Source organism: Nocardia sp. MH4 (assembly GCF_019266065.1).
Lineage (GTDB): Bacteria > Actinomycetota > Actinomycetes > Mycobacteriales > Mycobacteriaceae > Nocardia > Nocardia canadensis.
The window spans coordinates 1-224075 of record NZ_LPNR01000132.1; the positions used below are offsets into that span (position 1 = coordinate 1).

Sequence of the window (224075 nt, forward strand, 5' to 3'; positions counted from 1 at the left end):
GCCGAACAGCTCGGCGATACCGGGATCGACCGGCTGGGCCGAGTTCGGCGCGCCCAGCCGGCCGGGACCGCGTCCGGCACCGCGCGACCCGCTCTCACGCGCCTCGGCGCGGAACGGGCCGAAGGGGTCGGCCGCCGGGCGCGGACCGGCCACGCCGAGCGGATCGTTCGGATCGGGAGCGGAGAACCCCGAGTGGGGATCGAAGCGGGTGATCGGCCCCGACATCGGCGAGAACGCCGGCTCGGCCGGGCCCGGCGGCGGATACGGCGCGGGCTGATAACTCGCGGGAGGTTCGTAGACGGGAGCAGGGGCGGGCTCGGGCTGATAGACCGGGGCGGGCGGCTCGGGGTCCGGAGCGGGCGCGGCGTGCGAGGTCGGCCGGACGGCCGCGTTCTCCCCGGTCAGATCATTGACCGAGAGTCCGCGACCACTACGTCGTCGCCTGCCACCGCCACCGCCGGCCGGCGGCGAGGCGCCCTGCGCGGCATTGCGCGCGAGTAGTTCGGCGACCGATAGCTGTTTCGAATCGTCACCGCTCATGCCGACTCCGCTCTCGCCACGGGGGCGACCGGCGGGGCGACGGCCGGACCCCCGTTCGGCTCGGTATCCAGCTTGCGCAGGATCAGGCCTTCACGCAGCGCCCATGGGCAGATCTCGATGCTGTCGAGCGACAACGCCCGCATACTCGCCTCCGCGACCAGTGCGCCGGCCACCAACTGCTGGGACCGGTCCGAACTCACGCCTTCCAGCTCCGCGCGGTCGGCCGCGGTCATCCGGGAGATGAACGCGATCAGCTGGCGCAAACCGGAGCTGGTCAGTGTACGGCGCACCCGCGGACCGGCGGCCGAGGGTGCCGCTCCGGTCAGCCTGGCCAGCGAGCGGAACGTCTTCGAGGTGCCGACGGCCAGGTCGGGCTTGCCCGCCTCGATGATGGTCTTGGTGGGGACGACGAGTTCGGCGTCGAGCCAATCGCGCAGGACCGCGATCTTGCGCTTGCCCGGCGGATCGTCGCGCAACCACTCCCTGGTCAGCCTGCCCGCGCCGAGCTGCAGCGACAGCGCGACATCGGGCTCCTCGTCGCCGCCGTTGGACATCTCCAGCGAGCCGCCGCCGATATCGAGGTTGATGATGCGGCCCGCGCTCCAGCCGAACCAGCGGCGCACCGCGAGGAAGGTCAGCCTGGCTTCGTCGTCGCCGGAGAGCACCTGCAGGTCGACCCCGGTCATGGCGCGCACCCGGGCCAGCACCTCGTCGGAGTTGGTGGCCTCACGCAGGGCCGACGTGGCGAACGGCATCAGCTCGACGCACTTGGAATTGCGCGCCAGATCGGCGAACTCGTCGATGGTCGCGATCAGCCGCGCCTCGCCCGCCTCGGTGATGCGCCCGTCGCCGTCCATGTTCTCCGAGAGCCGTAACGCCGACTTCGACGAGCTCATCGGCATCGGGTGACCACCACGATGCGCGTCCACCACGAGCAGGTGAACGGTATTGCTTCCGACATCGAGAACACCAAGCCGCACAGGAATACGGTACTTGGTGATCCGGTACTACAGGTCAGGCGACTGAACTGTTAGCGTCACAAGTTGTGACCGAAGGCGCATCTGGCACCGCGGAGACCCGGCTCCGACCTGGGCGAAAGATCGACCCGAGCCCCGAGGTCGAGCTCGACTTCCCCCGTGAGTGGATCGAGTTCACCGACCCAGCAAACGACGAGCACCAGATCGTCGCCGACCTGACCTGGTTGCTGTCGCGCTGGTCGTGCGTGTTCGGCACCCCCGCCTGTCAGGGCATCATCGCCGACCGCCCCGACGACGGGTGCTGCTCGCACGGCGCTTTCCTCGCCGACAAGGACGACCGCAAGCGCCTGGCCGGTGCTGTGAAGATGCTCACACCCGAGGACTGGCAGCTGATGGGCGAGGCCACCGAGAACGGCAAGGTGGTCAAGAAGGGTTACCTCGAACTCGACGAGCTCGAGGACGAACCGGCCCTGCGGACCCGCCGCTTCGACGGCGCCTGCATCTTCCTCAACCGGCCCGGTTTCGCCGCGGGTCCCGGCTGCGCGCTGCACATCATGGCCGTGCGCAAGGGCATCGAACCGCTCGAGGTGAAGCCCGACGTCTGCTGGCAGCTGCCGATCCGCCGCACCCAGGATTGGGTGGAACGCCCTGACGGAGAACAGATCCTGCGCACGGTGGTCACCGAGTACGACCGCCGCGGCTGGGGTCCCGGCGGGCTCGACCTGGATTGGTACTGCACCGGCTCACCCGACGCGCACGTCGGCGCCAAGCCGGTCTGGCAGTCCTACGGTCCCGAACTGCGGGAACTGCTCGGCGCTCCCGCGTACGAGGAATTGGCGAAACTGTGCCGCCGTCGCGAGGGCCTCGGCCTGATCGCGGTGCATCCGGCGACGGTGGAGGCGGAGCGGATCCACCCCGAGGCTCACATTTCGAATCAGTCCGCGTGAAAACCTCGTAACCTGCTGGTTCACCCCGTGGTCATGCGCAAGTCACTCCGGTCGGGTTGGATCGTTATCCATGTCGAAGAAAGCGCTCTCCCTGGCGACCCTCGTGATCGGCGCCACCCTCTCCATGACCGGCCTGGCCAACGCCGAACCGAACGGTGACCCGGCCAAGTACGCGGACTTCACCTCGAGCTTCGTGAACTACAACTCCCCCGAGGCGCTGACCGCGGCGCAGGACGGCAAGTACATCATCGTCAGCCCGCAGGGCACCTCGACCACGATCGCCTGCCGTGGCACCGGCACCGACGTGGCGATCTACGACTGCATGCAGGAAGACCCGTGGGGCTGGGTCCCGCTGCGCAAGATCGACACCCCGCTCGGCGCCGCCTGGAGCACGATCTAATTCCCTCCGAACACGAGAGCCCCGTCGGTCCGACCGACGGGGCTCTGTTCGTTCGCGGGATCAGGCTTCGAGCTTGTACCCCAGGCCACGCACGGTGACCAGGTGCTCGGGCTTGGCCGGATCGGCCTCGATCTTCGAGCGCAGGCGCTTGACGTGCACATCCAGGGTCTTGGTGTCACCGACGTAGTCGGCGCCCCAGACGCGGTCGATGAGCTGCCCACGGGTGAGCACGCGGCCGGAGTTGCGCAGCAGGTATTCGAGCAGGTCGAACTCCTTGAGCGGCAGGGTGACCTGCCCGCCGTTGACGTGGACCGTGTGCCGGTCCACGTCCATCCGCACCGGACCGGCCTCGAGCACGCCGTTCTCGCTGCCGGAGTCCAGCTCGTCGCCCGCGCCGCGGCGCAGCACGGCGCGGATGCGGGCGATCAGCTCGCGCGCCGAGTACGGCTTGGTGACGTAGTCGTCGGCGCCCAGTTCCAGGCCCACGACCTTGTCGATCTCGCTGTCGCGGGCGGTCACCATGATCACCGGCACGCCGCTGCGGGTGCGCAGCTGCTTGCAGACGTCGGTGCCGCTCATGCCGGGCAGCATCAGGTCCAGCAGCACGATGTCGGCGCCGGAGCGGTCGAACTCGGCCAGCGCGGACGGACCGTCGCCGACGACGGTGACGTCGAAGCCCTCCTTGCGCAGCAGGAACGCCAGCGGATCGGCCAGCGACTCCTCGTCCTCGACGATCAACACACTCGTCATCTGCGTGCCTCCACACCGTTCGTTCGTCCAGCGGGGGTGCGCTGGATGATGGGTTCTCTCGTGGCGAGCTCCGGCGTCTGCTCCGCGTCCTCGTCCCCATCGGTTTCCAGATGGGCGGGGATGCGCAGCGTGAACGTCGAGCCGGTGCCCAGTTTGCTCCACAGGGTGATCTCACCGTTGTGGTTGGCCGCCACGTGTTTGACGATGGCCAGGCCGAGCCCGGTGCCGCCGGTGGACCGCGAGCGCGCCTTGTCCGAGCGGAAGAACCGCTCGAACACCCGCTCCTGGTCTTCCTTGGCGATACCGATGCCACGGTCGGTGACGGCCATCGCGACGTGATCGCCGCGCAGCGACCGGCTCACCGACACGTGCGAACCCTGCGGCGAGTACGCGATGGCGTTCTCCACCAGGTTCGACAGCGCGGTGACCAGCAGCGTCTCGTCGCCGAGCACTTCCAGCCCGCTGGGCCGGTCGGTGCTGACGGTGATGCCGGCGGCCTCGGCGGCGGTGCGCGACCGGTCCACGGCCTGCTGCACCACGGTGTCGACGTCGACGACGGCCAGATCGGGCAGCTTCTCGGCGCCCTGCAGCCGCGAGAGCGCGATCAGCTCGGTCACCATCTTGCCCAGGCGCCGCGATTCGGCCAGCACGCGCGAGCCGAAGTGGCGCACCGCGTCGGGATCGTCGGCGGATTCCAGCATGGCCTCAGCGAGCAGGCTCATCGCGCCGACGGGGGTCTTGAGCTCGTGGCTGACGTTGGCGACGAAATCGCGCCTGGTCGCCTCCATGCGCGCCTGCTCGGAGTCGTCGTCGGCGAAGAGCACGACGAAGCTGGTCTCCTCGCGCGAGAGCTTGCGGGCGATGCCGCGCACGGCGATCCGGCCACGGCCGGGCAGCGGGTTCTTGGCGGTGAGGTCGTATTCGGCGGACTCGCCGGTGGCCAGCACCTTCTCCACCGCGGCCCACGCGCGTTCGTCGAGCAACCGGTTGCGGACCAGGCCGAGTTCCTCCGCGCGCGGGTTCACCAGCACCACGTCGCGGTACTCGTCGACGACGGCGATGCCGCTCTCGGACGCCAGCACGATCAGGTCGAGCACCTGCGACATGGTCAGCCCGGTGTCTTCCTGGGTGCGGGCGGCCTGTCTGGCGTTGACGTACGGGATCAGCAGGCCTCCGACTGCCAGTCCGACGACAGCCGCGAGGACTGCCAACAGCACGGCCTGCGGAACACTCACACTTTGATCGTACGAGTGCCGACCGACGTATCGGTGGCGGGTCGTCGAAGTTTCGCGCAGGTCACAGGCCCTTGGCGTGGCGTTCTCGTGCCGTTCACCCGGCAGGCACCTGGAGTGTCGGCGGGCGTGTCAGTCCGCCGGTTCGCCGTACATCGCGAGGGTCACCGCGGCCCCGTGCCGGTCGACCCATGCGCCGAGCGCATAAATCGGCTGGAGCAGATCGCGGCCGGCTTCGGTGAGTTCGTACTCCACCCGCGGCGGCGCTTCGGCGTAGCGCTGCCTGCGTACGAGCGTCATCTGTTCCATCCGCCGCAACGTCTGGGTGAGCATCTTCTGGCTGATCCCACCGACGGCGGTACGGAGGTCACTGTGACGAAGCGGACCATCCCGCAGCATGTACACGATCACGGGTAGCCAGGAATTCCCGAACAGATCCACGCCCATCCTGGCGGGGCAGTCGGACTCGTAGTCGCCATACGGCGCGTACTGCGCCGGTTCGGCCGGTACCGCGGTCATGCGAGTCAGCCTGCCACCGCCGAAAGGCACCCGGGAGTGCCCATCGGAATTCCTACCGTCGGTGCTGTCGATGCCACCGGGCTCGGCAACCACGGATCTCGGGAGTTCTCATGCGAATCGGAATCATCGGCGCGGGTGCGATGGCGGCCGCGCTCGGCGGCGGCTGGGCGGCGGCGGGTCACGAGGTGTGGATCGGCGCGCGGTCGGCCGACGCCGGACGCGAGCTGGCCGCCCGGATCAGCTCGACTCCGCGCGATCCGCGCCCGTCGGCGACCGGATCCACCGAGGCAGCTGTCATCGCTTCGGCGGCCGAGCCCGCAGTACACGCCGGGGACATCGGCTCGGCGATCGCGGCCGCCGACGTCGTGCTGCTGGCGGTACCGGTGGACGCCCTGACCCTCTTGCTCGGCGAACACCGCGACGCCTTGGCGGGAAAGGTCCTCATCGACTGCACCAACGCCTTCCTGCCCGACGCGGCCGCACCCGAGGGCGTGACCGCGTTCGTACTGAGCGAGGACGCGGTGGCCGAACGCATCGCGGCGAGCGTTCCGAAAGCCCACGTGGTCAAGGCCTTCAACCTGCTCGCCGCCGAGGTCTGGGCCGGCGCGGATCGCGTCTTCGACGGCGAGCGGCTGGCTGTCCCGCTCTGCGGTGACAACGCCGAGGCCGTACGCGCCGTAGCGTCTCTCGCCGAAGACCTTGCCCTGCAACCGTTCCCCGCGGGCGGACTGCATCGCGCGAAATACCTGGAAGCCACCTCGGTCTTCACCGTCGGCTTGTGGTTCGCCGGTGCGAACGCACGGGCCATGCTGCCCCCGCTGTCGGCGGCGTTCGCGGTGGCCGACTCCTAAGTGGTCTTCCTCCGCCACCTGCCGCGGGCCCGGCGGTCCCCGGTGCACGGTCGCCGGTCTCAGTCACCTCGCGCGGGAGCGGTCGCGATGGCCTCGATCGCGTCGATCAGGCGTTGCTTGCCCGCGGGTTCGATGTGCAGATCCTGGTAGCGCCGGTAGCTGAGGTAGCGGCCGTCGTCGGCGACGTCGAGCCAGGTCAGGTAGCGGGCCGGGATCGCGCGCGCGGCGTGCAACCCCACCCTGGCCTCGATGTGGCCGGACGCGGCGCGTTCGGCAGCCGTGAGCCGGTGCATCCGCTCGGCGACGGAATCCGGTGCGCGCTGCCAGGATTCGAAGTGCGCGGCCAGCCGGTCGACGTCCTCGACGAGATGCCCGGCCTGCCCGGCGGGCAGTTCGCCGAGGAAGGAGGCGAACGCGCGCGACACCATTCCGGCACTGCCGGAGAACACTTCGACACTGTTGTCGTGGTACTGCCGGATCACGACCCCGCGCTCCCCCGACCGCGCGCCATAGGCACGCAACCGGGGCCCGGCCTGGTCGAAGGCCGCCATCGCGGTGTCCGGCCGCGCCGCGTGCCGCAGCACCGCGGTCAGGTCGGGATCGGCGCCGGTGGGCCAGCGCTGCGCGGCGGCCCGGGCGAGCTCCTCGTATTCGCTCTGGGTCAGGGCGTCCGAATACACGGTCAGCGGGAAGGGGTACCGGTCGTCGCCGGTCTCCCCTTGCCAGACCACGGCGAATTCGTCGGCGGTGAAGGTCCAGCTCACGATGCCCCCGCGCCGCCCTGATCCTGGTCAGCGACCCGGGTCGCCGGCGCGTCCGAGCCGATGGCTTCCGGCACCGCGGGAATGTCGTCCCCGAACAGCTCCGGCTGCACCCGGCGCAGGTAGTCGGGCGCGCTGTGTTCCTGCTCGTCGTCCTTGCCGCCGCCCCGCGCACCCGGCGCGCCCATCATGCCCGGACTCATCCCGCGCCCAGCCGAAGCCGCACCCGCCGCACCGGAAATACCGGCGGCAGCGAGGTTTTGGCCGACACCCGCCGGCGCCCTACCGGCCACGGACCCACCCGGCGTCAACGCAGCGCCACCCGGGCTCGAACCACCCGGCGACCCGGACCCCGGCGAACCACCACCGCCCGGGCTGGTCCCCGGCGTCGTTCCCGGGGTGGTCGACGCCGGTGTCGTCGAGGCGGGCGTGGTGCTAGCCGGATCGGTGGTGCTGTCGTCGCCCTGCGAGTCGTCGGAGCCGCCGCTGTCCTCGGTATCCGTGCCCGCCGTGGTCGTCTCGTCGTCGGTCGTCCCGGGTTGCGTGGTTTCCTCGGTGGTGCCGGGGTCCTCGCCGGTCGTCGTCCCGTCGTCAGTGGTGGTCCCGCTCCCGCCAGTGGTGGCGCCACCGTTGTTCGAGCCGCCACCACCGCTGCCCGGATCAAGGGGGTTTCCGGTGCCCGGCTGGGTGGGCGCGACGAAGGTCGGCACGTTCTCCCCGGCAGGGCCGTAGGTCGGCATGTAGGTCGTCTTCATTGCCGCGATCGCCTGGAGGCGCCGGTCTTCCTTTTCCCTCTCGGTAGTCGCCGCCGACCCGGGAACCGCGAGTTCCGCCAGAGTCGCGGGAACCGACGTCCCCGGGTCGGTCACCACCGTCGCGTTGATCGGCGCCGGCACAGCCACTTTCACCGCTTCGGCACCGTAGGCCGCGGCCTTCACCCGATGACCTACCGCCGACAACACCGTGTACACATCCGTCGCCTCGGTGACGAACTTCCGCCCAGCCGCCTCACCGGCGGAGGCGAACTCGCCGTGCAGGCTCGACGACGCCCGCGCGGTCTGGATCATCAGCCCGGTCACCGCACCGGAGATCTCGGTGAACATCGCGACCCACTGATCACCGAACTGCTGCATCACGCCGGGCTGCATCTGCTGCACGGCGTTGTAGATGTCCTCGTGTGAAAACCCGTCGAACGGCTCGAATTCAGAGATGTACTTCGGATCGACGCCGCCATGACTGAGCGATTCCTGCTGCTTCTCGGCACCGGACTGCTGCTGCCGCCCGCTGACCTGCTGATCCAGCCCCGGCAGAATCACGCTCAGCGGATTCTGCGACCCTCCCCCGTCAGCCATGGTCAGTTCTCCTTACCGATGGATTTCTCTACGACCGAGGCGATTTCCATGATGTTGGCGCAGGGGTCGAGGTTCTGGCGTTGGCCGAGGCTGAGGACAAGGGTCCTGACGAAAACGACACCGGCCTCGGTTCGAAGGTGCACCTTGCAGGCGTTCTCACTGCCCGGGTCGCCGCGTACCAGTCCGGCCTGGCGTCCGTTGACAGTTGTTTCCTGCAACCAGGCGCCGTTCTTCTGAAGGTTCTCGTCCCACGTGATGTTGCCGGAGTCCAGCCCGAGAGAGACGGTATTACCCGAGTCACGGAAATCGCAGGTCAAAAAGGTGTACTCGGCAACCAGGTCCGACCCCCGCTTCCGCGACGTCGGCTGGAATCCGACGGCCGTGATGTCAGCGTCGCTGATCCAAGTGCACGGGTCGAAGACCACCTTCGAGCGTCCGGTCGACTGCGTGTACTTGTTGTCCTGGGATGGCGGCTGAAGCTTGGGGTCGGTCAGCGTCGAACGCGCCGCCTGGGTCGTGGACGACCCGCCCTGAGCCGAGGGTTCGGGGCCGGCGGTGCCGGTCGACGAGCTACACGCCGAGGCCGCCAGAGCAACGAGGACGCCGCCCGCGATCACTCTCGTTTTCATGTGTTATGCCTGCCTAGCTATCTCGCTCAACGCATCCGCGTTGAGCTGGTCCGCCTCGCTCAGAATTCCCGCAGCCTGCAGATATCCATCTGCCATGCCCCTCGCTGCCGTCGCCAGCTGCTGCAACACCTGCTTCGCAGCGATCGCCTTGTTCGAGAACCCCTGCTGCAACGACAGGGCAGAGTTCAGTGACCCGAAACCACTGACATTCACCATCCGCTCAGCGTCTACGACCCACTCATCGCACATGGCCGCGAACCGCAGATACGCCTGCGCCACTTCCCGAGCCGCATCCGGCTCCATCGTCAACTGCCCCGACGACGCCGCATTCCACAGCTGCGCGGCAGCATCCCCACCGATAGCCACAGGATCCCCTCCCAACGGTGCTCTCCCCGGCATCCTAGCGCCCGATCCTCCGCACTCGACATGACGCTGTGATCAACACCTGGCCTGAGACGCCGCACCCGTCTCATCGGGCCGAGGCCCACCGGACAGCGCCCAGCTGTCGGCGTCCGTTCCCGGCAAGGTCGGTGCGCCGGCTGACTGGTAGCCTCACGCCGGACATGGAACGGGGGAGAAATGTCGCGACCAGCCACCTACGTAGAGACGACCTGCCGTCGAGTGCGCCACCCGACTTGCAGCCGCCTCGGCGCGATAGATCCGATCTCCCGAATCCGGCACGGCGGATCAGCTGAATGCGTCACTACCGCCGCGCGCCGAACTCACTTCCGCCGGAGTGCGGTCAACCCATGGAGAACAATACTCAAGGCCGACATCGACCAGATTCACGCTCTCTCGGTGAAACTCACCACTGGCAGGAAAAGTAGTTGTTCCGGCAAAGCCTGAAAAATAGGCGCGGCCGCATCCTGACTTTCATGGCATTCGCATCAGTGAGCGGGGTGATCGCGTGTGGCGCGCCTGAGCCCTCGTCGCCGAGAGATGAGATCGGGTTTCCGACCACGTTCAACCCGTGCACCGACGTTTCGGCTGCACTGCGCGGTCGGCACCATCTCGATGATCCCGAGCTCGCCAGCCTGTCACAGAACGGGAGAATGGCACCCGCGAGCGAGGCCTCCGCCAGCTGCACCTACGCCAGCAGCGGCGCTATCGGCCAGGACTACACATTGCAGGTCGCCGCGAGTAGCGACTGGATCCCTGGGTTACCAAAGATCGGAACTCGGGAGTTTCGCGCAATTCAGGTTTCCGGCCGAGCTGGCGAAATCGGGTGTGTCACGGAGGCGGTTTACGACAAGCCGTACTGCGACCTTGTAGTCCCGCAGAGCAAGGGAAAGATTTGGTTCAGCCTCCGATTCGATCTGCCTCAGGGCGACATCGAAACTTCTCGATCCGCAACCGAGGGGAAGCTCATCGAACTGGCCTCGGAAATCGCCACCGAGTTTCCTCCGGATTGATCAGGTGAGTCGACAATTAATGCGCCAGTTGTCAAACCTACCCAACAACATCCAATCCGCCATCAGTGACGCGGCCGAAACCATGATCGTCAGATATGCACTGTGCAATGGCGACGAAATTATCAGGCTAGGCAATCTGTTCGCGGATAGCGTCAAGAAGCTTTGGGAATCATTCGTCGAGCAACTGAAGGGGATTGCAGCGCCCGGCTTCTTCATAAGCACGTCGTTCGGCTGGACCGACTTCACCAAGGAAGCCAACACCATGGCGTCAGACCTCGAATCCACCGCCGTAAAAGTTGACAGCTACTGGCAGGGTACAGCGGCGACCGCGTATGGAGCGGTGATCACACCTCAGCGGACAGCCACTGCTCGCGTAGGCACAATCGCCAACGCGGCCCGGTCAGCGATGATTACGGTCGGAACGGCTGGCGTCGCGTTTTACGCCTCCCTGCTGGGCGTCTGCATTTCTGTCATCGTCGAAGCGATGATGGAGGTCGGTGCCGCTGGAACTGGAGTCGGCGCTATTCCGGCAGCCATCGCCGGGCTCGTTACGGCTGCAAAATTCGCTGCAATGGTAACAGCAATAATCACAGGAATGGTGGCAATCATCAACTCCGCAGTAACCCAGGCGCAGGCCCTTCAGGTTGAACTTGACAATCCCCAAGGATTTCCAGACGGGCATTAGCCGGTCTCCGACTCCGGGAAGTATAATGACGCTACGGTCAAGGACGGCGATGCCGACTGGTCGGTGAAAGCCACATGATGAGTAGGCCCACTGAATCCAACGACATAAGTCATCGAAATCGAGACGGCACGCTAGTCCGCGCAATAACCGCTGTGAGCATTGCCGTACTGATGCTAGCCACGTCCGCCACTCTAGCGGTCCTGTCCCATCTCTCCGATCCATTTGCGACGGAGATATCGAATTCCAACAAAATCATCATTGCATTGTCGGCAATATCGGCGCTGGTTTTTTCCGCTACGGGAGTCACCGTCTGCCGACAGGGCGCGAGCGCCAATTCTATACGCATTGCGAAGTCTATGCTGTGGATCAACATAATCACGCTCGCAGCTACGGAAATCGCGTTGCTGGCAACTGGATCGATGGCAGTACTCGTCTGGATGGTCGTGATCGGAGTGGGGTTCGATCTCTCGAGGATTGGGCGTCGATGACAGGGTTTACGACAATGGTAATGCCCACGCATGTTCGTGCAGAGTTCCGGCGGGTTCGGGCGTTCTCGATTGACCAGCGCCGGTCTATCCCGATAGAACGAGGCCGATCGCGATGAAAGCGCTCGGCCTCGTCGGTTTGGCGGCGGGATCAGCCGGCGACGCCGAGGCCCAGGGCTACCGCGACCGGGAGAAGGTACAGGACTGGGAAAGCGACAGTCTTGTACGAGCGGGCGCGTAGGACCGTGATGACCGCGCCGAGGAAGTAGAGGATGAGGGCGATGGCGGCGGTGATGCCGAGGGCGGGGACCCAGAGGCCGAGGAGCAGGCCGAGGGCGCCTGCGGCTTTGGCGAGGCCGAGGGGGGTCCACCAGGTTGGGGGGACGCCGTAGTCGATCAGGGGGTCGACTACGAAGGGGGCTCGGCGGAGCAGCGAGAAGGCCGAGAAGCCGATCCAGAGGGCGGCGATGACGGTGACGATGATGTACGCGGTGTGCATGGGGAGCCTCCTTCGACAGCCGCGTTTTCGCGGCGTCTACCGAGGTGACGACGTAGCCGAGGTGGGTGTGACATCGCGGGGCTGATCGCTGAATCCTGGGGTGTCATCTGGTGATTCGTCGGTCGGGCCCCGTACTCCGGTCCGAGGCGGTGGCAGTACCGAAGACCGATGCGCGTGGCGGTCGGGGATTTCTACCGTCGGATCATGCGTACCCGAGTTCTTGCTCTCGCGATCTGCACAACCGCCGTGCTGCTGTCGTCCTGCACGACCGGTGCGGCGGAGCCGCTGTCCGTGCCCTCGGGTGCCGCTGTCCGTGCGGACACCGTTCAGGCGGATCTCGACGAGCTGATCAGCTCCGGCGCTGTCGGCGCGCTCGCGACGCTCACCGACAACGGCACCATCGTCCTGGCCGCGGGCACGACCGACCTCACGACGCCGATGCCCACCGATCCGCCGCAGCATGTCCGGGTCGGCAGTATCACCAAGACCTTCACCGCCGCGGTCGTGCTGCAACTGGTGACCGAGGGCGAGGTCGAGCTCGATCGGCCGGTCGATATGTACCTACCCGGGCTGCTCACCGGGGACGGCATCGACGGTCGCGTCATCACGGTTCGGCAGATCCTGGGTCATCGCAGCGGGCTGCCCGAGCCGATCGATGCCCTGGGCGTGAACGAGCACACGGCGGCACAGCTCGGACGCACCTTCACCCCCGCGCAGGAGATCGCCCTCGCGCTGCGGTACCCGGCGCGGTTCAGCCCGGGTGCGCGGTTCGAGTACACGAATACCAACTACATCGTCGCGGGGATGCTGATCGAGGCGGTGACCGGACGCGCCTACGGTGACGAGCTGCGTGAACGGATCCTCACGCCGCTGGGGCTGTCGGGCACGTACCTTCCGGCCACCGGCGAGACCGGTCTGCGCGATCCGCATCCGACCGGCTACACCACCGTCGACGGCACCGTCACCGACGAAACGCTGATGGAGCCGTCGGTTCCGTGGGCGTCCGGCGCGCTGGTCAGCACCGGGGCCGACCTCAATCGCTTCTACACCGCGCTGCTGGCCGGTCGGGTGGTGTCGCTGACACAACTGCTGCCCATGCTCGACGGGGTCGATATGGGCGGCGACGACGGCATGTCCTACGGCCTCGGCGTCGGCTACACCCGGCTACCGTGCGGCGCCCGTTTCGTCGGCCACATCGGCGGTGTGCGGGGCTTCACCGCCGTCTCCGGCGCCACCGAAGGCGGACGAGCGGTCACCTTCTCCTTCACCGGCATGCCCACCGCCACGGAGATCGGCACGCTGCTCACCCACGCGCTGTGCGACTGACCGGCAACGGATCGGCCCCGCACCGTGCGAACGATGCGGGGCCGTTCGGCATATCGACTACCTGCGGCCCTGGTGGCGGCGGCGCAACTGTGCCACCACCGAAACCGCTCTCCTCTCACTCGATGCGCCCGGTGATCCACCGAAGTCAACATTCAAACCAACAAGCGAACGACTTCATGCCCCAGTGACGCTTCTTGACACGCTCCACAGTGACCGTCAGAGTGTAGGCGGCAGTCGCGGTCCGTGTCGACGCGCAGAATATGGTGGGGGGATATGTTTGCTTAACTCGAATTATGCACATATGACGGCTCGTGTACAAATACGTTCAATCCAGGAGTGCTGTGCCTGAAAATAGCTACTACAATCGATACGAAGATTTCAATAGGCCATGGGATGGCCAGTCGGTCACAGATCGACGTAAAATTGACGCCAACCAGGGAACGACACCTGACATCAGGCTTCGCCAGAACGCAAAGTTGCCAAAAAGGTTCCCACCTGTCGTATATCTGCCAATCCTTTCGGAAGTCGACAAGGTCGAGCAAGCACAAATCATGTTACGACAGACACGGGATGGCCGCATAGCCTGCCTGGCTTACTCGGCGCTCGACCGACTCCTTGAATGCTGTGGAGAAGATCAGCCATGGATGTGGACACCGGTCGTCGCCCTGGATGCGCTTCAAGGCGAGCAGCCGTTCGACTTACTTCTCCTCGACCTGGACATACCCACAGAACACAGATGGGGAAGTGTTTGAATGGCTGAGCTATACATCGATTTCAACGCCCTTGAAACAATTTCCAGAACCTTGACGACATCCAGCACCGAACTCGATGGAACCAGCGAAAAGACGCCCGCTTCATTTGATGCAGGTTCGGTAAACCCATCGGCTCTGGCCATACTGTCCGTACTCCTGGAGAGCGCAGGCAACCTCGTACTCGGAATGGGAGCTAGCGCTAGTGCGGTAACCGATGCTGCAACGAAATACAAGGAGCAGGATGACACTACTGCAGACGAACTCCTCCGAGAGAATTGGAAGGCCTTGTAGAAGTGGCCCTGAATACAAAGATAGACGGAGATGCAGCTAGTACCCGCGCTGTCGCAAGTTGGCTACGCGATTCCTTGGCTCACCAACTGGATGAATCTGCAACCGACCTGAATGGCGTCAGAATGCTTGCCGAGGCCGGCTGGGATGGCGAATCCGGTGAGGTATTCGCCACGAAGGTCCGCGGCGCCTTCAACAAGACAGATACATTCGCCAATGATGTGCGAACCTACGCGACACATTTCGACACCCTTGCTGGCGATATTCAATTGGCCCAGACCGACATGGAGACCATTCGAACAAAAGCCACCGAGGCCGGGTTGTCTGTACGGGATGATCAGGTAATCGAAGAACCCAACGGCGATGATCCCGATAAGATGGCCGCATATAATACGGCAGTCCAAGCGGCGGGCCTGGTCAGACAGCGAGAGACATTCTGGGGTAACACCTGGACCAACATGCAGAACGACATCAAAGACAAGTGGTTTCTCGTCGTGGGAGATCTGGTCGGCGGTGGTGCCGCTGCCCGCGCAGTACTCAACTCGTCGATGTTGCGTTCCACTGCCGCCCAAGCATCCAGCGACGCGCTGAAGGCGCTCATCGAGGCGAAGAATGCGCCCGCTGGAACGCCACGCGAAACGATCTATCGTGACATGGATTGGTCACGTGAGCAGATGCAGAACGCCGGAAAGGCCCTGGACGACGCGGATAAGGCAAAGGCCAGAGGTAAGACGATTGGACTGAAAGTCGGCGGCGCGCTCGCCGTCGCAGGAATCGGCTACGACATCTACAACGGCAAACCGGTCGAACAGGCAGTTGTATCCGGTGCAGCCGGTTTCGCGGCGTCCGTCGCGGTCGGCGCGGCTGTCGGGTCGATTATTCCGGGCCCAGGGACTGCAGTCGGCGCCCTCGCAGGCGCCGTCGTGGGTGCCAGCGCTGGCATTTTCACTTCGGGGGCAGTCGATTCGCTCTACACAGATGGCCTCAGCGTAGGTGGTGCCGTCAACGGCGGATTGGATGCGCTGGAGGCCACCGGAGATGCAATCGGCGGCGGCGTTTCGAAGGCGTGGAATGCGATCTTCTGATAGGCGCAAGAATAATACTCCGTGGATATTACCGCCGGGACAGACACGTCGGCAGATCGTTTCGATAGTCGGTCTTTCCGCGCTCGTCGCACTCCTCGCGGCCATCAGCGCAGCGATGTGGCGAAGTGGTGACAACACGGCCGTTGCCGCCGCGAAGTACATCGCAATTTTCGCAGCTGGAATGGCATGCCTGCTTGTCGTTGCACTAACCCAGTACACCCAGATATTTCACCGTGGCGACCTCCGACCGGGAGCCGTGGCTGGAAATACTGCCACTATCGCCCCCGGCTCGAAGATATATTTCTGGGCCCAGCAAACGACGTGGCTTTGCTTCGCAGCTACTTTTCTACCAGCAGCGTATGAGACTGCAACGACCGCATGGAGAGCGTACTGGCACTTCGTTCTGATCCTCGCTTCAATCGGCACGATTGCGACAATCCCACTTGCGGCAGCATTGATCGGGCGAATTCGACCGGGAAAGCTTCTACTCACGTCCAGCGAGATCATTCATGAAGGCTGGAGTTCGCGGACCCGCTTACTTTGGGACGATGTCAACAGAGTTCGGACATCATTCGACCAGGTACCAATTATCGACATTGTGGGCCTGAGTGGTGCACGGTGGAGCTCCACATATTACTTACTGCACTCTTATATCGCGGGTAGACCGAATCCGTTCTGGAACCTCGATCGCCCGCCACACACCGGGTGGATTGTACTCGAATGCCCCAGGTTCTCTGTCGACCGAACCGTGCTGGTTAGATTTCTCAATTTCTATGCGGAGAACCCCAGACTTCGCACTGAGCTGGGGACGGACTCGGCGTTGGAGCGCTGGCGACTGCTGGCGAGCGAGCGATCTTGACCCACTGCGGCAATTGCGAAATCGGGACCGGCCCCGCACCGTGCGAACGATGCGGGGCCGATCCGGGGGAACGACTACTTGCCGCCCTGGTTGGCGACGGCGGCGGCGCCTGCGGCGGCGGCCTCCGGGTCCAGGTACTCGGCCGGCTTGACCGGGCGCAGGTTCTCGTCGAGCTCGTAGCGCAGCGGGATGCCGGTGGGGATGTTCAGGCTGGAGATGTCCTCGTCGGAGATGTTGTCGAGGTGCTTGACCAGCGCGCGCAGCGAGTTGCCGTGGGCGGCGACCAGGACGGTCTTGCCGGTGAGCAGCTCGGGGGCGATGGTGGTCTCCCAGTACGGGATCATCCGGGCGACGACGTCCTTCAGGCACTCGGTCTTGGGGACCTCGATGCCCGCGTAGCGCGGGTCGCCTTCCTGGCTGTACTCGTTGTCGTCGGCGATCGGCGGCGGCGGGGTGTCGTAGCTGCGCCGCCACAGCATGAACTGGTCCTGGCCGTACTGCTCGCGGACCTGCTCCTTGTTCTTGCCCTGCAGGTCACCGTAGTGACGCTCGTTGAGGCGCCAGTCGCGGATGACCGGGATCCAGTGCCGGTCGGCGGCGTCGAGCGCGTTGTTGGCGGTGCTGATCGCGCGGCGCAGCAGCGAGGTGTAGACGATGTCGGGCAGAACGTCGTGCTCGGCGAGCAGCTCGCCGGCCCGCTTGCCCTCGGCGATGCCCTTGTCGGTCAGGTGCACATCCACCCAGCCGGTGAACAAGTTGAGGGCATTCCATTCGCTCTCGCCGTGGCGCAGCAGCACGAGGGTGTAGGTCATGGGGTCATTCTGGCATTTCGCCGATACTTCGGGCCCACCCACCTGCTATGCGGACGGGGTGACCGGCCACGAGGAACGCCGCGGTGATGCCCCGCGAGGTTCACACCGCCGCGGCTTCCACCGCCAGCACCCCGGCGCCGACGAGCGTCGCGCCCTCGGCCAGGGTCGACAACTCCACCGTGAGGCCGCGGACGAACTCCAGGCGCGCGTGCCGGGCGACCGCCGCGCGCAACGGCCCCCACAGCGGCTCGCCCGCGTGCGCGAAGCCACCGCCGATCACCACCCGGTCCACGTCGAGCAGCGCGGCAGCGCTGGAAACCGCCTGTCCGAGTGCTGTTCCCGCCCGTGCCAGCGCGGCGGTCGCCACGCCGTCGCCCCGCCGCGCGGCCTCGGCGAGCTCGATTCCGGTCGTGCCGGTCCAGCCGTGCTCGCGCGCCCAGCGCACCGCCGACAGGCCGCTCGCCACCGCCTCGACGCAGCCGAACCCGCCGCAGCCGCACGGGGTGTCGTCGCCGGGGACGACGAGGTGCCCGAGGTGACCGCCGTTGCCGGTGCGCCCGACCAGGACCCGCCCGTCGGCGATGATCCCGCCGCCGACTCCGGAGGACACCGTCAGCGCCAGCCCGTTGTCCACCCCGCGCAGCCCACCGACCCGGTGCTCGGCCAGCACCAGGCACGCGCCGTCGATAGCCAGCCGAACCGCTGCCGCCGGGAACAGCGCCCGCACATGCTCGACGATCGCGAACCCGGCGCGCCACGGCGGCAGGTTCAGCGGGCGGACGACACCGGCGGGCACGTCGACCGGTCCGGCCGACCCGATCCCGACCGCCGTGACGACGGTGTCGCCCGCCACAACGCGCAGTAGCTCCCGACACACCGCCCACGGATCGTCGGCGGCGGTGGCCGCGCGGCGCACTCCGCGCAGCGTGAAATCCGGATCTACCAGTCCCGCAGCGAATTTCGTCGCCCCGATATCTAGCGCGAGTGCCGTCATCACCCCTCCTGTCCGCGCGGTGCCCGGCACCTCGTCGCCGCAGTACAACAGGGCCGCGCGGCCTATCCGATGTGAGAGATCACAGCGTGTGGCGCGCGACACTTTGACTACTGGTTGGTACGCACGGCCCATTTTCGTTAGATACTTCGACGCGGGTCGGGTCTTGTCAGCTGGGCAGCACAACTCTGATGAAGGATAGCTGTGTCGAAATTCGTTGTACTGGTGTTGAGCCTGCTGTCGGTGGGGTTCCTCGCCGCACCGGCGGGCGCGAACCCGTTGTATCCGACCCCCGATCCGGATCCGTTCTTCACGGCGCCGAGTGACATCGCGGCGCTGGCGCCCGGTGACGTCGTGCGCAAGCGTCGTATCGACACCCTGCTCTACCCCGGAACCGAGGGCTGGCAGATCGCGTTCCGCTCCACCAACTCCGCGGGCAACGCGATCATGGGCGTCACCACCGTGCTGATGCCGATCGGCGTGAAGAATCCGCCGCTGGTGTCCTACCAGGCGCTGATCAACTCCATCGGCACGCGCTGCAACCCGTCGCAGTCGCTGTTCAACGGCGAGCTGCAGGACGCGCCCGGCGCGATGCTGCCGTTGCAGCGCGGCTGGGCCATCTCGGTCCCGGACTACCTCGGCCCGACCGTCGCCTACGGCGCGGCGCGGCTCAGCGGCATGGTCACCCTCGACAGCGTGCGGGCGGTGCAGCGGGTCGCCGAACTGGGCGTGGGCAACTCGCCGGTCGCGATCGCCGGGTACTCCGGCGGCGGCATGGCCACCGCCTGGGCGGGTGCGCTGCAGCCGACCTACGCGCCGGAGCTGAAGCTGTCCGCCGTGGTCGCCGGCGGCATCCCCGCCGACCTGGAGCTGATGGCCGACGCCCTCGGTTTCGCCCCGCACCCCGGCTTCGGCCTGGCCTTCGCCGCGGCGATGGGCATCGAGCGCGAGTACCCCGAGCAGGTGCCGGTCTCGGACCAGCTCAACGAGAACGGCCTGTGGTTCCGTGAGTTCACCAAGGACGCGTGCCGTCGATTCCTGCTGTTCCACGGCATCTTCCGCAATGCCGAGCAGATGGCGGCGTCCAAGGAACTGATGACCAGCCAGGTGGCGCGCGGCGTGCTGCGCGAGAACAGCCTGGTGCACTTCACCGGCGCGCCCACCGCGCCGACCTACATCTGGCAGGGCAAGTACGACACCCTGACCCCGTACGGTCCGGTCGCCGAGTCCGTCGCCCACTTCTGCGCCAAGGGTGCCCCGGTGCAGCTGACGACGATCGAGATCTCCGAGCACATGACCGCCGCCGCGGCCGGTTTCGTCGACGCCTGGAACTACGTCGAGTCCCGGTTCCGCAACGAGCCGGTGCCGTCGAACTGCTGAGCTGACAGAGTTGCCGAAGCCCCGCCGGTCGTGACCGGCGGGGCTTCGGTTCTGTCGAGGACCAGGCCTCAGACCTGGTCGGCCTCGTCGATCAGATGCTCGAAGGCGCGCAGGTTCTTCAGCGACTCACCGCGCGAGACACGCCACTTCCATTCCTTGCGGATGGATTCCGCGAAGCCGAGTTCGAGCAGGACGTTGAAGTCGGTGTCGACGGCCTCGAGGATCTGGCCGAAGATCCGATCGAGCTCGTCGGGGGTGACCGACTCGGTCGACATCCGGCCGACGAGATAGATGTCGCCGACATTGTCGAGGGTGTAGGCCACCCCGTAGAGGCGGCGGTTGCGGCGCAGCAGGTACTTGTAGACGCCCTCGAAGTTCTCGTCGGGCTTGCGGCAGACGAACGATTCGATGCGCACGCCGTGCTTGCCGACGGTCAGCATCACCGTGGTCTTGAGCTTGCGCTCGCCGGGCAACACGACGATGAAGGTGTCGTCGGAATGGCGGGTGTATTCGATCTCACGGTCGCGCAGCGTTTCGTCGATGACCTGCGATACGGCGCTCACCTGCGTACTCCCGTCCGGCGCCGCCACAGCGCCCGCGATCTGGCCTGGCTGGTCTCGCCCGCGTGCAGGGCGATCGGGCCGCGTTCGGCGCGGAACCCGGCCATCGCGGCAGCGTAGCTGTCGAGCAGTCCCTCGGCGGTGTGCGCCCAGGAGAACTCGCTGGCGTGCGCGACGGCGGTGGCGCTCATCCGCGTCAGGCGATCCGGGTCGTCGAGCAGGGCGGCCAGCGCGTCGGCCCAGTCCGGGGTGCGGTGGCCCGGCACCAGCAGACCGGATTCGCGGTGCCGCACCGCGGTGCCGAGACCGCCGACGTCGGCGGCGAGCACCGGGGTGCCACTGGCCTGCGCCTCGATGGCGACCAGACCGAAGGATTCGTTGTAACTGGGCACGGCGACGACATCGGCCGCGCGGTATACCCGCACCAGCCGGTCGGCGGGCTGCGGCGGCAGGAAGGTGACGTGCTCGGTGATCCCGAGATCGGCCGCCAGCTCGATCAGCGCGTCGGGGCGGGCCAGGCCGGAGCCGGACGGTCCGCCGACGATCAGCACCCGCAGCTTGCGGCGGGGATCGCGGCGCAGCAGCGCGGCCGCGGCGCGCACCAGCACGTCGGGCGCCTTGAGCGGCTGGATGCGGCCGACGAAGGCCACGACCTGCTCGTCGGCCCGCAGGCCCAGCTCGGCGCGGGCCGCGAGCTTGTCGCCGGGCCGGTAGCGGGTCAGGTCGGCGCCGGGTGGCACCACGTCGATGCGATCGGGCGAGGCGCCGTAGAGGTCGACGAGCTGGCGGGCCTCGTCACCGGTGTTGGCGACGAGCCGGTCGGCCTCGGCGATGACCTGCTTCTCCCCGATCACCCTGGTCTCGGGTTCGGGGGCGTCGCCCTCGGCGAGCGCGGCGTTCTTCACCGCGGCCAGCGTGTGCGCGGTGTGCACCAGCGGCACCCGCCAGCGGTCCCGCGCCAGCCAGCCGACCTGGCCGGAGAGCCAATAGTGGGAGTGCACGAGGTCGTAGTGGCCGGGCAGGTGGCGCGCCTCCTGGCGCAGCACCTCGGCGGTGAACGGGCACAGCTGGGTGGGCAGGTCGTTCTTGTCCAGCCCCTCGAACGGTCCGGCGACCACGTGGCGCACCAGCACACCGGGGCCCGCTTCGGCGACCGGCGGCAGATCCGACGAGGTCGCGCGCGTGAAGATCTCCACCTCGGTGCCGCGTTTGGCGAGCTCGAGCGCGGTCTGCAGCACGTAGACGTTCATGCCGCCCGCATCGCCGGTTCCGGGCTGCGCCAGCGGTGACGTATGCACCGAGAGCACCGCGATGCGGTGGGGCAAAAGTTCCGGACGACGCTGACTCACACACTCCAGTGTGCACGCCGCGACGCCGCCGCCGACATCCCTACCGGGATCGGTGACGGTAGTCACAGCGTATTCGTGAGTGAGTTCACCTGTGCTTCGACACGAGCCTGCCGGATACGCGGCCTGTGTGCCAGCGAATTTCGGACATGGCGTTCGCGGCGGGATCAGCGGTGCAGCGCCCTCTCGAACAGCGGCCAGGACTTGTGCAGATCCTGCTGCCAGTAGCCCCAGGAGTGGGTGCCGTTGGGTCGCAGATCGACGGTCGCGGGGATTCCGAGCGATTGCAGCCGGTCGCGCAGCTGCTGGGTGCAGGTGCCGGTGACCGCCTCCAGCGACGCGCCGAAGAGCAGTTCCATGGTCCGCTGCACCGGGTCGTCCCCGACGCCGATGGTGTCGAACGGTCCGGGAATCCCGTTGCCGGAGGACAGATAGACCTCGGTGCCGCGGAAGATCTCGGCGTGCAGGTAGGGATCGTTGGCCGTCCACGCCGGATCGGTCGGCGGCCCCCACATGTTGCGGACGTTGCCGAGCCTGCTGCCGACCACCGCGCTCACGATCGCCTGTCCCCGCAAGTCGCTGGTGCGCACACACCCGCTGTAGGACCCGATCGCCCGGTACAGCCCCGGTTCGGCGAGCGCGAGCTGGAACACCGCGGTGCCCGCCATCGACAGTCCCGCAATGGCATTGGCGCCGGTGCCGCCGAACGCGGCGTCGATCACCGGCGGGAGCTCCTTGGTGAGGAAGGTGGTCCAGCGCTGCTTGCCGAGCACCGGATCGTCGGCGCGCCAGTCGGCGAAGTAACTGCCCGCCCCGCCGAACGGGATCACCACATTGACCTGTTTGTCCTTGAAGAATTCGACGACGTCGGTGCGATCGAGCCAGTTCCCGTCGGCGCCGCCGCCGACCCCGTTGAGCAGATACAGCGTCGGCGCAGGCGAATTCGGGTCGGCGGCCCGCAGCACGCGCGCCCGGGCGACGGTGTCCATCGCGGGCGAGTACACCCCGATGTCGATGGTGCGATCGGCCTCGATCCGCCGGTCCTCGATCCGTGCCACGGGCTCGGCCGCGGCTGGCACCGCGACCACCGACCCCGCGAGCACCGCCAGCATCACCCCGGCGATCCGAGTGCCCACTGCCCGACCGAACATCATCGAACTCCGCTCTCGACGCCGAACCCACTTCCTCTGCGATCAAACGGCATTCCCGAACGCTACACACGAATTCACCGAAACATTGTGACGATTACCAGAAGATTTATGGCGCGCCTGTGCGTTCGAACTCCTTAGGCACAGGACACAATCACAGTCGTATCACATCGGCTCCCGACACCACGATGACCGGCCGAAACAGCGCCGACTACCTGCGGTAACAGCGCCCGAACCCGTACCCATAGAGTGCAATATTGCGAACTCCGCGGGCAGCCGGAATCGCCTCGCATTTGCTGTGAAAAGACCCACCGGATTCTTTTCCGGCACCGTTCGCTCGCGTGATCGGACAGCGAATATTCGATTCAGCCGAGGCGCAGAGCGCGCGCGAACAGCGGCCACGAGCGGTGCAGATCGTCGTTCCAGTAGCCCCAGGAATGGGTGCCGGCGGGACGCAGGTCGACGGTGGCGGGGATGCCGAGTTCGCCGAAGCGGACGGCCAATTGGCGGGTACACAGGCCGGTGACGGCATCGAGGGCGCCGCCGACGAGGAGCTGGTCGAGCAGTTTCATCGGGTCGCCGCCGATGCCGGGACCCGCCGTGGTGTCGAGGTCGCCGGGCAGGCCGGTGCCGGAGGCCACGTAGATGGCCAGGCCGCGTAGCCGGTCGGCGTGCAGGAAGGGGTCGTTGGCGGCCCAGAGCGGGTCGCCGGGTTGTCCCCACATGTTCACCGGGTCGCCGTTCTGGCCGGAGACGACAGTGTTGACGATGGCGTGGCCCTGCGGGCCGCTGGTGGACACGCAACCGCTGTAGCTGCCCACCGCGCGATAGAGCTGCGGCGCGGCCAGGGCCAGTTGGAAGGCCGCGGTGCCCGCCATCGAGACCCCGGCGATGGCATTGGCTCCGGTGCCGCGGAATTCGGCGTCGATCACCCGGGGGAGTTCGCGGGTGAGGAAGGTCGTCCAGCGCTGGCGGCCGAGCACCGGATCGTCGGCGCGCCAGTCGGCGTAGTAGCTGCCCGCGCCGCCGATCGGCATCACCACGGTGACCTGCTCGTCGGCGAAGAACTGCTCGGAGTCGGTGCGGGTCAGCCAGTTTCCGCCGTCGCGCCAGTCACCGGTGGCGCTGCCGCCGTCGACCCCGTTGAGCAGGTACAGCACCGGCGCCGCGGCCGCGCGGTCGGCGGCGGGCAGCACGGCGACGTGCACCGGCTTGCCCATCGCCCCCGAGTACACGACCAGGTCGACGACCCGACCCTGCCCCGGCGTCGCCGAGATCAGCCGCGCGGCGTCCACACCGCGCGGATCGGGCGGCGCCGCGCCCGCGACCGCGTGGGCGCACACCAGCCCCGCGACGAGAAGCAACCCACACCGTGCCAGGACGCTCATGCGTCACCTCCCTGCCCGGCCGAGAACGAGACCGTGCGAGAGAGGTTAGGCAGGTCAGGCTGCCTCCACCCGCATTTCTGAAACATTCACAGTTCACAGCGGCGGGGGCGCGGGTCCGCCGCCCGAACTCAGTCCAGCGCGTCGACGAACGCGCTGACCTCGGCGAAGAAGCGCGGGCGGTCCTCGATGAAGAGCCCGTGCTGGGCGCCCTCCCACAGCGAGAGGCGGGCGTTAGGGGCATTGTCGGCGATGTAGCGGCCGTTGGCGGCGGGCACCACCGGATCCTCGGTGCCGTGCAGGACCAGCACCGGAATGTCGAGACCGCGCAGGGTGTCGGTGTTGTCGATGGTCCGGTAGAACAGCGCCTTCCGCACCGAAGGCGGGGTGGCCAGGCTGGTGCCGAACAGGCGCTGGGCGTCGACGCCCTTGTCCGCGCCGGGACCGGTGTTGGCGTTGCCGAACGCCGAGAAACCGCGCACCGCGCGCCCGGCCGCCTCGTCGAAGACGCCCGGAATCGCCTTCTCCATGGCCGGACCGGTGGCGGCGCCGGGCACCTTCGGGCCGATATTGGCCGGGGCACCGCAGTAGACGACCGCGGCGACGGCGGCAGCGCCGTAGGTGGCGAGGTAGTCGGTGGCGACGATGCCGCCGTAGGACCAGCCCAGCAACACCGACCCCGAGGCGATGCCCTCGGCCGCCAGCACGGCGGCGACATCGGCGGCCCACGCCTTGGGATCGTCGTACCCGGCGCCCGGATCGTCGGAGTACCCGTGCCCGCGCAGGTCGACGGCGACGACGCGGTAGCGCTGCGCCAGATCGTCAGCGGCCGCGCCCCAGCAGCGCAGATTGCCCGCCCAGCCGTGCAGCAGCACCAGCGGCCTGCCGGTCTCCGGGCCGCTGACCCGGTAGACGATCCTGGTTCCGTCGGCACTGACAGCATCACGAATAGCCATGCCGACAGGCTAACGCCGGTCCACATCAGCGTGATCCCAGCCATGGCGACGGCGAATCCACGGCGAATAAGATCAATCCACATGAGCACTCGCACCGCCGTCGTCACCGGAGCCAGCTCGGGAATCGGTGAAGCCACCGCCCGGGAACTCGCCAAGCAGGGCTACCACGTCTATGTGGGCGCCCGGCGGTTCGACCGGGTGCGGCGGCTCGCCGAGGAGATCGGCGGCACCGCCGTCGAGCTCGATGTCACCGCCGAGGAATCGGTGCGCGCGTTCACCGACTCGATCGACCGGGTCGACGTGCTGGTCAACAACGCCGGCGGCGCCAAGGGCCTGGCCACGGTCGCCGAGGCCGACCTCGACGACTGGCGCTGGATGTGGGAGACCAACGTCCTGGGCACCCTGCGCCTGACCAAGGCGCTGCTGCCGAAGCTGATCGACTCCGGCGACGGCCTGATCGTCACCATCACCTCCATCGCCGCCTTCCACGCCTACCCGAACGGCTCGGGCTACACCTCGGCCAAGCACGCCCAGGCCGTGCTGCACCGCACCCTGCGCGACGAACTGCTCGGGCAGCCGGTGCGGCTCACCGAGATCGCGCCCGGCGCGGTGGAGACCGAGTTCTCGCTGGTCCGCTTCGACGGCGACGCCGAGCGCGCGGCGAAGGTCTACCAGGGCATCGATCCGCTCTACGCGCAGGACATCGCCGAGATCGTCGGCTTCGTGGCGAGCAGGCCCGCGCACGTGAACCTCGACACGATCGTCGTCAAGCCCCGTGACCAGGCAGGCCCCGGCAGCTTCGCGCGACGCTCCTGACCTGCGACGTTCAATCCCCGGACCGGGCAACCGAATCCGGGGGCCACGGCTGCCCGAGTGGCGGGCCGGACCGGGGGAACCGATACTGCCCAGGACCGGGCCGAGGCATAGCTGCGAATTCGCTACCGACTGGAACGGTCGATAACATCGCCACGTTTGCCGATAGCCAGTCCTAGGAGTACTTCACCGATGCGCAGTATCAAGTCCGTGTTCGACGGGTTCAAAGACTTCCTGATGCGTGGAAACGTCATCGATCTGGCGGTCGCGGTGGTCATGGGCACCGCGTTCACCGCCGTCGTGACCTCATTCACCAAGGGAATCGTCAACCCGCTGCTCGCGGTGTTCGGCTCGACCAACGAACTGGGTCTCGGCGTCCAGCTGATCGCCGACAAGCCGGCCACCTTCATCGCGCTCGGCCCGATCATCACCGCGTTCATCGACTTCTTCATGGTCGCGGCGGTCCTGTACTTCGTGCTGATGCTGCCGATGAAGTCGCTGAAGAACAAGTTCGGCACCACCAAGGCCGCCGAGCCGACCGAGACCGAGCTGCTCATCGAGATCCGCGATCTGCTGGCCAAGCAGCAGGGACTGAGCACCGAGCAGACCGAGGCGCTGAGCAAGGAACGCGCCACCGAGTCCGCGTAGCGGATAATCGCCCGCATGAGCGAACCACCGGACGGACTACCGGCCTATCGAGTCCTGACCGGCCCGGACGACGAGACGTTCTGCCGACGGGTGAGCGCGGCGCTGGCCCTGGGCTACGAACTCCACGAGGGCCCAGCAGTCACCTTCGACGGGACGAACGTCATCGTCGCCCAGGCGGTGGTGTGGCCGACCGGGTGACGGTCGACCTCACGCTTCGGCGCGGCGCGGCAGCAGCAGCGCCGGGATCATCGCCAGGGCGATCATGACCGGGGCGATCCAGTAGGTGTGCTGGAACGCCTCGGCCAGTGCCGGAGCCAGGTCGGCGCGCTGGTCACGACTCATGCCGTGCAGGGCCTGGAGCCCGCCGGTCACCGGGAGCAGGGCGCCCAGTGTCACGGAGCTGACCGCGGTGCCGACCGCCATGGCGGTGGTGCTGATCATGTTCAGCACCGTCGACCCGGCCGGCTGTTGCGCCCGGCTCAGCGGCCGGGTCGCGGTGGTGATCACCGGCATCATGGTGCCGCCGCCACCGGCGCCCATCAGCAGCATGGTCAGGCCGAGCGCCCAGTACGGCGCGTCCGCGTCGAGCTGGAGCACGAACAGCACGAAACCGGTGAGCGCCACCGTGATCGACACCGGCAGATAGCGGCCGGGCGGGATCCGATCGATCAGCCGGCCCGCGACCTGCATGGTGGCGCCCGAGGCCAGCGCGAACGGAATCCCGAGAGCGCCCGCCACCAGCGCCGATTCGCCACGCACCACCTGGAAGTACAACGGCAGCAACAGCATCGACCCGAAGTAGCCGCTCGCGAACAACGCCAGCAACGCGGCGGAGATCCCGGTCGTGCGATTGCCCAGGACCCGCAGATCCAGCAGCGGAACCGGGATGCTCAGCGAGCGCAGCACGAAGGCGACGATGAGCCCGGCGCCGGCCAGCAGCGGCACCAGCACCGCGGCCGAAGCGAAGCCCGCGTTCTCCCCCGCCGCGGTCACGCCGTAGATCACCAGCGCCAGCCCCGGCGACATCAGCAGCAGGCCGAGCACGTCGAGCGGACGCGGCGGCTCCGGCGCATCGTCGGGCACCACCCGGGCCGCCAACACCAGCACCAGCGCGCCCAGCGGCAGGTTCAGGAAGAACATCCAGCGCCAGGACACCTCGTCGATCAGGTAGCCGCCGATCACCGGCCCCAGCAGCGGGCCGACCAGGATCGCCAGGCCGAGGGTGCTCATCAGCCGGCCGAGCCGCTCCGGCCCGGCCGCGCGCAGCAGGATGGTCATCGCCACCGGCATCAGCAGCCCGCCGCTCGCGCCCTGCACCAGCCGGAAGGCGATGAGCGACTCGATGTTCCAGGCCAGCCCCGCCAGCACCGAGCCGACCGCGAACGCCGCGATCGCCGTCAGATACAGCCGTTTGGCGCCGAAGCGACCGACCAGCCACGCCGAGGTCGGCACCACGGCGCCGAGGGCGAGCGAGTAGCCGGTGGCCACCCACTGGATCGTGCTCAGTCCCGCGTCGAACTCGACGGAGAGTTTGTTGATGGCGACGTTGACGATCGTCTGATCGAGCGTCGCCATGATCATGCCCACCACCAGCACCAGCGCGATGCGCATCGGATCGCGGGTGACGGGTGGGGCTGTCGTGGTCGGGGTCAGCACGGCGATCACTTCCCGTACGGGCGCACGGCGCGGGCGGCGCGCAGGGCCTCGCCCCACCAGAGGAGCTGGTCGAGCAGGACCGCGGCGGCATCGGCGGCGCCCGGGTCGCTCAGTGCGCCCGCCTCGTCGAACCGGCCCCACGGATTGGGCAGGGCGACCGAGTCGCGGACGGTGACCGCGTGCAGTTCGGCGAAGACCGGGCGCAGGTGTTCCACCGCCCGCAGGCCGCCGGAGATACCGCCGTAGGAGACGAAGCCGACCGGCTTGGCCTGCCATTCGGTGTGGTGGGTGTCGATCAGGTTCTTGAGCGTGCCCGGGTAGCTGTGGTTGTACTCGGGCGTCACCACGACGAAGGCGTCGGCGCGGGCGAGCTTGTCGGTGGCCTCGGCCACCGAGGGGTGCTCGGCGGCAGCGCCGAAGACCCGCGGCAGTTCGACCTGCCCGGCGTCGACCACGTCGACCTCGATCGCGTCGCGCAGCGCCGCCTGCCGGACGAACCAGTCGGCGACGGTGGGACCGAAGCGCCCTTGCCTGGTGCTGCCGATGACGACGACGACCCGCAGCGGGCGAATGGCGGTGCGGGCGTGCTCAACCGTGGCGCTCATGTGTTCCTCCGACTAGGTGGCAGCCGCTCGGCCGCCGCTGCGCACCACGGTGCTACCTCAACCTCCCTTCAGGTCAAGCGGACACAGTCCGCCCCTTGACGGGAATACCCCCCATGGGTATATAGTTGCATCCATACGCAGATAAGAGACCATGCATTACCCAGAAGGGCCGACCATCATGACCACCTCACTGTTCGCCCACCGGGACTATCGCCTGCTGTTCACCGCCCAGGTCGCCGCCCTGTTCGGCACCGGTCTCACCACGGTCGCCCTCGGCCTGCTCGCCTACGAGCTGGCGGGCGGCAACGCCGCGATCGTGCTCGGCACCGCGCTGACGCTGAAGATGGTCGCCTACGTGATCGTCGCCCCGATCGCGGGCGCCTACGCGGGACGGCTGCCGCGCAGGCAATTCCTGATGGCGCTCAACGGCATTCGCGGCGGCATCGTGCTGGCCCTGCCGTTCGTCGACCAGATCTGGCAGATCTACGTGCTGATCACCCTGCTGCAGATCGCCTCGGCCGCCTACACCCCCACCTACCAGGCCGTGCTGCCGGACATCCTGCCCGACGAGCGCGATTACACGAAGGCGCTCTCGGCCGCCCAGCTGGCCGCGACCATGGAAACCCTGCTCAGCCCGATGCTGGCGGCGCTGGCCCTGAGCCTGATCAGCTTCCACTGGCTGTTCGTCGGCACCGGCATCGGCTTCGCGGTCTCGGTCGCCCTGGTCATGGCGGCGCGGATCCCGAACGCGGTGGTCGGCGACGGCGCGATCGGGCAGCGTCTCGCCGCCGGCCTGCGGCTGTTCGCGGCCACCCCACGACTGCGCGGGCTACTCGGACTGAACCTGGTGGTCGCCGCGGCGGGCTCGGTGGTCATGGTCAACACCGTCAACTACGCCCGCGACGTGCTCGGCGGCGACCAGTCCGGCGTCGCGCTGCTGCTGGCCGCCAACGGGTTCGGCACCATGCTCGTCGCCCTGACCCTGCCCAAGATCCTGGACCGGCGCGGCGAACGTCCGGTGATGCTCACCGGCGCGGCCGTCCTGGTCACCGGCCTGGTCGCGGCGATCACCCTGTCGACCGCGAGCATCGGCGACTGGAGTTGGGCCGCCGCCCTGGCCACCTGGGCCGTCATCGGCGCGGGCACCGGCCTGGTCCTCACCCCCACCGGTCGCGTGCTGCGCCGCTCGGCCCGCGCGCAGGACCGCCCCGCCCTCTTCGCCGCCCAGTTCTCGCTCTCGCACCTAGCCTGGCTGATCACCTACCCGATCACCGGCTGGCTGGCCACCACCGCGGGCTTCACCACCACCTGGATCACCCTGGCCGTCATCGCCGCCCTCGGCGTCACCGCCGCGATCCGCCTGTGGCCCCGCCACGACCCCGCCGAGATCACCCACATCCACGACTTCGGCACCGTCGACCCGGCCATCCTCACCGACGCCACCGAAATCGCCCCCGGCCGCTACCAGCACACCCACCCCTACGTCATCGACCCCAACCACACCCGCTGGCCCACCCGCGTCCCCGCCCTGGTCTGACCGTCGCGAACGGAATGAACCCCGAACCGTCTCGGCCGGGGTTCATTCTTCGGATCAGAACCAGGATCGAGCCCGTCAGTCACCGATGAACATGAGATACCCATTGGCGCGGAGCGCGATCGACGCGGACCTCCGCAGCAAGTCGACGGCCACCCGTTCGGCATCGGTCCGCACCTCGATTCCGTCGATCTGATCGAGGATCATGCCCAGTTGGTGCCGGTTGAACATGGTGTCGCCGTAGCGGTAGACCCCCCGGACCACGCTGGTATCGGGCTGGGCCGCGCACAGCCGGAACAACGTCTCCTCCGCATCGTCCCCGAAGCGCTGCAGCTCAGCGTGGTTCATGTCCTGCACAACAATGTCCAACGCCACCTGGTACCTACTCGTCTCCCGCGGGGTGCATTTTCTGATAATCCCTGGCATCGATGTCCCAGCCCACACTCGCCCACAGCGACGTAGCGGTCTCGCGCCTGTCGGGCCGACGTGCCCGCGGTACGCACGCTGTCGATGCGGCGATACCGCTCCAACTGCCAGACAGGACCTCGCCGACGCGGCCGTCGAGACTATCGAGCTTCAGCGGCGTTGGTCTCACCCTGTTGCAGATAGCTGCCGACCGCTACTCCGAGCGAAACTGGTCCAGCGCGGCAAGGGAATTCAGCAGTTGCGAGCCCCCGTCATAGATCAGGTCGGACAGATAATTGCCGAGCCCACCTACTTCATCGGATACGACGGACAGACCGTCACCCGGATTCCGGGTCCCCCCGGAGATGCTCACATCGGCCAATGCTATTCGCGCACTGACAGTTTGAACAGAGTGGACACGTTCCGCGAAGCTACCTCGGCGCAGCTGCTCCGGTGGTGGGCGCACCCGCGGGGAGGGCCGACATCGACTGCCAGGTGGGCCAGTCGATGGACCAGTCGTAGATGTCGCCGTCGGCCTGGGAGAGGGGAATGGAGGTGCCGGTGACCTCGACCGGGTCGCCGTAGCGGGCGGTCGGGAAGTAGGCCTGGGCGTCGGCGGGTGAGAGGTTGATGCAGCCGTTGGTGACGTTGGACGAGCCCTGGGCCGACAGGGATTCGGGGTTGGCGTGGATGAATTCGCCGTTGTTGGAGATGCGCACGGCCCAACGTTCGCGAACGTTGGTGTAGTACGGCGGATTCGACATCATGAAGTCCTCGTACTTCTCGGTGACCACGTGGGTGCCCGAGCGGGTGACGTTGCGCGGCTCGTTGCCCTCGCCGTAGGAGACGGCGAAATCGAAGACGGTGACGCCGTCGCGGACCACCTGCATGCGATGACTCGGCGCGTCGGCGATCACGATCTGACTGCGGCCGATGGTGAAATCGGAAGTCAGGTCGGAGTCGCCGTAGGCGCCGCCGCCCAGGTCGACGCCATAGAGCTCGGCCGCGACATGCACGGTGGTGCCGGGCGTCCAGTAGTCCTTGGGCCGCCAGTGCACCCGCGAACCGCCGTCGTCGGGCAGCCACGCCCACGAGCCCTCGGTGCCGGAGTCGGTGGTGACGGTGAGAGCCTTCTCCACCGCCGCCTTGTTCGTGACCGGGCCCGTGAACTTGATGATGATCGGGGCCGCGATGCCGACCTCCTGACCGTCCCCGATGTTGATCGTGGCCGGGATCGTCGACTTCGGCGTCAACGTGGTGAAGGTGCCGTCGATCGGGACCGGCTTGCCGTCGGTGCCGATCGCCGTGCCGGTCCAGGTGTAGGTGGTGTCGTAGCCCAGCGGCTCGGTGACCTGGTAGCTCGCGCGATCGGGCCCGAAGGTGCCCGCGACCTGCTTGCCGTTGGCGTTGGTGAGTGCGATCTGATCGATCCGGCCGTCGGCGACGGTCACCGACACGGGGGTGACCGGCGCGACGTCGGTCGCGCCCGCCGCGGGCGTCACGGTGACCCGGGCGACCGGGCCCGCGGGTGCGGCGTCGCCGCCGGGTCGGTCGATGGTGCAGCCCGTCAGCACGACGAGCACCGCCAGCAAGATCACCGCAACCACGGGGCGTCCGCGCCGAACACCCACGCCACGCCTGTCGGCGGCCAACGCGCGCCGGACATGCCGAACTGCCGTCCCGAGCGCACGCGACGAGGCGGTTACCGAAGGTTTGCTCACGGCATCGAATGTACGCCGGGCTACCGACCGGGCCGCGCGACCGCCGGGCTCAGAGGGTCAGGCCGACCGTCACCGGCTCCGGTTCCAGCCGCACGCCGAACCGTTCCTCGACGCCGGCGCGGACCGTGCGAGCCAGCTCGACGATGTCGGCGGCGGTGGCCGCGCCACGGTTGGTCAGCGCGAGGGTGTGCTTGGTGGAGAGCCGGGCCGCGGCCTGCTCGCCGGGGAAGCCCTTGGCGAAGCCGGCGCGCTCGATCAGCCAGCCCGCCGAGAGCTTGGTGCCGTCGGGCGCGGGGTAGGTCGGCACCGACACCTCGCCGAGATGAGCGGTGATGGCCGCGAGCACCTGCGGCAGCCGGTCCTCGGGCACCACGGGATTGGTGAAGAACGAGCCCGCGCTCCAGGTGTCGTGGTCGGCGGGGTCGAGCACCATGCCCTTGCCCGCGCGCAGCCGCAGCACCTCCGCGCGCACGGCCGCGGCCGGACGGGACTCGCCGTCGCCCGCGCCGAGCACCCTGGCCAGTTCGCCGTAGCGCAGCGGGGCGCTCAGCCCGGACGGGTCGAGCGCGAACTCCACCGCCAGCACCACCGCGTCGTCGCTGTGCTTGAGCACGCTGGTGCGGTACGCGAAGCCGAGTTCGCCCGGCTCGGCCCAGCGGACCGCACCGGTCGTGCGATCGAGCAACCGCACCCGGCGCAGCAGCGTGGACACCTCGGCGCCGTACGCGCCGACGTTCTGCACCGGCGTCGCCCCGGCCGAGCCGGGAATCCCCGACAGGCATTCCAGCCCGCCCAGGCCGGCCGCCACGGTCGCCGCGACGACCGCGTCCCAGTTCGCCCCCGCCTCGGCGAACACGCTGTCGGCGCCGATCCGCACACCGGTGGTGCCCACCCGGACGACGACCCCGTCGAAGCCGGCGTCGTCGATGAGCAGGTTGGACCCACCGGCGATCAGCAGCACCCGGATCCCGGCCGCGTCCAGCGCCGACACCGTGGCGATCAGCGCCTCGGTGCTGTCGCATTCGGCGACCAGCGCGGGCCCGCCGACCCGCAGGGTCGTCAGTTCGGACAAACGCACCGATTCCCGCACCACCGCGCCGGTATCGGCGAGGAGGTCACGCACCTGATCGGCGGACACCACCTGAGTTGTTCCCACGTCACAAGACGGTAGCCTGTCGCGCATGGCTACACCTCTGGCGTACACGGCTCGCTACACCAAGCCGGTCGAGGCCGTGCGCGCGGCGTTCTCCGACGAGCAGTACTGGAAGGCTCGTATCGAGGAGGTCGGCGGGCCCGGCGCCCGGCTGGATTCCTTCGGCATCACCGGTGACCAGGTGCGCGTGCAGATGGTCCAGTCGATCCCCGCCGATCAGCTGCCGCCCGCGATCACCGCGGTGCGCCCCGGCGACCTGGTGATTCCGCGCACCGAGAGCTACACCGGCACGACCGGCACCATCGAGGCCCACGTCGACGGCGCGCCCGCCAAGGTCAGCGCCATCGTCACCCTGACCGACGAGGGCACCGGCTCGGTCGCCACCATCAGCGGCAGCATCGAGGTGAAGATCCCGCTGTTCGGCGGCAAGATCGAGGCCGCGATCTCCGAGCACCTGCTGGAACTGCTGGCCAACGAGGCCGGCTTCACCGAGCAGTGGCTCGCCACCCGCTGACTCCTTCCGCAGGCCGACACAGTCGGCCGTCGGCGGCCGTCCCGCCGGTCAGGCGCCGTGGCGTACGCGACGAAGGAGCAAGCCACGGTGCCTGACCGGCGGGACACAAGGGGCCGCCGACTCGAGCGCGCCAGCGCTCCAAATACACTGCTCCCTCATGGCACGTCGACTTGACTACTCCGCCCGCTACCCGCTGCACACCGCCGAAGAGCTCTACGCGGCGCTGCAGAGCAGGGATTACTGGGAAGCGCGCGTCGCCGAGATGCGGAAGTACTCCCCGCACAACGAGGTGATCAGCCACGAGGTGAGCGACTCCGGCATCGATGTGGTGCTCGCCCACACCCTGCCGCGCGAGATGCTCCCCGAGATCGCCCAGACGGTGATGCGCAAGGACATGGTCATCACCCGCAAGGAGAGCTGGGGCCCGTTCGAGCGCGAGGAGACCGAGGGCACCTTCTCCGCCTCGATCCCGGCCGGCCCGGGCAGCCTCAACGGCGACATCCGGCTGTTCCCCACCGAGACCGGCGCGACCATGCGCTTCTCCCCCACCGCCAAGGTGTTCATCCCGATGGTCGGCCCGCGCCTGGAACAGCTGATGCTGGTGAACCTCGTCGACCTGTTCCGGGCCGAGCAAGAGGAGACCTCGCGCTGGCTGGAAGAGGCCGCCGCGAAGAAGACGGTCTGACGCACTCGCGCCCCGACGACCGCCGTGGACCGCAAACGACCGCTCCCGGTCGGCACCATCACCCGCGGCACGACCGGCGTCAACCGCCTGCGCCGCAGCGACCGCTGGCTGACCCACGACGACTTGGTGACCGAGCGCCTGCGCGCGGCCGCCGATCCGCTGATCGTCGACCTCGGCTACGGCGCCGCGCCGTGGACGACGTTCGAACTGGCCGCGCGGCTGCGCACCGTGCGCCCCGATCTGCGGGTGGTCGGGCTCGAGATCGACCCCGCCAGGGTCGTCGAGGGCCGCGACGGTGTGCGCTTCGCCCGCGGCGGTTTCGAGTTGGCCGGACTGCGCCCGGTGCTGGTCCGCGCGTTCAACGTGCTGCGCCAGTACCCGGAGGACGCCGTCCCCGACGCGTGGTCGCGCATCCGGTCGAATCTCGCGCCGGGCGGTCTGCTCGTCGACGGCACCTGCGACGAACTCGGCCGCCGCTGCGCCTGGGTGCTGCTCGACCGGCACCGCCCGCTCTCGCTGACGCTGGCCTGGGACCCGTTCACCGTCGAGCGCCCGTCCGATATCGCCGAGCGACTCCCGAAAGTGCTGATCCACCGCAATATTCCGGGCGAACCGGTGCACGCGCTGCTCACCGCGGCCGACCGCGCCTGGGATCGCTCGGCGGCGCTGGCCCCGTTCGGTCCGCGTATCCGCTGGCGCGGGGCCGCGGAGCTGTTGCGCGAGAGCGGTTTTCCGGTGCGCGCGTATCGCCGCCGGATGCGCGACTGCGTGCTGTCGGTGCCGTGGCAGGTGGTCGCGCCGAACGGCTGGTCAGACGCCGGTTAACGCCCGGCGCACCCGTGCGGCCGCACGCGGGGCGAGTTGCTGTCCGCCCCACCAGATCTCGTCGATGTCGCAGCGGTGGATGGCGACCGCGTCGGCGACCACCTCGTCCAGCGCCGACTGCGAGATCTCGGTCTCGGCCAGATCGAGCACGGTGCGCACCGGCGTGGTGACCAGGAACGGCCCGGCCGACTCGACATCGGGCCCGTCCAGTTTGCGCCGGGTCAGCACCAGTCGCGGCGTCACCGGCGGACGCCCCGCCGACACCGACAGGTGCAGGAACCGCGGCTGTAATCGGCCGATCCCGTGCAGCTCGGCAGCGCTCTGATACGACACCGCCGCGGCGCCGTCGAACCAGGCCGCCCACATCGCGTACTCGTCGAGCGGACCGGCCCGCCATTGCGCCAGCCGCATCATCCCGACACCGGCCCTGGTCACCGAGCCGTCCCCGAGCGCCGCTCTGACCTGCACCTCACACCCGGTCCGCAATACCTGACGGGTCGTGAAGAAGCCCGCGTGCCGACCGGCGAGCCGCCGTAGCACGCGCCACCGATGATCCGCCGTCCCCTGCACCCGGCGCACACCCTCGCCAGTCATGGATCCAGGCTACGCCCGCCGGAGTGTGCCAGGTCACACTTTGCTGCGAAGGCTTTCACGCCGTCCTCAGAGCAGACACAGAAAGTTCGGGAAGAATCCGATGCCATGACCACGCAGACACCCCAACGCCCCAAGGTAGGTCGGCGCACGCTGGTGATCGCCTTGGTCGTGGTCGCCGCGCTGCTGGTGGCCGCGATCGTGGGCACCGAAGCCTATGCCCGCCACCAGATCTCGCGCTGCATCAGCAGCTCGTTCGAGCAGCAGATGGGGTCCACCATCGACGTGGGCTTCGGCCCGAAGCCGATGCTGCTCACCTACCTCGACGGCAAGGTCGGCTCGGTCACCATCGACAGCGAGGACAACAAGTTCGGTCCCGCGGTCGGGATGGTGGTGCACGCGGAGTTCGACGACATCGAGCTCACCGACCACGGCCGCGGCGGCGGCACCATCGGCGGTTCCTCGGCCGAGGTGACCTGGAACAACGACGGCATCCAGCAGACCCTCGGCGGCATGGTCAGCGGCGTGAGCTCCTCGCGCACCACCGGCGTGCTCACCCTCGACGTGATCGGCGGCCTGGCCCAGCTGCAGGTGCAGCCCATGGTGCGCAACGGCAATGTCGTGGTGGAGACCAAGTCGGCGCAGCTGCTCGGTATCGGCCTGCCCACCGACCTGGTGCAGGGCATCGTCGAGACCTTCACCCAGAGCCTGCAGAGCTACCCGCTCGGCCTGCGCGCGCAGGAGGTGCGGGTCACCGACGACGGCGTCACCGTGCACCTCGCGGGTGGCAAGACCACGCTCGAGAGCGCGCCCGACGGTCGGCAGGCCGACTTCACCTGCTGATGGCGCTAGCCGGGAAACCCGTCGAGCACCGCGGCGGACTTGGACAGCCCGAGCCGGGTGGCGCCCGCCGCGATCATCGCGGCCGCGTCCTCGGCGGTGCGGATGCCACCGCTGGCCTTGACGCCGAGGCGGCCGCCGACGGTCTCGGCCATCAGCCGGACCGCGTGCACGCTGGCCCCGCCCGCCGGGTGGAATCCGGTGGAGGTCTTCACGAAGTCGGCGCCGCCCTCCTCGGCGGCCCGGCACGCGCCGACGATCGCCTCGTCGGTGAGCGCGGCCGATTCGATGATCACCTTGAGCACGGCGCCGCGATCGGTGGTCGCCTCGCGCACCGTGATGACGTCGGTGAGCACGGCGTTGAAATCACCGGCCAGCGCGGCGCCCACATCGATGACCATGTCGACCTCGGCCGCGCCCTGCTCGACCGCGAAGCGCGCCTCGGCGCCCTTGACCAGCGAGTGGTGTTTGCCGGACGGGAAACCGGCGACGGTCGCGACGACCAGCCCCGGCGCCCGCACCGGCAGCATCGAGGGCGACACGCAGATCGCGTACACGCCGAGCGTGCGCGCCTCGGCGATCAGCTCCTGGACCTGGGCCGGTGTGGCTTCGGGGGCGAGCAGGGTGTGATCGATCATCGCGGCCACGTCGGCCCGGGTCAGCGGTGTCGAGACGGTCATGGTCTCGAGCATGACACACCGCAACACGGCCGCCGCCGCGCAGGCCGCCACGCGAACAGCGTTGCGCGGGTGTACCCGAATCCGGGAGACTTAAGCGTGGCGGTTTTCGACCGGCGCCGGCCGCCGAGGATACGGAGACGATTGTGCTGATCCGTCGAGAGACCCCAGCGGACGCCGCGGCCATCGCCGCCATCCACCGCGACGCCTTCACCCCCCACTACGCCGACGACCCGGCGATCACCGAACCACCCGAGGTAGCGCTCGTCGACGCGCTGCGCACCGACGAATCGTGGATGCCCACGCTGTCGCTGGTCGCCCTCGAGTACGACACCGTGGTCGGGCACCTGTGCCTCACCAGGGCGGGGATCGGCCCGTTCCCGGTGCTCGCGCTCGGCCCGCTCGGCGTCGATCCCGACCATCAGAAGACCGGGGTCGGTTCGGCGTTGATGCACGCCGCGCTCGGGGCCGCCGACGCGCTCGACGAATCGGTCGTCGGCCTGGTCGGCAATCCCGACTACTACACCCGCTTCGGGTTCGTGCCCGGCGCCCGGCTCGGCATCGTGCCGGACGAGGCCGACTGGACGGAGTTCTTCCAGGTCCGTCCGATGACGGCCTACGACCCGGCCGTCACCGGCGAGTTCCGCTACCCGGCGCCGTTCTACGACCTCTGAGCGGTTACTCGAAGACGACCGTGCGGCGGCCGTGCACGAGCACCCGGCCCTCCAGGTGCCAGCGCAGCCCGCGCGCCAGCACGACCCGCTCGATGTCGCGGCCCTGCCGCACCATGTCGCGCACGTCGTCGGCGTGGTCGACGCGGATGACGTCCTGCTCGATGATCGGCCCCGCGTCCAGTTCGGCGGTGACGTAGTGACAGGTCGCGCCGATCAGCTTCACCCCGCGCGCGTAGGCCTGGTGGTACGGGCGCGCGCCGACGAACGACGGCAGGAAGCTGTGGTGGATGTTGATCGCCCGGCCCGCCCAGTGCGCGCACAGTTCGGCGGGCAGCACCTGCATGAAGCGGGCGAGGACGACGGCATGCGGATCGTGGGCGTCGACGAGATCGCGGACCTGCTCGAAGGCCGGGCCCCGCTCGGCCGGGTCCTTCGGAAACGGCACGTAGTGGAACTTCACGCCGTGCGCCTCGGTCATCCCGGCCAGGTCGGGGTGGTTGCCGATGACGGCCTCGATGGTGGCGGGCAGCTCGCCGGCGGCCGCGCGCCCGAGCAGGTCGTGCAGGCAGTGCCCGTCCTTGCTGACCAGCAGCACCGCCCGGCGCGGCGCCCCCGAGTCGTGCAGCTGCCAGTCGGTCTCGGGACCGAACTCGGCGGCCACCTCGGCGAAGCGGGCGCGCAGTTCGTCGATGCCGAACGGCACGGTCGCGGCCTTGACCGCCTGCCGGGTGAAGAACCAGCCGATGTCACCGTCGGAGTGGTAGCCGGCCTCCACGATCGAGCCGCCGAAATCGGCGATGAACGAGGAGATCCGGGCGATGATGCCCGGCCGGTCCGGGCAGCCCAGGGTCAGCACGAACCGGCGGTCATCCGAGGTCACAGGGGCAGAACTCATCCGCCCATCCTCGCAGGCGCTCAGGCCAGCGCGCGTGCGGGTTCGCGCACCGCGGCGAGCACGCCGCGCAGCTCCGCGTTGAACAGGTCGTAGCGCTCGACATTGCCGAGGTGGCCGGTGGGCAGCACCTTGAACCCGGCGAGGTTGCCCGATCTGCGCAGCAGCTCGGCCAGCCGCTCGGCGTGCAGCGCCGGGGTCATGTCGTCGCGATCGCCGGCCAGCACGGTGGTCGGCACGCAGAAGTTGCTCGCCACATCGCCCAGATGCAGCTCGGCGAGCAACAGGCCGTAGCGCGAACGGGTCATCATCGGGCAACCGCGCACCACCGACAGCGCGTAGTTCAGCTTCTCGGGCGTCGTGTCCAGCGTCATCACCTGGCGGGCGAAGATCCAGCGCACCGGCTTGATCGGGGGGAAGACCACCGGGGTGCCGAGGATGAGCTTGCCGAGCCAGTCCGGCGTCGGCAGGTGGCGGCCGCGCAGGAGCCGCAGCGGCTTGTTGAGGCCGGGCACCATGGTCGAGACCTCGACCAGCGAGTGCGCGCCGGTGTTGGTGAGCACCACGGCGTCGGCCTGCTCGGCGACGCGTTCGGGGTAGCGGCCCGCCCAGGCGATCAGCGTCATGCCGCCCATGCTGTGGCCGACCAGGACCGCGCGCTGACCGGGCAGCAGGACCGCGTCGAGTACATCGCACAGGTCGTCGGCGAGCAGGTCGGTGCTGGGGCGCGCGTAGCCGTTGGTGCTCTCACCGTGGCCGCGCTGGTCGTAGGCGACCACGCGGTACTCGCCGGCGAAGGCGTTGATCTGGGCGTTCCAGTACTCGATGGAGCAGGTCCAGCCGTGCACCAGCACCATGACCGGCGCGTCGACGGGCCCGTAGGCGTGCACTCGCAGCCGGGCGCCGTCGGCGGTGACCACGGGGATCACGTCCGCGGGCACGGTCGGCGGATCGAACGCCGCGACCCCGTGGGTTCGCGTCCGCAGATCGGCCCGGTGGGCCGCCAGGGTGGTCTTGACCACGAGGGACGCGGAATCGACCAGGTTCAGCAGAGCCGTCGGCAGCTTTGCACGCATCGGCACACTCCTTTGTGTTACTGCCAGATACAGTAACACCGCGTACCACTGAACCGCGAGGGATCCGCGCCGGAAATTCGGCGCGCGCCGTCACCAGCGCGGGCCGCGCTGCACCTCGTCGACCTTGGGACGCACATCCGCGAGGTACACACCCGTCGCGATGATCGCGATGAACGAGGTCAACATGCCGAAGCCGGCGATGCCGAGCAGCAGGAAGACCAGCGCGCCGGCGAGAATCGCCAGCCAGATCGGCTTGGTCATCTTGTCGACCGCCGGGAAGGCGTCCGCGCGCTGACGCACAGCGTGGATGAGCGCGAACACCGTCGCGCCGAAGGCCGCCACCCACAGGGCCAGCAGGATCAGCGACGTCAGACCGTTCACCATGTTCACTCCCCCATCATACGAACAGCGGCCCCGCTCACCAGTGGTGTGCGGGGCCGCTGTGCGCGGTGCTGCGTCAGGCCTTCTTGGGGGCGGCCTTCTTCGCGGGGGCCTTCTTGGCCGGCGCCTTCTTGGCGGCGGGGGCCTTGGCGGCCGGAGCCGGCGCGGGCTCCTCGGTGGTCACGGCGACGACCTCGGCATCGACGACAGCCGCGACCTCGTCGGCGACGGCCTCGGCCTCGGCCTTGCCACGGCCCAGCAGGTCGGTGACCTTGGCGAGGGCATCCTCGGCGCGGGCGGAGGCATCCTTGTACAGGCTCTCCACGCGACCGATCTGCTCGTCGACGGCCTGGTTGGCGCGCAGGCGGTCGACGGTCTCCTCACCGCGGACGGCGAGGTCGGCGTAGATGTCGAGGGCCTGGCGGTAGTACTGCTCGGCCAGCTTGCGCAGCTCTTCCGGGGTGAACTTCTCGCGCAGCTCGGCGAGGTCCTCGGGCAGCTCCGACGGCAGGCCGGCGATGCGCTCACGGATGGTGTCGAACTGGGCCTGCACGTCGGCGGGCACGTTGGCGATGCGCTCGCGGGCCTCGTCGACGCGGGCCTGCACATCGGTGGTGGCGACGCGCTCGCGGACGTCGGCGACGACCTCGTTCACGGCGGTGTAGATGGCGTCACCGGCACCGACGGTGGCGAACAGCGGCTTGGTCACGGTAGCGGTCTTCTCGGTCATCAGTCTTCGTTCTCCTGGCGTGGCGGAGTGTCAGTTGTCGTGAACGAAACGTCGCTGTCCCGTTCGATCCCCCCTGAGCCGGTTTCTTCCCCGTTTTCCCGGCGAAACGACTCATAGATTTCCAGCAACACCTGTTTCTGCCGCTCGGTCACCGAAGTGTCCGCGAGCAGGGCGTCCCTGACCGGGCTGTGCGGGCGCTGCTCGAGATATCCGGCCCGCACATACAACACCTCCGAGGACACCCGCAGCGCCTTGGCGATCTGCGCGAGTACTTCGGCGGAGGGGTTACGCAATCCGCGTTCGATCTGGCTCAGGTACGGATTGCTCACCCCCGCCAGTGCGGCGAGCTGACGTAAGGACACCTGCGCGGCTTCGCGCTGGGACCTGATGAACCCTCCGATGTCTTGTGCCGCGTGCGCTACACGTCCCTCGGGCTGGTCTGCCATCACTCACCTTCTGGCGGTTGTACGGTCAATACTAAATCAGGGTGCTAGCTATTGCAAGCACTCCTGTTAGCACAGGTTCGGCTAACAGTTCGGCTCAGTGGAACAGCAACTGCGAGATCGTGTAGATGGCCAGGCCGGCCAGCGCGCCGACGACCGTGCCGTTGATCCTGATGAACTGCAGATCCCGGCCGACCTGCAGTTCGATCTTGCGACTCGCCTCGTCGGCGTCCCAGCGCGCGACGGTGTCGGTCACCAGGGTCGTGATCTCGGCCGAGTAGTTACCGACCAGATAGCGGGCGCCGCGGTCGATCCAGCCGTCCACCTTGCCGCGCATGGCCGGGTCGTCGCGCAAGCGTTCACCGAGCTGCTGCACATTCTCGGCCACCTTGCGGCGCAACGTGGAATCGGGGTCGTCGGCCGATTCCAGAATCAGCCGCTTGGCCGCGCGCCAGGTCGCCTCGGCCATGCCGGTGATCTGCTCGCGGCCCATGATCTCGGCCTTGACCTTCTCCGCCTTGGCGATCATCGCGTCGTCGTGCTGCAGATCGTCGGCGAAATCCTGGAGGAAGCGATCGGCGGCCTTGCGGAGTTCGTGATCGGGATTCGACCGCACCTTCCAGGTGAATTCGACCAGTTCCCGGTAGATCCGCTCGGACAGCAGCGTGTTGACGAATTTCGGCGCCCACTGCGGCGCGTCGCGCAGCACGATCCGATCGATCGTCTCCTGCGAACCCAGCGCCCACTGATGCGCGCGCTCGGCCAGCAGGTCGATCAGCGGCAGCTGGCGATTGTCGGCGATCATCTCCGAGAGCACCCGCCCGAGCGGCGGACCCCACAGCGGTTCGGCGATCCGCTTGACGATCGTGTTGTCGATGATCTGCTCGACGTCCTCGTCGCGCAGCACGCCGACCACCGCGGTCAGGATCGTCGCGCTTTCCTGGGCCACCCGCGCCGCGTGGCCCGGATCGGCCATCCAGCGCCCGACCCGCAGCGAGATCTGCGCGGAGTCCAGCCGGGCCGACACCACGTCCGGCGCGAGGAAGTTGGTCCCCACGAAGGCGCCCAGGCTCGACCCGAGCTGGTCCTTCTTCTTGCGGATGATCGCGGTGTGCGGGATCGGCAGGCCCAGCGGGTGCTTGAACAGCGCGGTCACCGCGAACCAGTCGGCCAGCGCGCCGACCATGCCCGCCTCGGAGGCGGCCCGCACGTAGCCGACCCACTCGCCGCCGGAGCCGCGCGATTCGAGCCAACGGCAGAACAGGTACACCGCGCTGGCCACCAGCAGGAATCCGGTGGCCAGCGCTTTCATCTTGAAGAGGTCACGTTTCTTGCCGGCCTCGTCGGTCATGACCGCGAAACCCGCTGGTTGCGCGGCGGGCTCGGTGCGCGGCGTGAGAACCGCCGTGTTGCCGGGAGCTTTCTCCATAGCCCCCATTCTGCTGTGCGCGCGGCGAGCGCGCCGCCGCCAACCCGCGTGGCGCCCGCCCCGACGCCGCAAAACCGCCCGGTTCGTCTTACGCGCGGGTAAGCACCGAGGTGTGGTAAATGCCGCAACGTCGACCAAACGAGCGCCACCCCACACCGGCGCGCCTAAGCTGTAGAACCAGAGACGCCACTATCGATCACAAGGGGGCTGTTCTGTCCACCGAAGACCTTGTCGAGATCGGCGAGCAGACGGGCCGCGCCGCCACCGTGCGCGGCGGCGGTCCTGTCGACGGCCGCAAACGGCGGTGGCGACAGCACAAGATCGACCGGCGCGAAGAGCTGGTCGACGGCACGCTCAACGCCATCCGCGCGCGCGGCAGCCAGGCGGGCATGGACGAGATCGCCACCGAGATCGGCGTGTCCAAGACCGTGCTGTACCGCTACTTCGCCGACAAGAACGACCTCGTGCACGCCACCATGCAGCGGTTCATCGAGACCACGCTGCTGCCGCGCGTGTACGGCGCGATCAACCTCGACGCCGACGAGTACCAGCTGGTGCGCGCCGCGATGACCGAGTACGTCGGCACCGTCGACGACGACCCCGAGGTCTACCGGTTCATCATGAGCAACTCCGCGGGCGACAAGTCCTCGCTGGCGGAGTTCGAACGGCTCTTCGCCGAGGTGGTCACGGCCGTGCTCGTCGACCGGGCCGGCGCCAAGGGCGTGCGCACCGACGGCGCGATGCTGTGGTCGTATGTGCTGGTCGGCGGCATCCAGCTGGCCACGCACTGGTGGACGACCACCGAGAAGGCGATGCCGCGCCAGGACGTCATCGACTACCTGACGATGATGGCGTGGTCGGCGATCGAGGGTGTCGCCAGGGCGGGCGGGTCGCCCGAGTACTTCACCTCGCAGAGCCACCAGCTGCCCGAGATTCCCGTCCAGCCCTCCTGACCGGGCGATCCTCGCGATCGCCGGAGCCGGGCTCGACATCGCCGCCCGGTTCGTTACGCTGAACCGAGCGGGGCGCTGTGGCTTGCGTCACCGCGGGTGGTCGCGTGCGCTTCGTGTCGTCGGCGGCCACCCTGCGCGTCGGCACCAATGGAGGTACCTCGATGGCGAAAAACGTGCCGACATCCCGGCTTGCCCGCGGGACGAAGCTGGGGGCGGTAGCGGCGAGCTCGGTGATCCGCTCGAAGAAGACCAGACTGTCCATGCGCGGCCGCTCGGAAGCCGTGCGCGCCAGAATGGCCGAGGAGTCGATGATCCGCACCACCGAGCAGGTGGTCATGGTGCTGGGCACCATGAAGGGCGTGGCCATGAAGCTCGGCCAGATGATGTCGGTGCTCGACCTGGATCTGGTGCCGCCGGACCATCGCGACCGGTTTCAGCAGCGGCTGGCCGTGCTGCGCAACGCCGCGCCGACCGTCTCGTTCGACGCGATGCGCGCGGTCGTCGAGGAGGACTTCGGCCGTCCGCTGACCGAGGTGTTCGCCGAATTCGACCCCGAGCCGATCGCGGCGGCCTCGATCGGCCAGGTCTACCGGGCCACCCTGCCCGACGGCAGGGCCGTCGCGGTGAAGGTCCAGTACCCCGGCGTCGACGCCGCGGTACGCGCCGACCTGAAGAACCTGACCATGTTCCGCCGGGTGCTGGCCTCGGCCATGCCGTGGATCACCCCGGCGGTGCTCGACGAGCTGAAACTGAACATGGAGGCCGAACTCGACTACGTGGCCGAGGCGGTCACCCAGTCCGAGATCGCGCACCTCTACCGCGACCACCCGTTCATCGTGGTGCCCGACGCGGTGCGGGAGCTCTCGACCACCCGCGTACTGGTCAGCGAGTTCATCGAGGGCACCGGCTTCGACGAGATCCGGAATCTGCCCGCCGCCGAACGCGACCGGGTCGGCGAGATCATCTACCGCTTCTACGTCGGCTCGCTGTTCACCTTCAACGAGTTCTGCGGCGACCCGCATCCGGGCAATGTGCTGCTGGCCCGCGACGGCCGGGTGGCCTTCCTCGACTTCGGCCTGTTCAACCGCATGGACCCCAAACTCGTGCACTTCGAGATCCTCTGCCTGCGCGCCGCCGCCGAGGACCGCGCGGAAGACCTGCGGCAGTTGATGATCGAGCGCGGCGTGATCGATTCGCCGGACGAGATCGGCGCCGAGGAATGTCTCGAGTACGTACTCGCCGCCTCCGAATGGTGTCTGGTCGACGAGGAACTGACCATCACCCCCGAACTCGCCAGCGGCGCGTTCCTGCTGGCCGTTGACCCCAGGGCCAGCGAGTTCACCGGCATGAAGCAGCAGAATCTGCCGCCGGAGCACCTGTTCTCCCGCCGGGCCGACTTCCTCACCTTCGGCATGCTCGGCCAGCTCGACAGCACCAACAACTGGCACCTGATCGCCCGGGAATGGCTCTACGACGAGCCCCCGGTCACCGAACTCGGTCTGGCCCACCGTGATTGGCTCACCACCCACCCGCCGAAACCGACGAAGAAGCCGCGCGCCCGCAAGGCGAGCACTCGATGAAAGGCGCCCCTGTGCCGCAGCACCGCGAGTTCGACCTGATCCTGTTCGGCGCGACGGGATTCGTCGGCAAACTCACCGCCGAATACCTGCTCACCGCCGCCCCCGCCGACGCGCGGATCGCGCTGGCGGGCCGCTCGGCCGACAAGCTCGCCGCCGTGCGCGCCGAACTCGGCCCCGCCGCGGCGAATTGGGAACTGGTCGTCGCCGATTCGACCGATCCGGCCTCGCTCGCCGCGATGGCCGAGCGAACCAAGGTCGTGGTGACCACGGTCGGCCCGTACCTGCGCTACGGCATGCCGCTGCTCGGCGCGTGCGCCGCCGCGGGCACCCATTACGCCGACCTCACCGGTGAGCCGCTGTTCATCCACGACGCCATCGAGCAGTTCGAGCGGGTCGCCGTCGACTCCGGTGCCAAGATCGTGAATTCCTGTGGCTACGACTCGATTCCGTCGGATCTGAGCGTCTACGAGATCTACCGCGCGAGCGTCGCCGACGACACCGGCGAGCTGGAGGACACCACGCTGGTCGCCTACCTCAAGGGCGGAATGAGCGGCGGCACCATCGACTCCGGCCGCGCCATGATGGAGGACATCGCCGCCGATTCCGGCCGCGGCAAGATCCTCGCGCACCCGTACTCGCTGAGCCCCGATCGCTCGATGGAGCCCGACGTCGGCCGCCAGTCCGACCAGGCGCTGGCCCGCGCCGACAGCATCGACCCGAGCCTCAACGGCTGGGTCACCACGTTCATCATGGCCTCGCACAACACCAAGGTCGTGCGGCGCACCAACGGCCTGCTCGGCTGGGCTTACGGCAAGCAGTTCCGCTACCGCGAGGTCATGAACGCGGGCAACTCGGCGGCGGCGCCGCTGGTGGCGGCCGGGATCGCGGGCGGCATCGTGGCGGGCATGGCCTCGGGCGCGGTGCTCTCGCGCGTCTCGTTCGGGCGCAAGCTGCTCGACCGGATCCTGCCCAAGCCGGGCACCGGGCCCAGCGAGAAGGCGCGCCTCAGCGGCTGGTTCACCATGAAGACCTTCGCCCGCACCAGCTCCGGCGCCAAGTATCAGGCCACCTTCTCCGGCACCGGCGACCCCGGCTACCAGGCCACCGCCGTCCTGCTCGGCCAGGCCGGTTTGAGCCTGGCCTTCGACGAACTCCCGCCGCGCGCGGGCATTCTCACCCCCGCCTCGGCCATGGGCGAGGCGCTCACCGAGCGGCTGCGCGGCGCGGGCATGACGATCGAGGTCGCACGGCAGTGAACCTGGCCCGCAGGACCATGAACGCGCCCGCGCTGGCCGCGGTCTACGAGCACGCGTGGCGGCCCACGCTGTTCTACCTGGCCAGCGGCCGCACCACCGGCAGCGATCGCCGCGAGGCCGTGGACACGCTGCGGCTCAGCGGTAGCAAGAAGGTGCTCGATCTGGCCTGCGGCCCCGGCAATTTCACCCGGTACCTGAGCGAGTTCCTCGCCGGTGACGGCTTCGTCACCGGGCTGGACTACTCCGAGCCGATGCTGGCCAAGGCCGCCGCCGACAACGCGGGCCCGCGGGTCGGCTACGTCCGCGGTGACGCGCGGATGCTGCCCTTCGCCGACGGAACCTTCGACGCCGTCTGCTGTTTCGGCGCGCTGTACCTGATCCCCGATCCGATCGCGGCCACCCGCGAGATGATCCGGGTGCTCGCGCCGGGCGGCCGGATCGCGATCACCACCAGCTTTCGCGAGGACAACCTGTTCGGCCGGGCCAGCACCGTGGCCGCGGGTCTGAGCGGGCTGCGGCTGTTCGGTCGCGACACCTTCCCGCGTCTGTTCGCCGAGGCCGGGCTGGTCGAAATCGACCAGCGCGTGCACCGTTTCATGCAGTACGTCGACGCCACCCGGCCCGCCTGACCGGTCAGGACGCGGATCGGGCGACATCGGGCGCGGCCTGACCGGTCGCGCGGTTGCCCGACGGTAGCCTCGCCGCATGGACACGCTGAACTCGGTCGTCGTCGATGGCAACGACGTGTTCTGGAACTGGCTGCTGATCCCCCTGGTGATCGCGGCCGGGCTGTACTTCACCGCGCGCAGCGGCGTGGTGCAGTTGCGGATGCTGCCGGAGATGCTGCGGGTGGTCGCCGAGAAGGGACAGCCCGCCGCCGACGGCAAGAAGTCGGTGTCGGCGTTCGGCGCGTTCAGCATCTCGGCGGCGGCGCGGGTGGGCACCGGCAATATCGCCGGCGTCGCCACCGCGATCAGCGTCGGCGGGGCGGGCGCGGTGTTCTGGATGTGGGCGATGGCGACCCTCGGCGCGGCCTCGGCCTTCGTCGAATCCACCCTCGCCCAGCTGTACAAGCGGCCCGAGCACGAGCCGGGCACCTTCCGCGGCGGCCCCGCCTACTACATGCAGTACGGGCTGCGGCGGCGCTGGCAGGGCATGATCTTCGCGGTCATCATCACGGTGACCTTCGGTTTCGTGTTCAACGCCGTGCAGTCCAACACCATCGTGGCCACCACCAGGGCCTCATTGCCGGACCTCGACGGCGACTGGTTCCCCGTGGCTGTCGGGCTCGCGCTGATCGCCCTGCTCGGGGTGGTGATCTTCGGCGGAGTGCGCCGGATCAGCCACATCACCGAGGTGCTCGTGCCGGTCATGGCGATCGTGTATCTGTTGCTCGGCATCGCGGTGGTGGTGCTCAACATCGACGATCTGCCGCGGGTGATCGCCGATATCGTCGGCGGCGCGTTCGGCCTGCGCGAGGTGGTCGGCGGTGGCGTCGGCGTCGCGATCGCGCAGGGCATCCGGCGCGGCATGTTCTCCAACGAAGCCGGTCTCGGTTCCTCGCCGAACGCGGCGGCCGCGGCCGACGTCTCGCATCCGGTGAAGCAAGGGCTCGTGCAGTCGCTGGGCGTCTACTTCGACACCCTGCTGATCTGCTCGATCACCGCGTTCATCATCCTGACCAGCGACCCCGACCTGTCGGAGCGGCGCAGCGCCGACCTCACTCAGAGCGCGCTGCAGACCAGCCTCGGCGGCTGGGCCGGACACGTGCTGACCGCGGTGGTGTTCCTGCTCGCGTTCAGCTCGATGATCGGCAACTTCTACTACGGCCGGGCCAATATCGAGTTCATCACCGACCGGCCGGAGGTGCTCACGGCCTTCCGGGTGGCGGTGCTGGTGGCCGTGTTCGGCGGGGCGCTCGGCTCGGTGAGCCTGATCTGGAACCTGGCCGATGTGTTCATGGGCGTGATGGCGCTGGTCAACCTGGCCGCGATCATCCCGCTCGGCGTCGTCGCGTTCCGGCTGCTGGCCGACTACCGCGCGCAGCAGGCCGCGGGCGCCGATCCGGTATACGTGCACCGGCCCGAGATCGCCGACCCGGCCGGCGTCGCATGCTGGCAGGCAACGATTGCGTCGAGCTTGCCGGTCGATCGCGCGCAGTAGTGGTAGGCATGGGAAATGGCGAAACACTGGGCCGAACCCGTCACCACCGCGTTGCGGGCCGACGGCCAGCGGATCATCGATCTCGACACCTCGGCGACGCCGGGGTTCATCGGTGACAAGCAGCGCGGCAAGACGCTGCTGACCGAGCGTGGCATCGTGCTGTCGGATCTGCAGGAGAAGCTGTTCGCGCACGGTCGCACGGGCGGTAAGCACAGTGTGTTGCTGGTATTGCAGGGCATGGACACCGCGGGCAAGGGCGGCATCGTGCGCCACGTGATCGGTTCGGTCGATCCGCAGGGGGTCGACCACGCGTCCTTCGGCGTCCCGACCGAGGAGGAGAAGCAGCACGATTTCCTCTGGCGCATCCGCAAGCGCCTGCCCGCGCACGGCCAGATCGGCGTGTTCGACCGCTCGCACTACGAGGACGTGCTGGTCGTGCGAGTGCACGAGCTCGTGCCGCAGTCGGAATGGGAACAGCGCTACGACCTGATCAACGCCTTCGAACGTGAGGTGGCCGACACCGGCACCACGATCGTGAAGGTCGCCATGTTCGTCTCCCTCGACGAACAGAAACGCCGACTGCGCGAGCGGCTCGAGCGCCCCGACAAGTACTGGAAGTTCAACCCCGCCGACATCACCGAGCGCGGCTTCTGGCCCGACTACCAGAAGGCCTATCAGACCATTCTGGAACGCACCAACACCGACTACGCGCCGTGGTACGTGCTGCCCGCGGACCACAAGTGGTACGCGCGCCTGGCGGTGACCGAGTTGTTGATCGACGCGCTGACCGGACTGGACCTGGACTGGCCGCCCGCCGATTTCGATGTCGCCGAGCAGCTGCGCAGGCTCGAGGAGTCCTGACCGGATCGTTGAAGAAACTCTCAGGTTCGGCCCGCATGATGTCCCCGGTGGGGAGACCACGAACGAAAGGCGTGTGACAACGGTGAGCACGGGCAAGCAGAATCCGCTGGCGGCGGCCGAAGCAGCCGACAGGAAGCGCAAGATCGCGATCCAGGTCGGCGTCGCCGCCGTCCTGGTGGCCCTGGTCGCGGCGATCGGCATCGGCATCGCCGTCAAGAAGTCGGGCTCCGATTCCGAGAACACCGCCACGTCCGCGGCCCAGCTGCCCGCGACCGGTGGCTCGGTGACCGAGTCCGGCGCGGTCCGCATCGGCAATCCGGACGCCAAGGTGAAGGTCCGCGTCGTCGCCGACCTGCAGTGCCCGGCCTGCAAGCAGTTCGAGGCCGCCAACGGTGAGGCGCTGGCCGAGGCCGCCGCCAACGGCACCGCCGTGATCGAGTACCAGATCATCTCCTTCCTCGATCGCGCGTCCTCGACCCAGTACTCCTCGCGCGCGGCCAACGCCTCGTTCTGCGTGGCGAAGTCGGACCCGAGCAAATACCAGGGCTGGCTGCAGACCATGTTCGCCAAGCAGCCCGCCGAGGGCACCGCGGGTCTGAGCAACGAGCAGCTGGTCCAGATCGCGACCGAGGCCGGCTACACCGATCCCGCGGTGGCCACCTGCATCAACGACAAGCCGTACAACGACTACATCACCCAGGTCACCCAGCAGACCCTGAGCAGTGGCGTGAAGTCGACGCCGTCGGTGTTCATCAACGGCGAGCTCAACCAGTCCGACGCCATCTTCACCGAGAACGGCCTGGCGTCCGTGATCGCCGACGCGGCCAAGTGATCACCGCCCCCGCCCGCTCGGCGTGGCTGCTGCTGATCGCCGGGCTGGCGGGGTGGCTGGCGTCGTTCACGCTGACCGTCGAACGCTTCAAACTGTTCGTCGACCCGAATTACGTCACCTCGTGCAGCATCAACTCGGTGCTCTCGTGCGGGTCGATCATGAAGACCGATCAGGCCGCGGTCTTCGGTTTCCCGAACCCGCTGTTCGGCATCGTCGGTTTCTCGGTGGTGGTGACCCTCGGCGTCCTCGCCGTCGTCGGCGTCGGCTTCCCCCGCTGGATCTGGGGCGGCCTGTGGCTCGGCACCGTCCTCGGCGTCGCCGCCATCTGCTGGCTCATCTTCCAGAGCCTCTACCGCATCAACGCCCTGTGCCCGTACTGCATGGTCGTCTGGGCGGTCACTCCCCTGCTGTTCGCCGTCACGACCCAGGAGACCTGGGGCCGCTCCCGCGGCATCATGGCCATCCTCGCCGAATGGCGCTGGACCCTGGTCGTCGTCTTCTACGCCGTCGTCCTGCTCCTCGTCTTCCTGAAGTTCCAGGACTACTGGCTGAGCCTGGTGTGAGCCCGACGTCCCGGCGAGACCCCGGAGAGCGGCGGTAACCGCTGGTCTAGTTCGGGGTGCCTTCGGCGAGGACCACGTCGATCGCGCGGGTGGTGCCGTCGGGGGCGGTGAGGTCGAGGCGGATGCGGTCGGCGGGTTTGCGGGTGTTGATGGCGGCGCTGAGGGCGCGGGCGGTGGTGATCGGGCGGCCGTCCACGGCGGTGATGATGTCGCCGGTGGTGATGCCCGCGGCGCGGGCGGGCTGGCCGTAGAAGGCCCAGTTGACCTGGGCGCCCGCCGGTTTCGCGTCGACGACCTGGACGCCGAGGGTGGCGGTGGGGCCGATGTGGACGGTCTCGGTCGGGGTGCCGGAGCGGATCTGGGCGACGACCCCCATGGCGGTATCGATGGGCACCGCGTAGCCGTTGGCCTGCTTGGGCCGATCGGAGCCGGGGCGCTCGCCGGAAGCCGCGGTGATCACCCCGACAATCGCGCCCGAGCTGTCGGCCAGCGCGCCGCCGGACTGCCCGCCCACGACGGGCGCGGCGATCTGCACCATCCCGCGCAGCGACTTGCGGGTCAGGTCGGCGGAGTTCATCGCGACGATGCTCGCGTCCAGGTCGGTGATCGGCCCGGCGACCGAGGTCGGTTCGCCGCCGTCACCGCCCGCGTCGCCGATGGCCAGCACGTCCTGACGGATCCGCAGCTCGGCCGAGGACCCGAGCCGGGCCGTCGGCAAACCGGACGCCCCCGCCAGCGACAACAGCGCGATATCGGCGGTCGAGTCGTAACCGAGCACGGTGGCCTCGTAGACCAGCCCGTTGCCGATATCGGTCACCGAGACCGCCTCGGCCCCCTTGATCACGTGGTGGCTGGTCAGGATCTGTCCGTCCGGAGTGAGCACGATCCCCGAACCGGCGGCGCTGGTCCCGAACATCGCGGCGTCGACGGAGATATTCACCAGCACGGGCTGTACCCGGGCCGCGACCACCACCGGATCCAGCGGCGCCTGCGGCGGCGCTTGGGCGACCGCGACGTACTCCTGCGCGTGCGGCTTCCAGGGAAGTACCAGGTCACCGCGATATCCCAGGAAGGCGCACACGCCGATCAGCGCGACGACCACCGTCGCGAACACCCGTCCGACAGCGTGCACGAGCCTGTCCTCTCTCGCGAGCCGACTCCTCCATTGTGACCCGGATACGCGGATGTCCGGTATCGATCCGGCCGCGCCGGTTGGCAAACGACGCATGCGGCGGTAGGCATGTCCTCATGAGCACCGCAGCCGCCTACGCCATCCCCGCCCCCGACGGGTCCTTCGAGAAGGTCACGATCGAGCGCCGGGAACTCGGCCCCGACGACGTCCTGATCGACATCAAGTACGCGGGCATCTGCCACTCCGACATCCACACCGCCCGCGACGAGTGGGGCGGCAGCAAGTACCCGTGCGTGCCCGGCCACGAGATCGCCGGCATCGTCGCGGCCACCGGCTCCGCGGTGCGCAAGTACAAGGTGGGCGACCGGGTGGGCGTCGGCTGCCTGGTGAACTCCTGCGGCAAGTGCGTGCCGTGTCTGGCCGGTGAGGAGCAGTACTGCACCAACGGCGCCACCTGGACCTACAACACCCCCGTCCCGGAGTCCGTGCAGCCCGGCGGCTACACGATGGGCGGCTACGCGACCCAGATCGTGGTCGGCGAGAGCTTCGTGGTCGCCATTCCCGAGGGCATCGGCCTCGACGTCGCCGCGCCGCTGCTGTGCGCGGGCATCACCCTGTACTCGCCGCTGCGGCACTGGAACGCCGGGCCGGGCAAGAAAGTCGCGATCATCGGCATGGGCGGCCTCGGGCACGTCGGCGTGAAGATCGCCGCGGCGCTCGGCGCCGAGGTGACGGTGCTGAGCCAGTCGCTGCGCAAGCGCGACGACGGCCTGCGGATGGGCGCGGACCACTACTACGCCACCAGCGACCGGGAGACCTTCCGCCAGCTGCGCGGCACGTTCGACCTGATCATCAACACCGTCTCGGCGAACCTGCCGATCGACCACTACCTGCGCCTGCTCGCGCTCGACGGCACCCTGGTCATCCTGGGTCTGCCGGATCAGCCGATGAGCGTCACCGGCCGCAACCTGGCCGCGTTCCGCCGCTCGCTGGCGGGTTCGATGATCGGCGGCGTCGCCCAGACCCAGGAGATGCTGAACTTCTGCGCCGCGCACGGCATCGGCGCGGAGATCGAACTGATCTCGGCCGACGAGATCGATTCCGCCTACGAGCGGGTCGTCGCCAGCGACGTGCAGTACCGCTTCGTCATCGATACCGCGACCATCTGAGCCCCGCGCGCCAGCGCGCGGAAATCGGCGCGTCCTCGGTACCGTGACCGGGTGGCTGCCGACGACGAATCGACCTCTGGCCCCGCCGCACCGGCGCAGGCGCCGGCGACCGGCCCGGCGCTGCCCGCGTTCTGGACGGTCCGCACGCCGCCGCGCTGGCTGCCCCGGTCCCTGCTGTATGCCATGCTGGCCGTCGCCGGGCTGATCGCGGCGTTCTGGATCCTCGGTAAGTTGCAGGGCCTGCTGACCGTGCTGCTGGTCTCGCTGTTCCTGGCGTTCGCGATCGAGCCCGCGGTGAATTGGCTTGCCGCCCGCGGTGTTCGGCGCGGCGCGGGCACCGGTGCGGTGTTCGGCGTGCTGCTGCTGGTGATCGTCGCGTTCGTGTGGACGCTGGGCGCGCTGCTGATCAGTCAGGTGACGATGCTGGTCGGCAACGCGCCCGACTATGTCCAGGACCTCGTCGACTGGTTCAATTCGACGTTCCACCAGGATCTTTCCGGCGACGACCTGACCAAGTACGCCTCGGAGTGGAGCTCGACGATCGAGGGCTATCTGGTCGGTCTGGCCGGAAACGTCTGGGGCATCGGCACGGTCGCGATCGGCGCGATCTTCCAACTGCTCGGCGTCTTGCTGTTCACCTTCTACTTCGCCGCCGACGGCCCGCGCTTCCGCACCTGGGTGTGCTCGCTGCTGCCGCCCAAGCAGCAGAAGCACGTGCTGCGGGCATGGGACATCGCGGTCGAGAAGACCGGCGGCTACATCTATTCGCGCGCGCTGCTGGCGCTGTGCTCGGCGGTCGCCCACTACGTCGCGCTGCGGGTGCTCGACGTGCCGTCGGCGTTCGCGCTGGCGCTGTGGGTCGGCGTGGTCTCGCAGTTCATCCCGACCGTCGGCACCTACCTGGCCGGCGCGCTGCCGGTGCTGGTCGCGCTGGTGCACGATCCGATCACCGCGCTGTGGATCCTGCTGTTCATCGTCGGCTACCAGCAGTTCGAGAACTACGTGCTGCAGCCGCGGATCACGGCGACCACCCTGGACATGCATCCGGCGGTGGCCTTCGGCGCGGTGATCGCGGGCGCAGCCCTGCTCGGCCCGACGGGCGCGCTGCTGGCCATCCCGGTGACGGCGACGCTACAGGGTTTCGCGGGGGCCTATGTGCGGCGCTACGAGGTCACCGAGGACGCCGACACCCCGCCACCGACGAAGAAGAAGCGCAAGTCCAAGCAGCCGGAACCCGCCGAGCAGAGCGAGGAGTAGGCCGTCATGGCGATACTGCTGTCCCTGGTGTCGATGCTGTCGACGCTGTTCGGTGGCTTCGTCGCCATGCGGATCGGCGACCGCAAGCATCTGGTGCTCGGGCTGGCCGCCGGCGTCATGCTCGGGCTGGTCGCCTTCGATCTGATCCCCGAGGCGCTCGAGCAGTCCTCGGGCGAGGTGTACGGCGTGCCGGTGGTGCTGATCGCGGCGGTGGTGGGGTTCCTCAGCATCCACATCCTCGAGCGCGCGGTCGCGATCCATACCGGTCACGAAGGCGAATTCGGTTCGCACCACCACGGATTCGAGTCGGTCGGGCTGCTCGCCGCGGCGGGCCTGATCTTCCACAGCACCCTGGACGGTTTCGGCATCGGCCTCGGCTACCAGGCGGGCGCCACCGTCGGCATGTCGGTGGCGATCGCGGTGATCTGCCACGACTTCGCCGACGGCTTCAACACTTTCACCATCCCCACGCTGTACGGCAACGCCCGCAAACGGGCGCTGACCCTGCTCGGGCTCGACGCCGTCGCCCCCGTGATCGGCGCGATCCTCGGCACCCTCATCCATGTCCCCGAGCAGTGGATCGGCCTGTACCTCGGCTACTTCGCCGGTTTCCTGCTCTACCTGGCCACCGCCGACATCCTGCCCGAGGCGCACGCCGAGCACCCGTCCCGGCTGACCCTGCTGAGCACCGTCACCGGCGTGGCCGCGATGTTCGGCGTCGCCGCGATCAGTCACTGACCGGGCGCACCAGGCGCACGACCGCGTCCACCGACGCATCGACCAGCGCGTCGTCGAGGGGCAGGTGTCCGAAGAGCGCGCGAAAGTAGATCGGCGCGGCTACCGCGTCCCGCACGAAGTCCAGGTCCACGCCCGGATCGACCGCACCGCGCGCCATCGCCGTGCGCAGGGCGGTCGCGGTGCTCGCCCGGCGCGGTTCGAAGACCGTCGCCAGGAAGTGCGCGCGCAGGTCGGGATCGTTGGCGAGGTCGGCGACCAGCGCGGGCAGTACCCGGTCGAGGCAGGTGTCGCGCAGCGCGGCGACCAGCTCACGCAGCGCCACGGTGAGATCCGCGCGCAGGTCGCCGGTATCGGGTGTCGGCCGCACGCCCAGCATCTCGGCGACCACCGCGACGACCAGATGCCGCTTGGACGGCCAGCGCCGGTAGATCGCGGGCCGATGGACCCCCGACCTGGTCGCCACCTCGCCGATGGACATTTCGGCATAACCCCCGTCGGCGAGCACTTCCCGGGTCGCGGCGAGCACCGCGGCGTCGATGCGGTCCTCGCGCGCGCGTCCCGGCATCAGAACACCGGCCGCGGCACGAGCATGACGGTCCATCCGTCCGGATCGGGAAAGGCCATGCCGCCGTTGGCCGCCCAGTACGGGTTCTCGGCGGGGACCGGCTGCGCGCCGAACTCGCCGAGCCTGCGCACCGCGTCGAACATGGCGGACTCGCCGTCGAAGTAGAGCACCAGCAGGTTCTCGGCGCTCGGCGCCGTGCCGGGACTGCCGTCGACGTGGGTGGTGAATTCGAGGTGGTAGTCGGTGCCGGGCAGGCCGAGCATCACTCCGTCGTAGCCGGCGTGGTTGTCGAATCGGTACAGCTCACGCAGGCCCAGCCCGTCGACGTAGAAGCGCACCACCTCGTCGAGACGGTCCGTCGGGCGGGCGATCCGGACCTGCGCGACGCGCAGGGAGTCCGGCCAGGTCGTCGGGTCCATGCCAAAACAGTACAGTACGTACCGTAACGAAGCCAGGTCGTCAGTGCAGGTCGTGCAGCAGCTCGGCGAGGGTGAGGCGCAGCTTGTCCATGCGAGAACGGCTGTAGTGGGCGGTGTCGTATTCGAGCTGGAGGGTGAGTCGGCCGGCGATCGTGAAGACGGTGAGCTTCGGCGGCATGGCCGGGCCCATGGCGAAGACGTCGTCACGCAGGAAGGCGAGGTCGTCGGGGAACGAATGTGGCCGCAGGCGGCCGATATTGGAGATGGCCAGCGTCGGCGGGGACGACAGCAGGCCGGCGGTGAACTCGTCGGCGACCCGCTGGACCGCGAGCGGGAAGCGGGCGGGCTCGCGGCGTTCCAGCCCGGCGCGTAAGCCGGATTCGACCATCCGGGCCAGCTCGAGCGGACCGGCGTCACCGGTGGCACGCACCAGAATTCCGGAGCCCGACGCGTAGTTGACCATCGTCTCGACCGGCACCGGCGGGTGGACCGCACCGCGCACATCAGCCGCGTAGCCGAAGAACAGCGGCAGCGCGCCCGGCTCGGGAAACCGGCTGCGAACGGCGGCCAGCGCCGCGCCGCTGACGACACTGTTGACCGAAATCCCCTGCGCGCGTGCCACTGCCACCAGGTCGGCGGTCGCCTCGGCGGACAATTCGATGCGCTGCATGGCGAACCGGCCGAGCGGGTCGGCACCGGTCCCGTCACCGTCGCGGGGCAGCACGCGCGGGGCGTCGCCGGGGCTCATCGTCATCGCGCCCGCCCGCAAGTCGTCCAGCCACGAGTCCGCTTCGGCCGCCGTCACCACCTCGGCCAGGCGGGTGTCCATCGCCTCGGGCAGCCGCTGATCCGGATCAGGCTGCGGCACAGCGTCTCCGGTCACGTGCGCGGTGTAGTGCCGCCACAGCCGATCCAGCAGCGCGAACCCCGAGCGACCGTCGGAGATGCCGTGATGGACGACGAGCACGATCTGCTGCCGCGCGCCCGCGCGCAGCAGGCAGGCGCGGAACAGCCCGTCGCGCCAGTCCTGCGGCGCGTTGATCAGTGCGAGGTACTCGGCGTCGCCACCCTCGACGACATCGAGGCGCGGGCGGAACTCGTCGTCGCGGACGAAGCGATCGCCCACCACCCGGCTGCGCAGCAGCGGGTGCGCGGCGGCCAGTTCGTCGAGCACCCGTCGGAGGATTGCGAGGTCGAGCGAGCCGTAGACGGTGCTGGCGAGGAACAGCGGCATTCCGGCGGTCGGCACGTTGCCGAGGGCGGTGTCGGTGCCGAAGTAGGTGGATTCGAGCGGGGAAATCGGGCGCTGAGCGGTCATGACGCCAACATACAACTGTTTCAAACACTTGTCACTGACGTTTGTTTGAAACCGATGTCACAAACAGGCGTATGCGGTCCTTGCTATCGTGCGCGGGTGGGAACCCGAGAAGATCTGCTCGACGCCGCCAAGCGCTGCCTCGCCGAACGCGGCTACGCCCGCACCACCGTGCGCGACATCGTCGCCGCCTCCGGCACCAACCTGGCGGCCATCAACTATCACTTCGGCACCCGCGACAAGCTGCTGCAACAGGCGATGCTGGAGTCCAGCGCCACCGCGGTGCAGCACATCCTGGACTCGCTGCCCGCCGCGGACCCGACCGACCCCACCGCCCGCCTCGAGGACTTCTGGCAGCGCCTGATCACCTCGTTCGGCGAGGACCGCGCGCTCTGGCAGGCCAACGCCGAATGCCTCAATCAGGCGCTGCACTCCCCCGAACTCCGCGCCGAACTCGGCGCCGCCCAGGAACTGGCCCGCAGCGGTCTGTCCGAGGCCTTCGGCGACGACCGCGATCTCGGCGCCGTCCTACAGACGATGATCGGCGGCCTGCTGCTGCAATGGCTGATCGACCCCGAGCACGCCCCCACCCCCACCCAGCTCACCGCAGGGGTCCGGGCCCTGCTCCCCCGGACATGACAACGGGCGCACCGGATACCGGTGCGCCCGTTGTCCCTTCGAGCTATTCGGCCGCGGTCGCGGCTTCGGCCGCCTCGGCGGCCAGTGCCCGGCGGCGCACGCGGCGCGCGGCGGCGACCATGTTTCGCAGCGAGGGCTCGAGCTGCCAGTAGTGGCGGGTCTTCAGGCCGCCGTCCGGGTTGGCCCAGAGTCGTTGCGGGGTCACCGCTTCGGCGGCCTGGGTGAGCAGTTCATCGAGCTCGTCGATATCGGGGATGCGGGCCGAGCGGCTCTCGTACACACCGGGGCCGACGCCGTGGCTGAGGCCGTGGCCGGTGGCGACATCCTCGGTGAGCGCCTGCATCACCCATTCGATCGAGCGGGTCGCCACGATCGCGGTGACGTCGGCGTCGAGCTGCTCGATCGCGTCGACCACCTCGGTGCGCCCGGAGTAGCCGATGTGGGTGTGGATCTGGGTGTCGGCCCGCACACCGGAGGTGGCCAGCTTGAAGGCGCCGACCGCCCAGCGCAGGTACTCCTCGCGCCCCTGCGGACGCGGCGGCAGCAGCTCACGGATGGCGGGCTCGTCGACCTGGATGATCGCGATGCCCGCCTTCTCCAGGTCCACCACCTCGTCGCGGATGGCCAGCGCCACCTGGTCGGCGGTCTCGTAGAGCGGCTGGTCCTGGCGCACGAACGAGCGGGCCAGCATGGTCACCGGACCGGTGACCATGCCCTTGACCGGCTTGTCGGTCAGCGACTGGGCGTAGGTGGTCCAGTCGACCGACATCGGCGCGGGCCGCGAGACATCGCCGTAGATGATCGGCGGGCGCACACAACGCGAGCCGTACACCTGCACCCACCCGAAGCGGGTGGTGGCGAAGCCGTCCAGCTGCTCGGCGAAGAACTGGATCATGTCGTTGCGCTCGTGCTCACCGTGCACGAAGACATCGAGGCCGATGTCCTCCTGCAGCCGGATCGTCGCCTCGATCTCGGCCTCGACCTGCTTGCGGTAGTCCTGCTCGGACAGCCGGCCCTGGGCCACCTCGTGGCGGGCCTGGCGCAGTCTGACGCTCTGCGGGAACGAGCCGAGCGTGGTCGCGGGCACCACCGGCAGGTTCAGCCGCTCCTGCTGGGCGGCGCGGCGCTCGATGTACGGCTCGCGCTCGCGCATCTCCGGGGTCACCGCGTACACGCGCTGGCGCACGGCGTGCTTCTGCTTGAAGTGCACCTCGGTCGGGCGCTTGCGCCAGTTGTCCGAGGGCCCCTCGGTGAGCGCCTTGGCCAGCGAGACCACCTCGCCCACCTTCTGCTTGGCGAAGGCGAGCCGGTCGGCCACGTTGCCGTCGATGTCGTACTCGGCGAGCACGTCGTAGGGCACGTGCAGCAGCGTGGTGCCGGTGGACACGACCAGGTCGGGGCAGACCTCGGCGATCGAGTTCAGGTAGCTCAACGTGACGAAACGGTCGGCACGCCAGACGTTGGTGCCGCTGATGACACCGGCGTAGAGACGCTTGCGCTTGATCCCCGGGATCGCGGCCAGTTCCTCCGGCGTCATCCGATAGGACGACAGGTCCAGGCCGATCGCCTCGACATTGCTCGCGGCCAGGATGCGCAGCGCCTCACCGAAATCGCCGTACTGGCCGGTGACCAGGATGCGCGGGCGCAGCGGCGCCTTGGCCAGCCGCTGGTAGGCCTTGTCGAAGGCGGCCAGTTCGGCGGCCGATCGCTCGCCGGTGAAGCAGGGCTCGTCGAGCTGCACACAGGTCGAGCCGCGCTTGGCGAGGATCTCGAACAGTTCCTCGTAGAACGGCAGCAGCTTGTCGAGCAGGCTCAGCGTGTCGAACTCGGCCTCGCCGGGCACGTGGCCCGCCTTCGACAGCAGCAGCAGCGACACCGGGCCGAGCACGACCGGGCGCAGTTCGATCCCGCGCGCGATCGCCCGGTCCCACTCGTCGAGCAGGGCCTCCGGATGCAGCGAGAACGTGGTGTCGGCGTCGAGTTCGGGCTGGCGGTAGTGGTAGTTGGTGCCGAAGAAGCGCACCAGCTCCAGCGGCGGCAGGTCCGGGTTGCCGCGCGCCATCAGGAAGTAGAAGTCCAGGGGGTGCATGCCCTCCTGGTGCTCCTTGAACCGCGACGGCACGGCGCCGAAGAGCAGCGCGTTGTCCAGGATGTGGTCGTAGAAGGAGAAGGTGTTGCCGGGCACCTGGGTCAGCCCGGTCGCGGCCAGCTCGTTGAACTGGCGCTCCTGGATGTCCCGGCCTACGGCGAGCAGTTCCTCGCGCTCCAGCGATCCGCGCCAATACGACTCGAGCGCACGCTTGAGCTCGCGGTGCGGACCGATCCTCGGATATCCGAGAACGCTCGACCCGAATCCATCGGTGACGTTGACCATGACCGGGATACTCCCTTTCGATCACCTGCGCCGGCACCCGGACGACGCCGGACCCGCGCATTGCTGCGCTCGACATATCGCCGGGCCACGCTGACGCGTCCGGCAACAGCAGCTTAGGCCGCGCGCGCGGGCCTTCGCTGTTCCCCCTGCAAACACCCCCGAAATGACCGAAGGCCACCGTCATCGCGTAGTCGGTGATGACGGTGGCCTCCGGGGAGCAAACCCCTACTTGCCGTACTGGTAGAAGCCGGCGCCGGTCTTCTTGCCCAGCAGGCCCGCCTCGACCATCCGCATCAGCAGCGGCGGAGCCGAGTACAGCGGCTCCTTGAACTCGGCGTACATCGAGTCCGCGATCGATTTCACGGTGTCGAGGCCGACGAGGTCGGTCAGCGCCAGCGGGCCCATGGGGTGGGCACAGCCGAGCACCATCGCCTTGTCGACGTCTTCCTTGGTGGCGAAGCCCGACTCGACCATCCGGATGGCCGAGAGCAGGTACGGCACCAGCAGCGCGTTGACGACGAAGCCGGAGCGGTCGGCCGAGCGGACGACCTGCTTGCCCAGGATGTCGGCGGCGAACTGCTCGGCGCGCTTGGCGACCGGCTCGCTGGTCTTGAGGGTGGTGACCAGCTCGACCAGCGGCAGCACGGGGACCGGGTTGAAGAAGTGCAGGCCGACCACGCGCTCGGGGTTCGCCGTGGCGACCGCGATCTTCATGATCGGGATGGAGGAGGTGTTGGAGGCGAGCACGGCGTCGGGGTCGGTGACGACCTTGTCCAGCTCGCTGAAGATGGCCGTCTTGACCTCTTCGTTCTCGACAACGGCCTCCACGACCAGCTGACGGTCGGCGAAGTCGCCGAGATCGGAGGTGAAGCGCAGCCGCCAGGCCGCCTGCTCGCGCTCCCGCTCGGTGATCTTGCCGCTGCTCACGCCACGGTCCAGCGAGCGCAGGATCCGAGCGCGGCCCGCGGCGGCGAGTTCGCGACTGGTCTCGTAGACGAGGACGTCGACGTGCGCGCGTGCGCACACTTCCGCGATGCCCGCGCCCATCTGTCCGGCGCCGATGATGCCGACGCGCTGAATCTTCTCGCTGCTCACGTCCCGCTCCTGTAATTTTGGCGGCTGGCGCCGCGGGGTTTCGGCCCTAAGCCCCGGCTCTTCCCTCCCTACGGGCACTCCTTCGTCGCGCCCTCCGGTCAGTCCAGAGCCGGGGACGGGCCGAAACCATGGGGGTCTGCGACCCGAAGTACCCAAAGTATAGGGATGCCCTCCCCTGTCGGGGCTGATCGACAGGAGAGGGCGTACACCCCTACCGGAGTAGAGGAAATGCGTTGCTACTCAAAGCCGCCCGGTAGGGCGACCTCGAGGAGCCAGTTCGCCGCCGGGTCGTCGCCGAGCGCTCGAAGCGCAGGTGCCGAAGGCACGAGTCTCGAGTGCTCGGCGGCGGCCCTGGAGGGGCGGCGAACACGTCGCGGCGGAGCCGCGACCATGTCTCAGTGGAACTGACCCTCTTCGGTGGAGCCCTTCAGGGCAGCCGTCGAGGTGTTCGGGTCCACGGTGGTGGCGATGGTGTCGAAGTAGCCGGCACCGACCTCACGCTGGTGCTTCACGGCGGTGAAGCCACGCTCGGCGGCAGCCTTGAACTCGCGCTCCTGCAGGTCGACGAACGAGGTCATGCCGTCGCGGGCGTAGCCGTACGCCAGGTCGAACATGCCGTAGTTCAGCGAGTGGAAGCCGGCCAGGGTGATGAACTGGAACTTGAAGCCCATCGCGCCGAGCTCACGCTGGAACTTCGCGATGGTCGCGTCGTCCAGGTGCGCCTTCCAGTTGAACGAAGGCGAGCAGTTGTAGGCCAGCAGCTGGTCCGGGAACTCGCTGCGGACGGCCTCGGCGAACTTGCGCGCGACCTCGAGGTCCGGCACGCCGGTCTCCATCCAGATGAGGTCGGCGTAGGGGGCGTAGGCCTTGGCACGCGCGATGCAGGGCTCGATGCCGTTCTTCACACCGAAGAAGCCCTCGGCGGTACGGGTGCCGTCCAGGAACTCACGGTCGCGCTCGTCCACGTCGGTGGTGAGCAGGGTGGCGGCCTCGGCGTCGGTGCGGGCGATGATCACCGACGGCACGTCGGCGACGTCGGCGGCCAGACGCGCGGAGGTCAGGGTGCGGATGTGCTGCTGGGTGGGGATCAGCACCTTGCCACCGAGGTGGCCGCACTTCTTCTCCGACGCCAGCTGGTCCTCCCAGTGGACACCGGCGGCACCCGCGGCGATCATCGCCTTCTGCAGCTCGTAGGCGTTCAGCGCGCCACCGAAGCCGGCCTCGGCGTCGGCCACGATCGGGGCCAGCCAGTTGGCGACCGAGTTGTCACCCTCGACCTTGGAGATCTCGTCGGCGCGCAGCAGCGCGTTGTTGATGCGACGGACCACCGACGGGACCGAGTTCGCCGGGTACAGCGACTGGTCGGGGTAGGTGTGGCCGGACAGGTTCGCGTCACCGGCGACCTGCCAACCCGACAGGTAGATGGCCTTCAGGCCGGCGCGAACCTGCTGCACGGCCTGGTTGCCGGTGAGGGCGCCGAGGGAGTTGATGTAGTCCTCGTTGTTCACGAGGTCCCACAGGATCTCCGCACCGCGGCGGGCGAGGGTGTGCTCCTCGACAACGTTGCCCTGCAGGGCGACGACCTGCTCGGCGGTGTAGTTGCGGGTGATGCCCTTCCAGCGCGGGTTGGTGTCCCAATCCTGCTGGATCTCCGCAGCGGTCTTCGGGGTGCCGACAGTCGACATCTCTGACTCCACTTCCTCGGTGTGGTCGGTGCTCCTACGGTCCAGCCGTGAAACAACCGGCGGCTTAACGCTTTCGGTTGCGCGACTCGTACTGCTGAAGCAATTTGCAGGCTTGCTAGGACTAGCTAGGGCCTGAGGGGTGTACTTCCACACGATGGCACACCAGGAAATAGCCGTCTACCTGTTGCTTATGTGAATCTCAGCTAGGTTTGCCGCCGCGTTTGCTAACTTTGCGAAATTTGCGGGCTAATTGCAAGCACCCGCCCTACCGACCGGTAGCGCTGACCAGGAGTTTTAGCATAACGCCCGTACTGTTAGCGCTTCCCGCCCGGGCGCCGCCCGACACGCCCAACCCTCGCACCTTGTGAGCTGTTTCACACACCACGCCGGGCAGGAATGGTGTGCGTGTCGTCACTGCATTCGCCCGAGGTCGACGCGCACCCCGGAAGTGGGGGCGCGGTGGGCAGTCCTGGACACTCGTCCGCGAAGACGAGAGGGTGACCCCATGAGGATTTCGAGGATCGCGGCCACGTCGAAGGTCGCGCTGACGGTGGTCGCGGCGACGGCCGCGGTGAGCCTGGTGCCGATGGCGGCGAGCGCGCAGCCGGCACCGCGGGCCGGGAGTGTCGTCGGCGTCGAGGCACTGTCCCCGGCAGCGACGCTGCCCGGCTCGGCGCGCGCCGAGCGGTTGCTCTACCGGTCGACGACCGCGGGCGACCAGCCGACCACGACCAGTGCCGCCGTGTACTTCCCGACGGGCGAGGCGCCCGCGGGCGGGTGGCCGGTGATCGCGTGGGCGCACGGCACCGTTGGTCTCGGGGACGACTGCGCGTACAGCGTGGCGGGCCCCGCCGCGGTCGAACGCGACTGGGCCTACCTCGGCACCTGGCTGAGCCAGGGGTACGCGGTCGTGGCGGCCGATTACGCGGGCCTCGGCGGCCCGGGTGAGCACCCGTATCTCAACGGCGTGGTGGAGGCGCACAACGTGGTCGACGCGGTGCGCGCGGCCACCACGCAGTACCCGGCGCTGTCGAACAAGTGGGCCGTGGTCGGCCAGTCGCAGGGCGGCGGCGCCGCGGTGTTCACCGCTCGCTACGCCACCGAGTTCGGCGGTTCCGCCCTCGACTATCGCGGCGCGGTCGGCACCGGCGTGCCCGCCTACATCGAGGACGTCATCGGCCTACTCGGCCCCGGCATGCCGCCGATCGCGCTGAGCGCGCACCTGTCGGCCTACGTGCTCTACATCCTCAACGGCCTGCGCACCACCTTCCCCGAGCTCGACATCGACAGCCTGCTCACCGAGTCGGGCCGCGACTGGGTCGCCCGCGCCCAAACCGGTTGCATCGGCCCGCTCGGCGACGAACTCGCCGCCGCGAAGCCCAGCCTGGGCAGCCTGCTCGCCCGCCCGCTGTCGTCGATTCCCGATCTGCGCGGGCTGCTCGCGCGCTACATGGGCCTGCCGGAATCCGGCTACGACCGGCCGGTGTTCCTGGGTCAGGGCCTGCGCGACACCGATGTGGTCACCCCCGAGACCCTGCGCTTCGCCGCGGTGCTGACCGCGAACCGCCAGCCGGTCACCGTCCGCACCTACCCCACCGACCACGACGGCACGGTCAACGCCTCCCTCGTCGACTCGCTGCCGTTCGTCCACGGCCTCTTCGCCTGAGCACCGGACCCGGCCCGGTCAGGGCCGGGTCCGCGCCAGGACCGCGCGCACGACGGCGGCGTACGCGGCGGGATGGGTGAGATTCCCGTTGTGACCGCCGGGGAATTCGACCAGCGGCGCGTCTCGCAGCTCGGCCAGCTCGCGCGCGCACTTGTGGTCGAAGACCTGCGGCCCGGTGGTGCGCCCGGTCGCGGGCACGATGCGCACCGGTGATTCCCGCAGCGCCGTGACATCGACGCAGTCGGCCCGGACGGCGGTGAAGTCGTGGCCGAGGAAGTACTCGAAGTTGCGTGCGCGCTCGGCGGTGATCGGCGCGAGCCGCACCCCGGGCTCGACATCCTGGTTCGCCGGATCGATCCCGAGCGTGCGCACCATCGGCGCCAGCGCCGCCCGCCAGCCTTCGGCGCGGAAGACCTCCTGACACTGCGCGAGTTCCGCCAGGTGATGGGCCCGCTCGGTCGCGGCCAGCAGCCACGGACTCACCGGCTCGTGCGCGATCAAGGTGCTCAGTTGCCCCGGATGCGTCACCGCCAGGTGCAGCCCGATCGAGGCGCCCATACTGCAGCCGAGCATCGCCACCGGCGCGTCGGTGAGCGCGGCGAGCAGCCGGTGCGCATCGTCGGCGTGGGTGGCCATCGACGCGCCCGGCGTGCCGTGGATCCGGCTGCGCGAGAGCCCGCGCCGGTCGTAGGTGATGACGGTGAAGTCCGCCTCCAGTTCCCGCACCAGCGCTTCGCTGCGCCGCGCGCCCCCCTCCCCGCTCTGCGAGATCAGCAGCATCGGCCCGTGGCCGCGCACCTCGTAGTACAGCTCGGCGTCGGGAACCGGCAGCGTGTCGGCGTGAATCGTGCTCATGCCACTCACCGTAATTCATCAGATTTGATACATCAAGAGTGATGTAACTTGAGCGGTATGGATGGAGTCGAACTGTTCCTGCTCGGGCGAACGCTGATGAAGATCGGCGAGGAGGCCCTGCCCACGGCGGGTCTCGGCGGCGGGCACCGCCCGGTGCTGGTGGTCACCAGCGACATCGTCGCCCACCCGGACAGCACCGTCGGCGAGATCGCCCGCCGCACCGGACTGCCGCAGAGCGCGGTGTCGACGGCGGTCGCCCGGCTCGAGGAGGCGGGCTCGATCACCACCGCCACCGACCCGCGCGACCGCCGTCGCACCGTCATCCGCCCGGCGGAACGGATCTCGGCGCGGGTCGCCCAGATCCGCGCGTCCACCATCGACGCGGCCGTCGCCGCGGCTCTGCCCACCGCCGACCCGGCCGCGACGGCCGAGGTACTCCAGGCCTTGGACGTCCTCGCCCGGCACTTGCGCCCGCGGGGCACGGAACCACGGTAGAAGTGCCGCGCCCCTCGAATTCGGGAGCGCGGCCGGACTTCTCACACCATCGGCGGATGCACCTTGCGCCAATGTTCGGCGATGTCGATCCGCCGGGCGATCCACACTCCGTCGTGGGCCTGCACGTGATCGAGGAACCGTTCCAGCGCCGCGGTCCGCGCGGGCCGGCCCGCCAGGCGGCAGTGCAAACCGATCGACAGCATCTTCGGACTGCCCTCGGCGCCTTCGCGATACAGCACGTCGAACGCGTCGCGCAGGTGCGCGAAGAACTCGTCGCCGTTGGCGAAGCCGGCCGGGGAGGCGAAGCGCATGTCGTTGGTGTCGAGGGTGTACGGCACGACCAGGTGGTTCTGACCCCGCACCTCGGTCCAGTACGGCAGATCGTCGGCGTAGGAGTCGGAGTCGTAGACGAATCCGCCGTGCTCGACGACGAGCTCCCTGGTATTCGGCGAATCGCGGCCGGTGTACCAGCCCAGCGGGGCCGCGCCGGTCAGCTCGGTGAGCACGCGCACCGCCTCGGCCATGTCCGCGCGCTCGATATCGCGATCGATGAGCTGATACGACTTCCATTGCAGCCCGTGACAGGCGATCTCGTGGCCGAGCTCCCGAAAGGCCGCCACCGCTTCGGGATTACGCTGCATGGCCCGCGCCACCGCGAAGATGGTGAGCGGCAGCCCGCGCCGCTCGAAGGCGCGCAGCACCCGCCACAGCCCGGCGCGGGAGCCGTACTCGTAGAGCGATTCCATGCTCATGTGCCGGTTCGGGAACGCCTCGGCCGGAGTCATCTCGGACAGGAAGGTCTCCGAGTGCGGCGACCCGTCGAGGACGTTGTTCTCCCCGCCCTCCTCGTAATTCAGCACGAACTGCACGGCGACCCGCGCGCCGCCGGGCCACTGCGGATCCGGCGGATTCGGGCCATAGCCGACGAAGTCGCGAATGTCACTCATGCGCCCAGCTCCCCGTAGAGCCGCAGGCGGGCGAGGCCGCCGTCGGGATAGATGTCGAGGCGCACCTCCTCCACCGAGGCGGCGGCAGGCGCGAGCGCGAACCGATGCCTGGTGTCGGGCAGCAGATCGGTGCGCGGCAGCAGCTCGACCTGGGTGCCGTCGTTGGTGAAGCCGGTGAGCGAGGCCGCGCCGGGGCTGTTGCCGAGGAAGCAGGAAGTGTCGATCTCGGCGAGCCGGATCGCGCCCGGACCGGCCAATCTGATGCGCACCCAATCGTTTCCGTCGTCGCGGCGTCGGGCGGTCTCCCAGCCGTCGCCCATCACCCTGGCCAGGCCGGGGTAGAGCAGCTGGTTGGGCGAGCTGTAGAAGCGGTTGGAGCAGTCCAGGACGAGTGCGCCGTTCTCCAGCGCGGCCAGGTCGAGCGGGCCGAGGCCCAACAGCGCCGGGTCGGGTCTGCCCTCGCCGTGCACGCGCAGGCGGGCGACGCCGCCGTCGGGGTGCATGGTGAGTTTCACGTGGGTCCAGCGGCTTTCGCTGTCGATGGGGAACGGATTGCGGCTGTCGCCACCCACCTTCACCCGGTCGAGCAGGGCGACCCAGTCGGTGCGAGCGGCGATCTCCTCGGCGGGCGGATACCCCTCGATCGCCAGCGCCGCCAGCGACACCTCGGGCGGGTAGTTGCCCTTGAACCAGGCGGTGTCCACCACGACACCGCGGATCACGCCCGGCACGCCGAGCCGCACGATGGCGCTGTCGTCGCCGGGCTTGCCCCGGTGCCGTCGGGTCTCCCAGCCGTCGTAGACCTGTCCCTTGTGCCCGAAGGTGGCCGGTCGATATTCCGACGGACCCGGGTTGACCAGGTTCTCCTTCTCCGCGAAGAACTCGTCGTTCGCCCAGATCACCGACCCGCCGAGGGATCGAACCGCCAGATCGGGGAGCAGCGTGAAATCGTCGCCGCCGAGGTGTGTGGTCACCGTTGCCTCCTATGCCTCAGGTGCTGCGGGCCCAGCCCGCCATGGAGTACTGCCTGCGCGTCTCGCCGCGCGGCCGCTCGAAGCAGCGGCGCGCCGCGGTCGTCCGAGCGCGACATCGCCCGAGCCGCATGGCGTTGGCTTGCCGATGCCCCGGCACTCCCCGGTGGGTCATCGCGCGTCCTGTGGCGCGTACGTGCGCGCGACCAGCGCCTCGAGCACCGCGACGGTGAGTTCCGGTGCCCGCGTGCCGAGTTCGTCGGCGGTGACGGCGCCGCAGCGCAGGCCGCGCAGCACCGTGGTGGCGAGGGCTTCCGCGGTGGCGGGCTCATCGATTACGCCGCCGGAGCGCCGGTCCAGATAGGCCAGCAGGCGCGGGACGGCGACGTCGATGGCGGTGCGGAAGAAGTCGTAGGTGGCCAGCCAGCGGGTGATCAGGTGCCCGGGATGCATGTCCCAGCCCTGGTAATAGCCGCGCCGCAGGGCCCGCTCGACCAGACGATGGTGATTGCGCAACGCGCCTTCGGGATCGGCGTCCGGCACGATCTGGGTGGAGCCGTCACAGATCCACACCCCGGTCTGGGCGGCGGCGACCTGCATCACGGCCTTGGCGTGGTCGGCCGCCGGATGGTCGAGGGCCTGATCGGTGGCAGCGATGCCGCAGGCGGCGGTGTAGTCGTAGGTGCCGAAGTGCAGTGCGCTGCACCGCCCGTCGGCCAGGGTGATCATCCGGGAGATCGGCGCCGTGCCATCGGGGGCGATGATCGCCTGCGGGCTCTCGATCTGGAGTTCGAAACGCAGGGTCCGCTCGGGCAGCCCGTGCACCGCCTCGATCCCGGCGCAGAGATCGACGATCGCCGAGACCTGTTCGGCCGCGCGGATCTTCGGGACGGTGAACACGAAGCCGGGCGCGACCCCGCCCGCCGCGTCGAGCACGAGTTCGAGGGTCCGCAGGGCGCGCCTGCGCTCGGCGGCGGCCAATCCCTTGGTGCGAACGCCGAACGAGCTGGGAGCGCCGGGAGTACCGGCCCAGCTCGCCAAGGCCTTGCCCGCGGCGGCCGCGGCCGCGTCCTCCTCGTCGTCGGCGCGGAAACCGTAGCCGTCCTCGAAGTCGATCCGCAGATCCTGCACCGGCTGCTCGGTCAGCCTGCGGCGCACGGCCGACAGCGCGTCGGTGGCGTCGAGGCCGACGAGGAGATCGGCGTGCCGGTGCAGCAGCGCCAGCGCGGCCGCGCCCCACTCGGCGGGGGTGTCGGCATCGGCGCGGTCGGCGGCCACATAGGCGGTGTGCACCGGCTGGATCCGGTCACCCGCTCCCGGGTAGCGCGTCCGCAGACCGGCGTCGACGGCGTCGAGGGTGGCGTCGATGCGGGCGCGGATGTGCTCGGGTAGCTGGGAGTTCACCCGGCGGCTCCTTCCTGGATGAGCCGCCACACACGGTCGGCGGTCATCGGCAATCGGTCCGGTCGGGCGCCGACGGCGTCGCGGATCGCGTTCGCCAGGGCCGGCGCCACCGGGTTGTACGGGGACTCACTCATCGATTTGGCACCCAGCGGGCCCAACTCGTCACTGGTTTCGGCGAAATACACCTCCGTGCGGGGCAGGTCGGCGAACTGGGGAAGGTGATAGTGCCGCAGTGTCCGGGTGGTCACCACGCCCCGCTCGGTGCGCATGTCCTCGTAGAGCGCGGTACCCAGCGCCTGCGCCACCCCGCCCTCCACCTGACCGCGCAGCTGCACCGGATTGACCACGGTGCCCGCGTCGGCCACCTGGATCGATTGCAGGACGCGCACCTCGCCGGTGCCCGGCCGGACCGCCACCCGGAAGGCGTGCACATTGAAACTCACCGAGCGCGGGGTCCCCGCGTGGGTGCCGTGCGCGATCAGCTCCCCGTCGGCGAGCAGCTCCTCGGCGGTCATCAGCTCGGCGCCGCATCGCACCCCGGCCGCCGACAGCACGCAGTCGCGTTCCGGGTGCCCGCTGACCTTCGCGGCCCTGGCCAGCAGCATCGCGTGCAATTCCAGCGCCGCCGCGTAGGCGGCCTTGCCCGCGACCATGGTGCCGGTGGAACCGAACGCGCCGGTGTCGTGCCCGACGACGTCGGTGTCGGACTGCCGGATCCGGATCCGGTCGGCGGTCGTGGCCAGCGCGGTCGCGGCCAGCTGCGCGTGCACCGTGGTGGTGCCGTTGCCGAATTCCGCCGTGCCGACACCGATCTCGTAGGTGCCGTCGGGGAGCAGGCGGGCGGTGGCGTCGGCGTGGTGGCCGCGTGGGGGCACGGTGGCGATCATCGCCACGGCCATCCCCTCGCCGATGCGCCAATCCGGGTCCGGCGCGGTGACGCCGTTGCCCCGGCGCAGTGCCCGCTGGGCGGTGTCGAGGCACTGGTCGAGGCCGTAGCTGCCGAAGGTGAGGTCGCCCTCGTCGACTTCGGCGCCGGTGAACCGGTCGCCGGGAACGACGACATTGCGGCGCCGGAATTCGAACGGATCGATGCCGAGCTCCCTGGCCAGTTCGTCGATGGCCGACTCGACGCCGAAGATCACCTGGCCGAGCCCGTAGCCGCGGAACGCGCCGGAGGGAACGTTGTTGGTGTACACCGCCTGTGCGTCGACCCGCTTGTTCGGGCAGCGGTACACCGCCACCGATTCGCCGACGGCGTGGAACATCACGCCCGCGCTGTGGTTGCCGTAGGCGCCCGCGTCGGTGAGCACGTCGACCGAGAGCGCGGTCAGCAGGCCCGCAGCGTCGGCCGCCGCGGTGACCGCGACCCGCATCGGGTGCCGGCAGGTGGCGGAGGTGAATTCGTCGGTCCTGGTGAACTCGTACTGCACGGGATGCCCCGTCCGCAGCACCGCCAGCGCGATCAGATCCTCGGCCAGCATCTCCTGCTTGGCCCCGAAGCCGCCGCCGACCCTGGCCGCGAACACCCGCACCCGACCCCGATCGAGCCCGAACACGTGGCACAACTCGTCGCGCACCAGGAACGGCACCTGGGTACTCGACCGGACGACGAGCCTGCCGGTCTCGTCCAGCCAGCCGACACCGCCGTGGGTTTCCAGGTGCACGTGCTGCACCCGGGGCGAATGCCACACCCCGCGCACCACTTTCGCCGCACCATCGATTCCGGCCTCGAAATCACCGACCCCGCCGTGGATCTCGGCGACGAGATTGCGCTCCGGATCGGCGATCCGCGCCGACTCCGGCTTGTCGCCGTGCAGCTTCGGCGCGTCGGCCGCCAGCGCGGACTCGGGCTCGAAAACAGCTGGCAGCAGGTCGTATTCGACCCGCAGCGCGCGCACTCCGGCCTTGGCCGCGTCCAGGGTCTGCCCCACCACCGCGGCCACCCGCTGGCCCGCGAACCGCACCGTGCGATCGAGGACGAAGGTGTCGTCGGGATCGTCCTCCCGGAATTCGTGCCGTGCCGTCGAGAAGGCCGTGGCGGGCGCGTCCGCGTGGGTCAGGACCAGCCGCACCCCCGGAATCGCCTCCGCCGCGGCGGTATCGATGGACACGATCCGCGCGTGCGGATGCGGGCTGGTGAGCACGGCCAGATGCCACGGCGCGACGGGCGGCATCCGCTCGCCCGCCCCGGGCACCAGATCGAGGGTGAACGGTTCCGCGCCGCGCACGATCCGCGTGCTCGCCGGCGCCCGCACCCCGTCACCCATCTGGCCGGGACCGTGCTCGCGCCGCATCGTCGCATCGACCCGAGCCTCGACCGCCCCTACCGCGGCACCGCCCACCTCGGGCCCCACCACCGCGGACACGACGGTGACCTCGTCCTCCCCCGCCCCCGACTCCCCGGCGACATAGGAATCCACCGCCGGGCCCCTCGCGATCAGCGGTGCACCCGAACCCACCTGGTCGTCACTCGCGCCGACCATCTGGCCCTCCCCCGAGCCGGCCACCTGACCCGCGCCAAAGCCGGCCACATGATCGACTCCGGTCCGCGCGTCGACCTGCGAAGCGTCCGCCTTGTCGGCCGGAGATCCCTCCCTGCGATCGGCCGACCGCACCTCCTCGACGCCCGCACCGGACGACGACCTCGCTGCTGCCACGGCACCGCCCGGCCGATCCTCCCGATCATCGGCGGCCGTCTCCACAGGATGGGCGCTGCGGGATTCGCCGACATGGTCGCCCGCGCCGGGTGCGGGGGTGGACGTAGTTGTGCACAGTGATGCACAGGAGGCCGAGAGGGCGTCGGCGATGGCGCGATAGCCCGTGCAGCGGCACAGATTCCCCTTGAGCAGCTCGGCTCGCTCGGCGTCGATGACCGCGGACCGGTCGGCCTGCGCGGCGACCGGCGCGGTGGCGTCACCCCGACCGGCGGCCAGACCGGTCGCCGTGACCACCATTCCCGCAGTGCAGTAACCACATTGGAACCCGGCGTGCTCGACGAAGCCACGCTGCACCGCGTTCGGTCCGTCGGTATCGGCCAGGCCGGCGGCGGTGGTGACGCTGTGCCCGTCGGCGCGGTGCGCGGGAATCAGGCAGGAGTGGACCGGTTCGCCGTCGAGCAGGACCGAGCACGCGCCGCAATCGCCGGAGTCGCAGCCCCGCTTGACCGCGAGCTCGCCCTGTTCGCGCAGCAGGGTGCGCAAGCATTGCCCGGGACGCGCGGTCACCTCGACCGCGCGTCCGTCGATGTCCAGTCTCATGAACCACCTCCTGGTGCCGTGGTCAGCACGAGCCGGCCGCGCAGGCCGCCCTCGGCGAGCCGGGTGTGGGCCCGTACCGCCTGCTCCAGCGGCAGCGTGTCGGCCACCCGCAGGGTGAGGTCGTAGCCGGCGAGGGTGGCCAGGGCGGCACCGTCGGCGCTGATCCAGGCGTGGTGAACGCGGATGCCGCGCAACGGGATCGGGTCCGCACCAGCGACCACGGTGACGAACGAACCCCGGTTGCGCACCGCGGCCAGTGCCCTGGTGCTCAGCCCCGCGGTGTCCAGCACGGCGTCGACGCCGCCGGGCACCACCGCGCGCACCGCCTCGGCCAGATCGGTGGCCTCGCGCGACACCACCCACTCGGCGCCCAGTTCCCGCACCAGATCGGCATCGGCGTCGCCCACCTGGGCGACCACCCGCAGTCCGCGCCACCGCGCGGCGATCTCGACCGCGAACCCGCCCACCGCGCCGGCCGCACCGGTCACCAGCAGGGTGTCGCCCTCGGCGAGGTCGAGCAGATCCAGGGCCTGGACCGCGGTGAGGCCGTTCAACGGCAGGGTGGCCGCCTCGATCGCGGACCGTCCGGCGGGCGCGGGCGCCACCGCCGAGGCATCGAGCACCAGATAGTCGGCGTAGCTGCCCAGCGACCGGTCGAGCAGATCCCGCAGCCCGATCACCCGCTGACCGGCGACGAACCCCGTCACCCCGGCACCGACCTCGTCGATCTCGCCCGCCACGTCCCAGCCGATCCCCGTCACCGGGCGCGGCGCCATCAGCCCGGCCTCGACCAGGGCGCCCGCCCTGGTCACCGCGTCGACGGGATTCACCGCCGCCGCCGAGACCCGGATCCGGACCTGGCCCGGTCCGGGCGCGGGGACGGGAACGTCGACGAGTTCGAGTGCTTCCGGTCCGCCGAAACTGTGGACGACCACTGCGCGCATGATGATTTCTCTCTCTTCCGTAGGTACTTACCGAACCTAGGGAGAGCTACTCTCTATCGGGAAGTACGCACTGCGAAGTGCGTACCGCACGCGAGGGAGAGCCATGACCACACGCACCGCCGCCGAGCGCCGCGCCGAGGCGGGCGCGGCCTACAACGCCTACGTGGCCGAGTGCCCGGCCAGGCAGCTGCTGGACCGGATCGGCGACAAATGGGTCAGCCTGGCGATCAACGCGCTGGCCGAGGGCCCGCTGCGCTACAGCGAGGTCAACCAGCGACTGGCCGGTGTGAGCCAGAAGATGCTCACCCAGACCCTGCGCAATCTGGAACGCGACGGCCTGCTCGCGCGCACCGTGCTGCCCGAGGTGCCGGTCCGGGTGGAGTACCGGCTGACCCCGCTCGGCGAGGAACTGCTGCCGGTCATGCGGACCATCAAGGGCTGGGCCGAGCAGCACATGGATCAGGTGCTGCGCGCCCGCGCCGCCTATGACGCGCGGTCCTGAGCTCACGAGGACCCCCTGAGTTCGGCGGCCACCTCGGCGGCCAGCAACCCGGTGACGTGCGCGCGCCAGTCCGGCGCACCGTGCGGATCGTCGAACCACACCTGCGGCTCCAGCTCGGCCAGCGCGGCCGCGAGATCGAATTCGGTGGGCACTGTGTCGAAGTCGAGCACCACCGGCCGCACGGTCGCGGCGGTGACGGTGATCGCGCACCGTCCATCGGCCTCGCGCCTGCCCATCACCACCGCCCCGGAACGTCCGAGCGGGGCCAGCGCGATCTTGCGGAAACCGGTGCGCGCCACCAGACTCGCCGTCGGCACCAGGAACGAGCGGACGACGGCACCGGCGGCGAGAATGTTCTCGCCAGGGCCGGTGACGAAGTCCCGCAATGGAATTCGACGTTCCCCACCACCACGCGGCCAGATGACGGCCGTCGCGTCCAGCGCCACCAGCGCGCCGAGGACCGCACCGGCGGGCAGCGACAGGCAGACGTTCCCGCCGACCGTCGCGGTGCGCCAGATCTTGTGCGAGGCCAGCAGGGCCCGACAGGACTGCGCGAACAGCGCCGTCCCGGGCCACTCGGGCCGCAGGACGGCCGACCCCAGTTCCCGGCCGGGACGCGCGCCCGCGAAGTCGGCCAGCGTGCAGGTCGCGGCGATCTCGAGCCCGTCGCCGCGCTCCAGCATCGGCGCCCAGCCGAGGGTGGTGATGTCGACGAGCCGGTCGAGCCGATCGTGCGGTTCGGAGAACAGGAACGTGCCACCGGCCAGGACCGCGCTCCCGGCGCCGACCTGGGCCAGGTCGGCGCGATCACGGGCGAGAACCACCTCTCGAACAGTGTCCAGATCCACGTTCACCTCGCTTACCTCACCGGCCACAGTAGGGGCCGGGAGTTGCCACGATGTTGCGCGACGCCCGCCGCAGATTGCGCGGCGGTTAACCCGGTGTACGCCCTCCAGTGTGCGCCGAAAGGGCAGCTCAGCGCACCTGGACGCACTCACGCGCCGGCCAGCAGGGTGGCCTGGGCCTGGGCGACGTCGGCCCCGGCGGACGCCTCGTCCACGGTGGTGACGACCCCGTCGCGCACCACTTCGCGCCCGTCGACGAGCAACGCGGCCAGCGGCGGCGCCGACCCGAGCACCAGCGCCACGACCGGGTCCTCGATCCCCGCGTGCGCCGGAGTGTCGAGCCGCCACAGCGCCAGATCGGCCAGCTTGCCCGGCTCGATCGACCCGATCTCGGCGGCCCGGCCCAGCACCCGCGCCCCGCCCATCGTCGCCAGCTCCAGCGCGGCGCGCACGGTCATCGCGCGTGGCCCGCCGACGGCCCGCGCGTACAGCAGCGCGTTGCGCGGTTCCTCGATCATCGAACTCGACTCGTTGCTGGCCGCGCCGTCGACACCCAGCCCGACCGGCACCCCGGCGGCCACCAGATCCGCGGTCCGTGCGATGCCAGCGCCCAGCCTGCCGTTGGAGGTGGGGCAGTGCGCGACGCCGGTCCCGGTGCGCGCCATCGCGGCGATCGCCGGATCGTCGAGGTGCACGGCGTGGGCGAACCAGACGTCGTCACCGAGCCAGCCCAGCTGTTCCATGTACTGCGCGGGGGTACACCCGAAGCTCGACCGGCAGAAGTCCTGCTCGTCGACGGTCTCGGCCAGGTGGGTGTGCAGCCGCACGCCCGCCGACCTGGCCAGCGCGGCCGATTCCCGCATCAGGTCCGCCGTCACCGAGAACGGCGAGCACGGCGCGAGCGCGATTCGCACCATCGCGTCGAAGGACGGATCGTGCCACTGCTCGATCGCCGCGCTGCTCGCGGCCAGGATGTCGTCGATCGACTCGACCACGTCGTCGGGCGGCAGCCCGCCCTTGCTCTGCCCCAGATCCATCGACCCACGCGCCGGATGGAACCGCAGCCCGACCGCCGACGCCGCCCCGATCTCGGCGGCCAGCAGATCGCCGCCTGAGCGCGGGAAGACGTAGTGATGGTCCGAGGACGTGGTGCAGCCGCTGCGCGCCAGCGAGATCAGCGCGCCGGTCGCCGCCACCCGCACCGACTTCTCGTCGATCCGCGCCCACACCGGATACAGCGTGGTCAGCCATTCGAACAGGGTGTTGTCGGCGGCCAGCCCACGGGTGATCCACTGATACAGGTGGTGGTGGGTGTTGACCAGCCCCGGCGTGAGCACGCAGCCGCGCCCGTCGATCCGCGCCACCGACGGCCCGAATTCCGGCGGCGCGCCCGCGCCGATCGCGTCGATCCGGTTGCCCCGCACCGTGACCCAGCCGTCGCGGTATTCGGTGCCGACCGCGTCGACGGTCACCACCGCGCAACCGGCGATCAGCAGATCGGGCGCGCTCACGGCTGCCATGCGATGCCCGCCTCCGGTGCGTCCGCGCGCTGCAAGGTCGCGTGGATGGAGCCGTACGGGCGGTCCGCCGCCCAGAAGACCTCACCGTTGTTCTCGATCCCGAATCGGGCGAGGTCGTAGTCGAAATGGTGTTTGTTCGGCGCCGACAACCGGATCTCGGCGAGCACCGGGAATCGTTGCAGCGCGGCGGTACCCATCGCGTGCAGGGTCTGCTGCAAGGCCTTGGAGTAGGTCGTCGCGAACAGCTCGAGCAGCGTGGTCCTGATGCCGTCGTACACCTCGTCCCAGTCGAATCCGCTGATCTCGGCGAAGCGCCACTGCACGATCAGCGAGGTGGCCAGCACCCGGTCGTGGGTGGGCGCCAGGGTCGTGTACTCGTCGGTGAGGAAGTCGGCGAACTCCGACCCGGTGGACTTGAGCACCACCAGGTCCTTGATCCCGCCGATCACCCAGGTGCGCTGATCAGCGCCGGTGCCCGCGACGGTCACCGCGGCGGTGCGCACCTCCGGCCCCTGCCGCACCCAGGTGTGATCGTGCTCCTCGGCCCCGATCGAGACCCGCTGCCACCCATAGGAATCCACATCGATGCGCGCGCTCGTCACCGGCTCCACGGTGTCGGTGAAATGCTTGGCCAGCGCGATCGCGTACTCCTCGACGGTGTCGAGTCCGGGTCGCTTCGCGAAGACGTAGGCCATGTTCTTCTGGGTGTCGGTGGGCAGGACGTGACGCTGGTCACCCTCGGTGTAGGCCGCCGCGAAATCACCACGGAGCGTGGTCGAGACGTTCACGTCACGGATCTCGTGGCGCGCGTTCTGCTTGTGGAAACGCACAACCCGGTTCTCGGCCTTGCCGTAGCGGTTGTCGGTCAGCTCGATCGGACCACTCAATGCCATCTGTTCGCTCAGCTCCCTCGGTAGGTGGAATAGGAGAACGGCGACAACAGCAGCGGCACATGCAGATGCGGCTGCTCACCCACCGTGAACGCGACGCAGACCTCGGGATAGAAGGTCTCGACTCCCTGCGCCGCGAAATAGCTACCGGTATCGAAGAACAGGCGGTAATCGCCCGGATTCAACCCGGCGGCAAGTTCTTTCACCCGGCCGTCGGCATCGGTCAGCGCCTCGGTGAGGCGCTGCTCGCCACGCGTCAGCCACACGGCGACGCCCGCCGCGGGCACACCGCGCACGGCGTCGAGCACGTGCGTGCTCAGCCCGGTCACGACGCCGCCACCAATCGGGCCAGGCGGAGCCGGTTGATCTTCCCCAGTTCGGTGCGCATGACCTGCCTCTCGGTCGACGGATCGTTGTCCAGCCGCGCCCGCAGGACGGCGAGCAACTCCTCGCCGCCGCGTCCCGCCGCGCAAACCAGATAGATATGGCCGAACTTGGCCTCGTAGTCGCGGTTGCCCGCGGCCAGCGCGGCCTTGACGGCGTCGCCGGCGACGCCGGCCTGCTCGCGGGCCGAGGCCGCCGAGGTGGGGCGATCCCCGATCCGCGGGTGACCGGCCAGCGCCGCGTCGATCTCGGCGTCATCGAGCGCGGCCGAGGCGGCATCGGCCGCCGCCAGCAGCGCGTCCGTGCTGGGGTAGGGCCGCGCCGCGGCGATCGCCCGCGCCCAGCCCGGTGCGGAGCAACAGGCAAGCAATGCCGTCTCGGCGGCCGCGGCGGGGAGTTCGTTGAATCCCGCGAGGCCGATCGCTTCGCTCGTCATCGATCCAGCATCTCCCCATCCCCGGCCACGGGCCACCGATGTGCGGTCGGTCACGTCGGCGTGTCGTCGTCCTCGCGCTGCCCTGCCGTAATCGAGCGGCAACATTGCGCCATTACTTTCACCGCTATGCCCCCGATCGACCCGCCCGTGCCGTCGGCGTGCACGGGCGTCGTCCTCGCGGCGGGCGCGGGCACCCGCTACGGCAAACCCAAGGCACTCGCCGAGGACGGCGCCTGGCTGCGCGCGGCGATCACCGCCCTGCGCGACGGCGGCTGCGATCCGGTGATCGTTCTGCTCGGTGCCACCGGCCCCGATCCGGCCGTCGTCGGGCTGCCGCCAGGCACCGAGTGGCGCTGGGTCGCGGACTGGGCCACCGGGCTGTCGGCGACGGTGCGCGCCGGCTTGCGCGCGGCCACCGCTGCGGGCACCCGGTATGTGGCGTTCCTGCCCGTCGACACTCCCGATATCGGGGCCGATGTGGTCGCGCGGGTACTCGCCGCGGCCCGGGCGAGCGAGAGCGGGCTGGCACGCGCTGTGTTCTCCGACACACCCGGTCACCCCGCTGTGATCGAGAACAAGCACTGGGACGCCATTTCGGCAGCGACCGTAGGCGATGTGGGAGCCGGTTCCTATTTGGGCACCAGTCAGGATATGGTGTGCGTCACGTGCGACGACTTGGCGACAGGGAACGATCGCGATTTCCCGGTAGTCGGCGCACGGTGATCGGAGTTTTGAGATATGCGCGATATCCTCGATGACCTTCTGCGAGTGTGGCATTCGGGCCGTACCGGCGGCCTCGCCACCGTGGTCCGTACCATCGGCACGAACGCGCTGCCGATCGGGTCGGGAATGCTCGTCACACCCAATGGCGGAGTCTTCGGATCCATTGCTTCCGGGCGCCTGGAGGAGACGGTCTACGAGGCGGCACTGGAAGCCGCGCAGACCGGGATCCGGCAACTCCGTCGCTACAGCCTGATCACCGGAATGGAATCGGGATCCGACGACGGCGAACTCGTCGACATCTTCATCGAGCCGTTCTCCTGCCGCGATTTCCCGGAATTCCCCGCTATCGCCGCCGATATCCAGGCCCATCGCCGGGTCACCGTGTTCACCGTGGTGTGGAACCAGGATCCCGACGTCATCGGTCAGCATCTGGTCACCGACCGCAAGCACGCCACCGAGCTCGTCGCGCTGCCCGAGTCCGACCTGTTCGTCGCCTCCTACTGCCCGCCGCCGCGCCTGATCATCTTCGGCGCCAACGCCTATGCCGCCACCCTGGCCGCGCAGGCCCGGATGATCGGCTACCGGGTCAGCATCTGCGATTCGCGTCCAGAGTTCGCCGACCCGGCCTCGTTCCCCGGGGCCGAGGTCGTCGTGGACTGGCCGCACCGCTACCTCAACACCCTCTCCGCCGCGGGCGAGATCGACAGCAGCACCGGCATCGTGGTGCTGGCCAACGAGCCGCGCTTCGAGATCCCACTGCTCACCGTCGCCTTACGACTACCCGAGCTGGGCTACCTCGCCGCGCTCGGCACCCCCGCCGACCAGGCCCGTCGCCTCGACGACCTGCGCGCGGGCGGCTTCGACGAGCCCACCCTGGCCCGCCTGCACGTGCCCGCCGGCCTCGAATCGGGCCCGCGCACCCCGGCCGAGACGGCCGTCTTCGTCACCGCCGACTTCCTCGCCTCCCGCGCGGGCCTGCGCCTGGCCGCCCGCCGCGACTTCGGATCGGCGACGGTCGGCCTGGCGATCTAGGACGCTTCGTACCCGATGGTCACCGGGCCGCGCCCGAAGTCTCGGCGACCACAGCACGAATAGCCGCGTCAACTCCACCAGTTGTTGCTAGCGGGGTAGCCGTGGCTCGACTGGGACAAGGAGCGCAACCGCCGCACGCTGCGGTATCGTCGCCGACAGTCAGTCAGTCAGTCACGACAGGGTCTCCAGATTGCAGGCCGGGAGGTCCTTGCTCAATTTGGTGGTGGGGGTGCCGGTGAACACACACACCGAGCGGGACGAAATCGCTCGGATCAACGCCGAGTTAGCGCAGTATCGGGGTCGGTCGAGGTCTTCCGATGGGGCGGTCGCGATCGAGGTAGACCCATCGGGGTACATCACAAGCATCTATATCGCCGACTATGCGATGGACGGCGGCCCGGATCGACTCGCCGAGCTGATCGCGGACCGACACCGGGTCGCGATGAATGACGTTCAACAGCAAGCACTTCGACTGTACGAGTCGAAGCGGCCGGTCGAGCGAGACGAGGCGCGAGCTCCCGATTCGTCGATCACCGACGAACACGCTAATCACAAGTACATTCCATCGCATCTGAGACGGTGAATCGCTGTGTCCATGGATATCAATCCGGAACGGATGCGACAGTTGGCCAATGATGTAAGAACTAATGCGGATGCGATAGCAGCGATTGTGCCAATCGTCAAGGAACAGCGGGACAATGCCCGGGACCCCGAGTACGGAATGAAGAATTCCGACCTTGCTACAAAACTACAAGAAGTGCTGGAAGCGTTCGACCTGGTCGTCAACTATGAGGTACAGATGGTTCAGAATTTCTGCACCGACACCGAATTCGTTGCCGGTATTCAGGAAGAGCTTGATCGCCGGATAGCGGAAGATATTGCCAACCAGACAGCGGACATCGACGGGCAGGCCCCGCGATGAGCCGTGAGCCACTCACGGTGCCGACGGTGCTCGGCTGGGACCTTTCCCACATAGACCAGGCAGCAGTTCAGCTCGGGCGGTGCGCAACAATCATGTACACAGAGGCCGCGTCCCTGCGAAACAAAATCGGCTGGTCGATCGACTATTTCAAAAGCGAGGCCGGCACCGCAGCGCGTGATCGCGGAGAAACTCTCAGGGTCGAAATCTATGCGGTTGCGGCCCTGTTGAATCAGATCGCGCAAGAGATTTCAACACGAAGTTCGAGCATAAAATCGAATATTGCGACCATCAAAGCAGCCATGAACGGGGTAAATTCGTCACGCTGGTCGCTCTACGTGGAGGACGACGGCACCGTCGACAGCCGCAAATCCAATGCAGAAATTTTGGTCAAATACGGCCCAATGGGACTTTCAAACAAGAGCTCCGAAGAGTCGGACTACGAAGCCCAGATAAAGGGCGCACTGGACAACATTCTGCGAGACGACTTGATCGGCGGCGAAGAAATTGCGCGGGCCCTCGAGGCACTGCCCGATTCCATCAAGTCACGCGTCGGCCCGTCGCCACATGCGACCGACCCGAAGCTTCAACAGATACTACTCGACTATCAGGTACCCGTTTCCAGCGCACCCCCACAGCTGTGGCCGACGGGCGCTACGTTGGACCTGATCAGGACCGCCGATCCCAGCTACCAGCCGGTGGTCATGTCACAAGAAGAGGTAGCCGCGATGGAACTGCTCCTGCTCGACAAGGGGCCATTTGCGATCTACCGATTCACGGAGATAAAGAACGACGCGAGCACTCTCTCCGGCCAGCTATACCCTGGAACATTCGATGACGGACAAGGCGATGCCTTCCGGCATTCCTACTGGAATGCCCGAATGACGCAAGAATTCGGGCCGACCTGGACGGCTGCGTATGCCAGCGCCCACGAGATGTCCGGCGGGAACGTACCGCAACGGGAGGCGATGGACCTGTACAATAACGAGCGCGGTCGCGACGTGGCAATGGCAAATCCCGGCGCCAGCCCGGAAGAATTGCAAACGATTATTCAGTCAGAGATATCCAAAGGCAATCTACTCGTTCTCGAGACACGCGGCACTGAAGGAGGCCAGCACGGCAATGCACTGGCCTACAGTAACATCCCAGCAGATCGCACAAGCAAAGCACCAGGCGTCGGGGTACCGCTGCCAGGAGGCCGCTGATGTGGCGTAGATCTTTCATTCCAATCGCCGCGTTCAGCGTGATCTTCTTTATCTGTTCCGGATGTGCGTTGAGTTCCGATCGGCATGCGACCGACTCACCTCGTAATTGCGTTTCAGAGCTCTCTTTCCCCACAAGAAATGAGACGCTCGGCTCCGGCATGATGTTTCGCAAAGAGAACAATGCGGCAGCCGATCGAGGTGAACCGACAACCCTTCGCACTATCACTCGTGCCGCGCAGTGGTCGGACAACTGGGATCGAGTTGTCGAAGTACGACCAAATATCACACCAGAGCAGCTGGATCAAGCTACCGGAACCAGTGGAATATGTTGGAAGGACATTCCAAAAGACTCGATTGGTGACGATGTTCTCCCGGAGGGCTACTACCTATTTCTCGACGGACCTACCCCCAAACAGACCGCGTCATGGTGGGAGCTGAGCAACAGGCCCCTGGACTTCGCTGGGGCTGCGTCGATACTGGCGGACGCGCCACTGGTGAAATCGGACCGCTGTCGCTGCCTTCGACCGCAATAGCCGCTCGATCAGGATGTCGGCCTCGACCACAGACCTCAGGTCCTGGTCGAGGCCGACACGGTATGTCGTTCTGGGCCCGAGTGCGCTGACCCGAGCTGAGCCACCTGGCCGAGGACTACTTCAACCCGGGGTTCTCGGCGTAGACCTCGCGCAGGATCGACAGGTCGAACAGCTGCTCGGCCTTGATGTCGATCTTCGCGGTGCGCAGCGCGGCGATGTTCTGCTCGATCAGCGCGTCGGTCATCGACAGCAGGCCGTCGGTCTTGGTCGAGGCCGAGACGACCAAGTCGTTCTGCGCGATGGCCTCCTTGGTCTGCTCGCCGAGCTCGAGCTTCTGGTCCTTGCCGTAGACCTCGACGGCCAGCCGGGCCGACTCGGCGGGATCGGCGACGGCGTCCTTCCAGCCCTTGATCTCCGCGATCAGGAACGCCTTGAGCTTGTCGCGCTCGGAGTCGATCGTGTTCTGGGTGACCGTCAGCGTCTCCGCGACCAGCGGCAGGCCGAAATCGGCGAACAGGAAGTGGCTGTTGGCGAAGCCCTTGGCGGCCAGGGTGATCGGCTCGTTGGTCACGTAGCTGACCCAGCCGTCGACCTCGCCGTTGGCCAGCGGTGTCGGGTCGAACTGCGCGGGCACCACCGTCACCTCGCCCGGCTTGATCCCGTTGGCGGCCAGCAGGGCGCTGAAGATCAGCTGGTTGGTGTCCTGCACGCCGATCCTGCGGCCCTTCATGTCCGCGGGCGAGGTGATGGGCTTGCCCGCCGAGCTGACGATCGCGAACGGATTCTTCTGATAGGTCGCGCCGACGATCTTGGCGGGTAGTCCTTCCAGGATCGCGGGCGCGGTGGTCTGCGGCGCGGACAGCCCGATCCACACCTTCCCGGTATCGAGCCCGGCTTCCACCGAGGTACTCGCCGCACCACCCGCGATGAGGTCTACCGCACCGAATCCCGCATCCTTGAAATATCCCTTCGAATCGGCGAAATACTCGCCCGCGAATTCGATGTTCTTCAGCCACGACAACTGCACCGCGACCTTGCCGTATTTCGAACCGTCATCGGTCGAGCCGTTCGAGGAACTGCCCGAACTGCCACCGCACGCGGCGAGCAGACCCGCCCCACCGAGCGCGGCGCCGGTCAGCGCGGAATAGCGGAGAAAGGAACGACGGTCGATACTGTTCATGCGCCGAATGTAGTTTCGCCGCGTTTCGTACTCTTTGCGTCCGCGTTCCGCCGCTATTCCCTCCCGGATCAGGCCTTTCCGGCGCTCGGCCCGAACCGCGCGAGCACCAGATTCTCGATCACCCCGACGATCGCGTAGAGCAGGACCGACACCACGGTCACCACCACGATCGAGGCCCACAGCCGGTTGTACTGAAACATCGGAATGGCGCGCACCAGACTGGCGCCCAATCCCGTTCCGCTGCCGAGCCATTCACCCAGCAGCGCACCGATCAGCGCGCCCGGCACCGAGACCCGCGCCGCGGCGAACACCGAGGGCAGCGCGGCGGGCACCGCGACCATCCGCAGCCGGGTCCACCGCGTGCCGCCGTAGGCGGTCACCAATTCCATGGCCTGCCTGGGCGCTTCGCGCAGTCCGGTCATGATCATCACCAGGGCCGGGAAGAACACCACGATCGCGGTCAGCACCGCCACCCCCGCGGTGCCGCGACCGAACACCAGCACCACGATCGGGCTCAACGCCACCAGCGGCACCGACCGCAGCAGCATCGCCACCGGCATGAACGTCTGCTGCACCGCCGAGAACAGCACGAACAGCGCGGCCACCACCAGCGCGCCGAGCATCCCGACGGTGAAGCCGATCGTGGCGTCGCGCAGGGTGATCGCGAGGTCGTCGAGAATCGCCTGCCGGGCGGTCGCGGCGCCCGGCGCGGTCACCAGGTAGCGCCAGATGTCCGAGGGCGTCTTGCCGACCCTGGGCCCGATCTGCGGGAACGCCCGCAAGAACAGCGACCAGATGGCCAGCAGCAGGATCAGCGAGGTCGCCAGCGGCAGCAGGAACCGGCCGATCCGGCGCAGCACGGTGGTCGTCATCGCCGCTCCTCCGTCGTCGCCGTCCACGGGGTGATCAGTCGCGCTGCCACGGCCACCAGCAGGTAGCCCAGCCCGGCCAGCGCGGCGGCGGCCAGCGCCATCCCCCACGTGCGCGGCACGTTGTAGGCGGTCTGCGCGGCCGTCAGCGCGACCCCGATCCCGCTGTCGACCCCGCCCAGGTACTCGCCGATGATCGCGCCGAGCACCGCCGACGGCGCGGCGATCTTCAAGGCGGCGAACGTATTCGGCAGCGCCGCGATCGCCCGCACCCGGTACAGCTGCTGCCAGCGGCCGCCGCCGTAGGCGCGCACCAGGTCCAGACTCGCCGGATCGGCCGAGCGCAAGCCGGTGACCGCGCCGACCATGGTGGTGAAGAAGCAGTACATGGCGGCCAGGAACACCGTCGGGGTGCGCCCGCCGAAAACCACCAGGATGATCGGGCCGAGGGCGACCAGCGGTGTGCAGTAACTCAGGATGGCCAGCTGGGTAGCCAGCGGCTCGATGCGCGGAATCAACATGATCAGCGCGGCGAGCCCGATCGCGAGCGCGTTGCCCCACAGGAAGCCCTGGAGCGCGCCCGCCGCGGTCACCCGGAAATTCGGGCCGTACAGACCCCAACCGTCCGCCCACATGGTCGACAGCACCCGCCACGGCGTCGGCACCGTGCCACCGGCCACGCCCGCGGCCGCCAGCACCCACCACAGCGCGATCAGCGCGGCCACGCCCAGCGCACCCGCCAGCCGGTGGCCACCGATTCCTCGCCCCCGCCGCGCGGGGACCGCGCTCACCGGTGGCCGCTCGCCCGTGGCCGCGAGTGCCGTGCTCATGCCACACCACCGCGGCCGAACAGCAGCTCGGAAAGGTAATCGCAGAGCTTGTGGAATTCCGGCGTCCGCATCATTTCGGGCGTGCGCGGGCGCGGCAGATCGATGTCGACGAGTTCCAGTACCCGGCCGGGGCGCGGGCTCATCACCGCGACCACATCGGAAAGGAATACCGCCTCGCCGATGCCGTGGGTGACCATCAGCGTCGTGGCGGGCTTCTCGGTCCAGATCCGCAGCAGCTCCAGGTTCAGCCGCTGCCGGGTCATATCGTCGAGGGCGCCGAACGGTTCGTCGAGCAACAGCACCGACGGCTGCACCACCAGTGCCCGCGCGATCGAAACCCGTTGGCGCATACCGCCGGACAGTTGTGCCGGCTTGGCCTTCTCGAAGCCCTCCAGGCCGACCAGCGCGATCAGCTCGGCGATCCGCTCCGGTTCGGCGGGTAACCCGGCGACCTGCAACGGCAACCGGATGTTCGACTCCACGCTGCGCCAGGGCAGCAGCGCCGAATCCTGGAAGGCGATCCCGAGCTGATGACCGCCGCGCAAGCGCTCCGGCGTCAGCCCGTTGATGGTGGCGGTGCCCGCGGTGGGTTCGTCCAAACCGGCCAGAATTCGCAAAACGGTCGATTTACCGCAACCCGACGGGCCGAGCAGGGAGAGGAATGCGCCGTTCGACGTCCGCAGATCGACCGAGTCGAGCGCGCGCACGGTGTCGCGACCCACCCGGAACGACTTGCTCAACCCGCTGATCTCGATCCCGGCCGACGCGCCGCCGGGGATTTCCTTACCCATAGCCGTCACCATAAGAGCGGCTGGTTGCGGCGGTATTTCCGATTCGCGGGCAGTATTGCGCGGTCGTTAACCGTGCTCGAGGTCACTGCCAATTGTGAACCAGTAACGATTCTGTCCCGCCGGAGGACATAGAGTGTCGGAGGATCTGACAGCCCCGCAGCCGTCGAGCGCGCATCGTTCGGCCAAGGGGGGAAGCACTGCGATGACGGCGCCGACACGGCCCGTGGACTGGAACCGACTGTTCGATGAAGCTCTCTGCTGTACGTACCGTGGCCGCACTGCGCACCACCGCCGTGGCTCTGACCGCCGCGCTGTCGGTGGCCGTGATCGCAGGCGGCGCCGCATCGGCCGAACCCGAGAAGCCCTCGGCCGTGTCGTCGATCGTCAAGGACGGGCGCACCTGGCACCTGAAGGTGTACTCGGCGGCGATGAAGAAGGACATCACCGTCGACGTGCAGCGCCCGGTCGACGAGTCCAAGCCCGCCCCCAACCTCTACCTGCTCAACGGCCTCGACGCCGGTGAGGGCACCGCCAGCTGGGCCGCGCAGACCAACGCCCTGGGCTTCCTGGCCGACAAGCAGGTCAATGTCATCCAGCCGATCGGCGGCCGCGGCAGCTACTACGCCGACTGGCAGAAGGAAGACGCGCGCCTGGGCCTGAACAAGTGGAACACCTTCTTCACCCAGGAGCTGCCCCCGCTGCTCGACAGCACCCTGAACTCGACCGGCCTCAACTCGCTGGCCGGCCTGTCCACCTCCGGCACCTCGGTGCTGCAGCTGGCCGAGGCCAAGCCGGGCCTGTTCAAGTCCGTCGCCGCCTACTCCGGCTGCGCGCAGATCGCCGACCCCATGGGCAGGCAGTTCGTCAAGTTCTCCGTGGAGACCTGGGCGGGCGGTGACACCGAGAACATGTACGGCGCCGACAACGACCCGGCCTGGGTTGCCAACGACCCGGTCCTCAACGCCGAGAAGCTGCGCGGCACCAACCTCTACATCTCCAGCGGCAGCGGCCTGCCGGTGATGGAGGACGTGCGGTACTACACCGAGGGCAACGGCCCGATGGGCGTGGTCAACCTCGGCCTCGGCGTCGCGATCGAAGCCGCGACCAACGCGTGCACGCAGAACCTGAAGACCAAGCTGGACTCGCTGAACATCCCGGCGACCTACATGTTCAACCCGGTCGGCACCCACTACTGGCCGTACTGGGAGCAGGCACTGCACGAGTCGTGGCCGATGCTCGCCCAGGGCATGGGTATCTGATTCTCCGCACACCCGAAAAGGGAGGCATCCGATCGGACGCCTCCCTTTTTCGTGCGTTCAGGTCGGCAGCGCCGAGGTACGGACCGACAGCCCGGACCGGATGAAATAGGCGATCTCGTCGCAGATCTCGTCGACCGAGATCGCGTCACCGGGAACGGTCGCGTGCACCATCTCCTGGGCCAGGGAATTCACCGCGCCGATCAACGCCAGCGTGAACAGGTGCACGCTGCGCGATTCCGCTTCACCGCGCGCGGCGGCGCGCTGGGCTTCCCTGGTGAGCAGGCCGGAGACCGATCGCCGCTGCGCGCGTCGCCACTCCTCCACCGCCGGGCTCACACCGACCACCTCGACGTAGAACACCCTGGCCGCGCGGCGATCCCGGCAGGTCACGGCGAGAAAGGCGCGGAAGCTCTCCACCACCCGCACCACCAGCGGCTGCTCGCTGGTGCGGGCCAGCGCCTCGTCGACACGGTGCAGCGCGGCGGTGTTGAGCCGGTCGACCAGCGCGATCAGCAGCGCCTCGCGACTGCCGATGTCCTCGTAGAAACTGCGGGTCGACACATTCGCGGTCGCGCACAGACGTTCGATCGAGGTCGACGAATAACCCTGGGTGCCGAATAGTTCCAGTGCGGCATCGGTCAACCGGTTACGCCGCATGGCCACTCGCTGCTGGCGCGACAATCCACCGTAACTACGACCACTATCGGTTTCATCCACACGCCGAACCACCCGTGCATGCTAGCGCGCACCCGCCGGGCATCCGGGCGAATCGGAAATCGGTGCTGCCACGAATTCCCCTGGCCCAGCGTAATTGTCGCGCGGGTAACGTCAGTTCTGTTCGGGCGCCGGTTCACCTTCGTCGAGCGGCTCGGCCAATGGCCAGCCACCCGCGGCCAGATGCGAGGCCACCCGTGAGACGTCGTCGGGGGCCGGTTGCTGCTTGGCGAAATCGGCGATGGCCGCTTCGATCTCCGCCTCGCTGATCGATTCCCGGTTCGGGTTGGCTTCGATCAGTTTCTCCCCGATGACCACCACCTCGTAGTCGGTGAGGTGCCGGTGCAGGACCGCGAACAGCGCGACATAGTCCGATTGCGGGATGCCCTGTGGATACCCGGCGCGCAGCCAGCCGAGCACGCGGGAGAGCAGGTTGCCCCGAACGGCGGGAGTGGGAATCGGATCTGTCATCGCGTCCTCGCTCATGCTTGACCGAACAGATGGATGCCGAACTGATGGGCGATGAACGCCTTGGCGGTGAACAGGATTCCGGTGATCACCACCATGACGATGACGACCACACAGATCAGCGCACCGGCCAGCGCCGGGTAGTTCCGGCGGACGCGACCCTCGGCGTCGACCGTCTCCGCCTGGGCCCACCACCGCACCGCGAAGGCGAAGACCGCGGGCACCCCGGCGCCGAAGACCAGCGCGGCCAGCACCACTTCCCACAGTGAACTCAGATTCGTGATCACGGTATGCACGTTCGCTCCCTTCTACCCGGCGTGGTTCTGTTCGACCGACGACGGCGTCGCCGCGGGCGGCACACCCTCGGGCCACTCGTTCACATTGTGGGTGCCGACCGGGTCACGCCGCGACCGGAGGTAGATGCCGAGCGCGCCGGCGATCAGGATCGCGAACACCACCAGGACGCCGGCCAGGCCACCGATGAGGTGCGCGATGGCCCAGCAGATCGCGCCGACGATGCCTGCCATCGGCAGCGTCAGCAGCCAGGCCACGGCCATCCGGCCCATCACCCGCCACCGCACCTCGGCGCGCTTGCCGATGCCGGTGCCCAGGATCGCGCCGGTCGCGGTCTGGGTGGTCGACAGCGGCAGCCCGAAGTGCGCGGAGGTGAGGATGATCGCCGCCGAGGTGGACTCGGCGGACAGACCCTGCGGCGACTCGATCTCGACCAGACCCTTGCCCAGGGTCCGGATGATCCGCCAGCCGCCGAGATAGGTGCCCAGCGCGATGGCCACCGCACACGCCGCCATCACCCACAGCGGCATGTGGTCGTCCTTGTCGAGCGTGCCGTAGGCCACCAGCGCCAGGAAGATGATGCCCATCGTCTTCTGCGCGTCGTTGGTGCCGTGGGCCAGCGAGACCAGCGACGCGGACCCGATCTGGCCCCAGCGGAAGCCCTCGTTCGCCTTGTCCTCGTCGACGCCGTGCGTGATCCGGTACACCAGGAAGGTGGCGATGGCACCGACCATCGCGGCGATCACCGGGGCCAGGATCGCGGGCAGCACGATCTTGATCAGCACGCCCTCCGAGCCCGACGCCCAGATCACGCCGTTCCAGCCCAGCGCGGCGATCGTCGAGCCGATCAGGCCGCCGAACAGCGCGTGCGAGGAACTCGACGGCAGTCCGAGCAGCCAGGTCAGCAGGTTCCACAGGATGCCGCCGACCAGCCCGGCGAAGACGATGACGAGGAGGTCCTGACCGCCCACGTCGTTCAGTTGAACGATGCCCTTGGCCACAGTCGCCGCCACCGATACCGACAGAAAGGCGCCGATCAGATTCAGCACGCCGGAGAGCGCCACCGCCACGCGCGGCTTGAGCGCGCCGGTGGCGATCGAGGTCGCCATGGCGTTGGCCGTGTCGTGGAATCCGTTGGTGAAGTCGAATGCGAGAGCTGTGACGATGACGATCAACAGGACCATTAGTTCGGCGCTCACCCGAACAGTGTGTCGTATGCCGATACCGGATTGCCAAACTGTTGCAGGTAAGTCTCGAACAGGTCAGCTCGCGATGCCCAGCGCGCGCACCGCGTCGATGGTGTCGGCCTGCTCCGGCTCCTTGTCCGGCCGGTAGCGCAGCACTCTGGCGAAGCGCAGCGCGACACCGCCCGGATACCTGGTGCTGGTCTGGACGCCGTCGAGCGCGATCTCGACGACCAGCCGCGGGCGCAGGAACACGGCGTGGCCGTCGGTGTGGGTCTGGTGACGCGGGAACTCCGCGGTCTGCCAGCGCAGCAGCTCGTCGGTGAGGCCCTTGAACGTCTTGCCGACCATCACCGGCTCGCCCGTCTCCGGGTCGCGCGCGGCCAGATGCAGGTTCGACAAGAATCCCGTGCGCCTGCCGTAGCCCCACTCCGCGCCGATCACCAGCAGGTCGAGGGTGTGCGCCGGTTTGATCTTCTGCCACGCCTTGCCGCGCCGGCCCGCCGCGTACGGCGCGTCCAGGGCCTTGACCATCACGCCCTCGTTGCCGACGGCCAGCGCGTCGTCGTAGTACTCGGCGGCGGCCTCGGCGTCGGGGGCGATCACCGCCGGGATCACGTGCGCGCCCGCCACCCGGGCCAGCGCCGCGCGGCGGACCCGCAGCGGTTCGTCGATCAGGTCGACGCCGTCCAGGTGCAGGCAGTCGAAGAAATACGGGTGCAGCAGCAGTTCCCTGGCGTCCTCGCCGACGGTCGCGAACCGGCTCATCGTCTCCTGGAACGGGCGCGGCCTGCCCGCGTCGGTCAGCGCGAGGGTTTCCCCGTCCAGCACCACGCCGGCGCAGTCGAGACCGGCGACCAGCTCGACCAGCTCGGGCACGCTCGCGGTGATGTCGCGCAGCGTGCGGGTGAAGACCCACACGCGCTCGCCGTCGCGATGCACCTGGATCCGGGCGCCGTCGAGCTTGTGTTCGACGCTCACCTGCGGGCCGAGTTCGGCCAGCGCCTCGTCCAGCGAGCCGCCCGGCGACGCGAGCATCGGCGCGACCGGCCTGCCGACCTCGAGCCGGAACGCGCTCAACGCGGCCGCGCCGCCGGTGAGCGCGGCGACGGCCGTCGCGGGCAGCTGACCGGAGAGCATGTGCGCGCGCCGCACGACCTCGACCGGGATACCGGTAGCCTGCGCCAGCGCCTCGACGACGACCGCGGTGAGCGCGCCCTGGCGCAGTTCTCCGGTGAGCAGCCGGATCAGGAAGGACTGTTCGTCCTCGGTCGCGGCGGTGAACAGCGCCGTCAGCAGTTCGCGTCTGCGCAGCGTCGACCCGGTGCCGCTGAGCCCGGTGAGCGCGGTGAAGACGCCGTCCACTTCGTGGACGGTCAGGCGCGGCTCTGCGTTCGGCGGGGTTTCCAGACCGGCGACGGTGCGCCACCCCGCGCCGATCCGGCCCTGCACCAGCTCACCGGACAACCAGGCGACAACGGTCCCGATCTCTTCCTGGCTCGCGGCGGCGAAGAGCTCGGCCAGCGCGGCGATCTTCGCCTTGCGCGACCGGGTCGCTCGCACGGCCGCCGAGGCCGCGACGACATCGCTGAACAGCACTCGACGACCGTAGCGCGACGGTGTGACACATCGCTCAGCCCACGCTGTTAAGAATCCATTGGCAAGGTTGCGAAACCGCCCATAAACTGGACATATGGCCAAGACCTATGTCGGTGCGCGGCTGCGCCAGCTGCGTACCGAGCGCGGTCTGAGCCAGGTCGCACTGGCCCAGAAGCTGGAGATCTCGGCCAGCTATCTCAACCAGATCGAGCACGACGTGCGGCCGTTGACGGTGCCCGTGCTCAAGCGGATCAACGAGGTCTTCGGCGTCGACCCGGCCTTCTTCTCCGCCCACGACGACACCCGGCTCATCGCCGAGTTGCAGGAAGTCGTGATGGACGCCGAACTCGGCATCGAGGCCGACACCCAAGAGATCGCCGACATGGTCTCGGCGCATCCGAGCATGGCGCGAGCCCTGGTCGCCATGCACAACCGATACCGCAACACCAGCGCGCAGCTGGCCGCCGCGACCGAGGACCGCTTCTCCGACGGTTCCGGCAGCGCCGCGATCAGCAAGCCGCACGAGGAAGTGCGCGACTACTTCTATCAGCGCCAGAACTACATCGACGAGCTCGACACCGCGGCCGAGGACCTCACCGCGCGCATCCGGTTCCACGGCGGTGAGGTGAGCACCGAGATCGTCCGGCTGCTGCGCTCGCACGGGGTGCGGATCGTCGAGCGGATCGACCTGGGCGAGGGCGTGCTGCACCATTTCGATCCCGAGACCAAGCAGCTCGAGATCTCCCCGCACCTGTCCGGCGGACAGCGCACCTTCAAGCTGGCCGCCGAACTGGCCTATCTCGAATGCGGGCCGCTGCTCGACAAGCTGGTCGAGGAGGGCAATTTCGCCTCCGAGGCGTCGCACAAGCTGGCCATGCTCGGCCTGGCGAACTACTTCGCGGCGGCGACGGTGTTGCCCTACACCCACTTCCACGAGGTGGCCGAGGACTTCCGCTACGACATCGAGCGGCTGTCGGCCTTCTTCTCCCAGAGTTACGAGACCATCTGTCACCGGCTCTCGACCCTGCAACGACCGAGCCTGCGCGGCGTACCGTTCTCCTTCGTCCGCGTCGACCGCGCGGGCAACATGTCGAAACGCCAGTCCGCCACCGGTTTCCACTTCTCCGCCAGTGGCGGCACCTGCCCGCTGTGGAACGTCTACGAGACCTTCGCCTACCCCGGCAAGATCATGACCCAGATCGCGCAGATGCCCGACGGCCGCAAATACCTCTGGGTCGCCCGCACCGTCGAACGCCGCGCCACCCGCTACGGCCAGCCCAGCAAGACCTTCGCCATCGGCCTGGGCTGCGAACTGCGCCACGCCGGCCGGGTGGTCTACGCCGACGGCATCGACCTCGGCGAAGCCACGGCCACCCCCATCGGCGCGGGCTGCCGGGTCTGCGTCCGCTCCAACTGCCCCCAACGCGCCTTCCCCCCGCTCGGCAAGGCCCTCGACATCAGCGAACACCGCAGCTCGGTCTCGCCCTACCTGATCAAGTAGGGCGAGTCCTCAGAAGGCGTCCTCCGGGATGGACATGATGTCGTTGTCGATGGCGGCGAGGATGTTCTTGGTGGCCGCGAGTTCGGGCAGGACGTTCTTGGCGAAGAAGCAGGCCGCGGCCACCTTGCCCTGGTAGAAGGGGCGGTCCTTGGGGGCGGCGTCGGCGGCCAGGGCCGCGGCGGCGATGTCGGCCTGGACCAGCAGACGCCAGGCGATGAGCAGGTCGCCGACCGCCATCAGGAAGCGCACCGAGCCGAGGCCGACCTTGTAGAGCTCGGTGGGGTCGGTCTGGCCCGCCATGGCGTAGCCGGTGAGGGTGGCGGCCATGGCGCCGACATCGGCCTGGGCGGTGCGCAGCAGCGCGCGTTCGGTGGCGAAGCGGCCGGTATCGCTGTCCAGGTAGGCGGTGATCTGCCCGTTGAGGTGCGCCAGCGCGACGCCGCGATCGCGAATGATCTTGCGGAAGAAGAAGTCCTGCGCCTGGATGGCGGTGGTGCCCTCGTAGAGCGAGTCGATCTTGGCGTCGCGGATGTACTGCTCGATCGGGTAGTCCTGCAGATAGCCGGAGCCGCCGAAGGTCTGCAGCGATTCGGTGAGCAACTGGTAGGCCCGCTCCGAGCCGACGCCCTTCACGATCGGCAGCAGCAGGTCGTCCACCCGGTGCGCCAGCTCCGCGTCGGCGCCGGAGACGAGCTGTGCCACGTCCTCGTTCTGATGCGCGGCGGTATACAGATACACCGCGCGCAGTCCCTCCGCGTAGGCCTTCTGCATGGCCAGCGACCGACGCACATCGGGGTGATGGGTGATGGTGACGCGCGGCGCCGCCTTGTCCGACATCTGCGTCAGATCCGCGCCCTGCACCCGCGTCTTGGCGTACTCCAGCGCGTTCAGATACCCCGTCGACAGCGTCCCGGACGACTTCACGCCCACCGTCATCCGCGCGTTCTCGATCACTTTGAACATCTGCGCGATGCCGTTGTGCACGTCGCCGACCAGCCAGCCCTTGGCTGGCACCGCGGTGCCGCCGAAGGTGACCTCACAGGTCGGCGAGGACTTGAGCCCCATCTTGTGCTCGACCCCGGTCACGTACACGCCGTTGCGATCGCCGAGCTCCAGCGTCTCGGGATCGAAGAGGAACTTCGGCACGTAGAACAGCGACAACCCCTTGGTGCCGGGACCGGCGCCCTCCGGCCGGGCGAGCACCAGGTGGAAGACGTTCTCCGCCACCTCGCCCACGTCACCACCGGAGATGAACCGCTTCACGCCCTCGATGCGCCAGGATCCGTCGGGCTGCGGCACGGCCTTGGTGCGGCCCGCGCCGACATCGGACCCCGCGTCGGGCTCGGTGAGCACCATGGTGCCCTGCCATCCGCGTTCGAATCCGCCACGCGCCCAGCGTTTCTGCTCGTCGGTACCGATCTCGTAGAGCACCGAGCCCATCAGCGGGCCCATGTTGAAGAAGCTGGCCGCCGGGTTGGCGCAGATGACGAGCTCGTTGATCGCCCACATCAGCACGTTCGGGGCGGCGGTGCCGTCCATGCCCTCCGGCATGCCGAGGCGGAACCAGCCCGCCTCGTGCACCGCGTCGACCGTCTTGCGTAACGGTTCGGGCACGGAGATGTCGAAGGTGTCGGGATGGAAGACCACGGGGTGCCGGTCGGCCTCGGCGAACGAGTCCGCGATCGGCCCCTCGGCCAGGCGCCTGACCTCGTCGAGGATCTGCCGCACCGTCTCGGAGTCCAGGTCGCCGTAGGCGCCGGTATCCAGGAGCTTGTCGAGGTTGAGCACCTCGAACAGATTGAACTCGATGTCACGCACGTTCGCCTTGTAGTGCCCCACTGGGCTCCTCCTCGACTGACCACACCCGGCCCGAGCGCCGCGTGTTCCGGCTGTTCGACGTCGTACGAATTCGAAGCGTGCCGCACCGTGGCGTCCCTACGCAACCGTAGGCGCGCAGCCCCCCGCACCAGGCTCCGAGCATTTGTTCACACGGATGAAACAGACGAAACGGACACGTGACCGAGAGATATTCCGGTGCAACAAGTTCCCTCTACTGTTCCGCTCACGAATACAGCCGCTGTATACAACTCGGTGTACATCCAGTCACCGGGGCAGACCGCGGCGGTGTTCGTTGTGGCGCGCATGGCGCCGCCGTAACACCTGATGAGGAGAACCGCCCCATGTCTGAATCCCGTTTGGTCAAGGCACTCACGGTGCCTGCCGCGGTGGCCATCGCAGGCCTGTTGCTCACCGGTTGCGGTGCCCGCGACGACGCGTCGTCCGGCACGACCGCAGCATCCTGCGTCGACACCACCAAGGACACCATCAAGGTGGGCTCGCTGCACTCGCTGTCGGGCACCATGGCCATTTCCGAAGTCACCGTGGCCAATTCGACCAAGCTGGCGATCGATCAGATCAACGCCGCGGGCGGTGTGCTGGGCAAGAAGATCGAGATCGTCCTCGAAGACGGCGCCTCCGACCCGAAGACCTTCGCCGAGAAGGCGGAGAAGCTGATCAGCTCCGACTGTGTCGCCGCGGTGTTCGGCGGCTGGACCTCCTCGAGCCGCAAGGCCATGAAGCCCAAGTTCGAGAGCCTGAACTCGCTGCTGTACTACCCCGTGCAGTACGAGGGCCTGGAAGACAGCAAGAACATCTTCTACACCGGCGCCACCACCAACCAGCAGATCATCCCCGCGCTGGACTACCTCAAGCAGAAGGGCATCAAGTCCCTCTACCTGGTCGGCTCGGACTACGTCTTCCCGCAGACCGCCAACCGCGAGATCAAGGCCTACGCCGCGGCCAACGGCATCGAGATCAAGGGCGAGGACTACACCCCGCTCGGCTCGACCGACTTCTCCACCATCGTCAACAAGGTCCGCAACGCCAAGGCGGGCGCGGTCTTCAACACCCTCAACGGCGACTCCAACGTCGCGTTCTTCCGCGAGTACACCAACGCGGGCCTGAAAGCCGCTGAGATGCCGGTGGTCTCGGTGTCGATCGCCGAGGAGGAGGTCGCCGGCATCGGCGCGCAGAACATCGCGGGCCAGCTGACCGCCTGGAACTACTACCAGACCGTCGACTCCCCGGTGAACAAGAAGTTCGTCGCCGACTACAAGGCCGCCTTCGGCGCCGACAAGCCCACCTCGGACCCGATGGAAGCCGCCTACGCCTCGGTCTTCCTGTGGAAGAACACCGTCGAGAAGGCCAAGTCCTTCGCCGTGGCCGACGTGCAGGCCGCCGCTGACGGCGTCAGCTTCGAAGCCCCCGAGGGCACCGTCACCATCGACGGCTCCAACCACCACATCACCAAGACCGCCCGCATCGGCGAGATCCGGCCGGACGGCCTGATCTACACGGTGTGGGACTCGGGCAAGGCGATCACCCCGGACCCGTACCTGAAGTCCTACGACTGGGCCAAGGGCTTGAAGTAGCTGTCGCGTGGCCGCGACGTGTTCGCGGCCCCCAAGGCTCACCACCGACCGGCCGATACCCGCGCCGAGGCGCAGCGTCTCGGCCGGTCGGCGGCGAGCCGGCCGCGAACGGGCCTCCTCGAGGTCGGCCGCTCGTGGTCACCGATCGCAGGGAACTCACATGGATGTACTCATCGGCCAACTCTTCACCGGGTTGAGCCTCGGTTCAATTCTTCTGCTCGCCGCCCTCGGCCTAGCGCTGACCTTCGGTCAGATGGGCGTCATCAACATGGCCCACGGCGAATTCATCATGGCCGGCTGCTACACCACCTACGTTGTGCAGCAAGTCTTCTCGTCGGCGGGCGTCTCACTGGTCGTCTCGTTATTCATGGGCTTCCTGATCGGCGGCCTGCTCGGCGCCGCCCTGGAAATGGGCCTGATCCGCTACATGTACGACCGCCCGCTGGACACGCTGCTGGTCACCTTCGGTGTCGGCCTGGTGTTGCAGCAGGCCGCGCGTGACATCTTCGGCGCGCCCGCCAAGAACGTGCTGGTGCCCGAATGGCTCAGCGGCGGCATCACCATCGCGGGCGCGGTGGTGCCCAAGACCCGCATCTTCATCCTGGTGCTGGCGATCGTCGCGGTGACCGCGCTGGCCGCGGTCCTCAAGACCACCCCGATGGGCCGTCGTATCCGCGCCGTCGTGCAGAACCGCGGCCTGGCCGAAACCTCCGGCATCTCTTCGCGGTTCACCGATATCAGCACGTTCTTCATCGGTTCCGGCCTGGCCGGCGTGGCCGGTGTGGCCTTGACCCTGATCGGCTCGACCAGCCCCACCATCGGCCAGAGCTATCTGATCGACGCGTTCCTGGTGGTCGTGATCGGCGGCCTCGGCCAGATCAAGGGCACGGTCATCGCGGCGTTCGCGCTCGGCCTGCTCAACTCCTTCATCGAATACTCGACCACCGCGTCCATCGCGAAGGTCATCGTGTTCGTGCTGATCGTCATCTTCCTGCAGGTTCGCCCGCAGGGTCTGTTCACCGTGCGGACAAGGAGTCTGGCATGACCGCACTCACGGAACGTCTCCGCGCCTACCCCCGGCTGACCCCGGTCGCCGGGTTCGCGATCGCCGCCTTCCTCTTGTTCGCGGTGGCCCCGGCGGTGCTGAGCGACTTCCGCCTGAACCTGCTCGCCAAGTTCCTCTGCTTCGCCATCGTGGCGGCGGGGATCGGGCTGGCGTGGGGCCGCGGCGGCATGCTCACCCTGGGCCAGGGCGTGTTCTTCGGCATCGGCGCCTACATCATGGCCATGCACATGCAACTCGCCGACGCCGCCCGCCTCGGCAACGACGTCCCGGAGTTCATGGAGATCTCCGGCATCAGCGAACTGCCCGGGTTCTGGCAGCCCTTCGCCTCGGCGCCGATGGCGATTCTCGCCATCCTGGTGCTGCCCGCGCTGGTGGCCGCCGTGCTCGGCTACGGCGTGTTCAAGCGCCGGGTGCGGGGCGCGTACTTCGCCATCCTGAGCCAGGCGCTGGCCGCGGCGCTGGCCATCCTGCTCACCGGGCAGCAGGCCATCGGCGGCTTCACCGGCCTGTCGGACTTCCGGTCCTTCTTCGGGTTCCGGCTCTCCGACCCGGCCAACCGCCAGATGCTGTTCTTCATCGCCGCGGGCACGCTGCTGCTGGTCGTCGCGCTGATCCGGCAGCTCAACCGCAGCCGCTACGGCGAACTGCTGGTCGCGGTGCGCGACGCGGAGGAGCGGGTCCGCTTCCTCGGCTACGACCCGGCCAACATCAAGATCGTCGCCTACGTGGTGGCGGCGTTCCTGGCCGGCATCGCCGGTGCGCTGTTCACCCCGATCGTCGGCATCATCTCCCCCGCCGACATCGGTGTCGTCCCGTCCATCGCGTTCCTCATCGGCGTCGCGATCGGCGGCCGCACCACCCTGCTCGGCCCGGTTCTCGGCGCGATCGGCGTCGCCTGGGCGCAGACCTCGCTGTCGGAGTCGTTCCCCTCGGGCTGGACCTACCTGCAGGGCGTGCTGTTCATCGTGGTCGTCGGCTTCATCCCCGCCGGGCTGGCCGGGCTGTGGCCGCTGTTCAAGGGCTGGTGGCACAGCCGCACCCCCGAACCGGCCCCGGCGACGCCCGCCGCACCCGCACCCGTCGTCACCGAGGAGAAGGTGGAAGCGCGATGACCACACACGAGCCCAAAGCGGGCGGCAACGCGGGCATGGACAGCGACTACCTCGAAATCCGCGGTCTCTCGGTGAGTTTCGACGGGTTCAAGGCGGTCACCGATGTCGACCTGACGGTGCTCCAGGGCGACCTGCGGTTCCTGATCGGCCCCAACGGCGCGGGCAAGACCACGCTCATCGACGCCATCACCGGCCTGGTGCCGGCCACCGGCTCGGCCCAGAAATCCGGCACCGAGCTGCTCGGCAAGAAGGTGCACCAGATCGCCCGCCTCGGCGTCGGCCGCACCTTCCAGACCGCGAGCGTGTTCGAGCAGCTCAGCGTGCTGCAGAACCTGGACATCGCGGCGGGGGCGGGCCGCTCGGCGCTGTCGCTGTTGCGGGCGCGCAAGTCGGTGCTGCCGAGCATCGAAGAGGCCTTGGAGACAACGGGTCTGACCGCGCTGCGGGACAAGCCCGCCGGGGTGCTGGCGCACGGACAGAAGCAGTGGCTCGAGATCGGCATGCTGCTGGTGCAGAACGCCTCGGTACTGCTGCTCGACGAACCGGTCGCGGGCATGAGCGCCGAGGAACGCGAGGAGACCGGAAACCTGTTGCGCCGCATCGGCGGTGACCGCGTGGTCGTCGTCGTCGAGCACGACATGGACTTCATGCGCTCCTTCGCCACCTCGGTCACCGTCCTCGCGGGCGGCAAGGTGCTCAGCGAGGGCAGCGTCGAAGAGGTGCAGGCCGATCCGAAGGTGCAGGAGGTCTATCTCGGCACCGCGGCACTGGCCGGGGACGCGACGAACAAGGAGTCCGCCGATGCTTGAACTACACGACATCCACTCCGGCTACGGGCGCACCGAGGTCATCCACGGTGTCAGCCTGACCGTGCCCGACGACAGCGTGGTCGCCATCATGGGCCACAACGGCGCGGGCAAGACCACGCTGCTGCGCACCGCGGTCGGCCTGCTGCCGACCAAGTCGGGCACGATCACCTTCGACGGCGACAAGATCACCAAGTTGTCCCCGTCGCAGCGGGTCAAGCGCGGTATCGCCTACGTGCCGCAGGGGCAGCAGAGTTTTCCCCAGCTGACCACCGCCGAGAACCTGCAGGTCGTGGCGGACGGGCGCAAGCGCGGCAAGGCGCTGATCGAGGAATCGCTCGAGCTGTTCCCCGCGCTGCGTGAGCTGCTGACCCGCAAGGCCGGCCTGCTCTCGGGCGGTCAGCGGCAGCAGCTGGCCATCGCGCGCGCGCTGATCACCGAACCCAAGCTGCTCATCCTCGACGAGCCGACCGAGGGCATCCAGCCCTCGGTGGTGGCCGAGATCGAGCGCACCATCATCGATCTCACCCAGCGCGGCGGACTCAGCGTGCTGCTGGTGGAGCAGCACATCGGCTTCGCGCTGCAAGCCGCTCAGCACTACTACGTGCTGCACTCGGGGCATCTGGGGTCCTCGGGCGAGGGCGGTGCCGGTGCCGAATCCGCGGTCCGCGCGGCGATGGCGATCTGACCGAAGGCCATGAACCGCAGGGGGCGGGTGTCCCTGGCCGAGCGCGTCTACCTGGCGCTGCGTGACGACCTGGCCACCGGGACCCTCCCGCCGACCGAACGACTGCGCGCCGAACGGCTGGCCCAGCGCTACGGCGTCTCGCGCACTCCGGTGCGCGAGGCGCTGGCCCGGCTCCAGGCCGACGGCTTGGTCCAGCGCCACCCGGACGGGCTCTACCTCTATCGCCCGCGCCTGGCCGAGCTCGACGAGCTCTACGAACTACGAATAGTGCTGGAAGCCCGGGGTTTCCAGCGCATCGATGCCGCGGACTCGGTCCAGCCGCACAGCCCCGCCGCCCACGATCTGCCCGCCGTGCGCGCCGAACTGGAGCGCTGGCGCGAATACCGGGACACGCCACCGGAACCCGGGCCGGAGCTGGTGGCCGCCGACGAGCGGTTCCACACCGAGCTGCTGCGGGCGGCGGGTAATTCGGCCCTCGCCGAGGCGCTCACCGCGGTCTACGTGCGGGTGCGCCCGGTGCGCACCATGGACGTGCCGACCGCCGAGCGGGTCGCGGCGATGACAGCCGAGCACATCACCATCGCCGAGCAGGTGCTGGCCGGGGCGGGCGACCAGGCGCTGCACACCCTCACCGCGCACATCGATTCCTCCCGCGCGCACGTCCGGGTGCGGGCCGAGCAGGCGATCGCCTTCACCAAACTCGGCCGTGCCGTGCGAGATTGAGGGCTCAGCAGCCGTCCTGGAACGGCCAGCACTGGACCGGACGCTGACCGGCCGGGGTCGAGGCGGGCGCCCTGGTCGTGCTCTGGGAGATCTCGGAGCTGGGACGCGGGTGCGGCGAGTCCCGCAGCAGGGCCTGCCCGACCACCAGGAACACCACGAACACACCGAGCACGGCCGCGACGAACAGGATCAGCCCGACCAGCTTCCCGCGCTCGGACGGCTCGGCGGGCGGCGGCGCCTGGATCGGTTCGGTGAACTTGCGCGGCTGCGGCGGGCGCGGCGCCGGCGCGGGGCGGCTGCCCTCGAAGCCGTCGGCGGCCAGGTCGGCGCGCGCGGGCGTCAGGTCACCGGCGCCCAGCGCGGTGCAGGTGGCGAGTACCCGGTCGATCGTCCATTCGCGAGGCCCGGCGGAGAAGCCCTCGAGGTACACGCGCAGCTCGTGCGCGTCGACGGTATTGGCGACCAGCACGTCCAGCCCGGACCGCAGCGCGGTGCGGGCGGGCCGCACCACCACGCCCCGATAGGGCACCATCACCACCGCGCCGCTGACGTGCCTGCTGTCCTGCAGCGCCTGCTCCAGCGCCACCCGCACGGCGTGTATCCCGTGCTCGAGCCGGTCGGTGAGCCCGGTCGAGGGCTCGGCGTCCAGGTCGAGCGGGCTGTCGCTGATCGTCCACTCGCCCGCGGCCGAGACCGCGAGCAGGCCGCTCTGACGTCGCCGGAAGCCCTTCACCTCGATGACCGTGATCCCCCGCGGCGTCACGATCACCGCGCCCAGCCTGCGATCACCGACCCGGCAATCCACCAGCGCGAGCCCCGTGCTCGGATAGGCGCGCAGGCAATCGACGAACTCCCGCTCGGCGCCGGTGAGCTCCGCATCCGGCCTGATCCGAACCAGCATTCCGATGTTCCCCTACCAGTGCTGCGACCTCACACCGCCGCTGCGCGCTGCGGTACCCACCGATCATGACGCGCAACTGTTGCGAAAACCACTGGAAACCAAAGAAAACCGGCACGACTCCCGCAGTCGCCTTCGCGATCCCATACCGGCGAGTACGCTGCGAACCGGCCGGGCGAGCACGAGCAGACAGGTGGAGAAGTGATGGATCCAGCGCCCCTACCACGGGTTTCCCCGGGACGGTTCGCCGAGCTCGGACCGATCAACTGGGTTGTCTGGCAAGTGCTTTCCCGGGCGTCGGGCACCGATGACGCGCATCTGTTCAGCACCCTCGGGCGCACCGGCGGGCTGTTCCGCGGCTGGCTGCACTTTTCCGGCAAGCTCATGCCGGGCGGGCGGCTGCCACGCGCCGAGGCCGAACTGGTCATCCTGCGGGTCGCGCACCTGCGCGCGTGCGACTACGAGACCGACCATCATCGCCGCCTCGGCCGCAAGGCCGGACTCTCGGCGGTGGAGATCGACCGCGTCGCCGCCGGGCCCGAGGCCGAGGGCTGGACGCCACGGCAGCGGGCGCTGCTCACCGTCGTCGACCAGCTGGTGACCAGCCGCGACGTCGACGATGCCGCGTGGGCCGAGCTCGCCGCACACTACGACGAGCGCCGGCTCATCGAGATCGTGCTGCTGATCAACCAGTACGAGGGCCTGGCCGCCACCATCACCACGCTGCGGATCGACCGCGACACTCTCCCGCCTCTCCGCGACTTCTAGCCGGACCGAGGCTCGGAGCTGGGTCAGGTCGGCGGCGGGCGGTGGTCACCGGCACGGTCAGCCCGTGCCCGGCGCGCTGTCCCGCGCTCATGTTGTGACTCAGCTCATAGGGCGAAGCGTTCGGTTCGCCGTCATGGTTTCAACCGTACATCGTACGGAGTTAAACGAACCGAGGAGAACGCATGCAGATCACCGGCTCCGCCATCTCGCTCAATGTCGCCGACCCCCAGGCCTCGGCGAAGTTCCTGGTCGACCACCTCGGCTTCACCGAACAGATGGCCGCCGACGGGTTCGTCTCCCTCCAGCGGCCCGATGCCGGAATGAACGTCATCTACCTGCGCACCGGCCTGAGCACCTTCAAGCCGGCGCGCATCGCGGGCAGCGCGGGCGACGGCACGCTCGTGGTGTTCATCGTCGACGACATCGACGCCGAGTACGAGCGACTGCGCGCCGCGGGCGTGCCGATCGAGACGCCCATCGAGACCGAGGAGTGGGGCGAGCGCTACTTCCAGATGACCGACCCGAACGGGATCGTCATCCAGCTGGTGCAGTGGGTGTGATCAGCGGCGCGCGACGCGCAGCGCGGCGACGACCATCGGGATCTGCAGCGGCAGCCGCGCCAGCACACCGGCCTTGAACAGGCCGTTCGCCTTCGGATTGCCGACCACGTCGACGGCCATCTGGATGTTCGCCGGGAAGACCCCGACGAACAGCGCCGCGGCCAGCCAACCGCCGAAGCGGCGGGTGCGCGGCACCGCCAGCGCCGTCGCGACGCCGAGCTCGGCGACCCCGGACGCGTAGGTGTAGGTCCGCGGGTTGCCGGGCAGCTTCGGCGGCACGATGCCGTCGAACGGCTTCGGCGCGACGAAGTGCAGGACACCCATCACGAACAGCAGCCCGCTCAGGTAGGAGTGCGCGCGTCGACGGGGAGTTTCGGTAGCCACACCCGAACTCTGCCACACCACTCCCCGTCGGCCCACCCCCGAAATCAGCCGAGGAGGGCGCGCAACGCCTCGGCGGGCGGGGTCACCGGGCGGCCGAGGAGCTTGGCCAGGTCGCCCGTGCGGACCTCGAGCAGGCCGTCGGCGATGCCCGAGTCGGCATCGGCCAGCGCCGCGGCCACCGGCTCGGGCAGGCCCGCCTGGCGCAGGACCGCCGCGTAGTCGGCTTCGGTCAGGTTTTCGTAGCGCACCGGCGTGCCGGCGACCTCGGTGAGTACGGCGGCGATGTCGGCACCGGTCAGGGCGTCGTCCCCGCCGAGCTCGTAGACGCGGCCCTCGTGGCCGTCGGTGGTGAGCACGACCGCCGCCGCCTCGGCGTAGTCGGCACGCGGGGCACCGGAGACCTTGCCCTCGCCCGAGGCGCCGGCGAGCACACCGGTCTGCACGGCATGCGCGGCGCCGGCGGCGTAGTTCTCCCAGTACCAACTGTTGCGCAGCAGGACGGTCGGTACCGACGCGGTGGCGAGCACCTCCTCGGTGCCCCGATGCTCCTGCGCCAGGATCATCCGGTTGTCGGTCGCGACGGGGATGCTGGTGTAGGCGAGCAGCTGGACACCCGCGCGCTCGGCGGCCCGGATGACAGTGGTGTGCTGGGCGACCCGGGCGCCGAATTCGTTACCCGAGACCAGCAGCAACCGGTCGACACCGGCCAGCGCGGCATCGAGTGCTGCGGAATCGTCATAACTCGCCTGCCGGACCTGCGCACCACGTTCGGCCAGGTCGGCGACCTTGGCGGGATCGCGCACGATCGCCACCGGCTGTTCGCCCGCCGCCAGCAGGGCCTCGACGACGAGCCTGCCCAGCTGTCCACTCGCTCCGGTCACCGCAACAGTCATGATCTTCCTCCAGGGTTTGTACCGATTTTGAAGTACTAACTATTCGTAAGCACTATGCATTCCGCAGGCACTCTGGTCAAGGGCGGTACGATCGGCAGCATGAGCACGCAGCCCCCGTCGACCGACGACGATCAGGCGCTGGAAGCCGACGTCTTCGCGCGCAACTGCGAGTCGCGGCCGGTGCTCCAGAATGTCGCCAGCCGGTGGGGCGTGCTGGCCCTGGTGGCACTACGCGAAGGCCCCTACCGATTCAGCGCGCTGCGCAGGCGCGTCGACGGCGTGAGCGAACGGATGCTGTCGCAGACCCTGCAGACCCTCGAACGCGACGGCATGGTGCATCGCGAGGTGCTCGAGGCCATTCCGCCGCGCGTGGAGTACACGCTGACCGAGCTCGGCGCGCAGGTCGCCGAGCGCTTGGAGTCGCTGATCGTGGTCCTGGAGACCAACATGGACACGGTCCGCGAAGCCCAGGCGAGCTACCACCGATCCGCCGTTCCGCGGACCCAGGCCGATCGCTAGGCCCGGCGCGATTCGCGGCGGCGCGTGCCGAGTCGGAGTGCGCCTGTCCCCGGCGAGTCAGCCGTGGTCGCGCCGGAGCAGCTCGGAGACGGTCGTGAATTCGTAGCCTCGGGAGCGCAGGCCGGTGACGATCTCGGGGAGCGCGGCGGCGGATTCGCGCCCGTGCATGACGTGCAGCAGCACGACCGAGCCGGGCCGAGTCCGGGCCAGGGTGTCGGCGACGACGTCCGCACGGCTCGCGCCACCCGCGGAGTCGGGCTCGACATCCCAGGTCACGGTGGTGCGGTCGTGCTCGGCGAGGTAACTGGGGAGCGCCCAGAGCTTCTTGCCGTAGGGCGGCCGGAAGGTGATCGGGCCCTGGTAGCCGGTGCGGCGGATCTCGGCGTCGGTGCGCTCGATCTCCTCGCGCACGGTGTCACCGGAGACCAGCACCATGCGGCGATGCGTATAGGAGTGATTGCCGATCTCGTGGCCCGCCGCGGCGATCGCCGCGCCGTATTCGGGGTGGGCGGCCAGGTCTTCCCCGACCAGGTAGAACGTGGCCGGGACCCGCGATTCGGCGAGCACGCGCAGGATCTCGGGCGTGCGTTCGGTCGGCCCGTCGTCGAAGGTCAGGGCGACCAGTTTCTCGTCGGTGTCGACGCGATCGACCAATCGTCCCGTCAACTGGTAGGTCCGCGAATTCATCAGCACATACAGCCCGCCGACCACCACCAGCAGTACCGCGACGACCGCTGCCCCGCCGATCAACCACTTACGCACACAAGCTGTATACCGCACGAGGGGAACCCGGCGACAGACGAACGCGAGAACATGGATGACTCACCGGGCACGGGCTGACCCGTCCCGGCAAGCATCCTCGGCCACTCCGTACAGCTACTCGATCACCTGCGTGATGTCGCCCGGGTTCAGGTAGTCGAAGAAGCGGTGGGCGCCGTCCTCGGTCATGCGCACACAACCGTGCGACTTCGAATTCACCGGGCCGACATGGAATGCCATGTCACCGTTGAAGAAGGTGGCCCAGCGCATCGGCGCGTTGTGCATCGTGCTCCAGTGGAATTCCCGCTTGAAGGAAATCCGGGTGACCGCGGGCGGAGTTTCGTATCCGGCCATACCGTGCGAAATCGGCGTCGGGCCGAAGATCACCCGGCCGTTGTCGACCAGCCACGCTTCGTTCGTCGACAGCCGCATGCACGCCCTCGCCTCGACCACCGGGCACGGCGACGCCGTCGGGACGACGGCGGGAACACCGGGAAGATCGGGGCCACCGGGGAAAAGCGGTTCGGCCACCGCGGGCGCCATGGTTCCGAATCCGGCCACCGCTACCACTGCCGCCGCACGAGCTACCCAACCGAGAATGCGCTTGCTCATCGAATCCGTTGCCTCTCTGTCCGCCTCCCCGCGACTCTTGCCGGTGGTCGGCAGGTCGAACAGCCAGGGTGCCGGGCTGGCGGTCACGAGGAAGTCAGCTAGTGGGCGTGCCCGGCGAGTTACCCATGTACTCACGAGATCAGGTGTAGCGACTATCGAGCGAACGAAGAACTACACGGATCATCGTGGACAGCATCCCCATTCGCCAAATCAACGCCCGTAATTTTGGCCGAAAAGAAATACACGCAATTCGTGTCGCGGACACGACCGAGGGGCGGTCGCCCGGCGACCGCCCCTCGTGTCTTCGATGAATCAGAAGTTGATCATGTGGCCGGCGAGGCCGTGGATCGCTTCCTGCAGCGCTTCGCTGAGCGTCGGGTGGGTGTGCACGTTGCGCGCGAGCTCGTTGACCGTGAGATCCCACTTCTGGGCCAGGGTCAGCTCGGGCAGCAGCTCCGAGACGTCGGGGCCGATGAGGTGGCCGCCGATGAGCTCGCCGTGGGTGTTGTCGGCGATCAGCTTCACGAAACCGGTCGGGTCGGCCAGGCCGTGCGCCTTGCCGTTGGCGGTGAACGGGAAGGTCGCGACCTTCACGTCGTAGCCCTCGTCGAGGGCCTGCTGCTCGGTGAGACCGAAGCTGGCGACCTGCGGCTGGCAGAAGGTGGCGCGCGGCATCATCCGGTAGTCGCCCAGGGTCAGCGTCTCGGCGCCGGCGATGGTCTCGGCGGCGACCACACCCTGCGCCTCGGCGACGTGCGCGAGCTGGAGCTTGGCGGTGACGTCACCGATCGCGTAGATGTGCGGCACGTTGGTGCGCATGTTGTCGTCGATCGCGATGGCGCCACGGTCGGTGAGGGCGACACCGGTGGTCTCCAGGCCGTAGCCATCGACGCGCGGCGCGAAGCCGACGGCCTGCAGCACCTTGTCGACGGTGACGGTCTCGATCGCGCCGGACTTGTTGTCCTTGATCTGGACGGTGACCTTGGAGCCGTCGTCGTCGATCGACTGCACGGCGGCACCGGTGGTGATGGTGACGCCGAGCTTCTTGTACTGCTTGGTGATCTCCTTGGAGACGTCGATGTCCTCGTTGGGCAGCGCGCGGTCGAGGAATTCCACGATCCGCACGTCGACGCCGTAGTTCTTGAGGACGTAGGCGAACTCCATGCCGATCGCACCCGCGCCGACGATCAGGATCGAGCCGGGCAGCTCACGGGTGAGGATCTGCTCCTCGTAGGTCACCACGTTGGCCGAGAGCTGGGTGCCCGGCAGCAGCTTGGTGGTGGTGCCGGTGGCGATGATGACGTTGTCGAACGTGATCGTCTCGGTGCCGCCCTTGGTCAGGGCCACATCGAGCGAGTTCGGGCCGGTGAAGGTACCGAGACCGTCGAACTCGTCGATCTTGTTCTTCTTCATCAGGAAGTGCACGCCCTTGACGCGCCCGTCGGCCACCTTGCGGCTGCGATCGAAGGCGGCGCCGAAGTCGAAGCTGACCTCACCGGAGATGCCGAAGGTCTTGGCTTCCTTGTGGAAGATATGGGCCAGTTCGGCGTTGCGCAGCAGTGCCTTGGACGGGATGCAGCCCACGTTCAGGCACACGCCACCCCAGTATTTCTGCTCGACAATCGCTGTTCGCAGGCCGAGTTGAGCGGCACGGATCGCGGCGACGTATCCGCCGGGACCAGCGCCGAGAACGACGACATCGTAGTGGGAAGTCACGACCCCGAGCCTAACTCTGTTTCGGGGAGTTCACCCACCCGTCCCCCACTTAGGTGAGGTGCGCGCGAGCGGGCGCTACGGACCGCCGAGCACCTTGCGCAACGTGTCGGCCACGGCCGCGAGCTCGGCGGCGCTCACGTGGGCCCCGAGCCTGCGTTCGATGCCGGCGAGGTAGTGCGGCGCGGCCTCGCGGAACCGCTGCCTGCCGAGGTCGGAGATGGCCACCAGCGCGGACCTGCCGTCGTCGGGGTTGGTCTCGCGGCGCAGCAGGCCGTCGGCTTCCAGCTCGGCGACGAGGCGACTCACCCTGGTCCGGCTGAGGACGACCTTGTCGCCCAGATCGCTCATCCGCATCGGCCCGGCCGCGTCGAGTTCGAGCAGCACGTCGTACCAGGTCAGCGGCAAGCCGGTGGCTTTGCGGAGTTCGGCGTCGAGTTCGGGGACGAACGCCGCGTGCACCTGCAACAGCGCCGCCCACGCGGCGACCGCGGGACGACGGGACGGCTGATCGTTCGGCACCGGACCAGTCTACCCACTTGCGTGCGTGCGCACACAACTAGTAGCGTGTGCACGCACATAAATTTCCTTCGAACAACCGAGGTGGACCCCATGACCGCACTCATCACCCGCGACGAACTGGCCGCGGCGATCGAGTCGAACACCGTGACCGTGCTCGACGCACTCGGCCCGGAGTACTACGCCAAGGCGCACCTGCCCGGCGCGCTCAACCTGATCGCCGACGATGTCGCCGACCGCGCCCCCGAACTCCTGCCGGACCGCGACGCGGCGGTCGTCGTCTACTGCTCGAACGCCGGGTGCGGCAACAGCCAGGTCGTCGCGAGCGAGCTGGAAGCCCTCGGCTACACCGATGTCCGCAAGTACCGCGAAGGCATCCAGGACTGGTCCGAGGCGGGCCTGCCGATCGAAACGTCGGCCTGACCGCTCGCGCCACAGCCTTCCACCGCCCGACCAGCGGCCCGCCGACGGCGAGCCGCTAGTCGGGCTCGCCGGGCCGCAGCGCCTTGCCGATCTCGTCGGCGAGCAGGAAACCGGCCAGGCCGTGCCCGTGCTTCTCCCGGCGCACCAGCGAGATGATGTTGACGTCGAAGGCGTCGCGCACCTGCCGGAAGGCCAGGCGGCCGTCCCGGAGTTCCTCGGCGATGTCGAACTCACTGAGGAAGGCGATCGCCTCGCCGGACATCGCCAGCCGCTTCATCGTCTCGATCGAATTGGTGTGGAACGCGGGCTGGATATCGAGACCGGCGTTGGCGAAGGCCTCGGCGACGATCCCGTGGATCACCATGGCACGGTCGGCGAAGATCAGCGGAAACGGAGTGCACTGCGCGAGCGGGATCGTCTCCATCGGGGCCAGCGGATGATGCGGCGAGACAACGACTCCGAGCCGCGTGTTCATCTGCCAGCAGACCTCGAGCTGCGCCGACGGCGGGATATTGAAGCCGAGGCCGAGGTCTGCCTCACTGTTCTCGATGGCCTGCACGATGTCGAGGGTCGACATGGTGCGGATCGAGATCCGGACCTGCGGATGCCGGGCGCGAAACGTCGTGGCCGCGGTGGCCACGACACTGCTGGCCAGGCCGGTCATGGTGGCGATCACGACCTCCCCGCTGCCGAGCGCGCGCAGATCACGGATGTCGGCCACGGTCTCGCGGTATTGCCGCAGCGTCTGCCGGATGTGCACGAGCAGCGCCTCGCCCGCCGGGGTGAGCCGCATGCCGCGCGGCAGCCGTTCGAACAGCGGCTGGTCGAGTTCGGCCTCCAGCAGCAGGATCTGCCGATTGATCGCCGACGGCGCGACATGGAGCCGGGCGCCGGCCGCGCGAATGGACCCGAGCCGCGCCACTTCGTCGATGTACTGCAGCAATCGTGAATGGAGCACCGCCACCTCCTGGAATTAGTGTACGAAAATTTAGTACACCTCGTGCGAAAACGAATGCTTGTGGGCAACGGTGCTGATCACGTCCAATCGATACAGGCGCAGCGACAGTGCCGAAATATCGAGATGAGGACCGCCATGCCCCAGCAGAATTCGACGACCGAGGCCCCTTTCCCGGGCGCCGCCGAGGTTTCCGCCCACGACGATCACGTCCGCACGATCTTCGCCATCCTGGCAGGCGAGCAGGAAGCGGACCTGCTGCTGCGCAATCTGCACATCCTCGACGTGCACAGCGAATCCGTCTATCCCGGTTCGCTGCTGGTCCACGGGGAACGCATCATCGCACTGAACCCCGACGAGTCGATCGTGCGCTATCGCGAATCCTTCGACGGTGGCGGCCTTTACGCGATTCCTGGCCTGATCGACTCGCACCTGCACTTCGAATCCCAGCTCGCGCATCCGGCGGCCTTCGGCGAGGCGATCGTGCCGAGCGGCACGACCACGGTCTTCGGCGAGACCCTCGATTTCGCCAGCGCGGCGGGCGACGAAGCGGTCGACGCCGCCCGGGCGCTGTTCGCCGACCACGACAAACTCCCCTACCGGCTCTACGCTTTCGCGCCGGGGAAGAAGACCTCGCCGGAAGTCACCGAAGCGATGCTGGCGATGGATCCGGTCATCGGCCTCGGCGAACTGGCCCATCTGTCCTATATGACCGGCAACGCCGACGATTTCCGCAAGTCCGCGCTCGGCCGGGCGAACGCCGGATTCGTCAACTGCCACTGGGGCGTCACATCACTGCCGGACATGCTGCTCAATTACATGCCCGCGATCGGCGTCGACAACAACCACGACGTCTGGAACGAAGCCGATATCGAGAAGAGCATTCGCTACGGCCTCAACACCCAGATCAAATTCGGCGTCGGTAGCCCGGAGGTCATTCGAACAATGTTGCGCGCCATCGTAAAACGGCACTGGCCCGCCGAGAACTTCCAGCTCTGCGCCGACAATATCTCGGTGGACCGGGTCCTGCGGCAGGGCCATATCGACTGGGTCGTCTCCCTGGCCGTGGAGATGGGTATGCCGCCGATCAAGGCGATCAAGATGGGCACCCTCTACGCGGCGCGCTCGTTCCACAAGGACCGCGATCTCGGCTCGCTGAGCCCGGGCCGCTTCGCCGACATCGTGCTCACCGACAGCCTCGCCACGATCAATCCGCGCTATGTCTTCAAGGGCGGCAAGCTGGTGGCCCGGGATCGGCGCCTGCTCGAGCCCGTCGGGATCGACTATTCGGTGCTGGCCAAGCGACCCAGGCCCGGCCTCGAGGGCCTGCGTGCCGAACAGCTCGACCTCACCCCGATCGAGATCTCGGCGGACGGCACCCGGGCGAAGGTGCTGGTCTTCGACGTCTACGGGCGCGGGCATCGCAAGTTCGCGCAGGAGGTCTGGGTGCCGGTGCGCGACGGCGCGATCGTTCCCGAGCACGACGGGGTGCGGCTCAACCGGATCTCGATCGTGCAGCGCTACGCCGACGGCGCGCGCCACATCGTGAACGGGCTGTTCCAAGGCGTCTCGATCGAGCGCGGGGCGGTCTCGACCTTCTGGCCAGCGCCGTCGGCCTACTTCGTGGTCGTCGGATCCGACAGCGCCGAGATGCGCGCGAACCTCCAGCAGCTCGACGGGCTGGTCGGCGGCTGTGTCGTCACCGACGAGCAGGAAGCGAAAGCCGTGCTGCCGCTGGACTTCTATGGCGTCATGGCGGATATGGACCTGACCGAACTCGTCGAGGCGACCCGGTCGATCGACGAGGCGCTGGCGAAACTCGGCCATCACAACGAGGGCGAACCGGTCGTCAACAAGCTACTGACGCTGTTCATCTCGCTCGATCGCTTCGGCTTCATGAAATAGCGTCGGCTACCAGAGCAAGGGATCCACCGCTATGCAGCACGACAACGACGCGGCAGTCATCGACAACGGGAACAAGGTGCGCCGCTGGATCACCTACGTCGCCGGAATCTATATCCTCACCCTCGGCCTCAGCCTGGCCATCAGGGCCGGGATCGGGATCTCCCCGCAGAGCAGCCTCACCCGCACGATGACGCTGGTGTTCACCCCGCTGAGCCAGGGCAACTACAACCTCATCCTCGAGATCATCATGCTCGGCCTGACCTTCCTGGTCGGACCGAAGGCTTTCAAGGCGAGCTACCTGCTTTCGATGATCCCGGCGCTGGTGCTGGCACTGCTCCTCGACCTGAACCTGTGGCTCACCGAGTGGGTCCACCTGGAGCCGTACGCGGCCAACCTCGTCTTGCTGGTCTTCGCCGACGCGATGCTGGCGCTGGGCCTGTTCCTGATGATTCGCGCGAACCTGATCCTGATGCCGATCGACCTGTTCGTGAATACGATCCAGCAGCGGACGGGCCGCAAGTGGGGCAACATCAAGACCGTGTTCGACTGCACGCTGCTCGCGATCTCGGCGGGCATCGGGCTGATCTTCCTCGGCGCACCGCATTTCATTCGCGAGGGCACGATCATCAACGCGATCCTCGTCGGCCAGTACGTGAAGGGGTACTTCTTCCTGTACGGGAAGGTCACGGCGCGCAAGCGCGCGGCCCAGCCGGTGCCGACGCCCGTCGCCGACTAGCGCGAACCGCCGCCGCCCCGCGCGGCAGGCTGGTTCGCCTCGGCTGCGGTCAGTCGCGCCAGACCTGGCCGGCGACCCTGGCGAAGTTGCCGCCGAAGATCGCCGCGCGCTCGGCTCGGTGGAACCCCCGGTCGGCCAGCAGCTCGTCGAGGCCGGGTGCGCCGGACTCGCCGAGCAGGTCCTCCGGGGGAACCCATTGGAGCGGGCCCCATTTCGTGTACGCCTCGGAGAAAGCGCCGGGATTGTCCCGGATCTCGTCGTTGAATTCCCGGCCGTCGAAGGAGTAGTCCGAACCGATGCCGATGTGGTCGAGCCCGACCAGATCGACGCCGTAGCGGATGTGGTCGGCCATGGCGGCCAGCCGGGCTGCGTGGTCGTCGGGAGCGTTGTGACCGAGGAAGATTCCCACCCCGTTGATGCCGATCACCCCGCCGGTCTCGGCGCAGGCGCGGGCCTGGTCGTCGGAGATGTTGCGCGGATGCTCCCACAGGGCAGCGAAATTGGAGTGGCTGTAGATCATCGGGACGGCGGTGTTGGTCGCGATATCGAGCCCGGTGCGACGCGAGCAGTGCGAGCCATCGGCGAACACGCCGACCTCGTTCAGCTTGCGCACCAAGTCTTTTCCGTAGCCGGTGAGGCCGGCGTCCTCGGTATCGAGACAGCCACAGCCCGCCGCGTTGGCGTGGTTGTAGCTCGGGAGCAGCGAGCGCACGCCGAGCCGGTAGAACATCTCCACATTGTCGAGATCACCGCCGAGCGGGGCCGAGTCCTCCAGGTCGAAGGCCAGCGCGATCGCGTCGTCGGCGCCGATATCGGCGCGGCGCTCGACCAGCCGGAAACGCGGATCGGCCGATGCCTGGTCACGGAATTGGTGCAGCAGCGCCAGCGAATCCGTGGTGGTCTGCGCCGAATACCCGACGTTGACCGACAGATACGACCCGAGCGGGTAGCGGGCGAGCTCGCCGATGCGCGCGGTGTGATGCAACGGCAGACAGCAGTGCTGCTCCCACAGGAAGGGCGCCATGGTCACCTCCGGTCGTAGTCCGTGACCTGCGATCCTACGGATCGCAACACATCCGGAACCTCAACGACGCTAACGGGTTGTCTGATCGGTCCGATCAATCAGTACTTCCTCCCACTGCCCGAAGGCGGTGCGACATGCGTCGCTTCCTCGTCCTGCTCACCACGCTCGCGGCCTGCGCGGGCCTGTGGACCCTGCCCGCTACCGCGACCCCGTCCTCCTGCGGACTCACCTGGGGCTCCCTCGACAAGTCGAGCGCGGGGTACTCCACCGCGACCGTCGGCGCAGTCCGGTCCGGCCGCCACGACTGCTTCGACCGCCTCGTCGTCGACCTGTCCGGCCCGCTCCCGGGCTACCGCGTCGGTTACGTCGACACGGTCGCCATGGACGGCTCCGGCGCCGCGGTCCCGTTGCGCGGCGGCGCGTACCTCCAGGTGATGGTGCAAGCCCCGGCCTACGACGCCGAGGGCAACAGCACCTACCGCCCCGCGAACCGCGCCGAACTCGTCGACGTCGGCGGCTACCCGACCTTCCGTCAGGCCTCCTGGGCCGGCTCGTTCGAGGGCCAGACCACCCTCGGCCTCGGCGTCCGCGCCCGCCTGCCGTTCCGGGTTCTCACCCTCGACGACCCCGCTCGCGTGGTGATCGACGTCGCTCACTCCTGGTGAGCCCGCACACTCCCGCGGCCACTCGGCAACAATGGGGGAATGAGCGGCGTTGAGCAGGACGTGACGGATCCCTATCTCTGGCTCGAGGATGTGACCGGCGAGGCCGCGCTGGACTGGGCGCGGGCCCGCAACGAGGTGGTGCGGCAGCGGTTCGCGGACACGGAGCGGTTCGGCGCGCTCGAGCAGCGCGTGCTCGCCATGCTCGACGACGACACCAAGATCGCCTACCCCGGCCGGCGCGGGCCGTGGCTGTACAACTTCTGGCGCGATGCCGAGCATCAGCGCGGGCTGTGGCGGCGGACCACCTTCGAGTCCTACGCGAGCGAGAACCCCGAGTGGGATGTGCTGATCGACGTCGACGCCCTCGCCGAGGCCGACGGGGAGAACTGGGTCTGGGCGGGCGCCACCGTCCTGCGGCCCTCGCAGGAGCGCGCCTTCATCCAGCTCTCCCGCGGCGGTGCCGACGCGAAGGTTCAGCGTGAATTCGACCTGACGACAAGGGAGTTCATCGCACCGGCGGACGGCGGGTTCTTCCTGCCCGAGGCCAAGTCGCAGCTGCGCTGGATCGACATCGACACCGTCTACGTCGGCACCGATTTCGGCCCCGGCTCACTCACCGATTCGGGCTACCCGCGCATCGCCAAGCGCTGGCGGCGCGGCACCGCGCTGGCCGAGGCGGAGACGGTCTTCGAGGGCAAGCCGACCGACGTCTCGGTCAGCGCCGGTTACGACCGCCATCCCGGCTTCGAACGGCACTGGGCCGGCCGGGCGACCGACTTCTTCAACGAGGAGATCTCCCTGCTGGATGCCGATGGCACCTGGCGCCTGCTGGAGACTCCGACCGACGCCGATGTGAGCTGGTATCGCGACTGGCTGCTGGTGCGGCTGAAGACCGCGTGGGAGGTCGGCGGCGCGACCTTCGAGCCGGGCAGCCTGCTCGTCACCGATCTGCCGGGGTTCCTCGCCGGCGAACGGGATTTCGAGGCCCTGTTCACGCCCGACGCGCACACCTCGCTCGACGGCTGGGGCTGGACCGAGAACCACCTCGTCCTGACCACCCTGCAGGACGTGCAGACCGGCCTGCGGGTGCTCACGCCCGGCCCCGACGGCTGGACGACGACCGAACTCGCCGACTCCCCCGCCATGTCGTCGACCACGGTGAACAACCTCGACCCGCTCGAGGGCGGCGACGAATTCATGCTCACCACCACCGGATTCGCCACGCCGACCACCTTGCTCAGCAGTGCCATCGGCGAACCGGCCACGGTGCTCAAGCAGGCCCCCGCCTACTTCGACGCCACCGGCATCGAGACCGAACAGTTCTTCGCGACCTCCGACGACGGAACGGCCGTGCCCTACTTCGTGATTCGTCACCGTGACCGTCGCGGCACGCCGAGCCCGACCATCATGAACGGCTACGGCGGCTTCGAGATCTCCAAGACGCCCCAGTATCTGGGCTCGGCGGGCATGGCCTGGCTGGAGCGCGGCGGCACCTACGTGGTGACCAATATCCGCGGCGGCGGCGAATACGGCCCCGAATGGCACACCGCGGCACTGAAAGAGCACCGGCACCGCGCCTTCGAGGATTTCGCCGCGGTCGCGCGCGACCTGGTGACCCGTGGCATCACCACCCCGGATCGCCTCGGCGCCATCGGCGGCAGCAACGGCGGTCTGCTGATGGGCGTCATGCTCACCCGCTACCCGGAGCTGTTCGGCGCGATCGTGTGCCAGGTGCCGCTGCTGGACATGCGGCGCTACCACCTGCTGCTGGCGGGCGCGTCCTGGGTGGCCGAGTACGGCGACCCGGACAAGCCGCAGGAGTGGGCCTACATCAGCGAGTACTCGCCGTATCAGAACACCGACACCGGCAAGCAGTACCCGCCGATCCTGCTCGCCACCTCCACCCGCGACGATCGCGTGCACCCCGGGCACGCGCGAAAGATGGCGGCGCTGCTGGAATCCCAGGACCGCACCGTCTGGTACTACGAGAACATCGAGGGCGGGCACGGCGGCGCGGCCGACAACAAGCAGTCGGCCTACCTGTCGGCGCTGGTCTACGAGTTCTTCACGCAGATGCTGATGGAGGGCCGCCGCTCGGCGTAGGCCCTAGCGGTCGCGCAGCCACTTCTCGACGACGTCGACCGTGGAATCCGGATTGGTGATCCAGCCGTTGTGCCCGAGGGCCTCCGGCTGGAACCACCGGGTCACCGGCGCCGCGGGCAGTTTGCTCAGCAGGTGGTCGGCGGAGGTCTGCGGCGCCAGGTCGTCGCCGGCCACAGTGATCGACAGGATCGGGAACTTCAACCGCGAGATCCGTTCCTCGTAGTCGATATCGGCGCCGACGGGCACGAAGCGCCCGGTGCGGGCCAGCCGCGCCCAATCCGACATGAGCACCTTGGACTGCCTGCCGAAGGCGCGGCGGCCGAGCATGTCCCCCGGCCAGAACCCGGCCAGATTCGACGCGACCGCCACCGCGGCCGTGCCGACCAGCATCCCCGGCCCGAGCACCCCGCGATATCCGCGGAAGTACGGCGTGCCGGACGCGATCAGGATCAGCCCGGCGATCCGCCCGCGCGCCCTGGCGGCGTAGAGGACGGCGAGCTGCCCGCCCATGCTGTGGCCGAGCAGGTAGGGCGTGCTGCCGGGGAACCGGTCGCGCACCGCCTGCAGGATCGCCGGGAAGTCGACGGAGGCCAATTCGTGGTAGCCGTAGGCGCTGTCGGCGTCGGGCCGGTGCGTGCTGTCACCGTTGCCGCGCAGCTCGCCGATGGCGACGTCGAAGCCGCGCTGGGCCAGCCGGTCGCCGAAGTACTCGTAGAACTCACCGGGCACGGCGAGGCCGGGCACGATGACGACGACCGGTCGCGGCGCGTCCGGAGTCACCGGATGTCGATGCGGGCCGCGCGCGGGGATGAGCCGCACGGGCAGGGTAGTGCCGTCGGGCACCTGGATCGGGACGACCTCGACCCGGGGCATCAGGCCCCTACCGCACCGAGGATCACCCGGCTCAGCACTTGGATCACGTCGTCGAGCGGCGGCCGCGGATCGGAACCGCTCCAGCCGTCGACGACATAGTTGACCGCGCCGATGATGGCCAGCACGCGCAGCTCGTAGTCACCGGAGGGGATCTCGCCGTGCATGGCGGCGTCCTCGGCGGCGCTGGCCAGCAGCGAGCCCCACACGCGCCGTAGCTCCAGCCGGAACTTCTCCACCTTGGGGCCCGCGCCGACCACCTCGACGAGCGCCACCCGCGCCTTGCGTGGATCGGCGCCGATCGCCTCGACGTAGGCGCGCACGGCGGCATCGATCTGTTCGAGCACCGTCGCGTCGGTCTTCGCTTCGAGAGCAGTGGCGACCGCTTCGCGCGATTGCCGATCGATCTGCTCGTACAGTTCCAACAGCAACGACTCGCGGCCGGTGAACTCCTCGTAGAACTGACGGGACGACAGTCCCGCGTCCTTACAGATGGCACCGACCGAGCTGTTGGCGTACCCGTCGCGCGCGAAGACCGTCAGGCCTGACTCCAGAAAACGCGCACGCCGCTGGCGTTGCCGGTCCTCTACGGGTTGCCCGGCATACATTCGTCCCGTATTCGCATCCTGTGACATTGTCGCTGACAATACCGAAGGGCCCGATCCCCTCGTCATGGATCGGGCCCTTCGGCTGCCCTTCCGGCTTACCGCGCGTTAGCCGAAAGTTGGCTACAGTCCGCTCAGTTGCCCGAGGCCTGCGCAGAACCGGTGCTGAGCGAGCTGGTGAGCAGGCCCAGCAGCAGGGTCAGGATGTTGCCGTCAGAGCCGTCATCGGTGATGTTGTAAAGCATGTGTCACTCCAAGTTGATGCTTTGTGACTACGTTGTCACTGGCCATTTGCCGTCTCGGACGATACCGAGGCAAATCTGAACAGGGAGTGTTTTAGAGGAATTTCCTAGAACTTTTTTGTCACTTGGCACAAGCCCCAGGAACTTCCGGCTCGCCCAGGCTCGACATGAGCCGCCGGGGCGGGTGCGCGGCCAGCGCGGGCGGTGAAATCGATGATCGCGTCCCAATATTCGTCGATCCGGACCGTCACCCCGTCGTCGAACAGCCGCAGTACATCGGCGGCGCGCTTGGACAACCGGGATGTGAAACGAGAGTGTACCGACGCGCAGTACTCACTTCCGTCGAACCGGGAAGTAACCGTCGCGGCGAGTTCGCATTCGGCGCGCGTCCGCCCCTCCCGGATGTCCCAGCGCCGTCCGCCCGGGCCGCGTAGTGGTGCACGCCGCTCAGCGCGCCGACCTCCTCCGGAAAGCGGCGCCTCGCCCTGGCATGCTCTCCCGCATGACCGTGAACGAGGACGACGACACCGACTACGTGCGGGTGGTGTTCCGGCTGCCGGACGACCCCTCGGGTTGGCACGCGTTCCGCACGGAACGGATGTGGGCCGTCCGGCTCGACGAGAAGCGGGTTCGGCTGGACAACATCCCTTTTCACGCCGCCGGCGTCGCGCTGGGTGATGTGATCGCGGTCGAGGCGGACGACGAGGGCGTGCTGTGGGCCGGGGACGTGCTCGAGCCGTCCGGGAACTGCACGATCCGGGTCATCCCGGTGGAGGGCTGCCTGCGCGCCGAGGTCCGCCAGGCCGTGCTCGACGCCTTCGAACCGCTCGGTGTCGAGGGCGAAGGCAGCGCCACCGGTCTGGTCGCGCTGAACGTCCCCGCCGACAGCGATCTCGAGGAGACCAAAGCCACCCTCGCCCAGGGCCATGCCGATGGCCTGTGGTGCTACGACATCGGCGCCGCTACCGACCGATGGCGCACCGCCACACCGGCACTCGCCGAGCACAACCCGAGCGACCCACCCCCGCCGCCATACGGACTGACCTTCCCCGCCGAGGTCACGGCCTACGTCTACAACACCGTCGCCACCGGCGAGAGCCCCGCGCTGGTCGTCGTTCGCGACCCCGACGGCGAGTGGATCGTCGGCGACGGCTCCGGCGACCCCCTCGGCGCCGACACCGCCACCCTTTTGCCCATCCAGCACGTCACCGACGCCGACTCCTCGGTCATCGAGCTGTCCACGTTGTCCCCCGGCAGACTCGCCTGGCGCGACCAGCCCACCGATCCCTGGACCATCGAGGACTTCAGCTACGCCGACGAGGACACCGAGTAGCGGTCGCCGAAACGGCGCAGGCGCGATCCATGGCGGGCCGCCGCCACCAGCGCGGCCAGTAGTTCTAGTTGCGACGACCACTACCGGGTGGCAGGATGACCGGCACATGGTGAGGGAATTCGAGACCGCTCGCGACAGCCTGGACGGACTGTCGGTCGGGGATGCGCTGGGAGCACAGTTCTTCGTGCCAGGTCGGTCGGTGACGGAACTGGTGGCCGGGCGGCCGCCGGCGGGGCCGTGGGAATGGACCGATGACACCGAGATGGCGTGTTCGGTGTTCACCGAGATTCGGCGGCGGGGGCGCATCGACCGGGACGCGCTGGCGTCGACGTTCGCCGATCGGTGCGAACCGTATCGCGGGTACAGCGGCGGGACAGTCGCTGTGCTGCACCAGATTCGGGACGGCAGGCCATGGCCGGAGGCGGCCGGGGCGCTGTTCGACGGGCGTGGGTCGTGGGGAAACGGCGCGGCGATGCGGGTGGCCCCGCTCGGGGCGTATTTCGCCGGTGATCTCGATCGGGCCGCGGCGGAGGCGGCCTCGACGGCCGAGGTGACGCATCGGCACCCGGAGGCGATCGTGGGGGCGATGGCTGTCGCGGTGGCGGCGAGCTGGGCGGCTTCCGGTCGCGGAACGGACTGCGCGCCGGCGGAACTCCTGGACGCGGTGGAGCCGTACCTGGTGCCGGGACGGACAGCGAGTGGGGTGCGGCGCGCCAGGGAACTGCTCGGACGCTCCGTCGCCGAAGCCGCGTACGAGCTCGGCAACGGCGCGCAGGTGAGCGCGCAGGACACAGTGCCGTTCACACTGTGGGCGGCGGCGAGCTTCCTCGACGACTTTCCGGCCGCGATCACCGCCTGCGTCGAGGCAGGTGGCGACGCGGACACCACCGCGGCCATCGTGGGCGGAATCGTGGCCGCGCGCACAGGAATCGGGACGCCGGGCGGGGTGCCACCGGACTGGCTGGCCGCCCGGGAAGCCTTGCCCGCCTGGGTGGCGTGAGGCCCAGGCGTGCTTGATCCGCGCGATGACGAACCACAACGTGCCGGGACCGTCCAGCGGGACCGGAGCCGGGCGGGCGAGCACGGCCTCGGGCAGCGCTCGCCCGGAAAGGTGCACGCCGTTCCACAACGAGGAACTCCCCGCCATCCGGTCGTCACCCGGAGCACCCCGCCGCCGACTCGTAGCTGGAACTCGTGACCGTGCAACGAAAATTGTTCGGCCACAAATCTTTTGACCAGTGTTGCGACCAGGCTGCGAAAAATCCGACCAGGGGCGGAGGATCCCCAGGTCGCGGGTGCCTATGCTGTGCGTGACAGACCGTCACACCCATCCCGGAGGCACCGTTGCCGAACAATCTCGAAGCCAGCATCGACATCGCCGCAGCGCCGGAGAAAGTGTGGTCGATCCTGGCCGACCTGCGTCGCGTATCCGAACTCAGCCCGACGACGCTGAAGATGATCCCCTTCGGCGGCGTCCGCGACGGCGCGTTCACCGTCAACGTCAACAAGGTCGGCTGGAAGATCTACCCGACCACTTCGCGCATCGTGACCTTCGAGCCGAACAAGTCCTTCGCGTTCCGGATGAACGAGAACCGCACGGTGTGGCGCTACGACCTCGAGCCGACCACCACCGGCACCCGCGTGGTGGAGACCCGCACCGTCGATCCCCGGGGCCTGCCCGGCTGGCTGCGCGGCGCCATCAAGGTCGCGATGGGCGGCGAGCAGAAGTTCGAGGCCGACCTGGTCTCGGGCATGCGGGAGACGTTGAGCAAGGTCAAGGCCGCCGCCGAGCGCTGACCCACCCGAACGCCGAGAGCCCGCCGGATGATCCGGCGGGCTCTCGTCGTTTCAGGGTCAGAGATCGACGCGGATCTCGTCGAGCGCCTCCGCCGTGCGGGTGAGCAGCGCCGTCACCGCGGCCAGTTCCTCGGCGGTGAAGCGGGCGGCCAGGTCGCGTTCCACCGCGATGGCGCGGACGTCGGCGTCCGCGGTCACCTCCCGGCCCGCGTCGGTCAGCCGGGTCTCCAGGACGTTCTTGTGCCATTCGTGCGGCGTCCGCTCGACCAGGCCCCGGTCCTGCAGGTTCGTCAGAACGGTGTTCATCGTCGGCGGCGTCACCCCCGCCAGCCGGGCCAGCGCCGCGGCCGAGATGCCGGGGTTCTCGGCCAGGTGCAGCAGCGCGCTGTACTGCGGAACGGTCAGCCCGGCCGGCTTCAGCGCGGCGGTCTTCGCCGCGATCAGGGACTGCTCGGCGCGCTTGATATACGTGCCGAGCCTCTCGGCGGCGGGCATGGACGTCATGGGTGCATGCTATCCGCCCATCATCACATAATGATCTTGACGATCATTAGAACTCTAATCTACATTCCTGCCTATCACTTGATGTCTAGCATTACATCACTGAGAGGCTTCATCATGATCAGGACCAGCGCCACCCTCGCCCTGGCCGTCGCCTGCCTGGCCGTCGCCTCGTGCGGCACCGGCACCGCGCCCACCACACCCCGGCTGAGCACCGCCTACGAGCTGCCCGGCGCCGCCGTCTATCCCGAGGGCATCGCGGTGGACGCGCGCTCCGGCGACAGCTTCGTCGGCTCGTTCGCCGACGGCGCCGTCTACCGGGCCGCCGCGAACGCGACCCGGGCGGAGGTGTTCCTGCCCGCCGGCGCCGACGGCCGCAAGACCGCCAACGGCCTGCGGGTCGACCACAACGGCAGGCTGTGGGTGATCGATTCGGGCGTGGGCGTCGCGGTGTACGACACCGGATCGCGCGCGCTGCTCGCCTCGTTCGTCGTACCGGGCAGCGGTCCGCGCTTCGTCAACGATCTCGACTTCGGCGCCGACGGCAGCGCCTATCTGACCGACAGCGTGCGCAATGTCGTCTACCGGGTCACTCCGGACCGGATCGCCGAGGGCCGCGGGGAACTGGCGGTCGGCTACGACCTGGGCCCGGTGCTGGGCCCGCGTGATCCGCAGACCTTCGAGCTCAACGGCATCGTCGCCGATCCGGCAGGCGCGTATCTGCTGGTCGTGGCGATGTCGGCGGGCGAGCTGTACCGGATCGACCTGACCGGCGGCGAGCCGATCGGCAAGGTCGCGCTGACCGGTGGCGACGTGCGCCACGGCGATGGGATGGAACTGCGGGACGACACCCTGTGGGTGGTCCACAACACCGAGAACACGCTCAGCCGCTGGACCGTCTCCGACCATGGTGCCACCGCGACGCGGGTCGCCGAATTCCACGATCCCGCACTGAGCATCCCCACCACGATGGCGCACGCGGGCGATCGGGCGCTGATCGTGTCGTCGCAGTTCGACAAGGGCGGGCCGATGGGCGGCACCGGCGCGCCGGGACCGTTCGTGGTGACCGCCGTCGACGGGTTCTGAGTCAGGTCTCGGCGACGAATTCCCGCAGGACCGCGACGAATTCGTCCGGCTGCTCGACCTGCGGGGAGTGACCGGCGTGTTCGACGAGATGGGTCCGCGCACCCGCCGCGGCGTAGCGGTCCAGGGTGGCGGTGCTGTCGTAGAGGTGGTCATGGCGGCCGTGGATGGCCAGGACCGGCAGGTCGAGCGCGGCGGCCCGATCGTCGAGCGGACGCGCGGCCAGGTCGTCGCCCCGGGGGCCCGCGGCATAGGCCAGGCCGGCGGGGACGGCGGCGCGGAAGTCACGCACCACCGCGTCGGCCAGACCGGGCGCGGAGTCGTAGCGGAAGCGCGGCGCGAACGCGGTGCGGTGGGCCAGCCGGACCACCAGGCTCGGCGTCCACCGCTGCGCGAGCCGCACCGTCCACGGCCGGACCACCCAGGTCGCCGCCGCCGGGATCGCCGCGATCCGGTAGTCCGGCGCCTGCCCGACCACCACCACGCGGGCCACCCGGGGCGAGACCGCGGCGAGTTCCAGGGCGATCTCGGCGCCGAACGAATGCCCGACCACCGTCACCCGCGCGAGGTCGAGCTCGTCGAACAGTTCGATGATCGGCGCGGTCCGGGCGGCGGCGGTGAAGTCACCGGAGTCCGCGCCCTGGGCGTGGACGTCCACGCGGATCACCCGGTGGTCGCGCGCCAGCCGCTCGGCGACCGCGGCGAACCAGTCGACCGAGCCGGGAATGCCGTGCACGAACACGATCGCCGGGCCGGTCCGTGGGCCTTCGTCCAGAAACAGCACCAGTCCAGACTATCGAGACCGATCGGTTCGATCGCCGCACCGTTCGGTCAGCGTGGCTCGTCCAGCTCGGCGCGGAACAGCGCGCGCACCCGCTCGACCTGCCCCGGCCACACCGCACGCCAGAACCGTCCCGGCAGCACCCGGCCCCGCTCCTCCCGATCGACCCGGCCGCGCGGGTGGGAGATGATCCTGGCCTGCCCCGGATCGTAGGACCGCAGGAAGTCGATGGCGCACACCTGCTTGACGTTCTTGTACCCGTAGTGCGCGGGCGCGACGAGACGCAGCGGCGCGCCGAATGTGTCGGTGAGCTCCGCGCCGGACAGGCGATCGGCGAGCAGGACATCGGCGGCGAGGGCGTCGTCGAGGAACAACGTCGAGGAGTAACCGTCGAGGCCGGTGAAGCGCACCCAGCGGACGCCGGGATGCGGGACGACGCGCTCGGCCAGCAGCCGGTACACATCGGCGAAACGCACTCCCTCCCAGGTCAATCCGATCGCGCTCCAGGTCGTGACACAGTGCAGGTCACTGGTCCGGACGCACCGCTGCCCCGCGCCGAGGAGTTCGGCGATGCCGAATTGCGCCGGGTGCCGGGCCGTGCCGCCGACCGACACCCGATGGCCGGGCCCGGAACGCGCTCGGACACCGCCGAATTGCGGCAGCCCGAACGGCTCGTGCGGTGCGGGTCGCTGCCCCGGCGGCAACTCACCCGGCATCGCGCATCCTTCGCTCGGCGCGGGCCATCATGCGCGGGACCAGCCTGCGGTGGGCGATACCGACGATCGCGAAATACAGCCTTCCCAGCGGATTCCGGTAGCGCACCAGGGTGGTGAGGGTGACGCGGCCGTCGAGCACGCGCACCGAGGCGACGAAGTCGAGCATCGGCATCGCCTTGCCGGTCAGGTGCTCGGTGGCCGACCGGGCTCGTTCGGGAAAGGCGTTGCGGCCGAAGATCGCCCGGGTCCAGGCAGCCGGGTCGGTGGTGGCGCCGGGCGGCACGTCGGCGGAGTACGCGTCGGCGTAGTCGGGAGCGGCGATGGCCGCCTCGGCCAGCGGCGCCGCAGAGACGATCGGCATGGTCAAACCTCCATACTGTCCCGTATGGACTTGACCATACGGTAGCGTATGTGCATGCCGCAAGAGGAGAACGCGAAGTCGGCGGGACGCAGGCTCACCGCCGACGACTGGGCCCAGGCCGCGCTCGACGCCCTCGGCGAGGGCGGCCTCGCCGCGGTCGCGGTCGAACCGCTGGCGAAACGGCTCGGCGCCACCAAGGGCAGCTTCTACTGGCATTTCAAAGACCGGGCCGCGCTGGTCGACGCCGTCCTCGCGCGCTGGGAGCAGCGCGGCACCCAGGACGTCATCGACGAACTCGACCAGCTGCCCGGACCGGCCGAACGCTTGCAGCAGCTGTTCACCCACGTCATCGACTACGCCGCGCACGGCAGGGAGGACCTCGCGCTGCTCGCGTCGGTGGATCGGCCCGCCGTCGCCGCGGCGATGAGCCGGGTCGCCGAACGCCGCATCGCCTATGTCGCAGCGCAATTGCGACTGCTCGGAGTGCCCGACCCGCAGGCGCACACCCGCGCGGCGGTCGCCGTCAGCATCTATCACGGGTTCAATCAGCTGGCCAGAATCGCGCCGAAGACGCTGCCCGCCACCGACGAACTGGTCGACGCCGTGCTGCTGCGGCTGCTCGATCCGCAGCGCTGAATCGGTCGCATCGACAGCGCGCTCACCCCGCTCAACAGCCGATTTCGGTTCCGGGGCGAGCATTGTCGGCACACCAGTGGCGGTATTCGGCCTCGTCGAATACGCTTCGCCGCGGATGAAAACGCCTCATGGAGGGACGAGTGATCACTCCGAACAGGGCGGAGGACGCAGCCGAAGCCCGGCATACCGTGCCGTTGACCCAACTGATACACCTGATGGCGGAGTATCAGCACCTCGGCGCGCACCGTGACACCTTCCTCGCGACCCCGGCCGACGACACGTTCGTGCGCGGCTGCGGCATCGTCGCGGGGAGCATCGCCACCATCGGCGTCATCTGCACCGCCGTCGGCGCGTGGCAGGGTGGCGTCGCACTGCTCTCGATCGCCGCGCTCCCGGTCCTGCTGGCGTTCCGCCGCGGAATCCTCAACCGGCAGAACCGCGCCGCCCGCATCGATCTGTTCGACCACGGCGTCACCGTCTACCGCTCCGGCCAGCGCGTCGCCGGATTCCGCTGGGACAGCACCGAAGTCCGTCAGCAGATGATCCCGTTCCACGACACCACGCCGGTCTCCTACTATCTCGAGCTCACCGGCCCCGGCGGCGTCGAGGCCACCATCGACGAGGACGGCTTCGCCCGCGCCCGCGAATGGGCCCGCGCCATCCAATCCGCCGTCACCGCGACCCAACTCCCCCCGGCCGTGACCGCCATCGACAACGGCGACACCGTCGCCTTCGGCGACCTGGCCCTCTCCCTCGACGCCCTCACCTTCAACGGCGAGTCCTTCCCCTGGGAGAACATCCAGCTCATCGACGCCCGCAGCGGCCACATCCGCATCAAACTCGCCGGCATGTGGATCTCCCTCACCCCGGTCGGCACCATCCCCAACTTCTACATCTTCAACGAACTCGCCGAGCGCCTGCGGTTGACCCCGGTGGGCTGAGCCCCTCCATTCTCGACCGTCTGGACGGCCGCCGCCTCGGTAGGTGCGTACGGCGTCCAATGGACGCGTCGGCCAGTGACGTGGACACTGGAATCGACATCGAACCTGCGTTTCAGAAGGGGCGGATGGCGTGGAACCGTCGGAGGCACCAGTGGATTCGCCGTTCGTGTTCAGCTGGTCCGAGTACATCACCTGGTATCAGCGCATCAAGGCAGACCAACTCGATCCCGCAGCCAGAACCTTCGACCGTATCCTGACCAGCGCGCTCGATCAGCAGTTGCCACAGTTCGACCGGCACCGAATCAGGGTGGCAACGAGCCGGGTCAAGGACCCAGCGCGACTCTGGGCGAAGATGACGAAGCGCAAGTACCACGGACAGATCGTTTCGCTCGAGTCGATTCCGGAGGCGATCGACGATCTGGTCGGTTTTCGGGTTATCTGTAACAACCTCAGTGACGTGACGCGACTCCAGGACATCCTGGCCGGTCTCCCGTCGTCCGACACGAGTGATGCCTATTCGTTGGCGATCGAGCCGAACTCCACCAAGGACTACTTCGATGCTCCGAAAGAGTCCGGCTATCGCGCTTACCACGTCAACCTGGTGACCATCGTTCCGGGCTTCGACAAACATGCACGTGTTCGTGGCGAACTTCAGGTGCGCACGCTCCTGCAGGACGGCTGGGGTGAACTCACGCACGAAGACACGTACAAACCCGGTGTTCGACTTCCTGATCTCGCCACGACGATCGCCCGGCGCATGGCCGACCTCCTCGCGACGGTCGATGATCTTGCCCAGGACCTTCGCAACGAACTGGATCGAATCGCCGAGCGCACGATCGCGGATGAGGAATCCGGCGACGTCCGGCCAACCGAAAACCATTCGAAAGCAAACACTTCCGAGACGTCACCCCCACCGCCGATCAGCAATGACTCCCGCGAAGCGCTCTACGACGGAGTACGCACCATCGTTGCCAGCCTCAAACATCCGGCATTGCTGACCGACGTCGCGCAACAGGTGCAGTCGAAGTTCGGAACCGATCTCATCCGAGGTTGGGCAGGCCATGGCTCCTTTCGCGATCTGCTGACCGCCGCCGTCGCCGATGTCCGCATCGCCGGCACCCCGGCCAAGGTGGTTCCGCCGGGTACTCCACACGATGAGATCGTCGACCTCAGCACCCGAACCGATTTCGAGATTCCGATGATCATCCGCAAGCTCCGGGTCAAGGATCGCAACACTCCCGCGGTCGGTAGGCGCCAGATCTCGCAGGTTGTCACTGCCGTACGCGACGCCGTAACCGCGACAGTGTGGCACGAGCTGGAGCTCGCCTCGGACGGCCTGACCGGCATTCGCGATGTGAACAAACTCAGCCAGAGAGCACGGACAGCAGCTTCCGAGCGTGGGGAGATCGTCAGCCGACCTCATCTCGACTACGTGTTCAAAGCACTGCTGTGGAACCACTGTCTAAAGGCCGATCTGACCGTCGAGGAGATCAGGGAATGCCTGGCCACCCATCTGATCTCACGCGCGAACATCGTCGGGATACCCGTCGAACCCGAAGACCCACGTCGAGTCCGGCAATGGCTCGCCGACGAGCAGTGAACACGCCCTATGCCACTACGACACCGTGCTATAATCGGGCCCGATCGAGATTACTTCGTTCGATGGCAATGCCTTCGAGAAATTTCGGTCCGAACTCAAAACATAGGACGTCGGGCCAAACAGCTTGGCTGAATGGCAACTCCGGTCGACCACCACAGCGACGCTACCGCCGCAACGCTGCAAGGAGTCACTTCCTACGGGATTCGATTGAATCGGCCTGCCGCAGAAGTCGAAGGAGCCGTGCCAGGGCGAGTCGACGACATATGTTCCAGCAGATAGCCCCGTTCACCTGGGGCTATCTTCGTATCTGGAGGCAGATGTCATGACCGCCGCTGATCCGCAGGTCGCTTTCCAGGCACTGCAGAACATCATCTCCGAGTGGCGCGAACTCGGCCGTATCACCACGACCGCAGGCTTGAAGCCGGCTATGCAGGACGCACTCGAAGGTTTCACCGAGCAGGAATACGGATTCGACACTTTTCGTGACTTCATCCTTGCCGCCGAGCACGCCGGGTGTGTGCAGGTTCGCCGACTTCCCAACGGCCACAACCTTGTCGGTCTCCCCGGGGAGACATCCGAGGCCCTGGATCAGGTAGCGGCCATGGCCAGGCCCGCCGAGCCCAACAGCACAGCCGGGACCACGTCCGATGCGTCGGGTAACCGCCAGATCAAGTCCGATGTGTGGTCAGTGTTTGTCGATTGGCGTAGCGGGCTTCGGCGACTCTGGGATCGAGAAGGCCAGCACGCCTTCATGTATCCGACAATAGACGGCAAGCCTGCCTGGGAGTCCTCAGCCGAGCGCTTCGTCGAGATCCCCGCGGTCGGTCTCGATCAACAAGTAGCGTGGATGCGAGAGTGGACAAACACTCTGCCCGAGCCGGCGCGATCGGAACTGGCGAAGTCGCTGGCCCCCTCGGCACCGAAAGGCGAGTTCCGCCGCGAATTGACCAGGCTGGGTCTGAACACACAGTGGCGGGCAACTCTGCAACACAACGTCTTCGAGCACCTTTCCAGCTGGGCCGCTCAGCAGAGCATTCCACTCACGCATCTGCTGGACAACCGGCAGCCCAACGCCGTCAGCGCTCGGCTGGCCACGGCGTCGTCGCCGACTCCGCGACAGGCCATCTCCCGAGGACCAGTCCCGATACCTGAGATCGCACGGCAGGGCGGAGATGCCGAGCGGCTGAGGCAACGCCTGCATCGAGCGATCGATCGCATGTCCTTGGTCGAACTCGCGGCACTGCCTATTCGGGCCGAACATCTGTTGTACGACGACTGACCGGAACGCCGAAGACCGGCCCACTCGGAGTGGACCGGCCTTCGTGACTTGCGGGAACTGGTGATCCAGGGGATCAGAAGTCCATGCCGCCCATGCCACCGGTCGGGTCGCCCGCGGGGGCGGCCTTCTCCGGCTTGTCGGCGACGACGGCCTCGGTGGTGAGGAACAGGGCCGCGATGGAGGCCGCGTTCTGCAGGGCCGAACGGGTGACCTTGACCGGGTCGGCGACGCCGGCGGCCAGCAGGTCCTCGTACTCGTTGGTCTGGGCGTTGAGGCCCTGACCCGCGGGCAGGTTGGCGACCTTCTCGGCCACGACGCCGGGCTCGAGGCCGGCGTTGAACGCGATCTGCTTCAGCGGAGCCGACAGCGCCACGCGGACGATGTTGGCACCGGTGGCCTCGTCGCCCTCGAGCTTCAGCTCGTCCAGCGCGGGAGCCGACTGCAGCAGGGCCACGCCACCACCGGCGACGATGCCCTCTTCGACGGCGGCCTTGGCGTTGCGCACGGCATCTTCGATGCGGTGCTTGCGCTCCTTGAGCTCGACCTCGGTGGCGGCACCGGCCTTGATCACCGCGACGCCGCCGGCCAGCTTGGCCAGGCGCTCCTGCAGCTTCTCACGGTCGTAGTCCGAGTCCGAGTTCTCGATCTCGGTGCGGATCTGCGCCACGCGGCCCTTGATGGCCTCCGCGTCGCCCGCGCCCTCGACGATGGTGGTCTCGTCCTTGGTGACGACGACCTTGCGGGCCTGGCCCAGCAGCTCCAGACCGGCGGTCTCCAGGGAGAGGCCGACCTCTTCGCTGATGACCTCGCCACCGGTGAGGATGGCGATGTCGGCGAGCTGCGCCTTGCGGCGGTCACCGAAGCCCGGGGCCTTGACGGCGACGGACTTGAAGGTGCCACGGATCTTGTTCACGACCAGGGTCGACAGGGCCTCGCCCTCGACGTCCTCGGCGATGATCAGCAGCGGCTTGCCGGCCTGGATGACCTTCTCCAGCAGCGGCAGCAGGTCCTTGACGGTCGAGATCTTGGCCGACACCAGCAGGATGTACGGGTCCTCGAGGACCGCTTCCTGACGCTCGGGGTCGGTCACGAAGTAACCGGAGATGTAGCCCTTGTCGAAGCGCATGCCCTCGGTGAGCTCCAGCTGGAGCCCGAAGGTGTTGCTCTCCTCGACGGTGATGACGCCTTCCTTGCCGACCTTGTCCATGGCCTCGGCGATGAGCTCACCGATGGACGCGTCGCCTGCCGAGATACCGGCGGTGGCAGCGATCTGCTCCTTGGTCTCGACCTCCTTGGCGGTGTCGAGCAGCTTGGCGGTGACGGCCTCGACGGCCTTCTCGATGCCGCGCTTCAGGCCCAGCGGGTTGGCGCCGGCCGCGACGTTGCGCAGGCCCTCACGCACGAGCGCCTGGGCGAGCACGGTGGCGGTGGTGGTGCCGTCGCCCGCGACGTCGTCGGTCTTCTTGGCGACTTCCTTGACCAGCTCGGCGCCGATCTTCTCGTACGGGTCCTCGAGGTCGATCTCCTTGGCGATGGACACACCATCGTTGGTGATCGTGGGGGCGCCCCACTTCTTCTCGAGCACGACGTTGCGACCCTTCGGGCCCAGCGTCACCTTGACAGCGTCGGCGAGGGCGTTCAGACCCCGCTCGAGACCGCGACGGGCCTCTTCGTCGTACGCAATTGTCTTGGCCATTGCGTTGAGATCCTCCACATGTCTATGGCTGACACACGAGACGACCACAGGTTGGATCGCCCCAAAGTACGCTGGCCAGGTGCGGTGCCCGCGACGGACGACCGAGGGTGTCGATGGAACCCGATCTCACCGTCCCGACCTGGCACTCAACAGACGCGAGTGCCAAAGCCATTTTTAGCACTCGGGTAGTGAGAGTGCAAGGTCGCGCCCGACGAGAGGACCGCGCCGGGCGCGTCCAGCGGCTCAGGACTCGTACTCCGCCGCGGCCAGGAACTGGTTCAGCAGCTCCACCAGATCGGCCTCTACCACAGCCTTGTCCAGGCCGAGGTCACTGAGCACGCCCGTGCCGTTCTCCTGCTCGAGCAGCGCGAGCAGGATGTGCTCGGTGCCGATGTAGTTGTGGCCGAGGCGCAGCGCTTCGCGAAACGTCAGCTCCAGGGCCTTCTTGGAGTCGCCGTCGAACGGGATGAGCGCCGGGATGTCGTCGGTCGCGGGCGGCAGCGAGGCGACGGCCGCGGCCCGCACCGACTCCAGGCTGACCCCGCGGGCGACGATCTCCTTGGCGGCCAGGCCCTCGGACTGGTCGATCAGGCCGAGGATCAGGTGACCGAGGGTGATCTGGTTGTTGCTCGCGGACCTGGCCGACTCCTGGGAACCCACGACGACCTGCCGCGCCCGATCGGTGAACTTGGCGAACCCGGCCTGCGGGTCCATGGCCGCGGCGTCGCCGGGCTGCTTGGGCACGAAGCGCTTCTGGGCAGCCTGCTTGCTGACGCCCATACTGACCCCGATATCGGTCCAGGAGGCGCCGGAGCGGCGGGCCTGGTCGACGAAGTGGCCGATGAGATGGTCGGCCACCTCGCCGAGATGACCTGCGGCCACCACGGCGTCGGAGAGCTGGTCGAGAACGTTGTCGGGGCGGGCCTTCTTGATGCCGTCGATCAGATCGTCGAGGCGAATGTTCGGGGTGCTCATGCGTCAACTCTAAGTTGACGATTTGCGATCGTCAACCATTGGTTGACGATTTCTCGATGGCAGAGTGTTCCCATGGGGAGATCTCGGCGCACGGCCCGGTGGGCGCTGCGCGTAGTGGGGATTGTCGTGACGCTGGCGTGCGTGGTCGGTCTGGGCCGGTTCCTGTGGCCGCAGCCGGGCATCGATGAGCAGCCGGGGTCGACCGAGCGGCAGCTGGCGTTCCTTCGAGCCGCGCTCGACGACGGCGCGGATGTCGCCGCGCAGAGCCAGTTTCCGGAGGGGCACTTCTTCCTGAACGCGCTCTATGGGCTGTCGTGGGTGCAGGCGGCGCACACCGACCCGGTCCTGCGTGCAGCGGCGTTGCGCGAATCCCGTTGGGCGCTGGCGCGAGTGGAATCAGCCGAGGGGCGGGCGGTGTTCAGCCCGGCGCTGCGGCCCGCGTACGGGGTGTTCTGGGCGGGGTGGACCAATTGGTTGCGTGGGGCGATCCTGTCGCTGGACGCCGACGATCCCGACGAGGTGCGGCGATTCACCGCGCACAGCGAGGAGATCGCGCAGGCGTTCGCCGCGTCGGACACACCGTTCCTGCAGGCCTATCACGGCCAGGCCTGGCCGGTGGATTCCACCGTGGCGGTGGCCTCGCTGCGGTTGCACGACAACCTGTTCGGCGAGCGCTTCGGCGCGGTGACCACCCGCTGGCTCGCCTCGGCGCGGGCGCACCTCGATCCGGCCACCGGACTGCTGCCGCACCGGGTCGCGCCGGACGGGACCCGACTCGACGGCGCGCGGGCCACCTCGCAGACGATGATCCTGCGCTTCCTGCCGGAACTCGACGCCGACTTCGCCCGGAGCCAGTACCAGCTGTTCCGCGACCAATTCCTGTCCTACCCCGGCGGTTTCGGACCCGCGCTCCGAGAGTACCCGCGCGGGGTGGACAAGGCGGGCGACGTCGATTCCGGACCGCTGGTCGGCGGGATCAGCCTCTCCGCGACGGTGGTCGCACTCGGCGCCGCCCGAGTCAACGGTGACCACGACCTGGCCGCGGCGATCGGCTCCCAAGGCGAACTGCTCGGGCTGCCGATGGAGCTGCCCGGCTCCAAGCGGTACGCCTTCGGGCTGGTGCCGATCGGGGACGCTTTCGTGGTGTGGTCGTCGACGGCTCGGCCGCTCACCACGGAACCGGCTGTGGGCGCGCTGGATCTGCGCTGGTGGTGGCGGGTGCCGTGGTTGATCGTGCTCGGTGTGATCGCCGGTGTGCCCTGGGTCGGGTCACTCGGCGGAGCGATACGGCGCAGGCCCGAACTCTCGGGAGACCGCGAAGGGAAGCCTCGGGCCGCCGCCCTGTAGGGAACCGGACCAGGAACGGCTTCGCCCCCTCGCTCAGCGCAGACCGGCCGCTCTGCCCGCGAAGCGCACGATCCGCTCCTTGACCCAGGCACCGGTGCGCCCACGGACGACGCGGGTCGCCGGGCTGTCGTCGGCGTGGAGGAACTGGATGACGGCGTCGCGGCGACCCAGGCTGACGCACTGCAACTGGTAACGGAAGGTCATCGGCTTCGGCTCGATGCCGTCGGCGCGGGCCACGATGGCCTTGGCGACGTAGGCCCCGGCGGGCAGGGCTGTCGCGCAGGCCATCCGGAGGGGGCGATCGCCGGGGCCGTCGATCAGCGCGGCGTCGCCCGCGGCGTAGATGGCGGGGTGGGAGATCGAGCGCAGCGTCGCGTCGGTGCGGATGCGGCCCTGCTCGTCGACGTCGAGGCCCGCGCGGCGGGCCAGGTCGGGGACGGTGAATCCGGCGGTCCAGACGACAGCCGCCGCGGGCAGCACAGTGCCGTCGACCAGGCGGACACCCTCGGGCAGCACCTCGGCGACCTTGACGCCGGACCTGATCTCGACGCCGAGAGCGGTCAGCGCGGTGCGGATGTGCTCGGCCGCGCGGGCGGACAACCAGCTGCCCGGCTCCTCCGAACCCAGCAGCGTGACCCGCGAATCCCGGTGCGACTCCGCCAGTTCCGCCGCGAGCTCGATGCCGGTCGAACCGGCGCCGACGACGACCACCGGACCCGCGGGCAGCGCCCGGATGTCCTCGGGGACCGCCACGGAGTGCGCGTACTCGGCGACACCCGGCACGCCGGCGCGGTCGGCGGCGCTGCCGAGGGCGTAGACGAGGGTGTCGTAGCCGATCGCCCACTCGCCGTCGAGGTAGACCTGTTTCGCGACCGGGTCCAGCGCGGTGACCTGTGCTCGCACGAATTCGACGCCCTTGCGCTCCAGCAACTCCCGCAGGTCCCAGCGCCTGATCGACTGGCCCGCGGCCGCCTGATGCAGGCGCACTCGTTCGACGAACTCCGCGCGGGTATCGACCACCGTGATCGCGGCGCCGCGCGCCTTGCTCGCCAAGCGGCGCGCCGCGCCGAGTCCCGCGTATCCCGCGCCGAGGACGACGATTCGCTGCTGCTGCCCGGACATGGTGTGGCTCCTCTCGACAATGCCGACACCTTCCAGACCGGACAGCCCCCGATTTCCTGACAGCTCGGTGCGGTGATCCGGGTCACGCCTGCTCGGCGACCAGAAACCCCAGCTTGTCGGGGTTGACGACGATGCGGATCGCGTCGACCCGGCTGTCGGCGTCGAGCTCGAAGAGCATGACCGAGCTCGCGACGACACCGTCGGCCCGCACCACCAGCGCGAGCTCGCCGTTGATCTCGGCGACGGAGAACGAGCTCGCGGGGGTGAGGAACTTGTTCAGGCCGATCAGGTAGCGCGCCACCAGGTCGCCGCCGCGCACCGGACGACGGGCCGCGGTGATCTTGCCGCCGCCGTCGGCCGTGGAGACCACATCGTCGGCGAGCATCGCCCGCAGGGCGGTGACGTCGCCGGTGCCGGCGGCGAGCAGGAACCGGTCGATCAGCGTGCGGGCGTGTGACTCGGGCACCGCGAAGCGCCGCTTGCCCGTGCGCACCCGTTCGCTCGCGCGGTGCAGGATCTGCTGGGAGTTGGCCTCGGTGAGGTCGAGCATCGCGGCGATCTCGGCGTGCGGGTAGCCGAACGCCTCGCGCAGCACGAAGACCGCGCGCTCGATCGGACTGAGCCGTTCCATCGCGGTGAGCAGGGCCAGCGAGATCGACTCGCGGGCCTCGACCGTCTCCAGCGGGCCGAGGGCCCCGCCGCCGGTCGGGACGGGTTCGGGCAGCCACGGGCCCACATAGGTCTCGCGCCGGGCACGGGCGGACACCAGCCAGGTACGGCACAGATTCACCGTGACGGCGGTGAGCCAGGCCTCGGCGTTCTCGATCCCCGCCGGATTCGCGGCAGCCCAGCGCAGATAGACCTCCTGCACGATGTCCTCGGCCTCCGTCGCCGCCCCGAACATCCGGTAGGCGAGCCCGAACAACCGCGACCGATGCCGGAGGAATTCATCGACCTCGTCGTCGCCCCTCACGTGCCCCTCCCAGATCTGCCCACCCGATCCCCCGGGCCACCTCACCACCACGGTTTCGCCCGCCGAAAACTCAGTCCCGTGGACGACGCAATCGCAGGCGGGCCGAACCGCGGATCGCCGGGCGGCGGATCTGCGGGATCCGGCTCTGCGCGCGCCGCTGGGCCCGGCGCTCGGCCGGCTTGTGCTGCCAGGTCTCCGGGCGGGCCGCGACCCAGCGGGCCGAGCGCCAGGCGAACGGGATGTGCGCCAGGTACAGGCCGACCAGGATCAGCAGCAGCACGATCGGGTAGGTCACCAGGAGCGCGGCGGCCAGGGCCACCAGCACCAGCAGACCCGCGGCCGCCTGGGGCGCAACCGAGACCGACTTCATCGCCAGCGTGGGGATGGTGCTCACGCACAGCAGCGCGGCGAAGATCGTCCACGCGGCGACGAAGGCGAAACCGTCCCACCAGCCGTCACCGAACTGCACTTTGAGCGCGATGGGGACCAGGGCGATCAGCGCGCCCGCCGGGGCGGGCACGCCGACGAAGTACTCGCGCGCCCAGTTCGGGCGGGAGTCGTCGTCGAGCAGGGTGTTGAAGCGGGCCAGGCGCAGCACCAGGCTCACCGCGTACAGCAGGGCGACGATCCAGCCCGCGCTGTAGCCGTCGAGCAGGGTGACGTAGAGGACCAGCGCGGGCGCGACGCCGAAGGAGATCGCGTCCGAGAGCGAGTCCAGTTCGGCGCCCATCTTGCTGGTCGCGTCGAGCATCCTGGCCAGGCGGCCGTCGAGGGTGTCGAGCACGGCGGCGGCGCCGACCATGGCCAGCGCCACGTCCAGCTCGCCGTCGAGCCCGAACTTCACCGCGGACAGACCGGCGCACAGCGCCAGGATGGTGACGACGCTCGGCAGCAACCGGACCGAGCGCGGACGCTTCCGGCGGGCGGCCTGTTCGATCATCCCAGCACAGCCAGGACTGTTTCGGCCCCGATCGTGCGCTGGCCGGGGGCCACCAGCAATTCGGTGCCCACCGGGAAGTACGTGTCGACGCGGGAGCCGAACCGGATCAGGCCGTAGGTGTCACCGATGGTGAGCACATCGCCGACGCGCGCGTCGCAGACGATGCGCCGCGCGAGCAGACCGGCGATCTGCACGACGACGACCTGCTTGCCGTCGGCGGTGTCGATCACCATGCTGTTGCGCTCGTTGGCGTCGCTGGCCTCGGGCAGATCGGCCGAGAGGAACTTGCCCGGCTGATGCAGCACCTCGCGCACGGTGCCGGACACCGGGACGCGCTGCACGTGCACATCGAGCACCGACAGGAAGATGCTGACGCGCGGCAGCGGCTGATCGCCGAGACCGAGCTCGGCGGGCGGCACCGCGGTGTCGACCAGGGCGACCTCACCGTCGGCGGGCGCAACGACGACGCCCGCCCGGTTCGGCGGCACCCGGTGCGGGTGCCGGAAGAAGGCCGCGCAGGCGCCGGCGGCGGCGAGCCCGGCCCGGCGCACCCATTTGTTCCGTCCGCCGACGACCGCGACCGCCAGCGGCACCGCGACAAACGGCAGGCCGGCGGGGTGTAGCGGTGGTACAGCGGCCCGCACCAGGTCGACGACATGGCCGACGCCGGTGGTTTCGGGCGTGCCGGGCGGAGTGGGGCGGCGTGCCACGGGCTCCCTCTTTCGTGGTGTGACGACAACGCAAGCGTTCACACCTTACGCCGAACCCCGCCGCATCCACCCGTGGTCAGTGCGCCGCTTTACGCCCTGTGAACAGCTTCACGAGGTACAGCAGGATGCAGGCACCCGCCAGACAGGTGAAGAAACTGAAGATCCAGCCCGCTCCCTCGACGTCGACGCCGAAGAGGCTGAGGATGAATCCGCCGAGCAGACCGCCGACGACTCCGACGACGATGTTGAGCAGGATGCCCTGCTGCGCGTCGGTCTTCATGAACTTGCTCGCAATCCAACCGGCGAGGCCGCCGATGATGATCCAACTGATTATCCCGAGTCCAAGCATGGTGTCCTCGTTCCCTCGATGGGTCGGCGAGCAATCGCCTTGTCTCCAAGGTATACCCCGGAGCAGTTGTGACATAAGACACGAATCGGCGGGGCGGACGCGCTAATATGAGGCGTCCTCATGTCTGCGCGTTCACATATTGTCCACGCGGGGGTCATGGGCGATGAGCGACGGATTTCGATGCTTCGGGTACACCCAGCGGTGCGACCGCAGGTTGACAGGTACATAGGAGACGCAACATGGCTGCTCGAATCGCCCAGACGACTGGGGCTGAGCACACCGCGATTCTCGGTTTGGGCGTTTACCGCCCGGCCCGGGTGGTCACGAACGACGAAGTCGCGGGGCCGATCGACTCGAGCGACGAGTGGATCCGCACCAGGTCCGGGATCAAGACCCGGCGCTTCGCCTCAGCCGAGGAAACCATCCAGACGATGAGCGTCGCGGCCTCGCGCGACGCCCTGGCCGCGGCGGGCATCGCTGCCGACCAGGTCGACTGCGTCATCGTCGCGACGTCCACCCACCTGCTGCTCACCCCCGCCATCGGCCCACGCATCGCCACCGACCTGGGGATGACCGGCGCCGCCGCCTTCGACATCTCGGCCGGCTGCGCCGGGTTCTGTCACGCCCTGGCGATGGCCTCGGATCTCGTGCGCGCGGGCACGTCGAAGAACGTGCTGGTGATCGGCGTCGAGAAGCTGACCGACACCGTCGACTTCACCGACCGCTCGACGGCGTTCCTGTTCGCCGACGGCGCCGGCGCCGTGATCGTCGGCCCGGCCGCGGACCAGGGCATCGGCCCGACCGTCTGGGGCTCGGACGGCACCCAGCACCACGCCATCCGGCAGAGCAAGGACTGGATGGAGTTCTTCGCCGAGATCGACGAGAAGGGCACCGACGCCGTGCGTCCCTATCTCGAGATGGAGGGCACCGCGGTGTTCCGGTGGGCGGCGCACTCGCTGGAGAAGGTCTGCCGGGACGCGATCGATCGGGCCGGGCTGACCACCGAGGACCTGGACGCGATGATCCCGCACCAGGCCAACGGCCGGATCATCGAGATCATGGCCAGGGTGCTCAAGCTGCCGGAGAACTGCGCGCTGGCCAACGACATCGAGGATTCCGGCAACACCTCCGCGGCGTCGATCCCGCTGGCCATGGAGGCGCTCCTACGCAAGGGCGAGTCCAAGCAGGGCGATACCGCGCTGCTGATCGCCTTCGGCGCCGGACTGTCCTACGCCGCACAGGTTGTCACCCTGCCCGCCTGGCGATAGCCGAGGCAGCAACTTCGCCCACCGCTCGACAGGCAGGCCCTCGGGCAGGCCGCCGAGCGGTGGGCTCGCCGTGTCCACCCTGTCCCGCTTGCACCAATCCGGACACGCTGGCAAACTCTTCGCTAATCGCCGTTGCTGATCGACGATGCTCAGCTCCCAGCGTTCCCGTCGTCAACCCGAGGTGATCGGCCGTGAAAATGCGTTCCTTCCTGCCGCGCAGGCACACCAACGACGTCCCGCTGCTGCCGACCATCGAGCCGGACGACAGCTCCGCGCTGCGCGCCGCCCTCACCCGCCGTAAACGCGACGAACGCCTCGAACGCCTGCTCACCCCCAGCGAACTGGACCTGGTGCTGCACAACCAGCTCTGACCACGCGCGGCGGCGCACCACCTCCACGGAGGGGGATACTTCTCTGGTGAGCACTCCAGCGGTAACCAAACCGGCCATTCTGAGCGTTGACGACGATCCGGGGGTCTCCCGGGCGGTGGTGCGCGACCTGCGCCGCCGCTACGGCGCGGACTACCGGATCCTGCGGGCCGAGTCGGGACCACAGGCGCTCGAGGCGCTGCGGGAGATGAAACTGCGCGGCCAGCCGGTCGCGGTGCTGATCGCCGATTACCGGATGCCGGGCATGGACGGCATCGAATTCCTGGAGCAGGCGATGGACCTGCACCCCTACGCGCGCCGCGTCCTGCTGACCGCCTACGCCGACACCAACGCCGCCATCGACGCGATCAACGTCATCGATCTGGACCACTACCTGCTCAAGCCGTGGGACCCGCCGGAGGAGAAGCTCTACCCGGTGCTCGACGGCCTGCTCGACGCCTGGCGCAGCGCGGAGCAGCGGCCGGTGCACGAGACGAAGGTGGTCGGCGATCGCTGGTCGCCGCGGTCCTCGCAGGTGCGCGAGTTCCTGGCGCGCAACCAGTTGCCGTACCGCTGGTACCCCGTCGACGAGCCGGAGGGTGCGCGGTTGCTCGAGGCGGCGGGCGCCGATCCGCTGACCTGTCCGGTGGTGATCACCGCGGCGGGCACCGCGCTGATCCAGCCCAGCGACAGCGAGCTCGCCGAGAACGTCGGCCTCACCGTGGAACCCAGCGGCGACTTCTACGACCTGATCGTCGTCGGCGGCGGCCCGGCCGGGCTCGGCGCCGCGGTGTACGGCGCGTCCGAGGGACTGCGCACGGTGCTGGTGGAACGCACCGCGACCGGCGGACAGGCCGGGCAGAGTTCGCGGATCGAAAACTACCTGGGCTTTCCCGACGGCTTGTCCGGCGCGCAGCTGGCCGACCGGGCGCGGCGGCAAGCCGCCAAGTTCGGCGCGGAGATCATCACCACCCGCGATGTCGTCGGGCTGGAGGTCAACGGGTCGGCGCGCACGGTCCGCTTCGCCGACGGCGGCAAGCTGTGCGCGCACACGGTGCTGATCGCGACCGGCGTCGACTACCGGCGTCATCCGGCACCCGGCGTCGACGAGTTCACCGGTCGGGGTGTGTACTACGGCTCGGCGATGACCGAGGCGGCCGAGTGCGCTGATCAGGACGTCTACATCGTCGGCGGGGCCAACTCGGCCGGACAGGCCGCGGTGTTCCTCTCGCGCAACGCCCGTCGGGTGCACATCGTGGTCCGGAGCGACGCGCTGGAGAAGTCGATGTCGCACTACCTGATCCAGCAGATCGCGCAGATCCCGAACATCGTGGTGCACACCGAGACCGAGGTGGTCGGCGTCGACGGTGACGATCACCTGGAACGGATCGTGCTGCGCGACAACCGCACCGGCACCGAGGACAAGGTCGACGCGCAACGGCTGTTCCTGTTCATCGGCGCCGCGCCGCAGACCGGCTGGCTCGATGGCGTCGTCATCCGCGACGACGCCGGCTACGTGGTGGCCGGACCCGACCTGATGATCGACGGCGCCCGCCCGCCGGGCTGGGAACTGCCCCGCCCACCGCATCACCTGGAGACCAGCGTCCCCGGTGTCTTCGTGGCGGGCGACGTGCACGCCGAATCGGCCAAGCGGGTCGCCTCCGCGGTCGGTGAGGGCGCGATGGCGGTCATGCTCGTCCACCGGTATCTGGCATGAGTAGCCAGCGGCCGGGGGCGGGAGCGGAGCGTCACCACGGGGGCCGTCCGATCATGCCCACTGCTACTGCTCAGGAGCGGCGATGACCGACAGCATGCTGATCTGCGATCCGAACGAACTGCGCACGCTGTTCCTGTTCGAGAAGCTCGACGACGACCAGCTCGCGCAGCTGTGTGAGGCGGGCCGGATCGAATACATCGACCCGGGCCCGGTCTACCGCGAGGGCGAGCCGGCGACCTGCTTCTACGTGCTGATCGACGGCGAGGTGCGGCTGACGAAGCTGTCCGGCGGCATCGAGATCGAGATCAACCGCACCGACCACCGCGGCGTCTACGCGGGCGCCTGGATGGCCTACCTGGGCGACAAGGTGAGCCAGGACTACGCGGGCTCGATGTATGTCCAGCGGCGCTCCCGGTTCCTGGTGCTGGCGGCCGCGGACTTCGCGCGGATGGTCAAGGACTGGTTCCCGATGGCGGTGCACCTGCTGGAGGGCGCCTTCTACGGCGGGCAGAAGTCCAGTCAGCGGATCGCCGAGCGGGAACGGCTGCTCGCGCTCGGATCGCTGTCGGCCGGGCTGACCCACGAGCTCAACAACCCGGCCGCCGCCGCGGTGCGGGCCACCGCCGGCCTGCGCGAACGCGTCGCGGGCATGCGCCACAAGCTCAAGATGATGGCCACCGGCAAGTTCCCGCCCGAGGCGCTGGTGCATCTGGTCGATCTGCAGGAGCAGGCGGCCGAGCGGGTCGCCAAGGCGCCCGACCTGTCGCCGCTCGAGGCCGCCGACCGGGAGGACGCGCTCGCCGACTGGTTCGACGAGCACGGCATCGCCGACGGCTGGAATCTGGCGCCGACCTTCGTCCAGGCCGGGCTCGACATCGACTGGCTCGAAGGCGTGCACGCGACCCTGGAGGCTTGCCAGGCGCAGGTCTTCGAGGGCGCGATCCGCTGGCTGAACTACACCATCGAGACCGAGCTGCTGATGAACGAGATCGGCGACTCGACGGCCCGCATCTCCACCCTGGTCGGCGCGGCCAAGCAGTACTCGCAGATGGACCGCGCGCCCTACCAGGTCGTCGACCTGCACGAACTGCTCGATTCCACGCTGGTGATGCTCAATCGCAAGCTCGGTGACGGCGTGCGGGTGGTCAAGGACTACGACCGCTCGCTGCCGCTGGTCCCGTGCTTCGCGGCCGAACTCAACCAGGTGTGGACCAACCTCATCGACAACGCGGTCTACGCGATGGACGGCGCAGGCACCTTGACGCTGCGCACCTACCAGGAGAACGACTGCGCGGTCGTCGAGATCGGCGATACCGGCCCCGGCATCGCGCCCGAGGCGAAGGGCCGGATCTTCGAACCGTTCTTCACCACCAAACCGGTCGGTGACGGCACCGGACTCGGCCTCGACATCTCGTTCCGGATCGTGGTCAACAAGCACAACGGCGACATCCGGGTCGAATCCGAGCCGGGCGACACCCGTTTCATCGTCCGCCTGCCGCTCGATCCCCAGGCGGACAACGACAGCACCCCGTCGAACACAGGAGATCAGTGATGGCTGAAGAGTTCGAAGGTATCGACACCAGCGTCCCGCCGAGCGGGGCCGGTTGCGTGGAATGCGACGCCGCGAACGGCTGGTGGGTGCATCTGCGCCGCTGCGCCGAATGCGGGCACGTGGGCTGTTGCGACAGCTCGCCGAGCCAGCACGCGTCGAAGCATTTCGCCTCGACCGGGCATCCGTTCATGCAGAGCTACGAGCCGGGCGAGGACTGGTTCTACAACTTCACCACCAGCGAGATGTACAGCGGCGGGCCCGAACTCGCGGCGCCGACCAGTCATCCGATCGGCCAGTCCGTGCCGGGACCGGCCGACCGGGTGCCCGCGAACTGGCAGTCACTGGTCCACTAGCAGCGCTAGGGCGTGATCCCGGCGGCCTCGGCGACGGTCTTGTCGGCGTTGCCCGGCGCGAGGCAGACCAGCTTCGCGGTGCCGAGCGCCACGTTCGGGCTGCCCTCGAAGGGGCTGCCCGGATTGGCCGCCAGGATCTGCTCGATCGCCTGCTTCTCACCCTCGGTGTCGAGTTCCTTGAACTGACCGCAGGTGATCTCGGCGGCGGTCGGCGCGGCGCTCGCCGATGTCGTCGGCGCGCCGGTCTTGGTCGTGGTGGTGGCACTCGCGCTCGCGCTCGAGGTCGGTGTGCCCTTGCGCAGCCCGCTCGCGTCGGCGGCGTCGTCGGAACCGCATCCGGCCACCGTCAAGCACAACGCCCCAGCAGCCAGGACGACGAGGGAGATTCGATTCATCTGCAGCTCACTGTGTTCTCGGCGGCTGGCGCCGCGGGTTTTCGGCCTCGTAACCTCGCGTCCGAGCGGCGATACTCCGCCTGCGGCGTTACGTCTCGCCGCTCGGATGCGAGGCGGCCGAAAACGTGGTGGTCCGGTTCGGGAGGTAAGGATGCCAGCTTGTTCGAGCGGATGCCAATGGCCGCGGTCCGGGCGTCCATAGGATGGGGTGGTGGCTGAACTCTCGCTGACCGCCCGGCTCAACCCTTCGGCGGCCGATGCCCGGCGCGGGGTGGTGCGTCTGCACCCCGAGACGCTGACCGCGCTCGGCCTGCGCGAATGGGACGGCATCGCCCTGACCGGCGCCCGCCGGACGGCGGCGGTGGTGGCCAAGGCACCGGCGAGCACTCCGCCAGGCGTCGCACTGCTCGACGACGTGACGCTGTCGAATGTGGGGCTGCGCGAGAACGCGGCGGTGACGGTCGCACCGGTGACGGTCTACGGCGCCAAGCAGATCTCGCTGAGCGGATCGGCCCACGCCACGGCCAGCATCCCGGCGGCCACGCTGCGCCAGGCCCTGCTCGGCAAGGTCGTCACCGTCGGTGACACGGTGTCGCTGCTGCCGCGCGACCTCGGCCCCGACATCAGTTCGGCGGCGGCCACCCAGGCGCTCTCGCGCGCCTTCGGCATCGCCTGGACCACCGAACTGCTCACCGTCACCGCGATCGAGCCGATGCCGGGACCGGTGAGCGTGCAACCCAATTCGGCCGTCGGCTGGGGTCGTGGCCCGGCCGCGATCCTGCACGCGATGGAACGCGACGCCGACCCCGGCCTCAACGGCCTGCCCGCCGATGCCGTCTCCGTGAGCACGGGGACCGCGCCGATCCAGGTCGAGGAGCTGGCCGGCGTGCAGGGGCAGGCGGCCAAGCTGTCGGAGTGGCTGAGCCTGGCGCTCGACGAGCCCGAGCTGCTGAAAACCCTGGGGGCACCGGCACATCTGGGCGTGCTCGTCACCGGGCCCGCCGGAGTCGGCAAGGCGACGCTGGCCAGGGCGGTGGCCGCGCCGCGGCGCGTGGTGGAACTCGACGGACCCAGCGTCGGCGCGATGGAGAGCGGAAACCGGTTGCGCGAGGTCGCCGAGGCGGTCGGGGACGTCGCCGCCGGGCAGGGCGGCATCCTGCTGATCACCGATATCGACGCGCTGCTGCCCGTCGAGGCGGAGCCGGTCGCCACGCTGATCCTCGACCAGCTGCGGGCCGCGATGCGCGCGCCGTGCGTGGCTCTGCTCGCCACCACCGCCCATCCGGCCCAGGTGGACGCGCGCTTGCGCGCGCCGGACCTGTGCGATCGCGAACTCACCCTGCCGCTGCCGACCGCCGTGGTCCGGCGGGCTCTGCTCGAACAGCTGCTGCGCAAGGTGCCCTCGGGCGCCCTCGACCTGGAGCTGATCGCCTCGCGCACACCCGGTTTCGTGGTGGCCGACCTGGCCGCGCTGTGTCGGGAGGCCGCGGTGCGCGCGGCCGGACGGGCCAGCCGCGAGCAGTCCGAGCCCGAACTCACCCAGGACGACCTGGTCGGCGCGCTCGATGTCATCCGGCCGCTGTCTCGTTCGGGGACCGAGGAATTGGCGATCGGCTCGCTCGATCTCGACGATGTCGGCGACATGGTGGAGACCAAACAGGCGCTCACCGAGGCGGTCCTGTGGCCGCTGCGGCACCCCGATTCGTTCGCCCGGCTCGGCATCGACCCGCCGCGCGGTATGCTGCTCTACGGTCCGCCCGGCTGCGGTAAGACCTTCCTGGTGCGGGCGCTGGCGGGCACCGGCCAGCTCAGCGTGCACGCGGTCAAAGGCGCTGAGCTGATGGACAAGTGGGTCGGCTCCTCGGAGCGGGCCGTGCGCGAACTGTTCCAGCGCGCCCGCGATTCGGCGCCGTCGCTGATCTTCCTCGACGAGGTGGACGCGCTGGCACCGCGACGCGGGCAGAGCAGCGACTCCGGGGTCTCCGACCGGGTGGTCGCGGCCCTGCTCACCGAGCTCGACGGGGTGGAACCGCTGCGCGATGTGGTGGTCGTCGGCGCGACCAACCGGCCCGAGCTGATCGATCCGGCGCTGCTGCGACCGGGGCGGCTGGACCGGTTGGTGTTCGTGCCGCCGCCCGACGGGCCCGCCCGGCTCGACATCCTGCGCACCGCGGGTCGCTCGGTGCCGCTGGCGGCCGACGTCGACCTGGCCGCACTGGCCGAGGACCTCGACGGCTACTCCGCCGCGGACTGCTCGGCCCTGCTGCGCGAGGCGGCGCTGTCGGCGCTGCGCCGCGATATTGCGGCGGCCGATGTCACCGTCGAGGACGTCGCCGCCGCCCGGGCGAGCGTGCGGCCGTCGCTGGATCCCGAGCAGGTCGAGTCGCTGCGCCGGTATGCCGAGAGCCGCGCCTGACCATTCCCGTGCTGCTGTACCGGATCCGGCCCGCGGCGCCGACACCCGTCGCGCCGTAACGGTGTCCGGCGCGACCGGATCGCGCACCGTCGGCGAACGCGCCGCCCGGTCATCCGGTCGTGACATCCCAGGTAGGACGGTTTTCGCCGGTATCGTCGAAGGGTGCCCAAGATCCGGGATGGTCTGGACGCGGTGGCGGCCTTCGCCGGGGCCGCGGCGGCGGGGATGTCGCTGTTCCTGCCGTTCACCTTCGGCGCCGAGTCCGCGGTCGACTCGCCCTACCGGGTCACCAGCCTGATCAACAGCGTGCCGCGCGCGGCGGCGCTGGGGCTCATCGTCGCCGTCGTCGTCGCGGTGCTGGCCCGGCCGATCACCCGGCCCGGACTGGTCTGGCTGGCCGCGGCGTGCGGCTCACTCGCCCTGGCGATCAACTACTTCGTCGGGCAGACGATGACCTCCACCGACGTGCTGACCACCCAGAACTACGTCGACTCGCTCTGCGGTGGCGTGCTGTTCGGCGCGCTCGGCATCTGCGCGCTGCGGATGCGCTGGCCCGCGGTCGGTTTCCTGCTCGGGGTCGTCACAGTGTTCGTCTACGGCGAGGTCGTGGCCGTGTTCAGCTCGAACACCTCGGCCACGGCCAGCAGGTCCGTGCACACCCCGGCCTGGCTGGTCGTCGCCGCGGTCGTGCTGCTGACGCTGAACACCCTGCGTCACCGGCACGGCATCATGCTGCCCGGCATCGCGCGCCTGGCCGCCGACCTGCCGATCAGCCCGATCGTGGCCGCCACCGTGCTGTCGCTGACGCTGCTGATCGCCACCGACTGGCTCGATCGCGAGTTCGACGACCTGCACGGCAACACCTGGCAGATCACCCTCGCCGTGGTGGTCACGCTGGCCGCCGCCTTCGCCACCGCCGTCCTGCTGCCCGGCCGCGACGGCACGGGCGTGCTGATGGCGGTCAGCCTGGGCGCCGCGGCCGACTCGCTCGCCGACGCGCTGAGTCTCGGCTGGAATCTCGTCCTGATCCTGCTCGTCGCGACCGCCGCCATCCTGGCCGGCCTGCGCTGGTCGCGACCGTGGCTCGTACTGCTCGGCGCGGCCGCGATCTGCGTGTTCGCCACCGTGGCCGAACGGCTTCCGTGGGCGTTCGCCTGGACGGCGGGTGTCGTGGCGCTGACCGGCGTCGTGGGTTTCGCCGCCGGTTCGCTGCGGGTCGTCTACCTGCCCAGCGCCGTGCTCGGCCTCGGCGCGCTGTACCTGCCGTCGATCCTGTGGTCCATCCCCACTCGGCAGCGCCACTGGCCCACGGGCACGACCTCGGTCGACGACAGCATTCCGGGCTGGGTCGCGCTGACCATCACGATCGGCGCCGCGGCCGGTCTGGCCGTGTTGTACCGGATCCGGCCCGCGGAAACGGAATCCGTCACGCGGTGATAGCCGGGCGCCCCGCGACATGGCCGACGCGACAGCACCGGTGCCACGAAACCCGATGGGATCGCCCGTAGGATCGGGGCGCACTACTCGACCGCCACCTACCCGACGGAGGAGGAGTTGCTCGCCGTTCTACTCGCCCACGCGCTGGCCGCACTGGTGGCCCCGGTGTGTGTGCGAGTGCTGGGCCGCAACGCTTTCTACCTGCTCGCGCTGGTACCGCTGGGCAGTCTCGGCTGGGTGATCGCGCACTGGGGAACGACCGTGCGCACGCATGTGCGATGGGCGCCGCAGATCTCGATGGACATCGATCTGCGCTTCGACTCCCTCGCCGCGGTGATGTGCACGCTGGTTCTCGGCATCGGCGCGCTGATCCTGGCCTATTGCGGACGCTATTTCGAGCGCGACGAAGCCAAGCTCGGGGTCTTCGCGGCCGAGCTGACCGGTTTCGCGGGCGCCATGTTCGGCCTGGTCACCAGCGACAACATGCTGCTGCTCTATGTCTTCTGGGAAATCACGACAGTGCTGTCGTTCCTGCTCGTCGGGCACTACGCCGAGCGGTCGGTGAGCAGGCGGGCGGCGATCCAGGCGCTACTGGTGACCGGGGCGGGCGGGCTGGCGATGCTGGTCGGGATCGTCGTGCTCGGCAACCGCTACGGCAGTTACCTGCTGTCGGATCTGCTGGCCACCGCGCCGCCCGGCGGGACCGCGGTCTCGGTCGGCATCGGGTTGGTGCTGATCGGCGCGATCAGCAAATCGGCGATCGTCCCGCTGCACTTCTGGCTCCCCGGCGCGATGGCCGCGCCGACCCCGGTCAGCGCCTATCTGCACGCGGCCGCGATGGTGAAGGCGGGCATCTACCTGGTGGCCAGGCTCGCGCCCGCCTTCGCCCAGACCCCGCCCTGGCACGTCATGCTGCTGCCGCTGGGTCTGATCTCGATCCTGCTGGCGGGCTGGCGGGCGATGCAGGTGTACGACCTCAAACTGGTGCTGGCCTTCGGCACCGTCAGCCAACTGGGCCTGCTGATGACGATGATGGCGATCGGCACGCCGGACGCGGCCCTGGCCGGGATCACGCTGCTGGTCGCGCACGCCCTGTTCAAGGCCTGCCTGTTCATGGTGGTCGGCATCATCGATCACGGCGCGGGCACGCGTGACCTGCGCGAGCTGTCCGGGCTCGGGCGGCGGGCGCCGTGGTTGTGCGCCATCGCGGTCGTCGCCGCGCTGAGCATGGCCGGGATCGCCCCGCTGCTCGGCTTCGTCGGCAAGGAGTCGGCGCTGAGCTCGGTGTGGTCGGCGGAAGTACTGACGACACCGGTCAAGCTGGCCGAGCTGGCGGGCATCGCGATCGGCTCGGCGTTCACGGTGGCCTACAGCACCCGCTTCATCTGGGGTGCCTTCCGTGGCGCCGGGTCGCCGACCCCACCGATGACCTGGCACGCGCCGGGTGCACTGCTGCTGGTGCCGCCCGCGGTGCTCGCCGCGGCGGGCGTCGCGGGCGGGCTGGACACGACCGACGTCGACCGGTGGCTGAGCCCCTACGCCCAGACCTTGCCCGGTGAACTGGACGCCCACCTCGCGCTCTGGCACGACGTCACCTGGCCGCTGGTGCTGACGCTGTTCATCATCGTCGCCGGCGTCGCCCTGTTCCTCATCCGCGGCCGGATCACCGAACCGGTCCATCCGCGCCTTGGCAACGCCGACCGCGCCTACGACGCGGCCCTGCGCGCGATGGACCGGCTCTCGCTGAAGATCACCGGCACCGTGCAGTCCGGTTCGCTGCCCGCCAGCCAGGCCACCATCCTGGGCACCCTGATCGTGCTGCCGACGGTCCTGCTGGCGCTCGGCACCCGCACGGGAGTGGAGCTGCGGCTGTGGGATTCGCCGCTGCAAGCCGCGATCGGGGCGATCATGATCGCGATGGCGCTGGCGGCGACGGTGCTGCGCAACCGGTTGGCCAGCGTGCTCGTCGTCGGGGTCACCGGCTACGGCTGCGGCGTGATCTTCGCCCTGCACGGCGCGCCCGACCTGGCGCTGACCCAATTCCTGGTCGAGACCCTGACCCTGGTGATCTTCGTGCTGGTGTTGCGCGCGTTCCCCGCCGAGATCGCCGAGGACCAGGCGACGGCCTTCAAGATCCGCCGGGCACTGCTCGCCGTCGGCGTCGGCGTCACCGTCGCGGTGCTGGCCGCGTTCGCCACCGCCGCCCGCCGCGCCGAACCGATCTGGCAGGCCATCCCGGACGCCGCCTACCGGATCGGCGGCGGCAAGAACGCGGTGAACGTGCTGCTCGTCGACATCAGGGCCTGGGACACCCTGGGCGAGATCTCGGTACTCGTCGTCGCCGCGACCGGCGTCGCCTCGCTGGTGTTCCGCAGCCGCCGCTTCGGCAGCGCGCCGCGCGCGGCCGACTCACCGAACTACGACCCCGACGCGGTGAGCTGGCTGTCGGCCGCCCGGCTGGTCGACCGGCGCGACCGCTCGATGGTCCTGCAGATCACCACCCGGCTGATCTTCCCCACCATCATGGTGCTGTCGGTGTACTTCTTCTTCTCCGGGCACAACGCGCCGGGTGGCGGCTTCGCGGGCGGCTTGGTCGCCGGGCTCGCGCTGACCCTGCGCTACCTGGCGGGCGGCCGCTACGAGCTGGGCGAGGCGCTGCCGGTCGACGCCGGACACCTGCTCGGCGCCGGACTCACCCTGGCCGCGGGCACCGCGACCGCCTCGCTGCTGCTCGGCGCGCCGCCGCTGTCGTCGGCGATCGTCGAGGTGACGCTGCCGGTGCTCGGCCACATCAAGCTGGTCACCGCGATGTTCTTCGACCTCGGCGTCTACCTGGTCGTGGTCGGGCTGGTCCTCGACGTGCTGCGCAGCCTCGGCGCCCGCCTGGACAAGGAATTGGTATGAGTGCCAATCTCGTTCTGCTGATCACGATCGGCGCGCTCACCGCGTGCGGGGTGTACCTGTTGCTCGAGCGGGTGGTCTCGAAGATGCTGCTCGGGATGATCCTGCTGGGCAACGCGGTGAACCTGCTGATCCTCACCATGGGCGGCCCCGACGGGCGGCCGCCGGTCCTCGGCAGTTCCGATACCTCCCACGACGGCATGGCCGACCCGCTGGCCCAGGCCATGGTGCTCACCGCCATCGTCATCACCATGGGCCTGGCCGCGTTCGTGCTCGCGCTGGCCTACCGCTCCTACATGCTGACCACCACCGAGGACGTCGACAACGACCCCGAGGACGCCCAGATCGCCGCCCGGCGGGAACGGGAGGATCCCGAACAGTGACGCTGTCCCCGGATCTGCTCCCCACGCTCGCCGCGCTGCCGGTGCTGGTCCCGCTGCTCGGAGCCGCGGCGACGCTGGTGTTCGGCCGCCGCCCCCGGCTCCAGGCGATGATCTCGCTGAGCGCGCTGTCGTGTGTGCTGGTGATCAGCGCGCTGCTGCTGTATCTGGCCGACCGCGACGGCACCACCGCGGTCCAGGTGGGCGGCTGGTCGTCGCCCATCGGGATCACGCTGGTGGTCGACCGGCTCTCGGCGGCGATGCTGCTGGTGTCGGCGTTCGTGCTGCTGGTCGTGTCGATCTACGGTGCGGGACAGAACATCTCCGACGGCGGCGAGAACCAGCCGACCTCGATCTACCGGCCCACGTACCTGGTGCTGACCGCGGGCGTGGCGACGGCGTTCCTCGCCGGTGACCTGTTCAACCTGTTCGTCGGGTTCGAGGTCCTGCTCGTCGCCTCGTTCGTGCTGCTCACCGTCGGCGCGACCGAGGAGCGCATCCGCACCGGGATCGCCTATGTCATGGTCTCGATGGTGTCGTCACTGATCTTCCTGATCGGCATCGGCATCACCTACGCCGCCACCGGGACACTGAATCTCGCGCAACTGGCCGTGCGCCTCGAGGCCACCCCGAGCGGCGTGCGCACCGCCTGCTACGCGGTGCTGCTGGTGGCGTTCGGGATCAAGGCGGCGGTGTTCCCGCTGTCGAGCTGGCTGCCCGACTCCTACCCCACCGCGCCCGCGCCGGTGACCGCCGTCTTCGCCGGTCTGCTCACCAAAGTCGGTGTGTACGCGATCATCCGCACGCACACCCTGTGGTTCCCCGACGGCGCGTTCGACGACATCCTGCTGGTGTGCGGGCTGGCGACGATGCTGGTCGGCATCCTGGGCGCCATCGCGCAGACCGATATCCGGCGACTGCTCTCGTTCACCCTGGTCAGCCATATCGGCTACATGGTCTTCGGCATCGGCCTGGCCACCACGGCGGGCCTGACCGGCGCGGTCTTCTACATCGCCCACCACATCCTGGTGCAGACCGCGCTGTTCCTGGCCGTCGGTCTGATCGAACGCCAGGCCGGGTCGGTCTCGCTGCGCCGGATCGGCGGACTGGCCGCCGCGAGCCCGCTGCTGGGCGTGCTGTTCCTGATCCCGGCCCTGAATCTCGGTGGTATCCCGCCGTTCTCCGGGTTCATCGGCAAGGTCGCGCTGCTGGAGGCGGGCGCGGCCGAGGGCAGTGTGCTGGCCTGGGTACTGGTGGGCGGTTCGGTCGTCACCAGTCTGCTGACGCTGTACGCGGTGGCGCGGGTGTGGAGCAAGGCGTTCTGGCGGCCGCGTGAAGAGGCACCGGAGGGCCATCTCACCGCGGCGAAACCACCGACGCTGGTCGAGGACTCGACCGACGTGTACTACGAGGACCGCACCGACCCCGGCCGGATGCCGGTGCTGATGGTGCTGGCGACCGCGGGCCTGGTCACCGCCGGGCTGGCGCTGACCGTGCTCGCCGGACCGATCCTGGGCATCGCCGAACGCGCGGCCGCCGACCTGGACGACCCGTCGGTCTACATCGGCGCCGTCCTCGGATCGGAGCCGCGATGACGATCGGAGGGCTGGTCAACCGCGACAACGTGCTGCGGATCGGGGTCCTGGTGTGGCTGACCGCGGTCTGGGTCGCGCTCTGGGGCGACCTGAGCGCGGCCAATGTCGCGGCCGGCTTCGTCGTCGCGCTGATCGTGGTCTTCGCGCTGCCGCTGCCGCTGGTCCCGGTGACCGGCCGGTTCCATCCGGTGTCGTTCATCGAATTGATCGTGGTCAGCGCCTATTACGCGTTCGAGTCGAGTCTGCAGGTGGCCTGGTTCGCGCTGCGCCCCGCCGGACCGCCGGTCTCGGGCGTGCTGCGCGTGCACCTGGGCATCCAGTCCGATCTGGTGCTGGTGATGGCCACCGACCTGCTCAACCTGATCCCCGGCACCATGGTGCTCGAGCTGGACCGGCCGCGCTGCGTGGTCTATGTCCACGTGCTCGACGTGGGCAGCGAGAAATCGGTGCTGAAGTTCTACCGCACCACCCGGCGATTGGAGCATCTGCTGATCAACGCCTTCGAACGACCCAGCGAACGCCGCCGGCTCGATCCCGACTCGGAGGTGCCGTCGTGACGGTCGTCGCCGTGCTCGCGGGCATCCTGCTCACCGCCGCCGCGGTCATCACCAGTTACCGAGTGCTGGCCGGACCCAGCACCCTGGACCGGGTCGTCGGGATCGACTCGCTGATGGCCATCGCCGCCTGCGGGCTCGCGGTCTGGGCCGCCTACAGCGACGACACCACGGTCATCCCCGCGATCGTGGCGCTGGCCCTGGTCGGCTTCCTCGGCTCGGCCGCGGTTACGCGCTTCCGCGTCAGGGACGACCGATGACGGCATGGGAGTGGGTCTCGGCCGTGCTGATCCTGACCGGCTGCACGCTCGCGTTCACCGCGGCCATCGGTATCGTGCGTTTCCCCGACACCCTCACCCGCATGCACGCGGCCACCAAGCCCCAAGTGGTCGGGCTGGTCCTGGTGCTGATCGGCACGGGCATCGACATCAGGGGCGACGTCAACGTCTGGATGCTGGTGCTGACGGGCCTGTTCACCATCCTCACCGCACCGGTCATCGCCCATCTCCTCGGCCGCACCGCCTACCGCGAGCAGCGGCACCGCGACGGCCTGCTGCGGATCAACGAACTCGGCCGCGACGCCGACGACTAACCGGCCACCGGCGCGAGCGCCCGTCGCGGGGCCGCGGCGAACCAGGTCGCGTGGAACGCGGCGGCCACCGCGGCCAGCAGCCCGAGGACGACGGCGCCCGCGAGCACCGGGTACTCGGCCATCGGGACCGCCAGATACCGGAAGGACAGCAGCAGCCCGGCGAACACCACGGCGCCGAAACCGACCATCCGCACCCGGAACGCGCCCCAGCCGCGTTCGGGCGCCCGCAGCGCGGACTCCACGGTCAGGCACAGCACCGCGCCCGCCACCAGGTCGACGCCGTAGTGGTACCCGAACCCGAGCGTGGCGGCCACGGTCGCGGCCAGCCAGAACGCGCCGCCCCAGCGCAGCCAGGCCGGTGCGCGCGAGCCGTCGACATCGCGACGGGTATGGATGAACAGCGACAGCGCCCAGGCGGTGTGCATCGACGGCATGCAGTTGCGCGGAGTGAACGCGTCGAACGGCAGTGGCGCCGGGTTGTGGTCGATCGGCGGCAGCATCGAGGGCCAGAAGTTGCCCACCTGGAAGCCGTGCCCGTCCGCGCCGAAGGCGAACATCGGTCCCACGACCGGGAACAGCACATAGAACAGCGGCCCGACCAGCCCGAGCACCAGGAAGGTCCGGACCAGGTAGTGCGTCGGCCACTCCCCCGTCGGGACCACCCGGCGCAACTGCCACACCGCGACGACGATCGCTGCGACCGGCAGTTCGATGTAGACCCAGTGCAGCACGCCGTACACCTCGGGTCCGAGGACCTCGAGCACCCGGCCGAGCACCCAGGACGGGTCACCGAGCGCGTGGTCGGCGAGGACGAGGTATTCGTCGAGCACCGAGGGCCGCACCGCCGAGGTGACGTGCAGCCACACGTCACCCACCTTGGTGGCGAGCACCAGCAGCGCGCCCAGCGCCGCCGCCTTCAGCGCGTCGGTGCGCTCGCGCCCACGCCAGCGCACGGCCGCCACGATCGCCAGCCCGGTCAGCACGATGGTCGGCCCGTTGCCGACCGTGAAGGGTTTGCCGTCGAGCAGCCGTAGCGCGGCGTAGATCGCGTCGATCCCGATCGCGGCGACCACCGCGGACAACCGCCTGCGCGCGTTGACCCCGACGAGGGCGAGCAGCAGACCCGCCCACGGCACCGACATCGATTTCGGCGTTCCGACGTAGTCGCGGGCCAGGCTCGCCAACGGACCGTCGAACCCGCTGACCCAGGCCGCGATCTGCAATCCGACCAGCAGCGCGAGCACCGCCGACACCGCGACGACGGCGAGGGTGCGTGGCTCACGCAGACGGTTCCGAAGGGTGGCACCCCCCGCATCGGTGCGCGGATGTTCGACAAGCATCCAAACATCGTAAACGGCGGGTTAACGCCACCCCGCCGCGTAGCTGAACGCTACTGATCCAGCTCCCGCACCAGCGAATCCACGACGGCGACAAGATCACCCTGCGACTGCGCCGCGACCCGGCGTTGCCGCTGGTAGGAGGCACCGTGACGGGGAATGTCGGCGACCGCGGCCAGTTCGTCGGAGCAGCCGAGCCGTTTGGCGGTCGGCTCCAGTTTGCCGAGCAGGTCCATCAGATCGTCTGTGACCAAACGCTCATTGCTGGCGTCGTCGACGATCACGATCGCGTCGAGCCCGTAGCGCGCGGCCCGCCACTTGTTCTCCTGCACGTGCCACGGCGGCAGCGTCGGCAGGTCCTCGCCCTCGTCCAGCCTGCGCTCCAGATCGACGACGAGGCAGTGGATCAGCGCGGCCACCGAGGCCAGTTCGGCCCGGCTGGACAGGCCGTCGCACACCCGGATCTCGATCGTGCCCCACTTGGGCGCCGGCCGGATGTCCCAGTGCATGCCGCCGAGCTGTTCGAACACCCCGGTCTTGAGCTGGTCGTGCACGAAACCCTCGAACTGCCGCCAGCTCTCGAACTGGAACGGCAGGCCCGCGGTCGGCAGCTGCTGGAACATCAGCGCGCGGTTGCTGGCGTAGCCGGTGTCGTCGCCGGACCACATCGGCGAGGACGCCGAGAGCGCGAGCAGATGCGGATACGACAGCAGCAGCGAGTTCAGGATCGGAAAGACCTTGTCCCGGTGCGAGACTCCCACGTGCACGTGCACGCCCCAGATCAGCATCTGGCGGCCCCACCACTGGGTGCGCTCGATCAGCTCGTCGTAATGCGGTGAGCGGGTGAGCTGCTGGGCCGACCACTGCGCGAACGGATGGGTGCCCGCGCAGAACAGGTCGACGCCGAGCGGGTCGGCCGCACGGCGCACCGCGTCCATGGTGCCGCGCAGGTCCTCGACCGCGCCCCCGACCGTGTCGTGCACACCGGTCACCAATTCGACGGTGTTGCGCAGCAATTCCTTGGTCACCTGGGGTGTGCCGTCGTGGGCGCGCAGGTCACCGACCGCGTCGAATACCGCCGAGGCGGTGTTGGACAGATCGCGCGTCACCTTGTCGACGAGCGCGATCTCCCATTCGATGCCGATGGTCGGCCGGGGCGAACCAGGGAAGGGTACCGACTGGACTGCCCCGGCCATCTACGTCTCGCTAACCGACCACGCCGCAGGCGACCCGGGAGCCCGCGTCACCGGTGGACAGCGTGGTCTCGTCGGGGCCCGTGCCACCCTCACGGGTGTACCGGGACGGGATGTTGCCGAAGTTGTCGGCGCCGGAGTGCACGATCAGCGCCTTGCCCTTGATGTTGTCCAGGGTGACGGTGTCGGTGCGGGTGACCAGCTTGGCGCTGCCGTCGGCGCCGACCTGCAGCGAGGTCAGGTCGCCGCTGGCCGGGTGCGCGTTGGCCGCGCCGACCTGCAGGTGACCGCCGGCCGAGGTGAAGTCGCCCTCACAGGTGCCGTTCTGGTGGAAGTGCAGGCCATGGAAACCGGGGGTCAGACCCTGCGCCTCGACGGTGACCACCAGGTGGCTGCCCTCGGTGACGAACGTCGCGGTGCCGACGGTCGCGCCGGAGCCGGACTTGAGTTCGGTCTTCAGACCGCCCGCGGCGGGGGTGCCGTGGTCGCCGCCACCGTGGTTCGCGGTGGTCGGCATGCCGTGACCGCCGCCGTGCTCGGTGCCGGAACCGGCGGGCGCGGGCGAGCTGGTCCACACCGGCGGCGTGGTTCCCTTGACGTCACTCGACTCCTGGCTGTTGGTGCAAGCAGCGAGCCCGAACGCGGCAACCGCCAGCACCGGGGTCACAATGCGCCAGGACGGGCGACGAGTTGTCGACGTGGCCATCAGGGAACTCCTTTACGAGTACCGAGTTTAACGAGTAAAGCTGGGTGGACAGGGGCTGTACCGCTCAAGATGATGCCACAGCGCAAGTACCCCACTCGGCACCGCGTGCCGAGCCTCGTTCAGCGACCGGTCAGTACGACGATCACGCCCGGCGACGTGTCACCGGTCTTCGGCGCGACGGTCCCGCCGATCTCCGCGGCGATCTCGGCGGCCGCGGCCTTGTCGCCCGCGCCGCCGCCGTAGAACACCGTGGTGGTGGTGAGGTTCTCGCCGCTGTAGTTGCCGGTACTGACATTGCTCCAGCCCGACGAGGTCAGCTCGCCGGCGGTGCGCGCGGCCAGACCGGCGACCAGGCTGTTGTTCAGCACCCGCACGGGCACACTCTGATCGACCGTGGCCGCGGGCGCGGTGGTCGGCGGTGCCGTGGTGGTGCTCGGCGCGACGGTCGTCGTCGCGGTGGTGGTGGTCGGGGCAGCGGCCGCGCTGGTGGCCGTGGCAGCGGTGGTGGCCGGCGCCTGCGCGACCACGCTCGACGTCGTCGTCTCGGTCTGCTCGGCCGAATCGGCGGAGTCGGCACCGGAGTTCGACAACGACATCGCACCCAGACCCGCGAAAACGATGGCCAGGGCGATCAACACCATCGCCAGCGCGCGCAGCGGCGGGCCGCCGGGGGTGGGATTCGGGTTGCTCACCCGCGCAACCCTAGTCGCAACGAGTGCTGTGTGGCCCCGCGCGACGCGAACTCACGGCCCGAAGACGGGAGCCTGCGTGACCACGGAGGGCCGGTGAGTGGCGCCATCGGACACCTCAGACCTGGAAACCGAGTCGGCGCGCTGCGCGCGCTTTCTGCCTGCTCGCCCGCAACCTGCGCAGGCGCTTGACCAGCATCGGGTCCGCCGCCAGTGCCTCGTCCTTGTCGACGACCGCGTTGAGCACCTGGTAATACCTGGTGGCCGACATGGCGAACAGCTCGCGGATCGCGTCCTCCTTGGCGCCCGCGTACTTCCACCATTTGCGTTCGAAGTCGAGGATGTCGAGCTCACGGCGACTCAGCCCGCTGCTTTCGTCGGGGGCCGAGTCCTGTGTGGTTCCCGCCTCGATGTTGCGAGCCGCTGCGCCGTCCATCTTGCTCCCTCGCCGAGTATCACGAGATGAAAATGACGCTTGCACGTCGCGGATCATTCAACCACGCAGGAGCCGGATCCTTCGACCGATGTCCCGGCGTGTTGACTACGGGCCAGTAGGGGTGTCGTGCCCCACAGGGGTCGCCGCCCACGCACCCGCGCGACCGGCGATAATGGCGCCCATGGCAATTCTCCCGATCGTGATCGTCGGTGACCCCGTCCTCCACAACCCCACCGCACCGGTGACGGAGACGCCGGCCGAGCTGGCCGACCTGATCGCGGACATGTACGACACCCTGGAGGAATCCAAGGGTGTCGGGCTGGCGGCCAACCAGGTCGGGGTCGGCAAGCGGCTGTTCGTCTACGACTGCCCCGACTTCGACGCCGCGGGCAAGCCGATCCGCCGCAAGGGCGTGGTGATCAACCCGGTGCTGGAGACCTCCGAGATCCCGGAGACCATGCCCGATCCCGACGACGACGAGGAAGGCTGCCTGTCCGTGCCGGGCGAGCAGTTCCCCACCGGCCGCGCCGACTGGGCCAGGGTCACCGGTACCGACGAGAAGGGCGAGCCCGTCGACATCGAGGGCACCGGCTTCTTCGCCAGGATGCTCCAGCACGAGGTGGGCCACCTCGACGGCTTCCTCTACGTCGACGTGCTGATCGGCCGCAACGCCCGCGCGGCGAAGAAGGCCATCAAGCGCAACGGCTGGGGCATACCGGGTCTGAGCTGGATCCCCGGCACCGTGCCCGACCCGTTCGGCCATGACGACTGAGTCATGGCGGCCGGCGCCGCGAGTTCTCGGTCTGTTCCCTCGATCTTCCCTCCCGCCGGGCACTGCTTCGTCGCGCCCTCTGGTCAGTCCAGATCGAGGCGGCCGAGAACTGTGATCCCGCTCGGTCGCCGCGTCGTCATGCGGTACCAGCTGCCGGAGGGGTATCCGCAGCCGCTCACCGATGTGATCGGTGAGCTGGTGTCGCTGAGCCCGCCCTCGGTGCGGACCGCCGAGGGCGAACTGGTGTCCGTGGCGCCCGATCGGGTTGTCGCGCTGAAAGCCCTGGGGCCGAGACCGATTCGCACCAAGGAGATCCGCTCGCTGGAGGCCGCGGCGGCGGCCGCCTGGCCGGGCAGCGGTCACCTGTGGATCGACGGCTGGCTCGCGCGCGCGGGCAACGGCTACACCGGGCGCGCGAATTCCGCGGTGCCACTGGGCGAGTCCGGCCTGCCAGCGGTGCTGTCGATCGAGACCATGCACAAGATCGCGGACTGGTACACCGCCAACGGGCTGCCGCTGCTGCTGCAGCTGCCCGATCGGCTCGCGCCGGTGCCGCCGGGCTGGAACACCTGGAGCGAGACCGTCGTCCTCGGCCTCGACATCGCGAATTTCGTGCTGCCGCAAGGACCGTCGATGGTCAAGATCACCGACGCGCCCGATCAGGGCTGGCTGACGACGCATCGCTACCGTGGTGAGATCCCGCTCGACCCCGCCGTCCGGGAACCGGACGTCTCGGTGCTCACCTCGGTCATCGACGGCACCCTCGGTTTCGCCTCGCTCGGCCTGCCGGAGGCGCTGGCGATCGGCCGCGGCGCGGTGACCACCGCGCCCGACGGCAGGCGTTGGGTCGGCCTGACCTGCGTCGCGGTGGCGACCGCGCACCGCCGCAACGGCCTGGCCTCGCTGCTGTGCGCCGAGCTGATCCGCTGGGGCGCCGACCACGGCGCCACCCACGCCTACGTGCAGGTGGAGGTAGGCAACGCCACCGGGCTCGCGCTCTACCGCGAACTCGGCTTCCTGGAACACCACAGCTACCGCTACGCCGCGCCGCCGAGCGCGTCGTAGGAAAGGACCGCGACCCGTGCGTCTCGCCACCTGGAACGTCAACTCGATCCGCTCCCGCGTCGATCGCGTGACGGCCTTCCTGGACCGCCACGACATCGATGTGCTGGCGATCCAGGAGACCAAGTGTCGCGACGACCAGTTCCCCTACGAGCAGTTCGACCAGGCGGGCTATGAGGTCGCCCACGTCGGGCTGAACCAGTGGAACGGCGTCGCGATCGTGTCCAGGGTGGGGCTCACCGACGTCGAGACCGCGTTCCCCGGCCAGCCCGGCTTCGACAAGAACGCCGGTGACTCGCTGATCGAGTCGCCGGTGGTGGAGGCCAGGGCGATCGGCGCGACCTGCGGCGGGGTGCGGGTGTGGAGCCTGTACGTGCCCAACGGCCGCGCCCTCGACGACCCGCACTACGCATACAAGCTCAGCTGGCTGTCGACCCTGCGCGAGCGGGCGACCGACTGGCTCGCCCAGGATCCGGCGGCCGAGATCGCGCTGGTCGGCGACTGGAACATCGCCCCCACCGACGACGATGTCTGGGCCCCGGAGCTGTTCGAGGGCAAGACCCACACCTCCGTCCCCGAGCGGGCCGCGTTCCAGGCCATGCTCGACAGCGGTTTCCGCGACGTGATGCGTCCGTTCGCGCCCGGCCCCGGCGTCTACACCTACTGGGACTACACCCAGCTGCGTTTCCCCCGCAAGGAGGGCATGCGCATCGACTTCATCCTGGCCTCGGCCGCGCTCGCCGACCAGGTGAAGGACGCCTCGGTCGACCGGGAGGAGCGCAAAGGCAAGGGCGCCAGCGACCACGCCCCGGTCATCGCGGAGTTCTCCGACTGAGCCGTCTCGCGCGCCTCGAGCGGTACCGTGGATGACAGGATCATCCGACCTGCGACGGAGCGGGAGGTGTGCTTGTGGCGTTCTACCGGCGGCTCGGCGATGTTCCACCGAAGCGGCATACCCAGCATCGGGACGAGCGGGGCAACCTCTACTACGAGGAGCTGATGGGCGAGGAGGGCTTCTCCGGCGACTCCTCGCTGCTCTACCACCGCGGCCTACCGCCCGCGATCGTCGATGCGACGGTCTGGGAACTCCCCGACCAGTCGCTGACCCCGAATCACCCACTGCGCCACCGCCATCTGCGGCTACCGAACCTGTTCCCCGGCGACACCCCCGCCAAGACCGATCCGGTGACCGGCCGCAGACTGCTGCTCGCCAACGCCGATGTGCGCATCTCGTACGTGGTCGCCAAGGGCGCGTCGCCGCTGTACCGCAATGCCATCGGCGACGAGCTGGTGTACGTCGAATCCGGGGCGGCCGTGGTGGAGAGCGTGTTCGGCACGGTGCCGGTCCGGCAGGGCGACCAGCTGATCATGCCGCGCGCCACCACCCATCGCTGGCTGCCCACGGGCGAGGAACCAGTGCGCGCGTATGTGATCGAGGCGTCCAGCCACCTCACCCCGCCCAAACGGTACCTCTCGAAATTCGGTCAGCTGCTGGAGAATTCGCCGTACTGCGAACGGGACCTGCACGGACCCACCGAACCCCTGCTCGCCACGGGCGAGGAGGTGGAGGTGCTGGTCAAGCATCGGCCGGGCGCGGAGGTGGTGGGCACCAGGATGATCTACGCGACGCACCCGTTCGACGTGGTCGGCTGGGACGGCTGCCTGTATCCCTACACCTTCAACATCGCCGATTTCGAACCGATCACCGGCCGGATACATCAGCCGCCGCCGGCGCACCAAGCGTTCGAGGGCATCAATTTCGTGGTCTGTAACTTCGTGCCGCGCAAGGTCGACTATCACCCGCTGTCGATCCCGGTGCCCTACTACCACTCCAATGTCGACTCCGACGAGATCATGTTCTATTGCGGCGGAAACTACGAGGCGCGCAGGGGTTCCGGGATCACCCAGGGTTCGGTGTCGGTGCATCCCGGCGGCTACGCGCACGGCCCGCAGCCCGGCGCCTACGAGCGCAGCATCGGCGCCGAGTTCTTCGACGAACTGGCGGTGATGGTCGATACCTTCCGGCCGTTGCAACTCGGCGAGGGCGCGCTGGCCTGCGAGGATCCGGCCTATGCCTGGACCTGGTCGGGCCGCGGACCGGGGCTGCGATGAGCGGGCGACTGCTGCGGGTCGAGGTCGCGCCGGACTCGCTGTTCGGGCCGGAGAACCTGCCCTACGGCGTCTTCGCGCCGCCCGGTGGCGGCTTCCGCGTCGGGGCCCGGCTGGGCGATACCGTGCTCGATCTCGTCGCGCTGCTGGGTGATCCCGTCTTCGCCCAGCCGTCGTTGAACGCGTTGCTGGCCGCCGGGCCCGAGCACTGGCGGACCGTGCGCGCCCGCCTGCGGGAACTGGCGGACACCGAGCTGCCGATCGAGGCGGTGCACCCGGTCAACGGCGTGCGGACGGCGCTGCCCGTACAAATCGGCGACTACGTCGACTTCTACGCCAGCATCGACCACGCCACCAATCTCGGCAGGCTGTTGCGGCCCGACAGTGAACCGCTGCTGCCGAATTGGCGGCACCTGCCGGTGGGATACCACGGCCGGGCCGGGACCGTCGTCGTGTCGGGGACCCCGATCATCCGGCCGCGGGGCCAGCGTCGCACCGATGCGGGGACCCCGGATTTCGGGCCGTCGCGGCGACTCGACATCGAGGCCGAACTGGGTTTCGTGGTCGGCACCGGGTCGCCGCTCGGCGTTCCGGTGGACGTCGACGACTTCGCCGAGCACGTCTTCGGCGTGGCCCTGGTCAACGACTGGTCGGCCCGCGACATCCAGGCCTGGGAGTACCAGCCGCTCGGGCCGTTCCTGGGCAAGTCGTTCAGCACGTCGATCTCGGCGTGGATCACCCCGCTCGCCGCGCTGGCCGAGGCCAGGGTCGCGCTGCCACCGCAGGACCCGCCACCGCTGCCCTACCTGCGCGGAACCGACGACCACGGCCTCGACATCGACCTGACCGTCAGCTGGAACGGCGACGTGGTGGCGCACCCGCCCTATGCGCGGATGTACTGGTCGCCCGCGCAGATGCTGGCCCACCTCACTGCCAACGGCGCCTCGGTCCGGCCCGGGGACCTCTACGCCTCCGGGACGATCTCCGGCCCGGAGCCCGACCAGCGCGGTTCGTTCATCGAACTGTCCTGGGGCGGAACGCAACCCGTCGCCGTGCGTGGGGAATCCCGGACCTTCCTGGCCGACGGCGACGAGGTGACGATCACCGCCACCGCCCCCGGCACGGCGGGCCGCCGCATCGGCCTCGGCGAGGTCGGTGGACGAATCCTGCCCGCCCGCACCGCTTGACGCCGCCGGAGCCACCCCGAAACTCGGGTCTGGCCCGGCTCCCGTCCGCATCGATACCGTGACCAACCATGAAAGCCTCCCTTGCCGCCATGGCCGGTCTTGCCCTCATCAGCCTCGCTCAGCTGCCGTTGGCAGCGCCGGCCGCGGCCGATTGCCCACCGTATCCGCCGACCTGCGCACCGAGCTCCTCCGAACAGGCGGAGCACATCATCGCCAATCTGCTGGGCGCCCTGACCAGTGGATCGGCGACGGGGTGAATCGGTAGCGGTACCTCCGGCAACCACCCAGGGGCGGAGATAGTACGGGTCAACCTCCACCTTGGGGTGGTATCGAGCGGATTTCAGTGCGGGATACGGTGACGTTCGACGATCCCTAGCAGAGAGCCCGACGATGTTGACGAGAATCGCCCGCGCCGCCGTGGCCCGACCACGACTGGTCGTCGCGGTCGCCCTGTTACTGATGATCCTCAGCGGCGCGATCGGCGCCACCGTGCATTCGCACATGAAATCGGGCGGATTCGTCACCGAGGATCTCGACTCGGTGCAGGCCAGCCAGTATCTGAACGAGCATTTCCCCGGCTCCGAGCCGAACTACGTCTTGCTGGTGACCGCTGAGGACGGCGCCGATTCACCAGCCGCACGCGCCGCAGCGGACACCGCGATCGCCCAGCTCCGCGGCCATTCCGACATCGTCAGCGGCGTGCAGTCGTACTGGACCTCGCGACCGGACCTCAAGCAGGCGCTGCGCAGCAAGGACGGCAAGCGGGCGCTCATCCTGGCCAGCATCGAAGGAGACGACGCCCAGCTACCGGACCGCGCGGGCAAGCTCAGCAAGGAAGTGCAGGTCGAGAGCGGGCCGGTGACGGTCGAGGCGGGCGGGCTGGCGGCCTCGTTCTCCGACATCAATGTCCAGATCAGCAAGGATCTGGTGATCGCCGAGGCCGTGGCCATCCCGGTGACCGGCCTGCTGCTGGCCGTGGTGTTCGGCAGTGTCGTCGCCGCGGCGCTGCCCATCGCGATCGGGCTGTTCGCCATCGCGGCGGCGCTGGGCATCCTGCGCGTGCTGACCTCCGTCACCGACGTGTCGATCTTCGCGCTGAACATGACCACCGCGCTCGGCCTGGCGCTGGCGATCGACTACAGCCTGTTCATCGTCAGCCGGTACCGCGAGGAACTGACCGGGGGCGCGACACCGGCCGCCGCGGTGCTCCGCTCGATCCAGACCGCGGGCCGCACGGTGGTCTACTCGGCGCTGGTCGTCGCGCTGTCGCTGTCGGCGCTGCTGGTGTTCCCGCAGTACTTCTTCAAATCGTTCGCCTACGCGGGCATCGCGGTGGTCGCCGCCGCCACCGCCGCCGCGGTGATCGTGCTGCCCGCCCTGCTCATCCTGGTGGGCACCCGGATCGACGCCGTCGACCTGCGCGCGCCGCTGCGCAAGCTGTTCCGGCGGGCCCCGCGCGTGGACAAGCAGCCCCAGCAGACGTTCTGGTACCGCCTGGTCACCGCCGTGATGAAGCGGCCGCTGCCGATCGCGCTGGCGACCACCGCGTTCCTGCTGCTGCTCGGGTCGCCGTTCCTCGGCGTCCAGTTCGGCTACCCCGACGACCGCTCGCTGCCCACCGGCGTGGCCAGTCGCGAGGTCGGCGACGTGCTGCGCACCGAGTTCGACGCCGATATGGCCGCGAGCGCGACCATCGTGCTGCCGGAGTTCCGTGGCACGCCCGCCGAACTGGATGGCTACGCCCTCGCCCTGTCCAAGGTGCCGGACGTGCCCGCCGTGCTCAGCAGCGCCGCGGTCTACCGCAACGGGTGGCGGGTGGCGCCGGGCGTGCCGGAGATGGCCGACCCGTCGGCGGGCACCTATCTGTCGGTCGCGACCACGCTCGACCCCTATTCCGACGCGGGCCGGATCCAGCTCGACGCGCTGCGTGCCGTCCCGGCGCCGTCGGAGGCCCTGATCACCGGCCCCGCCGCGCTGAATCAGGACTCCGTCACCGCGATCACCGGCAAGCTGCCGCTGGCCGGGGCCCTGATCGCGATCACCACCCTGGTGCTGCTGTTCCTGTTCACCGGCAGCGTGGTGCTCCCGGTCAAGGCATTGGCGCTGAACATCCTGTCGCTGGCGGCGACGTTCGGCGCGATGGTGTGGATCTTCCAGGAGGGGAACCTGTCGGGGCTGCTCGGCTTCACCTCTACCGGCACGCTCAACCTGGCCATGCCGATCCTCATGTTCAGCCTCGCCTTCGGCGCCTCGATGGACTACGAGGTGTTCCTGCTCTCCCGCATCCGGGAGGAGTGGCTGGCCGGGCCCAAGACGACCGAGGGCAATACCGAGGCCGTCGCCATGGGCGTGGCCCGCACCGGCCGCATCTTTACCGCCGCCGCCCTGCTCATGAGCATCGTGTTCCTCGGCGTGGCGACCTCCGACGTGTCGATGATGAAGCTGTTCGGCCTGGGCTGCGCGCTGGCCGTGATCAGCGACGCCACCGTCATCCGCGGCCTGCTCGCCCCGGCCCTGATGCGGATGATGGGCACCTGGAACTGGTGGGCGCCCAAGCCACTGGTGGTGCTGCACAACAGGTTCGGGCTGCACGAAGCCGACGATGCCGAGCCTGCCCCGGTCGTGGCCCAGGACAAGGTCGCCGTCCGCTAGCGATCAGCCCAACCCGGCACCTACACTGTGAACCGCCACGCACTCCCCGACCTCGAGGAGGGTCCGCCGCGCAGCGGCGGGTTCGCGGCCGTCCCGCCGATGGGAGGCTGTTGCGTAGGCGACGAAGAAGCAAGCAACGGCCTCCCATCGGCGGGACACAGGGGGCCGCGAACTCGAGCGCGCCAGCGCTCCGACCAGCACGGGGGCTCGCACCAGCGGGCTGAGAGGACGGCTAGCCCATTTCTCGGGCGATCAGGGCCGTCGACCGTATGAACCTGACCGGGTAATGCCGGCGTAGGGAGGAACCATCATGGGCACAGCCACGTCTTCGACCGGGGCGGTCGACACCGTCACCACCGGGCCGATCCAGGGCAGCGTCAAGCACTACAAAGAGGTCGACGGCCTGCGCATTCCCGTGCGCCGGATCAACCTCACCAACGGCGAGCACTTCGACGTCTTCGACACCTCCGGCCCGTACACCGACGACAACGCGGTGATCGACCTCGAGGCAGGCCTGCCGAAGCTGCGCGACGAGTGGGACCGGCCCACCGTCGACGGCCCGCCCACCCAGCTGGCCTGGGCGCGCCAGGGCATCATCACCCCGGAGATGCGCTTCATCGCCGCGCGCGAGGGCGTCTCCCCGGAGCTGGTGCGCGACGAGGTCGCCGCCGGTCGCGCGGTGATCCCGGCCAATCACAAGCACCCGGAGCTGGAGCCGACCATCATCGGCAAGAAGTTCCTGGTGAAGATCAACGCCAATATCGGCAATTCGGCGGTGTCGTCGTCGATCGCCGAAGAGGTCGAGAAGATGGTGTGGGCCTCGCGCTGGGGCGCCGACACCATCATGGATCTGTCGACCGGCAAGAACATCCACGAGACCCGCGAGTGGATCCTGCGCAACTCCCCCGTCCCGATCGGCACCGTGCCGATCTACCAGGCGCTGGAGAAGGTGAACGGTGACCCCACCAAGCTCACCTGGGAGATGTACCGCGACACCGTGATCGAGCAGTGCGAGCAGGGTGTCGACTACATGACCGTGCACGCGGGCGTACTGCTGCGCTACATCCCGCTGACCGCCAAGCGGGTCACCGGCATCGTCTCGCGCGGTGGGTCGATCATGGCCGCGTGGTGTCTGGCCCATCACCAGGAATCGTTCCTGTACACGCACTTCCGGGAGCTGTGCGAGATCCTGGCGCGCTACGACGTCACTTTCTCCCTGGGCGACGGCCTGCGTCCCGGCTCCATCGCCGACGCCAACGACGAGGCCCAGTTCGCCGAGCTGCGCACCCTCGGTGAGCTCACCAAGATCGCGAAATCCTATGGCGTGCAAGTGATGATCGAGGGCCCCGGCCACGTGCCGATGCACAAGATCGTCGAGAACGTGAAGCTCGAGGAAGAGCTCTGCGAAGAGGCGCCGTTCTACACCCTCGGCCCGCTGGCCACCGATATCGCGCCCGCCTACGATCACATCACCTCGGCGATCGGCGCCGCGATCATCGCGCAGGCCGGTACCGCGATGCTCTGCTACGTCACCCCCAAGGAGCATCTGGGCCTGCCCAACCGCGACGACGTCAAGGTCGGCGTGATCACCTACAAGATCGCCGCCCACGCCGCCGACCTCGCCAAGGGCCACCCGCACGCCCAGGACCGCGACAACGAATTGTCCAAGGCCCGTTTCGAATTCCGCTGGCACGATCAGTTCGCGCTCTCGCTCGACCCGGACACCGCCCGCGAGTACCACGACGAGACGCTGCCCGCCGAGCCCGCCAAGACCGCGCACTTCTGCTCCATGTGCGGTCCGAAGTTCTGCTCGATGCGTATCTCCGCCGACGTGCGCGAGTACGCCGAGAAACAGGGCCTGACCGACGTCGCCGCCATCGAGGCCGGCATGGCCGAGAAGTCGGCCGAGTTCGCCGACCACGGCAACCAGGTCTACCTGCCGGTGGTCTGACCTCCGGTTTCCCGGGACCGGCACGGCTGCGCCGCGCCGGTCCCGGCCGTTTCCGGGGCTAGCATTGTCCCGGCAGAACAGCTCTGCGCAGCCTTTTCTGTACCGACCGGAAAGGGATCACCCGCATGTGCACCTCTTTCACCGTCACCGCCGAGGACGGCTCGGTCACCGCCGGGCGGACTATGGAATTCGCGTTCGATCTCGAGTCACGGATGATCGTCTTCCCACGGGGCATGTCGTATCAGGCCAAGAGCCCGGACCCGGACGTTCCCGGCTATTCCTGGCGCGGTGCGTACGGCACGGTCGGCATGAATCTGCTCGGCCGCGATTGCCTGCTCGACGGCGTGAACGAGGCCGGTCTGTATTTCGGTGCGCTGTATCTGCCGCATTTCACCGAGTACCAGTCGGTCCCCGTCGGACACGAATCCGAGTCGATGTCGCAGATCCACGATGTCGGCAACTACCTGCTGTCCACCTGCGCGACGGTGAGCGAGGCGGCGGCCGCGCTGGAGCGGGTGCTGGTGTGGGGTCTGCCCGATCCGAGCACCGGTCAGCCCATCGATCTGCACTACACCCTGCACGACGCGAGCGGCAGTTCACTGGTCGCCGAATACATCGACGGTGACCTCCAGCTCCACGACAATCCGCTGTCGGTCCTGACGAATTCACCGCCGTTCGAGTGGCATCTGCTCAACACCGGCAACTACGTCAATCTCTCCGCCGTCAATGTCCCCGACCTGCCGCTGTCGGGATACGACGTGAGCGCCCTCGGCCAGGGCAGCGGAATGCTCGGCCTGCCAGGCGATTTCACCCCACCCTCCCGTTTCGTCCGCGCGGTCGCGCTGAGCCAGGCCGCCGAACCCGCGGCCGACGCGACCGGCTCCGCCCTCGTGGCCGCCCACATCCTCGACAGTTTCGACATCCCCAAGGGTTTCGTCCGTTCCGGCGACGACGGCCCCGCCTCCATCGAATACACCGAATGGTCGACCATCGCCGCCCTCGCCCCCGACCACCGCCGCTATTTCGTCCGCTACTACGACAGCCCCGTCTGGTGCGCCGTCGACGTGGGCAACCTCGACTTCGACCAAGCCGACGTCACCCCCATCGACACCGCCGCCCCCTGGTGCGTCGACGTGACCCCGACCCCCTGACCGTCCACACCACCCTTCGGCTGCTGCCGCACATGTTCTTCGGACGCGAACGGACCGATCCCGCGCTGCCCGGTGCCGTTCTCAGCACGGTGCTGCGCGATACGCTCGGACCGGACCGGGAGGCGGCCCCCGATCCGGTCGTCGAGCTGATCATCGAATCGGACGTCCGGGTGACCATCCTGGATCTCCGACCGTAGGATCGTCCGCCGAGAAATCGGCCCGACGGTGCGAGCCCGGAATTTCGGGGGCTTTCCTCGCCGAGCCCGGTCAGTAGGGTTCTTGCATGTCAGCTCGCACCACACGTCTCGTCGCCGGCGCCGTCGCGGCCGCCGCCATCTCCTTCGCTGCCCCGCTCGGCACCGCCCAGGCGGCCTCCCCGGTCGCCGACTCCGGCTCGTCGTCCATCGGCTGCACCTCCGACACCAGTCCGTGCGCCCTGCGCCCGCTGTTCGACCTGATCACCGCCCTTTCCACGGGCAGCGCCCAGGCCTGAGACAAGATCGGTCCCGGCGATCGGGCCACCGGGGAAGCCGGATCGTTGTCCGGGGTAACGTCGATGAGGTGGCCGATGCCTTCTATCTCCCCGACCCGGCGGACCCGAGCCGCTACCTGTCGACCGAGCTGACCAGGGGACCCTGGTCACCGGACGCGCAGCATGCCGGGCCACCCTCGGCGCTCCTCGGGCATGTCATCGAGCGGTGCGAACCGCGACCCGGCTTCCAGGTCGGGCGGGTCGCGGTCGAGATTCTCGGGCCGGTGCCGCTCGCACCGCTGACCGCACGAACGAAGGTGGTGCGGTCGGGGCGCAGCGTCGAGCTGATCGAGGCGACCTTGTCGTCGGATCGCGGGCCGGTGATGCAGGCCAACGCGTGGCGGCTCAAGGTCGCCGATCCGCCGCTGGATCTCCCCCAGCAATTCCTGCCGACCGGTTCCCGGCCGCTGCCCTCGGCGACAGAGCCGGAGGTGTTCCCGTCCGATCAGGAGATCGGTTTCCACACGGGCATCGAATACCGTTTCACCGCAGGCTCTTTCACCGCGCCCGGCCCCGCGGTCTGCTGGATCCGGGTGAAGTACCCGATTGTCGCGGGCACCACCCCGAGTCCACTGGAGCGCACGCTGGCCGCCGCCGATTCGGGCAACGGGGTCAGCGCGGTCCTCGACTGGTCGAAATACCTGTTCATCAACACCGACCTCACCGTCACCCTGCACCGGCAGCCGGTCGGGGAATGGGTGTGCCTGGACGCGGTGACCCATCCGCAGCCGCACGGCATCGGTCTCGCCGAATCGGCGATATTCGACGAGACCGGGCCGATCGGGCGCAGCACACAGACGCTGCTCATCGCGCCGCGCGGCTGATCAGCGCAGCACGTCCAGGTTCACCAGGTCGCCGTTGCCGTGCTTGAGCAACTCCGATTCCGCGGTGCTGGTGCGGCGGAACGGATCGCCCTGGCCGGTGGTGAGCAGGCCGCGCAGGCTGGTGGTGATGTAGGCGCCCCAGGCGTTGGAGCACACTTCGTAGCATTCACCCGCGGGCACCAAACCCACATGGGTGAAACGGACTTCGGTGCCGTCGGCCGTTTCGGCGATGTCGAAGACGATATCGGTGTCCTCCCACTCGGTCGTGTCCTCGATGAAGGACAGATGCGAGTCGGTGACATGCCAGACCAGCCTGCGTCCGGGCACCGACTCGGTGGTGGTCAGGGTGCAGCGGTGGATGCCGGGCACCTCGAACAGGTAGCTGTCGCCGACCGTGCCGGTGGTGCCCTCGATGGTCTCCGACCACCAGCCCCAGACATTGTTGACAGCGGCGAACACCTCGGCCGGGGTCTTGTCGACGGTGATGGTGGCGGTGAAATCGTTGGTGCTCATTGCTTTTCCTTCCGGGCTCAGCCGTCCAGATGCCGGCGGAGCGCGTCCAAGGGGCTGTCCCAATCACGCGAGAGGGCGGCCAGGAATTGTTGTGCCACTTGCATCGGCGCCGAGTCGAGGCGATAGCGCACGCGCCTGCGCTCGCCCGGCTCCGGGATCACCAGGCCCGCATCGGTCAGCAGAGCGAGGTGTTTGGCGATCGCCTGACGGGTGATGGGCAGGCGATCGGCGAGGTCGGTCGCGGTGGCGGGGCCGTGCGCGGCGAGGGCGGCCAGGACCGACCGCCTGCTCGGATCGGCCAGCGCGACGAAGACCCGTTCGGCGGTGGCCTCGAGCTCAGGCCGCATCGAGGTACTCGACGAGCTCGCCCAGCTCGCTCTTCCAGCCACCGACATTGCCCTCGAACGCCTCCTTGTGCGCATCCTCGGGCAGTTGCGCGAACCCGGATTCGACGACGGTGAGCCGGGTGCCGTCGCCGTGCGGTTCGAGGGTGAACTCGACGTAGGTGCGTCGCGGGTCGTCGTCGGGCAGGCCGTTGATCGGCCAGGTGTAGCCGAACACGGTCGGCTCCTCGACCCGCTCCACCCGCATGTCGGCGGCGAAGCCTTCCTTCCAGGTCATCCGCATGTCCCCGCCCGGGCGCAGGTCGATCTCGGCGGTATTGCCGAACCAGCTCGCGAGTCCTTCGGCGGTGGTGATGGCCGCCCACACCTTGGCGGGTGGATGGGCGAGCTCGACGGTCCGCACGATCTGATCAGGGAATCCCATGGTGTTCTCCTCAGTCAGTAGCAACCAGTTGGTTGCAACTCAGAGTATGGCAACCGAATGGTTGCGTCAAGGTCAGTGGCCGCCGGTGACCCGGAAACCGCGCGGGACCAGCCACACCGTGCCGATCGCCACCAGCGCCACCACCACCGCGGAGATGTACGACGTCGTGGTCAGCGCGGTGTCGAAGGCATGGCTCGCCGCGTCGACCACCTGCGTGTGCGCCGGTTCGGGCAGGTCGGTGGCCACCTCGTAGGCCCCGCCGACCGAGCCGCTCGCCTGCTCCACCTGGTCGGCCGGGACCGGCAGGTTCGTCATGTGCTGACTGAAGATCCGCGCGTGCAGGCTGCCGAGCAGCGCGACGCCGAAACCGACGCCGACCTCGTAGTTGGTCTCCTCGACCGCCCCGGCCTGCCCCGCCCGATCGGCGGGCACGGCACCGACGAGCACCGCGGCGGCCGCGGTCACCGCCATCCCGTCGCCGAGCCCGAACGACACCAGCACCAGCGCGACCACCGGATAGGTCGTCGGCTCCGGGCTCACCGCCAGCAGCAGGAACCCCAGCGACACCGCGCCGAGCCCGACGCCGAGCACCGCGCGGACACCGAACTTCTCCATCAGCATCGGCGTCAGCAGCGAGGCGGTGAGCAGGGTGAGCGCGGCGGGCAGCATCCGGATGCCGGCCTGGGACGGGCTGTAGCCGTGCACGTATTGCAGCCACAGCGACACCAGGAACATCGCCGCGCCGATCGCCATCATGGCCAGCAGGGTCGCCACGGCGGCCGCGGTGAACGCGCTGTTGCGGAACAACCGCACGTCCAGCAGCGGATCGTCGGCGGTGAGCTGGCGGCGGACGAACCAGACCATCGCGCCGATCCCGACGAGCAGGACCACCCAGTCGACCGATCCCGCTTCACCTTTCGCCAGATGCTTGATGCCCCAAGCCAGGCAGACGATGCCGATCATGGACAGCGCCGCGGCGAACCAGTCGAGGCTGCCCGCCTGCGGCGCCCGGTATTCCGGCAGCACCCACAGCCCGACCACCACCGTCACCAGCACCACCGGCACGTTCAGCCAGAACGCCGACGACCAGCCGAAGTGCTCGACCAGGAAACCACCGATGATCGGGCCGACCGTCGCGCCGACACCGGCCACCGCGGCCCAGATCCCGATGGCCATCGTGCGCTCGCGCACATCGGTGAAGATGTTGCGGATCAGCGACAGCGTCGACGGCATCACCATCGCGCCACCGATGCCGAGCAGCACGCGTCCGCCGATGAGCTGAGCCGCGCTCCCGGCGGTCGCCGCGACCACCGAGGCGACGCCGAACAGCACGAAACCGCTGATGAACAACAGCTTCCGGCCCACCCGGTCACCGAGCGCGCCGGTGGTGATGAGCAGACCGCCGAGCACCAGGCCGTAGATGTCGATGATCCAGAGCTGCTCGAGCGGCCCGACCTGGAGGTCGTCGATGAGCGAGGGCAACGCGACATTGAGAATCGTGGCGTCCATCGCCACCAGCAACAGGCTGGCGCACAGCACCCCGAGCATCACCCAGCGCACCGAACCGTAGGTCTTCGTGGTCTCGTCCACCATGGCGCATCACCCGATTCCTGATCACCGACCGGTTTCCGGATCCGTGGCGCTCGATCCGCTGCTCAACCTACCCAGTCGCCGACGGTTGCGGCCGGAGCGCAACCCCGGAGTGGGCAACCGGTCGGGTTGCCCGGCAACGCTGTCCTGTCGCCGTATGATCTGTCCCGCTCGTACAGCACGTTTGTTTCCCTGGGGCGAGGCGACGGAGGCGAGAAACCGATGTCCGAGAGCTCGATCTACGACCGGTTCGACCGGGACGCGGCCGCCGTGGCCGACCAGGTCATCGCCTGGCGGCACCACCTGCACCAGCACCCGGAGCTGTCCAACCGCGAGGTCGACACCGCCGCGCTCATCGCCGACCACCTCAGGTCGCTGCCGCTGGACGAGGTTCGGACCGGTATCGCCGGCCACGGTGTCGTCGGCGTTCTCACCGGTGGCCTGCCCGGTGACCAGGTCATCGCGTTGCGCGCCGACATCGATGCCCTGCCGGTGCCCGACGAGTGCGGAGTGCCGTTCGCGTCGACCGTCGTCGACGACGACTATCCCGGCGGCCCGTTCCCGGTGTCGCATGCCTGTGGGCACGACTGCCACACCGCGATGCTGCTCGGCGCGGCCACGGTCTTGGCCGGGGTCCGCGACCACCTGCCCGGCACCGTACTGTTCGTGTTCCAGCCCGCGGAGGAAGGTCCACCGGTCCAGGAGAAGGGCGGCGCGCGGGAAATGCTCGCCGAGGGCGCACTGGACGATCCGGCGCCCACGATGGCATTCGGATTCCATGTCACGCCGTATCCCAAGGGCTACATCGGCTATCGGGTCGGCAACCAGTTCGGCGCCTCGAGCCTGATCAAGATCGTCATCACCGGCGAGCAGGTCCACGGGTCGACGCCGTGGATGGGCATCGACCCGATGCCCGCGGCAGGGGCCGTCCTCACCGGGATCGGGCAGATCTACCGCCAGCTCAGCGCCTTCGATCCGGTCACCGTCACCATCGGTCACATCGAGGACGTCGGAAGGTTCAATATCGTCGGCCGGACGGTCACGCTGTGGGGCACCATCCGGTGTTCGGTCGAAGCCGATATGGCGCAGGTGCGGCAGCGGCTCGCAACGCTGGCCACCCACTCCGCCCAGGCCTACAACTGCACGGCGACCGTGGAGTACCTGCAAGACGTGCCCGCCGTGCACAATCTGCGACCCTGGGTCGACGCGGCATTGCCGACCCTGCGCAAGGTCGTCGGCGACGAGCGGGTCGTGGCCACGACGCCCACCCTCGGATACGACGACGTCTCCGAGTTCGTCAACAGATACGGCGGCCTCTACGTCACGCTCGGCGTGCAGGACACCGAATTCGGCGGCGCGGCCGGGTTGGAGCCGACGCCGGGCGGACGCGGGATGTACATGAACCACAACCCGCACTTCTACGCCGACGACGACACGCTGGTGACCGGCGTGCGTCTGCATACCTACCTGGCCTACGACCACCTACGCGGAGCAGTCGTCCCCCGGTGACGGCGATGCTCGGCGCACCGGCTCGGGGAGCGCGGCGTCGATGAGGACGCGCGCGGCCCGGCCGGTGCGCTCCCGGTCGCCGGTGATCACCCGGTCCTGGAGGATGCCGCGCAGCCCGGAGACGAGCAGGGTCGCGACCACCTCGGGGTCCGCGGCCAGGCCGGTGCGGCGCAGCGCGGCCGCGAGCTCGGTGACGAATGTGGCGATCGCCGCGTTCGCGTAGTCCTGGTACGGCGAATCGGGGGCACACGCCGCACCGAGCACCTGCAACAGCACGCGCACGCTGTCGGCCTCGGCGCCCTCGGAGTTCAGGTCGAAGAAGCCGGTCAGCCGGGCACGCAACTGGGCGGGCTCGGTGACATCGGCGAAGACCGCCGCGAGGTCGGGGCGCTGCGTCGCCAGCGCCTGGACCAGCAGTTCCTCCTTGGTCTCGAAGTAGTAGATGAGCATGCGCGAGCTGGTGCCGAGGGCGGCGGCCAGCGGGCGCAGCGACAGTTCGGCCAGGCCGTGCGCGGCGATGTACGCCACGACACCGGCCAGCAGTTCGGCGCGCTTGCGGTGGTCGAGAGGACGGGCCATGGGTTGACTGTAGCGACTGCTACAGGTATCCATGACGGCGTGACTGTACCGATCGCTTCAGAAACTCGGGCCGGTGTCGTGGTGACCGCGTACGCGGCGACCACCGCCCTCGCCGACACCATCGACGAGACCTGGTCGCGCCTGCTGCGCGGCGAGAGCGGAATCCGCGCGCTGGCACCGGAATTCCTCGCCGACCACGACCTGCCGGTCCGGATCGGCGGACCGCTGGTCACCGCACCCGACGCCGAACTCACCCGGATCGAACAGCGCAGGCACTCCTACGTCGAGCGGATGGCCCTGGTCCTCGGCAGGCAGGTCTGGCGGGCGGCGGGCGCGCCTGCGGTCGACCCCGAGCGCCTGGCCGTGGCCATCGGCACCGGGCTCGGCGGCGGTGACGCGCTGATCGACGCCGTCGACGCGATGCGCGCGGGCGGTTACCGCAAGGTCTCGCCGCTGGCCGTCCCGATGGTCATGCCCAACGGCCCCGCGGCCACCGTCGGACTCGAGATCGGCGCGCAGGGCGGCGTTTTCGCGCCGGTCTCGGCCTGCTCGTCGGGATCGGAGGCGATCGCGCACGCGTGGCGGCTGATCAGCACGGGCGAGGCCGACGTGGTGGTCACCGGTGGCGTCGAGGGCCATATCGACCCCGTGCCCATCGCGGGTTTCGCGATGATGCGGGCCATGAGCACCCGCAACGACGAGCCGGAACGCGCCTCGCGCCCGTTCGAGCGCGACCGCGACGGTTTCGTCTTCGGTGAGGCGGGCGCGCTGCTCGTGCTCGAATCCGAACGGCACGCGAGGGCGCGCGGCGCGCGAATCCACGCCAGGGTGCTCGGCGCGGGCATCACCTCCGACGCCTTCCACATCGTGGCCTCCGATCCGGCGGGCGCCGGGGCGGCCCGTGCGATGCGCAAGGCGATTCAGACCGCGGGACTGCGGGTTTGCGACATCGACCACGTCAACGCGCACGCGACGTCGACCTCGGTCGGCGATGCCTCCGAGGCCGCGGCCATCACCGCGGTCACCCCCGACGCCTCGGTGTACGCGCCGAAATCAGCGCTCGGCCATTCGATCGGCGCGGTGGGCGCGCTGGAGTCGGTGCTGACGATACTGAGTCTGCGCGAGCAGATCGTCCCGCCCACCCTGAATTTCGACCACCCCGATCCGGCGATCGAGCTCGATATCGTCGCGGGCACTGCCCGCCCGCAGCGGATCGACTACGCGCTCAACAACTCGTTCGGTTTCGGCGGGCACAACGTCGCCCTGGCATTCGGAAAAGCGTAGCGGCGCTTACGCCTTGTCGAACCTGGTGTCGACGAAGGACTCGAAGTCGACCTTGCCCGGGATGGCCTTGGCCTTGGTGAAGGCGTCGGCGATCTCCTGCTCCGAGGCGATCACCGGATCGGAGAGCTTGATCGGCTGCTTGATCGAGCGGGTCCAGGTGGTGCGGGAGGCGTCGACGCTGATCTGGGTGAGTTCGGCGTACTTGGTCGACCAGGTGTCGAGATTGTCCGAGGACCACTTGGTGGCGGCGGCGTAGCGCTGGAAGAAGTCCGCGATCGCGGCCGACTTGCCCGCGTCGCCGACCGCGTGCTTGCCCGCGACCCAGAAGTTGTAGCCGTTGGCGGCCTGATCGGCGGTCGCGATCGGCTTGGCGCCGATCTCCTTCTCGGCGATGGCGGTGTAGGGATCCCAGGTCGCCCAGGCGTCGACATCGCCGCGGGTCAGCGCGGTGTAGCCATCGGCGGGAGCGAGGTAGACCGGCTCGACATCGCCGAGCGACAGGCCCGCCTTCTGCAGCTGCAGCAGCAGATTCGCGTTGGCCGAGCTGCCCTTGTAGACCGCGACCTTCTTGCCCTTCAGGGCCGCGACAGAGCCGATCGATGAGTCCTTGCCGACCAGGATCGCGTCGCCCTTTCCGGTCGCCGAGAGCGCGCCGACGATCTTGATGTCGGCGTTGGACGCCGCACCGAAGATCACCGGGGTGTTGCCCGTCTGCGCGATGTCGATGCCGCCGGCGCTGGCCGCCTCGACCAGCGGCAGACCGGCGGTGAAGGTGGAGAACTCGATCTTGTACGGCAGGTTCTCCAGCTGACCGGAGGCCGCGAGCAGCACTTCGATCGAGATCGCCTTCTGGTCCCCGACTTTCAACGTGACGGTGCTCAGATCGACCGGGCCCGACGGCGCGGCGTCGGTCGCCGCGTCGTCACCGCAGGCGCTCAGCGAGAGCGCGGCGACGACGGCGAGGGCGAGCCCGGCCAGGCGGGACTTCGGAGTGCGTTTCACGGGAACAACTTTCGTGCGGGGGTGGACATCTCAGGAAGTGACGCCGAGCAGGGCCAGCAGCCGCGTGGCGTACTCGGCGACCTCGGGCGCGGCCGCCGTGCGCGGTCGCGGCAGGTCGATGGATACCTCGGCGGCGATGCGCCCCTCGTCGAGGACCAGGACGCGGTCGGCCAGCGTGATCGCCTCGAGCACATCGTGGGTCACCAGCAGCACTCCGAACGCGCGTTGGGCGTGCAGGCCGAGCAGCAGCTCGTGCATGGTCAGGCGGGTCAGCGCGTCGAGCGCGCCGAAGGGCTCGTCGAGCAGCAGCAGCGTCGGCTCGGCCACCAGCGCGCGGGCCAGCGCCGCGCGCTGGGCCTCGCCGCCGGACAGGGTCAGCGGCCAGGCGTCCGCGCGCCCGGCCAGGCCGACCTCGGCCAGCAGATCGCGGGCGGCCTTGTCGTCAGCGCGCCGATTGCGCGGCTTCGGCCTGCCCAGCGCGACATTGCGGACCACCGGCTGCCACGGAACGAGCCGCGGTTCCTGGAACACGATCGTCGGCCTGCCGGCGACGGAAACCTCACCGCGACCGGCGGTCTCGAGTCCGCCGAGAATCCGCAGCAGCGTGGACTTGCCCGACCCACTGCGACCGACCAGCGCGACGATCTCGCCAGCCCCGATCTCGAGATCGATCCCGTCCAGCACGATCCGTTCGCCGAACTTCTTACCCAGACCGGCGATTCGCGTTGCTGGCATCCGCGCGGCGGCCTTGGCCGAGATGGGAGTGACTGCGGCAGCGGTCATGACGGGATCCTCGCGGTAGTGCGGCGGCGGGTGGCGGGCCAGCCGAAGGCCGGGACGGAGTGGGTCCGGCGATCGGCGCGGGGAGCGGGGGCGGACATCAGCGGTGGACCGCCGGGCGCCAGCGCAGGGCGCGGCGTTCGAGCAGGCGCACGATGGAGTCGGTGGCAAGGCCGAGCAAGCTGTAGATCACCAGGCCGAACACCACGATGTCGGTGCGCAGGAATTCGCGGGCGTTGTTGACGACGAAGCCCAGACCCGCGCTCGCGTTGATCTGTTCGGCGACGATCAGCGAGAGCCAGGCGATGCCGAGGCTCTGCCGCACGCCGACCAGGATCTGCGGCAGCGCACCGGGCAGGATCAGCAACCGCAGCCGCTCGGCCAGGCCCAGTTGCAGGGCGCTGCCGAGCTCGAGCAGCTTGGGATCGAGCTGGCGGATGCCGGCGAAGGTGTTGAGGTACAGCGGGAAGAACACGCCGAGGGCGATCAGATAGACCTTCGGTTCCTCACCGATACCGAACCAGATGATGAACAGCGGGATCAGGCCGAACAGCGGGATGGTGCGGATCATCTGCAACGGCGGATCGACCGCGTACTCCCCGATCTTGCTCAGTCCGGCCAGGACGCCGAGAACCAGCGCGAGCACCGCGCCCAGGACGAAGCCGTAGAGCGCGCGCTGGCCGGAGACCAGCAGTGCGTCCCCGAGCTGGCCCGACTGGAAGGTCTCCAGCCCCGCGTCGAAGACGACCGAGGGCGCGGGCAGCTTCTTGGCCGGGATCCAGCCGCTGCTGCTGCCGATCTGCCAGACCAGCAGCAGCACGATCGGCGAGAGCGCGCGCAGGAAGCCGGAGCGGCGGTACAGGGGTATCCGTCGCTCGTCGGTCTCGGTGGGGCTCGCCAACAGCATTCGTGCATGGTGCCCGGCCGCACGGGTCGCCCGACAGGGTTCGAATCAGCTCGAGGATTTCTCGGCCCTGGCCGAGATCTGCTGGACGGCCCAGCCGTTGCCGTCGGGATCGCTGAAGAAGACGAAGCCGACATTGTCGAGCGGATGCGGTGTCGGCCTGGGGTTCTGACCGAGGGATTGCACGTCGGTGACCTCGACGCCGCGGGCCACCAATTCGGCGTGCGCCCGCTCGATATCGGGCACCACCAGTTGCAGGCCTTTCAGCGAACCGGGCGGCATCTCGGGCACCGCGCCCTTGCCGATGACGATCGAGCAGCCCGAACCCGGCGGGGTGAGCTGCACGATGCGCACGTCCTCGGAGATCACGGTGTCGTGGTCGACGACGAAGCCGAGCCGATTCGCGTAGAAGTCCTTGGCCCGGTCGATATCGGAGACCGGCACGATCACGACTTCCAGGGTCCAGTTCACGAGGTGCCTCCCGAGGGTGGTTCGGTCACGCGGTGGTGCCGAGTCTGCCACCGGGAGGGCCGAGATGCGGGCCGAACAGGCTGTTCACGGCCTGCGCTCCCAGCGCCAGGCGTATTCGCCGGCGGCGGGTGGTGGACCGGGCAGGTCCCCCTCGGCGGTCATGCCGTCGAGCAGCAGGGCCAGCACGCGCTGCCGCAGCTGGGCGGTGCGCACCGGGTCGGGCATCGTGACCGCGGCGCACGCTTCCAGCAGCAGCCCCACGTCCTGGGGATCGAAGTCGGCGCGCAGTCGTCCGCTCGTGTGAGCCCGGCGCACCAGCTCCGCGCTCACTTCGCCCGAGTGGATGACGTCGGGCAGCATCGACTCGTCGGGAGTGAAGGTGCCCGCGAGCTTGACCGTCAGCGAGTGCACGTCGGCCTCCACCACGCGTTCCAGGAAGCCGACGAATCCGCGCCACCCGTCCGGATCTTCCAGCGCCGCATCCGCTTCGGCGTTGAACCGGCGCAATCCCTCGTGACACAGCGTGCGCAGCAGCACCTCCTTGCTCGGATAGCGCCGGTAGAGGGCGCTGATGCCGACGCCCGCGCGTTCCGCGACAGCCGCGATCGGCGCGGTCGGATCGTCGAGGAACACGGCGCGGGCGGCGTCGAGGATGAGGCTGTCATTGCGCGCGGCTTGCGCCTTGCGGCCCGACAGGCGGGGCTGAGCTGCGGTTTCGGTCTGCTTGGGCATGAATCCAGACTACCACTTGAAACGGAATGATCCGTTCTGCTACGGTTGAAACAGAACGAAGCATTCCGTTTCACAACAAGGAGTCGACATGACCGCCACGGCCACCATCACCCCCTTCCGCATCGACGTGCCCCAGGCGAAGCTCGACGACCTCGCCGCTCGCCTGCGCGGCGCGCACTTCCCGGACGAGCTGCCCGGCGTCGGCGACGCCTACGGCGTCCCGGCCGAGCGCGTCCGCACTCTCGCCCAGTACTGGCTCGAGGAGTTCGACTGGCGGGCGCTGGAATCCGAGCTGAACGCCTACCCGCAGTTCACCACCGAGATCGAGGGCGAGAACATCCACTTCCTGCACATCCGGTCCTCGCGGCCCGACGCGACGCCGGTGATCCTCACCCACGGCTGGCCGGGGTCGATCCTCGAGTACATCGACGTGATCGCGCCCCTCACCGAGCCGGAATCGGCCGAGGATCCGGCCTTCCACCTGGTCATCCCGTCGCTGCCCGGCTTCGGCTTCTCCGGCCCGACCCGCAGCACCGGCTGGAACCGCTACCGCACCGCCCGCGCCTGGGCGGAACTGATGGCGCGCCTGGGCTACGAGCGCTACGGCGCCATCGGCAACGACGGCGGCTCGATGGTCTCCCCCGAGCTCGGCCGGATCGCGCCCGAGCGGGTGCTCGGCGTGCATGTCACCCAGCTGTACTCGTTCCCGTCCGGCGACCCGGCCGAGTTCGAGGGCCTGTCGGAAGCTGATATGGCCGCGCTGGCGCATCTGCAGTGGTTCCACGAGAACAAGATGGCCTTCAACACCCTGCACAGCCAGCAGCCGCAGACCCTGGCCTACGCCCTGGCCGATTCGCCGGTCGGGCTGCTCGGCTGGAACGCCCAGCTGTTCGGCGAGTCGATCGACGCGCGATTCGTCGTGGCGAACATCGCGCTGTACTGGCTCACCGGCACGTCGGGCTCGTCGCTGCGGTTCTACTACGAGGACGCCCACGCCACCGAGCACCCGACCGAGCCGACCACGGTTCCTACCGGGCTGGCCATGTTCGCCGGTGACTTCCAGTCGATCCGCCGGTTCGCCGAGCGTGATCACAGCAATATCGTCAGCTGGAACTCCTACGACACCGCCGCGGGCAGCGGCGGCGCGAACGACGCGGCCGGGCACTACGCCGCGCACGAGGCGCCCGAGGTGCTGGTCGGCGACATCCGCCGATTCTTCGCCGGCCTCGCCTGATTCGGCTTCGGTGCCGCGGCCCACGCTCCCCTCATCGGCGCGTGGGTCGCGACCCATTCGAATCATGCACCAGCGCAGTGTTATACGCGCACCAAAGAACGCAATCAGTGATGCTCGTGCAATTCACCCCAGGCCGGGAAGGGATCGGCGAAGCCGGCCCACCCGGCCGGACCCGCGGCGAACTCCGCGTCGGTGAGCAGCGCGGCATCGAGTGCGCGCCGGACCGCGGCCGAGTCCAGGCGCACGCCGATGAACACGATCTCCTGGCCCGCGGGCACTTCCAGCGACGACCACCACGCGCCCGGCTCGAAGGTCAGGTTCGGCCCGGCCTGCGACCAGATCGCGGCCAGCTCGGGACGACTGGCGATCCAGCAGAAGCCCTTGCTGCGCAACATCCCCCGCAGTCCGGCCAGCGCGTCGGCGAGCCGGTCCGGGTGGAACGGCCGGTCGGCGGTGTAGGTGAGACTACTGATCCCGTATTCCTCGGTCTCGGGGGTGTGGCCGCCGGCCAGCTCCTCGGCCCAGCCCTCGGCCTCGGCGGCCACCACCGGGTTGTAGCGGCCGGTGGCGAGCACCTCGTCCAGCCCGACCACCCCCTTCTCGGTGCGCAGCACGCGCGCCCTCGGGTTGAGCCTGCGGACGGTCGCCTCGACGGTGGCCGCGGCGTTCGCGCTCACCAGGTCGGTCTTGTTGATCAGCAGGACGTCGGCGAATTCCACCTGATCGACCAGCAGATCCGCGATCGTGCGGGCGTCCCCCTCGCCCGCTTCGAGTTCGCGCTCGGCCAGCGCCTGCCCCTTGACCAGCTCGGCCAGGAAGGTCGACGCGTCGACCACGGTCACCATGGTGTCCAGACGCGCGAGGTCGCCGAGGCGGAACCCGTCCTCGAACTCCCAGTCGAAGGTCGCGGCCACCGGCATCGGTTCGGAGATGCCGGTGGACTCGATCACCAGCTGGTCGAACCGGCCGTCGCGGGCGAGCCGGGCCACGGCCTCGATCAGGTCCTCGCGCAGCGTGCAGCAGATGCAGCCGTTGGTGAGCTCGACCAGTTTCTCCTCGGTCCGGTCGAGATGTCCCTGGCCCGCGACGAGCGCGGCATCGATGTTGACCTCGCTCATGTCGTTGACGATGACCGCCACCCGGCGGCCCTCCCGATTGGCGAGGATGTGGTTGAGCAGCGTGGTCTTGCCCGCGCCGAGGAAGCCGGACAGGACGGTGACGGGCAGGTGCGCGAGGGGGGCGGAGTTGATCACGAGTTAATGATAATGGTTTTCATTTGCTGTTTGCGGGCGGGGTCCGGCGAACCGGGCGCCGGTCGTAGGGTTGGAGGGTGAAGATGTTGCCGCTGACCCCCGATGGCCAGACCCCCGTTCGCGCGCTCACCATCGCGGGCACCGACTCCGGCGGCGGCGCCGGCATCCAGGCCGATTCCCGGACGATGGCGCTGTGCGGAGTGCACGCGTGCGTGGCGGTGGCGGCGGTGACCGTGCAGAACACGGTGGGCGTCAGCGGATTTCACGAGATCCCGCCGCAGATCGTGGCCGATCAGGTTCGGGTGGTCGTCCGCGATATCGGCGTCGGCGCGGCCAAGACCGGCATGCTCGCCTCCACCGCGATCATCGAGGCCGTCGCGGACGTGTGCCGCGAGGTCGGCATCGGGCGCGACGCCGACATGCCGCTGGTGGTCGACCCGGTCGCGGCCTCGATGCACGGCGACCCGCTGCTGCACGCGGAGGCGCTCGACGCGGTGCGCAACACCCTCATCCCGCTGGCCACGGTCGTCACGCCGAATCTCGACGAGGTCCGCCTGATCACCGGCATCGAGGTGGTCGACGACGCCACCGCCCGCACGGCCGCCGAGGCGCTGCACACGCTGGGCGCGCAGTGGTCGATCGTCAAGGGCGGGCACCTGCGCTCCTCGGAATTCAGCACCGACCTGCTCTACGACGGCGACACCTTCCGGGAGTTCACCGCGCCGCGCATCGCCACCGGCAACGATCACGGCGGCGGCGACACCCTCGCCGCGGCCATCGCCAGCGCGCTCGCCAACGGCTACTCGGTGCCCGACGCGGTCGCCTTCGCCAAGGAGTGGACCTATCGCTGCCTGGCCGCCTCCTACGACCTCGGCGCGGGCCACGGGCCGGTTTCCCCGCTGTGGCGACTGCGCACCGATGTCTAGCGTGGCGTCGCGAACTTGTCGGTGGGCAGGTTCATACTGAACTCATCGCACCCACCACCGGCTCCAACGACGCAGCCGGCGAGAACAACGGAGTTCGCCTCGGGCGCGACGACTTTCAGCCGACGACGAACGCGTCGCGCAACGGCTGCGACGGGTCGATCCTGACTCCGTTGAACCGTGCGTGCGCCGTGGCGAGCGCCGAGATGCTCTCGGCCAGATAATCGACGAATCGTTCCACCGGCATCGCCGAGACCTCGCGCTGATTCGCGCCGAGCCACCAGTCCGTGGCCGAGGCCACCGCGCCGAAAATCGAATAGTTCACCAATTCGATGCCGGCCACGTCGATCGATTCGGTGGGCAGCAGACCGGCGAAGAACTCCGCGGCCCGGCGCGCCGATTGTCTGGCCGCGACCAGCGCCCGTTCCGTTTCCTTGGCCTGCTGGCTGAAATGGCTGTGCAGCATGAACCGGAAGACGTTCGGGTGCTCGGAGACGACGGCCACGTATTCGGCGGCCGCGCGTCGCACCAGGTCGGCGACGGAATCGTCGGTGAGGTTCACCCCACTGAGCACCCGTTCCCACAGCATGTCGCGGACCCGGTCCACGATCGCGTTGTAGAGATCGGTCTTGTCCTCGAAATGGCGGTACAGCTTCGGCTTGGCCGCACCGGCTTCCTTGGCGATATCGCCCATGCTGACATCGGGGCCGACCCGATCCAGCGCGCGGAACGCAGCGTCGACGAATTCGATCCGGACCTGCACGCGATGTTCGCGCCACCGCTCGGTCCGCGCGTCGACACGACGGACCGGCTCGTCTGCCTTCCGGTAACCGCGCGTCACGGTCAGCAGCTTATTGGCGCGGTCGGCCCGGGTGCTGCGCGGGGCGACTTTTGCCGGACCGGCAATCTTTCTTGCGGGTTTTCGCCCGGTGCCCGCACCATCGAATCGTCTACGCGTCCGCCGACCGACAGGAGCCCCGATGACCGAGACCGCGCCGACCGCCGAACAGTTCTGGGAGGACTTCTACCGCGAAAGAGACCAGATCTGGACCGGCAATGCCAACAAGACCCTGGTCAGCGAGGTCGCCGGGCTGACGCCGGGCACCGCGCTCGACCTCGGATGCGGCGAGGGCGGCGACGCCATCTGGCTGGCGAAGCAGGGCTGGCAGGTCACCGCCGTCGACGTCTCCGCCACGGCGATGGAGCGGGGTGCCCGGCACGCGGCCGACGCGGGCGTGCGGATCACGTGGGAGCGCCACGACTTGCAGACGAGCTTCCCGGCGGGCACCTTCGACCTGGTCTCGGCGCAGTTCCTGCACTCACCGGTGGAACGCCCCGACGAGCGCGCGACGATCCTGCGCAAGGCCGCGGCCGCCGTCGCCCCCGGTGGCGTGCTGGTGATCGGCAGCCACGCGCACTGGCCGACCTGGGTCACCACCCCGCCGCACGACGTCTCCTTCCCGACGATCGAGCAGATGCTCGCCCAACTCGACCTCGGCCCCGAGTGGCAGGTGGCGACCGCGGGCCTGCTCACCAGCCCGTCGACGAGCCCCGACGGCGTCGAGGGCGAACGGGCCGACAGCGTGCTGCGCGTGCGCCGCGGCTAGCGGAGGGTCAGCCGCCCCGGGTACCCGCTTCGGCTTTCGGCACCGCGTCGCCGTTGCTTCGTCGCGACAGCACATAGAGCGCCCACATGACGATCGGCAGGAGGATGTCGGTCCACAGCGGGATCCCGATGTTGTACGGCTTGGTGTTGTCCTCGGCCACCCAGAAGTAGACGTGCCCGGCCGCGTCGCCCCAGTACTGGATGGTCAGGACGACGATCGCGCACAACCAGAAGTGGCCGCGGTACCAGTAGGCCATGATGCCGACCACACCGATGGCCAGGTCGCCCATCGCGTTCTCCCATTGGAAGCCGCCGTCGCCCCGCGTGTAGCCGATCTGCTCGGCGACCTGGGCGCCGTCGAAGATGTGGGCGGCGGCGCCGAGAACCGAGGCGACCCCGACGACGGCCACCATCCACCAGACCATGTGGATGTCGGCCGCGGGTCGACCGGGCTGACGCCGGCTCTGTACGAACCCGCCGACGAGGGCGACGAGTACCGCGATGACGGTAGGCATCCGAGCGCCTCCATGCCTCGAGTCGAACACTGTTCGAGCAGGTAGACGAGCTTTTCCAGTGTACCCTCGCGGATCCCCAGCAACCTCCCAGCTCGGTCCCAGCTGGGTGGCAGCGCCGCCGTCGAGGGTGGTGGCATGACCCAGACCGAGGCCGAGCCACAGCCCACGCAGAGCAGCCGCGCGCCGGTGCTCGACGTGGTGATACCCGTCTACAACGAAGAAACCGACTTGGGCCTGTGCGTACGCAGGCTGCATGCCTACCTACGGGACGGATTCCCGTTCACCGCCCGGATCACGATCGCCGACAACGCCAGCACCGACGCCACCCTCGAGGTGGCGCGGCTGCTGGCCGACGAGCTCGACGGTGTCCAGGTGCTGCACCTGGACGCCAAGGGCCGGGGCCGGGCGCTGCGCGCGGCGTGGGCGGGATCGGACGCGGCGGTGGTCGCCTATATGGACGTCGACCTGTCGACCGATCTGAACGCGCTGCTGCCGCTGGTCGCGCCCCTGGTGTCCGGCCATTCCGACCTGGCGATCGGCACCCGGCTCGACGCGTCGTCGCGGGTGGTGCGCGGCCCCAAGCGCGAGATCATCTCCCGCTGCTACAACCTGCTGCTGAAAACCACACTGCGGGCCCACTTCTCCGACGCACAGTGCGGGTTCAAAGCGGTGCGCACCGATGTCGCCCGTGAACTGCTCCCGCTGGTGCGGGACGGGGAATGGTTCTTCGACACCGAACTGCTGGTCCTGGCCGAGCGCGCCGGGCTGCGTATCCACGAGGTGCCCGTCGACTGGATCGACGATCCCGACAGCCGGGTCGATATCGTCGACACCGCCCGCAAAGACCTGCGCGGTATCTGGCGGCTGACCAGGGCGCTGGCCACCGGCGCGCTCCCGCTCGACGAACTGCGCGCCGCCGTCGGCCGCGAGCCGCTGGTGGCGGGCGTGCCGCTCGGAATGATCGGGCAGCTGGTGCGTTTCGCGATCGTCGGCGTGACCTCGACGCTGGCCTACATCGTGCTGTATCTGCTGCTGCAACCGCTGCTCGGCGGGCAGGGCGCCAATCTGGTGTCGCTGCTGATCACCGCGGTGGGCAATACCGCGGCCAACCGCGCCTTCACCTTCGGTGTGCGTGGACGCGGTGACGCGATGACCCATCAGTTCCAGGGTCTGGCGATCTTCGGTTTCGGGCTGGCGATCACCAGTGGCTCGCTGTTCGCACTGCATCGCTGGGCGCCCGACGCCCCCGTCGTGGTGGAGCTCGGCGTGCTGGTCTTCGCCAATCTCGTGGCGACACTGGCCCGGTTCGTCGGACTGCGCTGGGTGTTCCGGCATGCCGGCTCCGACCGCGCGGTGGCGGAACCAGGGCCCGATGTCGTCCTGCGCGCCGCGACGGACACGGTGGAGGCGCGCCGATGACCGCCACCATCGCCCCGCCCTCGCCCGCCGCGATCACCGACACCGCACCACGCCGAAAGCGCTGGGAACTTCCGGCCTTGGCGGTTCTGCTGCTCGGCACCGCCCTCGCCTACCTCATCAACCTCAGCGCCAACGGCTGGGCCAACGACTTCTATGCCGCTGCGGTGCAAGCGGGTTCGCGATCGTGGGAGGCGTTCTTCTTCGGCTCCTCCGACGCGGCCAACTCGATCACCGTGGACAAGCCGCCCGCCTCCCTGTGGGTGATGGAGCTGTCGGTGCGGCTGTTCGGGCTCAACAGCTGGAGCATGCTCGTACCGCAGGTGCTGCTCGGCGTCGCGACGGTCGCGGTGCTGTGGGGGACGGTGCGCCGATCCTTCGGTCCCGCAGCGGGATTGATCGCGGGCACGGTGCTCGCGGTGACGCCCGTCGCGGTATTGATGTTCCGGTTCAACAACCCCGACGCCCTGCTGGTGCTGTTGATGACGGCGGCCGCCTGGGCGATGACCCGCGCCGTCGCCGACGGGCGCTGGCGGTGGCTGCTGCTCACCGGCGGGCTGATCGGTTTCGGGTTCCTGGCCAAGCAGTTACAGGTACTGCTGGTCGTGCCCGCGCTGGCGCTGACCTACCTGTTCGCGGGCCCGCCGAAGCTGGGCAAGCGGATCGCGCAGCTGTTCGCGGCGGGCGCCGCGATGGTGGTCGCGGCGGGCTGGTGGCTGCTGACAGTGGAGCTGTGGCCCGCCGATCAGCGGCCGTGGATCGGTGGGTCGCACGAGAATTCGATCATCGAGCTGACGCTGGGCTACAACGGGCTCGGCCGACTGAACGGCAACGAGCGCGGCAGTGTCGGCCCCGGCGGCGAACTGCCCGCCGGCGGCAACGGCATGTGGGGCAGCACCGGGATCACCCGGCTGTTCGAGCCCGCGCAGGGCGGCCAGATCGCCTGGCTGATCCCCGGCGCACTGGTGGCCCTGGTCGCCGGACTCGTCCTGTGCGGACGATCGCCGCGCACCGATCGACGCCGGGCCGCGCTGATCCTGTGGGGCGGTTGGCTGCTCGTGACCGGCCTGGTGTTCAGCTTCATGGCGGGCATCTTCCACCAGTACTACACGGTGGCCCTCGCGCCCGCCGTCGCCGCGCTGATCGGCATCGGCGCGACACAGCTGTGGGGTGCGCGGGATCGGCTGTGGGTGCGCCTCACCGGTGCGCTCGCCATCGGCCTCACCACCGCCACCGCGTGGGTGTTGTTGTCGCGCAGCGCGTCCTTCCAGCCGTGGCTGCGCTGGACGATCCTCGTGGTCGGTGTGCTCGCGACCATCGCGGCCGCCTTCCCGCTGGCCCGCAGACAGGCGGTGATCGCCGCGATCGCCGCCGCTTTCGTCGGGCTCGCCGGGCCCGTCGCCTACTCCATCGATACCCTCGCGACCGCGCACTCCGGCGCGATTCCGTCGGCCGGGCCGAACGCCGGTGGGATGCACGGGTTCGGAGGTCGGGGTGGGCCAGGGATGTGGCCCGGCGGTGATGCTCGGATGGGCGCGATGCCGGGCGCGGATGGGGCGAACTCGTCGGGTGGTGCCGATGCTCAGGGCGGGATGCCATCGGACGGCGCTCAGGGCGGCGGCATTCCGTCAGGTGCTGCCCAGGGTGGCGGTTCGCAGTCGGATGGTGGTGCGGCCCAGCCGGGTGGGGCCGGCGGTCTGCTCGGTGGCTCGCGACCGAGTGATCGGATCGTCAGCCTGCTCGAGCGCGACGGAGAGAACTACACCTGGGTCGCGGCGACGGTCGGTTCCAACAGCGCCGCCGGATACCAGCTGGCCACCGAGCTGCCGGTGATGCCGATCGGCGGCTTCAACGGCAGCGACCCCTCCCCCACCCTCGACCAGTTCACAACCTATGTGGCCGAGGGCAAGATCCACTACTTCGTGGCGGGCGGCCGGGGCGGCCCCGGCGGAAACAGCGAGTCGACCAGCTCGGCGATCACCGCCTGGGTGACGGCGAACTACACCGCGACCACTATCGACGGCGTGACGCTGTACGACCTCACCCAACCGAAGTAGTCGGCAGGGCCGAACGCCCGCAAGAACACTCGGGGCCGGGCTCGGTCGGATCACCCCGGTCCGACAGACCCGGCCTCGACGTGAAGACCCCCAAGGCTCACCCGCTCGACGCAGCGTTCGCATCCGGTGCGGCTCACGCGGACCCGATCAGCCCCACCGACCACCGGCAGGGATCGGTCGTCGTTTGCCCTGCGGCACTGCGCTTCACGCGATGAGAACGCGACCACCTCGTGGCCGCGCTCGGTCAGCACATCCACCATCGTCTGGCCGAGATGGCCGACACTCGTAACTGCGCAGGTCACCAGGGTTATACCTAGGTGTTCAGCGCCGAATGCAAGGTCGCCGCCCACTGGTCGACGATGAGTTTGCGGCGCGCCGAGTCGTCGGTGAGGACGTCGGCCAGGCCGAGCCCACGAGCCAGGTCGAGGGTCGCCTGGACGAGGTGATGGTTGACCGGATCGGAGTCGTCGACGCCGAGTGCTTCGACCGCGCGCCGGTGCGCGATCCGGCCGAACCGGGCCTCGAGCGGGACGATGCGTTCGCGCAGCGCGGGATCGGCGGCGGCGTGCGTCCACACCTGCAAGGCCGCCTTGAACAGCGGCGAGGTGTAGGACTCGACCAGGCCCGAGACGACGGCGCGGGTGCGGCCGACGCCCTCGGCGACCTCGCTGATGGCGGCGGCCTCGGCGGCCGACTGATCCATCCTGGTGTCGAACATGTACTCGAGCGCGCCCGTGATCAGGTCTTCCCTGGTGGGGAAATGATGCTGGGCGGCCCCGCGCGACACCCCGGCCCGTTCGGCGACCACCGACACGGTGGCGGCCGCCCAGCCGGTCTCGGCCAGGCAGTCGATGGTCGCCTCGAGCAGCCGCTGCCGGGTGGCCCGGCTGCGGTCCTGCTTGGGTTCGTGGGGTGTCGCCATCGGACTATTGTGCCCAGCTGGGCGGGCGCTTCTGGAAGAAGGCGGTCATGCCCTCGATCACCTCGGGGGTGCCGAAGAACCCGGCCGAGCGCTGTGCGAGCTCCTCGGCCTCGGCGTCGAAGCGCGCGAGCAGGGTCGAATTGACCAGCTTCTTGGACTCGGCCAGCCCCTGCGGCGAACCCTTGCGCAGCTCGCCACACAGGCGCTTGACCTCGGCGGCGGCATCGGCGGCCGCGATGGTCACCAGCCCGATCCGCTGTGCCGTCGCGGCGTCGAACTTCTCGCCGGTCAGGAAGTAGCGGCTCGCCGAGCGCTGGTCCATCCGCGGCACCAGGGTGAGCGAGATCATGAACGGCGCCATCCCGATCCGCACCTCGGTGAGCGCGAAACTGCTGCTGGGCCCGGCGACGACGAGATCGCAGGCACCGATGATGCCCATGCCGCCGGCGCGCACATTGCCGTCGATCTGGGCGACGACCGGCTTGGGCGAGGCCAGGATGCCCCGCAGCACATCGATCATCACCCGCGTGCGCTGATCGGCCGCGGTCGCCGGATCGGCGGTACTCGCCTCCTTCAGGTCCGCGCCCGCGCAGAAGGTGTCGCCGGTGTGCGCCAGCACGATGCCGCGCACGACGGGATCGGCGTTCGCCGCGTCCAATCCGGCCAGTAGCTCGCGCACCAGCTTCGATGAGAGCGCATTGCGATTGTGCGGGGAATCGAACGTCAGCGTGGCGAACCCATCGACGACCTCGTACCGGACAAAGGGCGCGCCCTCAGGATCACTCATCGAACCCACCTCAACCTTTCACTAGATCGAACTCAACCTGACCGCTCCCAGCCCCGCACCCGCGACCCCGAGGAGCGGCGGCCACGCAGTGGCCGGTCGCGGCCGGGTCGCCGGTCAGGCGCCGTTTCGCAAGCGACGAAGGAGCAAGAAACGGTGCCTGACCGGCGACCCCCAAAGGCCGCGACTCGAGCGCGCCAGCGCTCCAACTAATACGACCGCGGCAGACCGAGGGAGTGCTGGGCCACGAAGTTCAGGATCATCTCCCGGCTGACCGGGGCGATGCGCATGATGCGCGCCGCCTGCAGCATCNGGCTGACCGGGGCGATGCGCATGATGCGCGCCGCCTGCAGCATCGCCGACAGCCCGACCTCCTTGGTCAGACCCGACCCGCCGTGGGTCTGGATCGCCTGGTCCAGTGCCTTGATGCTGGCCTCGGCGGCCGCGTACTTGGCCATGTTCGCGGCCTCGGCGGCGCCGAACTCGTCGCCCGCGTCGTAGAGGGTCGCGGCCTTCTGCATCATCAGCTTGGCCAGTTCCAGCTCGATCTTGATCTGCGCGAGCGGATGCGAGATGCCCTGGTGCGCGCCGATCGGCGTCTTCCAGACGGTGCGCTCCTTGGCGTACTCCACCGCGCGATCGATGGCGTAGCGGCCCAGGCCGATCGCCATCGCCGAGCCCATGATGCGCTCGGGGTTCAGGCCGGCGAACAGCTGGGCGATGGCGGCGTCCTCGGAGCCGACGAGGGCGTCGGCGGGCAGGCGCACGTCGTCGAAGAACAGGGTGTACTGGTGATCCGGCTCGATGACGTCCATCTCCTGGACGTTCTTCACCAGGCCGGGCGCGTCGACCGGGACGATGAACAGCGCGGGCTTGAGCTTGCCGGTCTTGTGGTCCTCGGTGCGCGAGACCACCAGGATGGCCTCGGCCTGATCGACACCGGAGATGAAGATCTTGCGGCCGTTGAGAATCCAATCGCTGCCGTCGCGGCGGGCGGTGGTGGTGATCTGGTGCGAGTTGGAGCCCGCGTCGGGCTCGGTGATCGCGAAGACCATCTTGGCCGAGCCGTCGGACAGCTTGGGCAGCCAGGTCTGCTTCTGGGCGTCGGTGCCGTACTTGGTGATGATGGTGCCGCAGATGGCCGGGGAGACCACCATCAGCAGCAGGCCGGCGCCCTGGGCCGAGAGCTCTTCCTGCACCAGCGCCAGCTCGTACATGCCCGCGCCACCGCCGCCGTACTCCTCGGGCAGGTTCACGCCGAGGAAGCCGAGCTTGCCCGCCTCGTCCCACAGTTCGGTGAGCGGCTCGTTCTTGCGCGAGAGCGGCAGCACGTAGTCGCGGTAGTTGTACTTGGCCGCCAGCGACGCGACCGCCGCGCGCAGCGCCTTCTGCTCTTCGGTTTCGTGAAAGCTCATGCTGAACCCTTCTGTCCTGACCCGGAGCCCTCCGTGGTCATGCTTCGCTACCGCCTCCGGGCTTGACCGGATCAGGACGGCTCCTGCTCTTCTTCCTCGACGACGGCGAGGACGGTTCCGACCTCGACCTGCTGGCCGACGGTGACGTTCAGTGCGCTGAGGACGCCGGTGGCCGGCGCGACGATCGTGTGCTCCATCTTCATGGCCTCCAGCCACAGGATGGGCTGACCCTGCCGCACCTGGTCGCCCTCGGCTGCGCCGAGGCGGATCACGCTGCCGGGCATCGGCGCGAGCAGCGAACCGGCCGCGACCTGCTCCGACGGGTCGGTGAAGCGGGGCAGTCGGCGCACGGCGACCGGGCCGAGTGGCGAGTCGACCGCCACGAGGTCGCCGTAGCGGGCGATCTCGAACTGACGACGCACCGGGCCACGCTCGCCCGGCACCGCGAGCACCACCCGTTCGGGCGCCACCGAGATCAGTTCGAGGCCGTCGTGGCCGTCGACCTCGATGCCACCGGCCCTGGTGAACCGGTACCGCACCTCGTGCGTGCCGCTGGTGCGGCTCTCGTAGGACTTGCGCTGCGGCTGCGAGGCCAGGTTGCGCCAGCCACTCGGGGCGAGCTTGGCGAACCGGTTCGTGGTGTGCGCCAGCGCCGCGTCGGCGAGGGCGGCGGCCACGATCGACAGCGCCTCGTCGGCCTCGGACACCAGCGGCGCGGACAGCGCGGCCAGATCGTGGGTCGCGAAGAACGCGGTATCGGTGTCACCGGCCAGGAACGCGGGGTGCCGCAGCACCCGCACGAGCAGGTCGCGGTTGGTCACCAGACCGTGGATCTTGGCGCGCTGCAAGGCGGTCGCCAGCAGATGCGCTGCCTCGGCGCGGGTCTCGGCGTAGGAGATGACCTTGGCCAGCATCGGGTCGTAGTGCACGCCGACGACCGAGCCGTCGACGACACCGGTGTCGAGCCGCACGCCCGCCTGCTCGAGAACGGTGAACTCTCCGGCCGTGAACGGGATCTCGATCTTGTGCACCGGTCCGCTCTGCGGCTGCCAGTCCTGCGCGGGGTCCTCGGCGTAGAGCCGGACCTCGATCGAGTGGCCGCGCTGGGCGGGCTGGGTCGCGGGCAGCGGCAGCCCGGACGCGACCTGCAACTGCAGGCGGACCAGGTCCAGGCCGGTGGTCTGCTCGGTGACCGGATGCTCCACCTGGAGGCGGGTGTTCATCTCCAGGAAGAAGAACTCGCCCTTCTCGTCGGCGAGGAATTCGACAGTGCCCGCGCCCTCGTAGCCGATCGCCTCGGCGGCCAGCCGGGCCGCTTCGAAGAGCCGCTCACGCATGCTCTGCCCATCCGCGCTGCTCGCGGCGGCACGCTCCGCTACCGCCTCCGGCCCCGGAGCTCGCAGCGCGTCGATCTTCTCGACCAGCGGCGAGGGCGCCTCCTCGACGACCTTCTGGTGCCGTCGCTGGATCGAGCATTCCCGCTCGCCCACCGCCCAGGTCGTGCCGAAGGTGTCGGACATGACCTGGACTTCGATATGGCGGCCGGTTTCGAGGTAGCGCTCGCAGAACACGGTCGGATCGCCGAAGGCCGACTCGGCCTCGCGCTGCGCGGCGGCGATCTGGTCCTTCAGTTCACCCAGCTCGCGCACCACGCGCATTCCGCGACCGCCACCACCGGCGGACGCCTTGATCAGCACCGGCAGGTGCGCCTCGGTGACCTCGGCGGGATCGAGCTCGGCGAGGACGGGCACGCCGGCGGCGTCCATCATCTTCTTCGACTCGACCTTGGAGCCCATCTGCTCGATCGCCGCGACCGGCGGACCGATCCAGACCAGGCCCGCGTCCAGCACCGACCGCGCGAATTCGGCGTTCTCGGAGAGGAATCCGTAGCCGGGGTGGATGGCGTCGGCACCGGCGGAGAGCGCGGCCTCGATGATCAGCTCACCGCGCAGGTAGGTCTCGGCGGGAGTGTTGCCGGGCAGCCGGATAGCCGCGTCGGCCTCGGCCACGTGCGGGGCCGCGGCGTCGGCGTCGGAGTACACCGCGGTGGTCCCGATGCCCATCCGGCGGCAGGTGGCGAACACGCGGCGCGCGATCTCACCACGGTTGGCGACGAGGACGTTCGTGATGGCCCCACCCGTCACCCGACCGCCGCTCACGGAATCGCTTCGCGATGCTGTTGTCATGTCGCGCCTCACATTCGGAAGACGCCGAAGCCCTCGGCGCCCTGGATCGGAGCTGTGTGGATGGCCGACAAGGCCATCCCCAGCACGGTGCGGGTATCGCGGGGGTCGATGATGCCGTCGTCGAAGAGCCTGCCCGACAGGAACATCGGCATCGCCTCGGCCTCGATCTGCGCCTCGACCATGGCGGCCAGCCCGGCGGCGGCCTCCTCGTCGAACGGCAGACCCTTGGCCTCGGCCGCGCCGCGCTGCACGATGGTGAGCACGCCGCCCAGCTGCGCGCCGCCCATCACGGCGGACTTCGCGCTCGGCCAGGCGAACAGGAAGCGCGGGTTGAACGCCCGACCACACATGCCGTAGTGCCCCGCGCCGTAGGAGGCGCCGATCAGCAGCGAGATGTGCGGGACCGTCGAGTTGGCGACCGCGTTGATCATCATCGCGCCGTGCTTGATGATGCCGCCGTGCTCGTAGTCCTTGCCGACCATGTAGCCGGTGGTGTTGTGCAGGAACAACAGTGGCGTGTTCTTCTTGTTCGCCAGCTGGATGAACTGGGTGGCCTTCTGCGATTCCTCGGAGAACAGCACGCCGCGCGCGTTGGCCAGGATGCCGATCGGGTAGCCGTTGATCTCGGCCCAGCCGGTGACCAGGCTGGAACCGTAGAGCGGCTTGAACTCGTCGAAGTCGGAACCGTCGACGACGCGGGCGATCACCTCACGCGGATCGAACGGGATCTTCAGGTCCGAGGGCACGATGCCGAGCAGTTCCTCGGGATCGTAGAGCGGCGAGATGACCTCGGCGCGCGGCTCGGGGCCCTGCTTCTTCCAGTTCAGCCTGCGCACGATGTTGCGGCCGATCCGGATCGCATCCTGCTCGTCGGCGGCCATGTAGTCGGCCAGACCCGAGGTGCGGGCGTGCATCTCGGCGCCGCCGAGAGTCTCGTCGTCGGAGTCCTCACCGGTGGCCATCTTCACCAGCGGCGGGCCCGCCAAGAAGACCTTCGCGCCCTCCTTGACCATCACCACGTAGTCGGACATGCCGGGGATGTAGGCGCCACCGGCGGTCGAGTTGCCGAAAACCAGTGAGATGGTGGGGATTCCGGCGGCGGAGGCCTGGGTGAGGTCGCGGAACATCGCACCACCCGGGATGAAGACCTCTTTCTGCGTCGGCAGGTCGGCGCCGCCGGACTCGACCAGCGAGATCACCGGCAGACGGTTCTGCTTGACGATCTCGTTGATGCGCAAGGTCTTCCGCAGCGTCCACGGGTTGGAGGTGCCACCGCGCACGGTCGGGTCGGGCGCGACGATCATGCACTCGACGCCCTCGACGATGCCGATGCCGGCGATCGTCGACGCGCCGACATGGAAGTCGCTGCCCCACGCGGCCAGCGGGCACAGCTCCAGGAACGGCGAGTCCTCGTCGAGCAGCAGCTCGATCCGCTCACGGGCGGTGAGCTTGCCGCGTTTGTGATGCCGGGCCACCTTGTCGGGGCCGCCACCGGCGATCGCCTTGGCGAACTCGGCCTCGACCTCGGCGAGCTTGGTGGCCATCGCCTCGGCGGCGGCGGTGTACTCCGGCGACGCGGTGTCGACGGCGGAACGGAAGGTCGTCACGACTGGTACCCCAATACTTTCGACGCCAGCATGGTCAGGATCTCGTTGGTGCCACCGCCGATGCCGATGATGCGCACATCGCGGTAGATGCGCTCCACCTCGGACTCGCGCATGTAGCCCATGCCGCCGTGCAGCTGGACCGCCTGGTTGGCGACCCATTCGGCGGTCTCGACGGCATTGTTCTTGGCGAAGCAGACCTGGGCGATCTGGTTGGTGTCCCCGGCGACGAAGCGCTCGACCAGGGCCCGGGTGTAGGTACGCGACACGTCGACCCGCTGGGCCATCTCGGTCAGCGTCATCTGCACCTTCTGGCGGCTGATCAGCGGGCGGCCGAAGGTCTCCCGGTCCCGGCACCACTGCACGGTCAGGTCCAGGGCGCGCTGGGCCAGCGAGTACGCCTGCACCGCGAGTCCGACCCGCTCGCTGACGAACGCGTTGGCGATCTGCGCGAAGCCGGTGTTCTCGCCGCCGACCAGGTTCGCGGCGGGCACCCGCACGTCCACGTAGGACAGCTCGGCGGTGTCGGAGGCCAGCCAGCCCATCTTCTCCAGCTTGCGGCTGACGGTGAAGCCCGGCGTATCGGTCGGCACGATGATCAGCGAGACGCCCGCCGCGCCCGCGCCGCCGGTGCGGACCGCGGTGACCACGAAGTCCGCCCGCGTGCCCGAGGTGATGAAGGTCTTGGCGCCGTTGATGATGAAGTCGTCGCCGTCGCGCACCGCCGCGGTGGTGAGGTGGCCGACGTCGGAGCCGCCGCCGGGTTCGGTGATGGCCAGCGAACCGATCAGGTCACCACGCAGCGTCGGCACGGCCCAGCGGTCGATCTGGTCCTGATTACCGGACGCGATGATGTGCGGCAACGCGATTCCGCAGGTGAACAGCGACGCCCACAGCCCGCCGGAGGCACCGGCGAGATGGATCTCCTCGCCGACGATCATCGAGTCGACGATGCTGCCGCCCTCGCCGCCCGCCGATTCCGGGTACTCGATGCCGAGCAGGCCGAGCTCGCCGGCCTTCTTGTGCAGCTCGCGCGGCAGCGCGCCCTCGCGTTCCCAGGTGTCGAGGTCGGGCAGGATCTCCCGCTCGACGAACCCGCGCACGGTGGCGCGCAGTTCTTTTCGTTCCGGCGTGTCCCAAATTGTCGTCATGCTGCTGTCTCCTGTCGCATGATCGGGCGCCCTCCGTGGTTACGCTCCGCTGCCGCCTCCGGGCGCTGACCGATCACGCGAGCAGCTCCGTCGGCATATCGATGTGGCGGGAGCGCAGCCATTCGCCGAGCCCCTTGGCCTGCGGATCGAAACGCGCCTGGTAGGCGACGCCCTTGCCGAGCAGACCGGAAATGATGAAGTTGACGGCCCGCAGGTTCGCCAGCACGTGCCGGGTGACGGTCAGCTCGGCCGTCTCGGGCAGCAGTTCCTGGAGCTTCTCGACGGTGAGCGTGTGCACCAGCCAGCGCCACTGCTCGTCGGTGCGCACCCAGACGCCGATATTGGCGTCGCCGCCCTTGTCGCCGCTGCGGGCCAGGGCGATGGTGCCGAGCGGGACGCGGCTGGTCTCCGACGGCGGCGGGGGCGCGGGCAGTTCGGGCTCGGCGACCGGTTCCAGCACAGCGGTTTCGGCGGCGGGCTCGATGGCGACGCGAGTGCCGTCAGCCAGGACCGCGGTGTGCGGCACCTCGTGCGCGTCGACGAAGCCCGGCGTGAAGACGCCGTAGGGCGAGCCGTTGCCCGGCAGGGTCGTGAAGGTCGCGCCCGGGTAGCTGGCCAGCGCCAATTCCACGGCGACATTGGAGAATCCGCGACCGACCTTGTTCGGGTCGGGGTCACGCACCACGCAGCGCAGCAGCGCGCTGGCCTGTTCCTCGGTGTCGGCGTCGGGGCGGTCGAGCCGGGCCAGGGTCCAGGTCAGCTCGGCGGGCCTGGCGGGCAGCCAGGCCTCCAGCTGTCGTTGCGCCAGTGCGGCTTTGGCCTCGATCTCCAGGCCGGTGAGGATGAACTCCATCTCGTTGCGGAAGCCGCCGAGGGTGTTCAGCGAGACCTTGAGCTGCGGCGGCGGGGCTTCGCCGGTCACGCCGCTGATCAGCACCCGGTCCTTGCCCTGCTGGCTGAGCTCGATGCTGTCGAGGCGGGTGGTGACGTCGGGGCCCGCGTAGCGCACGCTCTGGATCTCGTACATGAGCTGGGCTTCGACGGTGTCGACGGTGACCGCGCCGCCGGTGCCGTCGTGCTTGGTGATGACGCTGGAGCCGTCCCGGCGGATCTCGGCGATCGGGAAGCCGGGGCGGCCGAAGTCGCCGAGTTCGGTGAAGAAGGCGAAGTTGCCGCCGGTGGCCTGGGTGCTGCACTCGATCACATGCCCGGCCACCACCGCGCCGGCGAGGGCGTCGTAGTCGGTGCGGCTCCAGCCGAAGTGGGCGGCGGCGGGACCGACGATGACCGAGGCGTCGGTGACCCGGCCGGTGACGACGATGTCGGCGCCGGAGTTCAGGCACTCGACGATGCCCCACGCGCCGAGGTAGGCGTTGGCCGTCAGCGGCTGACCGAGGCCGAGGTCGGCGGCGCGGCCGATCAGGTCGTCACCCTCGACGTGGGCGATCTTGGCGTCCAGGCCCAGGTCGGCGGCGACCTTGCGCAGCCGTTCGGCCAGCCCGGCCGGATTGAGGCCGCCGGCGTTGGTGACGATCTGGACGTTCTTCGCCAGCGCGAGGGCCAGGCAGTCCTCGATCTGCTTCACGAACGTCTTGGCGTAGCCCAGGCTGGGGTCCTTCATGCGGTCACGGCCCAGGATGAGCATGGTGAGCTCGGCGAGGTAGTCGCCGGTCAGCACGTCGAGGTCGCCGCCTTCCAGCATCTCGCGCATCGCGCTGAGCCGGTCGCCGTAGAACCCGGAGCAGTTTCCGATCCGGATCAGGTCCGGGTCCGCCGAGAGTGCACTCATGAACCCCAGGATCACATCGGTTCAGAAAAAAAGCAAGCATGCGTGCTTGTTAATTGCGGGCAATCCACCAGGCAAGATGGAGACCATGTCATCGGTCCTTCTCTTCGCCCTGGCCGGCTTCCTGCTCGGCGGCGCCTACACGACCTGGAAGAACAACCGCGCGCTGTCGATCGCCCTGATCGCCGCCGCGGTGCTGGCCGCCGTCGGCGCGGCTCTCTGGCTGCAATAGCCACCCCAGCATTTCGGAAGCCGCGAGCACGCCCGTCGCGACGCCCACTCAGCAGGCCTGGCGTGGCTACCAGCGGCAACAGCAGCGCGGGTGAATCCGGGGCTCAGCTGGGGACGCTGAGCTTGAAGATCCGGACGTCCTCGGGGACGCCGTTGAGCGGGGCCGCCCAGAAGTTGCGTTTGTAGGGCTTGACCGTCGCGCCGAGCTCGGCGAGGGTCTCCGGGCGCAGGGCGGCGAGGGTGGTGCTGGACAGCATCGTGTTGCCGTTGCCACCGGCCTCCATCATGCGGGCGGCGATATTGACGTCGACGCCGAGCCAGTCGCCGCCGATCTCACGGGGGGAACCGGTGTGCAGGCCGACCCGCATGCGCGGCTTGTAGCCGTCGACCTCGACGGTCGCCAGATTGCGGCGGGCGGCGACAGCGGCGCGGACCGCGCGATCAGGCGAGGAGAAGACCGCCATCAGGCCGTCACCCATGCGTTTGACCACCTGACCGCCCCGCTCGGCGATCGGCGGCTCGATAGCCTTGGCGACCTTGCGCAGCAGTTCCAGGGTGCGCTCGTCGCCCGCGGACAGCGACCAGCTGGAGAACGCCACCAGGTCGGTGAACACGATGGTCACCTCCTCGGTGCCCCGACCGCGGCCGATCCGCTCGAGCGCGGCCTGCCACACCTGGAGCGCGCCGAATCCGATCTCCCTGGCCGCGCTGGGGGTGCCGCCGACGATCTTGTCCGCGGCACGGGCGACCGCGCGGGCCCCACCGGGACCGGAGACCGAAAGCGGATCGCCGAAGGCCGGGTCACCGGGGAGCTGATGACGAGCCTTCCGTACGGCACCGATCAGATCGGCCCGCCGATTGGCCGCCTGCAATTTCGACGAGAACTGGGCACGCCGCCGACCGGGCCGGGCATCGTCGGAGTCCGGCGTATCGGACTGCGCACTGTCGGCGGGCTCCAACGGGATCACCACCTCCGCGGCAGCGTCACGCCGCCGCGGATCCACCCCGCCAGAAGGCGTTTCACTCACGCCCAGATCGTACCTGGTCCAGCCCGCTGCCCCACCGGACGAAAAAGCCCCCGGCGTCCGGGCAGCGGACGCCGGGGGCGGTCCCGGGCATCTGCGAGGGCAGCCCGGGACGGTCTGTCAGGCGTCTCGGCGATTGATCATCACCAAGGCGCCGGCGAACACGATCGCCACGAAGACGGCGAAGTAGATCAGGCTGCCCCACACACCCCAGTGCCAGTTGCCCGAGACGTCCTCGACGGTCAGGAAACGGTTGGCGTTCTGGAACGGCAGGAACGGCTTGACGGTACGACCGAAGCTACCGAACGCGCCGAGCAGACCCTCCAGCAGCAGGGACCACAGCACGATCAGCGAGATCGCGGCGGCGGACTGACGCACCAGCACACCGACGCCGATGGCCAGGACCACACACAGGAAAGCGTAGATCGGAATGCCGTAGATGGCCCGCCAGTTTCCGTCGAGCACCAGTTCCGGCGCCTCGTCACCGACGAACAGCTTGGCCACCACGAAGGCGATCAGCGCGAGCACGCCGGTCAGCACCGCCGCGTACACGCCGACCAGGCCCGCCTTGGACAGCACCACCTTCGAGCGGTTCGGCACCGCCAGGAAGCTGGCGCGGATGACGCCGAAGCGGTACTCACTGGTGACCGTCAGGGCGGCCATGATCATCAGCACCATCACGCCGAAGCCGGAGACACCGGAGACCACCACGCTCGGGGTGAGCAGCGTCGGCACCTCCCCCGCCTGGGTGTTCTCGGCCTTGGTGACCAGCGCGATCAGCGCGGCCAGGCCGATGCCGAGGAGAACCACGATCGCCGAGCACCACCAGGGCGACCGGGTCGAGGTGAGCTTGATTCGTTCCGCAGCGAGCACGCCCATCAGAGCGCACCTCCCATCACCTGGTCGAGGCCCGCGCCGTGGTACTCCACGGCGCCGCCGGTCATCCGCATGAACGCCTCCTCGAGCGACGCCTGCTGCGGCGCCAGCTCGTAGAGCGTGACGTTGTTGGTGCCCGCCACCTTGCCGACCTCGTCGCTGGTCACCCCGGCCACGATCAGCGCGGCGTCGCCCTCTTCCCGCACGGTCATGCCGTGCGAGGTGAGCAGGCTGCGCAGCTGATCCAGCTGCGGGCTGCGGACCCGCACCGACTGCTCGGAGGCGCGGTCGATGAAGTCCTTGGTGGTGGTGTCGGCGATGAGCTGACCACGGCCGATGACGATCAGGTGCTCAGCGGTCTGGGCCATCTCCGAGAGCAGATGGCTCGACACCAGCACGGTGCGGCCCTCGGCGGCCAGGCGCTGCATGAAGCGGCGGATCCAGAGGATGCCCTCCGGGTCGAGGCCGTTGACCGGCTCGTCGAACAGCAGCACCTTCGGATCGCCGAGCAGCGCGCCCGCCAGGCCGAGCCGCTGGGACATGCCCAGCGAGAACCCGCCCGCGTTCTTGCCCGCCACCTCGGACAGGCCGACCAGCCGCAGCACCTCCTCGACCCGCGACTTCGGGAGGTCGTTGGACGCGGCCAGCCACTCCAGGTGCGCGCGCGCCGAGCGGTTCGGATGCACCCACTTGGCATCGAGCAGCGCGCCGACCTGGGTCAGCGGCCGCTCCAGATCCTCGTAGCGCTTGCCGCCGATCAGCGCGGTGCCCGAGGTCGGCCGGTCCAGGCCGAGGATCATCCGCATGGTCGTCGATTTACCGGCACCGTTGGGTCCGAGGAACCCCGTCACCTGTCCGGGATGGACGGTGAACGAGAGGTCCTGCACCGCGACGGTCTGGCCGAATTGCTTCGTCAGGCCCTTCAGCTCGATCATGCGCCCCAGCTTGCCGCACGAAGACGGCGAGCGCGTCGCCGTGAGGTCGCGAGTCGGGTCATCCTCGAGGATGACCCCGACCCTGAGAGGGGCCTAACCCCGATCGCTCAGTTCGCGCACCATCGCTGCGCGAGGTCCGGCAGATGCCGCGACGCGCCGGCCATGTCCTGCGCGTACGCGACGAATTCGGCACAGCCTTCCGCGATGGTCTTACCCAGGACGGATTCCACGAATCCAGCGCTTCCACCCACCAGGACGAACTCGTCGACCGAGAGCAGCACGGCCGCCGAACTATCCGGTGCGACCAGCACGACATCGAACGGAGCGTAGGTCGCTCGCCAATCATCCACCTCGGACAGAGCCGCCAGACAAGCCTGATCAGAGGCCCCCGGACCGAGATCGGTCGCCACCAGGCAGTAGACCGCCTCGTAGCCACTGGCCGCGAAGGCTGCCAGTATCCGCACGCCCAGCGGATCATCGGCCAGATCGGACACTTCTTCCGCAGGCACCACACGACGCCCAGGCACCGACAGCCACCTGACACTCAATTCCTGCCCGGAATCCAGCACCTCGGCCCGAATGCGACGAGCTTGCGCTTGGTCGAGTTCCCGCACGCTACTCCAATCATGGAGCGCCGACGAAGGCGGTGATCGCGGTCGCGGCTGTCTTGACAGCTAACGCACCTTTTGCGACACCTGCACCGGCAGCGAGCCCGAAGCTGAAGACAGATCCGGCAGCACTGAATATTACCGAGGAGATCACTTCCTTCAACAGATCAGTGAGGATCTCTTTGAGCTTCAGGTGGAGTTCATCCATTGCGGACCGATAGCCGCGACAAGAGTCCGCGAGCTCGGTACATGCATGCTGCAAGTCTGTGGCAGCGGTATGCAATTCCCGCAAATCGTCGTCGACATCCGGAACCGGAACACCGAGTTCCTCGATGAGCCCGATTCCTATCAGGTCCTTCAGCCCCTGCCCGGGGCCACCCGCCGATGGCGGCGAATAATGCGAACTCGGCGAGAATTGCAGCGACGCCGAGGGAGGGGAATCACTGTCCGGATTGCCATCGGCAAGCGCACGCGCTCGTCGTAGGCCTTTGCCCACTCCTGCCCGGAGTCGAAACTGCCGGCCATGGTGCCACAGATCGACAGACCTTCCTGCCTACTTTCGCCCGAGCGTCTGCAGATTCGTCTCGATGGCGCCTGTGTATCGCGAATGCGCGTCGGCGGCCGCCTGGCGCATCGTGGTGATGCTTGCAGCAGCCTCGGCCGCAGCGGTCACCCACTGCCCGAAAGCGTCAGCCTGCGCATCCGCAGCGGCGCCGGTGGCGGAGTGCTACCAGTGCAGGTACAGACAGAGCGTGGCGTCGGCCTACCGGGCTGGGGAGGATGCCTGAGCCCAGAAACGCTTGGGGATGCGGCCCGCTCGGCGGGCGAGGTGGCCGGCGCGGACGGCGGCGGCCATGGCCGAGGCCATCAGTTCGGGGTCGCGGGCTCGGGTGACGGCGGTGGCCAGGAGGACGGCCGAGCAGCCGAGTTCCATGGCCAGGGCGGCGTCGCTGGCGGTGCCGATGCCCGCGTCGAGGATGACGGGCACGCCCGCGGCGGCCACGATCATCTCGATGTTGTGCGGGTTGCCGATGCCGAGGCCGGTGCCGATGGGGCTGCCTAGGGGCATCACCGCGGCGCAGCCCGCGTCCTCGAGCCTGCGAGCCAGCACCGGGTCGTCGTTGGTGTAGGGCAGGACGACGAAACCGGCGTCGACCAGCTGTTCGGCGGCGTCGAGCAGCTCGAACGGGTCGGGCAGCAGGGTGCGCTCGTCGGCGACGACCTCGAGCTTGACCCAGTTCGTCTCCAGCGCCTCGCGCGCCAGCTGCGCGGTGAGCACGGCCTCGGCGGCGGTGCGACAGCCCGCGGTATTGGGCAGCAGGGTGATGTCGAGGCGCTTGAGCAGGTCGAGCACGCCGGTGCCGCCCGCGGCGTCGACCCGGCGCATGGCGACGGTGGTGAGCTCGGTGCCGGAGGCGATCAGGGCCTCTTCCAGGACGGCCAGGTTCTCGGCGCCGCCGGTGCCCATGATCAGGCGCGAGCCGAACTCCTTGTCCGCGATGCGCAGCGGTGCGGGCTCAGCCACCCTGCACCGCCGTCAGCACCTCGATGGTCCAGCCGCGGCCGACCGGCTCGTCCCAGCGCGACTTCGGGAACACCGCGCCGTCGACGGCCAGTGCCACGCCCTGACACGGCAAGGCGAGCCTGGTCAGCAATTCGCGGATGCTGAGCGGCTCGGGGAACTCGTGGTCGACACCGTTGACGGTGACGCCGATCGGGATGGTCGAGGTCATCGAACTCCTCCTGGGGACAGCTGCAGCGCCGGAAAGCGTTGCGGTGATGCGATTTCCGCGATCGCGGGCGACTCGTCGTCGAGCAGCCCGGGAACGAGGGTCGCGGTGAGCGCGAGGGTGAGCATGCCGTTGCGGCCGTGGCCGGTGGCGGCGACGACGCGGTCGTCGAGCGCGCCGAGCAGCGGCAGGTTGTCGGGGGTGCCGGGCCGCGAGCCCGCGTTCGCTTCGGCCAGTTCGTATTCCGCGATGCCGGGCAGGATCGCCTCGGCGTCGGCGATCAGGTCGCGCACCCCACCGACGGTGACCGCGGTGTCGAAGCCCGCCTCGTATTGTGTTGCGCCGACGACGATTCCGTCCGCGCGCGGCACCAGGTACACCTGCCGGCCGTGCACCCTGGCCCGGATCACCCGGCTCGGCGCCGGACTCACGCCGGGCCGCTGCCGCAGGCGCAGGATCTCGCCCTTGACCGGGCGCACCGGCAGCCCCGGCCACAGGTCGGCGGAGCGCGCGCCCGCCGCGAGAACCACGCGGTCGTGCGGCAGCTCGGCGAGCGCGGTGACGGCTGCGGCCCGGATCTCGACGCCCGCACCGGCGCAGGCGGCGCGCAGGGCGGTCAGCACCCGGCGGTTGTCGACGGCGGGTTCGGTGGTGGCCAGCAGACCCGCGCGCACGGTGCGGGCCAGCGCCGGTTCGAGCGCGCGCACCCCGGCCCGGTCGAGGACGCTCAGCTCGTGGCCGAATCCGGCGAGCCAGTCGGCGACGGTGCGCAGGTCGGCGGCATCGGCGCCGTCGAGGGCGACGGTCAGCGTCTCGTCGGCGACGAACACCGACTCACCGGTGATCGCGCGCAGCCGCTCGGCGAAGGCGGGCCAGGCGGCCAGCGCGGCGGCGCCGAAGGCCAGCACCCGGTCCTCACCGGGCCAGCCCTCCGACAGCGGCGCGAGCATGCCGCCCGCCACGAAAGACGCGCCCGAGCCCGGCGCCGGATCGAAGACGGTGACGGTCCAGCCGGCCTCGGCGGCCTGCCATGCGACGGCGAGTCCGACGGCGCCGCCGCCAACGACCGCCAGAGTTCGCATCACGTTCCACCTGTCTTTTTCCGCCTACCGAGCGCCTCGGCGTTCGCGTCTCCACGGTAGCGCGACTACCGTCGACACTGTGCAGCCCTCCCATCCGAATCGATCCGTCCCGCCCAGGGAGCGCCTGTCGAGCGCGCTGCTGTATCTGTGCACCGACGCGCGCCGGGAGAAGGGCGATCTGGCCCGCTTCGTCGATGCCGCGCTAGCCGGTGGCGTCGACATCGTCCAGCTCCGCGACAAGGGGTCGCCCGGCGAGGCCGAGTTCGGCCCGCTGGAGGCCAAGGCCGAGCTGGGCGCCCTCGCCGAGATCAAGGCGGCGACCCGCAGGCACGGCGCCCTGCTCGCGGTGAACGACCGCGCCGACATCGCGCTGGCCGCGGGCGCCGACGTCCTGCATCTGGGCCAGGGCGACCTCCCGCCCGCCTACGCGCGCCGCATTCTCGGCCCCGATGTCGTCATCGGCCGGTCGAGTCACAATCGAGCCCAAGCCGGGCTGGCGGCCATCGACGGCCATCTCGACTACTTCTGCACCGGCCCGATCTGGACCACGCCGACCAAGCCGGGCCGCCAGGCCGCGGGCATCGACCTGGTGCGCTCCACCGCCGACGCGCACCCGACGATGCCGTGGTTCGCGATCGGCGGCATCGACGCGCAGCGGCTGCCCGAGGTGCTCGCCGCGGGTGCGCGGCGGATCGTCGTGGTCCGCGCGATCACCGCGGCCGCCGATCCGGAGGCCGCGGCGCGCGAGCTCAAGCAGGCACTGGTCGCCGCGGCGGCGGAGTAGCGCGACTCAGGTCAGCAGGCTGGTCAGGGCCGCGGCCAGGTCATCGGCCGGGTCCGGGCCGATGGTGACCTCGGCGCCGGGTCCGTCCAGCGCGTGCAACCAGAAGAACCCGCGATCGGCGAGTTCGACGGTCCGGGGCAGGTCGGTGACCGGGTCGGCGGCGAAGCGCAGGCGCAGCGGGACCGCGCGCAACCCGAGCCAGGCCGCGGCGAAACCGGGGTGCAGCGGGAGGTCGTCGACCTCGCCCTCGGCCACCCAGACCAGCTCGGAGCTCTCCTTGTTGGCGACGGTGGGCAGCGGGAACTCGGCGTCGGCGACCACCGTGGTGTAGGTCCAGCCGCTCGGGGCGGTCATCGTCAGCCGTTCGGCGCGCACGCGCAGCGCGTCGGCGGTGATGCCCGCCTCCTCCCAGGCTTCCCGGACCGCGGCGTGCTCGGCGCTCTCGTGGGAATCCCGCGCGCCGCCGGGGATGGCCCAGGTGCCGCCCTGATGACTCCACGGCGCGCGGTGCTGGAGCAGCACCGCCGACCCGCCCCGGGGCAGCGGCGCGCGCAGCAACAAGCCCGCCGCACCGTACTTGCCCCAGTGCCGAACCCCGCCCGGACTGTTCGACCAGCCGTCTCCGTCACCGCGCATCCAATACTCTTTCCTCCGTAGCAGCCGAGCAGCAACCGCTTCGGGGGTGTCTGCGGGGCTGCGCCACCGGTAGGACCACAATAAACTCCGCACCACGAGGGGTGCGCGGACAGCACGGGGAGGTGAACGATGGTCGAACCCGGGAGTCGCGATGCCTCGACCGAGGTCGCGGCCGTTCGTTCCGGCCCGTCGCCGCAGGCCACGCAGGGTTCGGCGACGGCTCCGGCCGCGCCGGTGACGAGCCGGCGCGCCGCGTTGCGGAAACCGGCGATCGTCGTCGACCGGCCGCCGGCGCCGGACGTGAAGGCCCTGCGTGCGCAGTTCCATCCCGCCCGCTTGCGCGGGTTCGTGCAGTCCTCGCCGGGTCGGCTCGTGGCTGCCGGTCTGGTGCTGATGCTGCTGTGCGTCGCCGCGGGCGCGGTGACTTCGACGACCGTCAGCGACCGCCAGCAAGCTCTCGGCGTCCTGCTCGACGACACCGAACCCGACGCCCACTCGGCCAATCACCTCTACACCTCGCTCTCGATCGCCGACGCCGCCGCGGGCACCGCGTTCATCGCGGGCGGACTCGAGCCCAAGACCGTGCGCGACCGCTACACCCAGGCCATCGGTGAGGCCGCCGCCGAACTGGTGACCCAGGCCGGGCACATCTCCGTCGAAGAGGCCGCCGACCCGTCGGGCACCGATCGCAAGCTGCGCACCGGCATCGCCACGGGTTTGCCGGTCTACACCGGCCTGATCGAGACCGCGCGCGCCAACAACCGCAACGGCTACCCGGTCGGCGCCGCCTACCTCAGTGAGGCATCGCACCAGATGCAGACGGCGCTGCTGCCGATGGCCGAGGAACTGGAGAACCACCGGCTCGACGCGGTCACCGCCGCCCAGCACCGGCACGTGTTACCGCCCTGGCCCGCGATCGTGCTGCTGATGGCGACGCTGGGCGCCCTGCTGTGGGTCCAGGTGGAGCTGGCCAGACGCTCGCGACGGGTATTCAACATGGGCCTGCTGCTCGGCACCGCCGCGCTCGCGCTGACGCTGGTGTGGACCGTGGCCGCGGGCTCGGTGTCGGCGGTGTCGATGATGCAGTGCCGCGACCAGGGCGCCGTGCCCGCCGCCCGGCTGGCCGAGAGCCGCATCCTGGTGCAGCAGGCCAGGTCGGCGGAGATGGTGAAGCTGGTGCGCCGCGACGCCACCGGCGACTACGACCGCACCTTCGACACCAACACCGCCCGGCTCACCGAACTGCTCGCCGGCTACCCGCAGGACGCGCCCGCCCGCGCCGAGGTCGCCGACGCCCGCACCGCGCTCGCCCGCTGGCAGTCGGCGCATCAGCGGATGAACGACACCCTGGCCCGCGGCGACTTCGCCGGCGCGGCCGCGGTCGCCACCGGGCCCAGCGCCGCCGACGCGGCCGCCCAGGTCGACGCGATCGATCGTGCCCTCGGCAAGGCCGCCGCGGCCACCAGGGACACCCTGCGCGACAAGGTCTCCCAGGCCATCGACGTGCTGACCTTCCTCGCTCCCGGCGCGTTCATCCTCGGCATCGTCGCCGCGGTGTGCGTCGCGCTCGGCCTGTGGCCGCGACTGCGGGAGTACCGGTGAGGCGCGGGCGGATCACCGCGGCGCTGCTGCTCACGGCGGCGGCGCTGCTCGGCGGCTGCGCCGACAGCACCCCCGCGCCGGACGACCGCAGCGTCTACTCCGAACCGCCCCTGCCCGCCAAGGCGATCCCGATCGGCACCGACACCCCGGTGCCCGCCCGCGGCGGCGAGCAGTGCGGCGACCCGACGGCGAGCCTGCGTCCCAGCACCTCGCGCGGTCCGACGATCGACGCCATCCGCGCCAGGGGGAGGTTGATCGTCGGCCTCGACGCGGGCAGCAACCTGTTCAGCTTCCGCGACCCGCTGACCGGCCGGATCGTCGGCTTCGACGCCGACATCGCCCGCGAGATCGCGCGCGACCTGCTCGGCAACCCGGATCTGATCGAATACCGCAGTCTCGCTTCGGAAGAACGCGAGCGGGCGTTGCAGGAGCACACCGTCGACCTGATCGCCAAGACGATGACGATCACCTGCGAGCGCCGCCAGCGCGTGGCGTTCTCCACCGTGTACCTGCGCGCCGACCAGCGGGTGCTCGCGGTGAAGAATTCCGGCATCAACGGCCTGGCCGATCTGGCGGGCAAGCGGGTGTGCGTGGTGCGCGGCACCACCTCGCTCGACCACATCCGCCGCGACCAGCCCGCCGCCACCATCCTGACGGTGCCGACCTGGGCGGACTGCCTGGTCGTGCTGCAGCAGCGCCAGGTCGACGCGGTGAGCACCGACGATTCGATCCTGGCCGGCCTGGCCGCGCAGGACCCCTATACCGAGGTCGTGGGCGCGAGCATCAGCGCCGAGCCCTACGGCATCGGCATCCCGAAGGGCGACGACGACCTGGTCCGCTTCGTCAACGCCACCCTGGACCGCATCCGCAACGACGGCACCTGGGTGCGCATCCACCGCCGCTGGCTCGCCTCGCTCGGGGAGACGCCGAGCCCGCCCGCTCCGACGTACCAGGACTGATCGGCATGACCACACCGACGAACGGTGAACCGGCGCAGGAAGATCCGGCGCGCCAGGAACCTACGCAGCTCACCCACCGCCCCGAGGGCGAACTGCCGGGCGGCTGGACGCTGCCGCCTGCCCCGGCCGACGACGAGACCATGCCGCTGCCGATCCAGGCACCGCACGCGCCCACCGAGATCGCGGCGGCCAGGCCCGCCGAGCCGGACCAGCCACCGGCCACCCAGCGGGCGGGCGGGCGCCACGGCACCGAGGCCTCGCGCGCCGTGACCGAACCGCCCGGCACCCAGGCCGCTCCCGCCCGCACCGGATCCGGCGACCTCGCCTGGCCGTCCGGCGCCCAGACCGGGCCGAGCACGTCCAGGTCCGGGCGCAGTGTGCGCACCGCCAGGTCACGCCCCACCCGCAGACTCGGCGCGGGCCTGGTGCCGATCCCGACCGTCAGCCCCGCGGACCCCCGCGAGGCGGTGCTGGCCGATCCGGTGGTCTCGGAGGGCAGGCGGTTCTGCTGGCGCTGCGGCGACCCGGTCGGCCGCTCGACCCCGACCCATGCCGGGACCTCGGCCGGGCAGTGCGGGACCTGCGGCGCCGCCTACGATTTCCGGCCCTCGCTGCACGAGGGCGACATGGTCGCCGGGCAATACGAGATCCAGGGCTGTATCGCCCACGGCGGCCTCGGCTGGATCTACCTGGCCATCGACCGCAATGTCAGCGACCGGTGGGTGGTGCTCAAGGGCCTGCTGCACGCCGGCGACGGCGAGGCGCAGGCGGTCGCGGTGGCCGAGCGGCAGTTCCTGGCCGAGGTGGCGCACCCGAGCATCGTCAAGATCCACAACTTCGTCGAACACACGGCGGCCGACGGGTCGAGCACCGGCTACATCGTGATGGAGTACGTCGGCGGTCACTCGCTGCGCGACATCCTCGACGCCAAGCCGCCGGGCGAGCGGATGCCGCTGGCCGAGGCCATCGCCTATGTGCTGGAGATCCTGCCCGCGCTGGAACACCTGCACTCGATCGGGCTGACCTACAACGACCTCAAGCCCGACAACGTGATGGTCACCGAGGACCAGGTCAAGCTGATCGACCTGGGCGCGGTCGCCACCATCGAGGCCTACGGAAACCTCTACGGCACCAAAGGCTTCCAGGCTCCCGAGATCGCCAGGACCGGCCCGACCCCCGCCTCCGACGTGCACACGGTCGGGCGCACGCTGGCCGCGCTCACCCTGGCATTGCCCAGTGAGCACGGCCGCTACCTCGACGGCATCCCCGATCCGGCCGACGAGCCGCTGCTGGCCCGCTACGAATTCTTCTACCGGTTCCTGCTCACCGCCACCGACCCTGATCCGGCCCGGCGGTTTCCGTCGGCGCGGGCGATGTCGGCCCAGCTGGCGGGCGTGCTGCGGGAGATCCTGGCCTACGACACCGGCGCCGAGCATCCCCAGCTGTCCACCGTGTTCAGTCCCCAGCGCACCAGCTTCGGCACCGAGGAACTGATCAGCCAGACCGATGCCTACCTCGACGGCGTCGGTCGCTCTCCCCTGCTCGACTCCGGCGATGTGGTCGCCGCGCTGCCGGTTCCACTGATCGACCCCGCCGATCCGTCGGCGCCGCTGCTGGCCGCGACCGCGAATCTGGAACCGGAGCGGGTGCTCGAGGCCCTGCACGAGGCGCGCGAACGCGCCGAGGCGGACCCGGACAACGCGCCGGAAACGCTGGCGGGCGAACTGGTCTTCGCCGAGACGCGGGCCCGGCTCGAGCTCGGCGAATCGGCGGCGGTGCTGCATCTGCTCGACCGCGTCTCCGGCGAATCCGATTGGCGCGCCGACTGGTTCACCGGCCAGGCCTACCTGCTCGAACTCGACTACGAGGCCGCCTTCGCCGCCTTCGAAGCGGTGCTGCGGGTACTGCCCGGCGAGATCGCGCCCAAGCTCGCGCTCGCCGCCACCGCGGAACTGATTCTGCAGCACTGGGATTCCGAGTCGCCCGAACAGTGGCGCGCCTTCGCCGAGCGCTACTACGACACCGTGTGGCGCACCGATCGGGCGGTGGTCAGCGCCGCTTTCGGTCTGGCCAGGCAGCTGGCGGTGGCGGGCCGGGTCGGCGAGGCGGTGCACGCCCTCGACGACGTCCCCGCCGCGTCCCGGCACTTCACGACCGCTCAGACCACGGCGATCCTGTTGCTGCTCACCAGCGCTCCCGTCGCCCAGCTCGACGAACAGGTGCTGCGCCTGGCCGCCTCCCGGGCCCAGTCCATCCCGCCGGGCGAACACCGCTCCACTCTCATGCGCACCCTGGTGCAGGGCACCGCGCTGGCCTGGCTGCAGGCCGGCAACACACCGAAGCGCAAGGACGCCAAGCTGTTCGGCCGCCCCTTCGACGAACGCGACCTGCGCGACGGCACCGAGACCGGCCTGCGCGCGCTCGCCCGCAACGCGCCCGACCGCGGGCACCGCTACGCCCTGGTCGACCTGGCCAACTCGCTGCGCGCGAAGTCCTGGTTCTAGGCCGACCCGCCGACCAGCGCGTGCGCGGCCCTGGCGATCGCGAGTTCCTCGTTGGTCGGCACCACCAGCACGTGCACCGGCGCGAACTCCGGCGAGATATGGCGGACACCGGGGGTTCTGGTCTCGTTGCGAACCCTGTCGACCTCGATGCCGAGGTTCTGCAGCCCCGCCAGCGCGTCCGCGCGCACCGACGCGCTGTTCTCCCCGACGCCCGCGGTGAAGACGATGCTGTCGATCCCGCCGAGTTCCACCAGGTAGGCGCCCAGGTAGCGGCGCAGGCGGTGGATGTAGACGTCGTAGGCCAGTTTCGCGGCGGCGTCGCCGTTGTCGATGAGCTGCTGCAATTCGCGGAAGTCGTTGACGCCGGACAGTCCCTTGATGCCGGAATTGCGGTTGAGCAACTGCTCGACCGCGGGCAGGTCCAGCCCGGCGACGTTCATCAGGTGCGGCAGGATCCCGGGGTCGAGATCGCCCGGCCTGGTGCCCATCACCAGGCCCTCCAGCGGGGTCATGCCCATGGTGGTGTCGATCGCGACGCCGCCCGCCACGGCCGAGGCCGACGCGCCGTTGCCGAGGTGGAAGACGATCTGGTTCAGCTCCTCGACGGGCCGACCCAGGAATTCGGCCGCCTTGGCGGAGACGTACTGGTGCGAGGTGCCGTGGAACCCGTATTTGCGGACACCGTGCGCGGCGGCCAGTTTCGCGTCGATCGCGTAGGTCTTGGCTGCCTCGGGCAGGGTGTGGAAGAAGGCGGTGTCGAAGACCGCGACCTCCGGGATGCCGGGCAGCAGTTCCCTGGTCGATTCGATGCCGACCACGTTGGCGGGGTTGTGCAGCGGCGCGAGCACCGACAGCTCGTCGATGGTGCGCAGGACCTCGTCGGTGATCAGCGTCGGCTCCCAGAACACCTCGCCGCCGTGCACCACCCGGTGCCCGACCGCGCCGATGCCGATCGTGGTCAGGTCGATGCCGGTGTCGCGGAACATCTCGAACGCCTGGCGCAGTCCCGCCCGGTGGTCGGCGATGACGCCCTCGTGCACCAGCTTGCGGTCCCCGCACTCGTGCACGATCCGGCCGCCGTGTGACTCACCGATCTTCTCGACCAGCCCGGAGGCGAGCACCTCGGACGAGTCAGCGTGCAGCAGTTGGTATTTGATCGAGGAGGAGCCGCAGTTCAGCACCAGCACCAGGTCGCTCACACTGTCTCCGTTCGGCATGCTCGGGCGCTGACCACTCATGCCTGGTCGCCCTGCGCCTGGATCGCGGTGATCGCCACCGTGTTGACGATGTCGGCGACCAGCGCGCCGCGCGAGAGGTCGTTGACGGGTTTGCGCAGGCCCTGCAGCACCGGGCCGATCGCGACCGCGCCCGCGCTGCGCTGCACGGCCTTGTAGGTGTTGTTACCGGTGTTGAGGTCGGGGAAGACGAACACCGTCGCCCGCCCGGCCACCTCGGAGTCGGGCAGCTTGGTACTGGCGACCGTCGGCTCGATCGCCGCGTCGTACTGGATCGGGCCCTCCACCGGCAGCTCCGGCGCGCGTTCGCGCACGAGTTCGGTGGCGACCCTGACCTTGTCGACATCGGCGCCCGACCCCGAGGACCCGGTCGAGTACGACAGCATCGCCACCCGCGGATCGATCCCGAACCGAGCAGCGGTGCCCGCCGAGGAGATGGCGATATCGGAGAGCTGCTCCGAGGTCGGGTCGGGCACCACCGCGCAGTCGCCGTAGGCGAGCACCCGATCGGCCAGGCACATCAGGAACACGCTCGACACCGTGGCGACGCCGGGCACCGTCTTGATGATCTCGAAGGAGGGGCGGATGGTGTGCGCGGTGGTGTGCGCTGCGCCGGAGACCATGCCGTCGGCGATCCCCTTGTAGACCATCATGGTGCCGAAATACGAGATGTCGGCCATGGTTTCGCGGGCACGCTCGAGCGTCATGCCCTTGTGCTTGCGCAGTTGGGTGTACTCGGCGGCGAATTCGTCGAGGTAGCCGGAAGTGCGTGGGTCGAGCACCTGCGCGGCGGCGATGTCGACGCCCAGTTCGGCGGCGCGGGCCCGCACCGAGGTCTCGTCACCGAGGATGGTGAGGTCGGCGATCTTGCGCTGCAACACCCGGCCCGCGGCGCGCAGGATGCGGTCGTCGTCGCCCTCGGGCAGCACGATCCGCTTGCGATCGGCCCTGGCCCGCTCGATCAGCCGGTACTCGAACATCTGCGGGGTGACCACGTTCGACGGCGGTACCTGGATGCGCCGCAGCAGTTCCGGCGCGTCTACGCGCTCTTCCATCAATGCCAGCGCCGTGTCGACCTTGAGCGGGCTGCCGGCCCACATCCGCCCGCGAGTGCCGTGTACCGCGCTGGCGGTGTCGTAGGTGCCGAGTTCGGTGGTGAGGATCGGCAGTTTGGGGTGCAGGCCCTCCATCAGGCGCGCGATGGCCGGATGGGGGCGGATGCCGCCGTTCATGATGACGCCGGCCAGCGACGGAAAGCCCTCCGCCTCATGGGCGTTCACCACGCTGAGCAGAACATCGGAGCGGTCGCCCGGGGCGATCACGACCACTCCGTCGGTTAGTCGTTCCAGGATGTGCTCGGCGGTCATGCCACCGACCATGATCCGCAACGCCTCGCGCTGCAGCAGTTCCGGGTCGCCACTGTAGATCTCGCCGTCGATGGCGCCGCACAGCTCGCCCATGGTCGGCGCCATCAGCAGCGGCACCTCGGGCAGCGTCCAGGACGGCACGTCGAAAACGGCCAGCGCGGCGCCGATCTCGTCGATCTCGGCGGGCGCGCAGCGGTTGGCGACGACCGCGACCAGCTGGGCGTGCTCGGCGGACAGCTCGGTCGAACACAGCTCCACCAGCTGCTTGACCTCGGTGGGCGTGCGTTCGGCGCCGCGCACCACCAGCAACACCGGCGCGCCCAGGTTCACCGCGATGCGCGCGTTGTAGCGCAGCTCGCTCGGGCTGGCGACATCGGTGTAGTCGCTGCCGACGATCACCACCGCGTCGCAGGCCTTGGCGACGTCGTGGAACCGCATGACGATCTCGCTGATCGCGGCGTCGGGGTCGCGGTGCACGTCCTCGTAGGTGACGCCGATGGCCTGCTCGTAGCCGATATCGGCGGTGCTGTGCTCGAGCAGCAGTTCGAGGATGTAGTCGGGCTCGGCGGTCGAGCGGGTGATCGGGCGGAACACCCCGACGCGCGCGGTGGTCGCGCACAACATCTGGAGCACGCCCAGCGCCACCGTGGATTTTCCGGTGTCACCCTCGGGTGAAGCGATGTACACGGTGGACGTGGCATGTTCGACCATGGTCGCGAGCTTAGTTAATCGACGGCGATTCGGGGGTTCGGTGTGGCGCGATCGGCCGCGTTATAGTCCGGCCCATGACATCGCAGTTCCCGGATCGGCAGTGGGGTTCGCGCACCAATCTCCTGTCCCGCGCCGCCAATCGTTTCGCCGCGACGAAGCCGGGTTCCTGGCTGATCCGCACGGTGACCCCGCTGGATCGGGCCTTGCTCAAGCGGACCGACGCCAAGTACACCGTGCTCGGCCCGATCGGCGCGCCGGTGATCCTGCTGACCACCACCGGCCGCAAATCCGGCGCGCAGCGCACCCAGCCGCTGCTCTACGTGCACGACGGCGACACCCTGTACGTGGTCGGCTCCAACTTCGGCCAGGAGCACCATCCCGCGTGGACGGGAAACCTGCTGGCGAACCCGGCGGCCACCGTGGCCATCGCGGGTGAGCGCATCCCCGTCGTCGCCACCCCGGTACCCGACGCCGACAAGGAAGCGCTGTTCGCCCGCTTCATCGAGATCACCGGCGCCTACGCCGCCTACCGCGACCGGACCACGCGCGACCTGCGCATGTTCGCGCTGCGCCGGGCATAGGGCCGACCGCCGCGGCGTTGTTGCCTTGACACCGGCGGCAAGGTCTACCGTGACGGCCACGGTCATCGAGGAGGTCGCATGCTGATCGGCGAACTGGCCGAGCGCACCGGTTCCAGCGCTCGCGCGCTGCGCTACTACGAACAGCACGGACTGGTCGAACCGCGCCGCGACGGCAAGGGCTACCGGATCTACGACGACGTCGAACTGCGCGTCGTCCGCAAGATCCACGCCCTGCGCACCGTCGGCTTCGAACTGGCCGACATGCACCCGTTCGTCGCCTGTCTGCGAGCGGGCGACGGCTCGGGCGACGGCTGCCCCGACTCCGTGGAGGAGTTGCGCCGCAAACTCGACGAGGTCGACGCGGCCACCCGCCGCCTGGCCGCGATCCGGACCCAGCTGGCCACCCAGCTCGCCGACGCCCTCGCCGCCGAACCCGGCGACCCCGCCTGTTCGCTGCGCTGAGTCGCGTCGAATTCCGGTGTCCCGGAGGATCACTCATCGGAGACGACACCGCCCGGATGGTTCGGCGTGACACCGAACCAGCCGGGCGGGTGAGCGTCGAAGGATCAGCCCAGCGCGCGCAGGCGAGGTGCCAGGTCGCGCTTGAACAGGTCGAGGAAGCGCAGCTGGTCGTGGCCGGGGGCGTGGAAGACCAGGTGGTTGAGGCCCGCGTCCAGATAGGGCTTGATCTGGGCGACGGCCTCGTCGGGATCGCTGGCGACGATCCAGCGCTTGGCGACCTGCTCGATCGGCAGCGCGTCGGCGGCGGCCTCCATCTCGATCGGGTCGGTGATGTCGTGCTTCTGCTCCGGGGTCAGCGACAGCGGGGCCCAGAAGCGCGTGTTCTGCAGCGCCAGTTCGGGATCGGTGTCGTAGGAGATCTTGATCTCGATCATCTTGTCGATGCCGGCGAGGTCGCGCTCGGCCTTGGCCGCGCCCTCGGCGACCGCGGGCAGCAGCTTCTCGGTGTAGAGGTCCATGCCCTTGCCCGAGGTGCAGATGAAGCCGTCGCCCGCGCGACCGGCGTAGCGGGCCACGACCGGGCCGCCCGCGGCGATGTAGACGGGGATGCCGCCCTTGGGCACGTCGTAGATGGAGGCGCCGACGGTGTGGTAGTACTCGCCGTCGAAATCGGTACGCTCGCCGGTCCACAGCGCGCGCATCAGCGACACCGCCTCGCGCAGCCGGGCGAAACGCTCCTTGAAGTCGGGCCATTCGCCCTTGTAACCGGTGGCGATCTCGTTGAGCGCCTCGCCGGTGCCGACCCCGAGCATCACCCGGCCCGGGTACAGGCAGCCGAAGGTGGCGAAGGCCTGGGCGATCACCGCCGGGTTGTAGCGGAAGGTGGGGGTGAGCACGGAGGTGCCGAGCATGATCCGCTCGGTGCGTTCACCGGTGGCGGCCAGCCAGGCCAGCGAGAACGGCGCGTGCCCGCCGTCGTGCCGCCACGGCTGGAAGTGATCGCTGACTGTCGCGCTGTCGAGACCGTGCTCCTCGGCGGCCACCGCCAGCTCGACGAGCTCACGCGGCCCGAACTGTTCTGCCGATGCCTTGTATCCGAGCTTGAGATCAACCATCTCAGCCACTCCTGTCGTTCGCTTCGTCGCGGCCCCTGCCGCATCGACACTAACCAACACCGTCACCGAGTTCTCCGGGAGCGGTGGCTCGCACCGCCGCCGGTTTTAGCGGATGATTAGCTGGTGACCGCCAAGGATGAGCAGATCTTGTCGTACCTGACCGACATGGACGGCGTGCTGGTGCACGAGGATCAGCTGATCCCGGGCGCCGACGAATTCCTCACCGAGCTGCGCGACAACGAGATCCCGTTCCTGGTCCTGACCAACAACTCGATCCGCACCCCACGCGATCTGCAGGCCCGGCTGCGCCAGACCGGCCTGGACATCCCCGAGGAATCCATCTGGACCTCGGCGCTGGCCACCGCCACCTTCCTCGACGACCAGCGCCCCAACGGCACCGCCTACGTCGTCGGCGAGTCCGGCCTGACCACCGCGCTGCACGAGATCGGCTATGTCCTCACCGACGTCGACCCCGACTATGTGGTCCTCGGCGAGACCCGTACCTATTCGTTCGAGGCGATCACGACCGCGATCCGCCTGATCGATCGCGGCGCCCGTTTCATCGCCACCAATCCCGACGCGACCGGCCCGTCCCGCGACGGCGTGCTGCCCGCGACCGGCTCGGTCGCCGCGCTGATCACCCACGCCACCGGCAAGGACCCGTACTACGTGGGCAAGCCGAACCCGCTGATGATGCGCTCGGCGCTGCGCCGCATCGACGCGCACTCCCAGACCACGGTGATGATCGGCGACCGCATGGACACCGACGTCATCTCCGGCCTGGAAGCCGGCCTGCGCACGATCCTGGTCACCTCAGGCATCTCCACCAAGCACTCGGTCGAGAAATACCCGTTCCGCCCCACCCTGGTCGTCGACTCGGTCGCCGACCTGATCGGCCGCACCCGCTCCCCCTTCCCGGAGTAGCTGCATGTGAGCTGCCTCACAGTGGAATAGGTTCCCGCCCTCGCTGGTTATAGTTGCCATGGCAACCAAAGCGAGTCGAGGAGGGCCCGTGCAGTTCGGAATCTTCACCGTGGGCGATGTGACCACCGACCCCACGAACGGCCGCACCCCCACCGAGGCCGAGCGGATCAAGGCGATGGTCGCGATCGCGCAGAAGGCCGAGGAGGTGGGACTCGACGTGTTCGCGATGGGCGAGCACCACAATCCGCCCTTCGTGCCGTCCTCGCCGACCACCATGCTCGGCTACATCGCGGGCCGCACCGACAAGATCCTGCTGTCCACCTCCACCACGCTGATCACCACGAACGACCCGGTCAAGATCGCCGAGGACTTCGCGATGTTGCAGCACCTGGCCGACGGCCGGGTCGACCTGATGCTCGGCCGCGGCAACACCGGCCCGGTCTACCCGTGGTTCGGCAAGGACATCCGCGACGGCATCCCGCTGGCCATCGAGAACTACCACCTGCTGCACCGCCTGTGGCGCGAGGACGTCGTGGACTGGGAGGGCAAGTTCCGCACGCCGCTACAGTCGTTCACCTCCACCCCGCGCCCGCTCGACGACGTCCCGCCGTTCGTCTGGCACGGCTCCATCCGTAGCCCGGAGATCGCCGAGCAGGCCGCCTACTACGGCGACGGCTTCTTCGCCAACCACATCTTCTGGCCCACCGACCACTTCCAGCGGCTGATCGAGCTGTACCGCCGCCGCTACGAGCACTACGGCCACGGCAGCGCCGACCAGGCCATCGTCGGCCTCGGCGGCCAGGTGTTCGTGCGCAAGAACTCCCAGGACGCGATCCGCGAGTTCCGCCCGTACTTCGACAACGCGCCCGTCTACGGACACGGCCCGTCGCTGGAGGAATTCACCGAGCAGACCCCACTCACCGTGGGCAGCCCGGAGCAGGTCATCGAGAAGACGCTCACCTTCCGCGAGCACTTCGGCGACTACCAGCGCCAGCTGTTCCTGGTCGACCACGCCGGCCTGCCGCTGAAGACGGTGCTCGAACAGCTCGACCTGCTCGGCGAGGAAGTGATTCCGGTGCTGCGCAAGGAATTCGCCGCCGGGCGTCCCGCGCACGTGCCGGACGCGCCGACCCACGCCTCGCTGCTCGCCGCCGAGACCACCACGGAGGTGACCGCATGACCACTCGCATCGCGGTGGTGTCGGCCGGGCTGTCGCAGCCCTCGTCGACCCGGCTGCTGGCCGACCGGCTGGCCACCGCCACCGCACGAGAGCTGCGCGCCGGCGGCGCCGAGGTCGAACTCGACTTCGTCGACCTGCGCGATCACGCCCGCGAACTCGCCGACAACCTGATCACCGGATTCCCCGCGCCGTCGCTGCGCTCGGCGATCGACCAGGTCGTCACCGCCGACGGGCTCATCGCGGTGACGCCGATCTTCAGCGCCTCCTACAGCGGTCTGTTCAAGACCTTCTTCGATGTGCTGGAACCGGATTCGCTCGCGGGCAAGCCGGTGCTGGCCGGTGCCACCGGCGGCACCGAACGGCACTCGCTGGCCCTCGAACACGCGGTGCGTCCACTGTTCGCCTACCTGCGCTCGATCGTCGTACCCACCGCCGTGTACGCCGCGTCGTCGGACTGGGGCGCCCACGGTGCCGACCAGGCGCTGAACAACCGGATAGACCGCGCCGCAAGCGAATTCGCCACCCAGATCCTCGGCAGGCCCAGCGCCGGACCCGCCGACCCGTACGACGAGCCGACCCCGTTCGCGGATCTGCTCGCCGCCAACCTCCCACGCTAGAACCCAACCCCCACAAGGAGTTCCCATGACCACCGCCATCGCCAACGGCCTCACCGCGGGCACCTGGGCCATCGACCCCGCTCACTCCACCGTCGGCTTCTCCGTACGTCACCTCATGGTGAGCAAGGTCCGCGGCCGCTTCACCGACTTCGACGGCGCGCTCGTCATCGGCGAGGACGGCACCGCCTCCGCGCACGCCGAGATCCGCGTCGACTCGCTGACCACCGACAACGCCCAGCGCGACGGCCACCTGCGCACCGCCGACTTCTTCCACGCCGAACAGTTTCCTGTGATGACCTTCAAGTCCACCGGGTTCCGCGGCGAGGGCAGCGACTTCGTCGTCGACGGCGAGTTCACCGTGCGCGGCAACACCAAGCCGGTCTCCCTCGAGGTCGAGTTCCTCGGCGTCAACGAGGGCATGGGCAACGGCCCGGTCGCCGGTTTCGAAGCCAAGACCGTGGTCTCGCGCCGTGACTTCGGCCTCGACATCGACATGCCGCTGCCCGACGGCGGCGCCGTCATCGGCGACAAGATCACCCTCACCCTCGAGATCGAGGTCGGCCTCCAGAGCTGAGCTCCGACCGCACAGTCCGACGCCCCCGTCGCCACTTCGGCGACGGGGGCGTCGGTGTGCCGGCTGCCGACGACCTCACTCCTCGGCGACGGTGATCGCCTCGACCGCGGCGGACAGCCGGGTCAGCGCGGCCACGATCGCCGCGAACTCCACCGGACCGAGCTCGTCGGCGAGGCGGCGAGCGATTCTCGCGTGCTGCGGATTGATGCGCTGGACCGCCGCGCGGCCCGATTCCGTCGCCGCGACCAGCTTCGCCCGCTTGTGCGCGGGGTTGGGCCGGTATTCGCACAGTCCCTTGTCGACGAGCAGGTCGGCGATGCGCTGCACACTCTGCCGGGTGATGCCCATCGCGCGGGCGATGCCCGCGACCGGCAGCGGTTCGGCGAGCACCGCGCCGAGCACCTGCCACCAGGCCGCGGTGAGACCGGCCGGGGCGGCCAATTCCTCGGCGATGGCGAGGAATTGGCCGTTGAGCTTGAACGAGGTGATCGCCGCGGTCGAGAACAGTTCCTGCTCGCCGGCTGTCACGCGTTGGCGGCTTCGTACTCGGCGAGCACCGCGTAGGCCGCCGGGTCGCGGTGCGCGAACAGGGCGTACCAGGCGTCGATGACGTGCGGCTCGGACACCTCGAGGCGGGTGAAGATCTCCCTGGCGAACTCGAACGGCGACATGGCGTCGGCGGTGATCACGTCGCGGTCGGTGACCGCCTGCGCCTCCACATAGTGTTCGGCACCCGAATATCCGCTGTAGACCAGGTATTCGGCCGCGTTGGAGGTGTGCGCGCGATCATCGAGCAGGCCCGCCTTGGCCAATCCGAAGGTGGCGCCGCAGATTCCGGCGACCGGCACGCCCGCGTCGAGGAACTGACGCGCCTTCTCCGCGAACGGCACCAGCTCCTCACCCTCCCACAGATCCGCGCCGGGCAGGATCAGCATCACGCTGTCGGCCGGGTCGAGATCGGCCAGCGCGAGGTCCGGGGTGACCCGCAGTCGGCCCATCGTGGTGATCGGTTCGGTGCTGAGCCCGACCGTCTTCACCTCGAACGTGCCCGGCTCGCGATGCCAACCACCGTTGGCGATGTGCGCGGTGGCGGCGCCCACCTCCCAGTCGGCGAGAGTGTCGTACACGGCCATGTGAACTGTTCGCATCGTCATGACAGTATCCTGTCATAATTGACAGCAAGCTGTCAATAAGAATATTGGAACCCATCGGCAGGCCGCGCATCGTACGCTGACGTCATTCGATGCGAGACAAGGAGACTCAGCGCGATGACCGACCCGGTGCACGGCCTCACGGGCACGCTCACGTCACCGATCCGGGCCGCGGGCGCGCTGGGCGAAGTTCTCGTGGCGATCCGCGGGGGAACCGAGACCTACCTCGCGCGGGCCGACGAACCCCTCCCGGCCGGTGCCACCGTTCTGATCGTCGCGGTGCATCCCGGCCGGCTGGTCGACGTCGTCGCCTGGATTCCGCTCACCAAGGAGGACTGAACATGCTGGGTTATCACGTTCCCGATCCCGACGAGGCGATGCTGGTCAGCGGCGCCAAGACCAAGGACAACGCCCCCTTCAAGGTGGTCATCGGCCGCGGCACCTGGGTGGTGCCGCTGTTCCGCAAGGTCCGCTACCTGTCGCTGGCCATGTTCGAGTCCGAGATCAGGGAACGCTGCGTCACCAAGCAGGCCATCCAGCTCGATGTGCGCGCGGTGATCGCGTTCAAGGTCGCCAACGACACCTCCTCGATCGTCAACGCGGCCCAGCGCTTCCTGTCCGAGCAGGAGCAGGAGATGTCGGTGCTCACCGGCCGCATCTTCTCCGGTCACCTGCGCTCCATCGTCGGCTCGATGACAGTCGAGGAGATCATCCGCGAACGCCAGAAGCTGGCCGACGAGGTGCTGCTCGCCTCGAAGGTGGAGATGAGCAATATCGGCCTGTGGGTCGACTCGTTCCAGATCCAGTCCATCGACGACGGCAACCTGGGCTACATCAACGCCCTGGCCGCACCGCACAACGCCGCCGTGCAGCGCGATGCCCAGATCGCCCAGGCTCAGGCCGCCCAGCGCGCCGCCGAGGCCGAACAGGAATCGCTGCGCCGCCGCGCCGAGTACGAGCGGGAGACCGCGATCCTCAAGGCGCAGTACCAGCGCGACATCGACAAGGCCAATGCCGAAGCGGCCCAGGCGGGTCCGCTCGCCGACGCCATCGCCCGCCAGGAAGTCCTCACCGCCCAGGCCGAGCAGGCCCGCAAGAACGCCGAACTGCGCGAGCAGGAACTCCAGGCCGAGGTCGTGAAACCCGCGCTGGCCGAAGCGGAACGCGTCCGCATCCTCGCCGAGGCCGAAGCCGACCGCACCCGCATCCAGGCCGAGGCCGCCGCCTCCAACAACCGGATCGCCCTGGACCAGTTGCTCATCGAGCAACTGCCCGAAATCGTCAAGCAGGCCTCCAACGGCCTCGCCAACGCCAACCTCACCGTCCTCAACGGGCCCGACGGCGTCGGCGAACTGGTCAACGGCATGGTCGGCCAGGGCCTGACCGTCTTCAACTCCTTGCAGAAGGCGTTGTCCAACGGCGAGGTCGACAAGGTCTGAATCCCGGCATCCGGCCGGGCGCCATTAACGGTGCCCGACCGGATGTCGATTCTCTGGCACGAACGCCGGGATCGACGCAAGGAATGACTGATGGGATTGTGGATCGGTAACCCCGAGCTGGGCGCCGCCGAGAAGGTGATCTGGCAGCAGCTCGCCAATCGAACGCAGGGTGGCCGGGCCGTCGGCGGACGCCTCTCCCTGACCGACACCCGCCTGCTCTTCGTGCCCAATCATCTGGACGCGCTCACCGGTGGCAAGCGCTGGGAGATACCGCTGAGCCGGGTGCGTGCCATCGGCCGACAGAGTCCGGACGGTGGACTGTTCAGCGGTGGCCTGCGCACTCGCCTGCGCATCGAGACCGACACCGGCACCGAACTCTTCGTCATAGGAAAGCTCGACGAGGTGCTCGCTGTCCTCGACGCCGCAGTGCCCTCGTAGCGCCGAAGACCGTCACCCCCGCCAGTTCGACGGGGCCTGCCGGAA

General features: G+C 69.0%; 232 protein-coding genes, 1 pseudogene and 1 riboswitch (1 of these 234 running past the window's edge). Of the genes and pseudogenes, 111 read left to right on the forward strand and 122 right to left on the reverse strand.

Features of this window, described 5'->3' with window-relative positions; all coding sequences use genetic code 11:
- Both ATM97_RS32170 and ATM97_RS32175 read right to left on the reverse strand, forming a co-directional pair.
- A pseudogene (locus ATM97_RS32170) lies at positions 1 to 540 on the reverse strand (hypothetical protein); the annotation flags it as partial.
- Positions 537 to 1520, reverse strand: coding sequence for a Ppx/GppA phosphatase family protein (locus ATM97_RS32175; protein WP_218721983.1), 984 nt, complete (start codon positions 1518 to 1520; stop codon positions 537 to 539). The pseudogene ATM97_RS32170 and the gene ATM97_RS32175, both read right to left, overlap by 4 nt.
- Before the next feature lie 65 nt (positions 1521 to 1585).
- On the opposite strand from ATM97_RS32175, the gene ATM97_RS32180 reads away from it, so the two are divergent.
- Both ATM97_RS32180 and ATM97_RS32185 read left to right on the forward strand, forming a co-directional pair.
- Positions 1586 to 2464 carry a hypothetical protein gene (locus ATM97_RS32180; RefSeq protein WP_308248698.1) on the forward strand — a complete coding sequence of 293 codons (879 nt, stop codon included), beginning with the start codon at positions 1586 to 1588 and terminating at the stop codon, positions 2462 to 2464.
- Between the two features lie 70 nt (positions 2465 to 2534).
- Positions 2535 to 2864, forward strand: a complete 330-nt coding sequence (locus ATM97_RS32185; protein WP_218721984.1) for a hypothetical protein — start codon at positions 2535 to 2537, stop codon at positions 2862 to 2864.
- Between the two features lie 60 nt (positions 2865 to 2924).
- On the opposite strand, the gene ATM97_RS32190 is transcribed toward ATM97_RS32185, so the two are convergent.
- The 3 genes from ATM97_RS32190 to ATM97_RS32200 all read right to left on the reverse strand — a co-directional run bounded on the left by ATM97_RS32190 (position 2925) and on the right by ATM97_RS32200 (position 5365).
- Positions 2925 to 3614: a response regulator transcription factor gene (locus ATM97_RS32190; protein ID WP_019049472.1), complete on the reverse strand. Its 690-nt coding sequence runs from the start codon at positions 3612 to 3614 to the stop codon at positions 2925 to 2927.
- Positions 3611 to 4849, reverse strand: coding sequence for a cell wall metabolism sensor histidine kinase WalK (locus tag ATM97_RS32195; protein ID WP_218721985.1), 1239 nt, complete (start codon positions 4847 to 4849; stop codon positions 3611 to 3613). Before ATM97_RS32195 ends, ATM97_RS32190 begins: the two co-directional genes overlap by 4 nt.
- Before the next feature lie 129 nt (positions 4850 to 4978).
- Positions 4979 to 5365 (reverse strand): helix-turn-helix domain-containing protein, encoded by a 387-nt coding sequence (locus tag ATM97_RS32200; protein ID WP_218721986.1) that lies wholly within the window; start codon positions 5363 to 5365, stop codon positions 4979 to 4981.
- Positions 5366 to 5475: 110 nt separating this feature from the next.
- Between ATM97_RS32200 and ATM97_RS32205 the strand changes: the two genes are divergently transcribed.
- Entirely contained in the window at positions 5476 to 6216 is a 741-nt protein-coding gene (locus ATM97_RS32205) for an NADPH-dependent F420 reductase (protein ID WP_218721987.1), read from the forward strand.
- Positions 6217 to 6275: 59 nt separating this feature from the next.
- Here ATM97_RS32205 and ATM97_RS32210 read toward each other — a convergent pair whose 3' ends face one another.
- Genes ATM97_RS32210 through ATM97_RS32225 form a run of 4 tightly spaced genes read right to left on the reverse strand, consistent with a single transcriptional unit; the run spans position 6276 to position 9324 of the window.
- Positions 6276 to 6980, reverse strand: a complete 705-nt coding sequence (locus ATM97_RS32210; RefSeq protein WP_218721988.1) for an ESX secretion-associated protein EspG — start codon at positions 6978 to 6980, stop codon at positions 6276 to 6278.
- Complete coding sequence (locus tag ATM97_RS32215) at positions 6977 to 8329, reverse strand: hypothetical protein (RefSeq protein WP_218721989.1); 1353 nt, start codon at positions 8327 to 8329, stop codon at positions 6977 to 6979. The genes ATM97_RS32210 and ATM97_RS32215 overlap by 4 nt, the downstream gene beginning before the upstream one ends.
- Positions 8330 to 8331: 2 nt before the next feature.
- Positions 8332 to 8958, reverse strand: coding sequence for a DUF3558 domain-containing protein (locus ATM97_RS32220; RefSeq protein ID WP_218721990.1), 627 nt, complete (start codon positions 8956 to 8958; stop codon positions 8332 to 8334).
- Positions 8959 to 8961: 3 nt separating this feature from the next.
- Positions 8962 to 9324: a hypothetical protein gene (locus tag ATM97_RS32225; RefSeq protein WP_218721991.1), complete on the reverse strand. Its 363-nt coding sequence runs from the start codon at positions 9322 to 9324 to the stop codon at positions 8962 to 8964.
- A 509-nt stretch (positions 9325 to 9833) separates the two neighbouring features.
- Between ATM97_RS32225 and ATM97_RS32230 the strand changes: the two genes are divergently transcribed.
- The 3 genes from ATM97_RS32230 to ATM97_RS32240 all read left to right on the forward strand — a co-directional run bounded on the left by ATM97_RS32230 (position 9834) and on the right by ATM97_RS32240 (position 11543).
- The gene (locus tag ATM97_RS32230; protein WP_218721992.1) at positions 9834 to 10370 is read left to right on the forward strand and encodes a hypothetical protein; all 537 of its coding nucleotides are present in this window, start codon (positions 9834 to 9836) and stop codon (positions 10368 to 10370) included.
- A 4-nt stretch (positions 10371 to 10374) separates the two neighbouring features.
- Positions 10375 to 11055, forward strand: coding sequence for a hypothetical protein (locus ATM97_RS32235; RefSeq protein WP_218721993.1), 681 nt, complete (start codon positions 10375 to 10377; stop codon positions 11053 to 11055).
- Positions 11056 to 11207: 152 nt separating this feature from the next.
- A complete protein-coding gene (locus ATM97_RS32240; RefSeq protein WP_218721994.1) occupies positions 11208 to 11543 on the forward strand; it encodes a hypothetical protein in 336 nt (111 codons plus the stop codon).
- A gap of 148 nt (positions 11544 to 11691) precedes the next feature.
- Here the strand turns inward: ATM97_RS32240 and ATM97_RS32245 are convergent, their stop codons facing one another.
- Positions 11692 to 12039: a DoxX family protein gene (locus tag ATM97_RS32245; RefSeq protein ID WP_218721995.1), complete on the reverse strand. Its 348-nt coding sequence runs from the start codon at positions 12037 to 12039 to the stop codon at positions 11692 to 11694.
- Between the two features lie 204 nt (positions 12040 to 12243).
- Here ATM97_RS32245 and ATM97_RS32250 point away from each other — a divergent pair, with 204 nt between their 5' ends.
- The 4 genes from ATM97_RS32250 to ATM97_RS32265 all read left to right on the forward strand — a co-directional run bounded on the left by ATM97_RS32250 (position 12244) and on the right by ATM97_RS32265 (position 15490).
- Positions 12244 to 13365: a serine hydrolase gene (locus ATM97_RS32250; RefSeq protein WP_218721996.1), complete on the forward strand. Its 1122-nt coding sequence runs from the start codon at positions 12244 to 12246 to the stop codon at positions 13363 to 13365.
- A gap of 341 nt (positions 13366 to 13706) precedes the next feature.
- Positions 13707 to 14117 carry an SAV_915 family protein gene (locus ATM97_RS32255; RefSeq protein ID WP_308248699.1) on the forward strand — a complete coding sequence of 137 codons (411 nt, stop codon included), beginning with the start codon at positions 13707 to 13709 and terminating at the stop codon, positions 14115 to 14117.
- Positions 14118 to 14408 carry a hypothetical protein gene (locus ATM97_RS32260; protein WP_218721997.1) on the forward strand — a complete coding sequence of 97 codons (291 nt, stop codon included), beginning with the start codon at positions 14118 to 14120 and terminating at the stop codon, positions 14406 to 14408.
- 122 nt (positions 14409 to 14530) lie between these two features.
- Positions 14531 to 15490 (forward strand): hypothetical protein, encoded by a 960-nt coding sequence (locus tag ATM97_RS32265; RefSeq protein ID WP_218721998.1) that lies wholly within the window; start codon positions 14531 to 14533, stop codon positions 15488 to 15490.
- A gap of 933 nt (positions 15491 to 16423) precedes the next feature.
- Here ATM97_RS32265 and ATM97_RS32270 read toward each other — a convergent pair.
- Both ATM97_RS32270 and ATM97_RS32275 read right to left on the reverse strand, forming a co-directional pair.
- Positions 16424 to 17161 carry a phosphoglyceromutase gene (locus tag ATM97_RS32270; protein ID WP_019049486.1) on the reverse strand — a complete coding sequence of 246 codons (738 nt, stop codon included), beginning with the start codon at positions 17159 to 17161 and terminating at the stop codon, positions 16424 to 16426.
- A gap of 100 nt (positions 17162 to 17261) precedes the next feature.
- Positions 17262 to 18155, reverse strand: a complete 894-nt coding sequence (locus ATM97_RS32275; protein WP_218721999.1) for an ROK family protein — start codon at positions 18153 to 18155, stop codon at positions 17262 to 17264.
- 201 nt (positions 18156 to 18356) lie between these two features.
- On the opposite strand from ATM97_RS32275, the gene ATM97_RS32280 reads away from it, so the two are divergent.
- The gene (locus ATM97_RS32280; protein ID WP_308248700.1) at positions 18357 to 19532 is read left to right on the forward strand and encodes a lipase family protein; all 1176 of its coding nucleotides are present in this window, start codon (positions 18357 to 18359) and stop codon (positions 19530 to 19532) included.
- Between the two features lie 68 nt (positions 19533 to 19600).
- Here ATM97_RS32280 and ATM97_RS32285 read toward each other — a convergent pair whose 3' ends face one another.
- The 5 genes from ATM97_RS32285 to ATM97_RS32305 all read right to left on the reverse strand — a co-directional run bounded on the left by ATM97_RS32285 (position 19601) and on the right by ATM97_RS32305 (position 24927).
- Positions 19601 to 20095 carry a YbjN domain-containing protein gene (locus tag ATM97_RS32285; protein WP_218722000.1) on the reverse strand — a complete coding sequence of 165 codons (495 nt, stop codon included), beginning with the start codon at positions 20093 to 20095 and terminating at the stop codon, positions 19601 to 19603.
- Positions 20092 to 21450, reverse strand: coding sequence for a D-inositol-3-phosphate glycosyltransferase (gene mshA / locus ATM97_RS32290; protein ID WP_218722198.1), 1359 nt, complete (start codon positions 21448 to 21450; stop codon positions 20092 to 20094). Before mshA ends, ATM97_RS32285 begins: the two co-directional genes overlap by 4 nt.
- Before the next feature lie 155 nt (positions 21451 to 21605).
- On the reverse strand, positions 21606 to 22589 hold the full coding sequence (locus ATM97_RS32295; protein WP_374104930.1) for an alpha/beta hydrolase: 984 nt from the start codon (positions 22587 to 22589) through the stop codon (positions 21606 to 21608).
- 362 nt (positions 22590 to 22951) lie between these two features.
- Positions 22952 to 23974 carry an alpha/beta hydrolase family protein gene (locus ATM97_RS32300; protein ID WP_218722001.1) on the reverse strand — a complete coding sequence of 341 codons (1023 nt, stop codon included), beginning with the start codon at positions 23972 to 23974 and terminating at the stop codon, positions 22952 to 22954.
- A gap of 128 nt (positions 23975 to 24102) precedes the next feature.
- The gene (locus ATM97_RS32305) at positions 24103 to 24927 is read right to left on the reverse strand and encodes an alpha/beta fold hydrolase (RefSeq protein ID WP_218722002.1); all 825 of its coding nucleotides are present in this window, start codon (positions 24925 to 24927) and stop codon (positions 24103 to 24105) included.
- An 81-nt stretch (positions 24928 to 25008) separates the two neighbouring features.
- Between ATM97_RS32305 and ATM97_RS32310 the strand changes: the two genes are divergently transcribed.
- From ATM97_RS32310 to ATM97_RS32320, 3 genes are all read left to right on the forward strand, one after another.
- Positions 25009 to 25743: an SDR family NAD(P)-dependent oxidoreductase gene (locus ATM97_RS32310; RefSeq protein WP_218722003.1), complete on the forward strand. Its 735-nt coding sequence runs from the start codon at positions 25009 to 25011 to the stop codon at positions 25741 to 25743.
- A gap of 189 nt (positions 25744 to 25932) precedes the next feature.
- A complete protein-coding gene (gene mscL, locus ATM97_RS32315) occupies positions 25933 to 26388 on the forward strand; it encodes a large conductance mechanosensitive channel protein MscL (protein ID WP_255588734.1) in 456 nt (151 codons plus the stop codon).
- Between the two features lie 15 nt (positions 26389 to 26403).
- On the forward strand, positions 26404 to 26586 hold the full coding sequence (locus ATM97_RS32320; protein WP_218722004.1) for a DUF1737 domain-containing protein: 183 nt from the start codon (positions 26404 to 26406) through the stop codon (positions 26584 to 26586).
- 9 nt (positions 26587 to 26595) lie between these two features.
- On the opposite strand, the gene ATM97_RS32325 is transcribed toward ATM97_RS32320, so the two are convergent.
- Positions 26596 to 28053, reverse strand: a complete 1458-nt coding sequence (locus ATM97_RS32325; protein WP_218722005.1) for a DHA2 family efflux MFS transporter permease subunit — start codon at positions 28051 to 28053, stop codon at positions 26596 to 26598.
- Positions 28050 to 28649 carry an NADPH-dependent FMN reductase gene (locus ATM97_RS32330; protein ID WP_218722006.1) on the reverse strand — a complete coding sequence of 200 codons (600 nt, stop codon included), beginning with the start codon at positions 28647 to 28649 and terminating at the stop codon, positions 28050 to 28052. The genes ATM97_RS32325 and ATM97_RS32330 overlap by 4 nt, the downstream gene beginning before the upstream one ends.
- A 178-nt stretch (positions 28650 to 28827) precedes the next feature.
- Between ATM97_RS32330 and ATM97_RS32335 the strand changes: the two genes are divergently transcribed.
- Positions 28828 to 30186: an MFS transporter gene (locus ATM97_RS32335; RefSeq protein WP_218722007.1), complete on the forward strand. Its 1359-nt coding sequence runs from the start codon at positions 28828 to 28830 to the stop codon at positions 30184 to 30186.
- Between the two features lie 75 nt (positions 30187 to 30261).
- Here the strand turns inward: ATM97_RS32335 and ATM97_RS32340 are convergent, their stop codons facing one another.
- The 3 genes from ATM97_RS32340 to ATM97_RS32350 form a co-directional block, all read right to left on the reverse strand.
- Positions 30262 to 30531, reverse strand: a complete 270-nt coding sequence (locus tag ATM97_RS32340; protein ID WP_218722008.1) for a hypothetical protein — start codon at positions 30529 to 30531, stop codon at positions 30262 to 30264.
- Positions 30532 to 31019: 488 nt separating this feature from the next.
- The gene (locus ATM97_RS32345) at positions 31020 to 32195 is read right to left on the reverse strand and encodes an Ig-like domain-containing protein (protein ID WP_308248704.1); all 1176 of its coding nucleotides are present in this window, start codon (positions 32193 to 32195) and stop codon (positions 31020 to 31022) included.
- A 163-nt stretch (positions 32196 to 32358) separates the two neighbouring features.
- Positions 32359 to 33492 (reverse strand): UDP-N-acetylmuramate dehydrogenase, encoded by a 1134-nt coding sequence (locus tag ATM97_RS32350; RefSeq protein ID WP_218722009.1) that lies wholly within the window; start codon positions 33490 to 33492, stop codon positions 32359 to 32361.
- Here ATM97_RS32350 and ATM97_RS32355 point away from each other — a divergent pair.
- From ATM97_RS32355 to ATM97_RS32365, 3 genes are all read left to right on the forward strand, one after another.
- A complete protein-coding gene (locus ATM97_RS32355) occupies positions 33491 to 33976 on the forward strand; it encodes a DUF2505 domain-containing protein (protein ID WP_218722010.1) in 486 nt (161 codons plus the stop codon). The genes ATM97_RS32350 and ATM97_RS32355 overlap by 2 nt on opposite strands.
- Before the next feature lie 157 nt (positions 33977 to 34133).
- Positions 34134 to 34661 carry a DUF2505 domain-containing protein gene (locus tag ATM97_RS32360; protein WP_218722011.1) on the forward strand — a complete coding sequence of 176 codons (528 nt, stop codon included), beginning with the start codon at positions 34134 to 34136 and terminating at the stop codon, positions 34659 to 34661.
- 24 nt (positions 34662 to 34685) lie between these two features.
- A complete protein-coding gene (locus ATM97_RS32365; RefSeq protein ID WP_218722012.1) occupies positions 34686 to 35486 on the forward strand; it encodes a class I SAM-dependent methyltransferase in 801 nt (266 codons plus the stop codon).
- Here the strand turns inward: ATM97_RS32365 and ATM97_RS32370 are convergent.
- Positions 35472 to 36080: a hypothetical protein gene (locus ATM97_RS32370; RefSeq protein WP_218722013.1), complete on the reverse strand. Its 609-nt coding sequence runs from the start codon at positions 36078 to 36080 to the stop codon at positions 35472 to 35474. The genes ATM97_RS32365 and ATM97_RS32370 overlap by 15 nt on opposite strands.
- Positions 36081 to 36185: 105 nt before the next feature.
- Between ATM97_RS32370 and ATM97_RS32375 the strand changes: the two genes are divergently transcribed.
- Positions 36186 to 36920, forward strand: a complete 735-nt coding sequence (locus ATM97_RS32375; RefSeq protein ID WP_218722014.1) for a DUF2993 domain-containing protein — start codon at positions 36186 to 36188, stop codon at positions 36918 to 36920.
- 5 nt (positions 36921 to 36925) lie between these two features.
- Here ATM97_RS32375 and deoC read toward each other — a convergent pair whose 3' ends face one another.
- Positions 36926 to 37597, reverse strand: coding sequence for a deoxyribose-phosphate aldolase (gene deoC / locus ATM97_RS32380; RefSeq protein WP_255588735.1), 672 nt, complete (start codon positions 37595 to 37597; stop codon positions 36926 to 36928).
- Between the two features lie 143 nt (positions 37598 to 37740).
- Between deoC and ATM97_RS32385 the strand changes: the two genes are divergently transcribed.
- The gene (locus ATM97_RS32385; protein ID WP_218722016.1) at positions 37741 to 38268 is read left to right on the forward strand and encodes a GNAT family N-acetyltransferase; all 528 of its coding nucleotides are present in this window, start codon (positions 37741 to 37743) and stop codon (positions 38266 to 38268) included.
- 4 nt (positions 38269 to 38272) lie between these two features.
- On the opposite strand, the gene purU is transcribed toward ATM97_RS32385, so the two are convergent.
- The 6 genes from purU to ATM97_RS32415 form a co-directional block, all read right to left on the reverse strand.
- Positions 38273 to 39163: a formyltetrahydrofolate deformylase gene (purU, locus tag ATM97_RS32390; protein ID WP_218722017.1), complete on the reverse strand. Its 891-nt coding sequence runs from the start codon at positions 39161 to 39163 to the stop codon at positions 38273 to 38275.
- Between the two features lie 20 nt (positions 39164 to 39183).
- A complete protein-coding gene (locus tag ATM97_RS32395; protein WP_255588736.1) occupies positions 39184 to 40236 on the reverse strand; it encodes an alpha/beta fold hydrolase in 1053 nt (350 codons plus the stop codon).
- 90 nt (positions 40237 to 40326) lie between these two features.
- Positions 40327 to 40620, reverse strand: coding sequence for a DUF2516 family protein (locus ATM97_RS32400; RefSeq protein ID WP_218722203.1), 294 nt, complete (start codon positions 40618 to 40620; stop codon positions 40327 to 40329).
- A gap of 73 nt (positions 40621 to 40693) precedes the next feature.
- Complete coding sequence (locus tag ATM97_RS32405; RefSeq protein WP_305082669.1) at positions 40694 to 41347, reverse strand: heparin-binding hemagglutinin; 654 nt, start codon at positions 41345 to 41347, stop codon at positions 40694 to 40696.
- Positions 41347 to 41793, reverse strand: coding sequence for a helix-turn-helix domain-containing protein (locus ATM97_RS32410; RefSeq protein WP_071932013.1), 447 nt, complete (start codon positions 41791 to 41793; stop codon positions 41347 to 41349). Before ATM97_RS32410 ends, ATM97_RS32405 begins: the two co-directional genes overlap by 1 nt.
- A gap of 94 nt (positions 41794 to 41887) precedes the next feature.
- Complete coding sequence (locus ATM97_RS32415) at positions 41888 to 43219, reverse strand: DUF445 domain-containing protein (protein WP_218722018.1); 1332 nt, start codon at positions 43217 to 43219, stop codon at positions 41888 to 41890.
- Positions 43220 to 43485: 266 nt separating this feature from the next.
- On the opposite strand from ATM97_RS32415, the gene ATM97_RS32420 reads away from it, so the two are divergent.
- The 8 genes from ATM97_RS32420 (at position 43486) to ATM97_RS32455 (ending at position 51427) form a co-directional block, all read left to right on the forward strand.
- Positions 43486 to 44172 carry a TetR/AcrR family transcriptional regulator gene (locus ATM97_RS32420; RefSeq protein WP_308248706.1) on the forward strand — a complete coding sequence of 229 codons (687 nt, stop codon included), beginning with the start codon at positions 43486 to 43488 and terminating at the stop codon, positions 44170 to 44172.
- 161 nt (positions 44173 to 44333) lie between these two features.
- A complete protein-coding gene (locus ATM97_RS32425) occupies positions 44334 to 45752 on the forward strand; it encodes an AarF/ABC1/UbiB kinase family protein (RefSeq protein WP_218722020.1) in 1419 nt (472 codons plus the stop codon).
- Positions 45749 to 47008 carry a trans-acting enoyl reductase family protein gene (locus ATM97_RS32430; protein ID WP_218722021.1) on the forward strand — a complete coding sequence of 420 codons (1260 nt, stop codon included), beginning with the start codon at positions 45749 to 45751 and terminating at the stop codon, positions 47006 to 47008. The genes ATM97_RS32425 and ATM97_RS32430 overlap by 4 nt, the downstream gene beginning before the upstream one ends.
- A complete protein-coding gene (locus tag ATM97_RS32435; RefSeq protein WP_218722022.1) occupies positions 47005 to 47637 on the forward strand; it encodes a class I SAM-dependent methyltransferase in 633 nt (210 codons plus the stop codon). Before ATM97_RS32430 ends, ATM97_RS32435 begins: the two co-directional genes overlap by 4 nt.
- A 76-nt stretch (positions 47638 to 47713) precedes the next feature.
- The gene (locus ATM97_RS32440; protein ID WP_218722023.1) at positions 47714 to 49171 is read left to right on the forward strand and encodes a sodium:alanine symporter family protein; all 1458 of its coding nucleotides are present in this window, start codon (positions 47714 to 47716) and stop codon (positions 49169 to 49171) included.
- A 15-nt stretch (positions 49172 to 49186) separates the two neighbouring features.
- Positions 49187 to 50032, forward strand: a complete 846-nt coding sequence (locus ATM97_RS32445; RefSeq protein ID WP_218722024.1) for a PPK2 family polyphosphate kinase — start codon at positions 49187 to 49189, stop codon at positions 50030 to 50032.
- A gap of 73 nt (positions 50033 to 50105) precedes the next feature.
- Positions 50106 to 50864: a thioredoxin domain-containing protein gene (locus ATM97_RS32450; protein WP_218722025.1), complete on the forward strand. Its 759-nt coding sequence runs from the start codon at positions 50106 to 50108 to the stop codon at positions 50862 to 50864.
- A complete protein-coding gene (locus ATM97_RS32455; protein ID WP_218722026.1) occupies positions 50861 to 51427 on the forward strand; it encodes a vitamin K epoxide reductase family protein in 567 nt (188 codons plus the stop codon). The genes ATM97_RS32450 and ATM97_RS32455 overlap by 4 nt, the downstream gene beginning before the upstream one ends.
- A 46-nt stretch (positions 51428 to 51473) precedes the next feature.
- Here the strand turns inward: ATM97_RS32455 and ATM97_RS32460 are convergent, their stop codons facing one another.
- Positions 51474 to 52559 (reverse strand): trypsin-like peptidase domain-containing protein, encoded by a 1086-nt coding sequence (locus ATM97_RS32460; protein ID WP_308248707.1) that lies wholly within the window; start codon positions 52557 to 52559, stop codon positions 51474 to 51476.
- Positions 52560 to 52675: 116 nt separating this feature from the next.
- Here ATM97_RS32460 and ATM97_RS32465 point away from each other — a divergent pair, with 116 nt between their 5' ends.
- The 3 genes from ATM97_RS32465 to ATM97_RS32475 are packed head-to-tail and all read left to right on the forward strand — an operon-like array spanning position 52676 to position 55723.
- Positions 52676 to 53728: an NAD(P)-dependent alcohol dehydrogenase gene (locus ATM97_RS32465; RefSeq protein ID WP_218722027.1), complete on the forward strand. Its 1053-nt coding sequence runs from the start codon at positions 52676 to 52678 to the stop codon at positions 53726 to 53728.
- A 51-nt stretch (positions 53729 to 53779) separates the two neighbouring features.
- Positions 53780 to 54985 carry an AI-2E family transporter gene (locus ATM97_RS32470; protein ID WP_218722028.1) on the forward strand — a complete coding sequence of 402 codons (1206 nt, stop codon included), beginning with the start codon at positions 53780 to 53782 and terminating at the stop codon, positions 54983 to 54985.
- Between the two features lie 6 nt (positions 54986 to 54991).
- The gene (locus ATM97_RS32475) at positions 54992 to 55723 is read left to right on the forward strand and encodes a ZIP family metal transporter (protein ID WP_218722029.1); all 732 of its coding nucleotides are present in this window, start codon (positions 54992 to 54994) and stop codon (positions 55721 to 55723) included.
- Here the strand turns inward: ATM97_RS32475 and ATM97_RS32480 are convergent.
- The 3 genes from ATM97_RS32480 to ATM97_RS32490 are packed head-to-tail and all read right to left on the reverse strand — an operon-like array spanning position 55713 to position 58025.
- The gene (locus tag ATM97_RS32480) at positions 55713 to 56288 is read right to left on the reverse strand and encodes a TetR/AcrR family transcriptional regulator (protein ID WP_218722030.1); all 576 of its coding nucleotides are present in this window, start codon (positions 56286 to 56288) and stop codon (positions 55713 to 55715) included. The genes ATM97_RS32475 and ATM97_RS32480 overlap by 11 nt on opposite strands.
- Complete coding sequence (locus tag ATM97_RS32485; protein WP_218722031.1) at positions 56288 to 56707, reverse strand: VOC family protein; 420 nt, start codon at positions 56705 to 56707, stop codon at positions 56288 to 56290. The genes ATM97_RS32480 and ATM97_RS32485 overlap by 1 nt, the downstream gene beginning before the upstream one ends.
- 40 nt (positions 56708 to 56747) lie before the next feature.
- Entirely contained in the window at positions 56748 to 58025 is a 1278-nt protein-coding gene (locus ATM97_RS32490; RefSeq protein WP_218722032.1) for a hypothetical protein, read from the reverse strand.
- 96 nt (positions 58026 to 58121) lie between these two features.
- Here ATM97_RS32490 and ATM97_RS32495 point away from each other — a divergent pair, with 96 nt between their 5' ends.
- Positions 58122 to 58661 carry a TetR/AcrR family transcriptional regulator gene (locus tag ATM97_RS32495; protein ID WP_218722033.1) on the forward strand — a complete coding sequence of 180 codons (540 nt, stop codon included), beginning with the start codon at positions 58122 to 58124 and terminating at the stop codon, positions 58659 to 58661.
- Positions 58662 to 58704: 43 nt separating this feature from the next.
- Here the strand turns inward: ATM97_RS32495 and metE are convergent, their stop codons facing one another.
- The 3 genes from metE to aceA form a co-directional block, all read right to left on the reverse strand.
- Positions 58705 to 61035 (reverse strand): 5-methyltetrahydropteroyltriglutamate--homocysteine S-methyltransferase, encoded by a 2331-nt coding sequence (gene metE, locus ATM97_RS32500; protein ID WP_218722034.1) that lies wholly within the window; start codon positions 61033 to 61035, stop codon positions 58705 to 58707.
- 225 nt (positions 61036 to 61260) lie between these two features.
- Positions 61261 to 62130 (reverse strand): 3-hydroxybutyryl-CoA dehydrogenase, encoded by an 870-nt coding sequence (locus tag ATM97_RS32505; RefSeq protein ID WP_218722035.1) that lies wholly within the window; start codon positions 62128 to 62130, stop codon positions 61261 to 61263.
- Positions 62131 to 62525: 395 nt separating this feature from the next.
- Positions 62526 to 63815, reverse strand: a complete 1290-nt coding sequence (aceA, locus tag ATM97_RS32510; protein WP_218722036.1) for an isocitrate lyase — start codon at positions 63813 to 63815, stop codon at positions 62526 to 62528.
- 505 nt (positions 63816 to 64320) lie between these two features.
- Here aceA and ATM97_RS32515 point away from each other — a divergent pair.
- The gene (locus ATM97_RS32515) at positions 64321 to 65481 is read left to right on the forward strand and encodes a lipase family protein (RefSeq protein WP_218722037.1); all 1161 of its coding nucleotides are present in this window, start codon (positions 64321 to 64323) and stop codon (positions 65479 to 65481) included.
- Between the two features lie 18 nt (positions 65482 to 65499).
- Here the strand turns inward: ATM97_RS32515 and ATM97_RS32520 are convergent, their stop codons facing one another.
- Positions 65500 to 66336, reverse strand: a complete 837-nt coding sequence (locus tag ATM97_RS32520) for an alpha/beta fold hydrolase (protein WP_218722038.1) — start codon at positions 66334 to 66336, stop codon at positions 65500 to 65502.
- Between the two features lie 57 nt (positions 66337 to 66393).
- Between ATM97_RS32520 and ATM97_RS32525 the strand changes: the two genes are divergently transcribed.
- Positions 66394 to 66831: a MarR family winged helix-turn-helix transcriptional regulator gene (locus ATM97_RS32525; RefSeq protein ID WP_218722039.1), complete on the forward strand. Its 438-nt coding sequence runs from the start codon at positions 66394 to 66396 to the stop codon at positions 66829 to 66831.
- A gap of 41 nt (positions 66832 to 66872) precedes the next feature.
- Here ATM97_RS32525 and puuE read toward each other — a convergent pair whose 3' ends face one another.
- From puuE to ATM97_RS32560, 6 genes are read right to left on the reverse strand one after another with little or no spacing between them, the layout of a single operon-like run.
- Positions 66873 to 67778 carry an allantoinase PuuE gene (gene puuE, locus ATM97_RS32530; protein WP_218722040.1) on the reverse strand — a complete coding sequence of 302 codons (906 nt, stop codon included), beginning with the start codon at positions 67776 to 67778 and terminating at the stop codon, positions 66873 to 66875.
- The gene (gene alc / locus ATM97_RS32535) at positions 67775 to 68752 is read right to left on the reverse strand and encodes an allantoicase (RefSeq protein WP_218722041.1); all 978 of its coding nucleotides are present in this window, start codon (positions 68750 to 68752) and stop codon (positions 67775 to 67777) included. Before alc ends, puuE begins: the two co-directional genes overlap by 4 nt.
- A gap of 16 nt (positions 68753 to 68768) precedes the next feature.
- Positions 68769 to 68924: a hypothetical protein gene (locus tag ATM97_RS32540; protein WP_218722042.1), complete on the reverse strand. Its 156-nt coding sequence runs from the start codon at positions 68922 to 68924 to the stop codon at positions 68769 to 68771.
- Positions 68921 to 70153 (reverse strand): aldolase/citrate lyase family protein, encoded by a 1233-nt coding sequence (locus ATM97_RS32545; protein ID WP_218722043.1) that lies wholly within the window; start codon positions 70151 to 70153, stop codon positions 68921 to 68923. Before ATM97_RS32545 ends, ATM97_RS32540 begins: the two co-directional genes overlap by 4 nt.
- Positions 70150 to 73410 carry a molybdopterin-dependent oxidoreductase gene (locus ATM97_RS32550; protein WP_255588738.1) on the reverse strand — a complete coding sequence of 1087 codons (3261 nt, stop codon included), beginning with the start codon at positions 73408 to 73410 and terminating at the stop codon, positions 70150 to 70152. Before ATM97_RS32550 ends, ATM97_RS32545 begins: the two co-directional genes overlap by 4 nt.
- Complete coding sequence (locus tag ATM97_RS32560; protein ID WP_218722044.1) at positions 73407 to 74354, reverse strand: NADP-dependent oxidoreductase; 948 nt, start codon at positions 74352 to 74354, stop codon at positions 73407 to 73409. Before ATM97_RS32560 ends, ATM97_RS32550 begins: the two co-directional genes overlap by 4 nt.
- Positions 74355 to 74457: 103 nt before the next feature.
- Between ATM97_RS32560 and ATM97_RS32565 the strand changes: the two genes are divergently transcribed.
- Entirely contained in the window at positions 74458 to 74856 is a 399-nt protein-coding gene (locus ATM97_RS32565; protein WP_218722045.1) for a helix-turn-helix domain-containing protein, read from the forward strand.
- Between the two features lie 2 nt (positions 74857 to 74858).
- On the opposite strand, the gene ATM97_RS32570 is transcribed toward ATM97_RS32565, so the two are convergent.
- The 5 genes from ATM97_RS32570 to uraD all read right to left on the reverse strand — a co-directional run bounded on the left by ATM97_RS32570 (position 74859) and on the right by uraD (position 78931).
- A complete protein-coding gene (locus ATM97_RS32570) occupies positions 74859 to 75704 on the reverse strand; it encodes a xanthine dehydrogenase family protein subunit M (RefSeq protein ID WP_218722206.1) in 846 nt (281 codons plus the stop codon).
- A gap of 146 nt (positions 75705 to 75850) precedes the next feature.
- Positions 75851 to 77221, reverse strand: a complete 1371-nt coding sequence (locus ATM97_RS32575) for an 8-oxoguanine deaminase (RefSeq protein ID WP_218722046.1) — start codon at positions 77219 to 77221, stop codon at positions 75851 to 75853.
- Complete coding sequence (pucL, locus tag ATM97_RS32580) at positions 77209 to 78114, reverse strand: factor-independent urate hydroxylase (RefSeq protein ID WP_218722047.1); 906 nt, start codon at positions 78112 to 78114, stop codon at positions 77209 to 77211. Before pucL ends, ATM97_RS32575 begins: the two co-directional genes overlap by 13 nt.
- Positions 78115 to 78122: 8 nt before the next feature.
- Positions 78123 to 78440: a hydroxyisourate hydrolase gene (gene uraH / locus ATM97_RS32585; RefSeq protein ID WP_218722048.1), complete on the reverse strand. Its 318-nt coding sequence runs from the start codon at positions 78438 to 78440 to the stop codon at positions 78123 to 78125.
- Complete coding sequence (gene uraD / locus ATM97_RS32590; protein WP_218722049.1) at positions 78437 to 78931, reverse strand: 2-oxo-4-hydroxy-4-carboxy-5-ureidoimidazoline decarboxylase; 495 nt, start codon at positions 78929 to 78931, stop codon at positions 78437 to 78439. Before uraD ends, uraH begins: the two co-directional genes overlap by 4 nt.
- 126 nt (positions 78932 to 79057) lie before the next feature.
- On the opposite strand from uraD, the gene ATM97_RS32595 reads away from it, so the two are divergent.
- From ATM97_RS32595 to ATM97_RS32615, 5 genes are all read left to right on the forward strand, one after another.
- Positions 79058 to 79654, forward strand: coding sequence for an NTP transferase domain-containing protein (locus ATM97_RS32595; RefSeq protein WP_218722050.1), 597 nt, complete (start codon positions 79058 to 79060; stop codon positions 79652 to 79654).
- A 15-nt stretch (positions 79655 to 79669) separates the two neighbouring features.
- Entirely contained in the window at positions 79670 to 80686 is a 1017-nt protein-coding gene (locus ATM97_RS32600; RefSeq protein ID WP_218722051.1) for an XdhC family protein, read from the forward strand.
- A gap of 235 nt (positions 80687 to 80921) precedes the next feature.
- On the forward strand, positions 80922 to 81269 hold the full coding sequence (locus ATM97_RS32605; RefSeq protein WP_218722052.1) for a YbaB/EbfC family nucleoid-associated protein: 348 nt from the start codon (positions 80922 to 80924) through the stop codon (positions 81267 to 81269).
- Between the two features lie 12 nt (positions 81270 to 81281).
- Positions 81282 to 81608, forward strand: a complete 327-nt coding sequence (locus ATM97_RS32610) for a hypothetical protein (protein WP_218722053.1) — start codon at positions 81282 to 81284, stop codon at positions 81606 to 81608.
- Positions 81609 to 81634: 26 nt separating this feature from the next.
- Entirely contained in the window at positions 81635 to 82810 is a 1176-nt protein-coding gene (locus tag ATM97_RS32615) for a hypothetical protein (RefSeq protein WP_218722054.1), read from the forward strand.
- 648 nt (positions 82811 to 83458) lie between these two features.
- Here ATM97_RS32615 and ATM97_RS32620 read toward each other — a convergent pair.
- The 4 genes from ATM97_RS32620 to ATM97_RS32635 form a co-directional block, all read right to left on the reverse strand.
- On the reverse strand, positions 83459 to 84523 hold the full coding sequence (locus ATM97_RS32620; RefSeq protein ID WP_218722055.1) for an ABC transporter substrate-binding protein: 1065 nt from the start codon (positions 84521 to 84523) through the stop codon (positions 83459 to 83461).
- Between the two features lie 68 nt (positions 84524 to 84591).
- Positions 84592 to 85395: an ABC transporter permease gene (locus ATM97_RS32625; RefSeq protein WP_218722056.1), complete on the reverse strand. Its 804-nt coding sequence runs from the start codon at positions 85393 to 85395 to the stop codon at positions 84592 to 84594.
- The gene (locus ATM97_RS32630) at positions 85392 to 86222 is read right to left on the reverse strand and encodes an ABC transporter permease (protein WP_218722057.1); all 831 of its coding nucleotides are present in this window, start codon (positions 86220 to 86222) and stop codon (positions 85392 to 85394) included. The genes ATM97_RS32625 and ATM97_RS32630 overlap by 4 nt, the downstream gene beginning before the upstream one ends.
- Positions 86219 to 87013, reverse strand: a complete 795-nt coding sequence (locus ATM97_RS32635; RefSeq protein ID WP_255588739.1) for an ABC transporter ATP-binding protein — start codon at positions 87011 to 87013, stop codon at positions 86219 to 86221. Before ATM97_RS32635 ends, ATM97_RS32630 begins: the two co-directional genes overlap by 4 nt.
- A gap of 245 nt (positions 87014 to 87258) precedes the next feature.
- On the opposite strand from ATM97_RS32635, the gene ATM97_RS32640 reads away from it, so the two are divergent.
- Positions 87259 to 88272, forward strand: a complete 1014-nt coding sequence (locus ATM97_RS32640; RefSeq protein ID WP_218722059.1) for an alpha/beta hydrolase family protein — start codon at positions 87259 to 87261, stop codon at positions 88270 to 88272.
- Between the two features lie 57 nt (positions 88273 to 88329).
- Here ATM97_RS32640 and ATM97_RS32645 read toward each other — a convergent pair whose 3' ends face one another.
- From ATM97_RS32645 to ATM97_RS32665, 5 genes are all read right to left on the reverse strand, one after another.
- Positions 88330 to 88929, reverse strand: coding sequence for a TetR/AcrR family transcriptional regulator (locus ATM97_RS32645; protein WP_218722060.1), 600 nt, complete (start codon positions 88927 to 88929; stop codon positions 88330 to 88332).
- A 171-nt stretch (positions 88930 to 89100) separates the two neighbouring features.
- Positions 89101 to 89457, reverse strand: a complete 357-nt coding sequence (locus ATM97_RS32650) for a DUF3349 domain-containing protein (protein WP_255588740.1) — start codon at positions 89455 to 89457, stop codon at positions 89101 to 89103.
- Between the two features lie 11 nt (positions 89458 to 89468).
- Positions 89469 to 89750: a hypothetical protein gene (locus tag ATM97_RS32655; protein ID WP_218722062.1), complete on the reverse strand. Its 282-nt coding sequence runs from the start codon at positions 89748 to 89750 to the stop codon at positions 89469 to 89471.
- A 12-nt stretch (positions 89751 to 89762) separates the two neighbouring features.
- Positions 89763 to 90947 carry an inorganic phosphate transporter gene (locus ATM97_RS32660; protein WP_218722063.1) on the reverse strand — a complete coding sequence of 395 codons (1185 nt, stop codon included), beginning with the start codon at positions 90945 to 90947 and terminating at the stop codon, positions 89763 to 89765.
- A 63-nt stretch (positions 90948 to 91010) separates the two neighbouring features.
- Positions 91011 to 92531 (reverse strand): ATP-dependent DNA ligase, encoded by a 1521-nt coding sequence (locus ATM97_RS32665; protein ID WP_218722064.1) that lies wholly within the window; start codon positions 92529 to 92531, stop codon positions 91011 to 91013.
- Positions 92532 to 92625: 94 nt separating this feature from the next.
- Between ATM97_RS32665 and ramB the strand changes: the two genes are divergently transcribed.
- Positions 92626 to 94032 carry an acetate metabolism transcriptional regulator RamB gene (ramB, locus tag ATM97_RS32670; protein WP_218722065.1) on the forward strand — a complete coding sequence of 469 codons (1407 nt, stop codon included), beginning with the start codon at positions 92626 to 92628 and terminating at the stop codon, positions 94030 to 94032.
- 9 nt (positions 94033 to 94041) lie between these two features.
- Here the strand turns inward: ramB and ATM97_RS32675 are convergent, their stop codons facing one another.
- The gene (locus ATM97_RS32675) at positions 94042 to 95871 is read right to left on the reverse strand and encodes an acyl-CoA dehydrogenase (protein WP_218722066.1); all 1830 of its coding nucleotides are present in this window, start codon (positions 95869 to 95871) and stop codon (positions 94042 to 94044) included.
- A 341-nt stretch (positions 95872 to 96212) separates the two neighbouring features.
- On the opposite strand from ATM97_RS32675, the gene urtA reads away from it, so the two are divergent.
- The 6 genes from urtA to ATM97_RS32705 all read left to right on the forward strand — a co-directional run bounded on the left by urtA (position 96213) and on the right by ATM97_RS32705 (position 101858).
- Positions 96213 to 97463, forward strand: coding sequence for an urea ABC transporter substrate-binding protein (gene urtA / locus ATM97_RS32680; RefSeq protein WP_218722067.1), 1251 nt, complete (start codon positions 96213 to 96215; stop codon positions 97461 to 97463).
- A gap of 160 nt (positions 97464 to 97623) precedes the next feature.
- Positions 97624 to 98508, forward strand: a complete 885-nt coding sequence (gene urtB, locus ATM97_RS32685) for an urea ABC transporter permease subunit UrtB (RefSeq protein ID WP_218722068.1) — start codon at positions 97624 to 97626, stop codon at positions 98506 to 98508.
- Positions 98505 to 99641 carry an urea ABC transporter permease subunit UrtC gene (gene urtC / locus ATM97_RS32690; RefSeq protein WP_218722069.1) on the forward strand — a complete coding sequence of 379 codons (1137 nt, stop codon included), beginning with the start codon at positions 98505 to 98507 and terminating at the stop codon, positions 99639 to 99641. Before urtB ends, urtC begins: the two co-directional genes overlap by 4 nt.
- Entirely contained in the window at positions 99638 to 100450 is an 813-nt protein-coding gene (gene urtD / locus ATM97_RS32695) for an urea ABC transporter ATP-binding protein UrtD (protein WP_218722070.1), read from the forward strand. Before urtC ends, urtD begins: the two co-directional genes overlap by 4 nt.
- A complete protein-coding gene (gene urtE, locus ATM97_RS32700) occupies positions 100443 to 101135 on the forward strand; it encodes an urea ABC transporter ATP-binding subunit UrtE (RefSeq protein WP_189025293.1) in 693 nt (230 codons plus the stop codon). The genes urtD and urtE overlap by 8 nt, the downstream gene beginning before the upstream one ends.
- Positions 101136 to 101144: 9 nt before the next feature.
- Positions 101145 to 101858 carry a GntR family transcriptional regulator gene (locus ATM97_RS32705; protein WP_218722071.1) on the forward strand — a complete coding sequence of 238 codons (714 nt, stop codon included), beginning with the start codon at positions 101145 to 101147 and terminating at the stop codon, positions 101856 to 101858.
- 4 nt (positions 101859 to 101862) lie between these two features.
- Here ATM97_RS32705 and ATM97_RS32710 read toward each other — a convergent pair whose 3' ends face one another.
- The gene (locus tag ATM97_RS32710) at positions 101863 to 102759 is read right to left on the reverse strand and encodes a nuclease-related domain-containing protein (protein WP_218722072.1); all 897 of its coding nucleotides are present in this window, start codon (positions 102757 to 102759) and stop codon (positions 101863 to 101865) included.
- Between the two features lie 201 nt (positions 102760 to 102960).
- Here ATM97_RS32710 and ATM97_RS32715 point away from each other — a divergent pair, with 201 nt between their 5' ends.
- Together ATM97_RS32715 and ATM97_RS32720 are read left to right on the forward strand one after the other, a co-directional pair.
- The gene (locus ATM97_RS32715; RefSeq protein ID WP_218722073.1) at positions 102961 to 103524 is read left to right on the forward strand and encodes a carboxymuconolactone decarboxylase family protein; all 564 of its coding nucleotides are present in this window, start codon (positions 102961 to 102963) and stop codon (positions 103522 to 103524) included.
- A gap of 182 nt (positions 103525 to 103706) precedes the next feature.
- Positions 103707 to 104084 (forward strand): VOC family protein, encoded by a 378-nt coding sequence (locus ATM97_RS32720; RefSeq protein ID WP_218722074.1) that lies wholly within the window; start codon positions 103707 to 103709, stop codon positions 104082 to 104084.
- On the opposite strand, the gene ATM97_RS32725 is transcribed toward ATM97_RS32720, so the two are convergent.
- Together ATM97_RS32725 and ATM97_RS32730 are read right to left on the reverse strand one after the other, a co-directional pair.
- Positions 104085 to 104408 carry a hypothetical protein gene (locus tag ATM97_RS32725; RefSeq protein WP_255588776.1) on the reverse strand — a complete coding sequence of 108 codons (324 nt, stop codon included), beginning with the start codon at positions 104406 to 104408 and terminating at the stop codon, positions 104085 to 104087.
- Positions 104409 to 104512: 104 nt separating this feature from the next.
- Complete coding sequence (locus ATM97_RS32730) at positions 104513 to 105361, reverse strand: SDR family oxidoreductase (RefSeq protein WP_218722076.1); 849 nt, start codon at positions 105359 to 105361, stop codon at positions 104513 to 104515.
- Between the two features lie 99 nt (positions 105362 to 105460).
- On the opposite strand from ATM97_RS32730, the gene ATM97_RS32735 reads away from it, so the two are divergent.
- Complete coding sequence (locus ATM97_RS32735; RefSeq protein ID WP_218722077.1) at positions 105461 to 105880, forward strand: helix-turn-helix domain-containing protein; 420 nt, start codon at positions 105461 to 105463, stop codon at positions 105878 to 105880.
- A gap of 57 nt (positions 105881 to 105937) precedes the next feature.
- Here ATM97_RS32735 and ATM97_RS32740 read toward each other — a convergent pair whose 3' ends face one another.
- The 4 genes from ATM97_RS32740 to ATM97_RS32755 all read right to left on the reverse strand — a co-directional run bounded on the left by ATM97_RS32740 (position 105938) and on the right by ATM97_RS32755 (position 109486).
- On the reverse strand, positions 105938 to 106642 hold the full coding sequence (locus tag ATM97_RS32740) for a polysaccharide deacetylase family protein (protein WP_218722078.1): 705 nt from the start codon (positions 106640 to 106642) through the stop codon (positions 105938 to 105940).
- Positions 106643 to 106756: 114 nt separating this feature from the next.
- On the reverse strand, positions 106757 to 107200 hold the full coding sequence (locus ATM97_RS32745; RefSeq protein WP_308248708.1) for a L,D-transpeptidase: 444 nt from the start codon (positions 107198 to 107200) through the stop codon (positions 106757 to 106759).
- Positions 107201 to 107563: 363 nt separating this feature from the next.
- Positions 107564 to 108967: a dihydrolipoyl dehydrogenase gene (gene lpdA, locus ATM97_RS32750; protein WP_218722080.1), complete on the reverse strand. Its 1404-nt coding sequence runs from the start codon at positions 108965 to 108967 to the stop codon at positions 107564 to 107566.
- Positions 108968 to 109042: 75 nt separating this feature from the next.
- Entirely contained in the window at positions 109043 to 109486 is a 444-nt protein-coding gene (locus tag ATM97_RS32755; protein WP_218722081.1) for a MarR family winged helix-turn-helix transcriptional regulator, read from the reverse strand.
- A 90-nt stretch (positions 109487 to 109576) separates the two neighbouring features.
- Here ATM97_RS32755 and ATM97_RS32760 point away from each other — a divergent pair, with 90 nt between their 5' ends.
- Positions 109577 to 109906, forward strand: coding sequence for a rhodanese-like domain-containing protein (locus tag ATM97_RS32760; RefSeq protein ID WP_218722082.1), 330 nt, complete (start codon positions 109577 to 109579; stop codon positions 109904 to 109906).
- A 55-nt stretch (positions 109907 to 109961) separates the two neighbouring features.
- Here ATM97_RS32760 and ATM97_RS32765 read toward each other — a convergent pair whose 3' ends face one another.
- Positions 109962 to 110864 (reverse strand): LysR family transcriptional regulator, encoded by a 903-nt coding sequence (locus tag ATM97_RS32765; protein ID WP_218722083.1) that lies wholly within the window; start codon positions 110862 to 110864, stop codon positions 109962 to 109964.
- On the opposite strand from ATM97_RS32765, the gene ATM97_RS32770 reads away from it, so the two are divergent.
- Together ATM97_RS32770 and ATM97_RS32775 are read left to right on the forward strand one after the other, a co-directional pair.
- On the forward strand, positions 110856 to 112766 hold the full coding sequence (locus tag ATM97_RS32770) for an adenine deaminase C-terminal domain-containing protein (RefSeq protein WP_218722084.1): 1911 nt from the start codon (positions 110856 to 110858) through the stop codon (positions 112764 to 112766). The two genes, ATM97_RS32765 and ATM97_RS32770, sit on opposite strands and share 9 nt — an antisense overlap.
- 31 nt (positions 112767 to 112797) lie before the next feature.
- A complete protein-coding gene (locus ATM97_RS32775) occupies positions 112798 to 113502 on the forward strand; it encodes a YitT family protein (protein WP_218722085.1) in 705 nt (234 codons plus the stop codon).
- Positions 113503 to 113551: 49 nt separating this feature from the next.
- Here ATM97_RS32775 and ATM97_RS32780 read toward each other — a convergent pair whose 3' ends face one another.
- The gene (locus ATM97_RS32780; protein WP_218722086.1) at positions 113552 to 114526 is read right to left on the reverse strand and encodes a dipeptidase; all 975 of its coding nucleotides are present in this window, start codon (positions 114524 to 114526) and stop codon (positions 113552 to 113554) included.
- Positions 114527 to 114660: 134 nt separating this feature from the next.
- Here ATM97_RS32780 and ATM97_RS32785 point away from each other — a divergent pair, with 134 nt between their 5' ends.
- Together ATM97_RS32785 and ATM97_RS32790 are read left to right on the forward strand one after the other, a co-directional pair.
- Positions 114661 to 115191 (forward strand): hypothetical protein, encoded by a 531-nt coding sequence (locus ATM97_RS32785; protein ID WP_218722087.1) that lies wholly within the window; start codon positions 114661 to 114663, stop codon positions 115189 to 115191.
- A gap of 39 nt (positions 115192 to 115230) precedes the next feature.
- Positions 115231 to 117294 carry a prolyl oligopeptidase family protein gene (locus tag ATM97_RS32790; RefSeq protein ID WP_218722088.1) on the forward strand — a complete coding sequence of 688 codons (2064 nt, stop codon included), beginning with the start codon at positions 115231 to 115233 and terminating at the stop codon, positions 117292 to 117294.
- A gap of 3 nt (positions 117295 to 117297) precedes the next feature.
- On the opposite strand, the gene ATM97_RS32795 is transcribed toward ATM97_RS32790, so the two are convergent.
- Together ATM97_RS32795 and ATM97_RS32800 are read right to left on the reverse strand one after the other, a co-directional pair.
- Positions 117298 to 118167 (reverse strand): alpha/beta fold hydrolase, encoded by an 870-nt coding sequence (locus ATM97_RS32795; protein WP_218722089.1) that lies wholly within the window; start codon positions 118165 to 118167, stop codon positions 117298 to 117300.
- Complete coding sequence (locus tag ATM97_RS32800; protein ID WP_218722090.1) at positions 118167 to 118772, reverse strand: TetR/AcrR family transcriptional regulator; 606 nt, start codon at positions 118770 to 118772, stop codon at positions 118167 to 118169. The genes ATM97_RS32795 and ATM97_RS32800 overlap by 1 nt, the downstream gene beginning before the upstream one ends.
- A gap of 741 nt (positions 118773 to 119513) precedes the next feature.
- On the opposite strand from ATM97_RS32800, the gene ATM97_RS32805 reads away from it, so the two are divergent.
- The 3 genes from ATM97_RS32805 (at position 119514) to ATM97_RS32815 (ending at position 122141) form a co-directional block, all read left to right on the forward strand.
- Positions 119514 to 120344 (forward strand): DUF4265 domain-containing protein, encoded by an 831-nt coding sequence (locus ATM97_RS32805; protein WP_218722091.1) that lies wholly within the window; start codon positions 119514 to 119516, stop codon positions 120342 to 120344.
- 106 nt (positions 120345 to 120450) lie between these two features.
- On the forward strand, positions 120451 to 121344 hold the full coding sequence (locus ATM97_RS32810) for an ADP-ribosylglycohydrolase family protein (protein ID WP_218722092.1): 894 nt from the start codon (positions 120451 to 120453) through the stop codon (positions 121342 to 121344).
- Between the two features lie 344 nt (positions 121345 to 121688).
- Positions 121689 to 122141, forward strand: a complete 453-nt coding sequence (locus ATM97_RS32815) for an SRPBCC family protein (protein ID WP_218722093.1) — start codon at positions 121689 to 121691, stop codon at positions 122139 to 122141.
- A 57-nt stretch (positions 122142 to 122198) separates the two neighbouring features.
- On the opposite strand, the gene ATM97_RS32820 is transcribed toward ATM97_RS32815, so the two are convergent.
- On the reverse strand, positions 122199 to 122645 hold the full coding sequence (locus tag ATM97_RS32820) for a MarR family winged helix-turn-helix transcriptional regulator (protein WP_255588741.1): 447 nt from the start codon (positions 122643 to 122645) through the stop codon (positions 122199 to 122201).
- Between the two features lie 114 nt (positions 122646 to 122759).
- On the opposite strand from ATM97_RS32820, the gene ATM97_RS32825 reads away from it, so the two are divergent.
- Complete coding sequence (locus ATM97_RS32825) at positions 122760 to 123728, forward strand: SMP-30/gluconolactonase/LRE family protein (RefSeq protein ID WP_218722094.1); 969 nt, start codon at positions 122760 to 122762, stop codon at positions 123726 to 123728.
- Between the two features lies 1 nt (position 123729).
- Here ATM97_RS32825 and ATM97_RS32830 read toward each other — a convergent pair whose 3' ends face one another.
- The 3 genes from ATM97_RS32830 to ATM97_RS32840 are packed head-to-tail and all read right to left on the reverse strand — an operon-like array spanning position 123730 to position 125583.
- Entirely contained in the window at positions 123730 to 124509 is a 780-nt protein-coding gene (locus ATM97_RS32830; protein WP_218722095.1) for an alpha/beta fold hydrolase, read from the reverse strand.
- Positions 124510 to 124556: 47 nt separating this feature from the next.
- Positions 124557 to 125222, reverse strand: coding sequence for a molybdopterin-dependent oxidoreductase (locus ATM97_RS32835; protein ID WP_218722096.1), 666 nt, complete (start codon positions 125220 to 125222; stop codon positions 124557 to 124559).
- Positions 125212 to 125583, reverse strand: a complete 372-nt coding sequence (locus ATM97_RS32840; protein ID WP_218722097.1) for a DUF2867 domain-containing protein — start codon at positions 125581 to 125583, stop codon at positions 125212 to 125214. Before ATM97_RS32840 ends, ATM97_RS32835 begins: the two co-directional genes overlap by 11 nt.
- 54 nt (positions 125584 to 125637) lie before the next feature.
- Between ATM97_RS32840 and ATM97_RS32845 the strand changes: the two genes are divergently transcribed.
- From ATM97_RS32845 to ATM97_RS32860, 4 genes are all read left to right on the forward strand, one after another.
- The gene (locus tag ATM97_RS32845; RefSeq protein WP_218722098.1) at positions 125638 to 126219 is read left to right on the forward strand and encodes a TetR/AcrR family transcriptional regulator; all 582 of its coding nucleotides are present in this window, start codon (positions 125638 to 125640) and stop codon (positions 126217 to 126219) included.
- Between the two features lie 188 nt (positions 126220 to 126407).
- The gene (locus ATM97_RS32850) at positions 126408 to 127160 is read left to right on the forward strand and encodes a DUF6585 family protein (protein WP_308248712.1); all 753 of its coding nucleotides are present in this window, start codon (positions 126408 to 126410) and stop codon (positions 127158 to 127160) included.
- Positions 127161 to 127311: 151 nt separating this feature from the next.
- A complete protein-coding gene (locus tag ATM97_RS32855) occupies positions 127312 to 128760 on the forward strand; it encodes a GTP pyrophosphokinase family protein (protein WP_218722100.1) in 1449 nt (482 codons plus the stop codon).
- 322 nt (positions 128761 to 129082) lie between these two features.
- Positions 129083 to 130039 carry a hypothetical protein gene (locus tag ATM97_RS32860; protein WP_218722101.1) on the forward strand — a complete coding sequence of 319 codons (957 nt, stop codon included), beginning with the start codon at positions 129083 to 129085 and terminating at the stop codon, positions 130037 to 130039.
- Positions 130040 to 130112: 73 nt separating this feature from the next.
- On the opposite strand, the gene groL is transcribed toward ATM97_RS32860, so the two are convergent.
- Together groL and ATM97_RS32870 are read right to left on the reverse strand one after the other, a co-directional pair.
- Positions 130113 to 131735 (reverse strand): chaperonin GroEL, encoded by a 1623-nt coding sequence (gene groL / locus ATM97_RS32865; protein ID WP_218722102.1) that lies wholly within the window; start codon positions 131733 to 131735, stop codon positions 130113 to 130115.
- A gap of 243 nt (positions 131736 to 131978) precedes the next feature.
- Entirely contained in the window at positions 131979 to 132710 is a 732-nt protein-coding gene (locus ATM97_RS32870) for a Clp protease N-terminal domain-containing protein (protein ID WP_218722103.1), read from the reverse strand.
- Between the two features lie 72 nt (positions 132711 to 132782).
- On the opposite strand from ATM97_RS32870, the gene ATM97_RS32875 reads away from it, so the two are divergent.
- The gene (locus ATM97_RS32875) at positions 132783 to 134057 is read left to right on the forward strand and encodes a hypothetical protein (protein WP_255588743.1); all 1275 of its coding nucleotides are present in this window, start codon (positions 132783 to 132785) and stop codon (positions 134055 to 134057) included.
- 33 nt (positions 134058 to 134090) lie between these two features.
- On the opposite strand, the gene ATM97_RS32880 is transcribed toward ATM97_RS32875, so the two are convergent.
- The 5 genes from ATM97_RS32880 to ATM97_RS32900 form a co-directional block, all read right to left on the reverse strand.
- Positions 134091 to 135179, reverse strand: coding sequence for an NAD(P)/FAD-dependent oxidoreductase (locus ATM97_RS32880; RefSeq protein WP_218722104.1), 1089 nt, complete (start codon positions 135177 to 135179; stop codon positions 134091 to 134093).
- Between the two features lie 82 nt (positions 135180 to 135261).
- Entirely contained in the window at positions 135262 to 136152 is an 891-nt protein-coding gene (locus tag ATM97_RS32885; RefSeq protein ID WP_218722105.1) for an RNA polymerase sigma-70 factor, read from the reverse strand.
- Positions 136153 to 136222: 70 nt separating this feature from the next.
- Positions 136223 to 137092, reverse strand: a complete 870-nt coding sequence (locus ATM97_RS32890) for a phosphatidylcholine/phosphatidylserine synthase (protein WP_218722106.1) — start codon at positions 137090 to 137092, stop codon at positions 136223 to 136225.
- Positions 137089 to 137802 carry a phosphatidylserine decarboxylase gene (locus ATM97_RS32895; protein ID WP_218722107.1) on the reverse strand — a complete coding sequence of 238 codons (714 nt, stop codon included), beginning with the start codon at positions 137800 to 137802 and terminating at the stop codon, positions 137089 to 137091. The genes ATM97_RS32890 and ATM97_RS32895 overlap by 4 nt, the downstream gene beginning before the upstream one ends.
- A gap of 76 nt (positions 137803 to 137878) precedes the next feature.
- A complete protein-coding gene (locus tag ATM97_RS32900; RefSeq protein ID WP_218722108.1) occupies positions 137879 to 138151 on the reverse strand; it encodes a GlsB/YeaQ/YmgE family stress response membrane protein in 273 nt (90 codons plus the stop codon).
- Positions 138152 to 138390: 239 nt separating this feature from the next.
- Here ATM97_RS32900 and ATM97_RS32905 point away from each other — a divergent pair, with 239 nt between their 5' ends.
- From ATM97_RS32905 to ATM97_RS32925, 5 genes are all read left to right on the forward strand, one after another.
- Positions 138391 to 139419, forward strand: a complete 1029-nt coding sequence (locus tag ATM97_RS32905; protein WP_218722109.1) for a beta-ketoacyl-ACP synthase III — start codon at positions 138391 to 138393, stop codon at positions 139417 to 139419.
- Positions 139420 to 139610: 191 nt separating this feature from the next.
- Entirely contained in the window at positions 139611 to 139790 is a 180-nt protein-coding gene (locus tag ATM97_RS32910; RefSeq protein ID WP_218722110.1) for a hypothetical protein, read from the forward strand.
- Between the two features lie 46 nt (positions 139791 to 139836).
- Entirely contained in the window at positions 139837 to 141504 is a 1668-nt protein-coding gene (locus ATM97_RS32915) for an FAD-dependent oxidoreductase (protein WP_218722111.1), read from the forward strand.
- Positions 141505 to 141586: 82 nt separating this feature from the next.
- On the forward strand, positions 141587 to 143056 hold the full coding sequence (locus tag ATM97_RS32920) for an ATP-binding protein (protein WP_218722112.1): 1470 nt from the start codon (positions 141587 to 141589) through the stop codon (positions 143054 to 143056).
- Positions 143056 to 143409 (forward strand): UBP-type zinc finger domain-containing protein, encoded by a 354-nt coding sequence (locus ATM97_RS32925; protein ID WP_218722113.1) that lies wholly within the window; start codon positions 143056 to 143058, stop codon positions 143407 to 143409. Before ATM97_RS32920 ends, ATM97_RS32925 begins: the two co-directional genes overlap by 1 nt.
- A 5-nt stretch (positions 143410 to 143414) precedes the next feature.
- Here the strand turns inward: ATM97_RS32925 and ATM97_RS32930 are convergent, their stop codons facing one another.
- A complete protein-coding gene (locus ATM97_RS32930; protein WP_255588744.1) occupies positions 143415 to 143804 on the reverse strand; it encodes a hypothetical protein in 390 nt (129 codons plus the stop codon).
- A 211-nt stretch (positions 143805 to 144015) separates the two neighbouring features.
- Here ATM97_RS32930 and ATM97_RS32935 point away from each other — a divergent pair, with 211 nt between their 5' ends.
- The 8 genes from ATM97_RS32935 (at position 144016) to mnhG (ending at position 153679) form a co-directional block, all read left to right on the forward strand.
- The gene (locus ATM97_RS32935; protein ID WP_218722114.1) at positions 144016 to 146220 is read left to right on the forward strand and encodes an AAA family ATPase; all 2205 of its coding nucleotides are present in this window, start codon (positions 144016 to 144018) and stop codon (positions 146218 to 146220) included.
- 162 nt (positions 146221 to 146382) lie between these two features.
- Positions 146383 to 147657: a hypothetical protein gene (locus ATM97_RS32940; protein WP_218722115.1), complete on the forward strand. Its 1275-nt coding sequence runs from the start codon at positions 146383 to 146385 to the stop codon at positions 147655 to 147657.
- Between the two features lie 117 nt (positions 147658 to 147774).
- Positions 147775 to 150561, forward strand: coding sequence for a Na+/H+ antiporter subunit A (locus ATM97_RS32945; RefSeq protein WP_218722116.1), 2787 nt, complete (start codon positions 147775 to 147777; stop codon positions 150559 to 150561).
- The gene (locus tag ATM97_RS32950; protein WP_218722117.1) at positions 150558 to 150941 is read left to right on the forward strand and encodes a Na(+)/H(+) antiporter subunit C; all 384 of its coding nucleotides are present in this window, start codon (positions 150558 to 150560) and stop codon (positions 150939 to 150941) included. The genes ATM97_RS32945 and ATM97_RS32950 overlap by 4 nt, the downstream gene beginning before the upstream one ends.
- On the forward strand, positions 150938 to 152533 hold the full coding sequence (locus tag ATM97_RS32955; protein WP_218722118.1) for a Na+/H+ antiporter subunit D: 1596 nt from the start codon (positions 150938 to 150940) through the stop codon (positions 152531 to 152533). Before ATM97_RS32950 ends, ATM97_RS32955 begins: the two co-directional genes overlap by 4 nt.
- On the forward strand, positions 152530 to 153090 hold the full coding sequence (locus ATM97_RS32960) for a Na+/H+ antiporter subunit E (RefSeq protein ID WP_218722119.1): 561 nt from the start codon (positions 152530 to 152532) through the stop codon (positions 153088 to 153090). Before ATM97_RS32955 ends, ATM97_RS32960 begins: the two co-directional genes overlap by 4 nt.
- The gene (locus ATM97_RS32965) at positions 153087 to 153347 is read left to right on the forward strand and encodes a monovalent cation/H+ antiporter complex subunit F (protein WP_218722120.1); all 261 of its coding nucleotides are present in this window, start codon (positions 153087 to 153089) and stop codon (positions 153345 to 153347) included. The genes ATM97_RS32960 and ATM97_RS32965 overlap by 4 nt, the downstream gene beginning before the upstream one ends.
- The gene (mnhG, locus tag ATM97_RS32970) at positions 153344 to 153679 is read left to right on the forward strand and encodes a monovalent cation/H(+) antiporter subunit G (RefSeq protein WP_218722121.1); all 336 of its coding nucleotides are present in this window, start codon (positions 153344 to 153346) and stop codon (positions 153677 to 153679) included. The genes ATM97_RS32965 and mnhG overlap by 4 nt, the downstream gene beginning before the upstream one ends.
- On the opposite strand, the gene ATM97_RS32975 is transcribed toward mnhG, so the two are convergent.
- The 5 genes from ATM97_RS32975 to ATM97_RS32995 form a co-directional block, all read right to left on the reverse strand.
- Positions 153676 to 155019, reverse strand: a complete 1344-nt coding sequence (locus tag ATM97_RS32975; RefSeq protein WP_255588745.1) for a phosphatase PAP2 family protein — start codon at positions 155017 to 155019, stop codon at positions 153676 to 153678. The genes mnhG and ATM97_RS32975 overlap by 4 nt on opposite strands.
- Positions 155020 to 155069: 50 nt before the next feature.
- Positions 155070 to 156212, reverse strand: coding sequence for a glutamate--cysteine ligase (locus ATM97_RS32980; RefSeq protein ID WP_218722122.1), 1143 nt, complete (start codon positions 156210 to 156212; stop codon positions 155070 to 155072).
- Between the two features lie 10 nt (positions 156213 to 156222).
- Complete coding sequence (locus ATM97_RS32985; RefSeq protein WP_218722123.1) at positions 156223 to 156915, reverse strand: superoxide dismutase family protein; 693 nt, start codon at positions 156913 to 156915, stop codon at positions 156223 to 156225.
- A 119-nt stretch (positions 156916 to 157034) separates the two neighbouring features.
- Complete coding sequence (locus ATM97_RS32990) at positions 157035 to 157607, reverse strand: LytR C-terminal domain-containing protein (protein ID WP_308248709.1); 573 nt, start codon at positions 157605 to 157607, stop codon at positions 157035 to 157037.
- A 115-nt stretch (positions 157608 to 157722) separates the two neighbouring features.
- Positions 157723 to 158040, reverse strand: a complete 318-nt coding sequence (locus ATM97_RS32995) for a DUF3263 domain-containing protein (protein ID WP_218722124.1) — start codon at positions 158038 to 158040, stop codon at positions 157723 to 157725.
- Between the two features lie 181 nt (positions 158041 to 158221).
- Here ATM97_RS32995 and ATM97_RS33000 point away from each other — a divergent pair, with 181 nt between their 5' ends.
- The 12 genes from ATM97_RS33000 to ATM97_RS33055 all read left to right on the forward strand — a co-directional run bounded on the left by ATM97_RS33000 (position 158222) and on the right by ATM97_RS33055 (position 170280).
- On the forward strand, positions 158222 to 158812 hold the full coding sequence (locus tag ATM97_RS33000; RefSeq protein WP_218722125.1) for a peptide deformylase: 591 nt from the start codon (positions 158222 to 158224) through the stop codon (positions 158810 to 158812).
- A gap of 138 nt (positions 158813 to 158950) precedes the next feature.
- Positions 158951 to 159877: a GNAT family N-acetyltransferase gene (locus ATM97_RS33005; protein ID WP_218722212.1), complete on the forward strand. Its 927-nt coding sequence runs from the start codon at positions 158951 to 158953 to the stop codon at positions 159875 to 159877.
- A gap of 16 nt (positions 159878 to 159893) precedes the next feature.
- Positions 159894 to 160709 (forward strand): exodeoxyribonuclease III, encoded by an 816-nt coding sequence (locus ATM97_RS33010; protein WP_218722126.1) that lies wholly within the window; start codon positions 159894 to 159896, stop codon positions 160707 to 160709.
- A 74-nt stretch (positions 160710 to 160783) separates the two neighbouring features.
- Positions 160784 to 161986 (forward strand): homogentisate 1,2-dioxygenase domain-containing protein, encoded by a 1203-nt coding sequence (locus ATM97_RS33015; protein ID WP_218722213.1) that lies wholly within the window; start codon positions 160784 to 160786, stop codon positions 161984 to 161986.
- Positions 161983 to 163170, forward strand: a complete 1188-nt coding sequence (fahA, locus tag ATM97_RS33020) for a fumarylacetoacetase (protein WP_218722127.1) — start codon at positions 161983 to 161985, stop codon at positions 163168 to 163170. Before ATM97_RS33015 ends, fahA begins: the two co-directional genes overlap by 4 nt.
- 68 nt (positions 163171 to 163238) lie before the next feature.
- Entirely contained in the window at positions 163239 to 163427 is a 189-nt protein-coding gene (locus tag ATM97_RS33025) for a hypothetical protein (protein WP_218722128.1), read from the forward strand.
- A 133-nt stretch (positions 163428 to 163560) separates the two neighbouring features.
- The gene (locus ATM97_RS33030; protein ID WP_218722129.1) at positions 163561 to 165822 is read left to right on the forward strand and encodes an MMPL family transporter; all 2262 of its coding nucleotides are present in this window, start codon (positions 163561 to 163563) and stop codon (positions 165820 to 165822) included.
- Between the two features lie 189 nt (positions 165823 to 166011).
- Positions 166012 to 166137: riboswitch (TPP riboswitch) on the forward strand.
- Positions 166133 to 167773 (forward strand): phosphomethylpyrimidine synthase ThiC, encoded by a 1641-nt coding sequence (thiC, locus tag ATM97_RS33035; RefSeq protein WP_218722130.1) that lies wholly within the window; start codon positions 166133 to 166135, stop codon positions 167771 to 167773. Its footprint overlaps the riboswitch before it by 5 nt.
- A gap of 125 nt (positions 167774 to 167898) precedes the next feature.
- On the forward strand, positions 167899 to 168924 hold the full coding sequence (locus ATM97_RS33040) for a linear amide C-N hydrolase (RefSeq protein WP_218722131.1): 1026 nt from the start codon (positions 167899 to 167901) through the stop codon (positions 168922 to 168924).
- Positions 168925 to 168956: 32 nt separating this feature from the next.
- Positions 168957 to 169121, forward strand: coding sequence for a hypothetical protein (locus ATM97_RS33045; protein WP_218722132.1), 165 nt, complete (start codon positions 168957 to 168959; stop codon positions 169119 to 169121).
- Between the two features lie 86 nt (positions 169122 to 169207).
- A complete protein-coding gene (locus ATM97_RS33050) occupies positions 169208 to 169417 on the forward strand; it encodes a hypothetical protein (RefSeq protein ID WP_218722133.1) in 210 nt (69 codons plus the stop codon).
- A 68-nt stretch (positions 169418 to 169485) separates the two neighbouring features.
- Positions 169486 to 170280 carry a thioesterase family protein gene (locus ATM97_RS33055; RefSeq protein ID WP_218722134.1) on the forward strand — a complete coding sequence of 265 codons (795 nt, stop codon included), beginning with the start codon at positions 169486 to 169488 and terminating at the stop codon, positions 170278 to 170280.
- Here ATM97_RS33055 and ATM97_RS33060 read toward each other — a convergent pair whose 3' ends face one another.
- The 4 genes from ATM97_RS33060 to ATM97_RS33075 form a co-directional block, all read right to left on the reverse strand.
- Positions 170281 to 170793 carry an SRPBCC domain-containing protein gene (locus tag ATM97_RS33060; protein WP_218722135.1) on the reverse strand — a complete coding sequence of 171 codons (513 nt, stop codon included), beginning with the start codon at positions 170791 to 170793 and terminating at the stop codon, positions 170281 to 170283.
- Between the two features lie 17 nt (positions 170794 to 170810).
- The gene (locus ATM97_RS33065) at positions 170811 to 171140 is read right to left on the reverse strand and encodes a helix-turn-helix transcriptional regulator (protein ID WP_218722136.1); all 330 of its coding nucleotides are present in this window, start codon (positions 171138 to 171140) and stop codon (positions 170811 to 170813) included.
- Positions 171130 to 171561 (reverse strand): SRPBCC domain-containing protein, encoded by a 432-nt coding sequence (locus tag ATM97_RS33070; protein WP_218722137.1) that lies wholly within the window; start codon positions 171559 to 171561, stop codon positions 171130 to 171132. Before ATM97_RS33070 ends, ATM97_RS33065 begins: the two co-directional genes overlap by 11 nt.
- 72 nt (positions 171562 to 171633) lie before the next feature.
- Complete coding sequence (locus tag ATM97_RS33075) at positions 171634 to 173154, reverse strand: MFS transporter (protein WP_218722138.1); 1521 nt, start codon at positions 173152 to 173154, stop codon at positions 171634 to 171636.
- A gap of 219 nt (positions 173155 to 173373) precedes the next feature.
- Between ATM97_RS33075 and ATM97_RS33080 the strand changes: the two genes are divergently transcribed.
- Complete coding sequence (locus ATM97_RS33080) at positions 173374 to 174660, forward strand: M20 family metallopeptidase (protein WP_218722139.1); 1287 nt, start codon at positions 173374 to 173376, stop codon at positions 174658 to 174660.
- Here ATM97_RS33080 and ATM97_RS33085 read toward each other — a convergent pair.
- A complete protein-coding gene (locus ATM97_RS33085; protein WP_218722140.1) occupies positions 174634 to 175239 on the reverse strand; it encodes a TetR/AcrR family transcriptional regulator in 606 nt (201 codons plus the stop codon). The two genes, ATM97_RS33080 and ATM97_RS33085, sit on opposite strands and share 27 nt — an antisense overlap.
- Positions 175240 to 175278: 39 nt before the next feature.
- Here ATM97_RS33085 and ATM97_RS33090 point away from each other — a divergent pair, with 39 nt between their 5' ends.
- Positions 175279 to 176523: a KasA/KasB family beta-ketoacyl-ACP synthase gene (locus tag ATM97_RS33090; protein ID WP_218722141.1), complete on the forward strand. Its 1245-nt coding sequence runs from the start codon at positions 175279 to 175281 to the stop codon at positions 176521 to 176523.
- A 6-nt stretch (positions 176524 to 176529) separates the two neighbouring features.
- Here ATM97_RS33090 and ATM97_RS33095 read toward each other — a convergent pair whose 3' ends face one another.
- The 5 genes from ATM97_RS33095 to ATM97_RS33115 all read right to left on the reverse strand — a co-directional run bounded on the left by ATM97_RS33095 (position 176530) and on the right by ATM97_RS33115 (position 180412).
- Positions 176530 to 177525, reverse strand: coding sequence for an ABC transporter substrate-binding protein (locus ATM97_RS33095; protein WP_218722142.1), 996 nt, complete (start codon positions 177523 to 177525; stop codon positions 176530 to 176532).
- A gap of 30 nt (positions 177526 to 177555) precedes the next feature.
- Complete coding sequence (locus ATM97_RS33100) at positions 177556 to 178308, reverse strand: ABC transporter ATP-binding protein (RefSeq protein WP_218722143.1); 753 nt, start codon at positions 178306 to 178308, stop codon at positions 177556 to 177558.
- Positions 178309 to 178405: 97 nt separating this feature from the next.
- Positions 178406 to 179212 (reverse strand): ABC transporter permease, encoded by an 807-nt coding sequence (locus ATM97_RS33105; protein ID WP_218722144.1) that lies wholly within the window; start codon positions 179210 to 179212, stop codon positions 178406 to 178408.
- Between the two features lie 45 nt (positions 179213 to 179257).
- Positions 179258 to 179680, reverse strand: a complete 423-nt coding sequence (locus ATM97_RS33110) for a VOC family protein (protein ID WP_218722145.1) — start codon at positions 179678 to 179680, stop codon at positions 179258 to 179260.
- A gap of 84 nt (positions 179681 to 179764) precedes the next feature.
- Positions 179765 to 180412 carry a TetR/AcrR family transcriptional regulator gene (locus tag ATM97_RS33115; RefSeq protein WP_218722146.1) on the reverse strand — a complete coding sequence of 216 codons (648 nt, stop codon included), beginning with the start codon at positions 180410 to 180412 and terminating at the stop codon, positions 179765 to 179767.
- A gap of 88 nt (positions 180413 to 180500) precedes the next feature.
- Here ATM97_RS33115 and ATM97_RS33120 point away from each other — a divergent pair, with 88 nt between their 5' ends.
- Positions 180501 to 181646, forward strand: coding sequence for an epoxide hydrolase family protein (locus ATM97_RS33120; protein WP_218722147.1), 1146 nt, complete (start codon positions 180501 to 180503; stop codon positions 181644 to 181646).
- Positions 181647 to 181750: 104 nt separating this feature from the next.
- Here ATM97_RS33120 and ATM97_RS33125 read toward each other — a convergent pair whose 3' ends face one another.
- Positions 181751 to 182899 carry a GTP-binding protein gene (locus tag ATM97_RS33125; protein ID WP_218722148.1) on the reverse strand — a complete coding sequence of 383 codons (1149 nt, stop codon included), beginning with the start codon at positions 182897 to 182899 and terminating at the stop codon, positions 181751 to 181753.
- Positions 182900 to 182976: 77 nt separating this feature from the next.
- Between ATM97_RS33125 and thiD the strand changes: the two genes are divergently transcribed.
- Positions 182977 to 183825, forward strand: coding sequence for a bifunctional hydroxymethylpyrimidine kinase/phosphomethylpyrimidine kinase (gene thiD / locus ATM97_RS33130; RefSeq protein ID WP_218722149.1), 849 nt, complete (start codon positions 182977 to 182979; stop codon positions 183823 to 183825).
- 115 nt (positions 183826 to 183940) lie between these two features.
- Here the strand turns inward: thiD and ATM97_RS33135 are convergent, their stop codons facing one another.
- Positions 183941 to 184663 carry a TetR/AcrR family transcriptional regulator gene (locus ATM97_RS33135; RefSeq protein WP_218722150.1) on the reverse strand — a complete coding sequence of 241 codons (723 nt, stop codon included), beginning with the start codon at positions 184661 to 184663 and terminating at the stop codon, positions 183941 to 183943.
- Between the two features lie 139 nt (positions 184664 to 184802).
- Here ATM97_RS33135 and ATM97_RS33140 point away from each other — a divergent pair, with 139 nt between their 5' ends.
- Positions 184803 to 185429 (forward strand): bifunctional 2-polyprenyl-6-hydroxyphenol methylase/3-demethylubiquinol 3-O-methyltransferase UbiG, encoded by a 627-nt coding sequence (locus ATM97_RS33140; RefSeq protein ID WP_218722151.1) that lies wholly within the window; start codon positions 184803 to 184805, stop codon positions 185427 to 185429.
- 7 nt (positions 185430 to 185436) lie between these two features.
- Here the strand turns inward: ATM97_RS33140 and ATM97_RS33145 are convergent, their stop codons facing one another.
- On the reverse strand, positions 185437 to 185943 hold the full coding sequence (locus tag ATM97_RS33145) for a DUF6790 family protein (RefSeq protein WP_218722152.1): 507 nt from the start codon (positions 185941 to 185943) through the stop codon (positions 185437 to 185439).
- 135 nt (positions 185944 to 186078) lie between these two features.
- On the opposite strand from ATM97_RS33145, the gene ATM97_RS33150 reads away from it, so the two are divergent.
- Together ATM97_RS33150 and ATM97_RS33155 are read left to right on the forward strand one after the other, a co-directional pair.
- Complete coding sequence (locus ATM97_RS33150) at positions 186079 to 187362, forward strand: bifunctional glycosyltransferase family 2/GtrA family protein (protein WP_218722153.1); 1284 nt, start codon at positions 186079 to 186081, stop codon at positions 187360 to 187362.
- Complete coding sequence (locus ATM97_RS33155) at positions 187359 to 189416, forward strand: glycosyltransferase family 39 protein (protein ID WP_218722154.1); 2058 nt, start codon at positions 187359 to 187361, stop codon at positions 189414 to 189416. The genes ATM97_RS33150 and ATM97_RS33155 overlap by 4 nt, the downstream gene beginning before the upstream one ends.
- Positions 189417 to 189729: 313 nt before the next feature.
- Here ATM97_RS33155 and ATM97_RS33160 read toward each other — a convergent pair whose 3' ends face one another.
- The 7 genes from ATM97_RS33160 to ATM97_RS33190 form a co-directional block, all read right to left on the reverse strand.
- Positions 189730 to 190338, reverse strand: coding sequence for a TetR/AcrR family transcriptional regulator (locus ATM97_RS33160; protein ID WP_218722155.1), 609 nt, complete (start codon positions 190336 to 190338; stop codon positions 189730 to 189732).
- 4 nt (positions 190339 to 190342) lie between these two features.
- Positions 190343 to 191125, reverse strand: coding sequence for an enoyl-CoA hydratase family protein (locus ATM97_RS33165; protein WP_218722156.1), 783 nt, complete (start codon positions 191123 to 191125; stop codon positions 190343 to 190345).
- A gap of 206 nt (positions 191126 to 191331) precedes the next feature.
- Positions 191332 to 192537 carry an acyl-CoA dehydrogenase family protein gene (locus ATM97_RS33170; protein ID WP_218722157.1) on the reverse strand — a complete coding sequence of 402 codons (1206 nt, stop codon included), beginning with the start codon at positions 192535 to 192537 and terminating at the stop codon, positions 191332 to 191334.
- A 71-nt stretch (positions 192538 to 192608) separates the two neighbouring features.
- Positions 192609 to 194681, reverse strand: coding sequence for a biotin carboxylase N-terminal domain-containing protein (locus ATM97_RS33175; protein WP_308248710.1), 2073 nt, complete (start codon positions 194679 to 194681; stop codon positions 192609 to 192611).
- A gap of 50 nt (positions 194682 to 194731) precedes the next feature.
- A complete protein-coding gene (locus tag ATM97_RS33180) occupies positions 194732 to 196330 on the reverse strand; it encodes an acyl-CoA carboxylase subunit beta (protein ID WP_218722159.1) in 1599 nt (532 codons plus the stop codon).
- A complete protein-coding gene (locus tag ATM97_RS33185) occupies positions 196327 to 197478 on the reverse strand; it encodes an acyl-CoA dehydrogenase family protein (protein WP_218722160.1) in 1152 nt (383 codons plus the stop codon). Before ATM97_RS33185 ends, ATM97_RS33180 begins: the two co-directional genes overlap by 4 nt.
- Positions 197479 to 197551: 73 nt before the next feature.
- Positions 197552 to 199267 (reverse strand): acyclic terpene utilization AtuA family protein, encoded by a 1716-nt coding sequence (locus ATM97_RS33190; RefSeq protein WP_218722161.1) that lies wholly within the window; start codon positions 199265 to 199267, stop codon positions 197552 to 197554.
- A gap of 85 nt (positions 199268 to 199352) precedes the next feature.
- On the opposite strand from ATM97_RS33190, the gene ATM97_RS33195 reads away from it, so the two are divergent.
- Positions 199353 to 199496 (forward strand): hypothetical protein, encoded by a 144-nt coding sequence (locus ATM97_RS33195; protein WP_218722217.1) that lies wholly within the window; start codon positions 199353 to 199355, stop codon positions 199494 to 199496.
- Positions 199497 to 199599: 103 nt separating this feature from the next.
- On the opposite strand, the gene ATM97_RS33200 is transcribed toward ATM97_RS33195, so the two are convergent.
- From ATM97_RS33200 to thiO, 8 genes are all read right to left on the reverse strand, one after another.
- Positions 199600 to 200463, reverse strand: coding sequence for an adenylate/guanylate cyclase domain-containing protein (locus ATM97_RS33200; protein ID WP_374104932.1), 864 nt, complete (start codon positions 200461 to 200463; stop codon positions 199600 to 199602).
- A 177-nt stretch (positions 200464 to 200640) separates the two neighbouring features.
- Positions 200641 to 201399 (reverse strand): ABC transporter permease, encoded by a 759-nt coding sequence (locus ATM97_RS33205; RefSeq protein WP_218722162.1) that lies wholly within the window; start codon positions 201397 to 201399, stop codon positions 200641 to 200643.
- Entirely contained in the window at positions 201399 to 202331 is a 933-nt protein-coding gene (locus tag ATM97_RS33210; RefSeq protein ID WP_218722163.1) for an ABC transporter ATP-binding protein, read from the reverse strand. Before ATM97_RS33210 ends, ATM97_RS33205 begins: the two co-directional genes overlap by 1 nt.
- A 107-nt stretch (positions 202332 to 202438) precedes the next feature.
- Positions 202439 to 202945, reverse strand: a complete 507-nt coding sequence (locus ATM97_RS33215; RefSeq protein ID WP_218722164.1) for a hypothetical protein — start codon at positions 202943 to 202945, stop codon at positions 202439 to 202441.
- Between the two features lie 10 nt (positions 202946 to 202955).
- Positions 202956 to 203435, reverse strand: coding sequence for a hypothetical protein (locus ATM97_RS33220; protein WP_218722165.1), 480 nt, complete (start codon positions 203433 to 203435; stop codon positions 202956 to 202958).
- Between the two features lie 267 nt (positions 203436 to 203702).
- Positions 203703 to 204464, reverse strand: a complete 762-nt coding sequence (locus ATM97_RS33225; protein ID WP_218722166.1) for a thiazole synthase — start codon at positions 204462 to 204464, stop codon at positions 203703 to 203705.
- Entirely contained in the window at positions 204457 to 204672 is a 216-nt protein-coding gene (thiS, locus tag ATM97_RS33230) for a sulfur carrier protein ThiS (protein ID WP_218722167.1), read from the reverse strand. Before thiS ends, ATM97_RS33225 begins: the two co-directional genes overlap by 8 nt.
- Positions 204669 to 205751, reverse strand: coding sequence for a glycine oxidase ThiO (gene thiO / locus ATM97_RS33235; RefSeq protein WP_218722168.1), 1083 nt, complete (start codon positions 205749 to 205751; stop codon positions 204669 to 204671). Before thiO ends, thiS begins: the two co-directional genes overlap by 4 nt.
- Before the next feature lie 79 nt (positions 205752 to 205830).
- On the opposite strand from thiO, the gene thiE reads away from it, so the two are divergent.
- The gene (thiE, locus tag ATM97_RS33240) at positions 205831 to 206535 is read left to right on the forward strand and encodes a thiamine phosphate synthase (RefSeq protein WP_218722169.1); all 705 of its coding nucleotides are present in this window, start codon (positions 205831 to 205833) and stop codon (positions 206533 to 206535) included.
- 6 nt (positions 206536 to 206541) lie between these two features.
- Here thiE and ATM97_RS33245 read toward each other — a convergent pair whose 3' ends face one another.
- Positions 206542 to 207171 carry an NUDIX hydrolase gene (locus tag ATM97_RS33245; RefSeq protein WP_218722170.1) on the reverse strand — a complete coding sequence of 210 codons (630 nt, stop codon included), beginning with the start codon at positions 207169 to 207171 and terminating at the stop codon, positions 206542 to 206544.
- Positions 207172 to 207300: 129 nt separating this feature from the next.
- On the opposite strand from ATM97_RS33245, the gene ATM97_RS33250 reads away from it, so the two are divergent.
- From ATM97_RS33250 to ATM97_RS33260, 3 genes are read left to right on the forward strand one after another with little or no spacing between them, the layout of a single operon-like run.
- Positions 207301 to 208773, forward strand: coding sequence for a hypothetical protein (locus ATM97_RS33250; RefSeq protein ID WP_255588747.1), 1473 nt, complete (start codon positions 207301 to 207303; stop codon positions 208771 to 208773).
- Entirely contained in the window at positions 208770 to 209732 is a 963-nt protein-coding gene (locus ATM97_RS33255) for a glutamate ABC transporter substrate-binding protein (RefSeq protein WP_218722171.1), read from the forward strand. Before ATM97_RS33250 ends, ATM97_RS33255 begins: the two co-directional genes overlap by 4 nt.
- A 5-nt stretch (positions 209733 to 209737) precedes the next feature.
- Complete coding sequence (locus ATM97_RS33260; protein WP_218722172.1) at positions 209738 to 212236, forward strand: tetratricopeptide repeat protein; 2499 nt, start codon at positions 209738 to 209740, stop codon at positions 212234 to 212236.
- Here the strand turns inward: ATM97_RS33260 and ATM97_RS33265 are convergent.
- Positions 212233 to 213453 (reverse strand): acetate kinase, encoded by a 1221-nt coding sequence (locus ATM97_RS33265; RefSeq protein ID WP_218722216.1) that lies wholly within the window; start codon positions 213451 to 213453, stop codon positions 212233 to 212235. The genes ATM97_RS33260 and ATM97_RS33265 overlap by 4 nt on opposite strands.
- Before the next feature lie 17 nt (positions 213454 to 213470).
- Positions 213471 to 215549, reverse strand: coding sequence for a phosphate acetyltransferase (gene pta / locus ATM97_RS33270; RefSeq protein WP_218722173.1), 2079 nt, complete (start codon positions 215547 to 215549; stop codon positions 213471 to 213473).
- Positions 215550 to 215623: 74 nt separating this feature from the next.
- Between pta and ATM97_RS33275 the strand changes: the two genes are divergently transcribed.
- Together ATM97_RS33275 and ATM97_RS33280 are read left to right on the forward strand one after the other, a co-directional pair.
- Positions 215624 to 216130 carry a nitroreductase/quinone reductase family protein gene (locus ATM97_RS33275; RefSeq protein WP_218722174.1) on the forward strand — a complete coding sequence of 169 codons (507 nt, stop codon included), beginning with the start codon at positions 215624 to 215626 and terminating at the stop codon, positions 216128 to 216130.
- 78 nt (positions 216131 to 216208) lie between these two features.
- Positions 216209 to 216592, forward strand: coding sequence for a MerR family transcriptional regulator (locus ATM97_RS33280; protein ID WP_218722175.1), 384 nt, complete (start codon positions 216209 to 216211; stop codon positions 216590 to 216592).
- A 104-nt stretch (positions 216593 to 216696) separates the two neighbouring features.
- Here the strand turns inward: ATM97_RS33280 and fgd are convergent, their stop codons facing one another.
- Entirely contained in the window at positions 216697 to 217707 is a 1011-nt protein-coding gene (gene fgd / locus ATM97_RS33285) for a glucose-6-phosphate dehydrogenase (coenzyme-F420) (protein WP_218722176.1), read from the reverse strand.
- A 165-nt stretch (positions 217708 to 217872) separates the two neighbouring features.
- Between fgd and ATM97_RS33290 the strand changes: the two genes are divergently transcribed.
- From ATM97_RS33290 to ATM97_RS33305, 4 genes are all read left to right on the forward strand, one after another.
- Positions 217873 to 218631 (forward strand): HAD-IIA family hydrolase, encoded by a 759-nt coding sequence (locus ATM97_RS33290; RefSeq protein ID WP_255588796.1) that lies wholly within the window; start codon positions 217873 to 217875, stop codon positions 218629 to 218631.
- 88 nt (positions 218632 to 218719) lie between these two features.
- Positions 218720 to 219811 (forward strand): LLM class flavin-dependent oxidoreductase, encoded by a 1092-nt coding sequence (locus ATM97_RS33295; protein ID WP_218722178.1) that lies wholly within the window; start codon positions 218720 to 218722, stop codon positions 219809 to 219811.
- Entirely contained in the window at positions 219808 to 220428 is a 621-nt protein-coding gene (locus tag ATM97_RS33300; RefSeq protein ID WP_218722179.1) for an FMN reductase, read from the forward strand. Before ATM97_RS33295 ends, ATM97_RS33300 begins: the two co-directional genes overlap by 4 nt.
- A gap of 25 nt (positions 220429 to 220453) precedes the next feature.
- Positions 220454 to 221002, forward strand: coding sequence for a YceI family protein (locus ATM97_RS33305; protein WP_218722180.1), 549 nt, complete (start codon positions 220454 to 220456; stop codon positions 221000 to 221002).
- A gap of 75 nt (positions 221003 to 221077) precedes the next feature.
- On the opposite strand, the gene ATM97_RS33310 is transcribed toward ATM97_RS33305, so the two are convergent.
- Positions 221078 to 221530 (reverse strand): MarR family winged helix-turn-helix transcriptional regulator, encoded by a 453-nt coding sequence (locus ATM97_RS33310; RefSeq protein ID WP_218722181.1) that lies wholly within the window; start codon positions 221528 to 221530, stop codon positions 221078 to 221080.
- Positions 221527 to 222150 (reverse strand): DJ-1/PfpI family protein, encoded by a 624-nt coding sequence (locus ATM97_RS33315; protein WP_374104931.1) that lies wholly within the window; start codon positions 222148 to 222150, stop codon positions 221527 to 221529. Before ATM97_RS33315 ends, ATM97_RS33310 begins: the two co-directional genes overlap by 4 nt.
- Before the next feature lie 120 nt (positions 222151 to 222270).
- On the opposite strand from ATM97_RS33315, the gene ATM97_RS33320 reads away from it, so the two are divergent.
- The 3 genes from ATM97_RS33320 to ATM97_RS33330 all read left to right on the forward strand — a co-directional run bounded on the left by ATM97_RS33320 (position 222271) and on the right by ATM97_RS33330 (position 224030).
- On the forward strand, positions 222271 to 222492 hold the full coding sequence (locus ATM97_RS33320; RefSeq protein ID WP_218722183.1) for a hypothetical protein: 222 nt from the start codon (positions 222271 to 222273) through the stop codon (positions 222490 to 222492).
- A gap of 2 nt (positions 222493 to 222494) precedes the next feature.
- The gene (locus ATM97_RS33325; protein ID WP_218722184.1) at positions 222495 to 223592 is read left to right on the forward strand and encodes a flotillin family protein; all 1098 of its coding nucleotides are present in this window, start codon (positions 222495 to 222497) and stop codon (positions 223590 to 223592) included.
- Positions 223593 to 223682: 90 nt separating this feature from the next.
- Positions 223683 to 224030 (forward strand): hypothetical protein, encoded by a 348-nt coding sequence (locus ATM97_RS33330; protein ID WP_218722185.1) that lies wholly within the window; start codon positions 223683 to 223685, stop codon positions 224028 to 224030.
- 12 nt (positions 224031 to 224042) lie between these two features.
- Here ATM97_RS33330 and ATM97_RS33335 read toward each other — a convergent pair whose 3' ends face one another.
- Positions 224043 to 224075 carry the end of a hypothetical protein gene (locus tag ATM97_RS33335; protein WP_218722186.1) on the reverse strand. It continues 507 nt past the right edge of the window, so the window shows 33 of its 540 coding nt (coding positions 508-540); its start codon lies off the right edge, out of view — the gene reads right to left on this strand; it ends in the stop codon at positions 224043 to 224045.

What these genes read in the sequence shown, in the direction of transcription:
- purU (WP_218722017.1), bottom strand. Translation starts at nt 39,163, where the DNA reads ATGAGTTCTGCCCCTGTGACCTCGGATGACCGCCGGTTCGTGCTGACC.
- groL (WP_218722102.1), bottom strand. Translation starts at nt 131,735, where the DNA reads ATGGCCAAGACAATTGCGTACGACGAAGAGGCCCGTCGCGGTCTCGAG.
- ramB (WP_218722065.1), top strand. Translation starts at nt 92,626, where the DNA reads ATGGCCAAGACCTATGTCGGTGCGCGGCTGCGCCAGCTGCGTACCGAG.
- ATM97_RS32985 (WP_218722123.1), bottom strand. Translation starts at nt 156,915, where the DNA reads ATGGCCACGTCGACAACTCGTCGCCCGTCCTGGCGCATTGTGACCCCG.
- ATM97_RS32550 (WP_255588738.1), bottom strand. Translation starts at nt 73,410, where the DNA reads ATGAGACTGGACATCGACGGACGCGCGGTCGAGGTGACCGCGCGTCCC.
- puuE (WP_218722040.1), bottom strand. Translation starts at nt 67,778, where the DNA reads ATGAGTGACATTCGCGACTTCGTCGGCTATGGCCCGAATCCGCCGGAT.
- ATM97_RS32760 (WP_218722082.1), top strand. Translation starts at nt 109,577, where the DNA reads ATGACCGCACTCATCACCCGCGACGAACTGGCCGCGGCGATCGAGTCG.
- pucL (WP_218722047.1), bottom strand. Translation starts at nt 78,114, where the DNA reads ATGGCATTGAGTGGTCCGATCGAGCTGACCGACAACCGCTACGGCAAG.
- ATM97_RS33260 (WP_218722172.1), top strand. Translation starts at nt 209,738, where the DNA reads ATGACCACACCGACGAACGGTGAACCGGCGCAGGAAGATCCGGCGCGC.
- ATM97_RS33030 (WP_218722129.1), top strand. Translation starts at nt 163,561, where the DNA reads ATGTTGACGAGAATCGCCCGCGCCGCCGTGGCCCGACCACGACTGGTC.
- ATM97_RS32230 (WP_218721992.1), top strand. Translation starts at nt 9,834, where the DNA reads ATGGCATTCGCATCAGTGAGCGGGGTGATCGCGTGTGGCGCGCCTGAG.
- mnhG (WP_218722121.1), top strand. Translation starts at nt 153,344, where the DNA reads ATGACGGCATGGGAGTGGGTCTCGGCCGTGCTGATCCTGACCGGCTGC.
- ATM97_RS33300 (WP_218722179.1), top strand. Translation starts at nt 219,808, where the DNA reads ATGACCACTCGCATCGCGGTGGTGTCGGCCGGGCTGTCGCAGCCCTCG.
- ATM97_RS32335 (WP_218722007.1), top strand. Translation starts at nt 28,828, where the DNA reads ATGACCACCTCACTGTTCGCCCACCGGGACTATCGCCTGCTGTTCACC.
- ATM97_RS32795 (WP_218722089.1), bottom strand. Translation starts at nt 118,167, where the DNA reads ATGCCCCGGGTCGAGGTCGTCCCGATCCAGGTGCCCGACGGCACTACC.
- ATM97_RS32730 (WP_218722076.1), bottom strand. Translation starts at nt 105,361, where the DNA reads ATGACTGTTGCGGTGACCGGAGCGAGTGGACAGCTGGGCAGGCTCGTC.
- ATM97_RS32890 (WP_218722106.1), bottom strand. Translation starts at nt 137,092, where the DNA reads ATGATCGAACAGGCCGCCCGCCGGAAGCGTCCGCGCTCGGTCCGGTTG.
- ATM97_RS33250 (WP_255588747.1), top strand. Translation starts at nt 207,301, where the DNA reads ATGGTCGAACCCGGGAGTCGCGATGCCTCGACCGAGGTCGCGGCCGTT.
- ATM97_RS32370 (WP_218722013.1), bottom strand. Translation starts at nt 36,080, where the DNA reads ATGACTGGCGAGGGTGTGCGCCGGGTGCAGGGGACGGCGGATCATCGG.
- ATM97_RS32635 (WP_255588739.1), bottom strand. Translation starts at nt 87,013, where the DNA reads ATGGGTAAGGAAATCCCCGGCGGCGCGTCGGCCGGGATCGAGATCAGC.
- ATM97_RS32630 (WP_218722057.1), bottom strand. Translation starts at nt 86,222, where the DNA reads ATGAGCACGGCACTCGCGGCCACGGGCGAGCGGCCACCGGTGAGCGCG.
- urtC (WP_218722069.1), top strand. Translation starts at nt 98,505, where the DNA reads ATGACCGCACTCACGGAACGTCTCCGCGCCTACCCCCGGCTGACCCCG.
- ATM97_RS33245 (WP_218722170.1), bottom strand. Translation starts at nt 207,171, where the DNA reads ATGCGCGGTGACGGAGACGGCTGGTCGAACAGTCCGGGCGGGGTTCGG.
- ATM97_RS32710 (WP_218722072.1), bottom strand. Translation starts at nt 102,759, where the DNA reads ATGCTGGTTCGGATCAGGCCGGATGCGGAGCTCACCGGCGCCGAGCGG.
- thiO (WP_218722168.1), bottom strand. Translation starts at nt 205,751, where the DNA reads ATGCGAACTCTGGCGGTCGTTGGCGGCGGCGCCGTCGGACTCGCCGTC.
- ATM97_RS33005 (WP_218722212.1), top strand. Translation starts at nt 158,951, where the DNA reads ATGCGGTACCAGCTGCCGGAGGGGTATCCGCAGCCGCTCACCGATGTG.
- ATM97_RS32780 (WP_218722086.1), bottom strand. Translation starts at nt 114,526, where the DNA reads ATGGCGCCCTTCCTGTGGGAGCAGCACTGCTGTCTGCCGTTGCATCAC.
- ATM97_RS32395 (WP_255588736.1), bottom strand. Translation starts at nt 40,236, where the DNA reads ATGCGTGCAAAGCTGCCGACGGCTCTGCTGAACCTGGTCGATTCCGCG.
- ATM97_RS33050 (WP_218722133.1), top strand. Translation starts at nt 169,208, where the DNA reads ATGTCAGCTCGCACCACACGTCTCGTCGCCGGCGCCGTCGCGGCCGCC.
- ATM97_RS32275 (WP_218721999.1), bottom strand. Translation starts at nt 18,155, where the DNA reads ATGACGGCACTCGCGCTAGATATCGGGGCGACGAAATTCGCTGCGGGA.
- ATM97_RS32480 (WP_218722030.1), bottom strand. Translation starts at nt 56,288, where the DNA reads ATGCCGGGACGCGCGCGCGAGGACCGCATCGACGCCGCGGTGCTCGCC.
- ATM97_RS32410 (WP_071932013.1), bottom strand. Translation starts at nt 41,793, where the DNA reads ATGGCAGACCAGCCCGAGGGACGTGTAGCGCACGCGGCACAAGACATC.
- ATM97_RS32245 (WP_218721995.1), bottom strand. Translation starts at nt 12,039, where the DNA reads ATGCACACCGCGTACATCATCGTCACCGTCATCGCCGCCCTCTGGATC.
- ATM97_RS32320 (WP_218722004.1), top strand. Translation starts at nt 26,404, where the DNA reads ATGAGCGAACCACCGGACGGACTACCGGCCTATCGAGTCCTGACCGGC.
- ATM97_RS32430 (WP_218722021.1), top strand. Translation starts at nt 45,749, where the DNA reads ATGAAAGGCGCCCCTGTGCCGCAGCACCGCGAGTTCGACCTGATCCTG.
- ATM97_RS32840 (WP_218722097.1), bottom strand. Translation starts at nt 125,583, where the DNA reads ATGCCGATCGTCTCTGCGGCGCCGCTGGCCGAGGCGGCCATCGCCGCT.
- fahA (WP_218722127.1), top strand. Translation starts at nt 161,983, where the DNA reads ATGAGCGGGCGACTGCTGCGGGTCGAGGTCGCGCCGGACTCGCTGTTC.
- ATM97_RS32375 (WP_218722014.1), top strand. Translation starts at nt 36,186, where the DNA reads ATGACCACGCAGACACCCCAACGCCCCAAGGTAGGTCGGCGCACGCTG.
- ATM97_RS33115 (WP_218722146.1), bottom strand. Translation starts at nt 180,412, where the DNA reads ATGCCCAAGCAGACCGAAACCGCAGCTCAGCCCCGCCTGTCGGGCCGC.
- urtE (WP_189025293.1), top strand. Translation starts at nt 100,443, where the DNA reads ATGCTTGAACTACACGACATCCACTCCGGCTACGGGCGCACCGAGGTC.
- ATM97_RS32310 (WP_218722003.1), top strand. Translation starts at nt 25,009, where the DNA reads ATGAGCACTCGCACCGCCGTCGTCACCGGAGCCAGCTCGGGAATCGGT.
- ATM97_RS32540 (WP_218722042.1), bottom strand. Translation starts at nt 68,924, where the DNA reads ATGACCCACCGGGGAGTGCCGGGGCATCGGCAAGCCAACGCCATGCGG.
- mscL (WP_255588734.1), top strand. Translation starts at nt 25,933, where the DNA reads ATGCGCAGTATCAAGTCCGTGTTCGACGGGTTCAAAGACTTCCTGATG.
- ATM97_RS32640 (WP_218722059.1), top strand. Translation starts at nt 87,259, where the DNA reads ATGAAGCTCTCTGCTGTACGTACCGTGGCCGCACTGCGCACCACCGCC.
- ATM97_RS32250 (WP_218721996.1), top strand. Translation starts at nt 12,244, where the DNA reads ATGCGTACCCGAGTTCTTGCTCTCGCGATCTGCACAACCGCCGTGCTG.
- urtD (WP_218722070.1), top strand. Translation starts at nt 99,638, where the DNA reads ATGACCACACACGAGCCCAAAGCGGGCGGCAACGCGGGCATGGACAGC.
- ATM97_RS33160 (WP_218722155.1), bottom strand. Translation starts at nt 190,338, where the DNA reads ATGGCGACACCCCACGAACCCAAGCAGGACCGCAGCCGGGCCACCCGG.
- ATM97_RS32645 (WP_218722060.1), bottom strand. Translation starts at nt 88,929, where the DNA reads ATGCGGCGTAACCGGTTGACCGATGCCGCACTGGAACTATTCGGCACC.
- ATM97_RS32350 (WP_218722009.1), bottom strand. Translation starts at nt 33,492, where the DNA reads ATGCGCGACAGGCTACCGTCTTGTGACGTGGGAACAACTCAGGTGGTG.
- ATM97_RS33265 (WP_218722216.1), bottom strand. Translation starts at nt 213,453, where the DNA reads ATGCCGAACGGAGACAGTGTGAGCGACCTGGTGCTGGTGCTGAACTGC.
- ATM97_RS32440 (WP_218722023.1), top strand. Translation starts at nt 47,714, where the DNA reads ATGGACACGCTGAACTCGGTCGTCGTCGATGGCAACGACGTGTTCTGG.
- ATM97_RS32920 (WP_218722112.1), top strand. Translation starts at nt 141,587, where the DNA reads ATGACCGACAGCATGCTGATCTGCGATCCGAACGAACTGCGCACGCTG.
- ATM97_RS32725 (WP_255588776.1), bottom strand. Translation starts at nt 104,408, where the DNA reads ATGGGTGTCCTGCACTTCGTCGCGCCGAAGCCGTTCGACGGCATCGTG.
- ATM97_RS33060 (WP_218722135.1), bottom strand. Translation starts at nt 170,793, where the DNA reads ATGAGCACCAACGATTTCACCGCCACCATCACCGTCGACAAGACCCCG.
- ATM97_RS32520 (WP_218722038.1), bottom strand. Translation starts at nt 66,336, where the DNA reads ATGAGCACGATTCACGCCGACACGCTGCCGGTTCCCGACGCCGAGCTG.
- ATM97_RS32485 (WP_218722031.1), bottom strand. Translation starts at nt 56,707, where the DNA reads ATGGACCCGACGACCTGGCCGGACTCCCTGCGCGTCGCGCAGGTCCGG.
- ATM97_RS33320 (WP_218722183.1), top strand. Translation starts at nt 222,271, where the DNA reads ATGACCGACCCGGTGCACGGCCTCACGGGCACGCTCACGTCACCGATC.
- ATM97_RS32975 (WP_255588745.1), bottom strand. Translation starts at nt 155,019, where the DNA reads ATGCTTGTCGAACATCCGCGCACCGATGCGGGGGGTGCCACCCTTCGG.
- ATM97_RS33275 (WP_218722174.1), top strand. Translation starts at nt 215,624, where the DNA reads ATGACATCGCAGTTCCCGGATCGGCAGTGGGGTTCGCGCACCAATCTC.
- aceA (WP_218722036.1), bottom strand. Translation starts at nt 63,815, where the DNA reads ATGTCGACTGTCGGCACCCCGAAGACCGCTGCGGAGATCCAGCAGGAT.
- ATM97_RS33330 (WP_218722185.1), top strand. Translation starts at nt 223,683, where the DNA reads ATGGGATTGTGGATCGGTAACCCCGAGCTGGGCGCCGCCGAGAAGGTG.
- pta (WP_218722173.1), bottom strand. Translation starts at nt 215,549, where the DNA reads ATGGTCGAACATGCCACGTCCACCGTGTACATCGCTTCACCCGAGGGT.
- ATM97_RS32575 (WP_218722046.1), bottom strand. Translation starts at nt 77,221, where the DNA reads ATGGCAGCCGTGAGCGCGCCCGATCTGCTGATCGCCGGTTGCGCGGTG.
- ATM97_RS33085 (WP_218722140.1), bottom strand. Translation starts at nt 175,239, where the DNA reads ATGGCCCGTCCTCTCGACCACCGCAAGCGCGCCGAACTGCTGGCCGGT.
- ATM97_RS32600 (WP_218722051.1), top strand. Translation starts at nt 79,670, where the DNA reads ATGCGCGATATCCTCGATGACCTTCTGCGAGTGTGGCATTCGGGCCGT.
- ATM97_RS32625 (WP_218722056.1), bottom strand. Translation starts at nt 85,395, where the DNA reads ATGACGACCACCGTGCTGCGCCGGATCGGCCGGTTCCTGCTGCCGCTG.
- ATM97_RS32805 (WP_218722091.1), top strand. Translation starts at nt 119,514, where the DNA reads ATGACCGTGAACGAGGACGACGACACCGACTACGTGCGGGTGGTGTTC.
- ATM97_RS32400 (WP_218722203.1), bottom strand. Translation starts at nt 40,620, where the DNA reads ATGGTGAACGGTCTGACGTCGCTGATCCTGCTGGCCCTGTGGGTGGCG.
- ATM97_RS32515 (WP_218722037.1), top strand. Translation starts at nt 64,321, where the DNA reads ATGAGGATTTCGAGGATCGCGGCCACGTCGAAGGTCGCGCTGACGGTG.
- ATM97_RS32595 (WP_218722050.1), top strand. Translation starts at nt 79,058, where the DNA reads ATGCCCCCGATCGACCCGCCCGTGCCGTCGGCGTGCACGGGCGTCGTC.
- ATM97_RS32415 (WP_218722018.1), bottom strand. Translation starts at nt 43,219, where the DNA reads ATGGAGAAAGCTCCCGGCAACACGGCGGTTCTCACGCCGCGCACCGAG.
- ATM97_RS32565 (WP_218722045.1), top strand. Translation starts at nt 74,458, where the DNA reads ATGACCACACGCACCGCCGCCGAGCGCCGCGCCGAGGCGGGCGCGGCC.
- ATM97_RS33080 (WP_218722139.1), top strand. Translation starts at nt 173,374, where the DNA reads ATGTCCGAGAGCTCGATCTACGACCGGTTCGACCGGGACGCGGCCGCC.
- ATM97_RS32960 (WP_218722119.1), top strand. Translation starts at nt 152,530, where the DNA reads ATGACGATCGGAGGGCTGGTCAACCGCGACAACGTGCTGCGGATCGGG.
- ATM97_RS33065 (WP_218722136.1), bottom strand. Translation starts at nt 171,140, where the DNA reads ATGCGGCCTGAGCTCGAGGCCACCGCCGAACGGGTCTTCGTCGCGCTG.
- ATM97_RS32355 (WP_218722010.1), top strand. Translation starts at nt 33,491, where the DNA reads ATGGCTACACCTCTGGCGTACACGGCTCGCTACACCAAGCCGGTCGAG.
- ATM97_RS32475 (WP_218722029.1), top strand. Translation starts at nt 54,992, where the DNA reads ATGGCGATACTGCTGTCCCTGGTGTCGATGCTGTCGACGCTGTTCGGT.
- thiC (WP_218722130.1), top strand. Translation starts at nt 166,133, where the DNA reads ATGGGCACAGCCACGTCTTCGACCGGGGCGGTCGACACCGTCACCACC.
- ATM97_RS32925 (WP_218722113.1), top strand. Translation starts at nt 143,056, where the DNA reads ATGGCTGAAGAGTTCGAAGGTATCGACACCAGCGTCCCGCCGAGCGGG.
- ATM97_RS33045 (WP_218722132.1), top strand. Translation starts at nt 168,957, where the DNA reads ATGTTCTTCGGACGCGAACGGACCGATCCCGCGCTGCCCGGTGCCGTT.
- ATM97_RS32525 (WP_218722039.1), top strand. Translation starts at nt 66,394, where the DNA reads ATGGATGGAGTCGAACTGTTCCTGCTCGGGCGAACGCTGATGAAGATC.
- ATM97_RS32790 (WP_218722088.1), top strand. Translation starts at nt 115,231, where the DNA reads ATGAGCGGCGTTGAGCAGGACGTGACGGATCCCTATCTCTGGCTCGAG.
- ATM97_RS33305 (WP_218722180.1), top strand. Translation starts at nt 220,454, where the DNA reads ATGACCACCGCCATCGCCAACGGCCTCACCGCGGGCACCTGGGCCATC.
- ATM97_RS33190 (WP_218722161.1), bottom strand. Translation starts at nt 199,267, where the DNA reads ATGAGTGCACTCTCGGCGGACCCGGACCTGATCCGGATCGGAAACTGC.
- ATM97_RS32860 (WP_218722101.1), top strand. Translation starts at nt 129,083, where the DNA reads ATGACCGCCGCTGATCCGCAGGTCGCTTTCCAGGCACTGCAGAACATC.
- ATM97_RS33070 (WP_218722137.1), bottom strand. Translation starts at nt 171,561, where the DNA reads ATGGGATTCCCTGATCAGATCGTGCGGACCGTCGAGCTCGCCCATCCA.
- ATM97_RS32980 (WP_218722122.1), bottom strand. Translation starts at nt 156,212, where the DNA reads ATGGCCGGGGCAGTCCAGTCGGTACCCTTCCCTGGTTCGCCCCGGCCG.
- ATM97_RS32445 (WP_218722024.1), top strand. Translation starts at nt 49,187, where the DNA reads ATGGCGAAACACTGGGCCGAACCCGTCACCACCGCGTTGCGGGCCGAC.
- ATM97_RS32880 (WP_218722104.1), bottom strand. Translation starts at nt 135,179, where the DNA reads ATGTCCGGGCAGCAGCAGCGAATCGTCGTCCTCGGCGCGGGATACGCG.
- ATM97_RS32330 (WP_218722006.1), bottom strand. Translation starts at nt 28,649, where the DNA reads ATGAGCGCCACGGTTGAGCACGCCCGCACCGCCATTCGCCCGCTGCGG.
- ATM97_RS32185 (WP_218721984.1), top strand. Translation starts at nt 2,535, where the DNA reads ATGTCGAAGAAAGCGCTCTCCCTGGCGACCCTCGTGATCGGCGCCACC.
- ATM97_RS32825 (WP_218722094.1), top strand. Translation starts at nt 122,760, where the DNA reads ATGATCAGGACCAGCGCCACCCTCGCCCTGGCCGTCGCCTGCCTGGCC.
- ATM97_RS33165 (WP_218722156.1), bottom strand. Translation starts at nt 191,125, where the DNA reads ATGAGTGATCCTGAGGGCGCGCCCTTTGTCCGGTACGAGGTCGTCGAT.
- ATM97_RS32705 (WP_218722071.1), top strand. Translation starts at nt 101,145, where the DNA reads ATGAACCGCAGGGGGCGGGTGTCCCTGGCCGAGCGCGTCTACCTGGCG.
- ATM97_RS32770 (WP_218722084.1), top strand. Translation starts at nt 110,856, where the DNA reads ATGGAGCACCGCCACCTCCTGGAATTAGTGTACGAAAATTTAGTACAC.
- ATM97_RS32810 (WP_218722092.1), top strand. Translation starts at nt 120,451, where the DNA reads ATGGTGAGGGAATTCGAGACCGCTCGCGACAGCCTGGACGGACTGTCG.
- deoC (WP_255588735.1), bottom strand. Translation starts at nt 37,597, where the DNA reads ATGACCGTCTCGACACCGCTGACCCGGGCCGACGTGGCCGCGATGATC.
- ATM97_RS33120 (WP_218722147.1), top strand. Translation starts at nt 180,501, where the DNA reads ATGACCGCCACGGCCACCATCACCCCCTTCCGCATCGACGTGCCCCAG.
- ATM97_RS32340 (WP_218722008.1), bottom strand. Translation starts at nt 30,531, where the DNA reads ATGAACCACGCTGAGCTGCAGCGCTTCGGGGACGATGCGGAGGAGACG.
- ATM97_RS32425 (WP_218722020.1), top strand. Translation starts at nt 44,334, where the DNA reads ATGGCGAAAAACGTGCCGACATCCCGGCTTGCCCGCGGGACGAAGCTG.
- ATM97_RS33075 (WP_218722138.1), bottom strand. Translation starts at nt 173,154, where the DNA reads ATGGTGGACGAGACCACGAAGACCTACGGTTCGGTGCGCTGGGTGATG.
- ATM97_RS33290 (WP_255588796.1), top strand. Translation starts at nt 217,873, where the DNA reads ATGGACGGCGTGCTGGTGCACGAGGATCAGCTGATCCCGGGCGCCGAC.
- ATM97_RS33210 (WP_218722163.1), bottom strand. Translation starts at nt 202,331, where the DNA reads ATGATCGAGCTGAAGGGCCTGACGAAGCAATTCGGCCAGACCGTCGCG.
- ATM97_RS33100 (WP_218722143.1), bottom strand. Translation starts at nt 178,308, where the DNA reads ATGACCGCTGCCGCAGTCACTCCCATCTCGGCCAAGGCCGCCGCGCGG.
- ATM97_RS32735 (WP_218722077.1), top strand. Translation starts at nt 105,461, where the DNA reads ATGAGCACGCAGCCCCCGTCGACCGACGACGATCAGGCGCTGGAAGCC.
- ATM97_RS32650 (WP_255588740.1), bottom strand. Translation starts at nt 89,457, where the DNA reads ATGACAGATCCGATTCCCACTCCCGCCGTTCGGGGCAACCTGCTCTCC.
- ATM97_RS32200 (WP_218721986.1), bottom strand. Translation starts at nt 5,365, where the DNA reads ATGACCGCGGTACCGGCCGAACCGGCGCAGTACGCGCCGTATGGCGAC.
- ATM97_RS33145 (WP_218722152.1), bottom strand. Translation starts at nt 185,943, where the DNA reads ATGCCTACCGTCATCGCGGTACTCGTCGCCCTCGTCGGCGGGTTCGTA.
- ATM97_RS32800 (WP_218722090.1), bottom strand. Translation starts at nt 118,772, where the DNA reads ATGTATGCCGGGCAACCCGTAGAGGACCGGCAACGCCAGCGGCGTGCG.
- ATM97_RS32820 (WP_255588741.1), bottom strand. Translation starts at nt 122,645, where the DNA reads ATGACGTCCATGCCCGCCGCCGAGAGGCTCGGCACGTATATCAAGCGC.
- ATM97_RS33315 (WP_374104931.1), bottom strand. Translation starts at nt 222,150, where the DNA reads ATGCGAACAGTTCACATGGCCGTGTACGACACTCTCGCCGACTGGGAG.
- ATM97_RS32215 (WP_218721989.1), bottom strand. Translation starts at nt 8,329, where the DNA reads ATGGCTGACGGGGGAGGGTCGCAGAATCCGCTGAGCGTGATTCTGCCG.
- ATM97_RS33105 (WP_218722144.1), bottom strand. Translation starts at nt 179,212, where the DNA reads ATGCTGTTGGCGAGCCCCACCGAGACCGACGAGCGACGGATACCCCTG.
- ATM97_RS32360 (WP_218722011.1), top strand. Translation starts at nt 34,134, where the DNA reads ATGGCACGTCGACTTGACTACTCCGCCCGCTACCCGCTGCACACCGCC.
- ATM97_RS32720 (WP_218722074.1), top strand. Translation starts at nt 103,707, where the DNA reads ATGCAGATCACCGGCTCCGCCATCTCGCTCAATGTCGCCGACCCCCAG.
- ATM97_RS33185 (WP_218722160.1), bottom strand. Translation starts at nt 197,478, where the DNA reads ATGACGACAATTTGGGACACGCCGGAACGAAAAGAACTGCGCGCCACC.
- ATM97_RS32715 (WP_218722073.1), top strand. Translation starts at nt 102,961, where the DNA reads ATGGATCCAGCGCCCCTACCACGGGTTTCCCCGGGACGGTTCGCCGAG.
- ATM97_RS32270 (WP_019049486.1), bottom strand. Translation starts at nt 17,161, where the DNA reads ATGACCTACACCCTCGTGCTGCTGCGCCACGGCGAGAGCGAATGGAAT.
- ATM97_RS32465 (WP_218722027.1), top strand. Translation starts at nt 52,676, where the DNA reads ATGAGCACCGCAGCCGCCTACGCCATCCCCGCCCCCGACGGGTCCTTC.
- ATM97_RS33140 (WP_218722151.1), top strand. Translation starts at nt 184,803, where the DNA reads ATGACCGAGACCGCGCCGACCGCCGAACAGTTCTGGGAGGACTTCTAC.
- ATM97_RS33025 (WP_218722128.1), top strand. Translation starts at nt 163,239, where the DNA reads ATGAAAGCCTCCCTTGCCGCCATGGCCGGTCTTGCCCTCATCAGCCTC.
- metE (WP_218722034.1), bottom strand. Translation starts at nt 61,035, where the DNA reads ATGGTCAACGTCACCGATGGATTCGGGTCGAGCGTTCTCGGATATCCG.
- ATM97_RS33150 (WP_218722153.1), top strand. Translation starts at nt 186,079, where the DNA reads ATGACCCAGACCGAGGCCGAGCCACAGCCCACGCAGAGCAGCCGCGCG.
- urtB (WP_218722068.1), top strand. Translation starts at nt 97,624, where the DNA reads ATGGATGTACTCATCGGCCAACTCTTCACCGGGTTGAGCCTCGGTTCA.
- ATM97_RS32875 (WP_255588743.1), top strand. Translation starts at nt 132,783, where the DNA reads ATGGGGAGATCTCGGCGCACGGCCCGGTGGGCGCTGCGCGTAGTGGGG.
- ATM97_RS32930 (WP_255588744.1), bottom strand. Translation starts at nt 143,804, where the DNA reads ATGAATCGAATCTCCCTCGTCGTCCTGGCTGCTGGGGCGTTGTGCTTG.
- ATM97_RS33195 (WP_218722217.1), top strand. Translation starts at nt 199,353, where the DNA reads ATGTCATCGGTCCTTCTCTTCGCCCTGGCCGGCTTCCTGCTCGGCGGC.
- thiS (WP_218722167.1), bottom strand. Translation starts at nt 204,672, where the DNA reads ATGACCTCGACCATCCCGATCGGCGTCACCGTCAACGGTGTCGACCAC.
- ATM97_RS32265 (WP_218721998.1), top strand. Translation starts at nt 14,531, where the DNA reads ATGCTTGCCGAGGCCGGCTGGGATGGCGAATCCGGTGAGGTATTCGCC.
- uraD (WP_218722049.1), bottom strand. Translation starts at nt 78,931, where the DNA reads ATGACGAGCGAAGCGATCGGCCTCGCGGGATTCAACGAACTCCCCGCC.
- ATM97_RS32900 (WP_218722108.1), bottom strand. Translation starts at nt 138,151, where the DNA reads ATGCTTGGACTCGGGATAATCAGTTGGATCATCATCGGCGGCCTCGCC.
- ATM97_RS33155 (WP_218722154.1), top strand. Translation starts at nt 187,359, where the DNA reads ATGACCGCCACCATCGCCCCGCCCTCGCCCGCCGCGATCACCGACACC.
- ATM97_RS32560 (WP_218722044.1), bottom strand. Translation starts at nt 74,354, where the DNA reads ATGCGCGCAGTGGTCGTCCACAGTTTCGGCGGACCGGAAGCACTCGAA.
- urtA (WP_218722067.1), top strand. Translation starts at nt 96,213, where the DNA reads ATGTCTGAATCCCGTTTGGTCAAGGCACTCACGGTGCCTGCCGCGGTG.
- ATM97_RS33205 (WP_218722162.1), bottom strand. Translation starts at nt 201,399, where the DNA reads ATGGGCGTGCTCGCTGCGGAACGAATCAAGCTCACCTCGACCCGGTCG.
- ATM97_RS32295 (WP_374104930.1), bottom strand. Translation starts at nt 22,589, where the DNA reads ATGTTCGGTCGGGCAGTGGGCACTCGGATCGCCGGGGTGATGCTGGCG.
- ATM97_RS32490 (WP_218722032.1), bottom strand. Translation starts at nt 58,025, where the DNA reads ATGACCGCTCAGCGCCCGATTTCCCCGCTCGAATCCACCTACTTCGGC.
- ATM97_RS32870 (WP_218722103.1), bottom strand. Translation starts at nt 132,710, where the DNA reads ATGAGCACCCCGAACATTCGCCTCGACGATCTGATCGACGGCATCAAG.
- ATM97_RS32205 (WP_218721987.1), top strand. Translation starts at nt 5,476, where the DNA reads ATGCGAATCGGAATCATCGGCGCGGGTGCGATGGCGGCCGCGCTCGGC.
- ATM97_RS32995 (WP_218722124.1), bottom strand. Translation starts at nt 158,040, where the DNA reads ATGGACGGCGCAGCGGCTCGCAACATCGAGGCGGGAACCACACAGGAC.
- ATM97_RS33040 (WP_218722131.1), top strand. Translation starts at nt 167,899, where the DNA reads ATGTGCACCTCTTTCACCGTCACCGCCGAGGACGGCTCGGTCACCGCC.
- fgd (WP_218722176.1), bottom strand. Translation starts at nt 217,707, where the DNA reads ATGGTTGATCTCAAGCTCGGATACAAGGCATCGGCAGAACAGTTCGGG.
- ATM97_RS32190 (WP_019049472.1), bottom strand. Translation starts at nt 3,614, where the DNA reads ATGACGAGTGTGTTGATCGTCGAGGACGAGGAGTCGCTGGCCGATCCG.
- ATM97_RS32905 (WP_218722109.1), top strand. Translation starts at nt 138,391, where the DNA reads ATGGCTGCTCGAATCGCCCAGACGACTGGGGCTGAGCACACCGCGATT.
- ATM97_RS32220 (WP_218721990.1), bottom strand. Translation starts at nt 8,958, where the DNA reads ATGAAAACGAGAGTGATCGCGGGCGGCGTCCTCGTTGCTCTGGCGGCC.
- ATM97_RS32785 (WP_218722087.1), top strand. Translation starts at nt 114,661, where the DNA reads ATGCGTCGCTTCCTCGTCCTGCTCACCACGCTCGCGGCCTGCGCGGGC.
- ATM97_RS32775 (WP_218722085.1), top strand. Translation starts at nt 112,798, where the DNA reads ATGCAGCACGACAACGACGCGGCAGTCATCGACAACGGGAACAAGGTG.
- ATM97_RS32405 (WP_305082669.1), bottom strand. Translation starts at nt 41,347, where the DNA reads ATGACCGAGAAGACCGCTACCGTGACCAAGCCGCTGTTCGCCACCGTC.
- ATM97_RS32950 (WP_218722117.1), top strand. Translation starts at nt 150,558, where the DNA reads ATGAGTGCCAATCTCGTTCTGCTGATCACGATCGGCGCGCTCACCGCG.
- ATM97_RS32260 (WP_218721997.1), top strand. Translation starts at nt 14,118, where the DNA reads ATGGCTGAGCTATACATCGATTTCAACGCCCTTGAAACAATTTCCAGA.
- ATM97_RS33280 (WP_218722175.1), top strand. Translation starts at nt 216,209, where the DNA reads ATGCTGATCGGCGAACTGGCCGAGCGCACCGGTTCCAGCGCTCGCGCG.
- ATM97_RS32305 (WP_218722002.1), bottom strand. Translation starts at nt 24,927, where the DNA reads ATGGCTATTCGTGATGCTGTCAGTGCCGACGGAACCAGGATCGTCTAC.
- ATM97_RS32845 (WP_218722098.1), top strand. Translation starts at nt 125,638, where the DNA reads ATGCCGCAAGAGGAGAACGCGAAGTCGGCGGGACGCAGGCTCACCGCC.
- ATM97_RS32610 (WP_218722053.1), top strand. Translation starts at nt 81,282, where the DNA reads ATGGATATCAATCCGGAACGGATGCGACAGTTGGCCAATGATGTAAGA.
- ATM97_RS32620 (WP_218722055.1), bottom strand. Translation starts at nt 84,523, where the DNA reads ATGAACAGTATCGACCGTCGTTCCTTTCTCCGCTATTCCGCGCTGACC.
- ATM97_RS32835 (WP_218722096.1), bottom strand. Translation starts at nt 125,222, where the DNA reads ATGCCGGGTGAGTTGCCGCCGGGGCAGCGACCCGCACCGCACGAGCCG.
- ATM97_RS33000 (WP_218722125.1), top strand. Translation starts at nt 158,222, where the DNA reads ATGGCAATTCTCCCGATCGTGATCGTCGGTGACCCCGTCCTCCACAAC.
- ATM97_RS32300 (WP_218722001.1), bottom strand. Translation starts at nt 23,974, where the DNA reads ATGAGCGTCCTGGCACGGTGTGGGTTGCTTCTCGTCGCGGGGCTGGTG.
- ATM97_RS33325 (WP_218722184.1), top strand. Translation starts at nt 222,495, where the DNA reads ATGCTGGGTTATCACGTTCCCGATCCCGACGAGGCGATGCTGGTCAGC.